214 protein-coding genes, 2 pseudogenes and 3 riboswitches (2 of these 219 cut by a window edge) are annotated in these 224,601 nt (G+C 73.1%); of the genes and pseudogenes, 128 read left to right on the top strand and 88 right to left on the bottom strand.

Annotated elements, in window-relative coordinates; all coding sequences use genetic code 11:
• A protein-coding gene (locus ACQEVZ_RS42145) for a dynamin family protein (protein ID WP_344504852.1) crosses the window boundary here: on the bottom strand, positions 1 to 1,426 show its 5' portion. Its footprint begins 86 nt before the window's first position; 1,426 of the gene's 1,512 nt are visible here — the first part of the coding sequence; its start codon is at positions 1,424 to 1,426; the stop codon falls past the left edge of the window.
• A gap of 304 nt (positions 1,427 to 1,730) precedes the next feature.
• On the opposite strand from ACQEVZ_RS42145, the gene ACQEVZ_RS42140 reads away from it, so the two are divergent.
• Both ACQEVZ_RS42140 and ACQEVZ_RS42135 read left to right on the top strand, forming a co-directional pair.
• Positions 1,731 to 4,235 carry a LuxR C-terminal-related transcriptional regulator gene (locus ACQEVZ_RS42140; RefSeq protein WP_433378219.1) on the top strand — a complete coding sequence of 835 codons (2,505 nt, stop codon included), beginning with the start codon at positions 1,731 to 1,733 and terminating at the stop codon, positions 4,233 to 4,235.
• A 118-nt stretch (positions 4,236 to 4,353) separates the two neighbouring features.
• A complete protein-coding gene (locus ACQEVZ_RS42135) occupies positions 4,354 to 4,905 on the top strand; it encodes a helix-turn-helix transcriptional regulator (RefSeq protein WP_344504850.1) in 552 nt (183 codons plus the stop codon).
• A gap of 64 nt (positions 4,906 to 4,969) precedes the next feature.
• On the opposite strand, the gene ACQEVZ_RS42130 is transcribed toward ACQEVZ_RS42135, so the two are convergent.
• Complete coding sequence (locus tag ACQEVZ_RS42130; RefSeq protein WP_433378215.1) at positions 4,970 to 6,565, bottom strand: Hsp70 family protein; 1,596 nt, start codon at positions 6,563 to 6,565, stop codon at positions 4,970 to 4,972.
• A gap of 137 nt (positions 6,566 to 6,702) precedes the next feature.
• Between ACQEVZ_RS42130 and ACQEVZ_RS42125 the strand changes: the two genes are divergently transcribed.
• From ACQEVZ_RS42125 to ACQEVZ_RS42105, 5 genes and pseudogenes are all read left to right on the top strand, one after another.
• Positions 6,703 to 7,461 carry a glycerophosphodiester phosphodiesterase gene (locus tag ACQEVZ_RS42125; RefSeq protein ID WP_344504848.1) on the top strand — a complete coding sequence of 253 codons (759 nt, stop codon included), beginning with the start codon at positions 6,703 to 6,705 and terminating at the stop codon, positions 7,459 to 7,461.
• A 23-nt stretch (positions 7,462 to 7,484) separates the two neighbouring features.
• The gene (locus tag ACQEVZ_RS42120) at positions 7,485 to 8,855 is read left to right on the top strand and encodes an MFS transporter (RefSeq protein ID WP_344504847.1); all 1,371 of its coding nucleotides are present in this window, start codon (positions 7,485 to 7,487) and stop codon (positions 8,853 to 8,855) included.
• 55 nt (positions 8,856 to 8,910) lie between these two features.
• Positions 8,911 to 9,560: pseudogene (locus ACQEVZ_RS42115) on the top strand (AfsR/SARP family transcriptional regulator); the annotation flags it as partial.
• A gap of 558 nt (positions 9,561 to 10,118) precedes the next feature.
• Positions 10,119 to 10,850 (top strand): thymidine kinase, encoded by a 732-nt coding sequence (locus ACQEVZ_RS42110; protein ID WP_425552288.1) that lies wholly within the window; start codon positions 10,119 to 10,121, stop codon positions 10,848 to 10,850.
• A 43-nt stretch (positions 10,851 to 10,893) separates the two neighbouring features.
• The gene (locus ACQEVZ_RS42105; protein WP_433378212.1) at positions 10,894 to 12,597 is read left to right on the top strand and encodes an acyl-CoA dehydrogenase family protein; all 1,704 of its coding nucleotides are present in this window, start codon (positions 10,894 to 10,896) and stop codon (positions 12,595 to 12,597) included.
• Here the strand turns inward: ACQEVZ_RS42105 and ACQEVZ_RS42100 are convergent.
• From ACQEVZ_RS42100 to ACQEVZ_RS42090, 3 genes are read right to left on the bottom strand one after another with little or no spacing between them, the layout of a single operon-like run.
• Entirely contained in the window at positions 12,594 to 13,121 is a 528-nt protein-coding gene (locus tag ACQEVZ_RS42100; RefSeq protein ID WP_344504844.1) for a GNAT family N-acetyltransferase, read from the bottom strand. The genes ACQEVZ_RS42105 and ACQEVZ_RS42100 overlap by 4 nt on opposite strands.
• The gene (locus tag ACQEVZ_RS42095) at positions 13,118 to 14,065 is read right to left on the bottom strand and encodes a tyrosine-type recombinase/integrase (protein WP_433378209.1); all 948 of its coding nucleotides are present in this window, start codon (positions 14,063 to 14,065) and stop codon (positions 13,118 to 13,120) included. The genes ACQEVZ_RS42100 and ACQEVZ_RS42095 overlap by 4 nt, the downstream gene beginning before the upstream one ends.
• 23 nt (positions 14,066 to 14,088) lie before the next feature.
• The gene (locus tag ACQEVZ_RS42090) at positions 14,089 to 14,730 is read right to left on the bottom strand and encodes a class I SAM-dependent methyltransferase (RefSeq protein ID WP_344504843.1); all 642 of its coding nucleotides are present in this window, start codon (positions 14,728 to 14,730) and stop codon (positions 14,089 to 14,091) included.
• Positions 14,731 to 14,756: 26 nt separating this feature from the next.
• Here ACQEVZ_RS42090 and ACQEVZ_RS42085 point away from each other — a divergent pair, with 26 nt between their 5' ends.
• The 4 genes from ACQEVZ_RS42085 to ACQEVZ_RS42070 all read left to right on the top strand — a co-directional run bounded on the left by ACQEVZ_RS42085 (position 14,757) and on the right by ACQEVZ_RS42070 (position 18,543).
• On the top strand, positions 14,757 to 14,885 hold the full coding sequence (locus ACQEVZ_RS42085; protein ID WP_344504842.1) for a hypothetical protein: 129 nt from the start codon (positions 14,757 to 14,759) through the stop codon (positions 14,883 to 14,885).
• A gap of 14 nt (positions 14,886 to 14,899) precedes the next feature.
• Positions 14,900 to 16,042, top strand: a complete 1,143-nt coding sequence (locus ACQEVZ_RS42080) for a winged helix DNA-binding domain-containing protein (RefSeq protein ID WP_433378206.1) — start codon at positions 14,900 to 14,902, stop codon at positions 16,040 to 16,042.
• Positions 16,043 to 16,052: 10 nt separating this feature from the next.
• Entirely contained in the window at positions 16,053 to 17,963 is a 1,911-nt protein-coding gene (locus ACQEVZ_RS42075) for an ATP-binding cassette domain-containing protein (protein ID WP_433378203.1), read from the top strand.
• A 109-nt stretch (positions 17,964 to 18,072) separates the two neighbouring features.
• Positions 18,073 to 18,543 (top strand): hypothetical protein, encoded by a 471-nt coding sequence (locus tag ACQEVZ_RS42070; protein WP_433378200.1) that lies wholly within the window; start codon positions 18,073 to 18,075, stop codon positions 18,541 to 18,543.
• On the opposite strand, the gene ACQEVZ_RS42065 is transcribed toward ACQEVZ_RS42070, so the two are convergent.
• The 4 genes from ACQEVZ_RS42065 to ACQEVZ_RS42050 form a co-directional block, all read right to left on the bottom strand.
• Positions 18,540 to 19,262, bottom strand: coding sequence for a GNAT family N-acetyltransferase (locus ACQEVZ_RS42065; RefSeq protein WP_433378197.1), 723 nt, complete (start codon positions 19,260 to 19,262; stop codon positions 18,540 to 18,542). The two genes, ACQEVZ_RS42070 and ACQEVZ_RS42065, sit on opposite strands and share 4 nt — an antisense overlap.
• Positions 19,263 to 19,365: 103 nt before the next feature.
• Positions 19,366 to 19,713 (bottom strand): nuclear transport factor 2 family protein, encoded by a 348-nt coding sequence (locus tag ACQEVZ_RS42060; protein ID WP_360560734.1) that lies wholly within the window; start codon positions 19,711 to 19,713, stop codon positions 19,366 to 19,368.
• Between the two features lie 115 nt (positions 19,714 to 19,828).
• On the bottom strand, positions 19,829 to 20,602 hold the full coding sequence (locus ACQEVZ_RS42055) for a dihydrodipicolinate synthase family protein (RefSeq protein ID WP_360560733.1): 774 nt from the start codon (positions 20,600 to 20,602) through the stop codon (positions 19,829 to 19,831).
• A 330-nt stretch (positions 20,603 to 20,932) separates the two neighbouring features.
• Positions 20,933 to 21,268, bottom strand: coding sequence for a hypothetical protein (locus tag ACQEVZ_RS42050; RefSeq protein WP_433378193.1), 336 nt, complete (start codon positions 21,266 to 21,268; stop codon positions 20,933 to 20,935).
• Positions 21,269 to 21,494: 226 nt separating this feature from the next.
• On the opposite strand from ACQEVZ_RS42050, the gene ACQEVZ_RS42045 reads away from it, so the two are divergent.
• Together ACQEVZ_RS42045 and ACQEVZ_RS42040 are read left to right on the top strand one after the other, a co-directional pair.
• Complete coding sequence (locus tag ACQEVZ_RS42045; protein WP_433378190.1) at positions 21,495 to 22,949, top strand: IucA/IucC family protein; 1,455 nt, start codon at positions 21,495 to 21,497, stop codon at positions 22,947 to 22,949.
• 77 nt (positions 22,950 to 23,026) lie between these two features.
• The gene (locus ACQEVZ_RS42040) at positions 23,027 to 23,770 is read left to right on the top strand and encodes a septum formation family protein (protein WP_433378187.1); all 744 of its coding nucleotides are present in this window, start codon (positions 23,027 to 23,029) and stop codon (positions 23,768 to 23,770) included.
• On the opposite strand, the gene ACQEVZ_RS42035 is transcribed toward ACQEVZ_RS42040, so the two are convergent.
• Positions 23,771 to 24,955, bottom strand: coding sequence for an IucA/IucC family C-terminal-domain containing protein (locus ACQEVZ_RS42035; RefSeq protein WP_433378184.1), 1,185 nt, complete (start codon positions 24,953 to 24,955; stop codon positions 23,771 to 23,773).
• Between the two features lie 39 nt (positions 24,956 to 24,994).
• Here ACQEVZ_RS42035 and ACQEVZ_RS42030 point away from each other — a divergent pair, with 39 nt between their 5' ends.
• A complete protein-coding gene (locus ACQEVZ_RS42030) occupies positions 24,995 to 26,128 on the top strand; it encodes a type III PLP-dependent enzyme (protein ID WP_433378181.1) in 1,134 nt (377 codons plus the stop codon).
• Here ACQEVZ_RS42030 and ACQEVZ_RS42025 read toward each other — a convergent pair.
• The gene (locus ACQEVZ_RS42025) at positions 26,118 to 26,621 is read right to left on the bottom strand and encodes a peptide deformylase (protein WP_354890589.1); all 504 of its coding nucleotides are present in this window, start codon (positions 26,619 to 26,621) and stop codon (positions 26,118 to 26,120) included. The two genes, ACQEVZ_RS42030 and ACQEVZ_RS42025, sit on opposite strands and share 11 nt — an antisense overlap.
• Before the next feature lie 163 nt (positions 26,622 to 26,784).
• On the opposite strand from ACQEVZ_RS42025, the gene ACQEVZ_RS42020 reads away from it, so the two are divergent.
• Complete coding sequence (locus ACQEVZ_RS42020; protein ID WP_433378178.1) at positions 26,785 to 28,500, top strand: substrate-binding and VWA domain-containing protein; 1,716 nt, start codon at positions 26,785 to 26,787, stop codon at positions 28,498 to 28,500.
• Between the two features lie 45 nt (positions 28,501 to 28,545).
• On the opposite strand, the gene ACQEVZ_RS42015 is transcribed toward ACQEVZ_RS42020, so the two are convergent.
• A complete protein-coding gene (locus ACQEVZ_RS42015) occupies positions 28,546 to 29,730 on the bottom strand; it encodes a chorismate-binding protein (RefSeq protein ID WP_433378175.1) in 1,185 nt (394 codons plus the stop codon).
• A 132-nt stretch (positions 29,731 to 29,862) separates the two neighbouring features.
• Between ACQEVZ_RS42015 and ACQEVZ_RS42010 the strand changes: the two genes are divergently transcribed.
• The gene (locus ACQEVZ_RS42010) at positions 29,863 to 30,072 is read left to right on the top strand and encodes a DUF5999 family protein (RefSeq protein ID WP_344504824.1); all 210 of its coding nucleotides are present in this window, start codon (positions 29,863 to 29,865) and stop codon (positions 30,070 to 30,072) included.
• A gap of 21 nt (positions 30,073 to 30,093) precedes the next feature.
• On the opposite strand, the gene gcvP is transcribed toward ACQEVZ_RS42010, so the two are convergent.
• The 4 genes from gcvP to ACQEVZ_RS41990 all read right to left on the bottom strand — a co-directional run bounded on the left by gcvP (position 30,094) and on the right by ACQEVZ_RS41990 (position 35,362).
• Positions 30,094 to 32,937, bottom strand: coding sequence for an aminomethyl-transferring glycine dehydrogenase (gene gcvP / locus ACQEVZ_RS42005; protein WP_433378172.1), 2,844 nt, complete (start codon positions 32,935 to 32,937; stop codon positions 30,094 to 30,096).
• 76 nt (positions 32,938 to 33,013) lie between these two features.
• Positions 33,014 to 33,108, bottom strand: a riboswitch (glycine riboswitch).
• A gap of 90 nt (positions 33,109 to 33,198) precedes the next feature.
• Positions 33,199 to 34,242: a hypothetical protein gene (locus ACQEVZ_RS42000; RefSeq protein WP_433378169.1), complete on the bottom strand. Its 1,044-nt coding sequence runs from the start codon at positions 34,240 to 34,242 to the stop codon at positions 33,199 to 33,201.
• A gap of 108 nt (positions 34,243 to 34,350) precedes the next feature.
• Positions 34,351 to 34,689: a YciI family protein gene (locus ACQEVZ_RS41995; RefSeq protein WP_433378166.1), complete on the bottom strand. Its 339-nt coding sequence runs from the start codon at positions 34,687 to 34,689 to the stop codon at positions 34,351 to 34,353.
• A 118-nt stretch (positions 34,690 to 34,807) separates the two neighbouring features.
• A complete protein-coding gene (locus tag ACQEVZ_RS41990; protein WP_433378163.1) occupies positions 34,808 to 35,362 on the bottom strand; it encodes a peroxiredoxin-like family protein in 555 nt (184 codons plus the stop codon).
• 78 nt (positions 35,363 to 35,440) lie between these two features.
• Here ACQEVZ_RS41990 and ACQEVZ_RS41985 point away from each other — a divergent pair, with 78 nt between their 5' ends.
• Positions 35,441 to 36,082 (top strand): TetR/AcrR family transcriptional regulator, encoded by a 642-nt coding sequence (locus ACQEVZ_RS41985; RefSeq protein ID WP_344504819.1) that lies wholly within the window; start codon positions 35,441 to 35,443, stop codon positions 36,080 to 36,082.
• Here the strand turns inward: ACQEVZ_RS41985 and ACQEVZ_RS41980 are convergent.
• The 3 genes from ACQEVZ_RS41980 to ACQEVZ_RS41970 form a co-directional block, all read right to left on the bottom strand.
• Positions 36,042 to 37,229, bottom strand: coding sequence for a DUF1501 domain-containing protein (locus ACQEVZ_RS41980; RefSeq protein WP_433378160.1), 1,188 nt, complete (start codon positions 37,227 to 37,229; stop codon positions 36,042 to 36,044). The genes ACQEVZ_RS41985 and ACQEVZ_RS41980 overlap by 41 nt on opposite strands.
• A gap of 68 nt (positions 37,230 to 37,297) precedes the next feature.
• Positions 37,298 to 38,728 carry a DUF1800 domain-containing protein gene (locus tag ACQEVZ_RS41975; protein WP_433378157.1) on the bottom strand — a complete coding sequence of 477 codons (1,431 nt, stop codon included), beginning with the start codon at positions 38,726 to 38,728 and terminating at the stop codon, positions 37,298 to 37,300.
• 1,036 nt (positions 38,729 to 39,764) lie between these two features.
• Positions 39,765 to 40,661, bottom strand: coding sequence for a LysR family transcriptional regulator (locus ACQEVZ_RS41970; protein ID WP_433378154.1), 897 nt, complete (start codon positions 40,659 to 40,661; stop codon positions 39,765 to 39,767).
• Between the two features lie 71 nt (positions 40,662 to 40,732).
• Between ACQEVZ_RS41970 and ACQEVZ_RS41965 the strand changes: the two genes are divergently transcribed.
• The 3 genes from ACQEVZ_RS41965 to ACQEVZ_RS41955 all read left to right on the top strand — a co-directional run bounded on the left by ACQEVZ_RS41965 (position 40,733) and on the right by ACQEVZ_RS41955 (position 43,161).
• Positions 40,733 to 41,701: a dihydrodipicolinate synthase family protein gene (locus ACQEVZ_RS41965; protein WP_433378151.1), complete on the top strand. Its 969-nt coding sequence runs from the start codon at positions 40,733 to 40,735 to the stop codon at positions 41,699 to 41,701.
• Positions 41,702 to 41,720: 19 nt separating this feature from the next.
• On the top strand, positions 41,721 to 42,128 hold the full coding sequence (locus tag ACQEVZ_RS41960) for a hypothetical protein (protein WP_354890567.1): 408 nt from the start codon (positions 41,721 to 41,723) through the stop codon (positions 42,126 to 42,128).
• 199 nt (positions 42,129 to 42,327) lie between these two features.
• A complete protein-coding gene (locus ACQEVZ_RS41955) occupies positions 42,328 to 43,161 on the top strand; it encodes a PhzF family phenazine biosynthesis protein (RefSeq protein ID WP_433378148.1) in 834 nt (277 codons plus the stop codon).
• Positions 43,162 to 43,257: 96 nt separating this feature from the next.
• Here the strand turns inward: ACQEVZ_RS41955 and ACQEVZ_RS41950 are convergent, their stop codons facing one another.
• On the bottom strand, positions 43,258 to 43,839 hold the full coding sequence (locus ACQEVZ_RS41950; protein WP_354890563.1) for a chaplin family protein: 582 nt from the start codon (positions 43,837 to 43,839) through the stop codon (positions 43,258 to 43,260).
• A gap of 194 nt (positions 43,840 to 44,033) precedes the next feature.
• Between ACQEVZ_RS41950 and ACQEVZ_RS41945 the strand changes: the two genes are divergently transcribed.
• Complete coding sequence (locus tag ACQEVZ_RS41945) at positions 44,034 to 44,666, top strand: hypothetical protein (protein WP_433378145.1); 633 nt, start codon at positions 44,034 to 44,036, stop codon at positions 44,664 to 44,666.
• Positions 44,667 to 44,678: 12 nt separating this feature from the next.
• Here ACQEVZ_RS41945 and ACQEVZ_RS41940 read toward each other — a convergent pair whose 3' ends face one another.
• On the bottom strand, positions 44,679 to 45,617 hold the full coding sequence (locus ACQEVZ_RS41940) for an NADP-dependent oxidoreductase (RefSeq protein ID WP_433378142.1): 939 nt from the start codon (positions 45,615 to 45,617) through the stop codon (positions 44,679 to 44,681).
• 110 nt (positions 45,618 to 45,727) lie between these two features.
• On the opposite strand from ACQEVZ_RS41940, the gene ACQEVZ_RS41935 reads away from it, so the two are divergent.
• A complete protein-coding gene (locus tag ACQEVZ_RS41935; RefSeq protein ID WP_433378139.1) occupies positions 45,728 to 46,126 on the top strand; it encodes a winged helix-turn-helix transcriptional regulator in 399 nt (132 codons plus the stop codon).
• A gap of 19 nt (positions 46,127 to 46,145) precedes the next feature.
• Here the strand turns inward: ACQEVZ_RS41935 and ACQEVZ_RS41930 are convergent, their stop codons facing one another.
• The gene (locus tag ACQEVZ_RS41930) at positions 46,146 to 46,739 is read right to left on the bottom strand and encodes a DedA family protein (RefSeq protein WP_433378136.1); all 594 of its coding nucleotides are present in this window, start codon (positions 46,737 to 46,739) and stop codon (positions 46,146 to 46,148) included.
• Between the two features lie 14 nt (positions 46,740 to 46,753).
• Between ACQEVZ_RS41930 and ACQEVZ_RS41925 the strand changes: the two genes are divergently transcribed.
• The 12 genes from ACQEVZ_RS41925 (at position 46,754) to ACQEVZ_RS41870 (ending at position 58,065) form a co-directional block, all read left to right on the top strand.
• The gene (locus ACQEVZ_RS41925) at positions 46,754 to 47,146 is read left to right on the top strand and encodes a DUF1992 domain-containing protein (protein ID WP_433378133.1); all 393 of its coding nucleotides are present in this window, start codon (positions 46,754 to 46,756) and stop codon (positions 47,144 to 47,146) included.
• 75 nt (positions 47,147 to 47,221) lie between these two features.
• Entirely contained in the window at positions 47,222 to 48,349 is a 1,128-nt protein-coding gene (locus ACQEVZ_RS41920) for an ROK family transcriptional regulator (RefSeq protein ID WP_354890551.1), read from the top strand.
• Between the two features lie 145 nt (positions 48,350 to 48,494).
• Entirely contained in the window at positions 48,495 to 49,799 is a 1,305-nt protein-coding gene (locus ACQEVZ_RS41915) for an ABC transporter substrate-binding protein (protein ID WP_344514805.1), read from the top strand.
• Between the two features lie 2 nt (positions 49,800 to 49,801).
• Positions 49,802 to 50,713, top strand: a complete 912-nt coding sequence (locus ACQEVZ_RS41910) for a carbohydrate ABC transporter permease (protein WP_433378128.1) — start codon at positions 49,802 to 49,804, stop codon at positions 50,711 to 50,713.
• Positions 50,710 to 51,531, top strand: coding sequence for a carbohydrate ABC transporter permease (locus ACQEVZ_RS41905; protein WP_433378125.1), 822 nt, complete (start codon positions 50,710 to 50,712; stop codon positions 51,529 to 51,531). The genes ACQEVZ_RS41910 and ACQEVZ_RS41905 overlap by 4 nt, the downstream gene beginning before the upstream one ends.
• Complete coding sequence (locus ACQEVZ_RS41900) at positions 51,528 to 52,769, top strand: 6-phospho-beta-glucosidase (RefSeq protein WP_433378122.1); 1,242 nt, start codon at positions 51,528 to 51,530, stop codon at positions 52,767 to 52,769. Before ACQEVZ_RS41905 ends, ACQEVZ_RS41900 begins: the two co-directional genes overlap by 4 nt.
• Entirely contained in the window at positions 52,766 to 53,746 is a 981-nt protein-coding gene (locus ACQEVZ_RS41895) for an N-acetylglucosamine kinase (RefSeq protein ID WP_433378119.1), read from the top strand. The genes ACQEVZ_RS41900 and ACQEVZ_RS41895 overlap by 4 nt, the downstream gene beginning before the upstream one ends.
• Before the next feature lie 69 nt (positions 53,747 to 53,815).
• Positions 53,816 to 54,238: a hypothetical protein gene (locus tag ACQEVZ_RS41890; protein WP_433378116.1), complete on the top strand. Its 423-nt coding sequence runs from the start codon at positions 53,816 to 53,818 to the stop codon at positions 54,236 to 54,238.
• Positions 54,239 to 54,243: 5 nt separating this feature from the next.
• Positions 54,244 to 54,786, top strand: a complete 543-nt coding sequence (locus ACQEVZ_RS41885) for a TetR/AcrR family transcriptional regulator (protein WP_344514793.1) — start codon at positions 54,244 to 54,246, stop codon at positions 54,784 to 54,786.
• Between the two features lie 20 nt (positions 54,787 to 54,806).
• Entirely contained in the window at positions 54,807 to 56,975 is a 2,169-nt protein-coding gene (locus ACQEVZ_RS41880; RefSeq protein WP_354890541.1) for an MMPL family transporter, read from the top strand.
• Positions 56,976 to 57,022: 47 nt separating this feature from the next.
• Positions 57,023 to 57,502, top strand: a complete 480-nt coding sequence (locus ACQEVZ_RS41875; RefSeq protein ID WP_433378112.1) for a GNAT family N-acetyltransferase — start codon at positions 57,023 to 57,025, stop codon at positions 57,500 to 57,502.
• Entirely contained in the window at positions 57,499 to 58,065 is a 567-nt protein-coding gene (locus tag ACQEVZ_RS41870) for a hypothetical protein (RefSeq protein WP_433378109.1), read from the top strand. Before ACQEVZ_RS41875 ends, ACQEVZ_RS41870 begins: the two co-directional genes overlap by 4 nt.
• Here the strand turns inward: ACQEVZ_RS41870 and ACQEVZ_RS41865 are convergent.
• Positions 58,034 to 58,885 carry an NAD(P)H-binding protein gene (locus ACQEVZ_RS41865; RefSeq protein ID WP_433378106.1) on the bottom strand — a complete coding sequence of 284 codons (852 nt, stop codon included), beginning with the start codon at positions 58,883 to 58,885 and terminating at the stop codon, positions 58,034 to 58,036. The two genes, ACQEVZ_RS41870 and ACQEVZ_RS41865, sit on opposite strands and share 32 nt — an antisense overlap.
• Positions 58,886 to 59,123: 238 nt before the next feature.
• Here ACQEVZ_RS41865 and ACQEVZ_RS41860 point away from each other — a divergent pair, with 238 nt between their 5' ends.
• A complete protein-coding gene (locus tag ACQEVZ_RS41860) occupies positions 59,124 to 60,095 on the top strand; it encodes a hypothetical protein (RefSeq protein ID WP_433378103.1) in 972 nt (323 codons plus the stop codon).
• Between the two features lie 192 nt (positions 60,096 to 60,287).
• Here ACQEVZ_RS41860 and ACQEVZ_RS41855 read toward each other — a convergent pair whose 3' ends face one another.
• Positions 60,288 to 61,322 (bottom strand): IS630 family transposase, encoded by a 1,035-nt coding sequence (locus tag ACQEVZ_RS41855; protein WP_433362362.1) that lies wholly within the window; start codon positions 61,320 to 61,322, stop codon positions 60,288 to 60,290.
• 268 nt (positions 61,323 to 61,590) lie between these two features.
• On the opposite strand from ACQEVZ_RS41855, the gene ACQEVZ_RS41850 reads away from it, so the two are divergent.
• Positions 61,591 to 62,871 carry an IS110 family transposase gene (locus ACQEVZ_RS41850; protein WP_433370761.1) on the top strand — a complete coding sequence of 427 codons (1,281 nt, stop codon included), beginning with the start codon at positions 61,591 to 61,593 and terminating at the stop codon, positions 62,869 to 62,871.
• Between the two features lie 67 nt (positions 62,872 to 62,938).
• Here the strand turns inward: ACQEVZ_RS41850 and ACQEVZ_RS41845 are convergent, their stop codons facing one another.
• The 3 genes from ACQEVZ_RS41845 to ACQEVZ_RS41835 all read right to left on the bottom strand — a co-directional run bounded on the left by ACQEVZ_RS41845 (position 62,939) and on the right by ACQEVZ_RS41835 (position 68,714).
• A complete protein-coding gene (locus ACQEVZ_RS41845; RefSeq protein ID WP_433378100.1) occupies positions 62,939 to 64,975 on the bottom strand; it encodes a prolyl oligopeptidase family serine peptidase in 2,037 nt (678 codons plus the stop codon).
• A 4-nt stretch (positions 64,976 to 64,979) separates the two neighbouring features.
• The gene (locus ACQEVZ_RS41840) at positions 64,980 to 67,250 is read right to left on the bottom strand and encodes a putative bifunctional diguanylate cyclase/phosphodiesterase (RefSeq protein ID WP_433378097.1); all 2,271 of its coding nucleotides are present in this window, start codon (positions 67,248 to 67,250) and stop codon (positions 64,980 to 64,982) included.
• Positions 67,251 to 67,355: 105 nt separating this feature from the next.
• Positions 67,356 to 68,714: a dihydrolipoyl dehydrogenase family protein gene (locus ACQEVZ_RS41835; protein ID WP_433378094.1), complete on the bottom strand. Its 1,359-nt coding sequence runs from the start codon at positions 68,712 to 68,714 to the stop codon at positions 67,356 to 67,358.
• Between the two features lie 215 nt (positions 68,715 to 68,929).
• Here ACQEVZ_RS41835 and ACQEVZ_RS41830 point away from each other — a divergent pair, with 215 nt between their 5' ends.
• Positions 68,930 to 70,858, top strand: coding sequence for a S8 family serine peptidase (locus tag ACQEVZ_RS41830; RefSeq protein WP_433378091.1), 1,929 nt, complete (start codon positions 68,930 to 68,932; stop codon positions 70,856 to 70,858).
• A 99-nt stretch (positions 70,859 to 70,957) separates the two neighbouring features.
• Here ACQEVZ_RS41830 and ACQEVZ_RS41825 read toward each other — a convergent pair whose 3' ends face one another.
• Both ACQEVZ_RS41825 and ACQEVZ_RS41820 read right to left on the bottom strand, forming a co-directional pair.
• Positions 70,958 to 71,752, bottom strand: coding sequence for a serine hydrolase domain-containing protein (locus ACQEVZ_RS41825; RefSeq protein WP_354890526.1), 795 nt, complete (start codon positions 71,750 to 71,752; stop codon positions 70,958 to 70,960).
• Between the two features lie 32 nt (positions 71,753 to 71,784).
• Positions 71,785 to 73,410 carry a chitinase gene (locus ACQEVZ_RS41820; RefSeq protein WP_433378087.1) on the bottom strand — a complete coding sequence of 542 codons (1,626 nt, stop codon included), beginning with the start codon at positions 73,408 to 73,410 and terminating at the stop codon, positions 71,785 to 71,787.
• Positions 73,411 to 73,486: 76 nt separating this feature from the next.
• On the opposite strand from ACQEVZ_RS41820, the gene ACQEVZ_RS41815 reads away from it, so the two are divergent.
• The 3 genes from ACQEVZ_RS41815 (at position 73,487) to ACQEVZ_RS41805 (ending at position 78,644) form a co-directional block, all read left to right on the top strand.
• Complete coding sequence (locus tag ACQEVZ_RS41815; protein ID WP_433378084.1) at positions 73,487 to 73,657, top strand: hypothetical protein; 171 nt, start codon at positions 73,487 to 73,489, stop codon at positions 73,655 to 73,657.
• Positions 73,658 to 73,753: 96 nt separating this feature from the next.
• Positions 73,754 to 74,188, top strand: a complete 435-nt coding sequence (locus ACQEVZ_RS41810; protein ID WP_433378082.1) for a hypothetical protein — start codon at positions 73,754 to 73,756, stop codon at positions 74,186 to 74,188.
• Positions 74,189 to 74,192: 4 nt separating this feature from the next.
• Complete coding sequence (locus ACQEVZ_RS41805) at positions 74,193 to 78,644, top strand: HAD-IC family P-type ATPase (protein WP_433378080.1); 4,452 nt, start codon at positions 74,193 to 74,195, stop codon at positions 78,642 to 78,644.
• Between the two features lie 47 nt (positions 78,645 to 78,691).
• Here the strand turns inward: ACQEVZ_RS41805 and ACQEVZ_RS41800 are convergent, their stop codons facing one another.
• Positions 78,692 to 79,960 carry an MFS transporter gene (locus ACQEVZ_RS41800; protein WP_433378077.1) on the bottom strand — a complete coding sequence of 423 codons (1,269 nt, stop codon included), beginning with the start codon at positions 79,958 to 79,960 and terminating at the stop codon, positions 78,692 to 78,694.
• 127 nt (positions 79,961 to 80,087) lie between these two features.
• On the opposite strand from ACQEVZ_RS41800, the gene ACQEVZ_RS41795 reads away from it, so the two are divergent.
• On the top strand, positions 80,088 to 80,741 hold the full coding sequence (locus ACQEVZ_RS41795; RefSeq protein ID WP_433378074.1) for a hypothetical protein: 654 nt from the start codon (positions 80,088 to 80,090) through the stop codon (positions 80,739 to 80,741).
• Positions 80,742 to 80,767: 26 nt separating this feature from the next.
• Here the strand turns inward: ACQEVZ_RS41795 and ACQEVZ_RS41790 are convergent, their stop codons facing one another.
• The 3 genes from ACQEVZ_RS41790 to ACQEVZ_RS41780 form a co-directional block, all read right to left on the bottom strand.
• On the bottom strand, positions 80,768 to 81,193 hold the full coding sequence (locus ACQEVZ_RS41790; RefSeq protein WP_433378071.1) for a hypothetical protein: 426 nt from the start codon (positions 81,191 to 81,193) through the stop codon (positions 80,768 to 80,770).
• A 16-nt stretch (positions 81,194 to 81,209) separates the two neighbouring features.
• Positions 81,210 to 82,322, bottom strand: coding sequence for an MFS transporter (locus tag ACQEVZ_RS41785; protein ID WP_433378068.1), 1,113 nt, complete (start codon positions 82,320 to 82,322; stop codon positions 81,210 to 81,212).
• A 323-nt stretch (positions 82,323 to 82,645) separates the two neighbouring features.
• Entirely contained in the window at positions 82,646 to 83,296 is a 651-nt protein-coding gene (locus ACQEVZ_RS41780; RefSeq protein ID WP_433378065.1) for a DUF4097 family beta strand repeat-containing protein, read from the bottom strand.
• Positions 83,297 to 83,516: 220 nt separating this feature from the next.
• On the opposite strand from ACQEVZ_RS41780, the gene ACQEVZ_RS41775 reads away from it, so the two are divergent.
• The 4 genes from ACQEVZ_RS41775 (at position 83,517) to ahcY (ending at position 90,209) form a co-directional block, all read left to right on the top strand.
• Positions 83,517 to 84,242: a helix-turn-helix domain-containing protein gene (locus ACQEVZ_RS41775; RefSeq protein ID WP_433378062.1), complete on the top strand. Its 726-nt coding sequence runs from the start codon at positions 83,517 to 83,519 to the stop codon at positions 84,240 to 84,242.
• A gap of 47 nt (positions 84,243 to 84,289) precedes the next feature.
• Positions 84,290 to 87,859 carry an SNF2-related protein gene (locus ACQEVZ_RS41770; protein ID WP_433378059.1) on the top strand — a complete coding sequence of 1,190 codons (3,570 nt, stop codon included), beginning with the start codon at positions 84,290 to 84,292 and terminating at the stop codon, positions 87,857 to 87,859.
• Positions 87,852 to 88,622 carry a hypothetical protein gene (locus ACQEVZ_RS41765; RefSeq protein ID WP_433378056.1) on the top strand — a complete coding sequence of 257 codons (771 nt, stop codon included), beginning with the start codon at positions 87,852 to 87,854 and terminating at the stop codon, positions 88,620 to 88,622. The genes ACQEVZ_RS41770 and ACQEVZ_RS41765 overlap by 8 nt, the downstream gene beginning before the upstream one ends.
• Positions 88,623 to 88,643: 21 nt before the next feature.
• Positions 88,644 to 88,728, top strand: a riboswitch (S-adenosyl-L-homocysteine riboswitch).
• A 20-nt stretch (positions 88,729 to 88,748) separates the two neighbouring features.
• Entirely contained in the window at positions 88,749 to 90,209 is a 1,461-nt protein-coding gene (gene ahcY, locus ACQEVZ_RS41760) for an adenosylhomocysteinase (RefSeq protein WP_344514741.1), read from the top strand.
• On the opposite strand, the gene ACQEVZ_RS41755 is transcribed toward ahcY, so the two are convergent.
• Entirely contained in the window at positions 90,203 to 90,622 is a 420-nt protein-coding gene (locus ACQEVZ_RS41755; protein WP_433378053.1) for a hypothetical protein, read from the bottom strand. The genes ahcY and ACQEVZ_RS41755 overlap by 7 nt on opposite strands.
• Before the next feature lie 223 nt (positions 90,623 to 90,845).
• Between ACQEVZ_RS41755 and ACQEVZ_RS41750 the strand changes: the two genes are divergently transcribed.
• From ACQEVZ_RS41750 to ACQEVZ_RS41740, 3 genes are read left to right on the top strand one after another with little or no spacing between them, the layout of a single operon-like run.
• Entirely contained in the window at positions 90,846 to 91,280 is a 435-nt protein-coding gene (locus tag ACQEVZ_RS41750; protein WP_344514737.1) for a DUF4231 domain-containing protein, read from the top strand.
• Positions 91,277 to 91,744 (top strand): hypothetical protein, encoded by a 468-nt coding sequence (locus ACQEVZ_RS41745; RefSeq protein WP_433378050.1) that lies wholly within the window; start codon positions 91,277 to 91,279, stop codon positions 91,742 to 91,744. Before ACQEVZ_RS41750 ends, ACQEVZ_RS41745 begins: the two co-directional genes overlap by 4 nt.
• Positions 91,741 to 92,280: a hypothetical protein gene (locus tag ACQEVZ_RS41740; protein WP_354890498.1), complete on the top strand. Its 540-nt coding sequence runs from the start codon at positions 91,741 to 91,743 to the stop codon at positions 92,278 to 92,280. The genes ACQEVZ_RS41745 and ACQEVZ_RS41740 overlap by 4 nt, the downstream gene beginning before the upstream one ends.
• Positions 92,281 to 92,301: 21 nt before the next feature.
• Here ACQEVZ_RS41740 and ACQEVZ_RS41735 read toward each other — a convergent pair whose 3' ends face one another.
• Positions 92,302 to 93,327, bottom strand: a complete 1,026-nt coding sequence (locus ACQEVZ_RS41735) for an NAD-dependent epimerase/dehydratase family protein (RefSeq protein ID WP_433378047.1) — start codon at positions 93,325 to 93,327, stop codon at positions 92,302 to 92,304.
• 113 nt (positions 93,328 to 93,440) lie between these two features.
• Here ACQEVZ_RS41735 and ACQEVZ_RS41730 point away from each other — a divergent pair, with 113 nt between their 5' ends.
• The 7 genes from ACQEVZ_RS41730 to ACQEVZ_RS41700 are packed head-to-tail and all read left to right on the top strand — an operon-like array spanning position 93,441 to position 98,980.
• Positions 93,441 to 94,094, top strand: coding sequence for a glycosyltransferase family 2 protein (locus tag ACQEVZ_RS41730; protein WP_433378044.1), 654 nt, complete (start codon positions 93,441 to 93,443; stop codon positions 94,092 to 94,094).
• Positions 94,091 to 94,729 carry a TIGR04282 family arsenosugar biosynthesis glycosyltransferase gene (locus tag ACQEVZ_RS41725; RefSeq protein ID WP_433378041.1) on the top strand — a complete coding sequence of 213 codons (639 nt, stop codon included), beginning with the start codon at positions 94,091 to 94,093 and terminating at the stop codon, positions 94,727 to 94,729. Before ACQEVZ_RS41730 ends, ACQEVZ_RS41725 begins: the two co-directional genes overlap by 4 nt.
• The gene (locus ACQEVZ_RS41720; protein ID WP_344514725.1) at positions 94,726 to 95,370 is read left to right on the top strand and encodes a methyltransferase domain-containing protein; all 645 of its coding nucleotides are present in this window, start codon (positions 94,726 to 94,728) and stop codon (positions 95,368 to 95,370) included. The genes ACQEVZ_RS41725 and ACQEVZ_RS41720 overlap by 4 nt, the downstream gene beginning before the upstream one ends.
• Complete coding sequence (locus ACQEVZ_RS41715) at positions 95,346 to 96,455, top strand: molybdopterin-dependent oxidoreductase (protein ID WP_433378038.1); 1,110 nt, start codon at positions 95,346 to 95,348, stop codon at positions 96,453 to 96,455. The genes ACQEVZ_RS41720 and ACQEVZ_RS41715 overlap by 25 nt, the downstream gene beginning before the upstream one ends.
• The gene (locus ACQEVZ_RS41710; protein ID WP_433378035.1) at positions 96,452 to 96,847 is read left to right on the top strand and encodes a hypothetical protein; all 396 of its coding nucleotides are present in this window, start codon (positions 96,452 to 96,454) and stop codon (positions 96,845 to 96,847) included. Before ACQEVZ_RS41715 ends, ACQEVZ_RS41710 begins: the two co-directional genes overlap by 4 nt.
• Positions 96,844 to 98,169 (top strand): glycosyltransferase 87 family protein, encoded by a 1,326-nt coding sequence (locus ACQEVZ_RS41705; RefSeq protein ID WP_433378032.1) that lies wholly within the window; start codon positions 96,844 to 96,846, stop codon positions 98,167 to 98,169. The genes ACQEVZ_RS41710 and ACQEVZ_RS41705 overlap by 4 nt, the downstream gene beginning before the upstream one ends.
• Entirely contained in the window at positions 98,099 to 98,980 is an 882-nt protein-coding gene (locus tag ACQEVZ_RS41700; RefSeq protein ID WP_433378029.1) for an LLM class flavin-dependent oxidoreductase, read from the top strand. Before ACQEVZ_RS41705 ends, ACQEVZ_RS41700 begins: the two co-directional genes overlap by 71 nt.
• On the opposite strand, the gene ACQEVZ_RS41695 is transcribed toward ACQEVZ_RS41700, so the two are convergent.
• Complete coding sequence (locus tag ACQEVZ_RS41695) at positions 98,970 to 99,569, bottom strand: class I SAM-dependent methyltransferase (RefSeq protein WP_433378026.1); 600 nt, start codon at positions 99,567 to 99,569, stop codon at positions 98,970 to 98,972. The genes ACQEVZ_RS41700 and ACQEVZ_RS41695 overlap by 11 nt on opposite strands.
• Positions 99,570 to 99,678: 109 nt before the next feature.
• On the opposite strand from ACQEVZ_RS41695, the gene ACQEVZ_RS41690 reads away from it, so the two are divergent.
• Together ACQEVZ_RS41690 and ACQEVZ_RS41685 are read left to right on the top strand one after the other, a co-directional pair.
• Entirely contained in the window at positions 99,679 to 100,173 is a 495-nt protein-coding gene (locus tag ACQEVZ_RS41690) for a SigE family RNA polymerase sigma factor (RefSeq protein WP_433378023.1), read from the top strand.
• Positions 100,170 to 101,201: a hypothetical protein gene (locus ACQEVZ_RS41685; protein ID WP_433378020.1), complete on the top strand. Its 1,032-nt coding sequence runs from the start codon at positions 100,170 to 100,172 to the stop codon at positions 101,199 to 101,201. The genes ACQEVZ_RS41690 and ACQEVZ_RS41685 overlap by 4 nt, the downstream gene beginning before the upstream one ends.
• 5 nt (positions 101,202 to 101,206) lie before the next feature.
• Here ACQEVZ_RS41685 and ACQEVZ_RS41680 read toward each other — a convergent pair whose 3' ends face one another.
• From ACQEVZ_RS41680 to ACQEVZ_RS41670, 3 genes are all read right to left on the bottom strand, one after another.
• Entirely contained in the window at positions 101,207 to 102,151 is a 945-nt protein-coding gene (locus ACQEVZ_RS41680; protein WP_433378017.1) for a hypothetical protein, read from the bottom strand.
• A gap of 40 nt (positions 102,152 to 102,191) precedes the next feature.
• Complete coding sequence (locus ACQEVZ_RS41675) at positions 102,192 to 103,040, bottom strand: phosphotransferase (protein ID WP_433378014.1); 849 nt, start codon at positions 103,038 to 103,040, stop codon at positions 102,192 to 102,194.
• A gap of 86 nt (positions 103,041 to 103,126) precedes the next feature.
• Complete coding sequence (locus ACQEVZ_RS41670; RefSeq protein ID WP_354890479.1) at positions 103,127 to 103,480, bottom strand: hypothetical protein; 354 nt, start codon at positions 103,478 to 103,480, stop codon at positions 103,127 to 103,129.
• 29 nt (positions 103,481 to 103,509) lie between these two features.
• Here ACQEVZ_RS41670 and ACQEVZ_RS41665 point away from each other — a divergent pair, with 29 nt between their 5' ends.
• The 3 genes and pseudogenes from ACQEVZ_RS41665 (at position 103,510) to ACQEVZ_RS41655 (ending at position 105,580) form a co-directional block, all read left to right on the top strand.
• On the top strand, positions 103,510 to 104,037 hold the full coding sequence (locus tag ACQEVZ_RS41665; RefSeq protein WP_433378010.1) for a GrpB family protein: 528 nt from the start codon (positions 103,510 to 103,512) through the stop codon (positions 104,035 to 104,037).
• Positions 104,038 to 104,085: 48 nt separating this feature from the next.
• Positions 104,086 to 104,768: pseudogene (locus ACQEVZ_RS41660) on the top strand (zinc-binding dehydrogenase).
• A gap of 44 nt (positions 104,769 to 104,812) precedes the next feature.
• Positions 104,813 to 105,580: an ATP-grasp domain-containing protein gene (locus ACQEVZ_RS41655; RefSeq protein ID WP_433378007.1), complete on the top strand. Its 768-nt coding sequence runs from the start codon at positions 104,813 to 104,815 to the stop codon at positions 105,578 to 105,580.
• Between the two features lie 33 nt (positions 105,581 to 105,613).
• Here ACQEVZ_RS41655 and ACQEVZ_RS41650 read toward each other — a convergent pair whose 3' ends face one another.
• Positions 105,614 to 106,177 carry a TetR/AcrR family transcriptional regulator gene (locus ACQEVZ_RS41650; RefSeq protein ID WP_433378004.1) on the bottom strand — a complete coding sequence of 188 codons (564 nt, stop codon included), beginning with the start codon at positions 106,175 to 106,177 and terminating at the stop codon, positions 105,614 to 105,616.
• Positions 106,178 to 106,225: 48 nt separating this feature from the next.
• On the opposite strand from ACQEVZ_RS41650, the gene ACQEVZ_RS41645 reads away from it, so the two are divergent.
• Positions 106,226 to 106,663 (top strand): nuclear transport factor 2 family protein, encoded by a 438-nt coding sequence (locus ACQEVZ_RS41645; protein ID WP_433378001.1) that lies wholly within the window; start codon positions 106,226 to 106,228, stop codon positions 106,661 to 106,663.
• 17 nt (positions 106,664 to 106,680) lie between these two features.
• Here ACQEVZ_RS41645 and ACQEVZ_RS41640 read toward each other — a convergent pair whose 3' ends face one another.
• The 6 genes from ACQEVZ_RS41640 to ACQEVZ_RS41615 all read right to left on the bottom strand — a co-directional run bounded on the left by ACQEVZ_RS41640 (position 106,681) and on the right by ACQEVZ_RS41615 (position 113,038).
• Positions 106,681 to 107,583 (bottom strand): serine hydrolase domain-containing protein, encoded by a 903-nt coding sequence (locus ACQEVZ_RS41640; RefSeq protein WP_433377999.1) that lies wholly within the window; start codon positions 107,581 to 107,583, stop codon positions 106,681 to 106,683.
• Between the two features lie 120 nt (positions 107,584 to 107,703).
• On the bottom strand, positions 107,704 to 108,369 hold the full coding sequence (locus ACQEVZ_RS41635; protein WP_433377996.1) for a DUF6193 family natural product biosynthesis protein: 666 nt from the start codon (positions 108,367 to 108,369) through the stop codon (positions 107,704 to 107,706).
• Entirely contained in the window at positions 108,366 to 108,632 is a 267-nt protein-coding gene (locus ACQEVZ_RS41630) for a hypothetical protein (RefSeq protein ID WP_433377993.1), read from the bottom strand. Before ACQEVZ_RS41630 ends, ACQEVZ_RS41635 begins: the two co-directional genes overlap by 4 nt.
• A gap of 19 nt (positions 108,633 to 108,651) precedes the next feature.
• Complete coding sequence (locus ACQEVZ_RS41625; RefSeq protein WP_433377990.1) at positions 108,652 to 109,068, bottom strand: MmcQ/YjbR family DNA-binding protein; 417 nt, start codon at positions 109,066 to 109,068, stop codon at positions 108,652 to 108,654.
• Entirely contained in the window at positions 109,055 to 109,885 is an 831-nt protein-coding gene (locus ACQEVZ_RS41620; protein ID WP_433377988.1) for a hypothetical protein, read from the bottom strand. The genes ACQEVZ_RS41625 and ACQEVZ_RS41620 overlap by 14 nt, the downstream gene beginning before the upstream one ends.
• A gap of 225 nt (positions 109,886 to 110,110) precedes the next feature.
• Positions 110,111 to 113,038 carry a glycoside hydrolase family 48 protein gene (locus ACQEVZ_RS41615; RefSeq protein WP_433377985.1) on the bottom strand — a complete coding sequence of 976 codons (2,928 nt, stop codon included), beginning with the start codon at positions 113,036 to 113,038 and terminating at the stop codon, positions 110,111 to 110,113.
• A gap of 346 nt (positions 113,039 to 113,384) precedes the next feature.
• Here ACQEVZ_RS41615 and ACQEVZ_RS41610 point away from each other — a divergent pair, with 346 nt between their 5' ends.
• From ACQEVZ_RS41610 to cutA, 3 genes are all read left to right on the top strand, one after another.
• Positions 113,385 to 113,855: an SPW repeat protein gene (locus tag ACQEVZ_RS41610; RefSeq protein ID WP_433377982.1), complete on the top strand. Its 471-nt coding sequence runs from the start codon at positions 113,385 to 113,387 to the stop codon at positions 113,853 to 113,855.
• 94 nt (positions 113,856 to 113,949) lie between these two features.
• Complete coding sequence (locus tag ACQEVZ_RS41605) at positions 113,950 to 115,059, top strand: acyltransferase family protein (protein ID WP_433377979.1); 1,110 nt, start codon at positions 113,950 to 113,952, stop codon at positions 115,057 to 115,059.
• A gap of 79 nt (positions 115,060 to 115,138) precedes the next feature.
• Complete coding sequence (gene cutA, locus ACQEVZ_RS41600) at positions 115,139 to 115,462, top strand: divalent cation tolerance protein CutA (protein ID WP_344507723.1); 324 nt, start codon at positions 115,139 to 115,141, stop codon at positions 115,460 to 115,462.
• On the opposite strand, the gene ACQEVZ_RS41595 is transcribed toward cutA, so the two are convergent.
• The 5 genes from ACQEVZ_RS41595 to ACQEVZ_RS41575 all read right to left on the bottom strand — a co-directional run bounded on the left by ACQEVZ_RS41595 (position 115,457) and on the right by ACQEVZ_RS41575 (position 123,428).
• Positions 115,457 to 118,711, bottom strand: a complete 3,255-nt coding sequence (locus ACQEVZ_RS41595; protein WP_433377976.1) for a BTAD domain-containing putative transcriptional regulator — start codon at positions 118,709 to 118,711, stop codon at positions 115,457 to 115,459. The genes cutA and ACQEVZ_RS41595 overlap by 6 nt on opposite strands.
• 33 nt (positions 118,712 to 118,744) lie before the next feature.
• Positions 118,745 to 119,131, bottom strand: a complete 387-nt coding sequence (locus tag ACQEVZ_RS41590) for a hypothetical protein (protein WP_344507711.1) — start codon at positions 119,129 to 119,131, stop codon at positions 118,745 to 118,747.
• A gap of 58 nt (positions 119,132 to 119,189) precedes the next feature.
• A complete protein-coding gene (locus ACQEVZ_RS41585) occupies positions 119,190 to 120,971 on the bottom strand; it encodes a hypothetical protein (RefSeq protein ID WP_433377972.1) in 1,782 nt (593 codons plus the stop codon).
• Positions 120,968 to 121,771 carry a hypothetical protein gene (locus ACQEVZ_RS41580; RefSeq protein WP_433377969.1) on the bottom strand — a complete coding sequence of 268 codons (804 nt, stop codon included), beginning with the start codon at positions 121,769 to 121,771 and terminating at the stop codon, positions 120,968 to 120,970. The genes ACQEVZ_RS41585 and ACQEVZ_RS41580 overlap by 4 nt, the downstream gene beginning before the upstream one ends.
• A gap of 67 nt (positions 121,772 to 121,838) precedes the next feature.
• Entirely contained in the window at positions 121,839 to 123,428 is a 1,590-nt protein-coding gene (locus tag ACQEVZ_RS41575) for a methyl-accepting chemotaxis protein (RefSeq protein WP_433377966.1), read from the bottom strand.
• 158 nt (positions 123,429 to 123,586) lie between these two features.
• Between ACQEVZ_RS41575 and ACQEVZ_RS41570 the strand changes: the two genes are divergently transcribed.
• Positions 123,587 to 124,456, top strand: a complete 870-nt coding sequence (locus ACQEVZ_RS41570; RefSeq protein ID WP_433377963.1) for a TIGR03620 family F420-dependent LLM class oxidoreductase — start codon at positions 123,587 to 123,589, stop codon at positions 124,454 to 124,456.
• 46 nt (positions 124,457 to 124,502) lie between these two features.
• Here the strand turns inward: ACQEVZ_RS41570 and ACQEVZ_RS41565 are convergent, their stop codons facing one another.
• Together ACQEVZ_RS41565 and ACQEVZ_RS41560 are read right to left on the bottom strand one after the other, a co-directional pair.
• Positions 124,503 to 125,114, bottom strand: a complete 612-nt coding sequence (locus ACQEVZ_RS41565; protein ID WP_433377960.1) for a GNAT family N-acetyltransferase — start codon at positions 125,112 to 125,114, stop codon at positions 124,503 to 124,505.
• 397 nt (positions 125,115 to 125,511) lie between these two features.
• On the bottom strand, positions 125,512 to 126,015 hold the full coding sequence (locus ACQEVZ_RS41560; protein ID WP_344507699.1) for a DinB family protein: 504 nt from the start codon (positions 126,013 to 126,015) through the stop codon (positions 125,512 to 125,514).
• A gap of 60 nt (positions 126,016 to 126,075) precedes the next feature.
• Between ACQEVZ_RS41560 and ACQEVZ_RS41555 the strand changes: the two genes are divergently transcribed.
• The 4 genes from ACQEVZ_RS41555 to ACQEVZ_RS41540 all read left to right on the top strand — a co-directional run bounded on the left by ACQEVZ_RS41555 (position 126,076) and on the right by ACQEVZ_RS41540 (position 129,011).
• The gene (locus ACQEVZ_RS41555; RefSeq protein WP_433377957.1) at positions 126,076 to 126,417 is read left to right on the top strand and encodes an MmcQ/YjbR family DNA-binding protein; all 342 of its coding nucleotides are present in this window, start codon (positions 126,076 to 126,078) and stop codon (positions 126,415 to 126,417) included.
• 38 nt (positions 126,418 to 126,455) lie between these two features.
• Positions 126,456 to 127,655, top strand: a complete 1,200-nt coding sequence (locus ACQEVZ_RS41550; protein ID WP_433377954.1) for a serine/threonine-protein kinase — start codon at positions 126,456 to 126,458, stop codon at positions 127,653 to 127,655.
• A 71-nt stretch (positions 127,656 to 127,726) separates the two neighbouring features.
• Positions 127,727 to 128,491 carry a CHASE3 domain-containing protein gene (locus ACQEVZ_RS41545; protein WP_433377951.1) on the top strand — a complete coding sequence of 255 codons (765 nt, stop codon included), beginning with the start codon at positions 127,727 to 127,729 and terminating at the stop codon, positions 128,489 to 128,491.
• 115 nt (positions 128,492 to 128,606) lie between these two features.
• Complete coding sequence (locus ACQEVZ_RS41540) at positions 128,607 to 129,011, top strand: Uma2 family endonuclease (RefSeq protein WP_433377948.1); 405 nt, start codon at positions 128,607 to 128,609, stop codon at positions 129,009 to 129,011.
• 25 nt (positions 129,012 to 129,036) lie between these two features.
• Here ACQEVZ_RS41540 and ACQEVZ_RS41535 read toward each other — a convergent pair whose 3' ends face one another.
• Complete coding sequence (locus ACQEVZ_RS41535) at positions 129,037 to 129,450, bottom strand: VOC family protein (protein WP_433377945.1); 414 nt, start codon at positions 129,448 to 129,450, stop codon at positions 129,037 to 129,039.
• A gap of 93 nt (positions 129,451 to 129,543) precedes the next feature.
• Here ACQEVZ_RS41535 and ACQEVZ_RS41530 point away from each other — a divergent pair, with 93 nt between their 5' ends.
• On the top strand, positions 129,544 to 130,416 hold the full coding sequence (locus ACQEVZ_RS41530; RefSeq protein WP_433377942.1) for a sigma-70 family RNA polymerase sigma factor: 873 nt from the start codon (positions 129,544 to 129,546) through the stop codon (positions 130,414 to 130,416).
• A gap of 30 nt (positions 130,417 to 130,446) precedes the next feature.
• Here the strand turns inward: ACQEVZ_RS41530 and ACQEVZ_RS41525 are convergent, their stop codons facing one another.
• The 10 genes from ACQEVZ_RS41525 to ACQEVZ_RS41480 form a co-directional block, all read right to left on the bottom strand.
• On the bottom strand, positions 130,447 to 130,647 hold the full coding sequence (locus ACQEVZ_RS41525) for a hypothetical protein (protein WP_344507688.1): 201 nt from the start codon (positions 130,645 to 130,647) through the stop codon (positions 130,447 to 130,449).
• Between the two features lie 204 nt (positions 130,648 to 130,851).
• Positions 130,852 to 132,480 carry a phosphoenolpyruvate--protein phosphotransferase gene (gene ptsP / locus ACQEVZ_RS41520; protein WP_433377939.1) on the bottom strand — a complete coding sequence of 543 codons (1,629 nt, stop codon included), beginning with the start codon at positions 132,478 to 132,480 and terminating at the stop codon, positions 130,852 to 130,854.
• Positions 132,473 to 132,748, bottom strand: coding sequence for an HPr family phosphocarrier protein (locus tag ACQEVZ_RS41515; protein ID WP_344507684.1), 276 nt, complete (start codon positions 132,746 to 132,748; stop codon positions 132,473 to 132,475). The genes ptsP and ACQEVZ_RS41515 overlap by 8 nt, the downstream gene beginning before the upstream one ends.
• A 10-nt stretch (positions 132,749 to 132,758) precedes the next feature.
• Positions 132,759 to 133,799 (bottom strand): zinc-dependent dehydrogenase, encoded by a 1,041-nt coding sequence (locus ACQEVZ_RS41510; RefSeq protein ID WP_363395960.1) that lies wholly within the window; start codon positions 133,797 to 133,799, stop codon positions 132,759 to 132,761.
• On the bottom strand, positions 133,796 to 134,221 hold the full coding sequence (locus ACQEVZ_RS41505; protein ID WP_433386029.1) for a PTS sugar transporter subunit IIA: 426 nt from the start codon (positions 134,219 to 134,221) through the stop codon (positions 133,796 to 133,798). Before ACQEVZ_RS41505 ends, ACQEVZ_RS41510 begins: the two co-directional genes overlap by 4 nt.
• A gap of 76 nt (positions 134,222 to 134,297) precedes the next feature.
• Positions 134,298 to 134,606, bottom strand: a complete 309-nt coding sequence (locus ACQEVZ_RS41500) for a PTS lactose transporter subunit IIB (protein ID WP_360560557.1) — start codon at positions 134,604 to 134,606, stop codon at positions 134,298 to 134,300.
• A 3-nt stretch (positions 134,607 to 134,609) separates the two neighbouring features.
• Positions 134,610 to 135,758, bottom strand: a complete 1,149-nt coding sequence (gene mtlA / locus ACQEVZ_RS41495; RefSeq protein ID WP_433377934.1) for a mannitol-specific PTS transporter subunit IIC — start codon at positions 135,756 to 135,758, stop codon at positions 134,610 to 134,612.
• Positions 135,759 to 135,769: 11 nt separating this feature from the next.
• Positions 135,770 to 136,723: a 1-phosphofructokinase gene (gene pfkB / locus ACQEVZ_RS41490; RefSeq protein WP_433377931.1), complete on the bottom strand. Its 954-nt coding sequence runs from the start codon at positions 136,721 to 136,723 to the stop codon at positions 135,770 to 135,772.
• Positions 136,720 to 137,481, bottom strand: a complete 762-nt coding sequence (locus ACQEVZ_RS41485) for a DeoR/GlpR family DNA-binding transcription regulator (protein WP_363395972.1) — start codon at positions 137,479 to 137,481, stop codon at positions 136,720 to 136,722. Before ACQEVZ_RS41485 ends, pfkB begins: the two co-directional genes overlap by 4 nt.
• 9 nt (positions 137,482 to 137,490) lie before the next feature.
• Positions 137,491 to 138,075, bottom strand: coding sequence for a hypothetical protein (locus ACQEVZ_RS41480; RefSeq protein WP_433377928.1), 585 nt, complete (start codon positions 138,073 to 138,075; stop codon positions 137,491 to 137,493).
• Between the two features lie 74 nt (positions 138,076 to 138,149).
• On the opposite strand from ACQEVZ_RS41480, the gene ACQEVZ_RS41475 reads away from it, so the two are divergent.
• Positions 138,150 to 139,304, top strand: coding sequence for a sensor histidine kinase (locus ACQEVZ_RS41475; RefSeq protein WP_433377925.1), 1,155 nt, complete (start codon positions 138,150 to 138,152; stop codon positions 139,302 to 139,304).
• Positions 139,305 to 139,994: 690 nt separating this feature from the next.
• Positions 139,995 to 140,627, top strand: coding sequence for a response regulator transcription factor (locus ACQEVZ_RS41470; RefSeq protein WP_344507669.1), 633 nt, complete (start codon positions 139,995 to 139,997; stop codon positions 140,625 to 140,627).
• 368 nt (positions 140,628 to 140,995) lie between these two features.
• Here ACQEVZ_RS41470 and ACQEVZ_RS41465 read toward each other — a convergent pair whose 3' ends face one another.
• A complete protein-coding gene (locus ACQEVZ_RS41465; RefSeq protein ID WP_354890425.1) occupies positions 140,996 to 141,553 on the bottom strand; it encodes a GNAT family N-acetyltransferase in 558 nt (185 codons plus the stop codon).
• Positions 141,554 to 141,595: 42 nt separating this feature from the next.
• On the bottom strand, positions 141,596 to 143,815 hold the full coding sequence (locus tag ACQEVZ_RS41460; RefSeq protein ID WP_433377921.1) for a bifunctional polysaccharide deacetylase/glycosyltransferase family 2 protein: 2,220 nt from the start codon (positions 143,813 to 143,815) through the stop codon (positions 141,596 to 141,598).
• 27 nt (positions 143,816 to 143,842) lie between these two features.
• Between ACQEVZ_RS41460 and ACQEVZ_RS41455 the strand changes: the two genes are divergently transcribed.
• The 3 genes from ACQEVZ_RS41455 (at position 143,843) to ACQEVZ_RS41445 (ending at position 145,351) form a co-directional block, all read left to right on the top strand.
• Complete coding sequence (locus ACQEVZ_RS41455; RefSeq protein WP_433377918.1) at positions 143,843 to 144,208, top strand: hypothetical protein; 366 nt, start codon at positions 143,843 to 143,845, stop codon at positions 144,206 to 144,208.
• A 337-nt stretch (positions 144,209 to 144,545) separates the two neighbouring features.
• Positions 144,546 to 144,872, top strand: coding sequence for an ArsR/SmtB family transcription factor (locus ACQEVZ_RS41450; RefSeq protein ID WP_344507661.1), 327 nt, complete (start codon positions 144,546 to 144,548; stop codon positions 144,870 to 144,872).
• On the top strand, positions 144,869 to 145,351 hold the full coding sequence (locus ACQEVZ_RS41445) for an SRPBCC domain-containing protein (RefSeq protein ID WP_344507659.1): 483 nt from the start codon (positions 144,869 to 144,871) through the stop codon (positions 145,349 to 145,351). Before ACQEVZ_RS41450 ends, ACQEVZ_RS41445 begins: the two co-directional genes overlap by 4 nt.
• A 61-nt stretch (positions 145,352 to 145,412) precedes the next feature.
• Here ACQEVZ_RS41445 and ACQEVZ_RS41440 read toward each other — a convergent pair whose 3' ends face one another.
• Positions 145,413 to 146,228 (bottom strand): hypothetical protein, encoded by an 816-nt coding sequence (locus ACQEVZ_RS41440; RefSeq protein WP_433377913.1) that lies wholly within the window; start codon positions 146,226 to 146,228, stop codon positions 145,413 to 145,415.
• Positions 146,229 to 146,368: 140 nt separating this feature from the next.
• Here ACQEVZ_RS41440 and ACQEVZ_RS41435 point away from each other — a divergent pair, with 140 nt between their 5' ends.
• The 5 genes from ACQEVZ_RS41435 (at position 146,369) to ACQEVZ_RS41415 (ending at position 153,706) form a co-directional block, all read left to right on the top strand.
• Positions 146,369 to 146,800, top strand: coding sequence for a MarR family winged helix-turn-helix transcriptional regulator (locus ACQEVZ_RS41435; protein ID WP_344507655.1), 432 nt, complete (start codon positions 146,369 to 146,371; stop codon positions 146,798 to 146,800).
• A 169-nt stretch (positions 146,801 to 146,969) separates the two neighbouring features.
• Positions 146,970 to 150,101, top strand: a complete 3,132-nt coding sequence (locus ACQEVZ_RS41430; RefSeq protein ID WP_433377909.1) for a glycosyl hydrolase family 95 catalytic domain-containing protein — start codon at positions 146,970 to 146,972, stop codon at positions 150,099 to 150,101.
• Between the two features lie 58 nt (positions 150,102 to 150,159).
• Entirely contained in the window at positions 150,160 to 151,566 is a 1,407-nt protein-coding gene (locus tag ACQEVZ_RS41425) for a hypothetical protein (protein ID WP_433377906.1), read from the top strand.
• A gap of 95 nt (positions 151,567 to 151,661) precedes the next feature.
• Entirely contained in the window at positions 151,662 to 152,102 is a 441-nt protein-coding gene (locus ACQEVZ_RS41420; protein WP_433377903.1) for a MarR family winged helix-turn-helix transcriptional regulator, read from the top strand.
• A gap of 164 nt (positions 152,103 to 152,266) precedes the next feature.
• On the top strand, positions 152,267 to 153,706 hold the full coding sequence (locus tag ACQEVZ_RS41415) for an MATE family efflux transporter (protein ID WP_433377900.1): 1,440 nt from the start codon (positions 152,267 to 152,269) through the stop codon (positions 153,704 to 153,706).
• A gap of 56 nt (positions 153,707 to 153,762) precedes the next feature.
• Here ACQEVZ_RS41415 and ACQEVZ_RS41410 read toward each other — a convergent pair whose 3' ends face one another.
• Positions 153,763 to 154,005, bottom strand: a complete 243-nt coding sequence (locus ACQEVZ_RS41410; RefSeq protein WP_433386026.1) for a histidine phosphatase family protein — start codon at positions 154,003 to 154,005, stop codon at positions 153,763 to 153,765.
• The gene (locus ACQEVZ_RS41405; RefSeq protein ID WP_433377897.1) at positions 154,005 to 154,382 is read right to left on the bottom strand and encodes a phosphoglycerate mutase family protein; all 378 of its coding nucleotides are present in this window, start codon (positions 154,380 to 154,382) and stop codon (positions 154,005 to 154,007) included. Before ACQEVZ_RS41405 ends, ACQEVZ_RS41410 begins: the two co-directional genes overlap by 1 nt.
• 42 nt (positions 154,383 to 154,424) lie before the next feature.
• Here ACQEVZ_RS41405 and ACQEVZ_RS41400 point away from each other — a divergent pair, with 42 nt between their 5' ends.
• From ACQEVZ_RS41400 to ACQEVZ_RS41385, 4 genes are read left to right on the top strand one after another with little or no spacing between them, the layout of a single operon-like run.
• Positions 154,425 to 155,333 (top strand): sigma-70 family RNA polymerase sigma factor, encoded by a 909-nt coding sequence (locus ACQEVZ_RS41400; RefSeq protein WP_433377894.1) that lies wholly within the window; start codon positions 154,425 to 154,427, stop codon positions 155,331 to 155,333.
• Between the two features lie 53 nt (positions 155,334 to 155,386).
• On the top strand, positions 155,387 to 155,953 hold the full coding sequence (locus ACQEVZ_RS41395; protein ID WP_433377891.1) for a dihydrofolate reductase family protein: 567 nt from the start codon (positions 155,387 to 155,389) through the stop codon (positions 155,951 to 155,953).
• A gap of 7 nt (positions 155,954 to 155,960) precedes the next feature.
• Positions 155,961 to 156,503, top strand: coding sequence for a hypothetical protein (locus ACQEVZ_RS41390; protein ID WP_433377888.1), 543 nt, complete (start codon positions 155,961 to 155,963; stop codon positions 156,501 to 156,503).
• A gap of 10 nt (positions 156,504 to 156,513) precedes the next feature.
• Complete coding sequence (locus ACQEVZ_RS41385; RefSeq protein WP_433377886.1) at positions 156,514 to 157,389, top strand: phosphotransferase family protein; 876 nt, start codon at positions 156,514 to 156,516, stop codon at positions 157,387 to 157,389.
• Positions 157,390 to 157,508: 119 nt separating this feature from the next.
• On the opposite strand, the gene ACQEVZ_RS41380 is transcribed toward ACQEVZ_RS41385, so the two are convergent.
• The 3 genes from ACQEVZ_RS41380 to ACQEVZ_RS41370 form a co-directional block, all read right to left on the bottom strand.
• Positions 157,509 to 159,095, bottom strand: a complete 1,587-nt coding sequence (locus ACQEVZ_RS41380; protein ID WP_433377883.1) for a methyl-accepting chemotaxis protein — start codon at positions 159,093 to 159,095, stop codon at positions 157,509 to 157,511.
• 66 nt (positions 159,096 to 159,161) lie between these two features.
• Positions 159,162 to 159,560: a VOC family protein gene (locus tag ACQEVZ_RS41375; RefSeq protein ID WP_433377880.1), complete on the bottom strand. Its 399-nt coding sequence runs from the start codon at positions 159,558 to 159,560 to the stop codon at positions 159,162 to 159,164.
• A 48-nt stretch (positions 159,561 to 159,608) separates the two neighbouring features.
• The gene (locus ACQEVZ_RS41370; RefSeq protein WP_433377877.1) at positions 159,609 to 160,388 is read right to left on the bottom strand and encodes a hypothetical protein; all 780 of its coding nucleotides are present in this window, start codon (positions 160,386 to 160,388) and stop codon (positions 159,609 to 159,611) included.
• 167 nt (positions 160,389 to 160,555) lie between these two features.
• On the opposite strand from ACQEVZ_RS41370, the gene ACQEVZ_RS41365 reads away from it, so the two are divergent.
• On the top strand, positions 160,556 to 161,449 hold the full coding sequence (locus tag ACQEVZ_RS41365) for a DUF998 domain-containing protein (RefSeq protein WP_433377874.1): 894 nt from the start codon (positions 160,556 to 160,558) through the stop codon (positions 161,447 to 161,449).
• Between the two features lie 420 nt (positions 161,450 to 161,869).
• On the opposite strand, the gene ACQEVZ_RS41360 is transcribed toward ACQEVZ_RS41365, so the two are convergent.
• A complete protein-coding gene (locus ACQEVZ_RS41360; RefSeq protein WP_433377871.1) occupies positions 161,870 to 162,421 on the bottom strand; it encodes a hypothetical protein in 552 nt (183 codons plus the stop codon).
• A 131-nt stretch (positions 162,422 to 162,552) separates the two neighbouring features.
• On the opposite strand from ACQEVZ_RS41360, the gene ACQEVZ_RS41355 reads away from it, so the two are divergent.
• Genes ACQEVZ_RS41355 through ACQEVZ_RS41345 form a run of 3 tightly spaced genes read left to right on the top strand, consistent with a single transcriptional unit; the run spans position 162,553 to position 166,095 of the window.
• Entirely contained in the window at positions 162,553 to 164,487 is a 1,935-nt protein-coding gene (locus ACQEVZ_RS41355) for a sensor histidine kinase (RefSeq protein ID WP_433377868.1), read from the top strand.
• A complete protein-coding gene (locus tag ACQEVZ_RS41350) occupies positions 164,487 to 165,122 on the top strand; it encodes a response regulator transcription factor (protein ID WP_344507721.1) in 636 nt (211 codons plus the stop codon). Before ACQEVZ_RS41355 ends, ACQEVZ_RS41350 begins: the two co-directional genes overlap by 1 nt.
• Before the next feature lie 58 nt (positions 165,123 to 165,180).
• Positions 165,181 to 166,095, top strand: a complete 915-nt coding sequence (locus tag ACQEVZ_RS41345; RefSeq protein ID WP_433377865.1) for a GNAT family N-acetyltransferase — start codon at positions 165,181 to 165,183, stop codon at positions 166,093 to 166,095.
• Between the two features lie 23 nt (positions 166,096 to 166,118).
• On the opposite strand, the gene ACQEVZ_RS41340 is transcribed toward ACQEVZ_RS41345, so the two are convergent.
• Complete coding sequence (locus tag ACQEVZ_RS41340; protein WP_433377862.1) at positions 166,119 to 167,660, bottom strand: penicillin-binding transpeptidase domain-containing protein; 1,542 nt, start codon at positions 167,658 to 167,660, stop codon at positions 166,119 to 166,121.
• Between the two features lie 164 nt (positions 167,661 to 167,824).
• On the opposite strand from ACQEVZ_RS41340, the gene ACQEVZ_RS41335 reads away from it, so the two are divergent.
• The 7 genes from ACQEVZ_RS41335 (at position 167,825) to ACQEVZ_RS41305 (ending at position 175,833) form a co-directional block, all read left to right on the top strand.
• Positions 167,825 to 168,292: a hypothetical protein gene (locus ACQEVZ_RS41335; RefSeq protein WP_433377859.1), complete on the top strand. Its 468-nt coding sequence runs from the start codon at positions 167,825 to 167,827 to the stop codon at positions 168,290 to 168,292.
• A 79-nt stretch (positions 168,293 to 168,371) separates the two neighbouring features.
• Positions 168,372 to 169,154 (top strand): alpha/beta fold hydrolase, encoded by a 783-nt coding sequence (locus ACQEVZ_RS41330; RefSeq protein WP_433377856.1) that lies wholly within the window; start codon positions 168,372 to 168,374, stop codon positions 169,152 to 169,154.
• A gap of 539 nt (positions 169,155 to 169,693) precedes the next feature.
• Positions 169,694 to 171,010, top strand: coding sequence for an enolase C-terminal domain-like protein (locus tag ACQEVZ_RS41325; protein WP_433377853.1), 1,317 nt, complete (start codon positions 169,694 to 169,696; stop codon positions 171,008 to 171,010).
• Between the two features lie 20 nt (positions 171,011 to 171,030).
• Complete coding sequence (locus ACQEVZ_RS41320) at positions 171,031 to 172,071, top strand: sugar ABC transporter substrate-binding protein (RefSeq protein ID WP_344507612.1); 1,041 nt, start codon at positions 171,031 to 171,033, stop codon at positions 172,069 to 172,071.
• Entirely contained in the window at positions 172,071 to 173,588 is a 1,518-nt protein-coding gene (locus ACQEVZ_RS41315; protein ID WP_433377849.1) for a sugar ABC transporter ATP-binding protein, read from the top strand. Before ACQEVZ_RS41320 ends, ACQEVZ_RS41315 begins: the two co-directional genes overlap by 1 nt.
• Positions 173,585 to 174,577: an ABC transporter permease gene (locus ACQEVZ_RS41310; protein WP_433377846.1), complete on the top strand. Its 993-nt coding sequence runs from the start codon at positions 173,585 to 173,587 to the stop codon at positions 174,575 to 174,577. Before ACQEVZ_RS41315 ends, ACQEVZ_RS41310 begins: the two co-directional genes overlap by 4 nt.
• A gap of 191 nt (positions 174,578 to 174,768) precedes the next feature.
• A complete protein-coding gene (locus tag ACQEVZ_RS41305; protein WP_344507606.1) occupies positions 174,769 to 175,833 on the top strand; it encodes a glycoside hydrolase family 11 protein in 1,065 nt (354 codons plus the stop codon).
• Positions 175,834 to 175,891: 58 nt separating this feature from the next.
• Here the strand turns inward: ACQEVZ_RS41305 and ACQEVZ_RS41300 are convergent, their stop codons facing one another.
• Positions 175,892 to 176,542, bottom strand: a complete 651-nt coding sequence (locus tag ACQEVZ_RS41300) for a TetR/AcrR family transcriptional regulator (protein ID WP_433377842.1) — start codon at positions 176,540 to 176,542, stop codon at positions 175,892 to 175,894.
• Between the two features lie 56 nt (positions 176,543 to 176,598).
• Between ACQEVZ_RS41300 and ACQEVZ_RS41295 the strand changes: the two genes are divergently transcribed.
• The gene (locus ACQEVZ_RS41295) at positions 176,599 to 177,063 is read left to right on the top strand and encodes a methyltransferase family protein (protein WP_433377839.1); all 465 of its coding nucleotides are present in this window, start codon (positions 176,599 to 176,601) and stop codon (positions 177,061 to 177,063) included.
• An 18-nt stretch (positions 177,064 to 177,081) separates the two neighbouring features.
• Here the strand turns inward: ACQEVZ_RS41295 and ACQEVZ_RS41290 are convergent, their stop codons facing one another.
• Positions 177,082 to 179,253 carry a DUF4132 domain-containing protein gene (locus ACQEVZ_RS41290; RefSeq protein WP_433377836.1) on the bottom strand — a complete coding sequence of 724 codons (2,172 nt, stop codon included), beginning with the start codon at positions 179,251 to 179,253 and terminating at the stop codon, positions 177,082 to 177,084.
• Positions 179,254 to 179,351: 98 nt separating this feature from the next.
• On the opposite strand from ACQEVZ_RS41290, the gene ACQEVZ_RS41285 reads away from it, so the two are divergent.
• A complete protein-coding gene (locus ACQEVZ_RS41285) occupies positions 179,352 to 180,275 on the top strand; it encodes a class I SAM-dependent methyltransferase (RefSeq protein WP_433377833.1) in 924 nt (307 codons plus the stop codon).
• The gene (locus ACQEVZ_RS41280) at positions 180,269 to 180,778 is read left to right on the top strand and encodes a hypothetical protein (RefSeq protein WP_433377830.1); all 510 of its coding nucleotides are present in this window, start codon (positions 180,269 to 180,271) and stop codon (positions 180,776 to 180,778) included. Before ACQEVZ_RS41285 ends, ACQEVZ_RS41280 begins: the two co-directional genes overlap by 7 nt.
• A gap of 39 nt (positions 180,779 to 180,817) precedes the next feature.
• Here the strand turns inward: ACQEVZ_RS41280 and ACQEVZ_RS41275 are convergent, their stop codons facing one another.
• Positions 180,818 to 181,297, bottom strand: a complete 480-nt coding sequence (locus ACQEVZ_RS41275) for a hypothetical protein (protein ID WP_433377827.1) — start codon at positions 181,295 to 181,297, stop codon at positions 180,818 to 180,820.
• 58 nt (positions 181,298 to 181,355) lie between these two features.
• Between ACQEVZ_RS41275 and ACQEVZ_RS41270 the strand changes: the two genes are divergently transcribed.
• Positions 181,356 to 182,012: a hypothetical protein gene (locus tag ACQEVZ_RS41270; RefSeq protein WP_433377824.1), complete on the top strand. Its 657-nt coding sequence runs from the start codon at positions 181,356 to 181,358 to the stop codon at positions 182,010 to 182,012.
• Positions 182,013 to 182,024: 12 nt separating this feature from the next.
• On the opposite strand, the gene ACQEVZ_RS41265 is transcribed toward ACQEVZ_RS41270, so the two are convergent.
• Together ACQEVZ_RS41265 and ACQEVZ_RS41260 are read right to left on the bottom strand one after the other, a co-directional pair.
• Positions 182,025 to 182,690 carry a DNA alkylation repair protein gene (locus tag ACQEVZ_RS41265; RefSeq protein ID WP_433377821.1) on the bottom strand — a complete coding sequence of 222 codons (666 nt, stop codon included), beginning with the start codon at positions 182,688 to 182,690 and terminating at the stop codon, positions 182,025 to 182,027.
• Positions 182,683 to 183,777 (bottom strand): hypothetical protein, encoded by a 1,095-nt coding sequence (locus ACQEVZ_RS41260; RefSeq protein ID WP_433377818.1) that lies wholly within the window; start codon positions 183,775 to 183,777, stop codon positions 182,683 to 182,685. Before ACQEVZ_RS41260 ends, ACQEVZ_RS41265 begins: the two co-directional genes overlap by 8 nt.
• Positions 183,778 to 183,948: 171 nt before the next feature.
• Between ACQEVZ_RS41260 and ACQEVZ_RS41255 the strand changes: the two genes are divergently transcribed.
• From ACQEVZ_RS41255 to ACQEVZ_RS41225, 7 genes are all read left to right on the top strand, one after another.
• Positions 183,949 to 184,833 (top strand): fructosamine kinase family protein, encoded by an 885-nt coding sequence (locus ACQEVZ_RS41255; protein ID WP_433377815.1) that lies wholly within the window; start codon positions 183,949 to 183,951, stop codon positions 184,831 to 184,833.
• 115 nt (positions 184,834 to 184,948) lie between these two features.
• Positions 184,949 to 185,485: a hypothetical protein gene (locus tag ACQEVZ_RS41250; RefSeq protein WP_344507592.1), complete on the top strand. Its 537-nt coding sequence runs from the start codon at positions 184,949 to 184,951 to the stop codon at positions 185,483 to 185,485.
• Positions 185,486 to 185,590: 105 nt separating this feature from the next.
• Positions 185,591 to 185,938 carry a CU044_2847 family protein gene (locus ACQEVZ_RS41245; RefSeq protein WP_433377811.1) on the top strand — a complete coding sequence of 116 codons (348 nt, stop codon included), beginning with the start codon at positions 185,591 to 185,593 and terminating at the stop codon, positions 185,936 to 185,938.
• Positions 185,935 to 187,176, top strand: a complete 1,242-nt coding sequence (locus ACQEVZ_RS41240) for a S1 family peptidase (protein WP_433377808.1) — start codon at positions 185,935 to 185,937, stop codon at positions 187,174 to 187,176. The genes ACQEVZ_RS41245 and ACQEVZ_RS41240 overlap by 4 nt, the downstream gene beginning before the upstream one ends.
• Positions 187,176 to 188,120, top strand: a complete 945-nt coding sequence (locus tag ACQEVZ_RS41235) for an AAA family ATPase (RefSeq protein WP_344507589.1) — start codon at positions 187,176 to 187,178, stop codon at positions 188,118 to 188,120. The genes ACQEVZ_RS41240 and ACQEVZ_RS41235 overlap by 1 nt, the downstream gene beginning before the upstream one ends.
• A gap of 3 nt (positions 188,121 to 188,123) precedes the next feature.
• Positions 188,124 to 189,272 (top strand): VWA domain-containing protein, encoded by a 1,149-nt coding sequence (locus ACQEVZ_RS41230; protein WP_433377804.1) that lies wholly within the window; start codon positions 188,124 to 188,126, stop codon positions 189,270 to 189,272.
• Complete coding sequence (locus ACQEVZ_RS41225; RefSeq protein ID WP_433377801.1) at positions 189,269 to 194,155, top strand: FtsK/SpoIIIE domain-containing protein; 4,887 nt, start codon at positions 189,269 to 189,271, stop codon at positions 194,153 to 194,155. Before ACQEVZ_RS41230 ends, ACQEVZ_RS41225 begins: the two co-directional genes overlap by 4 nt.
• Here the strand turns inward: ACQEVZ_RS41225 and ACQEVZ_RS41220 are convergent.
• The gene (locus ACQEVZ_RS41220) at positions 194,143 to 195,750 is read right to left on the bottom strand and encodes an amidohydrolase (RefSeq protein WP_433377798.1); all 1,608 of its coding nucleotides are present in this window, start codon (positions 195,748 to 195,750) and stop codon (positions 194,143 to 194,145) included. The two genes, ACQEVZ_RS41225 and ACQEVZ_RS41220, sit on opposite strands and share 13 nt — an antisense overlap.
• A 169-nt stretch (positions 195,751 to 195,919) precedes the next feature.
• Between ACQEVZ_RS41220 and ACQEVZ_RS41215 the strand changes: the two genes are divergently transcribed.
• The 5 genes from ACQEVZ_RS41215 to ACQEVZ_RS41195 all read left to right on the top strand — a co-directional run bounded on the left by ACQEVZ_RS41215 (position 195,920) and on the right by ACQEVZ_RS41195 (position 201,915).
• Positions 195,920 to 197,488 (top strand): putative Ig domain-containing protein, encoded by a 1,569-nt coding sequence (locus tag ACQEVZ_RS41215; protein WP_433377795.1) that lies wholly within the window; start codon positions 195,920 to 195,922, stop codon positions 197,486 to 197,488.
• A gap of 74 nt (positions 197,489 to 197,562) precedes the next feature.
• Positions 197,563 to 199,926 carry a putative bifunctional diguanylate cyclase/phosphodiesterase gene (locus ACQEVZ_RS41210; RefSeq protein WP_433377792.1) on the top strand — a complete coding sequence of 788 codons (2,364 nt, stop codon included), beginning with the start codon at positions 197,563 to 197,565 and terminating at the stop codon, positions 199,924 to 199,926.
• Positions 199,927 to 199,942: 16 nt separating this feature from the next.
• Positions 199,943 to 200,311, top strand: coding sequence for an HNH endonuclease (locus tag ACQEVZ_RS41205; protein ID WP_354890342.1), 369 nt, complete (start codon positions 199,943 to 199,945; stop codon positions 200,309 to 200,311).
• Between the two features lie 17 nt (positions 200,312 to 200,328).
• On the top strand, positions 200,329 to 200,463 hold the full coding sequence (locus ACQEVZ_RS41200; protein WP_433377788.1) for a hypothetical protein: 135 nt from the start codon (positions 200,329 to 200,331) through the stop codon (positions 200,461 to 200,463).
• A 42-nt stretch (positions 200,464 to 200,505) separates the two neighbouring features.
• Positions 200,506 to 201,915, top strand: coding sequence for a TerD family protein (locus ACQEVZ_RS41195; RefSeq protein WP_433377785.1), 1,410 nt, complete (start codon positions 200,506 to 200,508; stop codon positions 201,913 to 201,915).
• Here ACQEVZ_RS41195 and ACQEVZ_RS41190 read toward each other — a convergent pair whose 3' ends face one another.
• Entirely contained in the window at positions 201,916 to 202,845 is a 930-nt protein-coding gene (locus ACQEVZ_RS41190; protein WP_433377782.1) for a response regulator, read from the bottom strand. It lies immediately after the preceding gene.
• 97 nt (positions 202,846 to 202,942) lie between these two features.
• Between ACQEVZ_RS41190 and ACQEVZ_RS41185 the strand changes: the two genes are divergently transcribed.
• The 3 genes from ACQEVZ_RS41185 to ACQEVZ_RS41175 are packed head-to-tail and all read left to right on the top strand — an operon-like array spanning position 202,943 to position 205,239.
• The gene (locus tag ACQEVZ_RS41185; RefSeq protein WP_344507571.1) at positions 202,943 to 203,242 is read left to right on the top strand and encodes a YciI family protein; all 300 of its coding nucleotides are present in this window, start codon (positions 202,943 to 202,945) and stop codon (positions 203,240 to 203,242) included.
• A complete protein-coding gene (gene lepB / locus ACQEVZ_RS41180; RefSeq protein ID WP_433377777.1) occupies positions 203,239 to 203,736 on the top strand; it encodes a signal peptidase I in 498 nt (165 codons plus the stop codon). Before ACQEVZ_RS41185 ends, lepB begins: the two co-directional genes overlap by 4 nt.
• Before the next feature lie 33 nt (positions 203,737 to 203,769).
• Positions 203,770 to 205,239, top strand: coding sequence for a hypothetical protein (locus tag ACQEVZ_RS41175; RefSeq protein WP_433377774.1), 1,470 nt, complete (start codon positions 203,770 to 203,772; stop codon positions 205,237 to 205,239).
• A 12-nt stretch (positions 205,240 to 205,251) separates the two neighbouring features.
• Here ACQEVZ_RS41175 and ACQEVZ_RS41170 read toward each other — a convergent pair whose 3' ends face one another.
• A complete protein-coding gene (locus ACQEVZ_RS41170; protein WP_433377771.1) occupies positions 205,252 to 206,490 on the bottom strand; it encodes a hypothetical protein in 1,239 nt (412 codons plus the stop codon).
• A gap of 29 nt (positions 206,491 to 206,519) precedes the next feature.
• Here ACQEVZ_RS41170 and ACQEVZ_RS41165 point away from each other — a divergent pair, with 29 nt between their 5' ends.
• Complete coding sequence (locus tag ACQEVZ_RS41165) at positions 206,520 to 207,740, top strand: Hsp70 family protein (RefSeq protein WP_433377768.1); 1,221 nt, start codon at positions 206,520 to 206,522, stop codon at positions 207,738 to 207,740.
• On the opposite strand, the gene ACQEVZ_RS41160 is transcribed toward ACQEVZ_RS41165, so the two are convergent.
• On the bottom strand, positions 207,730 to 209,886 hold the full coding sequence (locus tag ACQEVZ_RS41160; RefSeq protein ID WP_433377765.1) for an SNF2-related protein: 2,157 nt from the start codon (positions 209,884 to 209,886) through the stop codon (positions 207,730 to 207,732). The genes ACQEVZ_RS41165 and ACQEVZ_RS41160 overlap by 11 nt on opposite strands.
• Before the next feature lie 63 nt (positions 209,887 to 209,949).
• Entirely contained in the window at positions 209,950 to 210,942 is a 993-nt protein-coding gene (locus ACQEVZ_RS41155) for a serine/threonine protein phosphatase (protein ID WP_433377762.1), read from the bottom strand.
• 62 nt (positions 210,943 to 211,004) lie between these two features.
• Here ACQEVZ_RS41155 and ACQEVZ_RS41150 point away from each other — a divergent pair, with 62 nt between their 5' ends.
• The 6 genes from ACQEVZ_RS41150 (at position 211,005) to ACQEVZ_RS41125 (ending at position 215,821) form a co-directional block, all read left to right on the top strand.
• Positions 211,005 to 211,622: a TetR/AcrR family transcriptional regulator gene (locus ACQEVZ_RS41150; RefSeq protein ID WP_433377759.1), complete on the top strand. Its 618-nt coding sequence runs from the start codon at positions 211,005 to 211,007 to the stop codon at positions 211,620 to 211,622.
• A gap of 70 nt (positions 211,623 to 211,692) precedes the next feature.
• Positions 211,693 to 212,949 carry an MFS transporter gene (locus ACQEVZ_RS41145; protein WP_433377756.1) on the top strand — a complete coding sequence of 419 codons (1,257 nt, stop codon included), beginning with the start codon at positions 211,693 to 211,695 and terminating at the stop codon, positions 212,947 to 212,949.
• Positions 212,950 to 213,070: 121 nt separating this feature from the next.
• A riboswitch (cyclic di-AMP (ydaO/yuaA leader) is annotated at positions 213,071 to 213,250 on the top strand.
• A 7-nt stretch (positions 213,251 to 213,257) separates the two neighbouring features.
• The gene (locus ACQEVZ_RS41140) at positions 213,258 to 214,247 is read left to right on the top strand and encodes an NlpC/P60 family protein (RefSeq protein ID WP_433377753.1); all 990 of its coding nucleotides are present in this window, start codon (positions 213,258 to 213,260) and stop codon (positions 214,245 to 214,247) included.
• Between the two features lie 23 nt (positions 214,248 to 214,270).
• Complete coding sequence (locus tag ACQEVZ_RS41135; RefSeq protein ID WP_433377750.1) at positions 214,271 to 214,675, top strand: VOC family protein; 405 nt, start codon at positions 214,271 to 214,273, stop codon at positions 214,673 to 214,675.
• Between the two features lie 110 nt (positions 214,676 to 214,785).
• Positions 214,786 to 215,667, top strand: a complete 882-nt coding sequence (locus tag ACQEVZ_RS41130; protein ID WP_433377747.1) for an ADP-ribosylglycohydrolase family protein — start codon at positions 214,786 to 214,788, stop codon at positions 215,665 to 215,667.
• A gap of 10 nt (positions 215,668 to 215,677) precedes the next feature.
• Positions 215,678 to 215,821 carry a hypothetical protein gene (locus tag ACQEVZ_RS41125; protein ID WP_433377744.1) on the top strand — a complete coding sequence of 48 codons (144 nt, stop codon included), beginning with the start codon at positions 215,678 to 215,680 and terminating at the stop codon, positions 215,819 to 215,821.
• Here ACQEVZ_RS41125 and ACQEVZ_RS41120 read toward each other — a convergent pair.
• Positions 215,790 to 216,362 carry a dienelactone hydrolase family protein gene (locus ACQEVZ_RS41120; protein WP_433377741.1) on the bottom strand — a complete coding sequence of 191 codons (573 nt, stop codon included), beginning with the start codon at positions 216,360 to 216,362 and terminating at the stop codon, positions 215,790 to 215,792. The genes ACQEVZ_RS41125 and ACQEVZ_RS41120 overlap by 32 nt on opposite strands.
• A 123-nt stretch (positions 216,363 to 216,485) precedes the next feature.
• On the opposite strand from ACQEVZ_RS41120, the gene ACQEVZ_RS41115 reads away from it, so the two are divergent.
• A complete protein-coding gene (locus ACQEVZ_RS41115) occupies positions 216,486 to 217,172 on the top strand; it encodes a hypothetical protein (RefSeq protein WP_354890313.1) in 687 nt (228 codons plus the stop codon).
• Positions 217,173 to 217,185: 13 nt separating this feature from the next.
• A complete protein-coding gene (locus ACQEVZ_RS41110; protein ID WP_433377738.1) occupies positions 217,186 to 217,461 on the top strand; it encodes a hypothetical protein in 276 nt (91 codons plus the stop codon).
• A 6-nt stretch (positions 217,462 to 217,467) separates the two neighbouring features.
• Here the strand turns inward: ACQEVZ_RS41110 and ACQEVZ_RS41105 are convergent, their stop codons facing one another.
• On the bottom strand, positions 217,468 to 217,902 hold the full coding sequence (locus tag ACQEVZ_RS41105) for a (R)-mandelonitrile lyase (protein ID WP_433377735.1): 435 nt from the start codon (positions 217,900 to 217,902) through the stop codon (positions 217,468 to 217,470).
• Between the two features lie 204 nt (positions 217,903 to 218,106).
• Between ACQEVZ_RS41105 and ACQEVZ_RS41100 the strand changes: the two genes are divergently transcribed.
• The 4 genes from ACQEVZ_RS41100 to ACQEVZ_RS41085 all read left to right on the top strand — a co-directional run bounded on the left by ACQEVZ_RS41100 (position 218,107) and on the right by ACQEVZ_RS41085 (position 222,231).
• Positions 218,107 to 219,855 carry a hypothetical protein gene (locus tag ACQEVZ_RS41100; protein ID WP_433377732.1) on the top strand — a complete coding sequence of 583 codons (1,749 nt, stop codon included), beginning with the start codon at positions 218,107 to 218,109 and terminating at the stop codon, positions 219,853 to 219,855.
• Positions 219,848 to 220,831 carry a DUF1152 domain-containing protein gene (locus ACQEVZ_RS41095; protein WP_433377729.1) on the top strand — a complete coding sequence of 328 codons (984 nt, stop codon included), beginning with the start codon at positions 219,848 to 219,850 and terminating at the stop codon, positions 220,829 to 220,831. The genes ACQEVZ_RS41100 and ACQEVZ_RS41095 overlap by 8 nt, the downstream gene beginning before the upstream one ends.
• Before the next feature lie 44 nt (positions 220,832 to 220,875).
• On the top strand, positions 220,876 to 221,535 hold the full coding sequence (locus ACQEVZ_RS41090) for a hypothetical protein (RefSeq protein WP_433377726.1): 660 nt from the start codon (positions 220,876 to 220,878) through the stop codon (positions 221,533 to 221,535).
• Positions 221,536 to 221,622: 87 nt separating this feature from the next.
• Positions 221,623 to 222,231, top strand: a complete 609-nt coding sequence (locus ACQEVZ_RS41085) for a hypothetical protein (protein WP_433377723.1) — start codon at positions 221,623 to 221,625, stop codon at positions 222,229 to 222,231.
• A gap of 59 nt (positions 222,232 to 222,290) precedes the next feature.
• Here ACQEVZ_RS41085 and ACQEVZ_RS41080 read toward each other — a convergent pair whose 3' ends face one another.
• Together ACQEVZ_RS41080 and ACQEVZ_RS41075 are read right to left on the bottom strand one after the other, a co-directional pair.
• Entirely contained in the window at positions 222,291 to 222,965 is a 675-nt protein-coding gene (locus tag ACQEVZ_RS41080) for a hypothetical protein (RefSeq protein ID WP_433377720.1), read from the bottom strand.
• Between the two features lie 49 nt (positions 222,966 to 223,014).
• Positions 223,015 to 223,986 carry a LysR family transcriptional regulator gene (locus ACQEVZ_RS41075; RefSeq protein ID WP_433377717.1) on the bottom strand — a complete coding sequence of 324 codons (972 nt, stop codon included), beginning with the start codon at positions 223,984 to 223,986 and terminating at the stop codon, positions 223,015 to 223,017.
• Between the two features lie 11 nt (positions 223,987 to 223,997).
• Between ACQEVZ_RS41075 and ACQEVZ_RS41070 the strand changes: the two genes are divergently transcribed.
• Positions 223,998 to 224,601, top strand: the 5' portion of a protein-coding gene (locus ACQEVZ_RS41070) for a serine hydrolase (RefSeq protein ID WP_433377714.1). Its footprint extends 269 nt past the window's final position; the window shows 604 of its 873 coding nt (coding positions 1-604); its start codon is at positions 223,998 to 224,000; its stop codon lies beyond the right edge, outside the window.

Genomic DNA, 224,601 nt, shown 5'->3' with positions numbered 1-224,601 from the left:
GGCTGGCACCGGCGACGGCGTAGGCGCGCCAGCGGGTCGCGGCGTCCAACGCGGCCCGGACCATCTGGTCACGGTCGGATCCCTGCAGGTTCAGGATCCAGGCGGGGTCGTTGGACAGGGCGAGGCGGGTCAGTTCGCCTTCCATCTGGTCGGGCAGGTCCACGGCGCCGGTCGTGACGAGCTGCGCGACCTCCAGCAGCCGCAGCCGGTGCGACTCCGGCTGCTGCAGGACCCGTTCGATCGCGTCGCGGAGCAGCTCCCGGTCGTGGGGCCGTTCGGCGTGGCTGGCGATCTTCTCCAGGCTCGACAGCGCCCACCCGGCCTTGATCGCGTCGGTGCGCCACCGGAACGCGTGGTCGAGGGTCTGCCGCAGCCGCGGGAACCCGGACGCCTGGAACAGCATCCGGACGAGCTCACCGGTGGCGAGGGTCGGCTTGTTCACCAGCTGCGCGATCGCGAACGAGATCCCGTACAGGTCCAGCAGCCGCAGCAGCCGCTCCCGTGACTCGCGGGTGATCCCGCATTCACGGGTCGTGAACAGGTCGACGGAGGCGAGCAGCACGGTCCGCTCGCCCTGCGGGAGCGCGGCGAGCTGCCGCAGCGCCTCGCAGTCCGCCGCGGTCAGCCGGCCGGCTTCGGTCGTCTCGGCGAGCAGCCCGACGACCGGGACCACGTCGGACACGACCCGGCGCAGCACCTTCGACTGGTCGGAGGCGAGCGGCGCCACGATCGGCCACGGGTCCTGCCCGCCGCCGGCGAGCTTGTCGACCTTGTTGAACAGGCCGAGGGAGTTGATCGGGTTGCTGGACAGCCGGGCGGAGATCGACCGGAACGCCTCCAGCGCCTGCACATCGTCCTCACGCACCGACTGCGTGAACACGTAGATGATCGCCTCCGCGCCGGACAGCGCGCCGGCGGAGTCGGAGTCGAGGTCGTCGTCGATCGGCGCCTCGGAGAACAGGAACCGGCGGGCCTGGTCCGACACGGACGTGTTCGCGCTGGACAGGCCGGGCGTGTCGACGACGGTGAGGTCCCGCAGGTGGTCGCTGGTGAGGGTCACGTCGACGTACGCGACGTCGTGGCGGGCGACGCCGAGCCGCTGCGGGATCATGCCGGCCTCGTCCAGCGGCAGGCTGACCCGGGCGCCGTTGCGTTTCACGACGTCGACCCGGTCGGAGGTGCCGTACCGGAACTGGGTCACGATGCGGGTGCACTCACCGACCTCGGTCGGGGCGACCCGCCGGCCGATGAGCGCGTTGACGAGCGTCGACTTGCCCGACTTGAGCCGGCCGGCGATCGCGACCCGCAGCGGCTCGCCGAGCCGCCGCCGCACGTCGACGACCTGCGCCTGGGCGCCGCCGCCGAGCCGGTTGCCGACCTCGGCGCACAGGTCCGCGACCCGGGAGCTGAGTGGTCCTGGAGCCACGGCCCGTCAGTCCTGAACCGCGGTGTGGCCGGACACAAGCCCTGAACCGGGCGCGGATACGTCGCCGTGGAGACTGATCACCGACTGCGCGAGGCCGGTGTGTTCAGCCAGAATGCCGACGTACCCTCGGGGTTCCAAGGGGTGGTCCTCGCTCATTACTCGCTCCCGGGTGGAATCAGAACCGTCATGTCACGCACGTACGGCACACACATTACGAATATCCTGCGCGCGCAGGATCCCATGTTCGTGCCACGAATGGAGGCGAGAAGTGCCTGAGGCACCGACTGACGAGCCAGTCGCCGGTGTGCCCGCCGCTGTCCCGGTGGGGGTGCCGGCCGGGCGGGCGACGGTGGGTGCCGCCGTGTGGCCGCCCGCCGACCTGGTCGCGGCGGCGGTCGACGCCCTGCGTAACCCCGGTCTGGTGGTCATCGCGGGCGCGCCCGGCACGGGCCGCTCCACGGTGCTGAAACGGCTCGGTGAGACGTTCCGCGGCACCGTGTTCGCCGGTGGTGCCCTCGCGATGCTGCGTGGCGTGCCCGCGTTGCCGCTGTCCCGGGCGGTGCGGGTGCGACTGCCGTCACATGAGGCGCCGCTGCTCGCCGAGGCCGTCCGGTCCCGGGTCCGTCACGGTCTGCTGCTGCTCGACGACCTGCAGTGGGCGGATCCGTTGACGGTCGCCGCACTTCCCGCGATCGCCGAACACTGTCGGATAGCCGTCACGTTGCGTACGCCGCACCGGCTGCCCGGCGACGCCGAACAGGTCCTGCGCGCCGCCGCCACGGCGTGGCTGAACGTGCCGGCGATGCCCGCCGACGCCGCCGCCGCGCTCGTCCGGCAGATCGCGCCCGGCGCGACCACCGCCGTCGTCGCCGACGTCGTGCGCCGCGCCGGCGGGGTCCCCCTCGCCGTGACCGCGATCGCGAAGCACGTCGCGCAGGGCGGCACCCCCCTCGACTCCGACAAGGGTCTCGCGTACACGGTCGCCGGTGCGCTCGCCGACCTGAACCGTCCCGCCCGCACCGCGATGGCGGCGCTCGGCCTGCTCGGCCGGCCGGTCACCGCGACCGTCCTCGGTGAGGGCATCACGGAGCTGACCGGAACCGGTCTCGTCGAGGTCGACGCCGCCGGGATCGCCGCGCCCGTGTCGCCGTACACGGCGGAGGTCGCCGCCGGTCTCCTCGAGCCTGCGGAGCGGGTCGCGTTACACCGGCGGCTCGCCGGTCTGGTCCCGCCGCGGGAGGCGGCCCGGCACCTCGCCGCCGCCGGCGCCCACACCGACGCGTACCAGGTCGCGGTCCGCGCCGCCCGGTCCGCCGCGTCGACCGGGGAACGCGCCGAGCTGCTGCTGCTCGCCTGTGACCTGCCGGGTGTGTCGCCGGCCGCGGACGTGCGGCTGGACGCGGCCCGCGCCGCCCTCGCCGCCGGCCGGCCCGGTTCGTGCCTGCGCGTCCTGCCCGCCGACGCGGTCACCGACCCGGCGGTCGGCGCCGTCGGTGCCGTCCTGCGTGGTGAGGCGCTGCTGCAGCAGGGCAACGCGACGGCCGCCGCCGACGCCGTCACCACCGTCGGTGACGGCGAGCCCGGTGAGGTCGTCGGCGCCCGCGACCGGGTGCGGCTGCTCGCGACCCTGTCCCGGGACCCGGACACGGCGCTGGCCCGCGCCGAGGAGCTGCTGCGGGTCCACGGTGACGCGCCCGCCCATCCGGGGCTGCGGGCGGCGATCGCCGCCGTCCGTGCCGGCACCCGCCGCCCCGGCTGGGAGTACGGTCTGGCGTCCGCCGCGTCGGCGGCCGGGCAGGCCGGTGACGTCCTCGCCGCCCGCTGGTCGGCGTGGCTGCTGGTGGAGACCCTCACCGCCGACGCGCGGCTCACCGAGGCGTCGAACGCGGCCGCGGCGGCCGCGGCGGCCTGCGCCGGTGACCTCGCCTACTCGTGGCAGACCCGGTTCATCGCCGCGCAGCTGTGGTGCGACGCGCTGCGCGGCGACGAGATCGACGAGGTCGTCCGCCGCGCCGGTGACCTCACCGACCGGACCCTCCCGGCGGTCGCCCGCGGCTACGCGGTCGCCGCCGCCAGCCTCGCCGAGGCCGACGGTGGGCTGCTCGCCCCCGCCCGGGCGCGGCTGGACGCGCTCACCGGCCGGCCGTCGTCGACCGGCCCGGTCCTGGACTGGGTGACGCGGGAGGCGGCGTGGCTGGACGGGCAGCCGGACCACGCGGTCGGCCGCGCCGGTGACCTGCCCGCCCCGCCGCTCGTCGACGGGCTGCGCCGCATCACCGCCCGGTGGGCCGCGTACGACGCCGGCGACTCCGGCGACGGCGGCGCGTTCGCCGAGAGTGACCGGCCCCTCGCAGCGGTCGCCCAGACCCTGGACGCGTGGAAGGCCCCGGACCTGTTCGCCGCGGCGGCCGCCGCCTGGCGCGACCTCGCCCGCCGGGAGGAGGTCCGGTGCCTGCTCGCCCAGGGCACCCTCGAGGAGGACGCGGAACGGGCCGTGCCGCCGCTGCTGGAGGCCGAACGGCTCGCCGAGGAGGCCGGGCTCGTCGTCCTGCTCGGCCGGACCCGCCGGGCGTTGCGCCGCCACGCGATCCGCCGGGACACCCGCGGCCGGCGCGCCGGCGACGACCTCACCGACCGGGAACGTGACGTGCTGCGGCTCGTCGCGAACGGCGAACCGACCCGCCGGATCGCCGGGCAGCTCGGCATCTCCCGGGAGACCGTCGAAACCCACATCCGCTCCGGCATGCGGAAACTCGGCGCCCGCACCCGCACCGAAGCCGCCGCACTCGCGATCGAGGACCTTGGATGAGTAACGGTGTGCTCTTGTGCGGTGGTGCCTGTGCACCGCATCGTTGGCGGATGACACCCGCTGCACCGCCCCGACCAACCGGCCACCTGACCGGTCACGTGAACGGTCAGGGCCGCTGATGGCGGGCGACCCCGCTCACGCACCCCGCTACGTCGTCGCGTCCGGCGGCGACGCCACCAGCGTGCTGCGCCGGCTCGCCCGCGCCGGTTGGAGCACCCGGGAAGGGTTCGCGCTCACCGACCAGGCGTGGGACGTGTCCGACGCGCGGCTCGCCCTCTACGGGCGGGTCGCGGAGGCCGACACCGCCGAACTGGCGCTGCTCGCCGCGGCCCGCGGCGCCGGTATCGTCGCGATCTGCGACACCGGCGGCGACATCGGCCGGGCGTTGCTCGCCGACCTCGCCCGGATCGGCCCGGTCAGCACCGACCCGGACGCTGACCTCGGCACCGGCCCGGAACCGGACGCCGGCGGCCCGCAGCTGGCCCCGGAGCAGCGGGCGCTGCTGGAGCGGCTCGCCGGCGGTGAGACGATCGCCGCGGCCGCCGCCGCGGAGTTCCTGTCGCTGCGGACCGCGAACCGGCGGATCGCGGAGGCCCGGGAGGCGCTCGGCGTCCGCACGACCCGCGAGGCGGTCCTCGCGTACCTGCGGATCAAACGCGAAGGCGGCTGACCCCAGACAGCGTCAGGGCCCGTCACGGATGTCCGTGACGGGCCCTTCTGCGCTGCGGCAGTGGTTAGTTGAACGCGGTCATCAGCAGGATCACGAACAGCACCGCCACGATCACGAGCACGACGACGATGACCGCGACCCAGTTCCGCTCGCCCTCGTCCTGCTGCGGGGCGGGCGCCGGCGCCGGCCGGGTCACCTGCGGCGGGAACGGCCCCGGCCGCGCCGGCTGCTGCTGCACCGGCGCCGGCGACACCGGCGGACGGTACGGCTGCTGCACCGGCTGCTGCTGGACGGGCGGCGGCTGCCGCACCAACTGCACGGGCGGCTGCTGCACCGGCGGCGGCTGCTGCACCGGCGGCGGCTGCTGCCGGACGAGCTGCACCGGCGGCTGCTGCTGGACGGGCGGCGGGGCCTGCCGCGTCAGCTGGACCGGCGGCTGCTGCCGCACGAGCTGCACCGGCGGCTGCTGCTGGATCGGCGGCCGGTTCATCCCCGGCGACACCGGCACCGCCGACACCGGCCGCTGCTGCTGTTGCGGCTGCTGCGGCGGCGGTGGGGTCGTGGTGCGCGGCATCCCGGACGCGCGGGCCGGCGCCGACGGCGCCCCGATGCACAACGCGCCCTCGACGACGACGGTCTCCGGCTGCTCCAGGGTCGTCGGCGCCACCCCGAGCTCCGTGTGGATCAGGTGCGCCGCGAGCGGGATCCGTGACGACCCGCCGACGAGGAAGATCCCGACGAGGTCCTTCGGCTGCAGCCGCGCGGACTCGATCGCCCGGCGCAGGCACGACACGGTCCGCTCCAGGTACGGCTTGACGAGCCCTTCCAGCTCCTCCCGCGTCAGGTGCGCATCCACCTCCAGGGACGGCAGGTGGATGTCCGTCGACGCGGTCCGCGACAGCATCTCCTTCGCGCCGCGGACGTCCTCGTACAGCAGCCGCCGCTGCCGGCGCGCGTTCGCGTCCGACGGGGTCGCGATCGACGCCCACTTCTCCGCGTGGCTTTCGGAGTACACCTTGCCGAGATGCTCGACGATCGCGTGGTCGAAGTCCAGACCACCGACGTCGGGCAGGCCGTCCTCGGCGAGGACCTCGAACCCGGACTGGGTGCGCCGCACCACGGTCGCGTCGAACGTGCCGCCGCCGAGGTCGTAGATCGCCAGGGACCGGCCGACGGGCACCGCGGAGCCGAGGACCGCGGTGAAGTACGACGCGGCACCGACCGGCTCCGCGATCAGCCGCGGGTTCCCGAGCCCGGAGATGCGGGCCGCCTCGATCAGCGCCGACCGGCGCCGCTCACCCCACCGCGCCGGGTGCGTCATCCGCACCTCGTCGGGGGCGGCGCCGAGCTGCCGGCGGGCCTCGGTGTTGACCAGCGACAGCACGTGCGCGAACAGCCGCGGCACCGGCATCGGATGGTCACCGATGAACACCTCACCGTCGTCGATGCGACGTTTCGGGTTCGGTTCGAACCGGGCCGGGTCGAGCCGCGCGTTACGCTCGGCGTCCCGGCCGACCAGCACTTTCCCGTCGGTGTTGAAGTACAGAGAAGAGGGCAGCAAGGGGGAACCGTCGAACAGCAGCGGCCGCATCCGTGAGTCCGGGGTCCGGACCATCGCGACCGTGTTCGACGTGCCGAAGTCAATGCCGAGCACGCGCATGTGCGTCACCCTACCTGTACAGATCCACACTCCGCGTCGCCCGGCAAGCCTGCCGACAGTCGTGTGTCAGCACGAGGACAGCAACAGGTAACCCGCCGTTACGCAACCACACCGGAAGATCACCGCATACTGTCGGCGTGCCCTATCTTGACCTGCCCGGACCGTTGGGTTTCGCGCACCGCGGCGGCGCCGCGGCCGGTGACGAGAACACGACAGCTGCGTTCGCCCGCGCCGTCGACCTCGGCTACCGGTACATCGAGACCGACACCCACGCGACCGCCGACGGTGTCCCCGTCGTCTTCCACGACGACACCCTGCAGCGGATGCTGGGCCGGCCGGGCCGCATGGTCGACGTGACATGGGCGGACCTCGCGTCCGTCCGGGTCGGTGGCGCCGCCGCCGTCCCCCGCCTCGACGAGGTCCTCGACGCATGGCCGGACGTCCGGTTCAACATCGACTGCAAGACCGACGCGGCGGTCACCCCGACGGTCGACGCGGTCCGCCGCGCCGGCGCCGAGGACCGGGTGCTGCTGGCGTCGTTCTCCTCCGCCCGGCTCACCCGCATCCGCCGCGAAGCCGGGCCTCGGGTGGCGACGTCGGTCGGGATGCGGGAGGTCACCGCCCTGTGGGCCGGGTCCATGACCGGCCGGCCCGTCCGGGTCGCCGACAGTGTCGTCGCCGTGCAGATCCCGCCCCGGTACGGACGCCTCACCCTCGCCCGTCCCCGCTTCATCGACTACCTGCACCGCCTCGGCCTGCACGTGCACCTGTGGACGATCGACGACCCGGTACAGATCGGGCACTTCCTGGACCTCGGCGTTGATGGCATCATGACCGATCACATCGAGGTGCTCCGCGACGTCTACCACGCCCGCGGCATCTGGAACCCCGCGTAGATCCCGGCGTAGGAGAGGCCCCCGTGTCAGCTGTCGACACACCCGAGGCACCGCAGCTCAGCACGAAACGTGAACGGGTCGGCTGGTACTTCTACGACTGGGCGAACTCCGCGTTCTCCACCACCGTCGTCACCGTCTTCCTCGGCCCGTACCTGACGTCGATCGCGGAGAAGGCCGCCGGCTGCGACGGCGACGCCTGCGACACCGCCGTCATCCACCCGCTCGGCATCGCGATCGCGCCCGGCGCCCTGTTCCCGTACACGGTGAGCCTGTCGGTGTTCCTGACCGTGTTCGTCCTGCCGGTCGTCGGCGCGATCGCCGACCGGTCCCCGCGCAAGAAGCAGCTCCTGGCCCTGTTCGCCTACATCGGCGCGGCCGCGACCGCCGGGATGCTGTTCCTCACCGGCGACCGGTACCTGCTCGGCGCCGCCCTGTTCCTCGTCGCGAACATCGCGTTCGGCGCGTCCGTCGTCGTCTACAACTCGTTCCTGCCGCAGATCTCCTCCGAGGAGGACCGCGACCGGGTGTCCAGCTTCGGCTGGGCGTTCGGCTACCTCGGCGGTGGCCTGCTGCTGCTGCTCAACGTCGTCGCCGTCCTCATGCAGGACACCCTCGGCATGACCACCGGCGAGATCGCCCGGTACAGCATCGTGTCCGCCGGCCTGTGGTGGGCCGGGTTCACCACGATCCCGCTGCTCAGCCTCCGCAACCGGCCGCCGCAGGAGGCACCGGCGAAGGGCGTGAACGTCCTCACCGACGGGTTCCGGCAGCTGTGGCACACCCTGAAGTCGTTGAAGGCGTACCCGCTCACCCTGTTCTTCCTCGTCGCGTACCTCATCTACAACGACGGCATCCAGACCGTGATCGCGCTCGCGTCCCAGTACGGGACGAAGGAGCTGCAGCTGTCCGACGACGTCCTCGTCCCGACGATCCTCATGGTGCAGTTCCTCGCGTTCGCCGGGGCGCTGCTGCTCGGCTGGCTCGCGAAACGGTACGGGGCGTGGAAGACCCTCCTCGGCAGTCTCGTGCTCTGGACGGTGATCATCGTCATCGCGTACTTCCTGCCGGCGAAGGAGCCGCTGCTGTTCGTCGCGCTCGGCGGCGGCATCGGCCTCGTCCTCGGCGGCAGCCAGGCGCTGTCCAGGTCGTTGTTCTCGCAGCTGATCCCGAAGGGCCGCGAAGGCGAGTACTTCGGCATCTACGAGATCTCCGACAAGGGCACCAGCTGGCTCGGGCCGCTGCTGTTCGGCCTCGCCTACGACACGACCCGCTCCTACCGGGTCGCGATCATCTCGCTGCTGGTGTTCTTCGTCGCCGGGTTCCTCGCGCTGCTCGCCGTCCCGATCCGCAAGGCGATCGAACAGGCCGGGAACACCCCACCGGCCCGCCTGTAACCCTCCTGGAACCCTCCTGGAAACCTTCCGGCCGCAGGTCATTACATTCACCTTCGTGCGATTCCGGCTCCTCGGTCCCCTCGCCGTCCACGTCGACGGCCGGCCGGTCGAGGTGCCCGCCGCACGGGACCGGGTGCTGCTGGCGATGCTGCTGCTGCACCCGGGCCGGGTCGTCACCGTCGACCAGCTCGTCGACGCCGTCTGGGGCGACCACGCGCCCGTGACGGCGCGGGCGCAGCTGCACACGTGCGTGTCCCGGCTGCGCCGGCTCCTGCCGGACCTGATCAGCACCGACACCGCCGGCTACCGGGCCACGGTCGCCGGCGACGACCTCGACACCGTCACGTTCACCGCGCTCGCCGCCGCCGGCCGGGCCGCCGCCACGGCCGGTGACCTGCCGCAGGCGCGGACCCGGCTGCGGGCCGCCGTGGACCTGTGGCGCGGCCCGGCGCTCACCGGCGTCGACAGCGCCGCGGTCCGCGCGCACGCGGTCGCGTTCGAGGAACGCCGCGACGCCGCCCTGGAGGACTGCGTCGACGTGGAGCTGCGCCTCGGCCTGCACGCGTCGCTGATCGGGCAGCTGACGGCGCTGGTGGAGCAGTATCCGCTGCGGAACGGGTGACGGGGCAGCTGATGACGGCCCTCGCCCGGGCCGGGCGGACCGCGGACGCGTTCGCCGTGTACCGGCGGCTGCAACGGACCCTCGACGACGAGCTGGGCCTGCCGCCGAGCGACGCGCTGCAACGGCTCCACGAGGACCTGCTGCACCCCGCCCCGGACCCCGCCGCCGCACCACCACCGGCCGCTGTCCCGGCGGCGCCGCAGCGGCCGTGGACGCTGCCCCGGCTCGGAGATCGAGGCCCGCACCGTCATCGGCGCCGGCCTCGTCGCCCTCGGCGACCACGACCGCGGCCTGCGGCTGCTGCACGGCGCGTACGACGACGGCCGGCACCTCGACCCGACCGCCGCCTGCCACGCCGGGAACACGTACGGCGAGGCCCTGCACACCGCCGGCCGCCCCGCCGACGCCGAAACCGTCCACCGGTGGGTCCTGGACCGGGCGACCCGCGCCCAGCACCGCTACGAACAGGCCCGCGCCCACCGCGGCGTCGGCACCGCCACCGGCGACCCCGACGCCGCCCGGGAACACCTCACCGCGGCGCTGCGCCTGTTCGACGAGATGGGCACCCCGGAACGGCACGAGGTCCGCGCCACCCTCCAACGGCTGGGTGGCCCGCCACCGGCCCAGTAGGCTGCACCGTCGTGACGTCCTCCACCCAGACCCTCGACGAAGACCCGGCCGCGTGCGTCGCCGCCGGTGACAGCCGGCTACGCCGCGGTGGCTCCCTGAAGTTCTTCTACGGACCGATGGACTGCGGCAAGTCGACCCTCGCCCTGCAGATGGACTACAACCACGCCCGGCAGGGCCGCCGCGGCCTGGTCCTCACCACCATCGACCGCGCCGGCCCGGGCCGCCTGTCCACCCGCATCGGCCTCGGCAAGGAAGCCGTCGACGTCGGCGCCGACCTCGACATCCGCGGCCTCGTCCGGCAACGGTGGGCCCAGGGCATCCGCGTGGACTACCTCATCTGCGACGAGGCGAGCTTCTACACCGTCGCGCAGATCGAACAGCTCGCCGACCTCGTCGACACCTCCGACGTCGACGTGTACGCGTTCGGGCTCGCCACCGACTTCCGCACCAGCCTGTTCCCGGCGGCGCAGCGGCTGTTCGAGCTCGCCGACGAGGTGACCCGCGTCCAGGTGGAGGTGCTGTGCTGGTGCGGCCGGCCGGGGCTGCTCAACGCCCGGGTCGTCAACGGCGGCATCGCCCGCGAAGGCGACCAGGTCGTCATCGGCGACACCGGCACCGACGGGGGTTCCCCGGAAGGCGCCCCGGAGGTCGACGTCCGCTACCAGGTGCTGTGCCGCCGCCACCACCGCGTCGGTGACCTCGGCCCCGCCGCCCGCGCCGAAGGGCAGCTCCGGCTCGTGTGAGCAGCCTCGACCCCGACGATTACCGGACGGTAACCTTCGGGGTATGACGCGTTTCGTGCAGACCCGGCCGGCGTTGCGGGACCCGTACACCAGCGACTGGCAGCTGCAAGGCTGGCTGGACCGGCTCCTCGGCCCGGACGGGCACGCCGCCGCCAAGGCCCGCCTCGCCGCCGTGTCCGCCGACGTCCTCGGCCCGCTCCGCGCCGCCCACCACGACGCCGAAACCCACCCGCCGACCCTGACCCGGTTCGACGCGTGGGGCGCCCGCATCGACCGCGTCGACACCGCCACCGGCTGGCAGACGCTCCGCGCGTCCGCCGCCCGGCACGCGGTCGTCGCCCTGCCCTACACCAGCGACGCCCGCACCACGTGGGGCGCCGGCACCCGCGTCGTGCAGCACGCGCTGCTGCACCTGTGGGGGCCGGAGTCCGCGACATTCTCCTGCCCGGTCGCGATGGCCGACGGCGCCGCCGCCCTCCTCACCGCGACCGACCCCACCTCACCGTGGCTGGCCCGCCTCACCAGCACCGACCCCGACCACGCCGTCACCAGCGGCCAGTGGATGACCGAGTCACAGGGCGGCTCCGACATCGCCCGGTCCACCACCACCGCCCGCCGGCTCCCCGACGGCCGGTGGGTCCTCACCGGCGACAAATGGTTCTGCTCCGCGATCGACGCCGACATGGCGATCGCCCTCGCCCGCCCCGAAGGCGCCGGACCCGGCAGCCGGAACCTCGCACCGTTCCTCGTCCCCCGCTACACCCCCGGCACCGCCCTGCCCGCCGACGGGCTGCAGGTCCTGCGGCTCAAGGACAAGCTCGGCACCCGCGCCGTCCCCACCGGCGAGGTCCGCCTCGACGACGTCCCCGCGACCCCCGTCGGCGACCCCACCGTCCCCGGCCTGGCCCGCATGATGACCCTCGTCGTCGTCACCCGCCTCCACAACGCCGCGGCCGCCGCCGGCGGGATGCGCCGCGGCCTCGAATACGCCCTCAGCCACGCCGCGAACCGGCAGGTCGCCGGCGGGACCCTCGCCGGGAACCCGCTGCACCGCGCCACCCTCGGCGGGCTCGCCGTCGACGCCGCCGGCGCCTACGCCCTCGCCGCCCACGCGTTCGCCCTCCTCGGCACCGCCACCACCGGCAGCCCGGACGGCCCTGCGAGCGCCGCAGCGGACGAGCTGCGGCTCGTCGCGCCCCTCGCGAAACTGCTCACCGGCCGGCTCGCCGTCGCCTCCGCCAGCGAATACCTCGAAGCGTTCGGCGGCGCCGGCTACGTCGAGGACACCGGCATCCCCAGACTGCTCCGCGACGCGCAGGTCCTGCCGATCTGGGAAGGCACCACCAACGTCCTGTCCGTCGACGTCCTCCGCGCCCTCACCACCGGCGACGGCGCCCGGCCACTGCTGCACCGCGCCGAGACCGCCGCCGACGCCGCCGTGCACCGGCTCCCCGGCATCCTCCCCGGCACCGCCGACGCCGTCATCGCCGCCACCCGCCGCCTCGCCGCCGACGTCGGAACCGCCGCCGCCGACCCCCGCAGCGACCGGGTCGTCGCCGGAGCGCGGGAACTGGCGCTGCGGCTCGGCACCACCCTCACCGCCGCGCTGCTGCTCGAACACGCCGCCTGGGCCGCCGACCGCGGCGACGACCGGCCTGCACTGCTCGCGTCGCTGTGGACGCTGCGCCGCCTCGGCGACGCCGACGTGTCAGCCGACCTCCACACCCACTTCGACCAGCTCATCTAGCTGATCTGGGCGTCCGCCCAGACGATCCGGTGCTTGCGTGGCGTGCCCTGCAACCGGCCCGGCACCCCACCCGCCGCCGTCACGTCCACCGTCCCCGCGTGGACCCCGCCACGCGCCGCGTAGAACCGCTGCGCCGCCGTGTTCTGCGCCAGGACCCACAGGTACAGCCGCGACGACACCGCCCGGTCGACGACGGCACCGGCCGCGGCCCGCAGCAGCCGCGTGCCGACACCACCGTGCCGGCGGCCGTCCACGACGTGCAGGTTATCGACGAGACTGCCCCACTCCACGTCGTCGTCCAGCTTCACGTGCGCGAACCCGACCAGCCCACCGTCTTCAGCTACGAACGTGACCGTTCCCGCCCGCTCCTCGAACCGGTCCCGCCACACCACCAACCGGTCCGCGACCACGTCACCGTCCAGGAACGCGTCACTGTACGCACCCCGGTAATGCCGCCGCCAACTGTCCGCGTGCAACCGCGCGATCCCGTCCACGTCGCCGTCCGTCGCCGCCCTGATCCTCACGAACCGCCCCCGTCCCCGCGACGGGCCCGCGCCGCCGCGATCGTGTACGCCGGATCCCGGTCCAGGTTGTGCCGGTCCCGGTCATACCGGCGCGTCGTCCGCGGATCCGCGTGCCCCATCGCGTCCTGCACATCCTCCAAGGGGACACCCTCGTCCCGGGCCGCGGTCGCGAACGCGTGCCGCAGCGAATGCGGCGACAACCGCTCCCACGCCGGCACCCCAGCCTCCCGCGCCAACCGCCGCACCAGCCGGAACACCGCGTGCCGATCCACCCGCGCCCCCGTCGCCGTCGTGAACAGCGGCCCGTCACCGCCGGTACCGACGCCGACATAACCATCAAGAGCAGCCGTCACCGCCGCCGTCAGCGCCCGCCGCCGCGGCTTACCACCCTTCCCGACGAACCGGACCGTCCGGTGACCACGCTCCACCCCGAGATCCGCATGATCCAGGGCGACGACCTCACCGACCCGCAACCCCAGATCCGCCAGCAACGCCAAGATCGCCAGATCCCGCGCCGCCGTCACCCCCGTCTGCCGCGCCGCCGCGGCCAAAATCGCGTCGACCTCACCAGCCGTCAACCCCACCGTCGAAGACGTGTCCCGATCGATCCGCGGCCGGTCCGCACCCCCGACCGGGTTCACCGCCACCGCCTGCAACCGCAGCAGAAACCCGTACCAGCTCGACAACGCCGACAGCTTCCGCGCCACACTCGCCGGCGCCAGCACCTTCCCCGACCTGACGTCCACCGTCGACTCCAGATCCCGCGCATACGCGTTCACCTGCAGAAACGACACCCGCAACGGATCCAGGTCACGGCCCGCGCACCAACCGAGGAACTGGTGCACATCCCGCCGGTACGCCGCCCGCGTGTGCGCCGACAACCGCCGGTTCGCCAGCCACGCCTCGGTGAAATCCCCCGACGCCCGCTCCAGCTCCCCCTGCACGGGCCGTACAGGCTGGACGGGCTTTACAGGGTCGGCCGCCACACCGTCGTCCGTTTCACCGGCGTGTCCTCCAACGTCTGCGGCACCGGCACGTCATACACCGCGACCAGCTCCAGATGCTCCTTCGGCAGATACGCCCGCCCCGGATCCCCGACCAGACACCCCGCGCCCCGCTTCGTCACCCGCCGCAGGAAGTCGAGGACCTGACCGGTCATCTCCCGGCTGTAGAACACGTCCCCGGCGAGGACCACGTCGGCGTCGCCGCCGTCACCCGGCAACACGTCCTCCAGCCGCGCGTCGACCGTCACGTCGTTCGCGGCCGCGTTCACCGCCATCGCCGTCACCGCCAGAGGATCGATCTCCACCGCCGTCACGTGCGCCGCGCCGGCCTTCACCGCAGCGATCGCCACCAGCCCCGACCCCGCCGCCACATCCAGCACCCGCTTCCCAGCAACCAGGCCCGGGTTGTCCAGAATGTACCGGGCGAGCGCCTGACCACCCGCCCACGCGAACGCCCAGAACGGCGGCGGCAGCTGCACCCCACCCGCGAACTTCTCCGTGTACTGCCACAGCTCGATCGCCTCATCCGCCAACCGCAACCGGACCTCCGGCACGAGCGGAACCGGGGCCAGGCTGGTATGCGCGAGAACGAATGCGGTGGACATCGGCTCGGACCCTATGTCACTCGTGCGTGCGACGCCCCGCCGGGGCCGACCTCGGTACCGTCACATCCATGGGGGTCGGACTCTGGGTCATCCTCGGCACGGCCGTCGTCGTGCTCGTCCTCATCACGCTCTACGTCGACTCGATGCGCCGCTGACTATCGTCGACCCGGTGACCGTCCCGCACATCCCAGACGCCCAACGCCGCGCCCGCCTCTACTGGCGGCACGGGTTCACCGCCACCGACCCCGTCGCCGCCGCCACCGACCTCGTCACGCTCCACGCCACCGACGCCGCGACCGTCCACCTCTCCGTCGCCGCCCGCATCCCCGACGCACCGCTGCTCGACAACGCCCTCTACGAGCAGCGGACCCTCCTACGGATGCTCGGCATGCGCCGCACCATGTACGTCGTCCCCACCACCACCGCACCCGTCGTCCACGCCGCCGCGTCCCTCACCATCGCCGCCGAACAACGCCGGCTCCTCATCAAACACCTCGGCGGCGACGCCACCTTCCTCACCGAGGTCGAGACCGCCACCTACGACGCGCTCGTCGCCCGCGGCGGCACCGCCACCGCCGCACAACTCGCCGCCGACGAACCCCGCCTCCGCACCGTCCTGCACTTCCCGCAAGGCAACCAGTACATCACCAGCCGCGTCCTGCTCCTCCTCGCCGCACAGGGCCGCATCATCCGCGGCCGCCCCAGCGGCACCTGGACCAGCACCCAGTACACCTGGCACACCCACACCAACTGGACCCCGACCTACGACACCCTCGACCCCGCCACCGCCCGCACCGAACTCGCCCGGCAGTGGCTCGCCCGCTACGGCCCAGGCACCATCAACGACCTCAAATGGTGGACCGGCTGGACCATGACCCACACCCGCGCCGCCGTCGCCGCCCTCGACACCACCACCGTCACCCTCGACAACGGCGACACCGGCATCGTCCTCGCCGACGACACCGACCCCGTCCCCGAACCCGACCGGTGGATCGCGCTCCTACCCGCCCTCGACCCCACCATGATGGGCTGGACCAGCCGCGACTTCTACCTCGGCCCCCACGCACCCGCCCTCTTCGACCGCACCGGCAACCCCGGCCCCACCATCTGGATCAACGGCCGCGTCGTCGGCGGCTGGGCCCAAACCCCCACCGGCCACATCGCCACCGAACTCCTCGAGTCAGTCGACGCCACCGGTGTACGCGAAACCGCCGACCGGCTCACCGACTGGATCGGCGACATCCGCGTCACACCCAAATTCCGCACACCACTCGAACGGCGCCTCACCGAAACTGTCGCACCCCGCGGATAACCTGACCCTCGTGTCCCGCATCACCATCGTCGGCGCCAGACAGAACAACCTCCGCGACATCACCGTCGACATCCCCAAACACGCCATCACCGTCTTCACCGGCGTCTCCGGCTCCGGCAAAACCTCCCTCGTCTTCGACACCATCGCCGCCGAAGCCCAACGCCAGCTCAACGAAACCTTCACCGCCTTCGCCCGCACCCGCACCCCCCGATACGACCGACCCGACGTCGACGCCATCCACAACCTGTCACCCGCCGTCATCGTCGACCAGAAACGCCTCGGCGGCACCGCCCGCTCCACCGTCGGCACCGCCACCGACATCAACCCCACCCTCCGCCACCTCTACGCCACCCACGCCCACCCCCGACCCGCCAACGCCCGCAGCCTCTCCTTCAACGACCCCCAAGGCATGTGCCCCACCTGCCACGGCCTCGGCTGCCCCACCTGCCACCACACCCGCCTCAACGACACCGCCCGCGCCAGCCGCATCAACGGCTACACCATCGCCGACCTCACCGCCATGGAAACCACCGAACTCGACGCCGTCCTCCGCCTCCTCACCGACGACACCAACACCCACCACATCACCGCCGTCCGCGACCGCCTCGACCACCTCATCGACATCGGCCTCGGCCACCTCACCCTCGACCGCCAGACCAGCACCCTCTCCGGCGGCGAGTCCCAACGCGTCAAACTCGTCCGCCACCTCGGCAGCAGCCTCGTCGACATGCTCTACATCCTCGACGAACCCAGCATCGGCCTCCACGCCCACGACATCACCCGCCTCCTCGAACTGCTCCGCAGACTCCGCGACAAAGGCAACACCGTCCTCGTCGTCGAACACGACCGCGACGTCATCGAAACCGCCGACCACATCATCGACCTCGGCCCCGAAGCCGGCACCCACGGCGGCCGCATCGTCTACCAGGGCACCCTCGAAGCCCTCCCATACGCCCGCACCCTCACCGGCCGGCACCTCCGCCACCGGCTCGCCCTCAACACCAACCCCCGCACCCCCACCGGCACCCTCACCATCACCGACGCCCACACCAACAACCTCAAACACGTCACCGTCGACATCCCCACCGGCGTCCTCACCGCCATCACCGGCATCGCCGGCTCCGGCAAAACCACCCTCATCACCAGCGACCTCCTCGCCCAACACCCAGCGGCCACCGTCATCGACCAGACCGCACCCGCCACGTCAACCCGGTCCACCCCCGCCACCTACACCCGCATCATGGACCCCCTCCGGACCCTGTTCGCCCACGCCACCGGCGCACCCGCCGCCCTCTTCAGCCCCAACTCCAAAGGCGCCTGCCCCACCTGCCACGGCACCGGCACCACCCACACCACCCTCGCCTTCCTCGAAACCCTCAAAACCACCTGCACCGACTGCCACGGACACCGGTTCCGCCCCGAAACCCTCCACCACCGGCTCCGCGGCAAAACCATCGCCGACGTCCTCGCCATGACCGTCGAACAAGCCACCGACTTCCTCACCGAACACACCATCCAACCCACCCTGCACGCACTCACCGACGTCGGCCTCGACTACCTCACCCTCGGCCAACCCCTCAACACCCTCTCCGGCGGCGAATGCCAACGCCTCAAACTCGCCACCCACCTCAACACCGCCAACACCACCTACGTCATGGACGAACCAACCACCGGCCTGCACATGTCCGACATCACCCACCTGCTCAACCTCATGGACCACCTCGTCGACCACGGCAACACCGTCATCGTCATCGAACACCACCTCGACGTCATCAAAAGCGCCGACTGGGTCATCGACCTCGGCCCCGACGCCGGCCACCGCGGCGGCATGGTCATCTTCGAAGGCACCCCCGAACAACTCACCCACGCCACCGGCTCCCACACCGCCGACGCCCTCCGCCGCGACCTCGCCGCCTCCTGACGCCACTGGGCGGTGCGGTGCGGCGCGGCGCTCCAGCTGCTTCCGGCCGAGGCGGGGCGGTCGAGCGTCGGCCCGGCATGGATGTCGGGCTGCCGACGTACGACCGGGCATGCGCACTCATCACCGGTTCGCCCTCGCACCGGGGCCCGGCCAGCTCCCGGCGTTCCCGCGGTGGATGGCCGGACGCCACGACCGCCGGCCCGCTGACCTTTCGGCACTGATCCTGAGGAAACCATCGGCGGCCACCCGACCACCGACGAACAGCGCCGTCCGCCACCTCTGCCTGCGCCTGCGCGAGTTCCTCGACCTCGACCCGGCGCCGCCCGGCGTCACCGGCCCAGCAGGAACACCACACCCGACGACCCGCTCCCCACCCACGCAGCACTGTGCCCGCCAGCAGATCCCCAGGAACCGCCGCACCACCACGCCCGGGCAGGACCCAGCCGCCAGGTTCCGTCGCAGCACCCGGACGCCGGTGGTCGACAGCTGCGTCACCAGCACCGGTGCCCGACGCCTGAACAGTGCCCGTGAACACCGCCGACGCCACGCCGGCGTGCAGCCGAACCCGCCACCCCGCTAGCGTGCGAGGCGGATGCTCAGCTGGGAACCCAGCTCCACGAAGCCGAGCGCTCGTGCCACCCGGCGGGACGGCACCGGACGGGCCCGCCACTGCGGCAGCAGACCCGCATCCAGCGCCCCGGCGACCGCCGCGCCAGCCACCAGACGCGCCAGGCCCCGGCCGCGCTCAGCTGGGGCCGTCAGCACACTCACGTGCGCGACAGCGCCCTCCCACACCCGGTAACCGGCGGCCGCGACGACGTCGTCGCCGGCGCGGACCACGTACGCCGGTGACGTGATCTCGTCCAGGCCCGCCTCGCCGGCGTCCGCGGCCGGCACCCGGCCCAGCAACCCGCACACGCCCGCGTCACCCGCACCGACCGCCACCACCGCGCCGGACCCGGCGCCAGCGGGGCGGAACCGGGCCGCGTCGCAGAACGCCAACGTCGCCGGGCCCAGCACCGCACCGACCGGCAGCCTGCCCGACACTGCCACCGGGTCGGTCATCGCCGGCACCGGCAGGCCATCCAACGCACGCCGCACCAGATCCGCCGCGCCCTCATCAGGAGCGGTCGCGACCGCCGCACCGCCCAGCGCGACGACACCCACCCAGCCCGGCGGGCACAGCGACGACGCCGCGGACACCGCCACATCCAGCCCCGACGACGTGAACGTCACCGGCGCACCGGCCAAGGCGGCCCACACCCACCGGGCCCGACCCAGCACCGCGTCATCAGTCACGCACGCAGGATCGCAACCCAGCGGACCGGACCGCCACCCGAATCACACCGAACCGGTCCACGACCGACGTTGCCGGGGCCGGCCGGCCCCGGCAACCAGCAGCTCAGATCGCCGGACGGTAGAAGAACGTGCGACGGCCGCTGATCCGGCCGTCACGCAGCTCGAACCAGTCCGCGAACGTCTCCACCAACGGCACACCAGCGTGCGACATACCCTCGAAACGGCCCCAGCAGAACGCCTGGTCCGGCAGCTCCACACACCGCTGCACCGCATGCCGGCCCGACATCACGATGCACCGCCGCTCATAGAACTCCACGAACGCCGACACACCCTCGATCGGAGGACACCCCGGCCGGTGGTACACCACATCATCCGTCACCAGATCCACCAGACCGGCCCAGTCCCGCCGGTCGATCACCGCCAGCAGCGACGGGACCAACCCAGACCGCACCGACGACGCTGTCAGCACTGCATCAATAGCCATACACCCATGGAAAAACGCCGGCCACCCACCGTCAACACGCCGCGACGCCTTCTTACAGCCGGAAACCCGACCGTAACCCGCATCAACCCATCCGCGCCGCCACCGACGTCCCGAAGCGATCCGCCACCAAACGCTTCAAACCATGCGGAAACTCCGACTTCGCCGCCACATGCGCCGCCGTCAACCGCAACTGCGCCGCGGCGTCACCCTCCCACGCCGCCACACAATCCTCCGGCGCCACATTCGCCACCGCCAGAATCGCACCCGCCGCACCCAACATCCCCGCCGTCGACACCAACGCCGACGAACCCACATACACCGCCCCGTCCCACTCCGACAACAACCGCAGCAACCGCTCCGGATCCCCCGTCGAATCCTTCAACCCCGCCACCGGCAACGACGGCAACACCTCCAACGGCACCGCACCACCCGCCACCCCCGGGAAGTGATACGCCAGCACCGGCCGACGGTCCGCCGCCGCGACCACCCGCTCGAAGAACGCCCGCAGATCCCCAGCCCGCCGCGGCGGCGCCACCAGCACCGCATCCGCACCCACCGCCACCGACGCCGCCGTCAACTCCGCCGCCGGACCCGCCCACGCACCACTCGCACCCGCCACCACCGGCACCCCCGGACACGCCCGACGCACCGCCGACACCAACGCCACCCGCTCACCATCACTGAGCGCGTCCGCCTCACCCGTCGAACCAGCGACCAGCACAGCTCGTACACCCGCAGCCACCAACCGCTCCGCATGCGCCGCGGTGCCGGCGACATCCACCGAACCGTCCTCCGCGAACAGCGTCACCAACGCGACCGCGACACCCCGCCACAACACAACCGGCTCCTGAGTCATACCCAGAACCCTAAGCTGGATCCGGGTGCGCGGGCCGTCGGCGTGCCAGCGCACCCACCCGGACACGAAGAAGCGCCGCCGGTCAACACTGGCCGGCGGCGCACGTCTCAAGCGGGGCGGACACCCCGGCGACGGACGCGCTGCGCAGCCCACCGCATCGTGACCCGCTCGCGACCGCCGACCGCCTGCGCCACCCACTGCGCCTGCAACCGCACCGTCGTCGCGACCACGCCACCACGAACACCCGACATCGCCAGCTCCTACCGTCGCACCAGGTCACCTACACCCGGCACCACGGCGCTCCCGACGCCGGCGTTCACGCCAAATTTCTTACACCGTCACGTCGACGTGCTCGACGCGGTTCACGTCCTTCGCCGGCTCCGCGTCCTCCACCGGCTGCACCGCCGTCCGCGACGCCGCGAACGCCATGATGAACGACCACGGCGGCATCCCACCGACGTTCGTCACCGCACCCGTCGGCGACAGGTGATACCCCGTCAACCCCGAGATCGCCGCACGATCACCCGGCGTCAGCTGACTCAACACCTGTTGCGACGCCGGCAACCCACCTTTAGGGGGCGGCGCGACCGGCTCGACCGCGGGTGTGTTCGTCGCCTTGACCGGCACAGCGGCGTGCGTGGCCGACGACAACTGTCGAATCTCCATGTGGTGCCTCCCGAAGCGTCCGTGCTCCACGCTTGATCCTCCTGTACATGACAGCATCACCGCAGGTGAACGGGCAGCCCGATGACCGCCGCGACAAGTCCGACCGATCGGACGACGCGACTCCCAACCGCCACTTCCGCCCCGCTCCCCCTGTCGGAGACAGGGGTTTGAAAGGCGTGCCGTCAGGCACGTCGCCTAAGGCGTCCTAGGATGCTAGGATTTGAGGGTGGAAGCGCTGGTGGCACCCGACGAGACGACGACGCTGCGCGTACTGCGCGAAATCCGGCCGGACCTGGTCGAGCCCTACCTGCGGATGCTGCCGGCGGCACGGGCCGGTGTGCTGCGACGGCTGTGGGGCGCCCTGTGGCGGGAAGGCATCGTCGACCCGCGGCAGCTGGGCTCGTCGCCGCCGCGGCACCTGTACGACGCCGCGCCCGCCGAAGTGATCGCCGGCGGCGTCGCGTACACCCACCCCGCACGCCTCCTCGAGGCGCTGCGCCCGGCAGGCCACGCCGACCGGCTCGCCCGCGAGCTCGACAACAGCGTCGCCAACCTCGCCCTGGCCCTGGTCACCGCCCCGGCGCAGGGCGCGGCACGCGACCTCGTCTCGCTGGAGCAGTCCGTCGTCGACGGGCACCCGCTGCACCCGTGCTGCCGCACCAGGATCGGTATGAGCACCGCCGACGTGCTCGCGTACGCGCCCGAGCACCACCCGACCGTCCGGCTCCGCATCGTCGAGGTCGACCCCGCCAGGTGGCACACCAACGGCGTTCCCCGCCCGCCGCTGCTGCCCGTGCACCCATGGCAGCTCGACCGGGCGCTCGCCACCGGCCTCGTCCGCGACACCGGCCGCGACCTGCCCGCCGCACCCCTCATGTCGCTGCGGACCCTCGCCCCGCACGACACCCCCGGCGAGCACCTCAAGACCGCGGTCGAGGTCCAGATGACCAGCGCCGTGCGGACCCTGTCCGCGGCCGCCGTCCACAACGGGCCCCTGGCATCCGACCTCGTCGCCACCCTCGCCGCCCGCACCACCGGCCTGCGGGTGCTGCGCGAGACCGCCACCGCGACCGTCCTCGACGACCACGGCGACCCCCAGCGCGCGCTCGGCGCCGTCTGGCGTCAGGCCCCACCACCCGACGCGTTCGTCGTGCCCCTCGCCGTCCTGCCGCACCGCCCCGACCTGCTCACCCCCACCTTCTTCGGCCACCTGGTCCGGCTGATGCTGCCACCGCTCTTCGCCCTGCTCCGCGACGGCGTCGCCCTCGAGGCCCACGGCCAGAACACCCTCGTCGAGCTCCGCGACGGCCGCCCCACCACCATCTGGTATCGCGACCTCGGCGGCCTCCACGTCCACCAGCCCCGCCTCAACCGCGCCGCCCTCCCCATGCCCCCACTCATCGGCGCCCTGCCCACCGGCGACGAGGACGAGCTGCGCACCAAGCTCTTCGCCGCCGCCCTGTCCACCGTCCTCACCGAGCTCGTCCACGCCCTCGGCGCCGAACACGCCACCGCCGCCTGGGACACCGTCGCCGCGACCCTCCACGCCACCGTCACCGACCCCGACGACCGCAAGGCGTGCTTCGCCGACACCTGGCCCCTGAAAGCCACCACCGCGATGCGCCTCGCCGACGACCCCCTCCACGACCTGTGGTGCCACATCCCCAACCCACTGCGCTGACCCCGGCCCGCCGCATCCGACGACCGGGGTCGAAATGCGCTTGGTCGTGGGAGGGTGGGGCGCTACCGTCCCGCTGCGTGCGGACGAAGACTCTGGTGGTGGTACTGGTGCTGGCCGTTGCCGGCGCGGTGTTCCTGTGGTGGCGGGAGACGGGTGGTGAGGGCGGGCTCGGGTGCTACACCGCGCCTGTCACCGCGGGGATCCTGCCTGACACGGGAGCGGTGCAGGCGGTCGGTTGTGACGAGCCGCACGACTACGAGGCGATCGCGATCCTGACCGAGGCCGGCGCCGAGGAGCGCTGCCGGGAGGAGGCTGAGTCCTTCCTCGGTGGGCCGTGGGAGCAGTCGCGCACCATCTACGGGCTCCTGCGCGACAAAGACCCTGTGCGCGGGCGGCTGCTGTGCGCGGTCGCGGAGACCGCCGGCACCGGCGGGCGTCCCGTCGGCAGCACCCGCAGCATGAAGGACGGCATGCGGGGCGACCGGCGGCTGGCCATCACCTGCCTCGTCACCGACACAGGCACAGGCACAGACGGGGACGAGGAGGAGCAGGAGTACCTGTTCGGCGAGTGCACGCAGAGCCACGCCGCGGAGTTCGTCGGCACCGTCGCCCCCGGTGACGACACCGACGCGGACTGCCGGGAGGTCGCCGCCGCGTACCTCGGTCTGCCCGACCTCCGGCAGCGCGCCGACCTGCGGGTCGCCTGGCTCTCCCGGGAGAACGAGCTGTGCCTGGTCACCGAGGTGCCCGATCCGGCCGGGCGGCACGACACGCTCCGCGGCAGCGTGCAAGGGCTCGGCGGCGGGCCGTTGCCGCGGTGATCAGCGCCAGTCGGGGTGCTGGCCGGTGTCGACGAGTTTCCAGTCGCCGTTGTCGTACAGGACGTTGTCGTAGTAGAAGACCGTCGGGGGGAGCAGGTCCTGCGCGGTGAAGGCCTCGCGGGCCGCGGCGTGCAGGGCGGCCGGCGGGACCTGCCACAGCGACGACGCGAGGGCGGCGACGTAGGACAGGGCGTGGTGGCCCATGAAGCTGTCGTACGTCAGGCTGAACACCTCGTCCGCGGCCATCGGCACGTCGCGGGGGATGACGTTCGTCGGCGGCAGCGGGTCGGTCAGGCCGAGGCGGGCGCGGTGGGCGGCGTCGACGTAGATGGCGCAGTCGCGGTACAGGATGCGGGTCTCGCCGCCGGCGGCGTCGAACGCGAACAGCGTGTTCTGGCCGTGGGTCTCCAGGGGGCAGCCGGTCGTGCGGGCCACCTCCGACCACAGCCGGACCATCGGCGCCACGATCCGGGACGCGACGTAGGTCAGCGGGTCCTCGCCGGAGCGGACGACGAGCTGCTCCAGCAGGGTCGGGTCCGACGGGTGGTGCAGGTCTCGGCCGTACAGCGCGAACAGCGGCACCGTCCACGCCGGGGCGGGCGCGAGCGGGCGGGCCGCCCGAAGCAGATAGCCCCAGGCGTCGTCGCCGGTGCCGAACCAGCCGCCGGCGACCTCCGGCAGGACCGGGGTGCCGGCGGCGACGAGGTGGTCGGACACCCACAGCTGCAGCTCGATGATCGGGCGGCGCAGCCGGCGGGTGAAGCGGGACAGGCGCCGCGGGTAGTGCAGCTTCACGAAGTGCGGCTCGACCGGGCGGCCGTCGACGGCGGTGACGAAGACGGTGCGGGCGTTCGCGGACGGGACCGCGGTCAGCGACGGGCCGCGCGGCGACGCGAGCAGCTCGGCGCGGCCCACCAGGTCGGGGGCGTCCAGGGCGTCCGGATGGACCGGCAGCAGACCCTCGTACAGACGCGGCAACGACGACTCGACCAGCCCGGACGCCGCGGTCCGCAGCGACGGGACCTGGAACGTCGGGAGCTGGAAGGACTCCGCGCCGAGCTGGGGGTGGTGGACGTCGGAGATGTCGAGGTCGCCGGCGTAGGGGCTGTAGGTCCGGGTCCCGACGCCGAGATACCGTTCCGCGTACTGCCACAGGGCGATCGGGTCGCGGGAGTCGAGCTGCATCGCCGGCCAGCCTACCGGTGCGTGAACTGGAGTCGAAGCGTGGTTCCCCCCAACGTGGCCGCCGCCATACGCGGCGCCGGGCGTCCCGTCTGCGTCTACGTCTACGACCGGGAGCAGCTGCGGGCCAACGTGGCCGCGCTCCGCGACGCGCTGCCCGCGGGGACCCGGATCGCGTACGCGATGAAGGCCAACGGCAACGAGGACGTCGTCGCGGCGTTGCGCGGGCACGTCGACGCGTTCGAGGTCGCCTCCGGCGGTGAGCTGCGCGCGGCGGCCGGGCTGCCGGCGATCTTCAGCGGACCCGCGAAGACCGACGCCGACCTGCGCGCCGCGGTGGAGGCGGGCGCGACCGTGAACGTCGAGAGCCTCCACGAGTTGCGGCGGCTGCAGGTGTACGGCGGTGCGAAGGTGTGCCTGCGGGTCAACCGGACGCACCCGGCGTTGCCGGGCACCCACGCGATGGCGGGCGTCCCGACGGCGTTCGGCATCGACGAGGCGCTCCTGCCGGAAGCGTTCGCGATCGCCCGGAATGTCCAGGGCTTCCATCTGCACGCGGTGTCCAACAACCTGGACGCCGCCGCGCACGCCGCGTTCATCCGGGAAGCGGTCGCCTGGGCCGGTGACGCGGCCCGCAGGTGGGGCGTGCCGGCGCCGGTCATCAACGTCGGTGGCGGGTTCGGCGTCGACATCGCCGCCCCGACCGGCACTGGCGGCCGCTTCGACCTGGACGTCTTCAAGGCAGGGCTCGCCGGGCTGGAGCTACCGGACGGGGCGACCCTCGTCGTGGAGCCCGGCAGGTTCGTCGCGGCGACCGCCGGCTGGTACGCCACCGAGGTCGTCGACGTGAAACGCACCCACGGCCAGTGGTTCGTCGTCGTCCGCGGCGGCACCCACCACTTCCGGCTGCCGGCGTCGTGGGGGTACAGCCACCCGTTCACGGTGCTGCCCGTCGACGCGTGGCCCTACCCGTTCGAACGGCCCGGCGTGCGGGACGCCACGGTCACGGTCGCCGGGGAGCAGTGCAACCCGCGCGACGTCCTCGCCCGGGACGCGGCGGTCGCGTCGGTGCGGGCCGGCGACGTCCTCGTCTTCGCCGGCACCGGCGCCTACGGGTGGGAGGTGGCGCACCACGACTTCCTGCGCCACGCCCACCCGCAGTTCATCACCGTGTGACACGCGGCGCGAACTGTGACCGGACCGCGCGGAGCGCCTGCCGGCGGGCGTCGCCCTTGAGCGTGTCGACGTACAGGACGCCGTCGAGGTGGCCGGTCTCGTGCTGCAGCGCCCGGGCGAGCAGGCCGCTGCCGGACACGGTGACCGGCTCGCCGTGCTCGTCGAACCCTTCGACGGTGGCGTGCATCGCCCGTGGGGTCGGGAACCACAGCCCCGGGATCGACAGGCAGCCCTCCTCGCCGTCCTGGGCCCCGTCCAGCGCCGTGATCGTCGGGTTGACGAGGTAGCCGACCTGCTTGTTCGCCGCGTACGAGAACACCCGCAGCCCCACCCCGATCTGCGGCGCGGCGACCCCGGCACGGCCCGGTTCACCGGTCACCGTGTCGAGCAGGTCACGCACGAGCGCACGCAGCTCGGCATCGAACGAGGTCACGGTCTCGCAGGGGGTGCGGAGCACGGGATCGCCCAGCACGCGGATCGGTCGGATCGTCACGCGTCACAGGCTACTTCGGGGCGGCGTGAACGATCGTTGACGAGGGCCTAAACTGTGCCGACTTCCCACCCCCGGAGGCACACCCATGGCCTACCAGGCCGACAGGGCGGACGTGCGGTCACACCGCAAGAGCCCAGCTCAGCGCCGATCACGACGCCGGTTAGTGATCATCGGCGCGGTCGTTGCCGCGCTCGTCGCCGGCGGCGCCGCTTACGGCGGCGTCCGGCTGCTGCAACCGTCCTGTAACGGGACGGTCACCGCGAAGATCGTCGCGTCGCCGAGCACCGCGCCGCTGCTGCAGTCCCTCGCCAAGTCGTGGACGGACAGCAACCCGGCGGTCGCGGGGCGTTGCGGCCGCGTCGAGGTCACCGCCCGGGAGACCGCGTCGATGGCGCAGGCGCTCGGCACCGACTGGGACACCAAGGCCGGCTCCCCGCCGGACGTGTGGGTGCCGGACTCGACCGCGTGGGTGCGGCGGGCGTCGACGGCGGCGATCGCCGAGCGGATGATGCCGGACCTGCAGCCGATGCTGGCCCGCACCCCGTCGGTCCTGGCCATGCCGAAGCCGATGGCGGAGGCGCTCGGCTGGCCCGGCGGCGAGCTGTCGTGGCAGGACGTCATCAACAAGGTCGCCGCCGACCCGCAGGGCTGGGCGAAGTACGGCAAGGGCGACTGGGGCAAGTTCAAGTTCGGGATGAGCGACCCGCTGCAGTCGACCGCGGGCCTGCTCGCCCTGATGGCGATCCTCGACGGCAACGACGACGGTGAGGTCACCGCCGACGAGCAGGCGACCCTCGCCAAGCTCAAGCAGGAACGCGCCGTCTACACCCCGACCACCGCCGCGCTGCTCGCCGACCTGGCCAAGGCCGACGGTCAGGGCGACACCGCCGCGCTGCAGTACGTGTCGGCGTTCCCCGCCCTCGAGCAGGACGTCCTCGCCTACAACAAGACCAACCCGAAGGTGCCGCTGGTCGCGGTGTACCCGTCCAACGGCAGCGCCGACGCCGACAACCCGTACCTGATCCTCGACGCGCCCTGGGCGGAGAAGGACAAACAGGACACGGCGCGGCAGTTCCTCGCGTACCTGCGCGGGCCGCAGGGGCGCAAGGCGTTCCTCGACGCCGGGTTCCGCGACCCGAACCGCGACGCCGGCACCGCGCTGAGCGCCGACAACGCGTTCAGCGCGAAGATCAAGACGGTGCCGCGGGCGGTGCTGCTGCCGGAGTCGGTCAAGCAGTCGATGGACTCGTGGACGGCGCTGACCCGCCCCACCAACGTCCTCATCGTCCTGGACATCTCCGGCTCGATGGCCGAGCAGGTCCCCGGCACCGGCCGCAACCGCATGCAGCTGGCGAAGGACGCCGCCCGGGAGGCCGTGCAGCTGTTCGACGGCGACGTCGACGCCGGCCTGTGGGTGTTCTCCACCCGGCAGAACGGCCAGCAGGACTACAGGTCCCTGATCCCGATCGGCCGGGTCGGCGACCAGCTCAGCGGCAAGTCCCGCCGGGAGCAGATGGTCGCCGCGATCGACAAGCTGACCCCGGTCGGCGACACCGGCCTGTACGACACGGCCGCCGCCGCCCAGCAGGCCGTGGTCGACGCGTACCAGCCCGGCGCCACGAACCTGGTGGTGCTGATGACCGACGGGAAGAACGACGACCCGACCGGCGGCCTCAGCCTCGACCAGCTGCGCCCGAAGCTCGAGGCGAACGCGGCGTCGGACAAGAAGGTGCCGATCGTGACCATCGGGTACGGCAACGACGCGGACTTCGCGGCGCTGCAGGAGATCTCCCGGGTCAGCGGCGGCGCCCTCTACACGTCGAAGACCGCGTTCGACATCAACGAGGTCCTCCTCACCGCCATCTTCGGCAAGGTCTGACGCTTGGGGCCGGTCCGCTCCCCATGAGAGCGGACCGGCCCGCCGTCAGGCGCTCAGGGCCGCCTTGATCGGGGCGGTCTTCGCGGCGGCCTCCGCGACCTCGGCGACCGGGTCGCTGTCCCAGACGATGCCGCCGCCCGCCCACACGTGCGCGAGACCGTCGGCGACGGCGACGGTGCGGATCGTCAGCCCCAGGTCGACGCGGAGCCTGCCGTCGGCGCCGTGACCGATCCAGCCGGCGGCGCCCATGCTCGGGCCGCGCCCGACCGGCTCCAGCGCGCTGACGACGTCGATCGCGGCGAGCTTCGGCGCGCCGGTCACCGAGCCACCCGGCCACACGGCACCCAGCAGCCCGGCGAGGCCGACGCCGGGCGCCAGGTCGGCGCTGACCGTCGACTCCGCCTGCCACAGCCGCGACCAGCGGCGGATCGCGAACAGCTCGTCGACGCGGACGCTGCCGGTCCGGGCGACCCGGCCCAGGTCGTTGCGCTCCAGGTCGACGATCATGACGTGCTCGGCGCGTTCCTTCGCCGACGCGAGCAGCTCCGCGCGGCCCTGCGCGGTCGCCGGGCGGGTGCCCTTGATCGGGCGGGTCACCGCCCGGCCGCCGGCGACCTCGACGAGCGTCTCCGGCGACGCGCACGCCACCCACCAGCCGCCGTCCGCGCCGGACAGCACCCCGCCGTAGCGGGCGCCCGGCAGCGCCGCGACCCTGGCGAGGGCGGCGCACGGGTCGCCGGCGAACGGGGCGCTCGCGTGGCCGACGACGTTGGCCTGGTAGACGTCGCCGCGGGCGATCGCCGCCCGGACCGCCTCGACCGCGGCGGCGTGCTCCCCCGGGGTCCAGCTCGGCGTCCACGGGCCCACCCGGCCGTCGCCGGGCACGGCCGGCCCCGCGAACGCGTACGGCGGCGGGGTGTGGGCGTAGACGACCGCGACGAGGTCCGGCACGCCCGGCGCCGGCGACGCCACGGCCGACGGCGGCGCCAGGAGCACCGCCGCGCCACACACCCCGTCCGTCACCGTCCGTGACCGTGACACGTCGGAGACGGGCAATCCGGCGTCGACGAGGAACGCCTCCAGCAGTTGCAGAGGGTCACCGCCGTCGCGGGAACGCCACTCCAGCCGGGAACGCTCCCAAACGTGTGGCCGGCACGCCGGTTCCGACCCGGGAGGGTGCAGATCCACCGTCCCGGGCCAATACCCGACGACCGGTCCTAATGGGCTCATACGAATGGCGGATTATCCCCAAGTTGTGCCGTCACATGTGCGGATTCGTGTCGTTGGCCGTAGTAGCGTGCATCACTGGTCATGTGAACAACCCCACAGGCCCCACCTGAACCTCTCAAACGGAGACCCCGGATGCTCTGCCAGCACCAACCAGCGTGCCCCTCGGCCCACGACTCCGACCACGAAGCAGCCAGGATCCTGGCCTCGCACCCCGAGCAGGGGTGGAGCCTCCTGTGCAACGGAGTGATCGTCTTCGAGGACACCGGAGAGCTACTTCCTGACTGCAGCGTGATCGAACCGCACCGCGGCCCGGCCATGCACGTCCTCGTCGAAGCCGCCTGAGCGATCACGCTCCGTAGCCGCTCACTCCTCGAAGGCTGATGCCGGCGGGCACGAGCAGACCAGGTTCCGGTCGCCGTAGCTGTCGTCGATCCGCCGCACCGGCGGCCAGTACTTCGCCACCGTCACGCCGGCCGGGTAGGCGGCGAGCGACCTCGGGTAGGCGTGCGCCCACTCGTCCGCGGTGACGACCGCCGCCGTGTGCGGCGCGCCCGCCAGGGGGTTGTCCCCCGCCGGCCACTCCCCGGACGCCACCCGGTCGATCTCCTCACGGATCGCGATCATCGCGTCACAGAACCGGTCGAGCTCCACCAGGTCCTCGCTCTCGGTCGGCTCCACCATCAGCGTGCCCGACACCGGGAACGACATCGTCGGCGCGTGGAACCCGTAGTCGATGAGCCGCTTCGCGACGTCCGCCACGCTCACACCGGTCGCCTTCGTGATCGTGCGCAGGTCCAGGATGCACTCGTGCGCGACGAGGCCCTCGCTGCCGCTGTACAGCACCGGGTAGTGCTCCCGCAGCCGCGCCGCCACGTAGTTCGCCGCGAGGACCGCCGTCGCCGTCGCCTTCGTCAACCCGTCCGGGCCCATCAGCCGCAGGTACGCCCACGGGATCGGCAGGATCCCCGCGGACCCCCACGGCGCCGCCGACACCGGCCCGACCGGCGCCGCCACGCCGTCCTGCGCGCCGTCCAGCTCGAAGACCGGGTGCGACGGCAGGAACTGCGCCAGGTGGGCACGGACCGCGACCGGACCGACACCCGGGCCGCCGCCGCCGTGCGGGATGCAGAACGTCTTGTGCAGGTTCAGGTGCGACACGTCCGCCCCGAACTGCCCCGGCTTCGCGTAGCCGAGCAGCGCGTTGAGGTTCGCCCCGTCGACGTACACCTGGCCGCCCGCCTCGTGCACCTTCGCGCACAGGTCGGAGATGCCCGTCTCGTACACCCCGTGCGTCGACGGATACGTCACCATGATCGCGGCAAGCCGGTCCCGGTGCAGCTCGATCTTCGCCTCGAGGTCACCGAGGTCGACGTTGCCCAGCTCGTCACACGCCACCACCGCGACCCGCATGCCCGCCATGACGGCGCTGGCCGCGTTCGTGCCATGGGCGCTCGACGGGATCAGGCACATGTCCCGCCCGGTGTCGCCCCGCGAGTGGTGGTAGGCGCGGATCGCGAGCAGGCCCGCCAGCTCGCCCTGCGACCCCGCGTTCGGCTGCAGCGACACCGCGTCGTAGCCGGTGACCTCCGCCAGCCACCGCTCCAGGTCACCGATCAGCTTCCGGTAGCCCTGCGTCTGCGCCGCCGGCGCGAACGGGTGCACGTTGGCGAACTCCGGCCAGGTGATCGGCTCCATCTCCACGGTCGCGTTGAGCTTCATCGTGCACGACCCGAGCGGGATCATCCCCCGGTCGAGCGCGTAGTCCATGTCGGAGAGGCGCTTCAGGTACCGCAGCATCGCCGTCTCCGACCGGTGCGTGGAGAACACCGGGTGGCTCAGGTAGTCGCTGGTGCGGCGCAGCTCGGCCGGCACCACGTCCGCCGTGTCCAGCGCGGTCACGTCGACGTGCGCGAGACCGAACGCGGCCAGCACGTCACGCAGGTGCCCGAACGTCGTCGTCTCGTCGCACGCGATGCCGACCCGGTCGGCGTCGACCTGCCGCAGGTTGATCCCCCGGTCCGCGGCGGCGCCGACGACGTCCTTCGCCTTCCCCGGTACGACGGCCGTCACCGTGTCGAAGAACGCCTCGTGCTCGGTGGTGACACCGCCGGCCCGCAGCCCCGCCGCCAGCCGCACCGCCATGTCGTGCGTGCGGGACGCGATCTCCCGCAGCCCGTCGGGGCCGTGGTAGACGGCGTACATGCTGGCCGTGACCGCGAGGAGCACCTGCGCGGTGCAGATGTTGCTGGTCGCCTTCTCCCGCCGGATGTGCTGCTCACGGGTCTGCAGGGCGAGCCGGTAGGCGGGGGCGCCGTCCGCGTCCTTGGACACGCCGACGAGCCGCCCCGGCAGGGTCCGCTCCAGGCCCTTACGGACCGACATGTAGCCGGCGTGCGGGCCGCCGAAGCCCATCGGCACGCCGAACCGCTGCGCGCTGCCGACCGCGACGTCCGCGCCGAACGCCGCCGGCTCCTGCAGCAGGCACAGCGCGAGCAGGTCGGCGGCGAACGTGACGATCGCGCCCTTGTCGTGCGCCTGCCTGGTGATGTCCGCCAGGTCACGGACCGCGCCGGACGCGCCGGGGTACTGCAGGTGCAGGCCGAAGAACTCCGCCGGCAGCTCCTCGGTCCGCAGGTCCACCGTCTGTACGTCGATGCCGAGCGGCTCCGCCCTGGTCCGGATGACGGCGAGGGTCTGCGGCAGGACGTCGCTGTCGACGACGTACACGTCGGCCTTGACCTTCGACGAGCGCCGCGCCAGGGTCATCGCCTCAGCGGCGGCGGTCGCCTCGTCCAGCAGCGACGCGCCCGCGACCGGCAGCCCCGTCAGGTCCGTGATCACCGTCTGGAAGTTGAGCAGCGCCTCGAGGCGGCCCTGGCTGATCTCCGGCTGGTACGGCGTGTACGCCGTGTACCACGACGGGTCCTCCAGGACGTTGCGCAGGATGACCGGCGGCGTGTGCGTGCCGTAGTAGCCGAGGCCGATCATGCTGACGAGCGTCCGGTTCGCCGACGCGAGGGCGCGCAGCTCCCCCAGCACCTCGGCCTCGGACGCGGCAAGGGGCAGCTGGAGCGGCTGGTGCCAGCGGATCGAGCCGGGGATGGCCGCCGTCATCAACGCCTCGACGGAGTCGTACCCGACGGTCTTCAGCATCGTCGTCTGCTCGTCCGGCGACGGTCCGATGTGCCTGCTGGCGAAACTGGTCATTGGCCACACTCTTTCGGATCCGGGGGTCGGGGCTGCGCACGTCCCTCCCCCTCTGTCGTGTGGCCTCCAGAGGTGCCAACCCGTCGCGGTCCTTCTGCCTGAGAGGTTCCGGGGAGGATTTGCCCCTTCGGCGTCGCCCTGAACTCAGACGATCTCTCCCGCGCGGGTATTGCCGGCGATGCCTAATCTACCGGTTCTTCGACCATGGTCACGCGCCCGTGGTCCACACCACAGCGCGTAGCGCATCCTAGGACGCTAGGTTCATGGCTTACAGCGGGCTGAATTCGCGTCGACCATCAGGAGGCCGGCGTCCACCGCCTCGAAGTCGCTGCCCTTCAGCCCCTTGAGCGCGTTGAGCTGATCGTTGCTCCACCGGTCGTCCTGCGTGCCGGAGAAGAACCACGGCGAGCCGTTGTCGGCGAGGACGGCGCCGTACTGCTTGAGCGCCTGCGCCACCACCCTCGCCTGCGCCGGGAACTCCGCGATGTCGACGGACGCCTTCAGCCGGAACCGGGCACCCATCGGCGGCAGGTTCGCGTCGGCGCTGCTGGACGCCGCGTGCCGGGCGGGCCACACGTACGCGTTCCTCGTGCGCGGCGCGGTGAACCGGATCGCGTGGTCGATCCTGCCCTTGGCGACCTCGTCGGCGCGCGGCAGCCCGGCCAGGATCGACAGGCCCGCGGCGTCCGCCGACGTCCAGCCGGCCTTGCGCAGGTCGTTGCGGCGCAGGTCGAACACCGCCCCGGAGCCGGCCTTCCACGACCCGTCCGCGTTCGGGCGCGCGGCGTACAGCTCGTACACCTTGCAGGCCGCCGTGTCGTGCACGATGACGTGCCGGTCCCCGTCGGCGTTCGGCCCGCCCTCAACCTTGGCGTTGCGCGGGATCGGGTACGGGCCCTTGTCGCTCTCGTCCGCGTACTCGAAGCTGACCTTCACGCCGGCCTGCCCCTGCCCGACCGTCGTGACCGGGATGCCGAACGGCGCGCCGTCGATGAGCCCCGAGCCGAAGTCCGGGTGCGCGTGCGCCTGCGCCCCGATGCTGCCGACCCACGCCGCCGAGTCCCGGTGCACCGGCAGCCTCGACACGTCGGCGTGCCACACGCTGTCCGCGGGGAAGATCGTGCACGCCCCGCTCGGCGCGGACGCGGACCGGCTCGCGGCGCCCAGGCCGCCGGCGCCGGACCCGCCCGTCGCGCCCGTCGCGCCCGTCGTCCCCGAGGCGGGTGCGGCGCTGCCCTTGCCCGGCGAGCTGCATCCGCTGACCGCCAAGACGGCGACGACGGCCAGCGCGGCGCTGCGCTTCAATGATCCTCCTCGGGTCGGCCCCCGATCCTCACGGACCTGCGCGCACAGTACGCGCACCCTGTGTCCGACCCGCAGCGCACCATCGCCGCGCAGCGCCGCCGTGCCGGGTCAGTCCGCCGCGTCGACGGCCAGCTCCCGCACCTCCTGCGGGCAACGGCACGCCGCGGCGAACCTGGCGGCCCACCGGACCGCCTCGGCCCGGTCCGGCACGTCGAGGAGCGCGAACCCGCCGATGTGCTCCTTGGTCTCCGGGAACGGGCCGTCGGTGACCGAACCGTCCGCGGCCACGACCGTCGCGGGCTGCGCCGTCACGCCACCGCCGAACACCCACACCCCGGCGTCGCGGGCGTCCTGCGCCACCTCCTGCGCGGCCTTCGTCACGTCGGGCACGTCCTCCTCGGCGACGTTCATCCACCCCTCGTCGAACGAGACCAGGTAGTGCGGCATCCTGTTCCTCCTCGCCTCCGACGGCCCGTCCGGCCGCCGCTCACCCGTCCTACGAACGACCCGCCCCGGATCCGACAGCCCGCCGCGGCAGATTTCCGTCGGTGCCAGTCCTACACGGTCAGGGCGTGCCGGATCCGTGCCGCTCGACGAGGGACAGCAGTTCGTCGACGGACCACTGGTCGTAGGCGTGCTCGCCGTACTTCGCGGCGAGGACGGTGCCGTCGGGGGCGATGAGGAAGTCGGCCGGGAGGCCGAAACGGCCGCCGGCCGGGGTGAGCGACGGCGGGCGTTCGCGGCCGCGGAGCAGGGCCCAAGTGCTGCGGGCCACGGCGCGCACGATCGTGGGCCAGACGCGGGGGTCGAGCAGGGCGCGGCGGGAGGACTCGACGCCGAACTCGCGGTACAGGCGCTTCTGCGGGTCGGGCACGACCGGGAACGGCAGGTCCGTCACGTGCTCGCGCAGCGCCGCCGCGGTGGAGTGGAACACGACGACCTCGCGGACGCCGGCCGCGGTGATCTCGTCGTGGCGGCGGACGATCGAGCGCAGGTGCAGGTTGCAGACCGGGCAGCCGGCGAAGCGGCGGAACTGCAGGTGCACCAGCAGCGACGGGTCCGGCACAGCGACCGGCTCCCCCACGACGACCTGCAGGCGCCGGGAATCGACGACGAGCATGACACCTCCGCGCGACCGTAAGCGTACAACGTACTCTTACGGGCTAGCGTAGGCGTATGACGTACGCTGTCAAGTGCCATGCCTCGACCGCGATCACTCACATCCGCGCAGATCGCCGCGGCGGCGCTCGCGGTGCTCGACCGTGACGGGCCGGCCGGGCTGACCATGCGCGCCGTCGCCCAGCAGCTCGGCATGGGCACGATGAGCCTGTACCGGTACGTCGCCGACCGCGAGGAGCTCGAAGGCCTCGTCGTCGAGCTGGTGCTCGGCGCCGTGGACCCCGCACCGCCGGAGGGCGGCGGCTGGCAGGAGCGGGTCACCGTCATGGTGGAGCGGGTCCGCGTCGCGGTCGGCGCCCACCCGGCCGTCGTCCCGCTGACCATGACGCACCGGCACCGGTCGCCCGCCATCCTGCGCTGGTCGGAGACGGTGGCCGGCATCCTGGCCGAGACCGTCACCGACCCGGAGCGCAGGGTCGTCGCGCTGCGGGGGCTGCTGTCGTACCTCGTCGGCGCGATCCAGCTCGAGCACCTCGGCCCGCTGTCCGGCCCCGGCACGGCGGCCATCGCCGGGCTCGACCCCGCCGCGTTCCCTCACATGCGGCAGCTCGGCGGGGCGGCCCGTCAGGTCGGCGCCGACGAGGAGTTCCGCGGCGGTCTCGCCCTCCTGCTCGCCGGCATCAGCGGCGGGCCAGGGCCAGCTCGTACGAGGAAGGCGTGACGTTCGGGAAGATGCCCGTCAGCGACCCGACGCCGCAGCGGCGCTGGAGCAGCTCGCCGATCACCGACCGGTAGTCGGTGGTGGCCGTCAGGTCGCCGGCGGTGAGCTTGGCCGGGGCGAGACCGGGCCAGATGCCGTGCACGCGGCCACCGCGGACGTTGCCGCCGAGCAGGAGCATGGCGTTGCCGTTGCCGTGGTCGACGCCGCGGGAGCCGTTCTCCGCGACGCGCCGGCCGAACTCGCTGAGCGTGACCAGGGTGACGCGGTTGAACGCGTCGCCGAGGTCGGTAGCGAACGCCGCCAGGGCCAGGGCGAGCTCCGTCAGGTGGTCGTGCATCCGCTGGCCCTTCACAGGGCCGCCGAGACCCTCGTGCATGTCCCAGTCACCGAAGTCGACGGTGGCCGCCATCAGGCCGACGTTCGACTTCACCAGGCGCGCGACGTCGCACAGCGCCTTGCCGAGGGCGGTCGACGGGTAGGTCGCCGCCGGGGTGTACGCGCCGATCGCGGCGACGGTGCCCAACGTGGCGTTGACGGCGCGGGCCGGGTCGGCCATGACCGCCGGGGCGCCGTCGAACAGCTTGGCGATGGTCGCGGCCATCGGCGTCTTGGCGTCGTTGCCGGAGAGCTTGAAGCCGTCGACGGACGACATCGACACGTCCGGGGACGGGCCGGCGAACGCGCGGGCCGGGGACGTCGCGCCCATCGCGACGCCCGCGGTCGGGGCGGAGGCGCCGGTGACGCCGAGCATCCGGTCGAGCCAGCCCGTACGGACGGACGTGCCGGCGGCGGCGCGCTCCATCTCCTCCATCGCCTGGAAGTGCGACCGGGACGGGTTGGGCTGGCCGACGGCGTGGACCGCGCCGAACGTGCCGGCGGTCCAGCGAGGCAGCAGCGGCGCGAACGCCGGGTGCAGGCCGAACGTCCCGTCCCCGGCGATCACCGACGCCTTCGGCACGGCGATGGTGGGGCGGGCGGTGTAGTAGTCGGGGTCGCCGATCGGGACGACGGCGGACAGCCCGTCGAACCCGCCGCGCAACGACAACACGACGATGGTGTCGCCGGTGTACGGTGTGCCGGCGAACGCCAGCCGGGTCGCGAGGCCTTCCCCGACGAGCCCGGTGAGCGCGGCGCCCGCCCCGATCACGGCGGCCCTGCCCAGCAGCCCGCGCCGCGAAATACCGTTATCGGTAATACAGCAATCCATCATGACGGTCACCTGGCCAGGTAGTAGGGCGAGTCGAGGATCAGGGCGATGAGGTGCGGCAGCCGGCCGGCGACGGCGGGGTCGGTCGCCTTCAGCGGGCTCGACGCCGACTTGTGCAGGAAGCCGAGCAGCGCCGCGCTGTGCGCCGCCTGCAAGGGCTGCCCGACGAGGCGGGTGGCCAGGGCGTCGAGGAACGCGCCGTGCGTGGCCGGCAGCGTCGGCACCAGCGTCGCGAGCATCGACGCCGGGCGCACGAGCTGCTTGGGGTACCAGCCGGCGGCGAGGTTCAGGTGCGCGTTCCAGCGGATCAGCAGGCCCGACGGGGCGGTCCAGGCGGCGGCGACGTCCGGGTAGCCGTTCGGCGGTGCCCAGCGCATCGGGGCGTGGCCGGCGGCGACGAGGTAGTTGTACAGGGCGCGGACCCCTTCGGTGCCGGACGCCTCGGGCTGCAGGCCCAGTCGCCGGACCGTGCCGATGAGGTCCTCGAAGGGCGTGCGGACCTTGGCACCGACGGACGCGGCGAACTCCGGCGACGTGAACAGCGCCCGCAGGACCGGCGCGATTGCCGATTTCTGTCGCAGGTACACCTCCCGCAGCTGCTGCACGAGGGCCGCCGGCGGGTCGTCGGAGACGAAGCGGACGCAGAGCTTGCGGGCCACGCGCTCGGCGGTGGCCGGGTGCTGGGCGAGCATGTCCACGAACGCGAGGGCGGCCGCTTCCCCGCCGCCGGCGGTCGCGTTGTCGTGCCGCCAGCCGAGGATGGTGACGGCGCCGGTCGCGTGCTGGGTCGCGTCGAACTTGTACAGGCCGGTGGTCTTGTCGACGGTGAGCCCGGTGAGCAGCCGCGCGGCGTCCTTCACGTCGGCCTCGGTGTAGATCAGCCCGACGGTGTGCAGCTCCATGAGCTCGCGGGCGTAGTTCTCGTTGGGTTTCGCCTTCGTGGAGCTGCGGTTGTCGAGGTACGACAGCATCGCCGGTGACGTCGCGGACGCCTTCAGCAGGTCGGCGAACGTCCCCAGGGCGTGCCTGCGGATCAGGGAGTCGTAGGCGCCGCGGCTGTCCCAGACGTCGCTGGACGGGCAGGTGACGTTGAGGTGGTTGGACCACATGTCGACCATGACCTCGAGCAGCTGTCGGTTGCTCCATGCGGCGCGCGCGACGGCGGCGGAGCCGAGCTGCTGCATGGCGTCCCAGCCCCCGGACTTCATGGCGCCGGCCTTCACCTTGGCCCGCACCCCGGCGATGTCGAGGTTGGCCATCGGGTACCGCGTGAGCAGCTTCGCGCACACGGCGTCGTCGATGGTCGCCGGGGCGAGCTGCCGGTCCAGCCACGCGACGGCACCGAGCTTGCGCAGCTCGGCCTCGCTCGCGGGAGTCGGCCCGAACGTGGCGCGGCGCAACAGATGCAGAACCGGGTCCTGAGGGGTGAAGGCGGTCACGCAGTCCAACGTCGACACCGACACGGCCGGCCTGACCGACGCCCCCACCACGCTCCCACCCGGCAACCGCTCCGCACCACCGCACCACCGCATTACCGGATTACCCAACCCAACAATCCAGTGGGCGGACGGGTGTGTGCGTGGTTTGCGTCGAGTGCCGTGTTGGTCTCGGTGTGGGGCCGGTCGAGTGACACGCCGGCTGCGGTTCTCTTGGCCAGCGGAATACCGGATTACCGCACCCAACAATCCCGCCACATCGACCATCGGAACGGTGCGACCAAGAAGACCGCAGCGACCGAGACGGCGACCGAGAGGCCGCACCGACACCAAGCCAGCAATGACGGGACCGCGAAGACGCCCACCCAATTACCGAATTGCCGCACCCAACAATCCGGTCGCCGCGACCAGCAGGACGGCGCGACCAGCAGGACGGCGCGACCAGCAGGACGGCGCGACCAGCAGGACGGCGCGACCAGCAGGACGGCGCGACCAGCAGGACGGCGCGACCAGCAGGACGGCGCGACCAGCAGGACGGCGCGACCAGCAGGACGGCGCGACCAAGCGAGCCACAGTGGAGGCGGCAGTCGACCGAGCCCGCGCCGGGAACAACACGGCAATCAACGGGTCCGCGTAGATGCCCGGACGCCCGCCCAACGGATGCCCGATGCCCGCCCAACGGATGGCCGGAATACCGGATTTCCGCAACTGGCAATCCGGTTGCAGCGACCGGCACGACGGGGTGAGAAGACCGCAGCGGCCCAAAGAGTCACAGTGGGCGCAGTGCTCGGCCCGGGGGCCGCGCCGGAACTGGCATGGTGGTCGACGGGGGCGCGGAGATGGCCGAACGCCCGTCCGGCGGATTATCGAATTGCCGCACCCGACAATCCGGTTCCAGGGACCGACAGGTCGGTGCCAGCGAGAAGACCACAGCGGCCGGAGAACCGCAGTGGGCGCGGTGCTCGGCCCGGGGGCCACGCCGGAACTGGCGCGGCGATCGGCGCGGGACGCAACGATGGTCGCGCGCATGCCTGGCGGACTATCGGATTGTTGGGGCTGGCAATCCGGTGGCGGCGACCGAGCGGACGGTGGCGATGAACTCGGCGATCGACGGGTGTGAGCCGGCGCCCGAGCGGTAGGCGAATCTCGTCCGGCGTCTCGTTGCGAGCGGGGTCAGCACGACGCCGGGTGGGGGTGCTGGGGGGCGCAGGGCCAGCTCGGGGACGACGGCGACGCCCTGGCCGGCGGCGACGAGGGTCAGGACGGTCACGAAGTCGTCGGCGTGGTGGCGGGCGCGGGGCAGGAAGCCGGCGGCCTCGCACGCCCGGAGTGTCATCGTGTGGCACAGCGTGCCCGGCCCGGCGAGAATCCACGGCTCGGCGCGGCACTGCGCGAGATCTAGGGGGCGGGTCGCCGCGAGGTACATCGTCTCGTCCAGCAGCGGGGCCGTGTCCAGCGCCGGGTCGGGGGCGATCGGCACGAGGTCGTAGTCGTGCACCAGCGCGACGTCCAGGGTGCCGTCGCGCAGCCGGGGCGGGACGAGCGCCGGGTCCAGCTCGTCGACGGTGAGGTCGAGCGCCGGGTGCTCCCCCGTCAGGGCGACCAGCGCCGCCGGCAGCAACGTCCGCATCGCGGTCGGGAACGCCCCGATCCGCAGCGGGCCCGACAGGCCGGTGCGGGTCGCGGCGAGTGCGGCGGTGGCGCGCTCGAGGGCGGCGAGAACCTCCTCGGCGTGGGCCGCGAGGACCGTGCCGGCGGCGGTGAGCGTGACGCCGCGGCCGGTGCGGGCCAGCAGCGCCGTGCCGGCCTCCCGCTCCAGCGCGGCGAGCTGCTGCGACACCGCGGACGGCGTGTAGTTGTGGGCGGCGGCGACGGCGGCGATGGTGCCGCGGTCGGCGAGGTCGCGCAGGAGGCGCAGCTTGCGCACGTCGAGCATCAGTTCAGCTTATGCTCGGCGCCACGAATGTGAACTGGACCTTCCGCTCGGGTGGCGGCGACCCTGAGTACATGGAGCTTGAAGGGATCTTCGTGCCGCTCGTGACGCCGTTCGCCGCTGACGGGTCGGTGGACCTCGCCGCGCTCGACGGGCTGGCCCGGCGGGTGCTCGACGAGGGGGCCGCGGGGCTGGTCGCGCTGGGCACCACCGGGGAGCCGGCGACGCTGACCGGGGCCGAGCGGGCCGCGGTCGTGGCCACCTGCCGGGAGGTTTCCGCGGTGTACGGCACGCCGCTGCTCGTCGGGGTCGGTGACAGCTCGACGGCGGCGACCGTGGAGGCGGTCCGGCACGTGCGCGGGGACGCCGCGATGGTGGTCGTGCCGCCGTACACCCGTCCGGGCGCGGCCGGTGTGCTCGCCCATCTGCGGGCCGTCGCCGCCGCGTCGCCGCTGCCGGTCGTGGTGTACCACGTGCCGTACAGGACGGGACAGCCCCTGGACGTCGACACTCTGCTCGCGATCGCGGCGATCCCGGGAGTGGCCGGCATGAAGCTGTCCGACGGCCCGGTCAGCGGCGACACGGTGACGCTGCTCGGCGCGCTGCCGGCCGGGTTCGCGGTGCTCGGCGGCGACGACACGGTCATCGGCCCACTGCTCGCCATCGGCGCCGCCGGCGGGATCCTCGCGTCCGCGCACGTGGCGACGGACCGGTTCGTGGCCCTCGCGCGAGCCTGGCGGGAGGGGGACGTCGCCACCGCCAGGCGGCTCGGGTCCGCCCTCGCCGCGCTGTCGGCGGCGCTGTTCGCGGAGCCGAACCCGGCCGTGATCAAGGCGGTGCTGCACGCCGCCGGCCGGATCCCCACCCCGGACGTCCGGTTGCCGCTGCTGCCCGCGTCCCGGGCCGCCCTGACGAACGCCGAGGCCGCTTTCGCGGCGCTCCAGCACATACCGGACGGTTCGACCAGCTTGCCACGGTGGCACGTTCGGGGGATTCCAGGCGGCGGGACAGGCCGTACCGTCGATGTCGTCACCAAGCGTTAGTAATTGAGGGGGATCTCCCATGAGCGACTTCGACACCGGCGCCGACTACGGCCACGTCGAGGCTGGTCAGGACCACGAGTCGCTGAACCAGCTGCACCAGGTCGACGCGAACGAGAGCAACTACGACTCGCAGTTCGGCGTCTTCGAGCAGGACCACGCGTCCGCCGAGTCCACCAGCTTCGACCAGGGCCACCACGTGTCCATCACGGACGCGAGCGGCGCGCAGTACGAGGAGTCGGACTTCACGTCCTACGACCACTCCGCCGCCGAGACGGACCACGTGTTCGCCGCCGAGGGCTCCGAGTCGGCCTCCTCGAGCGAGTTCCACGAGCTCGAGGCCCTGCAGGCCCGCCTGGACTCGTCGTTCGCCTCCGCCACGGAGCTGCACACCGACGGTGGCGGCCAGCTGGGCGTCGCCTCCAACTAAGCACCGACTGAGCACCACCCAGGCGCCGGTCAGACACCAACCAAGCGCCTGCTGAGCACCACCCGGCGCCGGTCAGCCCCGCAGCTGACCGGCGCCGGTGTCTGTCCAAGACACGACGGCGGCACAGTGGCGGTGCTTACAACCACCCGGCGCCGATTGGACCGCGCCGCCGCTCTTGTACCGGCCTAGCGTCGGGTGCATGGAAATCCTTCGGTACAGCGCGTTCACCACGGACCCCAAGGGCGGCAACCCGGCCGGGGTGGTGCTCGACGCCGCCGGACTCGACGACGCCGCGATGCAGGCCATCGCCGCCGACGTCGGATACTCCGAGACCGCGTTCCTGTTCCACGAGGACGGGCGCGTCCGGGTGCGTTACTTCAGCCCGCTGGCGGAGGTGCCGTTCTGCGGGCACGCGACGATCGCGACCGCCGCGGCGTACGCGGAACGCTTCGGGCTCGGGCCGCTGCGCTTCGAGTCCCGGGTCGGCGCGATCGAGGTGGAGACGCGGGTCGGCGTGGACGGGCTGACCGCGACGCTGCGCAGCGTGCCGCCGCACACCACACCGATGGCCGACGCGACGGTGCGGGAGCTGCTGGCCGCGCTGCGCTGGGACGCCGCCGACCTCGACCCGGCGCTGCCGGTGCGGGTGGCGTACGCGGGAGCCAGCCACCCGGTCGTCGCGGCCGGCACCCGGCAGCGGCTCGCCGACCTCGACTACGACGTGCCCGCGCTCACCGCGCTGATGGCGCGGCACGACTGGACCACGGTCGCCCTGGTGTGGCGGGAGTCGGCGACGGTGTTCCACGCCCGCAACCCGTTCCCGCCCGGCGGCGTGTACGAGGACCCGGCGACCGGCGCCGCGGCGGCCGCGCTCGGTGGTTACCTGCGCGAGCTGGGCCTGGTCGAGGTGCCGGCGACGCTGCGGGTGCACCAGGGCGACGACATGGGCCGGCCGAGCCTGGTCACCGTCGAGGTGGCCGCCGACCCCGGCAGTGGCGTCGCGGTCACCGGCACCGCGGTGCCGATCGACTGACGAAAGCAGCGTTGGCCGGTGTACCGCGGGGAGGGCTGATCCACCGCGGCCATCGGCCAACGCTCTACGATCCGAGGCAGGCGGCGCCTCTGCGGCTCAGCAGCTGGAAGCGAACCCGATCACGGCGACCGAGTTGCACGACACGTTGATCGGCATCTGGACGGTGGTCGAGGACTGGTTGCCGTTGAAGAACCCGGCGTTGTAGCCCGTGGTCCAGTCGCCGTTGCTGTTGTAGGCGTACGCCCCGCCGCCACCACCGTTACCACCGTTGGAGTTGCCGTACGAGTTGCCGTTGCCGTACGAGCTGTTGTGGTACGAGTTGCTGTTCGCGGAGTGCCGCTTGTGCTTCTTCTTGTGGCTGTTGGCGTTCGCGTTGGCATTGCCGTTGCCGTTGTGGCTGTGGTAGCCGTTCGAGCTGCCGGCGCCGCTGTAGCTGCCGCCGCTGCCGTTGACGGCGTAGGCGCCGCCGTCGCAGTTGGCGTTCGCGAAGCCGACGATCGCCACTGCGTTGCCGCAGATGTTCACCGGAACCTGGACCGTGGTCGAGGACTGGTTGCCGTTGAAGATACCGACGTTGGGGCCGCTGTCCCAGTCGGCGTGTGCGGCGGTGCCGGTGAGCGCGAGGCCACCCAAGGACAGCGCGGCGATCTGCACCGACCGGATGAGCCAGCGATTCATGATGACGACCTTTCGACGAGTGATCGACGGTGAACGTCCGTCGCGACCCCCACTTAACCGGAAATGCGAGTCCTGGACGGATATTTCGCGAAAAACAGTCACGCAATGCACCCGCAAGGTTACGTAATGTAGTCGCTCCCGGCGTGGCGCCTTGGCGTCAGCGACACTTGCCGATCTCCGCCACACTGGGCACCATGCCCGCCGCCCGCACGGCAGCACGTATGGTCGCCCGTACCGCCGCCGCCACGATCACCGCCGCGCTCGTCGCCGGCTCGCTCGCCGCGTGCAGCCCCGCGGATGAGCCGCTCCTCGCCGTCGGCCGCGCCGCCGACGGCCGCCCGGTCGCCCACCTGTACCTGTGCGGCGACAGGCACACGGCCCACAGCGCCACCCTCCACCTGAACCCCTGGCCGCCACCGACGCCGGACACCACCGCCACACCGAGCGCCACCGTCACGCCGAGCGGCACCGCCGCACCGCGCGCCGCCGCGCCGGCATCCAGTGGTTCCGACAGGGTCTCGATGGGCGACCTCTGGTCGATCCAGAACAGCACCGGCATCGGCAACCTGTGGGCCATCCCCATGGGCACCACCCCGGACGGCTGGCGCGACGAGCTCGACCCGCCCCGCCCGCTCGCGCTCACCGCCACGGGCCGCTACGTCCTCGGGACGTGGACCGGAGCGCCGCAGCCCAGGCCGGTCTTCTTCACCCTCGCGGACCTGGACAAGCTCAAGGACGGCGAGGTCTGGGGCTATCCCGGCCGCCGGGGCGACGCGCAGGTCATCACCCTGAAAGCGTTCCGCGACAAGGCCGCCGACTCCTGCTGAACGCGGCCCGGGTCAGGGGACGATCACGACACCGCCACGGACGCCGCCCCGGGCCATCCGGTCGTGGGCGGCCGCCGCGTCGGCGAAGCGGTACACGCCGGCGACCCGCAGCGGGATGTCGCCGGCGGCGACGAACGCCGCCAGCTCGCCGAGCCGGGTGCCGTCCGGCTGGACCTCCAGCGCGAAGGTCCGGATGCCCCGCACCGGCTCCGGGCGCAGCGGGGGCGACGCGGCCACGTAGCCGCCGCCGTCGCGGACGAGGTCCAGCAGCGAGGAGCCGACCACCGCGAGATCGACGACCGCGTCGAACGGGCCCGCCGGGTCCTCCGAGCGCGGCACGAACGTCGCGCCGAGGGACTCGACGAACTCGCGGTCGCCGGCGCCGGCGAGTCCGGTGGCGTGCAGGCCGGTCGCCCGGGCCAGCGCCAGGACGAACCCGCCGACCTGCCCGGCGGCGCCGGTGACGAGCACGGTCGAGCCCGCCGGGAGCGCGAGCAGGTCGAGGGCCTGGGCCGCGGCGAGGCCGTTGGTCGGCAGGGTCGCCGCCTCGGTGGCGGGGACGCCGGCAGGCGCCGGAGCCAACCAGGCGGCGTCGAGCACGACGTACTCCGCGTGGGCACCGGCCGTCGTCCGCAGCCACGGCGAGAAGCCGATGACCTCGGCACCGACGGCGAGCCGCGAAACGGACGGGCCGAGCGCGTCGACGGCGAGCCGCGAGACAGACGGGCCGAGCGCGTCGACGGTGCCGGCCACGTCCCAGCCGGGCGTGTACGGCAGTCCGGTCGGCAGCGGGGCCGGGAACCGGCCGGAGCGGATCATCAGGTCGACCGGGTGCAGCACCGACGCGGCGACCCGCACCCGGACCTGTCCCGGCCCGGGCTCGGGCACCGGCACCTCGGCGACGTGCAGGACCTCCGGTCCGCCGAACTCTGCATAGCTGACAGCGCGCATCGCCGTCTCCTCCAAGAAGTGCGTGAACTGATCACCACGACCGTATGGACCGGCAGGCACCATCGGTAAGTAGGTACCGTGAAGTGCCTGAGGCACCGGAGGTGAACACCATGGCGACGACGAGCGCGGCCCAACGCCGCGAACAGGCCAGACGTGACTACGACGCGTTCCTGGCGGGCTGCCCGACCCGGGAGCTGCTGAACAGGCTCACCGACAAGTGGGTCGCGCTGGTGATCCCGGCGCTCGCCGGCGGCCCGCAGCGGCACGGCGAGCTCGCCCACCGCATCGCCGGCGTCAGCCAGAAGATGCTCACCCAGACCCTGCGGACCCTGGAGCGCGACGGGCTGGTCACCCGCACGGTCACCCCCTCGATCCCGCCCCGCGTCGACTACGAGCTCACGCCGCTCGGCCACGAGCTGTTCCCGGTCATGGTCTCGATCAAGGACTGGGCGGAGACGCACATGGACCGCGTCTTCGAGGCCCGCGCCCAGTTCGACGCGCGTCCCTGAGCAGGGGCAGACCCGGGACTCAGTCGTGGGTGGCGCGGTGTCGGCGGCGCCACAGGTACAGCAGCGGCAACGACACCAGGAGCACCGCGCCGACGATGAGGGCGGTGGTCTCGTAGCGGTGCAGGAAGGCGCGGACGCGGTCGAGGTTGCCGCCGGCGAAGGCACCGACCGAGACCCACAGCGCGGTCCACAGCGCGCCGCCGATCGCGTCGCGGATGGTGTACTGGCGCCAGGGCAGCGCGATCGCGCCGGCGATGAGGCCGTTGGTCTGACGCAGGCCGTCGATGAACCGGGCGACGACCACGATGTTGCGGCCGCGGCGGGCGAAGAAGTCCTCGGCACGGGTCAGCCGCCGCTCGGTCAGCCCGACCCGCCGGCCCCACCGCAGGATCACCGGGCGGCCGGCCCGACGGCCGAGCCAGAAGCCGAGGTTGTCGCCGGCGACCGCGGCGGTGAAGGTGATCACGACGACCAGCGGCAGGCTCATCGAGCCGTGCCCGGCGAGCACCGCGGCCGCCACGACCACGCTCACCGCCGGCGTGGGGATGCCGATCCCCTCCAGCAGCACGAGCAGGGCGAGGGCGGGATAGCCGTAGCGCTGCAGTACCTCCACGGGACAATGAGATCATGTCGAGTTGGTACGAGTCACACATCGACCGGCAGATCCGCGAGGCACAGGAGCAGGGGCAGTTCGACAACCTGCCGGGTGCCGGGAAGCCGCTGCCGGACCACGGCGAGCTCTACGACGAGGACTGGTGGATCAAGGATCTCGCCAGACGCGAAGGGCTGCCCGGCGGGGTACCGCCGACGCTGCGACTGCGGCGCGAGGTCGAGGACCTGCCGGAGCGGCTGCCGACCCTGCGCACCGAGGAGCGGGTCCGCGCGGTCGTCGAGGACCTCAACACGCGCATCGAGCAGGCCCGACGCGGGCTGATGGACGGTCCGGCGACGATCCTGCCGCCGCTGGACGTGGAGGCGGTGCTCGCCGACTGGCGAGCCGGTCAGGGAAGCGCCCGTTGACAGGGTGGCGTGGCGGCGCTTACGTTTTCCCCGCGACTGTTAGTCAATCTGCCTATTAGTTGGAGGAGGCAGCAAATGCCGCTCGGGGGCTCCTCCAAGCTGCTCAAGGCGCTCAACGAGGCGGCCGCGCTCGGCCACCTCCTCGACCACGGGCAGCTCACCCGGGCCGAGCTGCGCGCCCTGACCGGCCTGTCCAAGCCGACGATCTCCGAGGCGATCCGCCGCCTCGCCGACGCCGACCTGGTCGTCGGCGCCGGGCACGAGACCGGCCGCCCCGGCCCCAACGCGGAGGTGTACGCGGTCAACCCCGACGCCGCCTACGCCGTCGCCATGTCGGTGCGCGACGACGCACCGTCGCTGACCGCGTCGCTGCACGACCTGCGCGGCGCCCAGCGGGCCAGGCTGGCCGTCCCGGTCGACTTCGCCCGCACCGACCCGGCCACCGCGGTCACCGACACCGTCGACGCGCTGTGCGCGGCGGCCGGCGTCGCCCGCGGCCCGGTGGCGCACGTGCAGCTGGCCGTCGCCGGCGCGTTCGACCCGCGGGACCGGGTCATCCACCACGTGGACGTCCCGGGCTGGAGCCGGCGCGGGCTCGTCGACGACCTGGCCGCGGCGGCCGGCGTACCGGTGGAGGTCGACAACGACGTCAACCTCGCCGCGCTCGCCGAACGCGCCCACGGCGCCGCGCGGGGCCTGCCGGACGCCGACGGGTTCGTGCTGCTGTGGCTCGGCCAGACCGGTCTCGGTCTCGCGATCGACCTCGGCGGCGGCACGCTGCTGCGCGGCGCCCGCGGCGGCGCCGGCGAGATCGGTTACATGCCGGTCGCCGCCGACGGCGCCCGGGACTTCCACGACCTGGTCAGCGGCGACGCCGTCCGGGAGCTGGCCGCCGGGCGCGGGCTGCGGATCACCGACACGGCGCTGCTGCGGGAACTCGCCGGGCGGATCGTGATCGGACTCGCCGCCGTCGTCGCGGTGCTCGACCCGCAGCTCGTGGTGCTCGGCGGCGAGATCGGCCGGGCCGGCGGGCCAGCGCTCGGCGAGGCGGTCGCGAAGGCGATGTCGCGGGCGGCGCCGCTGTCGACCGACATCGCCGTGAGCACCGTCGAGGACGACGCTCCCCTGCTCGGCGCCGCGGACGCCGCCCTGTCCGCGGTGCGCCGCAGGCTGATCGAGAGCCTGCGTACGCCCGGAACCTAACGGGCCCACGAACCGCGGACGCCGGCCGATCTGGCGGCATCGACCGGCGTCCGCGCGCTTCACACACCATCCCCCATGCAAGTGACGTTGGTCAATGCCCTTGTTGACCGGCTGCTTCCGCACGCCCACCCTCAGGAGGAATCCCGTGCGTCGCATCGTCTCTCTGCTCGCTGCCGTGGCGCTGCTCGCCACCGCCTGCACCCCAGGCCCGAAGGACAAACCGATCGCCGACCCCGGCGCCGACGTCTCCGGCACCGTGGAGTTCTGGCACTTCTTCACCGACCGCGAGGCCGCCGCCATCGACGGCGTCGTCGCCGACTTCCAGGCGTCCCACCCGAAGATCAAGGTCGTGGTCAAGTCCGGGCAGGACGACTCGAAGATGACCCAGGCCATCGGCGGCGGGCAGGGCCCCGACGTCGGCCTGTCCTACTCCACCGACATCGTCGGGCAGTTCTGCTCCAGCGGCGCCTGGCTCGACCTCGGCCAGTACATCGCCCGCGACAAGGTGTCCCTCGACGGCTTCCCGCAGACCGTCAAGGAGTACACGCAGTACAAGGGCAAACGCTGCGCCATGCCGGTCCTCGCCGACGCGTACGGCCTGTACTACAACAAGAAGCTCTTCACCGAGGCCGGGATCGCCGGCCCGCCGAAGACCCTCGAGGAGTTCGCCGACGCGGCGAAGAAGCTCACCAAGCGCTCCGCCGACGGCACCATCCAGGTCGCCGGGTTCCTGCCGCTGTGGGGCTTCTACGAGAACGCCCCGTCGCACCTCGGGCCGATGGTCGGCGGGCAGTGGCTCAAGGGCGACGGCAGCTCCGCGATCGGCGGCGACCCCGCCTGGCAGACGCTGCTGAAGTGGCAGAAGGAGCTCGTCGACTGGTTCGGCTACGACAAGCTCGAGGCCTTCCGCGCCTCCCTCGGCGACGAGTACTCCGACGCGAACGCCTTCCAGAAGGGCCAGGTCGCGATGAACTTCGACGGCGAGTACCGCATCGCGTTCGCCAAGGACCAGGCGCCCGACCTGCAGTTCGGGGTCGCGCCGATGCCGACGTCCAGCCCCGACCGCTACGGCGCCGGCTACGTCACCGGCAACGTCATCGGCATCTCCCGCACCGCGAAGAACCCCGAGGCGGCGTGGGAGTTCATCAAGTACCTGACCACCGACACCAAGACGATCGTCAAGCTCGCCAACAGCCTCAAGAACATCCCGTCCACGAAGGAGGCGCTCGCCTCGCCGGACCTGCACCTGGACGCGGAGTTCAAGACGTTCGTCGACATCTTCAACCACCCGAAGACCAGCACCACCCCGCCGTCGTCGGCCGGCCCCGCCTACCAGGAGACGTTCCAGACCTTCTGCGACACCTGGCAGAGCGGCGGCGCCGCCGACCTCGGCAAGGGGCTGTCCGACGTGGACAAGCAGGTCGACTCGCTGCTGAAGCTCGGCGGCTGACCGTGCACTACAAGCTCCGCCACGCGCTGACCGTCGCCTCGTTCATGGCGCCGGCGACGGTCGGCATCGTGGTCTTCTTCCTCTACCCGCTGCTGAGCGCCGTCTACTTCTCGTTCACGAAGTTCGACCTGCTCAGCACGCCGGAATGGGTCGGGCTGCGCAACTACCGGCACCTGTTCGACGACCCGTTCCTGACCCGCGCCGCGCAGAACACGCTGTGGCTGTGCGCGATCCTGGTGCCCGCCCGGATGCTCGGCGGCCTCGCCACCGCGATGCTGCTCACCACCGTCAGGCGCGGCGCCGGGATCGTGCGCACCATCTTCTACCTGCCGGCGCTCGCCCCGCCGGTCGCGGCCACCCTCGCGTTCGTCTACCTGCTCAAACCCGGCGTCGGCCCGGCCAACACCGCCCTGGCGCACGTCGGGATCGACGGACCGCTGTGGTTCAACTCCCCCGAGTGGTCCAAGCCGTCGCTGGTGCTGCTCGGCCTGTGGGGCGTCGGCGACGTCATGGTCCTGTACCTGGCGGCGCTGCTGGACGTGCCGCAGGCGCAGCTGGAGGCGGCGCAGATCGACGGCGCGAACGCGTGGCAGCGCTTCCGGCACGTGACGCTGCCCAACATCTCCCCCGTCGTCGTGTTCACCGCCGTCATCGGTGTCATCACCACCCTGCAGTACTTCGCGCAGGCCGCCGTCGCCGCGTCCGCCGCCAGCGGGCAGGCCACCACCGGCGCCGGGATCTCCTCCACGTTCGGCTACCCGGAGGGGTCCACGTTCACGTACCCGCTGTGGCTGTACGTCGTCGGGTTCCGCTACGGCGCCCTCGGCTACGCCAACGCGATGGCCGTCGTGCTGTTCCTCGTCGCGTTCGCCGTCTCGCTGCTGATCCTGCGCCGATCCCTGAAGGTGACATGAACCGCTGGTTGTTATGGACGGCCAGGCACAGCATCACGATCGCGCTGTGCATCATGTTCGTCGCGCCCGTGCTCTTCCTGCTGCTGACCTCGCTGATGACCGACTCGCAGGCGCTGACCTCGTCGTACTGGCCGCGCGAATGGCGCTTCGCGAACTACGCCGACGTCTTCAGCAGCACGCCGATGCCGCGGTACCTGCTGAACACGGTCATCTACTCGGTGGCCGCGACCACGTTCATGCTGCTGGCCAGCGTCCCGGCCGCGTACGCGCTGGCGAAGCTGCGCTGGCGGGGGCAGGGCGCGTTCCTCGTCGTCATCGTGTGCATGATGATGATCCCGCCGCAGGTGACGACCGTGCCGCTGTACCTCATGTGGGCCAACTGGAACCTGACGGGCACGCTGTGGCCGCTGGTGCTGCCGATGCTGCTCGGCGACGCGTTCTCCATCTTCCTGCTACGGCAGTTCCTGCTCACCATCCCCGGCGACTACCTGGACGCCGCCCGGGTCGACGGGTGCGGCGAGTGGCGGACCCTGCTGCGGATCGTGCTGCCGATGGCCCGGCCCGGGATCGCCGCCGCCGCGCTCTTCCAGTTCTTCTACGCCTGGAACGACTACTACGGCCCGCTGCTCTACACGAGCGAGAACGAACACAACTGGACGCTGTCACTGGGCCTGGCGTCCTTCAAGACCCTGCATCATGTGCAGTGGAACCTCGTCAGCGCCGCGACCATCCTCACGATGGTGCCGGTCGTGGTGCTGTTCTTCTTCGCCCAGCGCGCGTTCGTGCAGGGTGTCACGCTGACAGGAGTCAAAGGTTGAAAATCGCCGTCGTCGGGGGTGGCTCCACGTACACCCCGGAGCTCATCGACGGGTTCGCGCGGCTGGCGCCGTTCGCCTCGGAGATCGTCCTGCTGGACCCGCACGCGGAGCGCCTCGAGGTCGTGGGCGCGTTCGCCCGGCGGCTGATGGCCGCCCACGGGCACCCCGGGACGCTGCGGTGGACGTCCGACGTCGACGACGCCCTCGCCGGCGCGGCGACCGTGGTCATCCAGCTGCGGGTCGGCGGGCAGGCGGCCCGGATCAGCGACGAGACGTTCCCGCTCGCCTGCGACTGCGTCGGGCAGGAGACGACCGGCGCCGGCGGCCTCGCGAAGGCGCTGCGCACCGTGCCGGTCGTCCTGGACATCGCCCGGCGGGCCGACCCGGGCGCGTGGATCGTCAACTTCACCAACCCGGTCGGGATCGTGACGCGGGCACTGCTCGACCACGGGTTCAAGGCCGCCGGGCTGTGCAACGTGGCGATCGGCTTCCAGCGCCGCTTCGCCGCGCAGCTCGGCGTCGACCCCTCCGCGGTCGTCCTGGACCACGTCGGGCTCAACCACCTCACGTGGGAGCGGGCGGCCTTCGTGGACGGCGTCGACCGGCTGCCGTCACTGTTGGCGACCCATCTGCAGGACATCTCGCGGGAGGTGCAGATCCCCGAGGCCGTCCTGGAGAACCTGGGCAACGTGCCGTCGTACTACCTGCGGTACTTCTACTGTCACGACGAGGTCGTCGCCGAGGATCGCGGCAAGCCGACCCGCGGCGCGAAGGTCGCCGAGATCGAGTCGGAGCTGTTGCGCATGTACGCCGACCCGGCGCTGACGCAGAAGCCGGAGCTGCTCGGGCAGCGCGGCGGCGCGTTCTACTCCGAGGCGGCCGTCGGGCTCATCGCCTCCCTGCAGCACGACGACGGTGGCATCCACGCCGTCAACGTCCGCAACGGCGGCACCATGCCGTTCCTGCCCGACGACGCCGTCATCGAGGTCACCTGCCGGGTCGGCGCCGCCGGAGCCACCCCGCTGCCGGCCCCGCCGCTCGCCCCGCACCTGCGCGGCCTGGTCTCGGCGGTCAGCGCCTACGAGGAGCTCGCCGTCGACGCCGCGGTGCACGGCGGGCGGGACCGCGTCTACCAGGCGCTGCTCGCCCACCCCCTGGTCGGTCAGCACCAGCAGGCCACCAGGCTCACCGAAGACCTGCTCGCCGCGAACCGCGAGCACCTCGCGTGGCTGTCGTGACCGCACAACTCTTCGCCGCGGCCGACGGCGGCAACTCCAAGACCGACGTCGTCCTCGGCGACTCCGACGGCCGGATCCTCGCCCGCGTCTCCGGCCCGACCACGTCGCCGCACAACATCGGGCTGCCCGCCTGCCTGAAGCTGCTCGGCGACCTGGTCGGCCAGGCGCGGGCCGCCGCGGCCGTGCCCCCGGACCTGCGGCTCAGCCGGCTGCAGGTGTACCTCGCCGGCGCCGACCTGCCCATCGAGGTCGAGCGGCTCAACGAGGGCGTCGCCGCCCTGGGGCTCGCCGACGCGGTCACCGTCGACAACGACCTGTTCGCCCTGCTGCGCGCCGGCACCGCGGCCGCCGACGCGGTCGGTGTCGTCTGCGGTGCCGGGATCAACGCCGTGGGCCGCGCCCGCGACGGGCGGACGTCGCGCTTCCCGGCGCTCGGGCAGCTGTCCGGCGACTGGGGCGGCGGGCAGCACCTCGCCGCGCTGGCGCTCTACCACGCGGTGCGCGGCGAGGACGGCCGCGGACCCGCCACCGCGCTCACCGGCGCGGTCACCGCCGCGTACGGGCTGCCGACCGCGGAGGACGTCAGCGTCGCCCTGCACCTGGGCGACCTGCCGGCGGCGCGGCTGGACGAGCTGAGCGAGGTGCTCTTCACCGTGGCCGCCGACGGCGACGCGGTCGCCGGCCGGGTCGTGACGCGGCTCGCCGCGGAGATCGAGGCCCTGGTGAAGGTCGCCGCCGGCCGGCTGTCGCTGCTGGACACCGCGTACACCGTCGTGCTCGGCGGCGGCGTGCTGACCGCCCGCCACCCGCAGCTGCACGGCGACATCCTGGCGCGGCTCGCCGCGCTGTCGCCGCACGCGACGGTGACGGTGCTGTCCTCCCTGCCGGTCGCGGGCGCGGCGCTGCTCGCCCTGGACGACCTGCACGGCGGCCACGTCCCCGCAACCGTGGAGGCCGCCGTCCGGCAGGGCCTCTGACCGTTCAGGGTCTGCCACTATCGTGTCCCGCGAAACGGGGGAACGAGCATGCGGGCCTGGACAAGGATCGTGACACTGGTACTCGTCGCGGGCGCGGTCGTGGCGGTGGCATGGGTGCTGAGCGCCCCGTCCACGACCCGGACCCCGATCGGTGGTGCCGTGCCCGACGAGCACGGCCTGCGGGTGAGCCTGACGTTCTCCAGCTGCGAGGCACTGGACCGCATCGACGTCGCCGAGGACTCCCGGCAGGTCCGGCTGACCGCGTACCTGCGCGGCCGAGGCAGCTGCGGCCAGGACCCGATGACCACGCAGACGGTGCCGGTGCCGCTGAAGACGCCGCTGCGGGACCGCGAGGTCGTGGACGGCGCGACCGGCAGGCCTAACCCTGTAGCCCGGGATCGCCCCGCCGATGGGGATGTGAGGTCAGGCACAAAACTGGCCGATCGGTCAGGTTCTGACCGATCGGTCAGGCATGCTGACCGACGGAGGTGACCCCCATGGCCCGCAGCAAGACCCGCGACGAGATCCTGGCCGCCGCCACGCGCCAGTTCGCCGAGTCCGGCTACAAGGGCACGTCACTGCAGGACATCGCGGCCGAGGTCGGCTGCTCCAAGGCAACCCTGCTGTACCACTTCGACGGCAAGGACGCGATCCTCACCGAGCTGTGCGCGCCCGCCATCGCCGAGCTCGCCGACCTGGACGCCCGGGTCGCCGCCACGACCGCGCCCGCCCTGGCCCGCGAGATCGCGATCGAGGGCTTCGTCGACCTCGCGATGCGATACCGCAAAGAGATCCAGGTCATCTACGGCGACCTGCCGGCCCTGCTGCAACAGCCCGCGCTGCGACCCGTACACGAGCTGACGGAACAGCTCGTCGTCACCCTCGCCGGCGGGTCCGCCGCGCCCACCGCGCTGCTCGCCGCGAAGTTCGTGCTCGCCGGGCTGCCGGCGGTGGTCTTCGCGTGCACCGAGTACGACGACGCGACCCTGCGGGCGGCGCTCATCGCCACCGCCGCGCGGGTGCTGGAACCCCTCACCTAACCGACAGGAAGACGACCGACATGGCAACCGTGCTCTACCGGCTGGGGCGGGCATCGTTCCGGCACCGCTGGCTCGTCCTGATCATCTGGGTGGTCATCCTCGGCGGGCTCGGTGGCGCGGCGGCCGCGTTCCGCGGCGCCACCTCGAGCGACTTCACCATGCCGGGCACCGAGTCGCAGCGGGCGATCGACGCGCTGAAGTCGCAGTTCCCGGAGGCCAGCGGCGCGACCGGCACCATCGTGATCGCCGCGCCCAAGGGGCAGAACCTGCAGGCGTCCAAGGACGCGGTGCAGGGGCTCGTCGCCGAGGCGTCGAAGCTGCCCGGCGTCATCGGCGCACTCGACCCGTTCCAGACCGGCGCCGTGTCGCCGCAGGGCGACTACGCGCTGGTCACCGTCCAGTTCGCCGAGCGGGCCGACAAGGTCACCGACGAGCAGCGCACCGCCTATGAGGCGAGCGGCGCCGCGGCGGAGCAGGCCGGGCTGCGGGTCGAGCACGGCGGCGAGGTCATGAACAGCGAGCCGGAGGTCGGCGGCACCGAGGGCATCGGCGTCGTCATCGCCCTCGTCGTGCTCGTCGTGACGTTCGGCGCGCTGGTCGCGGCCGGCATGACGATGCTCAACGCGCTCATCGGCGTCGGCGCCGGCATGGCCGGGCTGTACGCGCTCAGCGGCGCCATCCAGCTCACCAGCACCGCGCCGGTCCTCGCCCTGATGCTGGGCCTGGCGGTCGGCATCGACTACTCGCTGTTCATCACGTCCCGGCACCGGCAGCACCTCGTCGAGGGCATCGCGCCCGAGGAGGCCGCCGGGCGCGCGGTCGGCACCGCCGGCTCCGCGGTCGTGTTCGCCGGCGCCACCGTCGTCATCGCCCTCGCGGGCCTCGCCGTGGTCAACATCCCGTTCCTGACCGTCATGGGCCTGGCCGCGGCCGGTACCGTCGCCGTCGCGGTGCTCGTCGCCATCACCCTGCAGCCGGCGCTGCTCGGCTTCGCCGGCACCCGCATCCTGCCGCGGCGGCTGCGCAAGGCCGGGCCGGACCTCGCCGACCACACCGACGCCCTCGGGTTCCGGTGGGCGCGGGCGATCACCCGCTTCCGCATCCCCGTGCTCATCATCGGCGTCCTCGGCCTCGGCGCCCTGGCGATCCCGTCGGCGGACATGCGCATCGCGCTGCCCGGCGCCAGCGCCGGCCCCACCGACTCCCCCGCCCGCAAGGCCGCCGACCTCATCGAGGAGGGCTTCGGCCCCGGGTTCAACGGCCGCCTCGCACTGGTCGTGTCGACCGGCTCCGCCGACACCACGAAGGCGAAGGCGCAGGAGGCGCTCGGCGTCCTGCAGGGCACCCCGAACCTCCTCGCCGCGACCCCGCCCAACTTCAGCCGCGACGGCAAGACCGCGCTCCTCGCCGTCATCCCGAAGACCGGCCCCACCGACGAGGCGACCGAGACCCTCGTCCACGACGTCCGGGCCCGCGTCAAGCAGGTCCAGGGCGCCGACATCGCCCTGACCGGCCAGACCGCCGTCGGCATCGACGTGTCGGAGAAGCTGTCCGACGCGATGCCGCGCTACCTGTCGCTGGTCGTCGGGCTGTCCGTGCTGCTGCTGATGCTCGTGTTCCGGTCGATCCTCGTGCCGCTGAAGGCGGCCGCCGGGTTCCTGCTCACCGTCGGCGCCACGTTCGGCGTCACCGTCCTGGTCTTCCAGAAGGGGCACCTGGCCTCGCTCGTCGGCCTCGACACGCCCGGCCCGCTGGTCAGCTTCCTGCCGATCCTGCTGATCGGCATCCTGTTCGGCCTCGCCATGGACTACGAGGTGTTCCTCGTGTCCCGGATGCGGGAGGACTACGTGCACGGCGCCGGCCCGCAGGAGGCGACGATCAGCGGCATGGGCCACGGCGCCCGGGTCGTCACCGCGGCGGCGCTCATCATGACGTCGGTCTTCGCCGGCTTCATCCTGCTCGACGACCCCGTCATCAAGTCGATGGGCTTCGCCCTCGCGATCGGCGTCGCCATCGACGCGTTCGTGGTGCGCATGACCATCGTCCCGGCGGTCGTGTCGCTGCTCGGCCGGTCCGCGTGGTGGCTGCCGGGCTGGCTGTCGAAGATCCTGCCGAACGTCGACATCGAGGGCGAGAAGCTCCGCGAGCACCTCGCCGCCACCCCGGACCCGGAGCCCGTCCGCGTCTGAACCCTTAACCGGTCGCGGTGGCACGGCGGCCTCGGCAGACTGGCCCGATGACTCAGGTGAGCATCGAGCTCGACGGCCGGGGCCGCTACCTCGACGACGCGGCGCAGGTGTGGGCGGAAGGCACCGCCGCCCGCGACGGCACCGAGGTCGCGCCGCTGGAGCTGGCCAGGGTGCCGTTGCGGACGGTGCTGTCGAGCTCGCCCAGGACGATGCTGGTCGTCGCCCTGGGCGAGCGCGTCGTCGGCTTCTCCCTCATCGCACCCCACACCGAGCGGACCGCCGCCGTCCGCTACCTCGGGGTGCGCCCCGACGGCTGGGGCGCGGGCGTCGGCCGGCAGCTCATGACGGCGCTGCCACCCCTGCTCGCCGCAGCCGGGTTCGCCGACGCCGAGCTGGACGTCTACGTCGACAACCCGCGGGCGGTCCGGCTGTACGAGAGCCTCGGCTGGCAGCCCCTCGGCGACCCCGTCCCGCACCCGCGCAACGGGCGCGTCGAGCAGCGGTACCGCCTCGACCTGCCCTCGTGACCCACGGCCCCGCACGGCTGCGCGCCGTCGTCCACCACGCCCCTTCCTGCCGGGTGCTGCGGCCCCGCTCGCCCGTGGCGCTCACGGTCCGCTCCCCGCTCGCCCGGCACGGCGAAGGGCGGCTCACCGGGTCCCGGGCCGCGCTCGTCCTGTTCGGCGCGTGGTGCCGGGTCGCCGCGGTCAGCCCGCACAGCGTCGTGCACCTGCCGCTCGAAGGGCCCGACCTGGTCCTCGCCCGCTCGGACACGGGCCTGCGCCCGTCAGCGTGGAAGGGGATGCGGGCGGCGCTCTCCCCCGGCCGGCCCGCAACCCTCCGCTCCCCGGCGCCGCGCCCCTCGCCCGGCGACGACGGCGCCCTCTCGGTGACCGAGCACGCGGCGACGCTGTTCCTGCTCGGCCCGCCGCGCGCCCTGTTCCAGCTCGGCGACGCCGTCACCGACGCCACCGCCGACGTGCCCCACCTCCGCGACGTCCGCCGTTACGGCGAGGCTTTCCTGCTCGGCCTCACCGACCTCGACATGGACGTGCTGGTCAGGGACGAGCGGTACCGCCGCCGCCACTGAACAGCTCCGCGTGCTCCTCCAGCCAGTCCCGCAGGGTCAACGCCGGCCGCCCGACCACCCGCGGCACCGTGTCGGCCACCGTGTCGTCCCACGCCCCCGACTGCCGTTTGAGCTCCAGCAGCGCCTCCAGCCGGGGCCCACCCCAGCCACGGCGCTCGAACACGTTCCGGGTCTCCGCGACGGTACGCACGGCCAGCCGCACCGGTTCGCCGATCACCTCGCCGACGATCTCCGCCTGCCGCCGGGGCGACAGCGCCTCGGGCCCGGTGATCGTGTACTCCCGCCCGAGGTGCCCCGGCCGGGTGAGGACGGTCGCGGCGACGGCGGCCACGTCGAGCGGGTGCACCATCGCCGACACCGGGTCGGTCTCGGTGACCGTCATGGTGCGCTCACGGGCGATCCCGTGCGCGTACTGCTCCAGGTACGTCATGAACGTCCCCGGCCGCAGCACCGTCCACGGGATGCCCGACCCGCGGATGACGTCCTCCCCGGCGCGGTGCCCCGCTGAGATCGCGTCGGTGGCCCCGAACGCGACGCCGCTGGTGGACAGCTTGACGAGGTGCCGCACCCCGGCGTCCCGCGCGGCCGCCACGAGCGCCAGCTCCTGCGCCGGCCCTCGATCGTCGTAGCCGGGGACGAGCACGAACACCGCGCCCACCCCGTCGAGCACCGCGGGCAGCGTCTCAGGCCGGTCGAGGTCGCCGTAGACCTCCCCGGCCCGCGCCGGCCTCCGGGTCATGGCCCGCACGGCATGCCGCCGCGCGAGCAGTGGAACAAGCTCAGAACCGATGGTGCCCGTGGCACCGGTGACGAGAATCATGATTGTTTCCAAGGGTGATCGCGGCGCACTCCGGCGCCGGGCACGAACGAACAAGGGAGCGGCCGCCGCCACCCGCGCAGGGTGCGGCGAGGTTCAGACCCCGACCCTCGGTCAGCTCCCCGACCAGGGCCCCGTCTCCGTCGTGTCGTGCTCCCGCGACCACGTCCTCTCCGATCAGCGCCCCCACCCTACCGGCGCCCCACCCGCCACCCGAACCGAATTCCGCTACGGTGCGGCGGTGGGAAGTTGCGTCAACTACGTCCTGGTCCGCGATGGTGCGTACACCGTGTATTCGCAGGGCGGCGGTGCGGGCCATGGGATCGACTACATCTTCGCGGCAGGCCCGGAGGTGATCCTGCGCTTCCTGGACAACCTGGGTGACTCCGCGGGCCGGGAATGGTTCGACGACATCCGTTGCGAGGGCGGTGTCCTGGTCGATGTCGACCGCCGGGTCCTGCTGCTGTTCAACACCGTGTACAACCAGGTGGTGTATCGGGCGGCGATGCTGGAGGCGTACGCGGCGACGTGGCCTGGCTGGGAGATCCGGTGGGCCTACGACGGCATCGCGGACCTGATGGTGTACGTCGGGGTCGACCCGGCGGGTGCGCGCCGCGACCGCGAGCCGAAGCGGACCGAGCGCAACGAGTTCGGGCCGGACGACCGGGTGGCGGCCGTCGTCACCGTCCGGGGCGCCGACGGCCGGGTGCGCCTGTACGGACTGAACCCCGACATGGCGTGGCGGCGTTGGTTCATGGGGCCTGATCTGGTCGAGTGGGTCTGCGCCGGGCCTGAGCTTCCCGAGTCCGCCGAGGACATGCCGACCGCCGGCCTCGATCTCGATCCGGCCGCGCGGCGGGCCGGGCTGTGGACCGTGCAGCCGTTGCGTGGGCTACGCCAGCGGTGGGCGGAGCTGTGGCCGGGGTGGACGCTCGAGTTCTGGGGCGATGACATGGCCCGTCAGGCGGTCCATGACCCGGACCGGCTCTACGACTCGATCAGGCCGAGCTCCATCGCCCGGCACCGCGGCGAGCTCGCCAAGCGCCTGCGTACCTGCTGGTCTGTCCGCTCGACGATCCTGGCGAGGGGGACGAGCGAGGAGGAGCTGCAGAGCTGGTACGACATGAACTTCGGACTGATCCGCAACTACCTGGACGCCGACGTCAGCGCGCAGGAGCTCGAGAGGCTCGCGGCGCTGCTGCGGGGCACGTGAAACTGAGCCGCGCGGACGGGGTCGCCTCCGTGAGGCGGCCCCGTCCGGTGCGGGGCTAGTCCCGTTCGCCGGTTGGCGGCCCGTTCCGGGCTGAAAACTGCATTCGTCTCTTGCGGTGTGTGGGTGGTTGGTGGTGCCGTGGTGGGGTCGCCCGCTGACGTCGTGTCTTCTTGGTTCGTTCCAGGCCGTGGGCTAAGCGGATTCCCTGAAGTTCTGCGCGTAACTGCGGGGCAGCCACGGTGAGGTCCATGCGGCGGCGGTGGTCAGCATCTGCTGTGGTGTTCGTCGCCGGAAGAACACGCGGGCTTGGTGGATGCGTTCGGTCCAGGTGACCGCGGTGTTGGCCAACTGCGCTTTGAGCGCAGCCCAGACGCGTTCCACCGGATTGTCATGCGGACTGTACGTAGCCCCGTACAACAACCGCAGCCGCGGGTGGTCGCTGACCCACTGCTGCACCCTCGCGGCGTGGTGGATGTTGTCGTTGTCGCAGATGACCGCCACTGCTGGGGCGGTGGGGTAGGCGGTCAGCAGCAGTTGCAGCATGGTGGTGAAACCGGCGGCGCTGCGGCGGGCCCAGAGCGACCACCAGGCGCCGGTGGCCAGATCGAGGGCGCCGAAGATGGTGGCGCGCCGGTTCTTGCCCGGTGTCATGACCCGGTGGCGGCGTCTGTGCAGGGTCCAGGTGGCCCGCACTGTGGGGAGCAGGTCGAGGTGGGCCTCGTCCGCGGCGAGGACGACCGATCCGGCCGGGAGCCGGGCGATGCGGCGGCGGATGCCCGCCACAACACGGTCGTGGTCGGGGTCGCCTTTGGGGACGAGGCGGGGTCGTCGCCACTGGGCCACCGTGCGGGTGCGTCGCCACAGGGTGTGCAGGCTGACCTGGGGTCTGCCCAGCTGCTGCCGGATTCGCTGGATGGTCCACGGCCCGGGCTTGGCGAGCAGTGTGGTGATGCGTGCGGTGAGGGCTGGGCCGCCGAGGCGGGGCCGTCCGGGTCGGGGCCGGTCGGGTAGGCCGGGGATGCCGTCGATGGTGTAGCGGTGCAGCCAGCGGCGCACGGTGGCGGGGTGGTAGTCCAGCAGGTCGGCGATTTGGGCCGGGGACATGCCGGCGGTGGACAGCACGACCATGATCAGGCGGGTGGCGGTACGCCACCGGCCGTGCAGCAGGTGCATGATCTGGGCCCGGGCGCTGCTGGAGACCTCGGCGGATACACAGACAGGGCGCATAATGGACACGACCTTGCCGGTTCGTTGTGGTGGTGTCTGGTTCTTCACCAATCATCAACAACCGGCAAGGCCGTGTCGTCTTCGCCCCTGGCGACCCACCCACGCCTGGTTACGCGCAGAACCTCTGTCAACCCGCTTAGTCGGATGCTGGTGGTCACGCTGATGGGCCCTTCACTGTTGCTTCGAGCACGAGGACTAGATTCGCTGTCCCTCAGTGGCCGCCGCGGGCGACGCCTTGGCACGGTTCGGCGTGGGCAGGGAGGGCCACGTGTTGGAGGAGACGCAGGAGCGCGAGGAGATCATCGAGCGGATCGCCGCGCTGGACATTGGTAAGGCCACGCTCGTGTGCTGCGCCCGGCTGCCCGACCCGGCCAGGCCGGGTCGGCGGCTGCAGGAGGTCGACACCTACTCGACCATGACGAGGTCGTTGCTGCGGATGGCCGACCGGCTGCGGCAGCTCGGTGTGACGCGGGTGGTGATGGAGGCGACCAGCGACTACTGGAAGCCGGTGTTCTACCTCCTCGAGGCGGCCGGGTTCCAGACGTGGCTGGTCAACGCCCGTGACGTCAAGCATCTGCCGGGACGGCCCAAGACCGACCGGTTGGATGCGGTGTGGTTGTGCAAGGTCGCCGAACGGCAGATGCTGCGGCCCAGTTTCGTGCCACCGCCGGAAATTCGGATGCTGCGGGACCTGACCCGGTACCGGGTCGATCTCGTCGCTGCGCAGACAGCGGAGAAGAACCGGGCCGAGAAGCTGCTGGAGGACGCGCAGATCAAGCTGTCGGTGGTCGCCTCGGACATCTTCGGTGTCTCGGGCCGGGCCATGATGGCTGCACTGATCGCCGGTGAACGCGATCCGGGCCGGCTGGCGCAGCTGGCCCGCTCGACCCTCCGCCGCAAGATCGGCACGCTGGAGGAAGCGTTCGTCGGCCGGTTCAGCGAACATCACGCGTTCCTGCTGGCCAAGATGCTCACCCGGATCGACGCGATCGAGGCCGACATCGCCGACGTCGACGCCCAGATCGAGGTCCGCATCGCCCCTTTCGCGCAAGCGGCGACCCGGCTTGAGCAGATCCCCGGTGTCGGCGCGATCGCCGCCCGGGCGATCATCGCGGAGATCGGGACCGACATGAGCCGCTTCCCGACCCCGGCCCACCTGGCCTCCTGGGCCAGGTTTTCACCCAAGGTCAACGAATCCGCCGGCCGCAAGAAAGGCAGCAGCGCCACCGGACACGGCAACCCCTACCTGGCCCGCACCCTCGGCCAGGCCGCGGTCAGCGCCGCCCGGACCCCGACCTTCCTCGGTGAACGCTACCGTCGCATCGCCCGAAGACGCGGCGCGAAACGGGCCATCGTCGCTATCGGCCGGTCGACCCTCATCGTCATCTGGCACATCCTCGGCGACGCCCAGGCCACCTTCCATGACCTCGGCGCCGACTTCTACGACAGCCGGATCAACCCCGAGCGACGAGCCCGCAACCACATCCGCCAACTCGAAGCCCTCGGCTACACCGTCACCGCCGAACGACCCCAACCACAAGCAGCGTGAAGCAACATACGGCAGGTCCCGGCATCGCCGGGAGCTGCCGCACGCCCACTCACCCTCAGTTTTCGGACTAGGGGGCGAGGGTGCGCCAGAGGAACTCGAAGGCGAGGGCCCACTTGAAGGCCATCTGCGCGTTGTCGGCGGCGCCGCCGTGGCCGCCCTCGATGTTCTCGTAGTAGTGGACGTCGTGGGCGTGGTCGGTGAGGCGGGCGACCATCTTCCGGGCGTGGCCGGGGTGGACGCGGTCGTCGCGGGTGGAGGTGGTGATCAGCGTCGGCGGGTAGGGGACGCCCTGGCGGACGTTCTGGTAGGGCGAGAACAGGCGCAGGTAGTCCCAGTCCGAGGCGTCGTCGGGGTCGCCGTACTCGGCCATCCATGAGGCGCCCGCCAGCAGCAGGTGGTAGCGGCGCATGTCCAGCAGCGGGACCGCGCACACGATCGCGCCGAAGAGGTCGGGGTAGCGGGTCAGCATGACGCCCATGAGGAGGCCGCCGTTGGAGCCGCCCTCGATGCCGAGCTGGGCGCGGGTGGTGATGCCGCGCTCGACGAGGTCGGCGGCGACGGCGGAGAAGTCCTCGTAGGCGCGCGGGCGCTTCTCCCGCAGGGCGGAGCGGTGCCACTGCGGGCCGTACTCGCCGCCGCCGCGGATGTTGGCCACCACGTAGGTGCCGCCGCGGGCGAGCCAGCCGCGGCCGATGATCGCGCTGTACGAGGGGACCCGCGACACCTCGAAGCCGCCGTAGCCGCTCATGAGGGTCGGGCCGGGGCCGGCAGACGGGTCGCCGACGACGAAGTACGGGATCTGGGTGCCGTCGGCGGACGTGGCGAAGAACTGCCGGGTGGTGATCCGGTCGGCGGGGAAGTAGGACGGGCCCTGCTTGAGGACGGTCGGCGGGTCGCCGCCGAGGACGCCGTGGCGCAGGGTCGGCGGCAGCGCGAAGCCGCTGGACAGCAGCAGGTACTGCTCGTCGGCGTCGGCGTTGGTGTCCCATACGTCGGTCTGGCCGAGCTCGGCGCCGCCGAGGACGGTGCGCTGCCATGCGCCGTCGACATACCGGACGACCTCGAGGCGGCTCTGCACGTCGGAGAGCAGCACCAGGATGAGCCCGTCGCGGGTCCAGTCGCTGTACGACAGCGAGGTGTGCGGGTCGGGCGTGAACAGGGTCGTGAGGTCCCGGTCTCCGGCGAGGAACGCGGCGAGGTCGGCGATGAGCAGCGACCCGGCCGGGTGGGTGACGTCGCCGACCTCCCAGTCGGTGCGGACCCGGATGAGCAGCCAGTCGCGGTGGAGGTCGACGCCCGCGTCGTCGGGCACGTCGAGCTTGGTGAGGGTGCCGTCGACGAGCAGGTGCCGCTCGGCGTGGAAGAAGTCCAGGGAACGGCGGACCACGGCGCGTTCGGTGGCGGCGGTCGGGTCGCTGGACGCGCGGACCGACACGTCCTCGGCGGCACCCTCGAACACGACGGGCGCCTCCGCGACGGGCGTGCCGCGGCGCCACCGCCGCACCTGCCGCGGGTAGCCGGAGGCCGTCATCGAGTCCGGGCCGGTGTCGGTGCCGACGAAGATCTCGTCGATCGTGATCCAGCTGACGTCGCTCTTCGCCTCCGGCAGGGTGAACCCGTCGGGCACGAACCGCAGCTGGTCCAGGTCGAACTCGCGCACGACCGCCGCGTCGGCGCCGCCGCGGGACAGGGACACCAGCGCGCGGTGGTCACCGGCGAGGGGGCCGCGGCGCAGGTACGTGACGCCCTGCCACACCCAGTTCTCGTCCTCGGCGGTGGCGAGGGCGTCGAGGTCCAGGACGGTCTCCCAGTCGGGTTCGCCGGCCCGGTAGTCCTCGAGGGTGGTGCGCCGCCACAGGCCGCGCGGGTGGTCGGCGTCCTTCCACAGGTTGTAGACCCGTTCGCCGTGCCAGGCGATCATCGGGATCCGGTCGTCGGCGTCCAGGACGGTGCGGATCTCGTCGCGCAGCTCCGCGAAGCGCGCCCCGCCGGTCAGGGCGGCGACGGTCTCGGCGTTGCGGTCCCGGACCCAGGCCATCGCCTCGGCCCCGTCGACCTCCTCCAGCCAGAGGTGGGCGTCCTCAGCGGTGATCGTCTCGGTCATCGGTTCAGTTTGACCGAACGGCACCGGTCGTCGCCACGCGGACCGCCCACGTGGCGGCGAACGTGGCGGGGTCGACCGCCTTGCCCCACAGCCAGCCCTGTGCCAGCGGCACCCCCAGCGCGACGAGGACCTCACGCTGGGCCCGGGTCTCGACGCCCTCGGCGACGACGGCCAGGTGCAGGGCGCTGCTCATCGCCACGACCGCCCGGACGATCTCCTCGTCCTCGACGCTGGTGCCGAGCCCGTTGACGAACGACCGGTCGATCTTCACCCCGGTGACGGGGTGGCGGCGCAGGTAGCCGAGCGCGGAGAACCCGGTGCCGAAGTCGTCGACGGAGATCCGTACACCCAGCGCCCGCAGCTCGACGAGGACCCGTTCGGTGAGGTCGCTGCCCTCGACCATCACCGACTCGGTGATCTCCAGGACCAGGTTGGCGGCGGGCACTCTCGCCTGGCGCAGGGTGGCGCCGAGGCGCTCCGCGAACGCCGGGTCGCCGAGCTGCCGGGGCGACACGTTCACCGACATCCAGAAGTCGTCGTCGACGACGCCGTCGGCGCGCCAGGCGGCGAGCTGCCGCACGGACTCGCGCAGCACCCACGCGCCGAGCGCTGAGATCAGGTTGGAGTCCTCGGCGACGGCGATGAACATGTTGGGCCCGATCCAGCCGCGGACGGGGTGCTGCCAGCGGCACAGTGCCTCGGCGCCGGCGGGGCGGTCGGTGTCCATCGCGATGATCGGCTGGTAGGCGATGCTGAGCTGCTCCTGGGCGACGGCGGCGCGCAGCGCGACCTCGATCTCGACCCGCTCGCGGACCGCGTCGCGCATCGAGGCGTCGAACACGGTCCACCGGTTGCGGCCGGCCGCCTTCGCCCGGTACATGGCGGTGTCGGCGTCCCGCATGAGCGTGTCGGCCTGGTCCGAGCCCCTGGTGGACTGCACGATCCCCATCGACGCGCCGATGACGACGTCCGCGGTGCCGCCGTCGGCGGTCACCACGACGAGCGGGTGCTCCACGCACTCCATGATCCGCCGGGCGTTGGCCATCGCCTCCGGCTCGGTGCAGCGCTGCACGACGACGAACTCGTCGCCGCCGACCCGCGCGATCGTCGCCGCCGGCGGCAGCGCCAGCCGCAGCCGGGTGCCGACGTCGACGATGAGCTGGTCCCCGGCCGGGTGCCCCCACGAGTCGTTGACCAGCTTGAACCCGTCGAGGTCGAGGTAGAACATCCACACGCCGGCGCCGCGCTCCGGCCGCTCCTCGCTCAGCAGCCGCTCGACCATGAGGGTGAGCATCCGCCGGTTGGGCAGGCCGGTGAGCGGGTCGTGGGTCGCCTGGTGCTCGAAGCTGCGCTGCGCGGCGGCGTGGCTGTGCACCGCGTCGGCCGCCCGCACCAGCAGCAGCGCGACGATCGCGGCGCCGCCGAGGCCGAGCGTCCAGCGCAGCGCCGTGGTGTCGGCGCCGAGGGTGACGGTGAGGATGAACGGCGCCGCCACTGCCGGCCCGATGACCAGCATCCTCGGCAGCGACCACGCCTGGATCGGCAGCGGCGTCGCCCGGGCGAGGGCCCGCGCGGTCGGGTGCAGCGCGGCGGCGCCGCCGAGCGTGAACGCGAGCAGGAACGGCAGGTCCATCAGCGGCGGCCCGGTGACCTCGCCGTGCCGGCCGATGATCGCGAAGCCGAGGTCGCCGCAGAACATCAGCACCATCATGCCGCCGAGCAGGACGAACGCCGGCTGGCGCACGGCCGTGGTGAACGCCAGGTTGGTGACGAGCAGCACCGTGACGGTGTCCAGCAGCGGGTACAGCCCGGCGATCAGAGTCACGACGAGCGGCCGGCCCGGGACCGTCGCGGCCGGCACGACGAACAGCAGCGTCGAGGTGAGCGCCGCGCCGATGCACACGATGAGCCCGTCGAGCAGCGCCCGCCGGTCCATGCCCCACCGGTTGAGGAACGTGACGAGGGCCGCGATGAAGAACCCGAACCCGCAGACGGTGAACGCGTCGCCGATCTGCGCGACCGGCGCCGGCTGCTCGACCAGCATCGACCGCAGGAGGATCCCGCTGATGAAGAACACCGCGGCGGCCGTCATCATCCGCCACGGCCGCCGGGGGCGCACGTCGTGCAGCCGGGGGCCGAGCCCCCACGCCAGGACGCACGCCACGCCGATGACCGCGGAGGCGAGGTCGGGTGCGACCCCGGCGGCGAACAGGGTGGTGCACAGCAGGCCGAGACCGAGGAACACCAGCCAGAGCCGGTCGCGGCGAAGGCTCACCCTGCCCCCTCCAGCCAAGTCGTGGTGCGCGTCCTATCGGCCGCCGCGACTGCCGGTTGAGGAGATCCGCGCAGGCCGCGCGGGCAGGACCGCCGGTTGGGAAGGTCAGCGCAGGTCGCGCAGGGCGTCCTCGATGCCGCGGTGGAAGGTCGGGTAGGCGTAGATCATGTGGCGGAGGGTGTCGACCGGGACCTGGGCGTGGACGGCGACCGCGAGGGCGGACAGGACCTCGCCGCCGACCGGGCCGGCGGAGGTGGCGCCGACGAGGACCCCGCGGTCGGCGTCCTCGACGAGCTTGATGAAGCCCTCGTTGCCGAGCTTGTGGATCCAGCCGCGGGACGACGACGGGACCTGGCCGGTGCCGACCCTGACCCGCAGTCCGGACTCGCGGGCCTGGGCGGCGGTGAGGCCGACGGCGCCGATCTCCGGGTCGGTGAACGTGACCCGCGGCGTCGCGCGGTAGTCGGCGGGCGGGCCGTCCTGGCCGAGGATGTCGCGGACGGCGATGCCCGCCTGGTACATCGCCATGTGGGTGAACGCGCCGTGGCCGGTCACGTCGCCGACGGCCCAGACCCGGCCGGCGGCGCGCATCCGGTCGTCGACGGTGACGGCGCGGGCGGTGGGGTCGAGGCCGAGCCTGTCGACGCCGAGCCTGGACAGGTCGACCTTCCGGCCGGTCGCGACGAGGAGCTTCGCCGCGGTGACCGTGGAGCCGTCGCCGAGGGTCACCGTGAATCCGGTGTCGTCATGGCGTACCGACGACGCCTTCGCGCTGACGTGGACGGTGACGCCGTCGCGGGTGAGCGCGTCGCGGGCGAGGTCGGAGGACTCCGGCTCCTCGAGGGCGAGGAGGCGGTCGGCGGCCTCGACGACGGTGACCGTCACGCCGAAGCGGGCGAAGACCTGGGCGAGCTCGACGCCGATCGCGCCGCCGCCCAGCACGATCAGCGACTCGGGCAGGGTGGCGGCCTCGATCGCCTCGCGGTTGGTCCACAGCGGGGTGCCGGCGAGGCCGTCGATCGGCGGGATCGCCGGCTCGGTCCCGGTGCCGATCACGATGCCGCGGGTCGCGTGGAACACCCGGTCGCCGACCGTGACCTCGTCCGGACCCGTCACGGACGCCCAGCCGCGGACGAAGGTGACGCCCTTGCCGACCAGGCGGTCGACGGCGACCTTGTCGTCCCACGAGTCGGTGGCCTCCTCGCGGATCCGGCGGGCGACCGGCGCCCAGTCGGCGCGCACCTCGGCGGTGCCGGCGAGGCCGGGCACGCGGCGGGCCTCGGCGAGCGCGTTGCCGGCCCGGATCATCATCTTGCTCGGCACGCAGCCCCAGTACGGGCACTCGCCGCCGACGAGCCGCCCCTCGATCCCCACCACGGTCAGTCCCGCCTCGGCGAGCCGGCCGGCGACCTCCTCGCCGCCGACTCCGAGCCCGACCACGATCACGTCCACGGTTTCCGCCATGGTCCTCACCCTAGGGCGCATCGCCCGCCGGAACCCTTACAAAGCCGTGTCGGGTGACCGGGGCGTGCCGTGCCGAGAGGTATGACAGCAGGTCAGAAACCCTGTCGGGCGATCGGGGCATTCTGGTGATGGGCCAGTGACTTTCGGTGTATGGCACCTCATCGTGGTGACTCGAACGCATGGAGTGAGTGCGTTCGTGCTCCATGGATGGGGAGATGCGGATGATGAAGCCGATGACGGGCCGCCGTCGACTGCGCGCTGGCGCGTCGGGGCTGGTGGCCGTCGCGACGTCGTTGGGGCTGCTCGGGGTCGGCGGTCCCGCCGCCGCCGTGACCAGCCCGGAGCCGGCCGGCGGGAGCCGGTTGGGCGGTGGCTGGTCGGCCGACGAGTGGCCGGCCGGCGCAGGCACCACGGTCAAGAGCGTGCGGTCGATCATCAAGGCCGACAGCGGCGCGGCGGCGTCGCTGACCGGTCAGGGGGTCGGCATCGCGCTGATCGACACGGGGGTCGCCCCGGTCGCCGGGCTGCCGGCGGCGCAGGTCGTCAACGGCCCGGACCTGTCGTTCGAGTCGCAGTCGGGCCAGCTGCGCTACCTGGACACGTTCGGCCACGGCACGCACATGGCCGGCATCATGGTCGGCAACGACGCGGCGTCCGGCACGATCGGCCTGGCCCCGAAGGCGAAGGTGACCTCCGTCAAGGTCGGCACCGCGACCGGCGCCAACGACGTGTCGCAGATGATCGCCGCGATCGACTGGGTCGTGCAGAACCGCAACCACGACCCGGCGAGCCCGATCCGGGTGCTCAACCTCAGCTACGGCACCAGCGGGATGTCGGCCTCGACCGTGGACCCGCTGATGTACGCCGTCGAGCAGGCCTGGCAGGCCGGCATCGTGGTCGTCGTCGCCGCCGGCAACGACGGCAACACCACCACCGCGCTCACGAACCCGGCGATGGACCCGTTCGTGCTCGCCGTCGGCGCGTCGACCACGAACAACACCATCGCCACGACCGACGACGACCTCGCCTCGTACACCAACAACTCCAACGCGGCCCGCAAGCTCGACATCCTGGCGCCGGGCACGTCGATCGTCTCCCTGCGCGACCCGGGCTCCAACATCGACCAGCAGTACACGTCGGCGCGGGTCGGCGACACGGGCTTCAAGGGCAGCGGCACGTCGCAGGCCGCGGCCGTCACCGCCTCCGCCGTGGCGCTGCTGCTGCAGCAGCGGCCGTCGCTGACCCCCGACCAGGTGAAGAAGCTGCTGACGTCCACCGCGACGACGCTGACGACCGGCACCGCCGCGGCCAAGGGCCTGAAGGAGCTCAACGTCTCCGCCGCCGTCGCCGCGGCCACCCCGTCGGCCACGCAGAGCCTCACCAAGGGCACCGGCACCGGCTCGCTGGAGACCACCCGGGGCGGCAACCACCTGTCGTTCAACAACATCGAGCTCAAGGGCGAGCAGTCGATCTTCGGCCCGTTCAACGGCACCGCGTGGGCCAGCCTCGCCGCGCAGAAGACGTCCTGGAACGGCGGCATGTGGATGGGGTACCGCCTGGCCGGCGACACCTGGACGGGTGCGGGCGGCACGGGCGGCACCGGCCAGGTCACCGGCTACGCGGGCAAGTGCATCGACGTGCAGAACCGGCAGAGCATCAACGGCACGCCGGTCCAGCTGTACGACTGCAACAACACGCCGGCGCAGTACTGGGTCCTGGCCGCTGACGGCAGCGCGCAGGCGCTCGGCAAGTGCCTGGACGTCACGGGCGCCGGCACCGCCAACGGCACGAAGGTCCAGCTCTACGACTGCAACGGCACGCCGGCCCAGCAGTGGCGGGTCAACACCGCCCGCCAGCTGGTCAACGTCAACGCGAGCAAGTGCCTCGACGTGACCGAATGGAACTCCGCCAACGGCACCCAACTGCAGATCTGGGACTGCGGTGACCAGGACAACCAGCGCTGGGTCCCGCCGTCGACGTCGCGCACCTGGGCCGCGGCCTCGTGGCAGGGCTCGCCGTGGACCGGCACCGGCTCCTGGAGCGACCCGGAGTGGTCCGAGCAGTACTGGACCGGCCACTACTGGTCCGGGCACTACTGGAGCGGCCACTACTGGTCCGCCGACGACTGGGCGACGTCCAGCTAGTCGTAGCCTCCCGAAAAACGAAGGGCGCCCTCACCCACGGGGGCGCCCTTCGTGCCGTTACCCAAGTGCTGCTACCCGAGTGCCGTTACCCGAGTGCCGCTACCCGAGGACGGCGTCCGACAGCACGGGCCACACCTCGGCGGACCACTCGCCGAAGTCGCGGTCGGTCAGGCAGGCGCAGGCGAGGCCGGCGACCGGGTCGACCCACAGGAACGTGCCGGAGCGGCCGAAGTGACCGTATGTGGCGGGCGAGTTGCGCGACCCCGTCCAGTGCGGCGACTTGCCGTCGCGGATCTCGAAGCCCAGCCCCCAGTCGTTCGGGTCCTGACGGCCGAAGCCCGGCAGTACACCGGAGACCCCCGGGAACTGGACGGTGACGGCCTCCGGCATCAGGTCCGGGACCAGCGCCGGGTCCAGGAGCTCCTGGCCGAGCAGGGCCAGGTCCGACAGCGGCCCCCGCGCCCCGGCGGCGGGCGAGCCTTCCAGGGTGGTGCCGCCCATGCCGAGCGGTCGCAGCACCGACTCGGTGAGCAGCTCCGCGAACGTGCCGCCGGTGCGGGTCAGCACGAAGTCGGCGAGCAGCTCGAACCCGCGGTTGGAGTAGATCCGTTTCCGGCCGGGCGCGGCGACCTGCGTGTCGTCGTCGAACGCGACCCCGGAGGTGTGGGCCAGCAGGTGCCGGACCGTGGCGCCCTCCGGGCCGGCGGGCTCGTCGAGCAGGACGTCGCCCTTGTCGACCGCGACGAGCACCGTGAGCGCCGTCAGCAGTTTCGTGACGGACGCCCACGGCAGGGGGTCGTCCGGACCGGTGCGGTCGCGGATCCCTTCGGGACCCACGACCGCGACCGATGCGGTGGTGACTGGCCAGGTGCTGACGAGATCAAGTGCGCTCACGCTCTCGAACCTACGGCAGCGCGGCCGGGTCGTTACGGCAGGGCGTTCAGGAACGGCTCCTGGGTGTTCATGAACTCCCAGGAGTAGTACCGGTCCCAGTTGATGGACCAGGTCATCAGGCCGCGGAAGTTGGGCGAGGTGCCGCCGCGCAGGGTGTACCCGCCGCAGCCGGTGCCCTTGACGAGGCAGTTCACGGCGGCCTGGACGACCGCGGGGGCGACGTAGCCGTTGCCCGCGCTGACCGCCGCCGGCACGCCGAAGGCGATCTGGTCCTCGCGCAGCCCCGGGAACGTCTGGCCGGTGTTCGCGACCGGGAAGCCGGCCTTCATCATGTCGGTCATCGCGATGTGGAAGTCGGCGCCGCCCATCTGGTGGTACTGGTTGTCCAGGCCGGTGATCGGGCCGGAGTTGTAGTCCTGGACGTGCAGCACGGTGAGGAAGTCCCGCACCGCGTGGATGACCGGCAGGTAGGACCCGGCCCGGTTGTCGCCCTGGGTCGTGCCGCCGTAGAACTGGTAGCCGAGCTGCACGAAGAACGTCTCCGGCGCCATCGTCAGCACGAACTTCGTGCCGTACTTCGCCTTCAGCGACTTGAGCGCGGAGATCAGGTTCACCACGACCGGGGTCGTCGGGTTGCGGAAGTCGGCGTCACCGGCGTTCAGGTAGAGCGAGTGGCCCTCGAAGTCGATGTCGAGGCCGTCCAGGCCCCACCGGTCGATGATCGCGCTGACCGAGTTGACGAACGCGTCGCGGGCGCCTGCGGTGGTGAGCTGCACCTGGCCGTTCTGGCCACCGATGGAGATCAGGACCTTCTTGCCCTGGGCCTGCTTCGCCTTGATCGCGGCGAGGAACTCGGCGTCGGACTCGACGTTCGGGCACTCGGCGACCGGGCAGCGGTTGAACCGGATGTCGCCGGACGTCACCGAGGTCGGCTCGCCGAACGACAGGTTGATGATGTCCCAGGCGGCCGGGATGTCGGCCATCCGCACGTAACCGGAGCCGTTGGCGAAGCTGGCGTGCAGGTAGCCGATGAGCGCGTGCTTCGGCAGCCCGGTGACCGGCGGCTGGGACGTGGACGGCGACGGCGACGTGGACGGCGACTTCGAGGGCGACTTCGACGGCGACGGGCTGGCGCTCGGGCTCTTGCTCGTCGTGGGCGACGCGGTCGTCGGGCTCGGCTGACCGCCGGGGCCGTCGAGGGAGATGTCGTCGGCCTGGTACGCGCCGGTGCCGTACCAGCCGTGGATGAACACCTGCACCGACGTCTGGCCGGCGGCGGTGGTGAACGGCACGGTGAGCTTGCTGTAGGCGGTCCCGCTGGTCCAGGTGGACGCGCCGCCGGTGATGCCGAGGTACACGTAGGAGCCGCGGACCCAGCCGGTGAGCGTGTAGGCGGTGCTCGGCTGGACGGCGACGGTCTGCGTGCACTGGGCGGTGTCGGACGCGGTGGCGTTGCCGTTGAGCGCGTAGGACCCGGAGTGGACCGGGCTGGTCACGGCCCCGGACCCGGTGCCGGTACAGGACCACCCGGACAGGTTTCCGCTCTCGAACCCGGGGTTGGTCAGCAGGTTGGCGGCGTAGGCGTTGGTCGTGACGAGCAAACCGGTCACCAGCAGGGTCGCGGCGCCGAGGATGAGCGCTATGCGCTTGCGCTTCATGGGGGTGTCCTCCATCGACGGTGCTCGCCATTATTAGGTTTCTTTACTGTTCCTGTCCAGTGGTGAAATGATCGGCATGGACAACCTGTTCCACGACAACATGCTCTGGCCGACGGTCGTGGTGCTGCCGAAACGCACCGGATGGTCGCTGTGGGGCGGGTTGTGGGGCGACGCACCGAAGCCGCACCCCGAGCGGGCCGCGAAGCAGGCGGTCGCCCGGGTCGCCACCTGGAACCCGGCCGCCTGACCCGGCGCTCGATCGGCCTTGCGCTGTTCATCTGCCGTTTACCTCCAACCCGCGCGGGTAGCTGCCTGCTCAGAACCTGGGCCTAAGGAGGTCGCCATGACCACGCAGACCAAGGCCGCTCCCCGCACCCGGCGGACCCGCAAGGACGATGCGACGGCCCAGCCGAAGGGCGCTGAAGCCGCCACGGCGGAGCCAACGCAGACCAAGGCCGCACCCCGCGCCCGGCGCACCCGTCGCGCCGAAGCGACGGCACGGCCGCACGGCACCGACGGCGCGGCCGCCCACCCCATGCGGACGGCCGCCCATCAGGTCACCGACCACAACAGCACCCACCTGAGCGTGCCGAAGCTGGGCACCGTCCAGCTGCCCCCGGCCGACGAGCTCGCCTTCCTGGGCGGCATCGGCGTCCTGGCCGTGCTGGGCGCCATCGAATGGCCGGTGGCCGTCGTCGTAGCGGCCGGCCACACGCTGGCGACGAACCGGCGCAACAAGGTCGTGCACGAATTCGGCGAGGCGCTGGAAAAGGTCTAGCCAGGTGGCGCTGCTCGACCTGGTGCGGACCCCGTCCCGGCTGGTGGCCGGGGCGGCCCGCGCCGCCACCGGCCGGTCCCCGGGCGGGCCGGTGACCACCGACCGCGTCGCCGTCGACGCCCCGGGCGTCGGCCGCCCGGACACGGCCGAATACCGGACGGCGCTGAGCACCGCGCTGCGGCAGGTGCCTGGCGTCTCGTGGGCGGTGGTCAACGCCCCGTTGCAGCGGGTCGTGCTGGGCGTCACCCGGCCCGCGCCCACCCGCGCGCAGCTCACCGCGGCGGTGCGGGCGGTGCGGGAGCGGTACCCCGGCATCCACGACGGGCCGGCCGACCGTGCGCCGGCACCGGATCACCCCGCGCCCCTGGAGCGGGCCGCCACGGCCCTGGTCGCCGACGCCGCCGGCCTCGTGGTCGCCACCTTCGGCCGCATCGCCCGGCACGTGCCCGGCGCCGTCGAGGCCGCCTCCCTCGTCCCCTTCGTCGACACCCAGCCGAAGCTGCGGGCAGTCCTCGAACGGGCGCTCGGCCGCGACCGGACCGACTCCGTGCTCGCGCTCAGCAACGCCGCGGCGCAGGGCCTGGTCGGGGGCGTCTCCGGGCTGGGCGTGGACGCGGCCGTGCGCGTCGGCCAGTTGGCCGAGGCCCGGGCCAGGCGCGACGCCTGGCGCGCCGAGCCGGCGCTGCTGCGCACGCCCCAGCGGGCCGCCGCCGACCCGGTCGTCACCGAACGGCCCAGCCCCCTGCCCGACGGGATCGTCGAGCACTACGCGCCGCGCAGCGTCGCCGTCGGCGCCGGGGCGGCCGGCGTCGCGCTGGCCGCCGGTGGCGCCGGGCGGGCCGCCGCGATCGCGGTGGCCGGCCTGCCCAAGGCCCCCGGGGCCGGGCGGGAGTCCTTCGCCGCGCAGCTGGGCCGCACGCTCGCCGGCCGCCGCGCGCACGTGATGGACCCGCGCGTCCTGCGCCTGCTCGACCGCGTCGACACGGTGATCCTCGACCCGGCCGTCCTGACCACGGGCCGGCTCATGGTCCAGGAGGTGCATCCCCTGCCCGGCGCCGACCCGGAGGGGGTCCGCCTCCAGGCCCAACGGCTGTTCAGCGCCGAGGCGACCGACCAGCCGGTGGAGCAGGACGGCTGGCTGCTCGGACCGGTCGACCAGTTGCGGCTGCGCGGCCGGACCGGCGTCCGGACGCGGCAGCGCCTGCACCGTGACGGCGCCGCGCACGTGCTCGGGCTCGCACACGGCACCCGGCTCGAGGCGCTGGTGAGCCTCGTGCCCCAACCGGCAGCCAGCGCCGACGCGCTCATCGCGGCGGCGCGGCGCAGCGGCACCAGGCTGATCTTCGCCGGCGGCCGCCCCAGCGGGGCCGAGCGGATCGACGCCGGCGACATTCCCGGCCGTGGGCACCTGCTCGGCAACGTCCGCGAGCTGCAGGCCGACGGTCACGTGGTGCTGCTGGTCTCCGATCAGGCCGCCGCGCTGGCCGGCGCCGACGTCGGCATCGGCGTGCACGGGCCGGACGCCCGGCCGCCCTGGGGCGCGCACGTGCTGGCCGGCGACGTCCTGGAGACCGCCGCCCTGCTCATCGACGCGATCGACGTCGCCCGGCGGGTCGGCCGGCACGGCGTCCGCCTGGCCGAGTCCGGCTCCGCGATCGGCGCGATCACCACGATCACCGGCGCGCCCCGGGGCGCGGCCCGCCGGGCCCTGCTCGCCGTCAACGGCGCCGCCGCCCTGTCCGTGGTGCAGGGCGTGTGGGCGGCCGCCGAGCTCGCCCGCCGGCCCATCTCGCCGCCCGTGTCCAGCACCGCGTGGCATGCGCTGCCCGCCGGCAAGGTCCTGAAGCTGCTCGAATCCACCGGCGGCGGGCTGCCCACCCGGGCGGCGCTGCGCCGGCACCGTCCCGACGCGCAGATCAGCCAGCCCAGGCCCAGCCTCATGCGCTCCTTCGCCGAGGAGCTGGCCAACCCGCTGACCCCGATCCTCGCCGGCGGCGCGGCCCTGTCCGCGGCGATCGGTTCCCTGGTCGACGCCGGCATCGTGCTGGGCGCCAGCGGCATCGGCGCGGTGGTCGGCGCGGTCCAGAAGACGGTGACCGACCGTGCCGTCGCGGAGCTGCTGGCCCGCTCGGCGGTGATGGCCACGGTCCGCCGCGACGACCGGCCGGTGCGCCTGCCCGCCGACCAGCTGGTGCCCGGCGACGTCGTCCAGCTGGCGCCCGGCGACGTCATGCCCGCCGACTGCCGGCTCATCGAGGCGCAGGCCCTGGAGATGGACGAGTCCTCACTGACGGGCGAGTCGATGCCGGTGGCCAAGCGCACCGAACCGGTCCTCGCCGCCGATGTCGCCGACCGCACCTGCATGGTGTACGAGGGCTCGACGGTGACGGCCGGCCGGGCCGTCGGCGTCGTGGTCGCCACCGGGGCGGCGACCGAGGCCGGTCGCAGCATGGCCACCGCCGCCCAGGCGGCACCGGCCACCGGCGTGGAGGCGCGGCTCGGGCAGATCACCCACACCACGCTGCCGATCGCGCTGGGCTCGGGCGCCGCCGTCATGGCCGCCGGGCTGCTGCGCGGCCGTCCGGTGCGCGACACCATCGGCGCCGGCGTGGGACTGGCCGTCGCCAGCGTCCCGGAAGGGCTGCCGTTCCTGGTCAGCGCCGCACAGCTGGCCGCGGCCCGCCGGCTGTCCCGGCAGGGCGCGCTGGTCCGCAACGCCCGGACGATCGAGGCGCTGGGCCGGGTGGACGTGCTGTGCTTCGACAAGACCGGCACTCTGACCCAGGGCCACATCCGGCTGGCGGCCGTCGCCGACGCCGCCACGATCCGGCCGGTGGACGGCCTGGACCCGGCGCACCGGGCGGTGCTCGCCGCCGGCCTGCGCGCCACCCCCGCCCCCGCCGGCGGCCAGCCGCTGCCCCACATCACCGACCGCGCCGTGCGCGGCGGCGCGGAGGACGCGGCCGTCGACGAGTCCGCCGGCGCGCCGGGCTGGCAGGCGCACACGACGCTGCCGTTCGAGCCCAGCCGCGCGTACCACGCCACGGCCGCGACGACGACCGCCGGCCGCCTGCTGTCCGTCAAGGGCGCGCCCGAGCTCGTGCTGGCCCGCTGCACCACCTGGCGCACCGCCCCCCGCGAGGAGCGGCCGCTCACCGGCGCCGGCCGCCGCCGCGTCCGCCAGCAGCTGGAGCGGCTCACCCGGCAGGGTTTCCGCGTCCTCGCCGTGGCCGAGACCCACAGCCCCGCGGAGGGTGACCTGACCGACGACGCCGTGGCCCGGCTGTGCTTCCTCGGCTTCCTCGCCCTCGCCGACCCGGTGCGCTCGACCGCCGGCGCCTCGCTGGACGAGCTGCGCACGGCCGGCGCGCAGATCGTCATGATCACCGGGGACCACCCCGCCACCGCTGAGACCATCGCCGGCGAGCTCGGCCTGCTCAACGGGCACCGGGTCGTCACCGGCGCCGACATCGACGCCCTGGACGACCGGGCGCTGCGCGACCTCGTGCCCAACATCGCGGTGGTCGCCCGCGGCACGCCGGCGCACAAGGTCCGGGTGGTGCAGGCCTTCCAGGCCAACCAGCGGGTCGTGGCGATGACGGGTGACGGCGCCAACGACGCCCCAGCCATCCGCCTCGCCGACGTCGGCATCGCGCTCGGCCAGCGCGGCACCCCCGCCGCCCGGGCCGCCGCCGACCTCGTCGTCACCGACGACCGCCTGGAGACCATCATCGCCGCGCTGGTCGAGGGCCGCGCCATGTGGCGGGCCGTGCGGGAGGCGCTCGGCATCCTCGTCGGCGGCAACCTCGGGGAGATCGGCTTCACCGTCCTCGGCGCCTCCCTCACCGGCGCCTCACCGCTCAACGCCCGGCAGCTGCTGCTGGTCAACCTCCTCACCGACCTCGCGCCGGCCCTGGCGGTCGCGCTGCGCCGGCCGGACTCCGGCGCCAACGGCGTGCTGCTGCGCGAGGGCCCGGAGGCCTCGCTCGGCGCCGCGCTGACCCACGACATCGCGCTGCGCGCGGCGGCCACCGTCACCGGCGCGACCGGCGCGTGGGTCGCCGCCGCCACCCTCAGCGGCCGCGGTGTGCGGGCCCGCACCGTCGCGCTGGCCGCGCTGGTCGGCACGCAGCTCGGCCAGACCCTGCTCGTCGGGTGGACCAGCCCCGGCGTCCTCGTCGCGAGCCTCGGCTCCGCCGCCGTGCTGGCCGGCGTCGTCCAGACCCCCGGCCTGAGCCAGTTCTTCGGCTGCACCCCGCTGGGCCCGGTCGGCTGGGGCATCGCCACCACCGCCGCGACCACCACGATGCTCGCCTCCGCGGCGGCCCCCGTACTGGCGCGCCGGCTGCCGCCGGAGCTGACGGCGCGGCTCACGGAGGCGCTGCACCCGGAGCGCCTGGCCGAACTCGCCGGGCGCGTGCTGCCCGCCCACGTGCTGGCCCCGCACCCCCACTGACGCCGGCCCCACTGAAGCCGGCCCGGTGCGCCCGGACCGGGCGGACGTCAGCCGACGGCGGGGAGGGGGTCGCCGCGGCGCATGGCGGCGAGATGCTCCGGCGGGATGGCGCGGCGGGTCGTGCGCCGGTAGCGCCAGACCTGGGCGGCGCCGAGGGCCCACAACACGTACTGGACGGCGAAGGCCCACTTGAACGCCGGCAGCGACGGGTGGGCGGCGCCGGCCGGGGTCTGTGCGTCCAGCAGCACGCCGATGGCGATGATGACCAGGATCGAGGCGACGAACCCGCCCACGTTGACGATGCCGGTCGCGCCGCCGATGCGGGCCGCCGGGTTGAACGAGCGGGCGTAGTCGAAGCCGATCATGGAGCCGGGACCGTTCACCGCGAGCACCAGGACCAGGACGGTGAGCACCGCGACGGGGGCACGGCCCGGCCACAGCAGCACGACCGCCCAGGCGAGCGCCGAGCTCCCGACGATCGCCAGGACCAGGGTCGAGCGGTGGTAGGGCAACCGGCCGCAGAAGTGCCCGACGACGGGGCCGAGCACGATGCCGCCGACGGTCAGCAGCGACAGCAACAGCGCGGCGGTCGCCGGGGCGAGGCCCTCCCCCTGCGTCAGGAACGGATAGCCCCACAGCAGCGCGAACACGCTGCCGGAGAACGACGACACGAAGTGCGTCCACAGCCCGAGCCGCGTGCCCGGATGCTCCCACGACGCCTTCAGGGCCCGGTCCGACACCGCTGGCTTTTGCGGCTCCTGTACCGGTGAGTCCCGCAGACTCACTGCCACGAGCGCGATCGCGGCGGCGCCGAGCGCGGCCGCGCCGAGGAACGTGGCGGTCCAGCCCGCGTCGCGCAGCAGCACGACCAGCGGCACCGCCGACGACAGCGCACCGAGCTGCCCGACCATGCCGGTGAGCTGCACCATCAGCGGGTTGCGGCGCGGCGGATACCACAGCGCGACGACCCGCAGGACGCTGATGAACGTCATCGCATCGCCGACGCCGATCAGCACGCGGGCCGCGACCGCCGGCCCGATGTCGTGCGCGTAGGCGAACAGCAGCTGCCCGGCGACCATGAGCAGCCCGCCGCCGACGAGCATGCGCCGCGACCCGAACCGGTCCAGCAGGACCCCGACCGGGATCTGCATGCCCGCGTACACGGCCAGCTGCGCCACGGACAGCAGCGCCAGCAGCGACGTGCCGACCCCGAACCGGTCCGCTGCGGCGACCCCGGCGACCCCGAGCGACGAGCGGTGGAAGACCGCGATGATGTACGCGGTGAGCCCGATGACCCACATCAGATGACGACGCATAGCGGGACTGACGTTAGCCCTGTCGCCGCCTGAACAGGGGCAGGTGTGACGCCCCTCAAGTGTGGGCTTGCGGACACCCCATACGCTGTTCAGGTCCGCTTTGCCCAGCTGCTTGAGGACCCGTGCGATGAGCGACCTGATCGCCACACCCATCCGGTGGGAGCACTCGGGTGACGGCGAGTTCCCCTACCACGCCGAGATCGACGGGCGCAGCCTCACCGTGCGGGTCAACGACTTCCCGGCGGAGCCGCTGTACACCCTCATCGTCGACGGATCCGAGATGGTCGACCTCGACGACTGGCCCACCGTGTGGCGCCGCCCGCCGGCGCCGGCGCACCTGCTGGACCTGATCGCCCGGCCGATCACCACCGACCTGTTGTGGACCTGGGCGCGGCGGATCTGCGGCGTCACCACCGAGCACCCCGCCGAGGTCGCCGCGCTGCTGGGGCTGCCCGCACCGACGCAGGACGACTTCGGCCGGCTGTTCGTGCAGCCGAGCCCGCCCGGCACCGCGCGCCTCGAGCTGTCCTTCGACCGGGCGGGGCTGTCCGCGGTCGTCATCCACTTCGTCGAGCCGACCCTGACCCGGGCGGAGCTCGACGCCTGCTTCGGCCCCAGCGGCGACGTGCCCCGCGTCCACTGGGACTCCGCGCACGTGACCGCCCACCGGATCACCGCGCCGGACGCGCCGCTGTCGTGCACCCTGCTGGCGTCCTACGGCTCCGAGCCGGCGCCGCCGACCGGGGCGCTCCAGCTCACGCTGCGCCGCGACCACGGCTGAGCGTCAGGTTTCGCGCCGGGGCCACGTCAGGTTTCGCGCCACGGGTACACGGGCTCGCCGAACGGCTCCAGGGAGCAGTCCCAGGCGTTCCAGCCCTGCTGCGTGATCTTGCCGTCGGCGTACGCATAGGCCCAGGTGGAGCCGTCCTCGCCGGTGCAGCTGACCGTGCCGGCGCGGACGAACGGCGCCAGCTCCACGTAGAACGCGGTCGCCTGCTCCGACCACTTCGCGTCGCCCTGCTCGTCCCGCGCGAACTCGATCCAATCACCGTCCCGCACGACCTGCGCCGCACCCACCCAGGCGAGGTCGGCGACCGTGCCCGCGTCCGGACAGATCTCCTCGCTGAACCAGCCGTCCCGCACGGCCAGCGCGGCCCTGATCGCGGTGGCGGCGGCGACGTCGTCCGCGGCCGGCAGGTGCAGCCTGCCCGTGGGCCGCACGGAGTACCCCATCCGCAGGTTCTACCACTCACGGCCGGGCGCTCGCGACATCGGCCTCGGCGACCGCCGCATCGATGCGGGCGTTGGTGAGGGCCGACGCGGCGTACCCGCCGGCGGCGAGGGTCAACAGGGCCGCGACGAGGATCGGGGTCCGCAGGTCGCCGGCGTCCGCGAGCAGGCCACCGGCGAGCGCGCCCAGCGGCATGACGCCCCAGGCTACGACCCGGTAGACGCCGATCGTGCGGCCGAGCAGCGCGTCCGGGGTCAGGCGCTGCCGCAGCGACCCGTAGACGACGTTCCACACCAGGATCGCCCACCCGGTCAGCGCCCACGCGAACGCCGCCACGTACATGTTCCGGGTCGCGGCCGCGAGGAGCATCCCGAGGCCGGTGACGGTCGCCGCGAGGACCATCGCCCGCCCGCGGCCGGTGCGTCCCGCGACCCGGGCGGCGGTCTGGCTGCCGACGAGCCCGCCGACGGAGGCGGTCAGCAGGAACGCGCCGAACGCGGCCTCGGGCACGTCGAGGGTCTCCCGGGTCCACAGCGCGACGAGGGCGGTGGCCATCGCGTTGGCGAACCCGAGCCCGATCACCACGGAGAGCATCGCGCGGTGGACGGGGTGGCCGCGCACGAACCGCAGCGCCTCGCCGATCGCCCGCCCCATCGGCGCGGTCCCGTCGCCCTGGGCGGCGCGGTACGTGCCGGGCAGCGCGAGCATGAGCGCCGCGGCGATCGCGTAGCAGGCGACGTTGACGCCGAACGCTCCGCTCGCGGTGACCGCGAACACTGCGCTCGCGATGGGCGGGGCGACGAAGCTCTGGACGAGCATGTCCGCGCCCTGCAGCCGGCCGTTGGCGGCCTCGAGGCGGTCCCGCTCGACGACGGCCGGCACCATCGACAGGACCGACGTGTCGTACACCGTCTCGCCCGCGCCGAGGACGACGACCACGCCGTACAGCAGCCACAACGACATCGTGTCGGTGGCGACGGCCGCGAGCAGTGCCGCCAGGACCGCGGTGCGCACGATCCCGACGAGCAGCGCCAGCCGCCGCCGGTCATACCGGTCGACGAGGACGCCCGCGGGCAGCCCGAGCAGCAGCCACGGCACGAACCCGAGGGCCGTCAGCGCGGAGAACGCCACCGGGTCGCTGGTCAGCCGCGGCGAGCAGCAGGATCGCGACCCGGTACACGCCGTCGCCGAGGTTGCCCGCGGCGGCGGCCGCCCACAGCCGGTTGAACCGACTCAGCTCGATGCGTCCTGCCACGCCGCCACCCTAGAGCCCCGCGACGTCCCGCGCCGCGTCGGCGACGGCCCGGAAGTCCTTCTTCGGTGGCGGCGAGGGCGGTGTCGTCGACCGGGATCATGCCGGTCCAGGTCGCGCTGTTCATCGTGCCGTTCATGGCGTCTCCCTCGGGTGTGTGCGGGGTTCAGGGGCTGCGGGCGTCTTTCGTCGTTTTCGTCGTTCAGAGGCTGCGGGCGTCGATGTCGCCGTGGGCGGTGGTGGCGTGGATGGTCAGCTCGGGGGTGCCGGCGTTCTTGAGCGCGTTGTGCACCCGGCCGTGGCCCGTGCCGGCGTCCAGGGAGGCGTCGACGCCGGCGGCGGCGCGGACGGTCACGTCGCCCATCTGGGTGCGCAGGACGACCGCGCCGCGCACGGCCTCGGCGACGTTGATGTCGCCCCGCATGGTGCTGATCTCGGCCGGCCCGGTGAGCCGCCCGACCGTGACGTCGCCGTCGTGGGCGGACAGGCGCGCGCTCGCCGCCTCGTCGAGCTTCACCGCGCGGTACAGGCCTTCGGCGGCGACGTCGCCGAGCCGGCCGACACCCCGGAACTCGGTGGCGGCGGCCTTCACCTCGACCCGCGAGCCGGCGGGGACCCGCACCGTCACCTCGACCGACCCGGCCGAGCTGCCGGCGGGGGCCTTGACCCGCAGGACACCGTCGCCGAACTCCACCTGGGTCTGCTCGGCCGACTGCACGTCGCGCCGCTTGCCCGCGTCGGCGGGAAGCACCTCGACGGTGGTGTCGGCCCGGTCGGCCGCGATGACCTGGATCCGGCCGGCGGGGACCTCCAGGACGGCGGTGACGGCGGCGGGGCTGTCGAACTGCTGCATGGCGTTCTCCTCGTGTCGTTGTTCTTTCCAACACCAGAAACGCTACTTTGCGTTCGCACTTCGAGCAACGTCTTCGTTGCGTCCGTCCCACATTTTCGCAGTTCAACGCACTGAATTCGTTGCATTGGGTGTACGGCTAACGCAATGCGTTGCACTCGTTGCGTTGCATTGGACTGTCGGCGAACGCTACGCTGGACGTATCGCACGAAGGGAGACGGCGGTGCCGGGAGGCAGGCTCACACAGCAGGAGCGGCAGCAGATCGCCGGCGGGCTCGCCGACAGCCTCGCCTACGCGGAGATCGCCCGGCGCCTCGACCGCCCCACGTCGACCATCACGCGTGAGGTGATGCGCAACGGCGGCCCCACCGCGTACCGCGCCGACCTCGCCCACCGCGCCACCGAACGCCGCGCCCACCGCCGCCGCCGCCGGCAGGCACCATCCGCCGGACCGCGGGCCCTCGCCCAGGGCAACGGACGCGACGACGGCGCGGTCCGCGAATACGAGGAGACCTTCACCACCCTGCTGATGCAGCAGGGCCTGCCGAAGATGGTGGCCCGGGTGCTGACCTGCCTCTTCATCGCCGACGCCGGCAGCCTCACCGCCGCGCAGCTCGTCCAGCACCTGCAGATCAGCCCGGCGTCGGTGTCCAAGGCCATCGCGTTCCTCGAGCAGCAGGGCCTCATCCGCCGCGAACGCGACGACCGCCGCCGCGAGCGCTACTTCGTCGACGACGACGTCTGGTACCAGTCGACGATCGCCAGCGCCCACGGCATCGGCCAGGTGGCCGCCACCGCCCGCCAGGGCGTCGCCGTCCTCGGCCAGGGCAGCCCCGCCGCCGTCCGCCTCGAGAACATCGCCCGCTTCAGCGACTTCATCAGCGAGAGCATCCTCCGCGCCGCCGAACAGGTCCGCGAGATCCTCCACACGAAGCCGGACACGCACTGACGCCGCGCCGGTCGAGCCGCGGCGGGCGTCCGGAGTAGGGTCTCGGAGTGAACGTCGTGCACGGGGTCATCACGGCCGGCGGCCGGCTCGCCTACTGGGCCGAGACCACCCCAGGCCCGGCCTCAGGCCTGCGCCGCCGCCCCAGGCGGGCGGTCCCCCACCCGTTCGCGGTCCTGCCCCCGCTCCCCGGCGACGTCGCCACCGCCGACCTGGTCCTGCCGACCACCGGCGCCCGCCCGCTGCCCTCCCCCACCCTCACCCCACCGGCCGCCACCGACCGCGACCCGGACACCACCGGCACGATGCTGTGGACCGTCCCGATCGTGTACGCCCCACCCGGCACCGACCTCGAAGCCGCCCTCACCGCCGACGACGCCCCCGACTCCGCCATCGTGGCGGCCCCGTCGATCGGCGCGCTGACGGACCTCGTCACGTTCGCCGCCGACCTGGTGCACCGGGGCCGCGTCCTCCCCGACCTCCTCGACCACCCGATCGAGGCCCGCTGGCGCCCCGTCCTGTGGGCCGACGACGCCATCACGTTCGAGTCCCTGTGCCGCTCCCTGCCGGGCGCCGCCTTCGCCGCCGCCGACTGGACCCCCGACGAGGCCGCCCGCGCCGCGCTCGACCACCAGGTCGACGCCCTCGTCCGCGCCGCCCTCACCAACCGCCCCATCGTCACCGACGCCGCGGTCCGCCAGGACAGCACCGTCCGCGCCTGGCTAGCCGCCCTCACCTCCCCCGACCCCACCCTCCGCGAACGCCCAACCCCGCACAGCAGCCCCGCACCGACCGGCGGCACGCTGAGCAACCGCACACCGAACGCCGACCCCACCCTCCACGAACACCTGCCCCCGAACGGCAGTCGCCCGCCGAACAACAACGGCACACCAAGTGGCGGCACCACGCCAAGCACCAGCAGCGAACCGAACAGCGGCGACGCACCGAGCAACAGCCACCCGCCAACCACCATCGGCGCACTGAACGCCTCCAGCCCGCCGAGCACCGAGAGCGGCAACACGTCAAGCCACAGCCGCCCGCCGAGCAACGACAGCGCACCGAACAGCGGCAGCGCACCGGGCTACAGCGACACGGTGAGCGACAGCGACGCACTGAACGTCGACAGCACACCGAACGGCAGCGGCGACGACGAGCCGAGCAACGGCGGTGGGCTGAGCAACGGCAGCACCGCAAACAGGGGCGTGCCGAGCAGCAGCGAGCCGAGCAGCAGCGGCGGGCTGAGCGGCGACGGTGTGGGTGGCGTGGGTGGTTTGGTGGGGCGGGCCGTGCGGGAGAGCACGGACGTGCGGCGGGTGCGGGACGAGATCCGGCGGTGGGCGGAGAGTGGGCGGCCGGCGGCGGTGCGGTTGTGCTTCCGGTTGACGTTTGTCGAGGAGTTCGACGAGGACGAGGAGGACGACGCCGTCGGGGCGGCGGCCGGTGAGGCGGGGGTGCGGGTCGACGACGGGCGGGACGTGTCGGGGTGGCTGGTGGAGTTCATGTTGCAGCCGGTCGCGGAGCCCGGGCTGCTCGTGCCGGCCAAGGACGTCTGGCGCAGCGGGGCGTCGCCGCTCTTCCGGTGGGTCGACTATCCGCAGGACGTGCTGCTGGCGGACCTCGGCAGGGCGAGCCGGCTCTGGCCCGAGCTCGACGAGGCGCTGCACCAGGCGCGCCCCGAGCAGCTGCGGCTGGACACGATCGGCGCCTACGGCTTCCTGCGGCACGCGGGGATCCTGCACGACGCGGGCTTCGGGGTGCTGCTGCCCGCGCAGTGGCAGCGGCGGCAGGATCTGGGGCTGACACTGACGACGCACTCGGCGCAGCCCGCGGCCCCGGTGCTGCGGGACACGACGGCGAACCGGGCCGCGATCGTGCGCTACCGGTGGGGGCTCGCGATCGGTGACGAGTTCCTCAGCGAGGCGGACCTGCGGGCGCTCGCGCGGGCGAAGGTGCCGCTGGTGCGGCTGCGCGGCCGCTGGGTGCACCTCGACCGGGAGAAGCTCCGCGCCGGCCTCGCCTTCCTCGCCCGGGGCGGGCAGGGGCACATGTCGGCCGGTGAGGCGATGCGGCTCGTCAGGCTCATCCCCGAGGGCGACCTGCCCCTGCCGGTCACGGGCGTCGACGGCACGGGATGGCTCGCGGACCTGCTGACGGGCCGGGCCGTGGAGCGCCTGGAGCTGCTGGAGCCGCCCGCGTCCCTCGCCACGACGCTGCGGCCCTACCAGCGCAAGGGCCTGTCGTGGCTGGCCTTCCTCGACGGGCTCGGCGTCGGGGCGCTGCTCGCCGACGACATGGGCCTCGGCAAGACCGTGCAGGTCCTGGCGCTGGAGGCGCTGCTGCGCGAGCGCGGCGCCCGGCCGCCGACGCTGATCGTGTGCCCGCTGTCGGTGCTCGGCAACTGGCGGCGCGAGATCGGGCGTTTCACGCCGGGCCTGCGGGTCGCCGTCCACCACGGCACGGAACGGGCGGCGGACGAGCTCGACGCCGACCTGGTCCTCACCACCTACCAGGTCGCGACCCGGGACGTGGACCGGCTGGCGGCGCGGGACTGGGACCGGATCGTGCTCGACGAGGCGCAGCACGTGAAGAACAGCACCAGCGCCGCGGCGCGGGCGGTGCGGCGGATCCCGGCGCGGCACCGGGTCGCGCTGACCGGCACCCCGGTGGAGAACCGGCTGACGGAGCTGTGGTCGATCGCGGACTTCCTGAACCCGGGCATCCTCGGGCCGGCGGCCATCTTCCGGGCCCGCTACTCGGTGCCGGTCGAGCGCTACGCCGACGCCGACGCGGCCGCCCGCCTGCGCCGGGTCACGCGCCCCTTCCTGCTGCGCCGGGTGAAGACCGACCGGGCGGTCATCGCGGACCTGCCGGACAAGCTCGAACGCCGCCAGTGGTGCAACCTGACCCTCGAACAGGCGACGCTCTACAAGGCGGTCGTCAACGAGCTCTTCGTGAAGCTGCGCGAGGGGCGGTCCGGTGAGCGGCGCAAGGGCCTGGTGCTGTCGGCGATGACGAAGCTCAAGCAGGTGTGCAACCACCCGGCGCACCTGATGGGCGACGGCACGCCGCTGGCGGGACGGTCGGGGAAGCTGGCGCGCCTCGAGGAGATCCTCGCCACGGCCCTCGACGCCGGGGACCGGGCGCTGGTCTTCACACAGTTCGCCAAGTTCGGCCACCTGCTGGCGCCCTACCTGGCGGGGCGGCTCGGGACCGGTGTCGAGTTCCTGCACGGGGGCACCGCGAAGGGCGCCCGGGACGCGATGGTCGAGCGGTTCCAGACCGGGACGGGGCCGGGGGTGCTGCTGCTGTCGCTGAAGGCGGGCGGGACCGGGCTCAACCTGACCGCCGCCAACCACGTCGTGCACGTCGACAGGTGGTGGAACCCGGCGACCGAGCAGCAGGCCACGGACCGCGCCTTCCGCATCGGGCAGCGCCGCGACGTGCAGGTGCACACCTTCGTCTGCGTCGGCACCGTCGAGGAGCGGGTCGACACCATCATGGCGGAGAAGCGGACCCTCGCCGGGGTCGCCGTCGGCAGCGGCGAGGGCTGGCTCACGGGCCTGTCCACCGACGACCTCCTGGACCTGATGACCCTGCGCCCGGAGGCGACGGATGAGTGAGACGAGGTGGTCCCACCAGTTCATCGCCATGCTCGAATCCTTGCGCATGGGCACGACATTTTCCGTCGGCCGCCGCTACGCCCGCGCCGGCAACGTCCGGTCGCTCACCATCTCCAGCAGCATCGTGACGGCGCTGATCCTCGACGAGGACGGTGAGACGTACCGGTCGCGCATCGCCGCGAAGGCGTTCTCCGCCGCCGACTGGGCCCGCATCGAGCGGGCACTGTCCAAGGAGGCGCGGTACGCGGCGAAGCTGCTCGCCGGGCACCTGCCGGAGGACCTGGACCAGCTGCTGCAGAGCTATGGGCTGTCCCTGTTCCCGCAGAGCCTCGCCGAGCTGGTCATGGACTGCGACTGCCCCGGCTGGCAGAAGCCGTGCCGGCACCTGACCGCCGCCTGCTACGTGCTGGCGGAGGAGTTCGACAACGACCCGTTCACCATCCTGGCCTGGCGCGGCAAGGGTCGCGACGAGCTGCTCGAGGAGCTGCGCAGCCACCGCGTGTCCGAGACCAGGCACGTGGCGCCCACAGACCCGGAGCCCCAGGCGGCCAGGAGCTTCTGGACCGCCGGCCCCAGGGTCACCACAAGAAACGAACCCCTGCCCGGCGCGATAGCGAGACCCGACGCCATCCTCGACCAGCTCGACCAGCTGAGACTCACCGTCGGCCGGTTCGAGGTGACCGACCTGCTCCGTGACGTCTACCGCACACTCGGTTGCGGGGAAAACGACGGAGGCGGTACCGTCGAACCCAATCGCGGCTGAGCACAAGGCGACGCCGCGGTCACGGCCGAGAGGCGCTGCGACGGACCCGCACGGGTTCGCCACGCTCGGCCGTTGACTACCCTTGACCCAAGGGCGCCTCCTGTCACCGGGAGGTGACCTTAGGCTATGCACAAGTATCTGCAGACGCGCAACGGGATCGAGTTCGCCGTTGCCGATCTCTCCCTCGCGGCCGCCGGCCGGACCCAGATCCGCCTCGCCGAGCACGAGATGCCGGGCCTGATGGCGACGCGCCGCGAGTTCGCCGACGCGCAGCCGTTGCGCGGCGCGCGGATCGCCGGCTCGTTGCACATGACCGTGCAGACGGCGGTGCTGATCGAGACCCTCGTCGCGCTCGGCGCCGAGGTCCGCTGGGTGTCCTGCAACATCTTCTCCACCCAGGACGAGGCGGCGGCCGCGGTCGTCGTCGGCCCGCACGGGACGGTCGACGCACCGACCGGCACGCCGGTGTTCGCGTGGAAGGGCGAGACGCTCGCCGAGTACTGGTGGTGCACCGACCAGCTGTTCGACTTCGGCGACGGCCTCGGCCCGAACATGATCGTCGACGACGGCGGCGACGCCACGCTGCTGGTGCACAAGGGCGTCGAGTTCGAGGCCGCGGGCCGGGTGCCGCAGCCGACGTCCGCCGATTCGGAGGAGTTCGCGCTCGTACTCGGTACCCTCGCCGACAGCCTCGCGAAGGACAACCGGCGCTTCACGAAGCTGGCCGCCGGCATCCGCGGCGTCACCGAGGAGACCACCAACGGCGTCAAGCGGCTCTACAAGCTCGCCGAGAGCGGTGAGCTGCTGTTCCCCGCGATCAACGTCAACGACTCGGTCACCAAGTCGAAGTTCGACAACACGTACGGCATCCGCCACTCGCTGCTGGACGGCATCAACCGCGCCACGGACGTGATGCTGGCCGGGAAGCTCGCCGTCGTCTGCGGCTACGGCGACGTCGGCAAGGGCGCCGCCGAGGCGCTGCGCGGCATGGGCGCCCGGGTCGTCGTCACCGAGATCGACCCGATCTGCGCGCTGCAGGCCGCCATGCACGGGCTGCCCGTGGTCCGCCTCGAGGACGTCGTCGCGACCGCGGACCTGTTCATCACCACCACCGGCAACAAGGACATCATCATGGCCGCCGACCTGGCCGCCATGAAGCACAACGCGATCGTCGGCAACGTCGGGCACTTCGACAACGAGATCGACATGGCCGGGCTGGCGAAGGTCCCGGGCATCGTGAAGAACGAGATCAAGCCGCAGGTGCACGAGTGGACGTTCCCCGATGGGCACGCGATCATCGTGCTGTCCGAGGGCCGGCTGCTCAACCTGGGCAACGCCACCGGTCACCCGAGCTTCGTCATGTCCAACAGCTTCACCAACCAGACGATCGCGCAGATCGAGCTGTTCACGAAGCCGGACGCGTACGAGCGCCAGGTGTACCGCCTGCCGAAGCACCTCGACGAGAAGGTCGCCGCGCTGCACCTCGAGGCGCTCGGCGTCCGGCTGACCGAGCTGACCAAGGAGCAGGCCGAGTACATCGGCGTCGACGTGGCCGGCCCGTACAAGCCGGAGCACTACCGCTACTGAGGGGTCAGCTCGGCCTCCTCGCAGTACCGCTTGAAGCCCTTCAGATCCATGCGCAGCCGGGCGTGCAGTTCCGCGTCCGGCTGCGCGCCGTGCGGGTGCACCAGTCGCTCGTCCAGCTGCGCGACCGCCACCACGTTGGTGGCGTCGTCGCCGAGCGGCTCCAGCCAGTACGCCTCGACGAGCTGAGCGCTGTCCCACCGCACGTACCGCCCCGGCTCGATGTCGCCGAGGACCGCGTCGATCTCGACCCGCCGCCCGCCGATGTCGAGCGCCAGGTGCGCGGCGTCGTCGCCGGCCTGGCTCACGGCGAGGACCCCGGACATGAACCGCGGATGTTCGCTGAGGTGCACCAGGTGCTCATAGGCACGCATCGCCGGCACGCCGACCCGCATCTCTTCCTGGGTGACGATCATCTGTCTCACCCCCTCGAGTCCACGGTACGCCGGAACCCCGAAAACCCCGCGCGCGGCACGGGTCGCCGGTTCGGGTCGGGCATGTGGACGATGTGACCGTTGTCAACGGTTGCGGCGCTTTCGTAGATTCAATGCCGACGATGTCGATGGTGACGGAGGCGGCGTGCGCGACCTTTTCCGGCGGTTCCCGCGACGCGGATCGCGGCTCGTTTCCGATCCGATCATGCCACCGGCGGCGAAGGCCGGTTACCCGGCGCTCGCCGAGGACTTCGAGGCGCTGCGCCCGGTCGAGGAGCGGTTCGAGCGCTACGACCTCGAGGCGCTGCGCGGCCAGCGCAGCTACCGGCTGCAGGGCATCGTCGTGCTGCTCGGCTCCGCGCTGCTGACCGGGCTCGGCGGGCTGCAGGCGGTCCTGTCGGACCAGCGCTGGCCGTCGGCGGTCCTGGCGGTGCTGGCGGTCGCGCTGGCGGGGGTGTCGCAGTTCGTCGTGGACGACCACGCGCTCGCCGACTACCGGCTCGCGCGGGTCAAGGCGGAGCGCCTGCGGGCGCTGTACTTCATCTATCTCGCCCGCGTCGAGCCATACACGGGCGACAATCGGGCGCGCCTGCTGGTCCGCGCGGTCGACGCGATCGACGAGGGTGAGGAGCTGACGTGACCGACCGCGAGTCGCAGTTCCGCGACCTGTACGAGCAGCACCGCGTACAGCAGCAGCAACGGTTTCTGGAGGGGCGTCGCGACGAGTTCCGCAACGCCTACAAGCAGGGCGTCCGGCTCCGCAACGGTCTGCTGGTGCTGTCGGGTGTGGTCGGCGCGACCGCGCAGGTGTTCAGCGGGCCGGGGTCGGCGACGGCCCGCGGCGTGTGCGGCCTGGTCGCGGCGCTGATCGCGGCGCTCGCCGGTGCGGTCGCCGGGTACAGCTCGCTGATGGGGTTCTCCAGCCTGCGGCGGTCCTATGAGGACGCGTTGAAGGGGGTACGCTCGGCCGGTCATTCCTGGCGGGACGCGCCGGACGACCGCGCCGCGCTGCTGCGGGTCGAGGAGGTCCTGCGGACCGAGAACGGACACTGGGGGCAGCTGGTGGTCAGGCAGGCCGACGGCACGCCCAGCGTCGAGCGGTGATGCCCGTCGTGCTGGCCAGCGGCCATCTCGTCGACGCGCCCGGCCGGCCGGCACCACGGTTTCCGCAGCGGGTCGCCGGCGAGGTCGCGAGGCTGGTGGCGGAGACGTTCGACGAATGGCGGGTCGGGCCCGGGTCGGTGCTCGTGTGCGGCGGTGCCCGCGGCGCCGACCTGATCGCCGCGGAGGCCGCGCTCTCCCGGGGCGCGGCCGTGACGCTCTGCCTGGCGATGCCGGTCGCGGAGTTCGAGCCGTCGTCGGTGGCGCTGCCCGGCACCGACTGGAGCGCCCGCTTCGAGCGCGTGCTGCGCGGCAGCGAGGTCCGGGTGCTGCACAGTACCGGCGACGCCGACGTCTTCAGTCAGACGAACCAGTGGATGGTCGACCTCGTAAAGGGCCTCGACGACCGCCCGCGGGCGCTGCTGGTCTGGGACGGCCGCAACGGCGACGGACCCGGCGGCACCGCCGACATGGTGGCCCGCCTCGGTTACGACGTGACCGACCCGCACGTCCGGGTCATCGACCCGACCGCCCTCTGAGGGACCCCGCTGAAGGATCCCTCAGAGGGCGCGCAGCGGCGCGGTGGCGAAGTCGCGCAGGCCTTCGGTGAGGTCGACGGCGGCGGTGAAGCCGAGCTCGGCGCGGGCGCGGCCAGGGGCGGCGACCACGTGCCGGACGTCGCCGGCGCGGTGGTCGCCCGTGATCACCGGTGCCGGGCCGTCCATCGCGGCGGCGAGGGTCGCGGCCATGGCACCGACGGTGGTCGGCCGGCCCGAGGCGATGTTGTACGCCCGGAACCCGTCGACCGCCGCGTCGAGCGCCAGCACGTTCGCGGCGGCGACGTCGGTGACGTGGACGAAGTCGCGGCGCTGCGCGCCGTCCTCGAAGACGCGCGGCGCCCGGCCGGCGGCGAGCGCGGAGCGGAAGATGGCGGCGACGCCGCTGTAGGGCGTGTCGCGGGGCATGCCGGGCCCGTACACGTTGTGGTACCGCAACGCCACCACCGTCCCCGCGCCGGCGAGCGCCCACGCCTGCGCGAGGTGCTCCTGGGCGACCTTCGTCGCGGCGTACACGCTGCGTGGGCGCGGCGGCGCGTCCTCGTCGACGTCGCGGGGCTCCAGCGGCGTGCCGCAGGACGGGCAGCCCGGCTCGAACCGTCCGGCGTCGAGATCCGCGGCGGCGCGCGGCGCCGGCGACGTCGCACCGTGGGACGGGCACGCGTAGCCGCCCTCGCCGTAGACGACCATCGAGCTGGCCAGGACGAGCCGCCGCACGCCGGCGCGGGCCATCTCCGCGAGCAGCACGGCGGTGCCGAGGTCGTTGCAGCCCACGTACTCCGGCAGGTCGGCCAGGTCGACACCCATGCCGACCATCGCCGCCTGGTGCACCACGGCGTCGACCCCGTCCAGCAGCGCCGCGACCGCGGCCCGGTCACGCACGTCGACGCGGTCGGCGTCCGGCGGGGGCGAGCGGTGCGCGGCCGGGTGCAGCAGGTCGAGCACGCCGACGTCGTGGCCCGCGGCGCGCAGCGCGGTGACGACGTGACCGCCGATGAACCCGGCTCCGCCGGTGACGAGGATCCGCATGCCGTCGACCGTAGGCGGCGGCGACGGCGGTCGACGGCCGCGTTCGCGGTTCGTAATGGTTGGTTCGTTCCTCGTAAGATCTTCGCCCCGGGATCCTCGGTAGCGTCCGATCCGTGCCAGATGTCGTATTGCCTTGTCTGAATGAGGCCGCCGCGTTGCCGTGGGTGCTGTCCCGGCTGCCGGACGGCTACCGGGCGGTCGTCGCCGACAACGGGTCCACCGACGGGTCGCCGGCGATCGCCGAGGCGCACGGCGCGGTCGTCGTCCACGCCGCGCCGCGCGGGTTCGGCGCCGCCGCCCACGCGGGCCTCGAGGCGGCGACCGCCGACGTCGTGTGCTTCATGGACGCCGACGGCTCGTTCGACCCACGGCAGCTGCCCCGCGTCACCGAACCGGTCCTGCGGGGGCGCCTCGACCTGTCGCTCGGCCGCCGCCGCCCGACCGCCCGCGGTGCCTGGCCGCTGCACGGCAGGGCCGGCAACGCCGTCGTGGCGTGGCGCCTGCGCCGCACCACCGGGATCCCCGTGCACGACCTCGGCCCCATGCGCGCCGCCCGCCGCGAGGCGCTGCTCGGGCTGGGACTGCGCGACCGCAGGTTCGGCTACCCCCTGGAGATGATGGTCCGCGCCGCGGCGGCCGGGTGGCGCATCGCCGAGGTCGACGTCGACTACGCGCCCCGCATCGCCGGCGGCCGGTCGAAGGTCACCGGGTCGGTCCGCGGCACCGCCCGCGCCGTGCGCGACATGTCGAAGGTGCTGGCACGATGAGGGTCCAGCTGCTGCTGCTGGCGAAGACGCCGGTGCCGGGACGGGTGAAGACCCGCCTCTGTCCCCCGTGCACACCGGCGGAGGCCGCCGGGATCGCCGCGGCCATGCTCGCCGACACCGTCGACGTCCTCACCGCCGCGCCCGCCGCCCGCCGGACCCTGGTCGTCGACGGCGACCTGCCCGCCCCGCCCGGCTGGCACCGCCACCCGCAGCGCGGCGACGGTCTCGGCGAGCGGCTCGCCGCCGCGTACGCCGACACCGCGCTCCCCGGCGTCGCCACCCTCCTCGTCGGCATGGACACCCCGCAGGTGCGCGTCGGCCACATCGTCGCGGCCTGCGCGGCGCTCGCCACCACCGGGGCGGTCCTCGGGCCGGCGGAGGACGGCGGCTGGTGGGCGCTCGGCCTGCGGGACCCGTCCACCGCCAGGGTGCTCACGGGCGTCCCCATGTCCACCTCGGACACCGGTGCCGCCACCCACGCGGCGCTGCGCGGGCTGGGCCTCGGCGTGGCGACCCTGCCGACCCTGCGTGACGTCGACACCGCCGAGGACGCCCGGGCCGTCGCCGCCGGCTGCGAACCGGGCCGGTTCACGACGGCGGTTGCGGCGTCGGTACCGGCCGGGGCCGCGACATGAGCGCGCCGGTCGCCCTCTACGGTGCCGCGCTGCGCCGCGCCGCCCGCGGAGAGCCCGCCGCGATGGACCTGGTCGACGCGGACGGTGCCGTGGTCCGCCCGCTCGACGCCGGATCGTGGTCCGGCGCGCCGCGGGCCGGCGACGCGCAGCTCGTCCAGCGGTGCACGGACGGCACCCTCGACCTCGGCTGCGGCGCGGGCCGGCTCACGGAGGCCGTCGCCGCGACCGGCCGCCGCGTCCTCGGCGTCGACGTCAGCCCGCAGGCCGTCCGGTACGCGCGCCGCCGCGGCGCATCCGTCATCCGCGGCGACCTCTTCGCCCCGCTGCCCCGTGAGGGCGACTGGACCTGTGCGCTGCTCGCCGACGGCAACATCGGCATCGGCGGTGACCCGGCCCGGCTGCTGCGCCGCTGCCGGAGCCTCATCGGCGGTGACGGCAGTGTCCTCGTCGAGGTCGACCCGCCGGGCGGGCGGACCTGGAGCGGCCGGGTCGCGCTCACCGACGCGGACCGGACCAGCACCGCGTTCGCGTGGGCGTTCGTCAGCGTCGACGACATCGCCGCCGTCGCACGCGACGCCGCCCTGCGGCTCGCCGGGACCTGGACGGAGGCCGGCCGATGGTTCGCCCACCTGACGCCCTGACGCGCCTGTCGCGGCGGCCCACGGATCCGCGCCTGACCGCGCACCTGGGCCTGTGGCTCGCCGGGGCGTTCACCGTGTGCCTCGTGACCGGGCTGATCAGCCACGCGATCCAGCACCCGCCCGGGTGGTGGCGCTGGCCGTCACGCCCGGTCAACCTGTACCGGCTGACCCAGGGCCTGCACGTCGCCACCGGCCTCGCGTGCTTCCCGCTGCTCACCGCGAAGGTCTGGTCGGTCCACCCGAAGCTGTTCGCGTGGCCGCCGGTGCGCGGTGTGGCGCACGCCCTGGAACGCGGCACCGTCGCGCTGCTGTCCGCCGCCGCCCTGTTCGAGCTCGTCACCGGCCTGCTCAACATCGCCTACTGGTACTCGCTGATGCCGTTCGGGTTCGTCGGCGCGCACTACTGGACGGCGTGGCTGCTGGCCGGCGCGGTGCTGTTGCACGTCGCGGCGAAACTGCCGGTCCTCCGCACGCCGGCCCCGTCGCCGTCCGCCCGGCGGTCCCGCCGGGCGGTCCTCGGGCTCGTCGGGGCGGCGGCGGGGGTCATCACCGTCGCCACCGCCGGGCAGACGGTCCGCCCGCTGCGGCGGCTGTCGCTGCTGGCGCCGCGGCTGCCCGATGTCGGCCCGCAGGGTGTACCGGTGAACAAGACCGCGGCCGCCGCCGGCGTGACCACGGTCGACGGCGGCTACCGGCTCGTGTTGACCGGCCCCGGCGGCCGGCACGCGCTGAGCCTCGCCGACCTGCGGGCGATGCCGCAGCACACGGTGTCGCTGCCGATCGCCTGTGTCGAGGGCTGGAGCGCCGACGCCGAATGGACCGGCGTCCGGGTCGCCGACCTGCTCCGCCTCGTCGGCGCCGCGGGCCTCGCGGTGACCGTCGAGTCGCTGCAGCGCGACGGCGGCTACCGCACGTCCACAGTGGACGCCCGGTTGGCGCAGGACCCGTTGACGCTGCTGGCGTTGCGGCTGCACGGCGAGCCGCTGCACCCCGACCACGGCTACCCGTGCCGGCTCATCGCACCGGACCGGCCGGGCGTGCTGCAGACGAAGTGGGTCGGCGCGCTCACCGTGGTGTCGCCGTGAGGGCACTGCTGGTGGTCCTCGGGCTCGCCGCCGCCGGCTACGGCGCCTACGGCCTGCTCACCGACGGCGGCGCGAACCCGCTCGGGCAGCTGGTGTTCGCCGCGGTGCTGCTCGCCGGCCACGACTTCCTCGTCGTCCCCGCCGTCGTCCTCGCCGGCGTCGCGCTCACCCGGTGGGTGCCGCGACCGGCCCGCGGCCCGGTGCGGGCGGCGCTCGTCGTCAGCGCCGCGGTGACCGTCGTCGCGCTGCCGTTCGTCATCGGCGCGGGCCGCGTCCCCGACAACCCGTCCGCGTTCCCGCAGTCCTACGGCCGGGGTCTCGCGCTGGTCCTCGCCGTCGTGTGGGCGGTCGCGGGCGCGTGGACCGTCGCGAACCTGCGGAGGCGGCGATGACCGCGCGGCGGGTCGCGGCGGCCGCGTGCCTGGCCGCGATGCTGGCGGCGCTGCTGGTGCTGCCGGGGCGCTGGTACCTGCTGATGTGGCTGCCGTTCGCGGCCGGCGCGTGGCTGGTCTGCCGCCTCGACCGCCGAACCGCCCTGGTCCTCGTGCTCGCCGGCGGCGCCGCGCTGCCGCTCGCCGCCGGGCTGGAGCCGCCGAACAGCAGCGACGACATGTACCGCTACGTGTGGGACGGCCGGGTCCAGCGCGCGGGGATCGACCCCTACCGGTTCCCGCCGTCCGCGCCGGAACTCGCCGGCCTGCGCGACGGTTTCCTGTGGCCGGAGCACTCGAACTGGTGCGTGCCGAGCGGGTGCACGCTCATCAACCGGCCGGACGTGCCGACGATCTATCCGCCGGTCGCGGAGGCCTTGTTCGCGGTGGTGCCCGACGGCGCGCGGACCCGCCCGATGCAGCTGACCATGTCGGCGTTCGCGCTCGGCACGGCGATGCTGCTCTGGTACGCCCTGCGCCGCCTCGGCCGCGACCCCCGGCGGGCGGTGCTGTGGGCGTGGTGCCCGCTCGTCGCGCTGGAGGCGGGCAACAACGCGCACGTCGACGTCGCCGCGGTCGCGCTCGCCGCCGCCGCCCTGTACGTGCTGGCCCGGGCCGGCACCCGGCAGGCGGCGGCCCTCGGTGGGCTGCTGCTCGGGCTGGCGGTGGCCACGAAGCTCACCCCGGCGCTGCTCGGCCCCGCGGTCCTGCGGCGGCGGCCGGTCACCGTCGTGCTCGCCGCGGCCGGCGCGGTCGCCGCCGTGTACCTGCCGCACGTCGTCGCGGCCGGGCCCGCGGTCCTCGGCTACCTGCCCGGCTACCTGCACGAGGAGGGCTACGCGAGCGGCACCCGCTTCGCGCTGCTGGCCCTGCTGCTGCCCGGCCCCGCCGTCGCGCCCGCGGCCGTGCTGCTGCTCGCCGCGGCCGCCGTGCACGTGGCGCGGACCGCCGACCCGGACCGGCCGTGGCGGGGCGCCGCCGTCATGGTCGCGGCGGCGCTGCTCGTGACCGCGCCGACCTACCCGTGGTACGCGATGCTGCTGGTCATGCTCGTCGCCTACGGCGCGCCCGCCGAATGGCTCACCCTCGCCGTCGCGGGCACCTTCGCGCAGCTCGCCACGGACCTGGGCCTGGTGCAGACGACGGTGCAGCGGGTCGCGTACGGCGCCGCGCTGGTCGTGGTCGTCGCCGGCGCCCGCATAAGATCGCGGCATGCGACTCGGCGTGCTGCTGCTCCCGACCGACCCGTGGCCGCGCTCGGTCGCCCGGGCCCGCCACCTTGAGGCGCTCGGCTACGCGCACCTGTGGACCTACGACCACCTGTCGTGGCGCCGGTACCGCGACGAGCCGTGGCACGCGGCGATCCCCTGGCTGACCGGGCTCGCCGGGGTGACGAGCCGGGTGCGGCTCGGGACGATGGTCACGTCGCCGACGTTCCGGCACCCGGCGCTGCTGGCGAAGGAGGCGCTGACGCTCGACCACGTCAGCGACGGCCGGCTCACCCTCGGCGTCGGCGCGGGCGGCACCGGCTTCGACGCCACCGTCCTCGGCGACCCGGTGCTCAGCCCCCGGCAGCGGGCGGACCGGCTCACCGAGTTCGTCGACGTGCTCGACGGGCTGTTGCGCTCGCAGGGGTACTCGCACCGGGGCGAGCACTACACCGTCGACGACGCCCGGATGGTCCCCGGCTGTGTCCAGCGGCCCCGGCTGCCCATCGCCCTCGCGGCCGCGGGCCCTCGCACGCTCGCGCTCACCGCCCGGCACGCCGACGCGTGGATCACCTTCGGCGAGCCCGACGCCGCGGACCAGTCCCCTGCCGCGATCGAGGCCGCGGTCCGCCGTCAGGCCGCGATCCTCGACGACCGCTGCGCCGCCCTCGGCCGCGACCCGGCGGCGCTGGACCGCATCTACCTCGTCGGCAACACCGCGGAGCGGCCCCTGGCGAGCGTCGCCGCGTTCGAGGACTTCGTCGGCCGGTACGAGGCGCTCGGCTTCACCGACGTCGTCTTCCACGACCCGCGCCCCGGCGACCCGGTGTGGACGGAGGACCCGGAGATCGCCGACGCGATCGCCGAGCGGCTCATCAAGCGGTGACGGCCGCGATGGCGGCGTGCGCGCGGTGGGTGCCGTCGGCGGGCCGCCGCCACCGTTCGACCTCGGCGAAGCCGGCCTGCGCCAGGAGGCCGGAGAACTCGTCGACGGGCCACCGGTAGGCCGTCACGACCTTGTGGTCGAACGCCTCGACCGCGTCGCCGTCGAAGAACCCGACGACCAGCGCCCCGCCCGGGGCCATGGCCCGCCGCAGCTCGGCGAGGACACCGCCGACCTCGTGCGGTGTCCGGTGGATCAGCGAGTACCAGGACAGGATCCCCGCCACGGACCCGTCGGCGACGGGCAGGTGGTCCATCGACCCCAGCAGGTACCTGCCGCCCGGGAACGCCGCCCCGGCGTGGGCGATGAACTCGGGCACCAGGTCGATCCCGGTCGCGTCGACGCCGAGCGAGCGCAGGTGGTCGGTCATGTGCCCCGGCCCGCAGCCCACGTCGAGCACCGTGCCGGCCCTCGTCAGGTGCCGCTCGATGAACGCGAGGTCGTCGGCGTGCGACTGCTCCCGCGTCCCGAACAACTCGATGTAGAGGTCCGACACCGCCCCGTACGCCACCCGCACCCGTCCCAGATCCACCGCGTCACCCTAACGTCGAAATTTGCCCGGGGCGGCGGTGGCCATATCGGTGCGCCGGGTGCGTTCTCCTACCGTCCGGAACGAATCGGCGCGAGGAGAGGCGCTTCTGGTGACGTTTGAGGAGTTCGTCGCGTCGCGGCTGGCGGCGTTGCTGCGGTACGCGACGGTGGTGACCTGGAACCCGCACCTCGCCGAGGACGTGGTGCAGGAGGTCCTCGTCCGTGCGCAGGCGCGGTGGGGGCAGATCAGCCGGGTCGAGGCGCCCGAGCGGTACGTGCAGCGCATGGTCGTCAACGAGTTCCTGTCGTGGCGGCGCCGGGCGGCGGCCAGGCTGCTGCACCTCGGCGAGGGGTTCGACCAGCCGGAGCCGGACCACGCGGAGGCGCACGCGGACCGCGACGCCATGATGCGGCTCATCGGCGGCCTGCCGCCGCGGCAGCGGGCCGTGATCGCGCTGCGGTTCTACGAGGACATGTCCGTCGAGGAGATCGCCGAGGTCCTGAGCTGCCGGACGTCGACGGTCCGCACCCACCTGAGCCGGGCCATGGACACGCTGCGCGCGGCCCTGCCCAGCTCGCTCATCACCACGAAGGAGGCACCGTGACCACGGAGCTCGAGACGCTCGTCCGCCGGCTGCAGGAGCAGCGGGCCGACGCCGCACCGGACCCCGACCGGCTCCGCGGCGCGCTGCCTGCGCTGATCGCCCGGCGGCGGACCACCCGGACGGTCGTCGCCGCCGTCGCCGCCGTCATCGTGCTCGCCCTCGCCGTGCCCGTCACGTTGGCCGCCACCGGCCGGCGCCAGGCCGGCCCGCCGGCAGCGAGCCCCGGCCCGGCCGCGACCCCGGGCATCGCGCTGCGGTACGGCCCGACCTGGGTCCCCGACGGCTACCGGGAACGGCGCCGGGGGGGCGTCGTCGTCGACCAGGAGACGGGGGGTGCCGTCTTCCGCAGGTGGACCGACGGCCCGATGGTCGGCCAGTTCCAGCCGTCGGTGCGGTACCTGGAACTCGAGATCGTCGAGATGCCCGCGCGGCCCGGGCCGACCCCGGACGGCGCGGTGGACATCAACGGTGTCCCCGGCACCGTGTTCGTCGGCGAGGCGCCGGACAGCAGAGCGGTGGTCACCTGGCAGATCGACGCCACACACTTCGCCCGCGTGCAGTCTTCCCCGGCGATCTCACAGGACGACATCCTCCGCGTCGCGCGTTCCGTGCGCCCGGACCCGGCCGTGTTCAGCCCGCCGGTGCGGCAGGGACGGCCGGGGCCATTGCCCAGCGGCAAGTACGACATGATCGCCGACAACACCCGGCACTGGGACGCCACCTCGATCATGCTCGATGTTGTTGCGCCGCTGTTGTCGCTCAAGGCGACGGTCGGCCCGGCCTTCGACGTCCCGGAGGGTGGTGACCCGGTGCACGTCCGTGGCGCGACCGGCCGGATCGCCGCCATCGCCCCACCGGCGAGCAACCTCTCGTGGACGCTGACCCTCGTGGTGACGCTGCCGGACGGCCGGCTGCTGACCGTGGAGAGCAACGTCGACGGTGACTCGCCCGCGACCCGCGAGGCTCTCGTCCGGGCCGCCGACGGCCTCGTCATCGACCTCGCACCGGACGTGTCGTGGGCGCAGTGACCGCGTCAGCCTCTGTGCTCGTAGGAGGCGGTCACACCGAGAGCGAGCAGGAGCCGGCAGAGCACCGAGTAGCCGGAGCCGTCGCGGTGGTCGGTGTAGGTGCGGGCCTTGCCGGCGACCGGGCGCACCTTCACGCGGCCGGGCCGTAGCTCGATCCGGTCGATCGCCGCCCAGGGCGTGACCGTGGTGTCCTTCGGGCCGGCGATGCCGTCGCGGGTCACCCGGACGCCGCCGCGGGTGAGGACGGCGCCGCCACGCACGGCGCCGGCCTGGCGGGTCACGACCGGGGTCACAGCCCGGTCGACGATCAGGGCGGCGATCGTGGGGAACCTGGGGATCGCGGCGCCGACCTCGGCCGGCACCAGCGCGGCGATCATGCCGCCGATCGGGGCGTACGGGTCGAGCGCGTTCTCGTACTTCGCGGTGACGGGCACGGTCCGGCCGCCGGCGGTGGTCAGCACGAACCCGTCGTAGGCCCAGCTGCTGTTCGACTCCCCGCCGTCGTGGCGCCACGCGTCGACCGCGTCGGTGATCTCGTCCCACCGGACCGGCCGCGGCGGCCCGTCGGGGTCGACCTCGGCGAAGCCGCCGCCGTAGGCGTACAGCCACCGGGTGAACCGGCGGCGCCGCGTGATCAGGACGCACACCACGACGTACGGGCCCACGAGGAACGGCAAGACGCCGATGAACGGCAGCGCCCGGTCCGGGTTCCACAGCACGAGCAGGACGACGCCGGCCACGTACGCGACGGCCGGCGCCACCAGCCACAGCACCCGCCGCGCGCCGAGCGGCGGGGTGACCTCGGTGTGGTAGAGGCCCAGCGGGTCGCCGAGGCCGAGCCCCTGGCCGACCCGCACCGCGTGCTCCCAGTTGGCGGCGTGGTCCTGCCGCCGGCGCTCGACCCGCTGGCCGAACCGCTCGTCCAGCCGCCGCCGCGCCTCAGGGCTCATCCCCATGCACACCTGGATAGCACCGCCGGGCAATCCCGCCTCAGCGGCCGGCGAGCCAGCTCACCCACTCCGGGATGCGGCGGAGGCTCTTCGCGGTGCCGCGGAGCCGGGCGAGGCACTCGGACGCGGACCGGGCCCGGTCGGCAGGGCCGTCGCCGCGGTGGCCGAGGGCCCGCCACAGCAGCCACTCGGCGGTGCGCAGCTGAGCCTCCACGATGCCGTGGAAGAGTGCGGGGTCCGGCGGGATCGGGCGGCCGCCCGCGCGGTGGTAGGCGGCGACGGTACGGCTGAAGGGCCGCCGCTCCTCGAAGCCCATCGCGAGGGCCGAGCGCAGCAGCTCGTGCTCGGCGAGGTCGGGGCCGGCGCCGTCCCAGTCGAGCAGCACCGGCCCGGCCGCGGTGAGCAGGACGTTGTCGGGTTTGATGTCGCGGTGCGAGGCGACCGGTGTCAGCGCCGGGCCGGGCCGGGCGAGGTGCGCCAGGGCCGCCGCGACGGTCGGCAGGTGCTCGCGGACCTGCCGGGTGAAGTCTGCATCGTGCCCGGCGAGCCACTCGTGCCAGGCCTCCAGGGGGTACAGCGCCGGTTGCGGCGGCCCGTCGGTGGCGGGTTCACGGTGCAGGACGGCGAGGGTCGCGCCGGTCCAGTCGGCGAGGTCGTCGCCGGGGTCCGCCGGGTTGTGCCCGTCGCACCAGCGGTGCAGCTGCCAGTGCTCTGTGGTGCCCTCGGCCTCGATCGCCGCGACCAGGGGTGGCAGCCGCTCGGGCCGGCTCACGCGAGCCGCCCGCTCGATCCGGGCGGCGGCGTGGTACTCGTCCCACCACCACGGCTCGTCGACGACGTTGAGGCGTTTCGCGGCGTAGCTGCCGGTCGCCGTCCGCAGCCGGTACACCGTGTGGGAGACGCCCCCGTCGACGCGGACGAGCGGTGCGGCCGGGCGGCCGGCGCCGAACGCGGCGGCGACCAGCGCGGCGGTGTCTACGACGACCGCAGCCGTTCGGCGTGGGCGGCGTCGGCGGCGGCGATCCCGGCCGGGCCGCTGCGCAGCAGCCGCCAGTGGGTGACGACGCCGTCGGGTCCGGTCAGCTCGCCGGCGGCCAGCGCCCCGTCGATGCCGGCGCGGACGCGGGCCTCGTCGGCGGGCTCGGCGGCGAACAGCACCCGCAGCCGCAGCTCGTCGCCGTCGCGGACCGCCGCGGTCTGGTGCGCGGCGAGCGGGCACGGCGGCTCGTGGTCGTAGGCGCCGCACAGCGCGACGGTGATCGCGCCGCCGGGGGCGCGCTCGTCGCCGGTCAGGTCGAGCACCGCGGTGTGGGCGTAGGTCTCACGCATCCCAGCAGTATGCCCGGTAGGGTCCCGGTGTGCTGATCGAGATCCATGACCATGACCCGGCGTGGGCCGACGCGGCCCGGCGGGCGGTCGAGGAGCTGACCGCGGCGCTGCCCGGGCTGTTCGGCGCCGTCGAGCACGTGGGCAGCACCGCCGTGCCGGGGCTGGCGGCGAAGCCGGTCATCGACCTGATGGCGGCCACCGTCACGCTCGACGCCGTGGTCGAGGCCGACGAGGTGCTCGGGTCGCTGGGGTACCGCCGGCTGGAGACCGGCATGCGGGGCCGGCTGTTCTACCGGCGGGACGGTTCGCCGGTCGCCTACCACCTGCACGTCGTGACCGCGGACACGTGGGACACGCGCAACGAGCGGCTCCTGCGCGACCACCTGCTGCGCGATGCGGCGGGCCGCGACGAGTACGGCGCGCTGAAGCGGCGGCTGGCCGGGGCCGGGCCCGACGGCGACGCGTACACGCGGGCCAAGACCGCGCTCATCCAGCGGATGGTCGACGCGGCCCGCGACGCCCGGGGGCTGCCGCGCGTCGACGTCTGGGAGGACTGACCTCGGCACTCAGCGTGCTGACAGGTTCCTCTCCGCGTGATGTCGCGCATGCGAGCGGTCATGTTCAACGCGTACGGTCCACCCGAGGTCCTCACCCAGGTGTCGCTGCCGGCGCCGGAGCCGAAGCGCGACCAGGTGCTGGTCCGCGTGCACGCCACGACGGTCACCACCGCCGAGTTCGGAATGCGCCGCGGCGAGCCCCGCTGGGGGCGGGTCATCCTCGGGCTCCGGCGCCCCCGCAAGGGAATCCGCGTGCTCGGCCTGGAGTTCGCCGGCGAGGTCGCCGCCGTCGGGCCGGCGGTCAGCCGCACCAGGGTCGGGGCCCGGGTCTTCGGGTTCACGGGCTTCTCCGTCGGCGCGAACGCCGAGTACGAGTGCCTGCCGGAGAAGGCGTCGTTCACCACGATCCCCGACGGGGTCGGCTACACCGAGGCCGCCGCAGCTCGTTCGCCGCCTGCCGCCCGGTCCTCGCCCCGCGCGGCTGCTACCTGCCCACCACCGGCATGGTGAACAACGTCCACGCCCTGCGCACCGCGGTCACCGGCGGTCCCCGCGTCCGCACCGGCATGTCGGTCCGCGAGCACGCCGCGCTCGCCGAGCTCCGCGACCTCCTTGCCCAGCAACGCCTCCGCGTCGTCATCGACCGCACGTACCCGATGACCGAGATCGTCGAGGCGCACCGGTACGTCGACAGCGGCCACAAGGTCGGCGACGTCGTCGTGACCGTCTGAAATCCACTGTGGCCGGTGCGGGTGCTGCGGCAGAATCCCCGGACGTGACCGACTTCCTCGTGCTGCCGTCCAGCCTCGACGCGACCGCCCGGCTGCTGGCCGCCGCGGCCCGGCGGCGGGGGCTGCCGGTGGCGCAGGGGCGGCACGAGCTGCACGGAGCCGGGCACGTGTACGGCGGGCCGGTGTTCGCCGGTGAGGTGGCGGCGGCGCTGGACCTGGCGCTGCTGGAGCCGGCCGACGACTGGCTGGTGACCTTGCCCTACCGGTACACCTGCCGCGACATCGTCATGAGCACCGTCGGGGACGCGCGGTGGACGCGGACGCCGGTGTTCGTGAAGCAGCCCCGGGACAAGGACCTGCCGGCGACGGTCTACGCCGACGGATCGCGGCTGCCGGCGCTGGCGGCGGACACGCCGGTGCTGGTGAGCGGGATCGTGTCGTTCCTGGTGGAGTACCGGCTGTTCGTGCTCGACGGGGTCGTGCACGCGGGCAGCCGGTACGCCACACACGGGCGCCTCGACCCGGCGCCGCTGGACGGGTGCCGGGACCGGGACGCGGTGCTCGAGTTCGCGGGCGGGCTGCTCGGCGCGTGCGCGGGCGGGCTGCCGAGCGCGGTGGTGGTGGACGTCGGGCTGGCGAGCGACGCCGACCGGGGCGAGGAGCGGTGGGCGGTGGTGGAGGCGAACATGGGCTGGTTCAGCGCGTGCTACGCCGCCGATCCGGACCGGGTGCTCGACGTGGTGCTGCGCGCGGCCGGCCCGCGCGACCGTCTCCTCCCCCGCGACGCGCCCTTCGACCGGGCGGTCTCCTGACAGCCGCTCATCGCTGGGCGGCGTCAGCTCTGCTCATCGGCGGGTGAGGCCGTCGAAGACGATGGCGAGCATGCGGGCGCGGACGTCGTCGTCGAGGCCGGCCTGGGAGGCGGCGCGGGAGGTGGCGACCAGCAACGCGTACACCTCGGGCAGCTCGGCGTCGTCGCGGACGGCGCCGGCCCGCTGGGCGCGCTCCAGCAGGGCGCCGAACGACCTGCGCAGGCCGAGGGAGGCCTGAACCGCCTCGGTGTCCCCGCCGCCGGTCAGGTCGTGCAGCGCCTCGCCGATGGCGATCTTCGTGGCGGCGTCGGCGACGAGGTGGCCGAAGAAGCCGAAGAACGCCGCGCCGGGGTCGTCGGCGTCCAGCAGCGCGTCGGCGTGCGCGCGGAGCCGGTCGAAGCGGCGTACCAGGACCGACTCCACCAGCGCCGTCTTGGTCGGGAAGTGCCGGAAGACGGTGGCGATGCCGACGCCCGCGAGCCGCGCCACCTCCTCGGTCGAGGCCGCCTTGCCGCCGGTACCGAAGACGTGCTCGGCGGCGTCGAGGATGCGCTGCCGGTTGGCCTGCGCGTCGGCGCGTGGTGGACGGCCGGGCATTCGCATCGCTCCCTTGTTCCGGAGTCGCGACTCCGTATAATCGGAGTCATGACTCCACATCGTAGTCCCCGCGAGGTGTTCCTGGCGCTCGTCACCGGCGTGGCCGAGGGGCGGTGGGAGGAGCTGCCGGACCTGTACGCCGAGCAGACGCACGTCGTGCACCCGTTCGACCCGCTGCGCGGTCCGGCGCTGCGCTCCCGGGACGAGCTGCGCGCGCACTTCACGCCGACCGGCACCGGACCGGCGCTCGACCGCCGCGCCACCAACATCACCATCCACGAGACCACCGACCCCGAGGTGGTGATCGCCGAGTTCGAGTACCAGGGCACCGCCGACGGCAAACCGTTCTCGCAGCCTGGCATCTTCGTGCTCAGGGTCCGCGACGGCGAGATCGTCAGCTCCCGCGACTACTTCGACCACGTCACCGGCGCCGCCATCCGCGGCCGCCTCGACAACCTGGTCGCGGCCGTGAAGGCCCGCGGTTAGCGCCGCGGCCGTGCCGCTCAGCCCAGGCGGTCGAGGATGAGCTCGTGGATGGCCTCGAGCAGGTCGACCTCGCGCTCGGAGTGGGCGGTGACGGTGACGGCGGCGCGGCGGGCCGGGCAGATGACGGCGTACTGGCCGTAGCGGCCGTCCATCCGGTACATGCCGTCCCGGTCGATCCAGACGCCGAGCCCGTAGCCGTGGTTGAACCGCTCGCTCTCGATGATGCTGCTCGTGTCCGCGAACTCCTGCGTCATCCGCCGCACGTAGTCCGCCGGGACGAGCTGCCGGCCGTTCCACTTGCCTTCCCGCAGCAGCAGCCGCGCGAAACGGGCGAGCTCGCCGGTGCGCAGGAACAGGTCGCTCGCCGCGAACGGGAACCCCTGCGGGCACGTGTGCCAGGCCGGGTTGTGCAGGTCCAGCGGCACGAACAGCCGCGGCATCAGGAAGTCCCGCACGTCGGCGCCGGTGGCCCGCGCGATGACCCGCCCGATCGCGTACGGCCCGGAGTCGGTGTACGCGAACCGGGTCCCCGGCACGGCGTCCAGCGGCGCGGCCACGATCTCGTGCAGCAGGTCGAGCGCGTCGACCCGCATGTCGGCGAACCATTCGTGGCTCGTGCCGCTCGCCATCGTGGCGAGGTGCCGCAGCGTGACGTCCTCGACCCCGTCGGCCGCGATGGGCCGCAGCTCCGGGAAGTGGTCGAGAAGCCGGTCGTCGAGGCTGAGCCGCCCCTCGGCCTCCGCGATGCCGAGCGCGACGGACGTGAACGTCTTCGACACCGAATACAGGTTGACCCGGTCGTCGGACCGCACCCGCCGCTCGACGTCCTCGTCGCCCTCCCGGTGCACGTGCACCCCGTACACGCCGAGGTCCCGCTCTCGGTTGGCTCTGATGAAGTCGTCCAGGAGCTCCTCACCCACAGCCGGATCGTACCGGCCCGACCGTTTCGGCACCGCCGCCTCGCCGATCATGACCGACGCCGACCCCACACCGCCGGCACCACCTGAGGCCGATGCCGTCGCCGAGACAGCACCGGCGGGTCAGGGGGTGGCGAGGAGCAGGGCGATGCTGCCGGCGGTGTCGGTCTCACCGAGGTCGGGGCCGACGCGCAGCCACACCCGGAACACGTCGTCGGCGAGGGCGGTGACGCACGGGTAGGCCCTTGCCGGCGAGGACGGGTCGCAGACGCTGAACACCCGCATGTGGCTGACGAGGACGGGGGTCAGGGCGCGGAGGCGGGGCTCGTGGAAGGCGGCGACGATGAACGGGACGAGCGGCGCGTGGACCCAGCCTCGGTGGTTCGAGGCGTACCGGTGCCACATGTATTCGCGCTGGTCGCCGCGTTCGCGGGCGGCCAGCATCTCGACGGGGCCGAGCAGCGGGAACGCCGCGGCGAGGGCCGGGGCGGTGTCGCCGGACTGCCACCGGGCCGCGAGGGCGGCGGCCGTGGGCAGGTCGGGCACCCAGCCGTCGGCGATGCCGAGCGTGCCGTCGTAGCACCGGATGCTGTACGACCTGCCGACCGGCGGGGTGGTCCGGTGCTCCCAGTCGTAGATCGACACGCGCGTGGTGCGCTGGCCGGCGCCGACCACCGCATGCTCTGGCGGGCAGGCGACGTCGGGCCGCGGGAAGACCGGCAGGACCACGCCGGTCCGGTCGAACTCCGCCTGGATGGCCTGGGCGAGGTCACCCGCGGCGGGGTTCATGCCGCGCCGCCGAGCAGCCGCAGGCCGGTGAGGGTCAGGCCGGGCGGGACTCCGGTCAGCTCGATCGCGGTGTTGAGGCCGGCGGGGGCGACGTCTCGCGGGCGGCGGCCGCACATGTGCAGGACGCGGGCGATCGTGACCGGGTGCTGGGTGGTGCCGTCGGTCAGCCAGAGCCGGTCGCCACGGGAGAGGTCGCCTTCGTGAGGTCGGCCGGTGACGGCGACACCGCCATACGGAGACGGGAAGCTGTCCTCGATCAGCATCCAGGCCACGGTGCCAAGGTTAGCGAGCGGCGAGCCAGGCGGCCGCCCGGCGGGCCGAGGCGCGGGACAGCCACGCGTCCTGGACGACCTCGGCGAGCTCGGCGTAGGTCAATTCGCCGATCCGGCAGGCCCGCAGCAGCACCGACGGGTGGCCGTTGAAGTGGGCGGTGGTGAAGAACGGCGTCGACGCGTCCTGGATCAGGGCCTGCTTGTCCGCGTCGGACTCGACCCAGAAGACGATCACGTCGGGGAACCGCTCGCCGGTGACGGGGTCGACCGCGTCGGGGCGCGGGTTGCGGAAGAAGACGAAGGACTTGCCGCCGACCTGGTAGACGGGGTTGTCGCCGGAGCCGTGGACGACCGTGACGTGCGGCATCCCGGCCGCCAGCGCGTGCACGTCCTCGACCGTCGCGGGCCGTCCGTCAATCTGGGACACGCCCCAACGTACCAGCGGATCCGGGCCGTCCCGCGCCGAAGTCCCAGCCTGGGATGTCCCAGGCGGACACCCAGCGCCCGGCGTCGTCGACCTGGCCGAGCGCGTAGCCGTTGGCGGCCTCGACCTCCTCGGCGGCCCACTGCGGGACCGGCGCCGGCCAGCCGTTGAACCAGGCGTGGGTGAGCAGGGTGGCGAAGGCGGTGCCGGTCATGGTGCTCAGGGCGTGCAGGCAGCGACGGGCGGCGGTGAGGTCGGGTTCGACGTACACGAAGCGGCCCAGCTGGCGCCGGATCACGCCGGCGGCGGGGGCGAAGTCGAGGCGGGCGAGGCGGTCGACCAGTGCGCCGCGGACGGGCACGTCGAGGTCCGAGTCGAGGACGTCGCACAGCGACGGGGCGGCCTCGACCGGCCAGGCGGTCGACGCGAGCTCGGGCCAGCGGCCCGCGAGCGCGAGCCGGCGGACGGTGCCATGCGGCCGCAGCGGCCGGGGGCCGGCCAGCTCGCACGGCGGCTCGCCCCAGTCCTCGGTGCGCCACGCGTGCGGCCACGGCGGCGGCATCCGGCCGGCGGCGATCAGGGACCGTGACTCGAGGTCGTTGCGGTACCGCAGCGGCACCACGGTCAGCGGCAGCTCGTCGCCGGTGCGCCGGTCGTACGCGACACGGGGACGGGTGCCGTGCCGGGGTCCGGGCCCGTGGGTCGCCCACTCCTCCAGGGGCATCCGGTGCCGTTCGCCGGTGGTGGCGTAGGCGATCAGGACGTTCGCCGGCACGTCCCACGCGGGGCCCAACCAGTGCGACGCAGGATCCACGGTCACCGGAGCAGCCTGGCACGCGCACCTGGCCACCACCTGGCCACGAGCTGGCCACGAGCTGGGACCTGGCCGTGAGAACAAGCAGCGCCCACCGCGCGAACAGACGCACGGTGGCCGCCGGTGCACTGCGGTGAGGCCCCACCGCGCGGACAGACGCACGGTGGCCGCCGGTACACCAGCGACCACCGCCTCAAGAGAGACGGTGGTCGCCGGTGCGAGGGTGGTGCGTCAGCCGCCGATCAGCAGACCGTAGTCGGCCATCGCCATCGCGATGTCGGACTGGGCCCAGAACCGGTGGAAGGTGAACGTCGGCGCGGGGCCGGTCCCGTTCAGGTAGGCCTGCACGGCCGGCCAGTTCGGGTCGTTCTTGTAGAAGGAGCGGGTGTCCAGGAAGGACTTCCCGGGGGCGATGACGTCACCGTTGGGCATGACGCCGCTGTACCCGGACGGGATGTACAGGCCCTGCTGGTTGGACGAGGACCAGATGTCGTCGAAGCGGTTGTAGTCGGTGCGGGTCTCCGGGATGCCGACGCCCTTGCTGTCGGTGTGCAGCCAGATGCCGTCCAGGAGCTTCTTCGCCGTGGTCTTCGCCGCGGTGTTGTTGGCCTTCGCGCCGTAGTAGGTCAGCAGGCGGGCGTACGCTGCCGCGATGCCCACGTCGGTGCCGGTGCTGACCACGCTGACGTGCAGGTTGGTGTTCGCGGCCGGGCTGGCCGGGTTCCAGGTCGCCGGCGCGCCGGTCCACTGGAGCGTGTCGGGGATCTTGAAGTCGCCGTTCGCGGTGAACGTCGTGTTCGCGATCGCCCAGGCCACCCACTTGTCGAGCATCGTCTTGGCCTTGGCGTCACCGGTCGCGTAGTAGTACTCCGCGACCCGCTCCACCGACCACGCCTGGAAGCCGAACCACTGGTTGGACGGCGGGTCGTGGTAGACGGGCTTCTCGTCGTAGAACATGCCGTAGAAGGTCGGCGTGCCGGCCGGCGGCACCGAGTAGTTGCCGCCCCAGCTGTTGGTGGCACCACCGGCGAACGCACCCTCGGAGGACTGCAGCCACTGGTAGAACTCCAGCTGCCGGCCGAGGCTGGTCTGCCAGTCGCCCTTCGCCGAAGGCGAGCGCGGCGCGAACCCGGTGACGTTGGACAGCACGTACGCCGCCAGGGGGTTCTGGTAGCCCTGGTGGTTGTGGCTGGAGCCGATGCGCCACGACCACTGGCCGCCCGCGTCGCCGCCCCACGCGTAGTACCAGTTCAGCAGGTACGCGGCGGAGTCCTTGCCGGTGCCGGCGGCGCAGCCCGTCGACGTGCAGCCGGGCTTCTTGAAGTACTTGTCGTACATCGCGTACCGCAGGTAGTCGCCCATCTTGGCGGCCTTGCCCACGACGGTGGCGACGTCCGCGGCCTTGCCCTGGGCCGAGGCCCACTGCTGCGCCCAGTACGCGGCCTGGATGGCGCGCGCGTCGGCGTCGGGGGCGTTGGTGTAGCGCCACTGCTTGGCCGGCGAGCCGTCGATGAACAGCGGCAGGAAGCCGCCGTTGGCCTTCGCGCCGAAGCGGAAGTCCTCACAGGACGGGTGGGCGACGGTCTCCCACACCGACTCCTGCGGGCCGCGCTGGTAGGTGTTGATGTACGACACCGTGGAGCCCGGCTGCGGGGTGCACGAGCTGAAGCCGTAGACGTTGTCGACGTCCTCGAGCCAGTGCATGCCGTACACGTCGGTGTTGCCGTAGGTCGAGGTCAGCTCCGTGTACAGCGGGTCGACACCGACCTTCACCGACGAGTCGAGGTGGCCGCCCTGCTGCGGGTACAGGCTGGGCTGCCCGGCCTCGGGCGCGTAGTCGGCGGGGTCGTTCGGGTTGTAGCCGCCGGTCGGCTGGTTGGCGTGGGTGGGGATGATGTACTTCTCCATCGTGTCCCAGGCCTTGTTGAACGGGGCCCAGTCCTGCTTCACCCGGCCGTACTGCGCCTCCAGCCACAGCCAGAAGCTGAACGCCTCGGACGTGGTCTCGTGGCCCCAGTCCGGCGCCTCGACGACGAGCGTCTCGATCGAGTGGTAGGGCACGCCCTCCGGCGAGAAGTACCCGGAGCTGTGCAGCTTCTGGTACTGCTCGAGGAACCGCTGGACGTACACGCCACCGGCGACGTCGTCATCGCTCTCGTTCGCCGGTACCGACGCCGACGCCCAACCCGTAGCGGTCAGGTTGATCGTCGCGGCACCGTTGGTGGTGTCCGCGTCCTGGGCGCCGGAGACGGTGACGACCTGCGCGACGTTCCAGTTCGCGGCCGTGAACGTCAGCGAGGTCGGTGACACGGTGATGTCGGTGTCGCCGGTACGGGCGACCGCCACCGTCACGTTCGAGGTGGGTGCCTGGTTCAGCTTGACCGACAGCGGCGTCGAGCCGCCCTCGGGCACGGTCAGCGGCGACGGCGTGGCCACGATCGACGGCCCGACGAACGGGTCGACGAACACCGGCACCGCCGCGGACGTGGTCACCGCGCCCTTGCTGTCGTAGGCCTTCGCCTGCAGGCTGTACGCCCCGGTCTGGCTCGGCACGTTGGCCCAGCTGTACGTGTACGGGGCGGTCGTGTCCTGCCCGAGCAGCAGGCCGTCGTGGTAGAACTCGACCTTCGCGATCGAGTCACCGGCGTCCGGGTCGCTGGCGGTGACGGCGATCGGGATCGTCGCCGGCGCCGTGTACCGGGTGTTGGCGGCCGGCGAGGTGATGGCGGCCGTCGGCGCCTGGTTCGGCCCGGTGCAGGTCACGCCGTTGAGCGAGAAGCTCGTCGGGTTGACGTTGGTGCCGCTGTACCCGGCGTTGAAGCCCGGGTTGACGGTGCCGTTGCTGGGCAGGCTGCCGTTCCAGGGGGCGTTGCGGATCGTCACCTGGCTGCCGGTCTGGGTGTAGTCGCCGTTCCAGCTCTGCTGCACCTGCTGGTTGCCGGCGAACGTCCAGGACACGTTCCAGCTCGTCAGGGGGTCGCCGAGGTTCGTCACCAGCAGATCGCCGGTGAAGCCCGTCGGCCATTGGCTGCGTACCGAGTAGACGACCGTACAGCCGGCGGCGGCGTGTGCGGGTCCTGCCGGCATGACGAACAGCGTGCCGGCGGCCAGGAGGCCGACGGACGCCACACGCATCCAGCGTTGGGTCCGGGTGGTCATGTGTGGGGTGCTCCTCGTGAAAGTTTCTGGGCGGAATACGGGCACGCGACAGTGCGGCGGCGTTGGTACATAAGCCAGTCGCTGCGTGTGCCCCGTCGGCTCCCAGACGCGAGGTGGCGCTGATTCTGGCATGGGAGCGCTCCCGGGACAAGCGTCCTGATTTCACCTATGGTCGCGACGGCTATCGATCCACCGGAGGTGATGCCAACCCTTTTCGCGGCTCCCATCGCGAACCGGGGTGCGGCGGCCGGCGTCTGCAGCGCCGCCGCCGTACCCACCCAATTCGTGTTAGTTCTCAGCGGTACGGGTTAGACAACCCCGAGGTCGACAACGAAAGGGGACCGTCATGACCCGTCCGATCGCGGACCTCGAACAGCACCCGGACATCCTCGAGCTGCGGGCCCACTACGACCGCGCGGCGGAGACGCCGACCGCGCACATCACCGACGGTGGGCTGCTGCTCGCCGGGATCTACCTCACCCTGTCGCCCTGGATCGTCGGCTTCGCGCCGTTCGAGGGTGACCTCGCGGTCAACAACTTCATCTGTGGTGTGGCCGTCAGCTTCCTCGCCGTCGGCTTCGCCGCGGCGTACGGGCGCACCCACGGCCTCACCTGGGTGCCGGTGGTGCTCGGCGTGTGGACGTTCGTCGCCCCGTGGGTCATCCAGGGCGCCCACCCGTCCGGCGGCTCCATCGCCAACAACATCGTCATCGGCCTCGTCATCATCGCGCTCAGCCTGATGACGATGATGACGACGCGCCTGCCTTCCGGCCGTGGCCGTGACCGTGACCGTGACCGCGAGCGGGACCGGCGGTGACATGGCGGTCAGGTGAGGTGACCACTGGTCACATCGGGGTGAATTCTTCCCGGCTCGGCGTGCGCCGGCCGGGAAGAGTGGCTAGACATTCACCGTGAACCGCGACAGCCGCCTGCCGGCCCTCACCGGTCTGCGCTGGGCGGCGGCGCTCGTCGTGTTCGGCCAGCACACCCTGGAGCTCTTCTACGACTCGGACCTGGTCGCCCCGCGACCGGTCCGGGCCGTGCTGTGGGCGCTGCTGGTCAACGGCGGCGCGATGGGCGTCTCGTTCTTCTTCGTGCTGTCCGGCTTCGTCCTGACCTGGTCCGCCAGGCCCGGCCCGTTCTACTGGCGGCGGTTCACCAAGATCTACCCGGCGACGCTGGTGACCACCCTCCTCGCCCTGGTCGTCGTCGGCGGCGCCTCACCGCTGCAGCTGGCCACCCACCTGACGCTCACCCAGACCTGGTTGCCGCACACGTCGGTCTTCCGCGCGCTCAACCCGGTGAGCTGGTCGCTGTCGTGCGAGGCGTTCTTCTACCTGTGTTTTCCGCTCCTGTACCGGCTGCTGCGCCGGCTCGGACCCAGAGGTCTGTGGACGGTCGCCGCCCTCCAGGTCGCCGCGGTCCTCGGGATCGGCGCCGCCCTCACGTCCGCCGACCGCCCGTTCGCGCTCTGGCTCGGCTACGTGTTCCCGCCGGTCCGGATGGCCGAGTTCACCCTCGGGATCGCCGTGGCGCTGCTCGTGCGGTCCGGCGCCTGGCGCGGCCCGGGCCTGCGCTGGTCGTTCGTGCTGGTCGGGGCCGGCGCCGTCCTCGCGCTGAAGGCCCCGTACCCGCTCAACCAGCACGCCCTGACGCTCGTGCCCGTGACCCTCGTCGTCGCCGCGGCCGCCCGCGCCGACCTCGCCGGCGTCCGCACCGTCTGGACCCGCCCGTCGCTGCGGTACCTCGGCGAGGTGTCGTTCGCGTTCTACCTGGTGCACTACCTGACGTACCTCACCTACGACCGCCTCGGCCTGCTGCCGCACCGCGCCGGCCCGCTCGTCGCCGCCCTGATCACCGTGTCGGTGTTCGCCAGCAGCCTTCTCGGCGCCATGGCCGTCCACCACGGCGTCGAGCTGCCCGCCCTGCGTCTCCTGCGCCGCCGGCCCTCCACCGCGGCCGTCGCCGGGACCGACGCGGCCACTGTCGAGGCCCCGCTCCCGGCCGCCGCCCGTCCCTGACACCGTCCATCGCGCTTTCGCACACCGTCCGGATCGCCGTCGTGCGGCGCGCCCGGACCCGTTACGCTGCCTCCCCGTGATGGACTTTCTCGAGGTGTCGACGGGGTTCCCGAGCCAGCAGGACGCGGCGTACGTGGCCCGCTCGGTCATCCACACGCGGCTCGCCGTCGCGGCGCGGGTCGAGGGCCCCGTGCTGTCCATGGGCTGGCGCGACGGCACGCTCGTGGAGGCCGAGGAGTGGCGGCTGCTGCTCACCGTCCAGGCGGAGCGGTTCGACCAGCTGGCCGCGTACATCATCAGGCGCCACCCGCGGCCCGACCCGCAGGTCGTCGCCGTCCCGCTGCGCCGGCACGTCGGCGTCGAGGCCGCCGAGCCCGCGCCGTCGGGCGGCGTCCCCCTATGACGGCAGGCGTTCGAGGGCGGCCTCGACGCGGGTGGCGGCGCCCGCGTAGTGCAGCTTGCGGGCCAGCCGCAGCGCCTCCTCGGCCTCGGCCGCGTCGCCCTTCGCCAGGGCGTGGATGCGGCGCAGGTCAGGCTCCGCGAGGCCGCCCTGGCCCGGCAGGCCCCGCTCCAGCGCGGCGCCGGCGACCTCGGCGGCCTCGGTGTCCCGGCCGAGGGTGAGCAGCGCGTCGGCGTAGAGCGCCTCCAGCCGGCCGAAGCGGCGGATCCCCTCGCCGAGGGCGGCGCGCGCCTTCGCCATCCGGTCCACCCCGGTCAGGTCGCCGGTGCGGACCTCGGCCCAGCCGAGCACCATCGCCGCGAGCGCCTGGTACTCCAGGTGGCCGCCGCGCTCCGCGAGGCGCAGCGTGGCGCGGGCCGCCGTGATCGTCGCCGGCCCGTCGAACCGGTCGGCGGCGACGGCCGCGGCGTAGTGGCTGATGTACATGTCGAGGAACGGCTCGCCGACCCGGGCGGCACGTTCCCGGGCGGACCGCAGGTGCCGCTCCGCGGCCTCGTGGTCGCCGAGCATCCCGCACACGATCGCCGCGGGTGCCTGCGCGCCGACGACCGGGTCCCAGTTGACGATCGGGAACACCGGCAGGTCGCCGCCGGGCAGCGCCTCCAGCGCCGTCTCGAAGCACCCGCGGGCGCGCGGCAGGTCCAGCACCGACAGCGCCGCCGCGCCCTCGTGGACCTCCGCGACGATCGTCGCCCACGGGTCGGTGCTGCCCTGCTCGCTCGCCGAGCGGGCCATCGCGACGCCCCGCGCGACGTCGCCGGCTGCGGTGTGGAACGACGCGTACCCCCACAGCGCCGGCAGGATGTCCAGCACCGGCCGGCCGCGCAGCCGCACCAGCAGCGGCTCCATCGCCGCGTACTGTGCCGCCACGAACGGCGCCAGGTAGCCGTCGGTCGCCTGGTGCATGTACGCGAGCCGGATCCGCAGGTCGAGCTCCGCGACGTCGCGCCGCTCGCCGGCCGGGGCGCGGTGCAGCACCCCGATCGCCTCCACCAGCAGCGCCGACGCCTGCTCGTGGGCGGTCAGGTCGTACGCCTCGCCGGCCGCCTCGACCAGCGCGGGCACCACGTCGAACGGTGACAGCACCGGCAGCGCGGCCCGCAGGTGCGCGGCCAGCTCCGCGACGGTGGCGAGGCCCGTGTCGCGCAGCGCCTGGGCGGCCCGGGCGTGGAGCCTGGCCCGGCGCAGCGGCCCCTGGTCGAGGTACGCGGTCTGGCGGACCAGGTCGTGGGAGAAGCGCAGCAGCCCCGGGTCGTCGGTCGCGGTCAGGACCCCGCTGACGACCGCGGTGTCGAGCGTGTCGAACAGCGCCAGCTCGTCGATCTGCACGACCTCGCGCAGCACCGGCACCGACACGTCCCGGCCGAGCACCGACGCGACGGCGATGACCGCGTTCACCTGCACAGGCAGCTTGGCGAGGCGGCGGCGGACCACCTCCTGCACCCGCACCGGGACGTGCTCCGGCGCGAGGGTGTGCTCGGCGACGAGGACCCGCAGCAGCTCCACCACGAAGAACGGGTTGCCGCCGGTGCGGTCCAGCAGCATCTCGACGGTCTCGGCGGGCACGTCGGCGCCGGTCACGTCCCGGGCGAGCGCGGACACCCCGTCGGCGCCGAGCCCCTGCAGCGGCAGCCGCACCGCGGACGGGTCGGCGAGCAGCTCCCCCAGCGCGCCCGCGAGCGGTGCCTCCGGGGCGAGCTCGGCCTCCCGGTAGCCGACGGCGAGCAGCACCGCGCTGCGCCGGACGGCCTTGGCGAACATGGTCAGCAGCACCGTCGACGGCGCGTCCAGCCAGTGCGCGTCGTCGACGACGAGGACCAGCGGCCGGTGCGTGGCGAGCCGGCACAGGCCGTCGACGATCCCCTGGTACAGCCGGGACCTGGCCAGCTCCGGGTCGGCGATCCGCTCGGCGGCGGGCAGCGGCAGCGCCTCGCTCAGCGTCGGGTCCAGGACGGCGGGCAGGTTCCCGTACGGCGCGAACGCGGTGGCGAGGGCGTCGGCGGCGCCGGGTGCGGCGGAGACGGCCCGCAGGATCTGCGCCCACGGCAGGAACACCGGCGGCGCCTCCCCGTCGACGCCGGTCCCGGTGCCGACGAGCCCGGTGGCGCGGGCGGCGAGCTCCCGCAGCAGCGCGGACTTGCCGATGCCCGGGCTGCCGGAGACGAGCAGCAACCGCCCCCTGCCGGCGGCCGTGCTGGCGAGAAGCTCCTGCACGGTCCGCAGCTCGGCGTCCCGCCCGACCAGCCCGCCGTCGTCGGCGTCGCGCCCCTCGCCGGCGGGCCCTGCCACATCGCTGTCGCTCTGCTCGGCCGCGCCGCTTTCCGACGGTGTGTCGGACATGTCGCCCACGGGCGGGGCGCTGACCGGCCCCGCCGGACCTGGCCGGGTGGCCGCCGGGGTGCCGGACGTCGGGGCGGCCGGCGCCGGCTCGGCAAGGTGTGGGGCCTGCCGGAGGATGTCCTGCTCGAGCTGCTGCAGGGCCGGACCCGGTTCGATGCCGAGCTCGTCCACCAGGCCGGCCCGGGCCCGGCCGTAGGCGGCGAGCGCCTCGGCCTGCCGCCCCGACCGGTACAGCGCGAGCATCAGCTGACCCCACAGCCGCTCCCGATACGGGGCCTCGGCCAGGGCGCTCTCGCTCAGGTAGGCGACCTCAGCGGCACGTCCGAGCCGCAGCAGCGCCTCCGACCGCTCCTCGACGGCGATCAGACGCAGCTCCTGCAGGCGGCCCCGCTCGGCGCGGGCCAGCGGGGAGTCGCCGAGCTCGGGCAGCGGATCCGCGCGCCACAGGTGCAGCGCGTCGGTGAGCACCTGCAGCGCCACGGCCGGGTCGGAGCCGGTGCGGGCCTGCTCGACCGCGGCGGCGAACCGGGCGGCATCCACCGCGTCCGCCGGCACCATCAGCTGGTACCCGGGCGCGCGGCTGACCAGCACCGTCGAGCGGTCCCGGGCGGTACGCCCCGGTTCGAGGGCGCGGCGGAGGCGGGACACGTACGCCTGTAGGGAGGCGATCGCCCGCTCCGGCGGCTCGTCGGACCACAGCTCGTCGATGAGCCGCTGCACGGACACGGTCCGGCCGGGCTGCATCGTCAGCATCGCCAGCACGGCGCGCTGCTTCGGGGTGCCGGTGTCGACCGGGCCGCTCTCCCCGACGACCTCGAGCGGGCCCAGGATCCTAATCTGCAGGATAGGCAACTCCCGGAGCTCCACCTCGGCCGCGGACGCTGGCTACAGCTCCACGGCGAACGATCCGTCGTCGTACGGTCCGAAGCCTGCGGCCTCCAGGAGCTCCTCGCCGTGCGCCAGAGGCGCCGCGACGAGCCTACGGGCTGGACCGGCCCGCAGGGCGTCCACCAACGAGATCAGCACCTGAACGGCGAGGTCGGAGCGTCCGCCCGGCGCGACGAGACCGACCAGTCGGACGATGGACTCACCCGGCCGGACGGCAGCCAGGGCCGCGGCGGGCTGCTCGTCCCCGTCGGCCGGGTCGATCAGCTCCCACCACTCCAGACCGTCGAACAGGAACTCGTCGACGACGGACACGCCGAGCGCGAGCCGGGTCACGGCGCGCCGCCCGGCCGGCACCCGCCGCACCAGCCGTAGTGTTTCTTTCACGTGCCCCAGCTAACCCCGCCGTTCTTGCAAACGGCTTGCTGGCCTCGCATCCGGGCGCCTATCCGCCCGAATAGCCGACACTGAGCCGGGTGCCGTCGCCCGTCCGCCACTCGATCGGCCGCCCGGCCCGCAGGTGGGTGCCCATCGCATACCAGTCGTCCACCGGCAGGCCGACGACGAACCCGTCCTCCATCGGGTCGACCGTCACCGCCGAGCCGCCCTGGATGAACAGCAGGAAGTGCACCCCGGCCTGGTTCTGCGACCGCGGCAGCGCGGCGACCACCTCGCTCGGCGCCGACTGGTCCGGCCACCACACCCGCGCCCGGCCCGTCATCGTCGTGTACCGCGGGATGAGCGCGAACCGCGGCGGCATCTGGGTCCAGGCCCCGCCGAGGACCGCGTGCCGTTCCCGGTCCACGATGATCATCAGCTCGCCCGGGCCCTCCACCACCATCACGTTCTCGTCGCGGAGGTTGCTGACGTCATCGAGGACGGTGGACCCGTCGTACGTGTCCGGGTCGACGACCGGCGGCCGGGACGGGTCGAACCACCACGGGTAGGGGAAGCACGACTCGGTGGCGGCCAGGTTCGCCAGCACCCTCCCCCGGCCGTGCCGCCCGACCGCCTCCATCTCGCCGTCGAACAGCGGGACCAGCAGCAGCGGCGGCCAGTCCGCCGGGAACCACGCGCCGTCGCCGGCGGCGTGCGTGATCAGCGCCCCGCCGATCTCCCTGCCGCCGACGTCGATCGGCCGGCCGAACCCGATGACGTCGTTGACCCGCATCCGCCAGCCCTGGTGCACCGCGGCGGAGTACATGCCGATGATCAGTTCGATCAGCCCGCTGTCCAGCGGCTCCCGCCCGCCGCCGGGTGGCAGCACGGCCGCCGTCACCTCCGTCAGGCCCGCCGCGGCCAGCCCCACCGTGCCGTACACCCACAACCTCGTGCCGGCGGGCAGCCCCGGAAACCCGACCGGGTCGTCGGGGACCTCGCACTCGTCGACGGTGATGACGAGCGCCCCGTCCGCGGCGACCACGCGCCCCGCCTGCGCGATCGCGGGCAGCCGCACCGCCTCGTCCGCGCCGCGCGGCAACGGCGCCGGTCCGACCGGCCACCGCGGCTGCCAGTGCTGCGGGAACCGCTCGTGGACGGGCACCGGGATCGGCCCGCTCCCGCCGGGCACGAACTTCCGCATCACCGGACGGGCGGAGATCCGCAGGTCCCACTCCAGCTGCCAGGTCCGGCCGCCCTGCGTCGCGACGGCGTGCAGCCGCCACCGCAGCAGGTCCGGCTCGTCGGTGACGACCGCGAGCACGATCCGGCAGGCCGCGCCCGCCGGCACCTCCAGCGGCCACACCGGGCCCGGCCGCAGCCGCCGCCCGTACGCGTCCCGGGCCGGCCGCACCTGCGCGGCGGCACCGCCCAGCAGCAGCACCTCGTGCTGCGGGATCTCCAGCTCCTCGTACGCCTGCACCGAGCGCCCCGCGACCGGCGCCAGCCGCGGATCGAGGACCAGGTCCGGCGTCCGCGGCGTCGCGAAACTGGTGCCCTCGGCCACCAGCGGCCCACGGCCGACCACCTCGGCCGTCAACGACCGCAGCACCACGGGGCCACCCTCGGCGGTCACGTCCAGGAACAGGTTGTGTCCCGTGACCGGGACGTGCACCGCCACCGGTCCGACGTCCGAACCCGGGCTCTGCACGAACGTCACGTGCGAGCGCGACACCACCTCCGCCAGGAACGGCGGCTGCTCCGCGCCCGCGGCCGGCGACGTCCGGCGGACCGGCCGGTCGAGGATCTGCGCGGCCCATGCCCGCCCGCCGCCGCTGATGCCTGTCATACTGCTCCGCTCGCTGTCGATGTGTCGGCGATGGTGCGGAACGGGTGGCCCGCCAGGTCGACCCGGCGCACGCCGCTGCGGCCGGCGCACGTCCACTCCAGGTCGAGCGCCCACTCCACGTCGCCGCTGTCCAGGTGTACGACCAGGTCGAACACCTCCGGATCGGCCGGGGCGACCTTGAACGGGAAGTCCGCGCCGCCGCCGATCGGCAGGAGCCGCGGCGCTGGCTCGTCCAGGAACACGTCGAACTGCCGGACGTCCACCGACCCGAGGTGCGGGTTGAAGTCCCCGGCCGGCGTCTCCCGCCGCGACAGCACGACCGGCCGCAGCGCGTGCAGGACGACGGCGGGCATGCTGGGCGCCTCGACGACGAGCCGCACCCGGTGCCCGCTGCCGGGCACCTCCTCGAGGCCGTTCGGCCCGCGGGTGACGACGAACCCGACGTCGTGCAGCTTGACCGTCACCTCGAGCGGGGCCTCCGGCTCGACCGGGGCGTTGCGCCGCTCGGCCCGCTGCGCGGCGAGGTCGGCGAGCATCCGCAGGTGCTCGCGGCGCCAGTACGTGAGATCCACGTCCCCGGTCCCGCCGGCGTTGCGGTCGCAGGCGGCGACGAACGCCTCCACGAAGCCCCAGTCGGGCACCGTGCGGCCCTGCAGCTTGTCGTCGATCGTCGCCCGCGGGTACGGGCGGCCGGCCTGCCGGGTCAGCCGCTCGATCTCGCGCAGCGACGGCTCCCCCGCCAGGCGTCTGCAGCCCCGGAGGTGTTCAGCGAAGGCCGCCAACGCGGTCGGTGTGGACACCTGAAAATCGTAAGTGGCCGATGCCCGTCCGGATGTCCGGCAACTGTCCGGAGATCCGGACGCGCTGTCACACGTGTTTGAAGCGGGACACCAGCCGCTGCAGCTCGCCGGACAGGCCCGCGAGCTCGCCGCTGGCCTCGCGGCCGGCCGCCACGCTGCGGTTCGTCTCCTCCGCGGCCGCGGCCACCTCCGCGATCGTGGCGGCGATCGTCTGCGCGCCACCGGCGGCCTCGCCGACGTTGCGGGTCATCTCGCTCGTGGTCGCGGTCTGTTCGTCGACGGCCGAGGCGATCGTCGTCTGGTACTGCGAGATCTGCCCGATGATCATGCTGATCTGCTCGATCGCGGCGACCGCGCTGTCGGTGTCGGCCTGGATCGCGCGGACCCGGGTGGCGATGTCCTCGGTGGCGCGGGCGGTCTCCTGCGCCAGCTCCTTGACCTCGCCCGCCACGACGGCGAAGCCCTTGCCGGCCTCCCCCGCCCGGGCCGCCTCGATGGTCGCGTTGAGCGCGAGCAGGTTCGTCTGCTCCGCGATCGACGTGATCACCTTGACCACGTCGCCGATCTCGGCCGAGGACTGGCCGAGCTTGGACACGGTGTCGTTGGTGGTGGTGACGACGGTGACGGCCTGCCCGGCGACCCGGGCCCCCTCGCTGGCGTTGCGGGCGATCTCCCGGATCGACGCCGACATCTCGTCGGACGCGGCGGCGACCGTCTGCACGTTGCCGGAGACCTGGGCGGCGGTCTGGTCGGCCTCCCGGGCCCGCGCGGACACCGCCTGCGCGCTGCCGGCGACCCCGGCGGTGACCGCGTCGAGCTGGCTGGAGCTGCGGGCCACCAGCTCGGCGCTGCGCGCGAGGGCCGCGACGGTCTCCCGGACGCTGGCGGTGGCCCGGTTGACGGCGCCCGCCATGCTGCCGATCTCGTCCCGGCCGCCGACCGGCGCGGTCGTTGACAGGTCCCCGGCCGCCATCGCGTCCATGGCCCCCACCACGGGGGCGAGCCGGCGGGTGATCGACGCGGCGACGTACAGGGCCAGCGCGGTCGCCACGACCAGCCCGACGATCAGGGTGAACAGGACCTGCAGCCGGGCGGTGGAGTACTGCGAGTGGGCGTCCTGCACCGCGGCGTCGGCGTCGGCGGCCTGGTGGTCGGCCAGCTCGGCGACCGCCGCCTCCATGCCAGGCACGACCTTGTTGAAGTCGATCGTCGCCGGCTTGCCCTGGGCGAGGTCGGCCATCGCCCCGGTGAACTGCTGCCACAGCGACGTGAACTCGTCGACGGTCCGCTGCGCGGCGGCGCTCCTGGGCAGCTTCAGGTACTCCTCGAGCGCCGCGTTGAGCTGCTTGATCGCGTCGCCGGTGCCCTTCTGCGCCAACGCGATGACCTGCGGGTCACCGCCCGACCCGAGCTGCATCGCCGCGTTGTGGTTGATCAGCGACTGGGCGCCGCGGATCTTGCTGAGCAGCACCAGCTCCTGGACGTTCTCGGCGCGCATCTTGCTGACCTTGCCGTCCATCGCCGACATCCGCGACAGCGCGAACGCCCCCGTGACGACCGCGGTCAGCGCCATCGCTGTCAGCGCGAACAGGATCTTGGTCCGGATTCTGCGGTCGGCCAGCCAGCCGCCGCCCTTGACCGTTCCCGTGTCCGCCACTGTGCACCATCCCGGAATCCGGCGAATCTCGCACTTCTCGACATCGGCGCCACATCAGGAAACTTGAGCCCCCTCGAATGCCGCCGCACACACCCCCTACGCCGTCCTAGGACGCTAGGATCTAGGTGGTTGTGTCCGGGTGTCGCGTCGTACGGGGGATGAACATGAACTGGAGCCAGCGACTCGGCACCGTCGGTGTGTGGCGTGGCGTCACGCTGCTCGATCCGCCGATGGCCAGGTCCATCGAGGAGCTCGGGTACGGCACCGTCTGGCTCGGCGGCTCCCCCGGCTCCGACCTGCGCCCCGCCGAGGCCCTGCTCGACGGCACCGACTCGGTCGTCATCGCCACCGGCATCGTCAACATCTGGTCGTCCGACGCGGCCGAGCTCGCCGACTCGTTCCACCGCATCCACGCCAGACACCCCGGTCGGCTGCTGCTCGGCATCGGGTCCGGGCACCGCGAGGCCAACCCGGACCGCACCCGCCCGGTCGAGTCGATGGCCCGCTACCTCGACGTCCTCGACGCGCGCGGCGTGCCCGCCGAGCACCGGGTGCTGTCCGCGCTCGGCCCCCGCATGCTCGCCCTGGCCGCCGAGCGCAGCGCCGGCACCCACCCGTACCTCACCGTGCCCACGCAGACCCGGGAGGCCAGGACCGCCCTCGGCCCGGCCGCGCTGGTCGCCCCCGAACAGACCGCCGTGCTGGACCCCGACCCGGCCACCGCCCGCCGCGGCGCCCGCGCCTTCCTCGCCATGTACCTGCAGCGGGTCAACTACACCACCAACATGCTGCGCGCCGGCTTCACCCCCGAGGACCTCGCCGACGGCGGCAGCGACCACCTGATCGACAGCATCGTCGCCCACGGCGACGCCCCCGCCCTGGCCGCCGCCCTACGCGCCCACCTCGACGCCGGCGCCGACCACGTCTGCGTCCAGCTCCAACCCGCCGACACCGACGTCGTCCCCGCCCTCCGCGCCATCGCCCACGCCCTCAACCTCCACCCACCCGGCTCCCCCACCGCCCGTTGATCAAATAGCGGATCCGGTCACCATGACAGCCACATCCGCTACTCGATCAACTCGCCAGGCGTTCGGACAGACGCGCCTTCGCCGCGGGCCAGTCGGTTCGGGGCATCGTGTAGACCAGCAGGCTCGGCTCGCCGCCGACCTGCGGTTCGCGGCCGTTCAGGGTGGCACCGATACGGGTGATCGCCGCTTGGGAGCGGACGTTCTCCGGCCTGATGCGCCAGACGACGGCCGCGTAGCCGAGCGTGTCGAAGGCACAGGTCATCGTCAGGAGCTTCGTCTCGGTGTTCGCCGCGGTACGCCACCACTTCCTGCCGAACCACGTGCCACCGATCTCGATCCGCCCGTCGCCGCGATGCCAGCTGTGCAGGTTCGTGGTGCCGATCGCTGTCCCCTCGTCCCGAGCCACCACGGCGAACGCGACCCGCTTCCCGTCCTCGACGTCCTTGATGCGCCCGCACACGATCTCCCGCAGTTCCGCCTCGGTACGCGGAGTGGGCGCGCTCAGCCACCGCCACACCTCGTCGTCCCGCCCGCCGGCGCCGAACAGCGCGGGCACATGCGACTCGGCAAGCGGCTCAAGACGTACATGGCGGCCTTCAAGAACCATCGAACTGGGAGCCAACGGCATGGCGGCGACGCTACCCAGCACCCGCGCCACGCCGCAGCCCACACCCGCCTTGATCCAGCACTTGCGCCGATGCGTGAGCGGCGACTGTCAGCTCAGCGTTGACGGCACGCACTGAGGGCACCCGCCGAGTCCGGCGTGAGTCGCTCCCGAGGTCGCGCACGGAATCAACCACCACAACATTCACCGCCACCAACCACCAGCGCCGGCCACCCCAGCCGCCGCTACAGCGCAACGGCCGGACACGAGCAGCATCGCCATCAGTTCGGCCGCCGACCGCCAGCTCCACCGACCGCGGGCCGCCGGCCCCGCATACCGCGGGCCACCGGCGCCGGGACGCCAGCGCGCCGCTCCCCGACCGGCACCCGCCGGCCCTTCTGCCGCCGTGCCCGGCCGCCAACCGTCCACCGCCGCGCCGCCGGCGTCCCTGCTACTCGTCCGGGCGGTGGTCGCCGGTGGCGCCGTCGAGGAGCTCGCGCATGACGTCCAGGTGCCCGGTGTGGCGGGCCACCTCCTCGACCATGTGGATGAGGACCCAGCGGAGGGAGACCTTCTCGCCATACCAGGCGGTGCCGGTCGCCTCCACGTCTAAGGAGTCGATGACGGCGTCGCAGGTGGCGCGGGCGCGGGCATAGAAGGCGAGCACGTCGGCGGTGGACTCGCCCGGCTCGACGCGCAGGTCGGCCTCGGGGTCGTCGTCGCGGAAGGGCAGCGGCTCGTGCTCACGGCCGAACGTGTCGCAGAACCAGCCATACTCGACCGCGGCGAGGTGCTTGACCAGGCCGAGCATCGTGCTGCCCGACGGGGTCATCGGGCGGCGCAGCTGCTCGTCGTCGAGGCCGTCGAGCTTCCAGAGCACCACGTCGCGGTGCCGGTTGAGACTGGCATGCAGACTCTGCTTCTCATCGCCGAGATATGGCACTCGAATCGTCACGCCCGCACCGTAACAGCGAGGTACGACACTTCCGACCGAGTTAACCGGTACGGTCGCTGCGTGACGCGGGACGAGCTGATCGCACACTGCATGGCCAAGCCCGGGGCGTGGCAGGACACCCCGTGGGAGGACGACCTCGTCGTCAAGGTCGGGCCGAAGATCTTCGCCTTCCTCGGCAACGGGACGGCCGTGGGCGTGAAGTGCGCGCCGACGCGGGAGGCCGCCGACGAGTGGCTGCGGCGGTTCCCGCAGGACGCGGCCGCTTCGCCGTACATCGGCAAGTCCGGCTGGAACACGCTGACCGTCGGCGGAAACATCCCCGACGAGGAGATCCTCGAGGCGGTCGACGAGTCGTACCGCTGGGTGGTGTCCAAGCTGCCGAAGAAGGACCGGCCGGCGTAGCGACCCGTCCGGGCGGGCGCCGGCTCCGAACCACGTTCATGGATTCGGGGACGGTCGCCGGCCGGTACCGGCTGATCAAGGTCATCGGCACGGGTGGGATGAGCCGCGTGTGGCTCGCCCGCGACGAGCTCCTCGCACGGGACGTCGCGGTCAAGGAGGTCCTGGCGTTGCCGGGGCTGGCGGACCTGTGGGGGCGCACGATCGCGGAGGGCCGGGCCGCGGCGCGGCTGGCGCACCCCAACGTGGTGCGGGTCTACGACGTGCTGTTCACCGGCGGCCGGCCGTGGATCGTCATGGAGTACGTGCCGTCCCGCTCCCTCGAGGAGGTCGTGCGCGCCGGCGGACCCCTCGCACCGGACGTCGCCGCGGGCGTCGGGCTCGCCGTGCTGGACGGGCTCGCCGCGGCGCACCGGGCGGGCGTCCTGCACCGCGACGTGAAACCGCCGAACGTGCTGGTCACCGGCGACGGGCGGGTCCTGCTCGGCGACTTCGGCATCGCGGTGCCGCACGACGAGGTCGACGGGCCGGAGGTGCCGCTGGTCGCGTCGCCCGCCTACGTCGCGCCGGAGCGGGTGCGGGACCGCGTCTCCAGCGTCGAGACGGATCTCTGGTCGCTCGGCGCCACGGTGTACTGGTGTGTCGAGGGCCGGACACCGTACGCGCGCGGGACGACGGCCGAGGTCCTCGACGCCCTGGCCACCGCGCCGCCGGACCCGGTCGAGCGGGCCGGTCCGCTGCGGGAGGTGCTCGAAGGGCTGCTGCGCCGCGACCCGGCCGAGCGGCTCACGGCCGATCAGGCGCGGGCGATGCTGTCGGAGGTCGCCTCGGCACCGGCCCCGGCAGCCCCGTCGACGGCGACGTTGCGGCTGCCCGGTCCGGCGTCGGCGGCGTCGGTACCGGCAGCGCCCGCCGATCCCGAGGCAGGTCCGACGCCGGTACGAGCCGGAACCGCGCACGGGGTGAACGGCAGGGACGCCGACCGGCGGCGGACGGTCGCCCGGATCCTGGTGGCGGCGCTCGGGCTGCTGCTGGTCGGCGGTGGCGTCGCCGGTCTGGTCGCGGCGACCGGCGACGACGGGACTGCCCAGTTCGTGGACCGCGCGCAGGTTGACGCGACGGCCACCGCCGCCACATGCGCGGACGGCGCCACGCCAACTGGCACCGTGCCACCGGACTACCGCTCGAGCTGTTCCGTCCGCTCGCCGGATCCTTCGCGGCCTGACCCGGAGCGCCCCTGAATCGGCCGCGCCGCCGCCCCGGGCACGTTAGCGTTGGAGGGGCTTGGGGGCGAGGCTGCGGGGGTTCACAGGTGCGGAAACCGATCGCGGCCACGTTGCGCCCGCAGTTCACCTGGCTCATCCTCCTGCTGCTGTCCATCGGCGCCGCCCGGCTGCTCGCCGGCCACTACCTCACCGGCGTCCACGACGAGCGGCTGCGGGGCCTCGACGACGCGCGGCAGGCCAACCAGCGGATGCTGCGGGACCTCACCGACATCGACACCGCCGCGCTCAGGTACCAGCTGACCGGCGACCCGGCCTACCTGGAGGCGTTCCGCGCCGGCTCGGCGGACTACCCGGTCGCCCGGTCGGCGGCGCTGCGGGCCGCACCCGACGACCGGACCCGGGTCCTCGTCCGCGACCAGGACCAGGCCGCACAGCGGTGGCTGGCGCAGGTGGCCCTGCCGATCAGCGCCCTGCCCGCCGGCCGCCCCGGCGTCGACGCGGACCGCAGCGCCCGGGGCAAGGACCTGTTCGACGCGATCCTCACGGCGAACACGGCCGTGACCGCCGCGGTCGAGGACACCCAGAAGACCACGACGGCGGCGTACCGCCGAACCGGCCGCGTCCTCGAGGCGGCGCTCGCCCTGCTGTCGCTGGTGCCCGCGCTGATCGCGGTGCGCGTCTACCGCTCCGTCCGCCGGCTGCTCACCCCGCCGCCGAGAACGCCTCGCGACCCCCTCGACGAACCACCCACCATCGCCCCGTTCGGCGAGCCCGCCGTGCATGACCTTGACATGCCGACCGGTGGAGGTCGGATCGCCGGCGCCCTGCCGGACCACGTTCACCGCCTGTGACCCGCCGCGCCGCCACGGACCCGACAGGCACCGCGGCGACCAGGACGAGGACCCGAGCAGCGCTGGACTTGCTACGCATATGCGCATAAGCATATAGTCGCAACAGGAGCGCGTCATGGTCGTGCTCGGAATGACGCTGTATCCGGCGGCGGTCAAGGCAGGTCTGCTGTTCCTCGAGGCGATCAACGTCAGGCTCGCGACAGGCCGAATTGTGATCGCTGACTTCGTGGTTGCCGACACCGACGGCAAGGGCTCGGTGCTCGACGCCGCCCAGGTGGCGCTCATCGCGGAGATCGTCTCGCCGAGCAACGCCAGCAACGACCGGCTGCTGAAGTTGCACTTCTACGCCGCCGCCGGCATCCAGTGGTATCTGCTGGTGGAGCAGGAGCCGCTGCGGCTTCGGCTCCTCCGGCTCGCCGGCGAGCACCACGTGGAACACGTCGCCGTCGGCGGCGACGAGGTGCTTGATGTGCGGGAGCCGTTTCCGTTCAGGATCGACAGCGCGTCACTGCCGCGCTGAAAGCACCTCGCCGCCGTCGGGGTTGCTACTCCGCGTAGGGCTGGTCCTTGCCCTGGGCGCTGTAGGCGAGGCTCCACACGTAGCCGTCCAGGTCGGCGAAGGTGGCGCCGTAGCCGCCCCACTGCAGGGCGGCGGGTGGCTTGAGGATCGTGGCGCCGGCCTTCTCGGCCTCGGCGATGATCTCATCGACCCGGTCCTCGCTGCGGACGATGTACTGGAGGACCATGCCGCTGAAGCCGCTGCCGCCGGCGCTCGTGCCGACCTGGTCGGCGAGGCCCTCGCGGCCGTAGAAGCCGATCAGCGAGCCGCCGTCCTGCTCGAAGAACACGGACACGCCGTAGTTGTGCTTGACGGTCCAGCCGAGGCCCTCGGTGTAGAACCGGGTGGCGCGGTCGAGGTCGCGGACTCCGAGCAGAATGGAGCTGACGTGCGCTTTCATGGGTTGTCTCCCGATCGTCGACGGTGTGCTGTCACAACCGGCCTGGTTCGCCGGTCATCTCCTATGACAGGCCGCGACGGAGGAATGTGACGGATGATCGGGAAAGATTGGGTGAGCGAGCGGTTCGCCGAGCACCAGAGCCGCCTGCACTCGGTGGCGTTCAGGATGCTCGGCTCGTCGGCCGAGGCCGAGGACGCGGTGCAGGAGGCCTGGCTGCGGGTCAGCCGGGCGGACACCGGCCAGGTGGAGAACCCGGCCGGGTGGCTGACGACGGTCGTCGCCAGGGTGTGCCTCAACATGCTGGAGGCCCGCAAGGCCCGGCGCGAGGATCCGGTCGGCGCGCTGCCGCCCGAGCCGGCGACCGCCACGGTGCGACCCGCGGACCCCGAGGGTGAGGCGCTGCTGGCCGACTCGGTCGGGGTGGCGCTCATGGTCGTGCTGGACACGCTGACGCCCGCGGAGCGGCTCGCGTTCGTGCTGCATGACGTGTTCGCCGTGTCGTTCGACGAGATCGGTCCCGTCATCGACCGGTCGCCGGCGGCCTCGCGGCAGCTCGCCAGCCGGGCTCGGCGGCGGGTGCAGGGCGCCGCGGCCGCGTCGGACGCCGCGCAGTCCCGGCGGCGGGAGATCGTCGACGCGTTCCTCGCCGCCTCCCGCAACGGCGACTTCGCCGCGCTGCTCGAGCTGCTGCACCCGGACGCCGTCTCCGGCGACGCCACCGGCGCCCACGCGGTGGCCGCGATCTTCTCCGGACGGGCGCAGGCGGCCCGGCTCGCGCTCGTCGACGGCGTGCCGGCGGCCGTCTGGTCCCACCGCGGCCTGCCGAAGGCCGTCTTCGACTTCACCATCACCGACGGCCGGATCTCCGGCATCGCCATCGTCACCGACCCCGACCGGATCAGCGACCTGGACATCGTCTTTCTGAGCAGGTCCTCCGACGGCGACGCCGGCCAGGAACGGACCTGAGGCGCCACCCGGCAGCACCAGCGGTCACGGTCAGGGGCAGGCCGACTTCGTCGGCTGGGACGTGACCCTGGTGCACGGCGGCGGGGCGGCCGACAGGCGGTTGCCGGCGGCGACGGTGATCCCGGCGAGGGTCAGGACCGAGGCCGCGACGAGCAGGCACGGCGCCAGGAACGTCCGGAGGACGCCTCGGTCGGTCAGCTCTTCGACTTCTGCAAGCGGTTCGAGTAACACGTTGGCAACGATCTCATGCCTGTCAACCGTCCGTGTCGGCCGGGCGTGTGGATCTTCCATAAGGCCGCTGACCGGAGCGAGGCCGGCGACCGCAGCGGGCCCCCGACGGCAGCGAGGCCCCCGACCGCAGCCAGGCCGCCGACCACAGCGAGGCCCCCGACCGCAGCCAGGCCGCCGACCGCAGCAAGGTCGGCGGCCCGGAGGTCAGGGGCGGACGGCGGCCCGCGCGGCGGTCGGGGTGTCGGCGGCGAGGGCGGCCTTGGCGAACTGGACGCACTCGTCGTACGTGTGGGCGGCCAGGGCCTCCCGCACGGCCGGGATGCTGCGCGCCGCCATCGACAGGCTCGTGATGCCGAGACCGACGAGCACCAGGGCGAAGTCGGGGTCGGCGGCCGACTCGCCGCAGACGCCGACGGGTTTGCCGGCTTCACGGCCGGCGGCGGCGCAGGCGGCGATGAGCGAGATGAGCGCCGGCTGCCACGGGTCGAGCAGTTCGGCGAGGTCGCCGCACATGCGGTCGGCGGCGAAGGTGTACTGGCTGAGGTCGTTGGTCCCGATGCTGAGGAAGTCGACGTCGCGCAGGACGGCGCCCGCACGCAGCGCCGCGGCGGGCACCTCGATCATGACGCCGGCGGTGCGCAGCCCGTGCTCGCGGCACGAGACCGCGAACGCGGCGGCCTCCCCCGCCGTGGCGACCATCGGCGCCATGACCCAGACGTCGGCGGACGTGGCCGCGGCGGCCGCGGCGATCGCGGACAGCTGAGTGTCGAGGACGGACGGCATCGTGCGGGCGACCCGCAAGCCGCGGATGCCCAGCGCAGGGTTGGGTTCGTCGGCAAGGCGCAGGAACGGCAGCGGCTTGTCGGCGCCGGCGTCGAGGGTCCGCACGACGACCTTGCGGCCGGGCAGCGCGGCGAACACCTCCTGGTAGGCGGCGACCTGCTCGGCGAACGCGGGCGGCTCGGTGCGGTCGAGGTACAGCAGCTCGGTGCGGAAGAGCCCGACGCCTTCCACGGAGGGGGCAAGGTCGCGAGCCGAGCCGATGTTGGCCAGCAGCGCCACTGGGTGGCCGTCGGACGTCGCGCCCGGGCCGGTGGACGCGGAGCGCCGCGCCAGCAGCTCCCGCTGCGCGTCGTTGACCGCCTGCGCGGACAGTTCCGAGATGCCGGGCGCGACGGCGCCACTGGAGCCGTCGAGGCTCACCAGTACACCATCCGAAATCTCCAGAATGGAACCGCAGCGCACCACGGCGGGGATGCCCAGGGTCCGGGCCAGGATCGCGGTGTGGCTGGTCGGCCCGCCCTCCTCGGTGATCAGACCCAGCACGACGGCCGGGTCGAGGCCGGCGGTGTCCGCGGGCGCCAGGTCGCGGGCGACCAGGATGAACGGGTGGCCGGGCGACGGCACCCCGGGCATCGGCAGCCCCAGGGACGCGGCGACCAGCCGGTCGCGGATGTCGTCGAGGTCGCTGACGCGTTCGGCGAGGTAGCCCCCGGCCGCCTCGAACGCCGCCCGGTGCTCGGCGAGCGCGGCGTCGAACGCGTGCGGTGCGTCCGCGCCGCCGCCGACCGCGGCGTCCACCGCCTCGAGGAGCATCTCGTCGCCGGCCATGAGCACCTGCGCGCGCAGCACCTCGGCGGCGGTGGCGTCGCTCGCCAGGTCGGCGCGGCGGGTCAGGTCCGCGCACACGGCGGCGACGGCGTCGCGGGCCCGCGCGCGTTCCGCGTCGGCGTCGATCACGGCCGGCGCGGGCGGCGGCGGCGGCGGGGCCAGCCGGTGGACCGGCCCCGCGGCGCGTCCGGGGCTGACGCCGATGCCCTGCAGCTCACCCATCTTCGGCGTCCAGGTCGCGCTCCAGGAGGTCCGCCAGGGCGTCGACGGCGGCCTGCGCACCGTCGCCGTCGGCCTCCAGGGTCACCTCGGTGCCCTTCTTCGCCCCGAGCGACAGCACGGAGAGCATGCTGCGCGCCGGGACGGCCTTCTTCTCGCCGGTACGGATGGTGACCGGCACGGGCTGTTTGGCGGCCGCGGCGACGAACAGCGCGGCGGGGCGCGCGTGCAGGCCGCTGGCGGAGCCGACGAGGACGGTCCGGGTGGGCATCAAGCACCTCCTACGGTTCGATGGTGACCTTGATCGCCTCGCCGCGGGCCACGATGCCGAAGGCGTCGAGTGCGTCGGCGAGGGGCAGGCGGTGGGTGATGAGGTCGGCGACGGGCACGGCACCGGAGGCGATGAGCCGCAGCGCCTCCTTGTTGTGCTCTGGGCTGGAGCCGTTGGCGCCGACGATCGTGAGCTCCCGGTAGTGCACGACGTTGGAATCGACGGAGACGACCGGCTTGTCCTTCGGCAGGCCGCCGAAGAAGCTGATCCTGCCCTGCCGGGCGGTCATCTGCAGCGCCTGCTCCTGGGCGGCACCGGACGCGGCGGCGGTGATGACGACGTCGGCGCCGCGGCCCTCGGTGAGCTTCATGACGGCGTCGACCACGTCGGTCTCGGCGCCGCAGATCGCCGCGTCGGGGCGGACGAGGTCGGCGGCGAGGTCGAGGCGCTCCCGGTTGAGGTCGACCAGGAAGACCCGCTTGGCGCCGCGCGCCCGGGCGAGCCGGACGTGCAGGCAGCCGATCGGGCCGGAGCCGACGACGACCACGTCGTCGCCGTCGCCGACGCGGGCGAGGTTCTGGCCGTTGAGGACGCAGGCGAGCGGTTCGGCGACGGAGGCCTCGGCGTAGCTGACGCCGTCGGGGATGCGGTTGAGGCCGTCGACGTCGAGCACGTTGCGCGGCACCACCATGTACTCGGCGAAGCCGCCGTCGAAGTGGTACCCCATCGACACCTGGTTGGAGCAGACGGTCATGTGGCCGCGCGTGCACTCGCCGCAGCGACCGCACGGGATCGCCGCGATGACCTGGACGCGGTCGCCGGCCTGCCACCCGGTGACGTCGGCGCCGACCTCGACGACCTCGCCGGCGATCTCGTGGCCCATGACCCGCGGCGGCACGATGTGGTGGTGTCCATGGTTGTAGATCTTCACATCGGTGCCGCATGTTGAGCAGGCCCGGACGCGGATCTTCACGTCGGCGGGGCCCGGGGTGGGCTCCGGCGCGTCCTCGATGCGGACGTCGCCAGGGGCATGGAATGTCAGGACTTTCACTGGTTTTCCTTTGTAAGAAGGCGTTGTACGAAGCCGGCATCCGTCGCGTCCCGCAGCGCTTCGGCTTGATCGGGGTCCATGAGCACCTCGGCCAGGGACGCCAGGATGTCGACGTGGCCGTCCCCGGCGGCGGCGATGGCGACGCAGACGCGCACGTCGTTGCCGTCCCAGTCGACGCCGTCGGGGAAGCGCAGCACCGCCAGGGCGTCGCGGCGCACGTTCTCCTTGCTGTTCAGCGTGCCGTGCGGGATGGCGACGCCCTCGCCGATGTACGTGGAGACGCTCCGCTCACGGGCGAGCATGGCGTCGACGTACTGCTCGCCGACGGCGCCGACCTCGACGAGCACCGCGCCGCAGCGACGGATCGCCTCGTCCCGCGATCCGGCCCGCTCGTGGAGCCGGATCGCGTCGCTGGTCAGCAGGCCGGCCGGCTGGTCGGCATGGTCGGCCAGCCGGCTAGCGTGTCGGGTCGACTGGTCAGCGTGTTGGGTCGGCTGGTCAGCCACTGAGCTCACCGCCGCGCTGGACGGCATTGACCACCTTCGTCACCGCCGGGTCGCCGATGAACACCTGGATGGGCACGATCACCTTGTCGGGGGCGCTGACCCGGGCCCGGGCGGCGAGGCCCGCGTGGCAGATGACCACGTCGGCGTCGGCCGGGATCTGGTTCACCGGGGTGTGCTCGACGGTGACGGCGCTCTTCGACAGCTGCCGGCGCAGGGTGCTGGCGAGCATGACGCTGCTGCCCATGCCGGCGTCGCACGCGACGACGACCTTCTTGATCGCGGTGCCGTTGATGGTGGGCATGCGCTAAACCTCCTGGCGGGCCGTGGTCGTGGTGCGTGCGGGTCCTTCTTCGACGACCGCGGCGTCCGCGGCGGCGGCCGTGTCGTCGTCGACCCCGTCGGCGGGCGGTTCGCCCCGGCCGAAGCCCATCAGGACGGAGGCCACGGCGAAGGTGACGGCGGCGGAGATGACGATGCCGAGCAGGACCGCGACGTAGCCGCCCTTCGGCGTGACCGCCATGTAGGCGAAGATGCTGCCGGGTGCGGGGGTGGCGACGAGCCCGGCACCGGTGACCATGAAGGTGCCGACGCCCGCGGCGCCACCGGCGATCATGGCGAGGATCAGCTTCGGCTTCATCAGCACGTACGGGAAGTAGATCTCGTGGATGCCGCCGAGGAACTGCACGATGATCGCGGCCGGGACGCTGGGCCGCAGGGCGCGGGGGCCGAAGAGCATGAACGCGAGCAGCAGGCCGAGGCCCGGGCCGGGGTTCGACTCGATCATGAACAGGATCGACTTGCCCTTGTCGGCGGCCTCGGCGACGCCGAGCGGGCCGAGCACGCCGTGGTTGATGGCGTTGTTGAGGAACAGCACCTTCGCCGGCTCGACCAGCACCGACGTAAGCGGCAGCAGGTCCTTGTCGACGAGCCAGTCCACGCCGGAGCCGGCACGCTTGGTGAGCCACTCGACGACCGGGCCGATGCCGTACACGCCGCCGATGGCCATCGCGCCGCCGATGATGCCGGCGCTGAAGTTGTCGACCAGCATCTCGAAGCCGGGCCGGATCCGGTTCTCCACCAGGCCGTCGAAGAGCTTCAGCAGGTACGCCGTCAGCGGGCCGATGAGCATCGCGCCGAGGAACATCGGGACGTCGGCGCCGATGACGAGGCCCATGGTGGCGACCGCGCCGACGACCGCGCCGCGCTGCCCGTGGACGAGCCGGCCGCCGGTGTAGCCGATGAGCACGGGCAGCAGCACGCTGATCATCGGGCCGACGAGCCCGGCGAGCTTCTCGTTGGGCAGCCAGCCGGTCGGGATGAACAGTGCCGTGATCAGCCCCCAGGCGATGAACGCGCCGATGTTGGGCATGACCATGGCGGCCAGGTAGCCGCCCACGCGTTGCACGGAGGCCTTGAAGCCACCGCCTTGGACCTGCGGGGTGTAGGTCGACACGGGGTTCTCCTTCAGGAGGGCGGGCCGGAGCGCAGCAGGGGGCGGAGCTGGTCCGGTTGGGGGTGGATGGTGACGTTGTGGCGGATCAGGTCGGCGGGGCCGGGCATCCGGCTGCCGGGGAGGCTGACCGCGGCGGCGCCCCAGGCGAGGCCTTCGGCGAGCGCGGCGGCGCCGCGGGCACCGGCGGCGAGGAACCCGGCGAGCAGGGCGTCGCCGGCGCCGACGGTGCTGCGCGGGCGTGTGACGGGGCAGGTGCCGGTGACGACCCCGTCGGCGTCGACGAGGACGGCACCGTCGGCGCCGAGGCTGGCGACGACAGCGTCCGCGCCCCACGCGCGCAGCTGCTGGCAGGCCTCGACCACGTCGCCGAGGGCGGCGAGGGGCGCGCCGACGACCTCGGCGAGCTCGTCGCGGTTGGGTTTGAGCAGGGTCGCCCCGGCCGAGGCGGCCTCGCGCAGGGCGGGACCGCTGGTGTCGACGGCGACGCGGATGCCGGCGGACCGCAGCCGGCGGCACAGCTGGGCGTACGCGTCGGCCGGCAGGCCCGGGGGGACGCTGCCGCACAGCACGACCCAGTCGGCGCTGCCGGCACGGGTCAGGACGCGGTCGGTGATCTCGTCGAACTCGGCGCGGAACATCGCCGGGCCGGGCTCGTTGACCTTGGTGACGGTGCCGTCGGGCTCGGCGAGGGTGATGTTGGACCTGGTCCTGCCGGTGATCGGGACGGCGAGGACCTCGACGCCTTCCGCCTTCAGCAGTCGCACGAGCTGCCCGCCCTCGTCGCCGCCGCACGGCAGCACCGCGACGGACGGCACGCCGTTGGCGAGCAGCGCCCGGGAGACGTTGACGCCCTTGCCGCCGGGGTCGAGGTGGGCGGCGGTGGCACGGATGACCTCGCCGCGGGTGAGCGCGTCGACCTCGACGGCCCGGTCGAGGCTCGGGTTGAGCGTGACGGTGACGATCATGCCCGGGTCACCCTCACGCCGGCGGCCTCCAGGTCGCCGACGAGGTCGTTGTCGGCGACGGTGTCGGTGATGAGCAGGTCCAGGTCGGCGAGCTCGCCGAACCGGGCCAGGTAGTCGTTGCCGAGCTTGGTGTGGTCGGCGAGCAGGACGGTGCGCCGGGCGGCCCGGATCATCGCCCGCTTGACGGCCGCCTCGGCCGGGTCGGGCGTGGTGAGGCCGCGCTCGACGGAGATGCCGTTCGTGCCGAGGAACGCCACGTCCACGTAGAGGTCCGCGAGGGGCCGCAGCGACCAGTCGTCGACGGTGGCGAGGGTCTTGCCGCGGACCCGGCCGCCGAGCAGCAGCACGTTGAGGTTGGCGCGGACCCCGAGGGTGGTGGCGATGACCGGCGAGTTGACCACGACGGTCAGCTCCCGGTCGGCGGGCAGCAGCCGCGCCAGGCGGGCGGTGGTGGTGCCGGCGTCGAGGATGATGGCGCCCTCGTCGGGCACCTCGGCGAGCGCGACCTTGGCGATGCGCTCCTTCTCCTCGATGAGGACCGCGTCGCGCGTCGCCAGGGCGGGCTCGAACCCGATCCGCTCGACCGGGATCGCCCCGCCGTGCACCCGGCGCAGGACGCCGGCCCGCTCCAGCATGGTGAGGTCGCGGCGGATCGTCTCGGTCGTGACGTTGAGCTCGTCGGCCAGGCCGGCGACCTCGACCCGGCCCTGCGCGCGGGCGATCCGGAGGATCTCCTGCTGCCGTTCTTCGGCGTACATCGTGTTGTTTCACCGCCGTTTCGTTTTGCTTGTGCTTTGTTTACGCCCGCTTGTGTTGGAAGTCAAGAGTGGGCCCACAACGAACCAGATGACGAGCACCATCGACACCTGACCCATGCCGTTCTTCAGCGCGGCGGTGCGCGCCGGGTCGCCGATCCACCAGATCCCAACCGCGAGTAATGCGCAGGTCACGGCCCATGCGATGGCCGCGAGGCCGAACAAACGCCACTCGTGCGCCCGCCGGTTGGCCGGCTTCTCGGGCTCGGGTCCACCGGCGAACCGGTGCGCGAACCGCACGTCCGCCCAGCGCACCACGGTGTGCGCGAACGCGAGGGAGAACCCGAGGTACAGCGCGGCGAGCGCGTGCGTCGAGCCGGCGGTCGCGCCGTTGTGCAGGTCGACCGCGCAGGCGACCAGCAGCGCGAGATCCACCAGCGGCACGCCCGCCAGCACGACGGCGCCGGCGGTGGGGCGGCGCAACGGGTACCGCAGCAGCAGCCCCAGACCGAGCACGATCCAGAACGCGATCTCACAACCGATGATGAATCCGATGACCATGCTCCTGAGCGTTCCGCTAGTCAGCCGCGATGGCATCGGTCTTGAGACGGCCCAGGGCCTACATCCTTCGTCGCATACCGCCGGCGCCGCTTGTTTGATGGAATCGAGGCATGCGGGGACGGATGGTGGACGTGGTGCTGGCCTTGGTCGGGCTGGCCGTCGGCGTCCTCATGTTCGCCACCGGGCAGTATCAGGCGCGGTTCGGCGTCTGGTGGCTCGTGCCGCCCCTCGTCGTGTGCTGCGGGGCCGTCCTGCTGCGCCGCACCGCTCCGGTCGCGTCGGTCCTCGTCGGCACCGCCGCGGTCACCGCCGACGTGATCGTCGGGCCGTCCCTGGCGACCCCGCTGGTCTACACGCAGGTCCTCTACGACGCCTGCGTGCACGGCCGGCAGTCCCTCGCCCGCGCGCTGCTCGCCTGCTCCGTCGCCGGCTCCGTGATCACCGCCGTCGTCGCCCTGGTCGTGTTCCGCGACGTGCGGGCGCTCGGCCTCGCCGTGCTCCTCGCCCTGGTCACCGTCGTGCCCGTGCTCACCGGCACGCACGTGCGCCACCACCGGGAGCAGGCGTTCGTCGCGCGGCAGCTGGTGCGCCTCACCGAGCTCGACCGGACCAACGCCGTCGCCGCCGAGCGCGCCCGCATGGCCCGCGAGCTGCACGACGTCATCGCCAACCACCTCAGCGCCGTCGCCATCCACGCCACGGCGGCGCTCAGCACCGACCTCGGCCCCGACCGCACCCGCGAGGCGCTGCGCGTCATCCGGGAGAACAGCGTCAGCGGCCTGGCCGAGATGCGCCAGCTGGTCGGGTTCCTCCGCGACCCCGCGGGCGGGTCGGCGGCCGAGGACGTCACGGCAGGCCTGGCCGACCTGGAGGACCTCGCCGGGAGGGCACGGCGTTCCGGATTGGCCGTTGCGGTGTCTGTACGTGGCGAGCCGGCTGCCCTGCCGACCTCGGTGGACCTGGCCGCCTACCGCATCGTGCAGGAGTCCCTGACCAACGCCCTCAAGCACGGCTCCGGCGGCCCGGTGTCCGTGTCGGTCGCCTACCTGCCGTCCACGGTCGACATCACGGTGGCCTCCCCTTCGGCCGCTCCGGCCGGCAAGCCCGACGGCCGCCCCGCCGCGGACGCCGACGCGGCCGGCGCCGGGGCGGGCGTCATCGGCATGCGCGAGCGCGCCGAGCTGCTCGGCGGCTCCCTGTCCGCAGGCCCGCACGCCGGCGGCTGGCTCGTCTCCGCCCGCCTCCCCCGCACGGTGAACGCATGACCCGCCCAGTGCACCGCCCTGAGTCGTCCCGGCAGCGGACGCACGGCGCAGGTGACGCCACGAGCAGTCCGGAGCACCGCCCTGGATCGGCCCGGCAGCAAACGCACGGCACAGGTTTCGCCATGAGCAGTTCGGAGCGCCGTCCTGGATCGGCTCGGCAGTGGGCGCACGACGCGGGTCTCGCCGCGAGCTGCTCGGAGCACTTCCTGGATCGGTTCGGCAACGGACACATGGGCGCCGGTGACGCCGTGAGCCGCCCAGCACCGGACGGGACCGGCGCCCATCGAGAGCACCGCGCCGAGCCGGTCCGGGCCCGAACCTCGGCCGAGGTGATGCCATGACCAGGCACGGCCGCTCACCGGCAGCGCGGCGACGACAGGGCTCTGCGGTCATTCGGTCGTGGGTTCTCTCAGGCAGCCCGGAATCGCCGCACGTCCGGCTCGGATCACCGCGGCCGAGCGGTCACGTGGCGTCGACAGCGCGTCAGGCCGGCCCGGCACCGGAACCCCGCAGAGACGCCGCAACGACCGATCCGGAGCGCACCGGGCGCTCGTGTGGGATCGGCAGCGCTTCGGACCATCACAACACCGAAACGCAACCAAACCAACGACAGCACAACGTTGGGGCAGGCATGCGGCGTCGACAGTGCGTCGGGGCTGCCCGGTGTCGGAGCGTGGCCGAGGTGGTGGCGTGACCACGCGGGTGCTCGTGGCCGATGATCAGGGTGCGGTCCGGGCCGGGCTTGTGCTCATCCTCGGGTCCGCTCCTGATCTCGACGTCGTCGGGGAGGCGGTCGACGGGCGGCAGGCGGTGGAGATGGCCGCGGCGCTGCGGCCCGATGTCGTGGTCCTCGACGTGCGCATGCCGCGGCTCGACGGCATCGCCGCGACGCGTGAGATCGTTGCGCTCGGGGTTTCTGGCGTGCTGATTCTGACCACGTTCGACCTTGACGAGTACGTCTTCGGCGCGCTGCGGGCCGGGGCCGCCGGGTTCCTGCTCAAGGATGCCGAGGCCGCCGACCTGCTTGCCGCGGTCCGGGCCGTGGCGCGGGGTGACGGCGTCATGGCGCCGGCCGTCACGCGCCGCGTCATCGCCACGTTCGCCGGGCCGCCCGCGCCGCCGGTCGACCCATCGGGGCTCACCGACCGGGAGCGTGATGTGCTGCGCTGCCTCGGCGACGGGCTGTCCAACGCCGAGATCGGCAGCCGCCTCGGGATCGCCGAAGCCACCGCGAAGACCCACGTCAGTCGGGTCCTGGCCAAGCTCGGCCTGCGCAGCCGCGTCCAGGCCGCCATCGCCGCCCAGGGCCTCCCCATGACCTGAACCACGTCCGACCGACGATCCCACCACCGCGGCCGGCCGTCCGGTCGCGGTGGACAGGCGGCCCCGCGCCCCGCAACAGCCGGCGCCGGGCCGTTCGGATCGGGCTGGTTCGGCCGACGTCCCGCCGACCAGCGACGGCAACTCCACCGAGCTGCCGAGTCCGGCCACCGCGGCGCCGCATGTGCTGCCCGCCCGGCAACAAGCGGACGTGGGGTGCATGCGCTGCCCGCCCAGCGACAGCGGACGTGGGGTGGAAGACGACCGCCTCCACGACGCCGCTCGGCGGCGACCGCGACCGCTCGCCTTCGGCGTCCTCGTCCAGGAGCCGGTCGTCCTCAGACCACGACCTCCGTCGCGCGCGAGCTGGGTCAGGTCAGCTCGCCGGGCAGCAGGCTGTAGATGAGGCTGTCCCGGCGGCCGCCGCGGAAGGGCATGTGGGAGCGCAGCAGACCCTCGAGGGAGAACCCGCACCGGGTCGCGACCCGCTGCGACGCCGTGTTGTCGGGCCCGCACGTCAGCTCCAGCCGGGCGATCCTCAGCTCCGCGAACGCCCACCCGGCCAGCAGCCGGACCGCCTGCGTCGCGGCGCCACGGCCGCGGCCGGCGGGCGCGAGCCAGTAGCCGATCGCCGCGCTCCCCCGCGTCGGCCGCACCTCGTGCAGCGAAACCTCGCCGAGCAGCACGCGTTCGTCGCCCGGCTCGACCACCGCCAGGCTGAGCGCGTCACCGTTCGATCGCGCCCATTCCTGCCCGGCCAGGTGCTCCCGCGCCTCGGGCTCCGTGAACGGCTCGTCCCGCCAGGAGAACCGCCGCATCACCGGATCCTCGAACGCCCGCACCACCCCAGGCACGTCCTCGGCACGCCAGGCCCGCAGCCGCACGACATCCCCGGCGAGCGCGGGCGCGGGGAGCTGGAGTTCTGCCATGACGGGATCCTCCCCGAACCGACGCGGCGGCGCCGTGCGGGATCAGTCGCGAGGCTTCGCGTGGCGGGCGAGCTGCGCGGTGGCCCGTTCCTGGCCCTGTGCCTGCGGCGGCACCGCCACGAACGGTGGCACCGACGGTGCCGGGGCGGACGCGCCGGCGGAGCCTGCCCGGTGCAGCTTGTGCCAGCGGAGCCGGGCGCCGGTGAGGGCCGTGCCGAGAGACTGCAGCAGCACGAGGTACATGAGCTGGCGGTACACGATCTGCTGCAGCGGCAGGACCCACAGGACGCGGAGCTTCTCCTTGTCGAGGCGGAAGGCGACGACTGCGGTGAGGACCTGCAGGGCGAACATGACGAGCCAGGCGCCGGTGGTGGCCTTCCAGCCGGAGAAGCACAGGCCGTACACGAGCAGGATGTCGATGAGCGGGGCCAGCAGCGGGAGCGCGATGCCGAAGAACGCGATGAAGGGCAGGCCGATCCGGCCGAACCGGCCCGAGGGTCCGCGGTCCACCAGCGAGCGGCGGTGCTTCCACATCGCCTGCATGGTGCCGTAGCTCCAACGGTAGCGTTGCAGCCACAGCTGACGGAGGGTGGCGGGGGCCTCGGTCCAGGCGCGGGCGCGCTCCTCGTAGACGACGCGCCAGCCGGTGCGGCACAACGCCATGGTGGCGTCGGTGTCCTCGGCCAGGGTGTCGTGGCTGATCCCGCCGATGTCCTGCAGCGCCTCGCGGCGGAACGCGCCGATCGCGCCCGGGATGGTGGGCATGCAGCGCAGGATGTCGTACAGGCGGCGGTCCAGGTTGAACCCGATGACGTACTCGATGTGCTGCCACCGGGCCACGATCGAACGGCGGTTGCCGACCTTGACGTTGCCGGCGACCGCGCCGACCGAAGGGTCGGCGAACGGCTGCACCAGGTGCCGGATCGCGTCCGGTTCGAAGACGGTGTCGCCGTCGACCATGACGATCAGGTCGTGCTGCGCCATGGCCACGCCGACGTTGAGGGCGTTGGGCTTGCCACCGTTGGGGATCCGGACCACCCTGACGTTGGGGATCCGCAGCGCCTCCACCAGCGATGCCGTGTCGTCGGTCGAGCCGTCGTCGACGACGACCACCTCGATCCCGCCGGGATGGTCGCCGCCCGCCAGGGACCGCACCGCCGCCTCGATCCCCTCCTTCTCGTTGTAGGCCGGCACGATCACCGAGACCGGCAGCTGCACCGGTGGGCCCCACCGCCACGACGCGGCCCGCCGCCGCCGCGCGTGCCGGCCCGCGAGCAGGAACAGCGCCACGGTGCGGGCGATCGTCAGCAGCCCGGCGGCAAGGAACAGCACGCGGAGGGTGGCCGTCACCCAGTCCGCCAGCACGACGGCCGTGGCCAGGGCGAAGGCGCGCCGCTGGTCGACCGCGCCCGCCGGCGCCTCGACGACCGCCTGCCCGGCGAGCGTGCGGGCCAGACCCTGCGAGACGGTGGTGAAGGTGTAGCCGCGCCGCTGCATCAGGGGGATGAACTTGTCCAGCGCCGCGACGGTCTGCGCGCGGTCGCCGCCACCGTCGTGCATGGGCACGATCGCGCCCGAGTCGCCGGGTGGGATCGCGCCGGCGACGATCGCGTCGACGCCGGGCGTGCTCCAGTCGCGGCTGTCCACGTCGGCCATGATCGTCAGGTAGCCGAGCCCGCCGGCCTCCCGGATCAGCGGCCACTCGGTGTTGTCGATGGCGCTGGGGCTGGAGGAGTACGGCAGCCGCAGCAGCGCCGACTTGATGCCGGTGGCGTGGACGACGGCGAGCTGGGTCTGCGAGTACTCCAGCTCCCGCTGCCACCGTGGCAGGCGTTCGAGCTGCGGGTGCGTGAAGGTGTGGATGCCGATCTCGTCGCCGTCCCGGGCCAGCTCGCTGACGATGTCCGAGTGCCGGAGCACCTGGGAGCCGACGACGAAGAACGTGGCGTTGACGTGGTGCCGGCGCAGCACCTCCACGATCCGCGGCGTCCACTCCGGGTCCGGGCCGTCGTCGAAGATGAGGGCGATGGTGCGGTCCGGCAGCCGGTAGGAGCGCACCGTGCCGTTGCGGGTGTCGATGATCGGGCCGCCATGGATGACCTCGGCCGGGACCTTGGTGTGCTGCCCAGGTCTCGCGGTGTGGTCGGGGTGGAACTCGGCGTTGGCGTAGGCCTCGGCCAGCAGCGCGCCGACCAGCACGATGAACGCGACCAGACCGAAGATCAGGCGACTGAACGACACCCGCTTCCGCACACGGGTCACGCCGGGCCCACACCGATGACCACGGCGATGCCAAGGGTGGAGGTCGGTGAGGCGCTCGGCCGCGGCGTGGTCGACGTGGTCGGCGCCGTCGATGCGGTCGGCGTGCCCGACGCGGTCGGCGGTGAGGCGGAGGGTGCCCCGCTCGTCGTCGCCCCGGACGGTGGGGCGCTGGACACGGAGCCGCTCGGCCGGACGGACGCGCTCGCCGAGGCGGGCGCGGAGCTGCTGCGGGCGGTCCCGGCGCCGGTGGGCCGCTTGACGGGCTGGCCGGGCGCGGGCGTGCTCTTCCTGACCGGCGGCGTCGCGGACGCGGATGGTCCCGGCGCCGGGAACGACAGCAGGTCCAGCGGGCCGGTGAGCAGGAACGCGGCGACCAGTACCAGGGCCGCGTAGACCAGTGCCGCCACGCCGCCCAGGTGGAAGAAGAGTCGGATCCGCCGTCCACGTCGGCCCGTGGAATCTACGAAGACAGGTGCTGAAACGTCAGCGGTGGTGGTGACGTCGGCCGGGGCATTCGCGGACACCGCGCCAGCATAGGAGCGGCCGGCCGTCGAAATCGCAGGAAGAACGGCCCCGGCGAACGGCATCGCCGAATCTCCCATCCCGCTCACCCGGCGATTCCCGCGGTCTCACCCGGGCGGTACCACGGCGCCGGCGCCGGACTCACCCAGCGACGGGAGTCTGCCCGCCGAGCTTGACATGTGACCTCTGGGTCACATAACTTCGAGTAGTGGATGACGACGACCGCGTCTTCAAGGCCCTCGCGGACCCGAGTCGACGGTTCCTGCTTGACCTGCTCTTTGAGCGTGACGGCCGCACGCTGACGGAGCTGGAGTCGGAGCTGGAGATGTCACGCTTCGGGGTCATGAAGCACTTGAAGGTGCTCGAAGAGGCGGACCTGGTCGTGACCCGCCGGATGGGGAGGGAGAAGTTGCACTTCCTCAACCCGATCCCGATCCGCCAGGTGCACGACCGGTGGATCGACAAGTACACCGAGCACCACGTGACTGCACTGCTGGAGCTGAAGACCGACCTCGAAGGGGACGACGAACCATGAGCAGCACGCAGGTATACAAGGTCTACATCAAGGCGAGCCCGCAGAAGATCTGGGACGCGATCACCACGCCGGAGTGGACGTCGCGGTACGGGTACCGCGGCGCCAACCACATGGAGCTGCGCCCGGGCGGTGCGTTCCGGGGGATGTCGAACGAGGGCATGATCGCCGCGGGTGCGCCGGAGCTCGGCGTCGACGGCGAGATCGTCGAGGTGGAAGCGCCGTTCCGGCTCGTGCAGACGTGGAGGATGCTGATGGACCCGAACCACGTGCCGGAGGGCTTCACCCGCCTCACGTACGAGCTGAAGGAAGGCAAGGACGGCGTCACCTCGCTGACCGTCACGCACGAGATCGGCGACGAGGCGGGTCTGGCGGAGATGCTCGCCGGCGAGCTGGAGGACGTGGGCGCGGGCGGCGGCTGGCCGTGGATCCTCAGCGACCTGAAGTCGCTGCTGGAGACCGGCGTCGCCATGACGGACTGACACCGCGACGGCCGGTGCCACGGGGGCGCCGGCCGTCACCACAGGCCCATGCCAGCCAGGCTCAGCGCCACTCCTCCAGGTGCGCGGCGATGAACTCGCCCATCGAGGTCGGGCGTCGTCCGGTGATGCGTTCGACGTCGGGCGACAGCGGGGCGAAGCCGCCCGCCCGGACGCGGTCGTAGAGGTCGGCGAGGATGTCCCGCAGCCACGGGTCCAGGCCCTCGAGGCCCTGCTCGGCCGGCGGGTCGTCGGCGCGGACGGCCACGCCGAGGTGTGCGGACAGTTCGGCCGCGACCGCCCGTACCGGCAACGCGGCGGGACCGGTGATCGTGTACTCCCGCCCGTGATGGTCGAGCGGCGACAGCAGGACGGCGACGGCGACCGCCGCGATGTCCCGCGCGTCGACCCAGGCGATCGGCGCGCCGCCGGACGGCAGCCGGAACACCCGGCCGGCGCGGATGTCGTCGCGGTAGAAGCGCGGGTCGGTCAGGACCTGGTGGAACCAGGACGGCCGCAGCACGGTCCAGCCGGCGGCGCGGCCGGTGACGGCGTCCTCGACCCGCCGGGCCCAGTGTCCGGCGGCCAGCGAGCCGGCGCCCTGCTCCGACAGCAGCACGACATGGGCGGCCGGGTTGAGGTCGATGAGCCCGGCCACGTGCTCGGGCGCCTCCGGCACGTCCGGCCGCATCAGGTACACCGCGTCCACGTCCTTCACGGCGTCCGGCCAGGTGCCCGGATCGCCCCAGGAGAACGGGACCGCCGCGCCCGGCTGCGACGACCCTTCCCGGACGACCAGCCCGGGCCGCCGCCGCAGCCGGGCGACCACCTCCCGCCCGGTCTTGCCCCTGGCGCCGGTCACCAGCACCGTGCGGCTCATCGCGCCCCCTCCAGCCGTGCCAGGTGCCACTCCCGTGCTGCCACGCCCATGCCTGCCTCCGACGTAGATACTTGATGCAATCAAGCATCATCGTAAGCACGAGAACTTGAGGCAATCAAGCTTTTTGGTAGACTGATCCCGTGGCCGTTCCGTCGGGCCCGGTGACCGCGTCGACCGACGCCGAGCGGGCGATGTTCCAGTTCGTCGACGCGTATGACCGCGCCTACGAGACCGCCGCGACGAAGCACGGCCTGAGCGTGGCGCAGGCCTGCGTCCTCGGCCGGCTCGCCGACCCCCGCGGCATGCGTGAGCTGGCCGACGAGCTCGGCTGCGACGCGTCGAACGTCACCCAGATCATCGCCCGCCTCGAGGGCCGCGCGCTCGTCCAGCGCCGGACCCACCCGAGCGACCGCCGCTCCCGGCAGATCGTCCGGACCCCTGACGGCGACGCGCTCTACGCCGGCTTCGAGGAGTCGTTCGCCTTCGCCCGCGCGGCGATCGCCAACCTGAGCCCCGAGGAGCAGGACCGCCTCACCGCCCTGCTCCGCAAGGCCCTCGGCACCACGGACTGAAGGAGTCATCCTACGTATCTGGCAGCGGGAAGCCGTAGATCACGGATAGTCTCGGACGAAGTAGAGACCAGGCGGGCATTGACGAAGACAGACGTCCAATGTTAACTGCTTGTCACACGAGACTCGACGGCGCGAGGCTCCCGCTCCACGTATGCGAAGGAGAGTTCCTGTGGGCAAGCCCCGCCGACTCGCCCTGCTGGCGGCCGCCACCGCCTTGATGGGCACGTTCATCACCATGATCCATGGACAGAGCGCGACGGCGTCGACCACCGACGAGGTGTTCAACCCCGGCACCGGCGCGCTCGACGTGAACTACGGCTCGTACCTGAGCAAGCACGACATCGTCTACAACAGCCCCCAGACCAACCCGCTGTACGGGCTCACCGTCGGCAACGGCAAGACCGGCGCGATGGTCTGGAACGCCAACGGGCTCACGATGCAGGTCTCCGGCGTGGACCTGTCGCCGCAGTCGGCGTTCGCGGCGGGCCTGGTGAACCTCAACACCAGCCCGGCCCTCGACGCCGGTTCGAGCTCGTATCAGCAGCGGCTGTCGCTGTACGACGGCACGCTGACCACGAAGTACGACAACAACCGCACCGTCACGATCATCGGCGTGCCCGGGTCCGAGGTGATGGGCGTGCACGTCGAGGACGGCCGCACCGGGCTCGGCACGACCACCCTCGACCTGAGCATGTGGGACCCGGCGAGCGTCACCAACAGCGCCGACGTGCCGAACCTGGACACGTGGAAGCAGGTGAGCACGTTCGCCGACGCGACGGCCGCCGGGTTCAGCCGCGGCCAGAACGACCCGAACAACTTCGGCTACACCCTCGCGGCGACGGTCGAGGGCGCCGCGTACACGACGCAGGTCGTCAACGGCACGCGGGTACGGCTGAACATCACGCCGACGGCGAACTACACGATCTGGTTCACCGCGGCGAGCCGGGTCAACTCCCCCGGCGCCAACTCCGTCACGCAGGCGCGCAACCAGCTCGCCGCGGCCAAGAGCACGGGGTACCTGACCAACCTGAACAACTACCGCGACTGGTGGCACGCGTTCTGGGCGAAGTCGTTCGTCCAGTACTCCGGCGCGGCCGGTACGGGCGACTACCTGGAGAACGTCTACTACCTGTCGACGTACATGATCGCCGCCGGTGGGTACGGCAACTACCCGATGCACTTCATCAACGGCGTGTTCCGGGCGACCGAGGACCGCACCAAGTGGAGCAACGGGTACTGGTTCTGGAACCAGCGGGACGTCTACAACTCGTTCCTCGCCTCGAACCACGCCGATCTGTTCGCCACCGAGAACCGCCTGTACAGCCGCAACCTCGCCGCGTTGAAGGCCTACACGCAGACCAGGTACGCGATCGACGGGCTGTGGGTGCCGGAGACGATGGGCTGGGACGGCAACGCGCGCGGCACGATCAACAGCGACTACGTCAACGACATCTACTCCACCGGCACCGAGGCCGCCTACAACATGTACCTGCAGTACCGGTACACCAACGACACCGGCTACCTGCAGAACACCGCCTACCCGTACATGCGGGAGGTGGTGAAGTTCTACCAGTCCAAGCTGAGCTACGACTCCGGCACCGGCCGCTACTACATGGCGACGTCCAACGCGCACGAGACGTACTGGGACGTGAAGAACGCGATCACGGACCTGGCCGCGGTACGGCTGATCTTCCCGCTCACGATCCAGGTCAGCAACCAGCTCGGCCTCGACGCGGGGCTGCGGGCGGGCTGGCAGAACGTGCTGGACCGCATCGAGCCGTACAAGACCAGCAACGGCGCGTGGCTGCCGCACGACCCGCCGGCACCCGCGCAGCAGCGCAACGGTGAGAACGTCACGTCGGAGCTGATCTGGCCTTACGACCTGACCGGCATCGGCGCGCCCGACTTCCAGACCGCGCTCAACAGCTGGAACACGCGGCCGAACCCGTACAGCAACGTGTGGGCCAACGACGCGGTGCAGGCCGCCCGGCTCGGCCTCGGCGACCAGGCGCTGCAGGGCATGAAGCTGATGCTGCAGCGCTACCAGAACTACCCCAACGGCATGACCAACAACACCAACGGCGTGTTCGAGTACCTCGGCGTGCACCTCGCGGCGATGAACGAGACGCTGCTGCAGTCGTACAACGACAAGATCCGGGTGTTTCCCGCGGCGCCGAACGACACGAACTTCGTCGGCAGGTTCACGCTGCTGGCGAAGGACGGGTTCCTGGTCAGCTCGGAGCGGGAGGGCAACGAGACGAAGTACGTCGGCCTGAAGAGCCTCTACGGCAAGCAGGCCCGGGTGGTGAACCCGTGGGGCACCGCCGAGATCCGGGTGCGGCGCGCCTCCGACAACGCGGTCCTCGCGACCACGACGTCCGGCGAGGTCACCTTCGGTACGGCCGCCAACACCGTGTACATCGTCGAGCGGACCGCGAAGCCGCTGACCTCCTACAGCTCGACGTCGCTGTCGGGCACCGCCAACAACGGGGTCAAGGCGCTGTCGGGCACCGCGTCCACGCTCGGCACGGGCGGCGCCGGCACCCCCGGCCTCGTCAACAACACGGCGCTGACGTACGACGCGAACTGGCACCTCACGACCGGCCGCGGGTACGGCGACTACAACGACGACACGCACCACTCGACGACCGTCGGCGCCGCCGCCAGCTACACGTTCACGGGCACGGGCGTCGAGCTGCTGTCGGAGCGGTTCAGCGACATGGGCAACATGGACGTCTACATCGACGGCACGCTCCAGACGAACGTCAACCTGTACGTCGCGGGCGCCCGCCAGGCGCAGCAGGTGGTGTACAGCAAGACGGGCCTGACGAACGGCACCCACACCATCCGCGTCGTGAACAAGACGACCTCGGTCGGCATGATCGACGCGCTGCGGATCATCACCGGCGGTACGCCGCCGGCCGGTGGGCAGTCGCTGATGGCGCAGGTCAACAGCCGCTACGTGACCGCCGGCTCCAGCCCGTTGATCGCGAACTCGACGACGGTCGGGACGGCGCAGCAGTTCGAGGTCGTCGACCTCGGCGGCGGCAACGTCGCGCTGAAGGCGAAGGTCAACGGCCAGTTCGTGTGCGCGGAGAACGCGGGCGCCAACCCGCTCGTCGCCAACCGCGCGTCGGCCGGCTCGTGGGAGACGTTCCGCCTGATCCGCAACGCCGACGGCACCGTCAGCCTGCAGGCGACCGTCAACAACAAGTACGTCGTCGCGGAGAGCGCCGGTGCCGCCGCCCTCATCGCCAACCGTGACGCGATCGGTCCGTGGGAGAAGTTCCTGCTCTCCTGACCCCGCAGCGGGGCGGGCCCGCCAGCCCGCCCCGCTTCCCCGGAAGGGACACAACTGCATGCATCTGACCCGACGCGGGTTGCTCGGCGCCTCCGCCACGGCGCTGGGCCTCTCCGTGCTTCCGCTCGCCCCGCGCGGCGCCTCGGCCGCCGCCGGGCCCGCGCCCAACGTGCACGTCTTCTACTACCCGTGGTACGGGACCTACCGGCACTGGGACCAGGGCGGGCACACGCCGCCGCAGGATCTCGGCGCGAACTACTACCCGGTGCGCGGCGCGTACAACTCCGGGGACGCCGCCGTCGTCGAGCAGCACATGGCGTGGATCGCGGCCGCCGGCATCGGCGTCGTCGTGACCAGCTGGTGGGGGCAGGGCTCCTACGAGGACAACCTGGTGCCGCTCATCCTCGACGCCGCGGCCAGGAACGGGCTGAAGGTCGCCTGGCACCTGGAGCCGTACTCCGGCCGGACCGCCGCCTCGACCGTCGCCGACATCAACTTCATCATCGCCCGGTACGGGTCGCACGCCGCGTTCTACCGCGACACGGCACACGGCAACCGCGGCGCTTACTACGTGTTCGAGAGCCTGCGCATCGCCGACTGGACCGCGCTGGACCAGGTGCGGGGCTCGTCGATCGTCCTCGCGCAGACGACCGACACGAGCAAGGTCGCGCACTTCGGCGGGATGTACACCTACGACGGGATCGCCGCGGCGACCGCGCCGGGGTGGGCGAACGCGAACGCGTACTGCCGCGCGAACGGCCTGGTGTGGGCGCCGTCGGTCGCGCCCGGCTACATCGACGACCGGGCCGTGCCGGGCAACACGACGCCGACGCTGGGCCGCGACAACGGCGCCGCCTACGACCGGGCCTGGAACAACGCCCTCACCCAGGGCGGCGCGCCGTCGTGGGTGTCGATCACGTCGTTCAACGAGTGGCACGAGGGGTCGTCGATCGAGCCCGCGTCGTCGAACCCGCCGTCGGGGTACGGGTACCTCACCTACTCGGGTGCGTACGGTCTCACCGGCACCGCGGCGGAGACGGCGTACCTGACCCGTACCAAGTACTGGGTCGATCGTTTCGTCCCCGGTACGGGTGGCGGCATCGGCCTGCGCGCCCGGGCGAACGGCCGGTTCGTCACCGCGGCCACCGGGACGCTGATCGCGAGCGCGACGGCGTGGGAGCCGTTCGAGCAGGTCCCGCTCGGCGGTGGCAACGTCGCGCTGCGGGCCGGGAACGGCCTGTTCGTCTGCGCCGAGAACGCGGGCGCCGCGCCGCTGGTCGCGAACCGGGCGACAGCGGGCGCATGGGAGTCGTTCCAGCTGCTCAACAACGGCGACGGCTCGTTCAGCCTGCGGGCGAACGTCAACGGCCGCTACGTGTGCGCGGAGAACGCGGGGGCGGCCGCGCTGATCGCCAACCGCACCGCGATCGGGCAGTGGGAGAGGTTCGACCTCGTCACGCCCTGACCGGCACCGGCAGGGGCCCGCGCCCGGCGCGAGCCCCTGCCGCCCGCTTAGTTCGAGCCTTGACTGTTAGACCTCTAACCTTTAGAGTTCTCATCATGGACGCGCCGAAGCTCACCACGACCCTCGACCTGCTCCGCTGGATCGGTTGGGCGCAGCGGAAGGCCGGCGAGGACTGGATCCGGGCCCGCGAGCTCAGCCACGAGCAGAGCTTCGTGCTCGGCTACCTGGTCCAGCACCCCGGCGCGATCCAGCGTGACATCGCCGAGATCACCCGTACCAGTGCCGCGAGCGTCACGAGTCTCCTCCAGGGGCTCGAGCGCCGGGAGCTGGTCGAGCGCCGGACGGAGCCCGGCAACGAGCGCAGCAAGCGCGTCTACGCCACCGCGGCGGGCACCGAGCTGATCTCCGGGTTCGACACCGCGATGGCCGCGGCCGAGGCGACGATCCTCGCGCCGCTGGACCAGGCGGAGCGGGCCACCCTGCACGCCCTGCTCACGAAGATCACCTCGGAGCTGCCGCAACCCACGCGGTCGTGACCAGGCCGTAGGCCACCCAGCAACCCCTCACCCGCGTCGACGGCTCCGTCGGCGCGCGGATCAACCCGCACCGCGCCGGCGGTTCCGTCGGCGTGCCCACAAACCTGTCACCGTGCCGGCGGACGCCGGCGCGTGCTCAAGCCTGCCCGGAAAGGAGCGGTCCCATGAGCAGCGCGACCCTCGAATCCCCGGTGGCCACCGACGCCGCCGGCACCAACCGCTGGTACCTGTCGACCGCGCCGATCGTCCGCGCCCTCGTGCACCTGTGCGTGCCGATGGCCGCCGCGATGATCGTCACCGCCGTCTACAACCTCGTCAACGCCGGCTTCATCGGCATGCTCCACGACACCGCGCTGCTGGCCGCGCTCACGTACGGCGCACCGATCCTCGGCCTGGTCATGGCGGTCGGCAACGTGTTCGGCGTCGGCGGCGGCGCCCTCGTCTCCCGGCTGCTCGGCGCCGCCGAGCACGACCCCGCGAAGGCCGGCGGGATCCGGCACGTCGCGTCGTTCTCGGTCTGGGGCTCCGTCATCGTCGGCGCCGTGTCCGGCGGGCTCGGCCTGGCCCTGCTGGACCCGCTCGTGTCGCTGCTCGGCGCGGACGCCGCGGCCGTCCCGGCGACGAAGGCCTACGTCGGGGTGATGCTCGCGTTCGTCCCCGTCCTCGCCGCCGCCGTGTGCCTCGAGCAGCTCGTGCGGGCGGAAGGCGCCGCCCGGCAGGTGATGACCGGCCTGATCGCGTCCACGGTCGCGAACCTCGCCTTCGACGTGCTGTTCATCCTCGTCCTGCACTGGGGCGTCGCCGGGGCGGCCCTGGCGATGGGCCTGGCCAACGTCGGCGTCATCGCGTACTTCGCGACCTGGCTGCACCGCAACAGCGAGCACCTGCGCATCGCACCGCGCTGGTTCACGCTCGCCCGCACCGTCGTGGCGCCGGTCCTCGGGGTGGGCGTCGGCACCCTGCTGCAGTCCGCGTTCCTGATCGTCACGTCGCTGGTGCTCAACAACCTCGCGGCCGCCTACGGCGACGGTCCCCTCGCCGCGATGGGCGTCGCGGTCCGCATCGCGCAGGTCCCGGAGTTCCTCGTCATGGGTGTGACGCTCGGGGTGCTGCCGCTGCTCGCGTACGCCTACGGCAAGGGCGACCGGCAGCATCTCACCGCCGCGCTGCGCGGCTCCGCGATCACCGTCGGCGGCATCGCGGTGACCTTCTCGGCGATCGTGTTCCTGCTCCGCGAGCAGGTGTTCACCGCGTTCGTGGCCGACCGCTCGGTCCTCACCACCGGCCTCACGATCCTCACCGCGCAGCTCGTCGCCATGGTCGCCAACGGCTTCACCGGCCTCCTCACGTCGCTGTTCCAGGCGACCGGCCGGGCCGTCGCGGCGACGGTGATGTCGATGACGCAGGGCATCCTCTTCGTGCCGGTCGTGCTGCTCGGCAACCTCTGGTTCGGCCTGCCCGGCATCATCTGGGCCCTCACCGTCACCGAGGTCACCGTCCTGCTCGCCGGTGTCGTGCTGTGGCTCGCCTCCCGCCGCGCCATCGACCGCGGCCTCGCCGAGGGCAGCCCGGAGCGCGCCGAGCAGGCCCTCGAAGCGGCATGAGCATCGTCAGGCGGCCCCGGGCTCCCGGCTCGGGGCCCCTCGGCGCCCACGTGAGGTCAGCGGACGTCGTTGCAGCGGTGCAGCGTCCAGCGGGGCGCGGGCCAGGCCGTCGGGTCGCCGCCGGTCGTCCACTCGGTGACCGACGCCGGCGCCACCGCCAGGTCGAACGCCCGGTCGAGCGGCTGGGCGGCGAGGGCGTGGAAGGAGCTCTCCACCGTCTCGGCGTGGCCGACCAGGATCGCGGTGCCGCCGCGGTGCAGGTGCGCGATGTCCAGGATCGCGCGGCCGGTGCGGGCGATCAGCTCGGCCCACGTCTCGTTGCCCTCCTGGGACGGCGGAACACGCCACCGCCGGGCACCCCGTGCACAGCGTGGAACTCGCGCATCGGCATGCCGTCGGCGTAGGACGGCGTATGCCAGGTGCACAGCCCGCAGTGCTGCTCCGGGACGGCGGCGAACGCCGCGGCGATCGGCTCCGCCGTCTCCACGGCCCGGCGCAGCACCGACGAGTACACGGCGACCGGACCGGCGACCTCCTCGCGGAGGCGCTCCGCGAGGCGGCGGGCCTGCCCGTGGCCGGCCTCCGTCAGGCCCTGGCAGCCGGTCGGCCCGCCGACGACCCCGGCCGTCTTGTGCACCGACTCGCCGTGTCGCACGAGGAGCAGCCGCGTTTCCATCCGGTCATGATGGCAGCGGGCGCGTGCGGCAGGATGGGCGGCGTGGAACTGGACCTGCACCGGGGTGAGCTGACCGCGTACTGCTACCGGATGCTGGGGTCGTTCCACGACGCCGAGGACCTGGTGCAGGAGACGTTGCTGCGGGCCTGGAACGCGCGCGACCGGTACGACAGCGACCGCGCGTCGGTGCGGACGTGGCTGTTCCGCATCGCCACGAACGTGTGCCTGACCGCCCTCGAAGGGCGGGCGCGGCGGCCGCTGCCGTCGGGGCTGGGCACGCCGAGCGACGACCCCGGCGCGCCGCTCACGCCCGCGACCGACATCCCGTGGCTCCAGCCGTTTCCCGACGCGCGGTTCGACGCCGACGCCCGCACCGACCTGCGGCTGGCGCTGATCGCGGCGATGCAGACCCTGTCGGCGCGCCAGCGGGCCGCGCTCGTGCTCCGCGAAGTCCTGCAGTTCAGCGCCGCGGAGGTCGCCGAGCAGCTGGACACCACGGTGCCGGCGGTCAACAGCGCCCTGCAGCGCGCCCGGGCGGCGGTCGCCGCGTGCGACCCCGGCGTGGTCGCCGAACCGGACGACGCCAAGGTCCGCGGGGCCGTCGACCAGTACGTCCGGGCGTTCGAGGCCGCCGACGTGTCCGCGCTGGTGCGGCTGCTGACCGACGACGCCGTGCTGGAGATGCCGCCGGTGCCGCTGTGGTACCGCGGGCGCCGGGACTACGGGCGGTTCATCGAGCGGGTCTTCCAGATGCGCGGCACCGGCTGGGTCATGACGCCGCTGACCGCCAACGGCCAGCCGGCGGTCGCCGCGTACGCACCGCAGGCCGACGGCGTACACCACCTGCACACGCTGCAGGTCCTCACCGTCGTCGACGGTCGGGTCGCCCACAACGTCACGTTCGCCGACCCGACCGTGCTCGAATTGTTTGATCTGCCGAAGGTGCGATGAGTTCCGCCGGTGCCGCCGGTATGTACGGGTGAGCACCGACAGAAGGGACCATCATGAGCGTCATCGTCATCGAGTTCATCACCCTCGACGGGATCGTGTCCGACCCGGACGGGTCCGGCGGCACCCCGACGGGCGGCTGGGCGTTCCGGCACGGCCCCGCGTCCGTCGCCGGCGACAAGTTCCGCCTCGGGCCGCTGCTGGACGACGGGGTCATGCTGCTCGGCCGCACCACGTGGCAGCTGTTCTCCACGCTCTGGCCCAAGCGCGACGACCCGTTCTCCCAGCGGATGAACGCCGTGCCGAAGCTGGTCGCCACCAGTACCCTCGAAGACACCACCGCCTGGCCCAACTCGCGGGTCCTGGAAGGCGACCTCGTCGCCGCCGTCAAGCAGGAGCAGCGGGACATCGTCGTCACCGGGAGCCTGAGCGTCGTGCACACGCTGATGGCGGCGGACCTGGTCGACGAGTACCGGCTGCTGACCTTCCCGACCGTGCTCGGCACCGGCCGGCGGCTCTTCCCCTCCGACGGCCCGCCCACCTACCTGGAGACCGTGTCGGTCGAGCAGGTCGGCGCCGCGGTCCTCACCCGGTATGCCCGGCCGGGGACCGCCTTGGCATGATCGCCCGATGGGCGTCATGTACGACTACTTCGCCGCCGGGTCGGACGAGCGGGCGGCCACGGTCCTCGACCTGCCCGCCGGCCCGGGCGGTCCGCTGCCCGCCGTGCCGGGGCTGATGGACCGGGTCCGCGCCGGGGACATGGCCGCCCTCCAGGAGCTGCGGACCCCGCGGGTCCGCTGGGGCGAGCACGGGTTCCAGGTCCTGGAGGTGAAGGGCCTCGACCCGATCGTCACCCTGGCGACCCTGGAGGAGCTGATCACCGGGATCGCCTACGACGACATCGTCGAAGGCCCGCGCGCCGGCGCCGACATCGCGTCGGCCGACGACGGCGAGCGGATGGTGGTGACCGTGACCGACGAGCTGCAGCAGGCCCTGGCCCGGTGCTCCCCCGACGACCTGGCGCGGGCCGCCGCGGCCTGGGCGCGGACGGAGGAGCTCGGCGGCGACGGCGACGTGGAGCCGCTGACGGTCTTCCTGGGCGAGCTGGCGATCCTCGCGCGCGAGGCACTCGGCCGCGGCGAGCGCCTGTACTGCTGGGTCTGCGTCTGACCGGCCGAGGTTGACAGCTCCCCGCTGCCGGATCAGAGTTGTCCGGTGCGGGTATGAACTCCTCGCCTGGGTCGAGGCGCAGCTGGACGGTCGTCAGGCGATCCGGGCCGTGCGGTCGCTGCACGGTGGCGAGAGCCCCTGGTGGATCGATGTGGCACCGGCGTCCGCGCTGGTGCTGCGGTGCCCGAGCAGCCGGATCACCGCCGAGCAGATCGCGACGAACGCGGCGGCGCTGACCGTCGCGGAGCGGCACGGCCTGCCGGCGCCCCGGCTGCTCGCGGCGTCACTGGACGGTCCCGCGCCGCGGACCTTGGAGACCGTCGTGGCCGGGACGAGCACCTGGCCCGCCGCGTGCTCCGCCGAGCTGCTCCGGGCGGCGGGCGCCGCGCTCGCCCGGGTGCACGCCGTCGCCCTGGACCCGCTGCCGCGGCTGCCGTCGCGGCCGCGGCCGATCGCGGTCGACGACTTCGCGGCCGACCGCCGGGCGGGCCGGATGCCGGCGACGCCGCTGCTGCTGCGGGCCGATGCCGTGGTGCGGGCGCTCCCGGCACCCGGTGGGCCGGCGGTCTTCGTCCACGGCGACGTCTGGCCCGGCAACACGATCGTCGTGGGTTCCGCGGTGCGGGCGCTGATCGACTGGAAGACCGCCGGCGCCGGCTCTCCTGGCGTCGACCTCGGCGAGCTGCGCAAACAGGTCGCCATCCTGTACGACGACGACGCGCCCCGGCTTGTCCTGGAGGGCTGGGAACGCGCCGCCGGGACGCGCACCGCCGACGTCCCGTACTGGGACGCCGTGGCCGCCCTCAACACGCCGACGGCGCTCTACAGCCCGCATGCGACGTCGCGACGCGACGCGTTCCTCCGGGCCGCGATCGCCCAGCTGTGACGCCGGTCGGCGGATGTGGCTTGCTGTGACGCCGGTCGGCGGATCGGCTTGCTGTGCCGCTGGTCGGCGGATCGGCTTGCTGTGACGTTGGTCGGCGGATCGGCTTGCCGTGACGTTGGTCAATACCTGAAGACGGACACCGTGCGGCGCAGGTCGCCGGCGATGCCGTTGAGCTCCGCGGCCGTGTCCGCCGTGCCCTGGGCGACGCCGGTGGTCTCGTCGGCGACGGTGGCCACGCTGGTGACGTTGGCGTTGATCTGGTGGGCGCGGCCGGCGACCTGGCTCACCGTGCGGTTCATCTCGTTCGTCGTCGCAGACTGCTCCTCGACCGCCGCCGCGATGCTCGTCTGGGCATCGCGGATGGTGGTGATGACGCCACTGATCTGCTCGATGGCGGTGACCGCGGCGGTCGAGTCGCGCTGGATCGCCGCCACCCGCTGGGCGATGTCCTCGGTGGCCCGGGCCGTCTCCTGGGCCAGGTCCTTCACCTCGGTGGCGACGACGGCGAAGCCCTTGCCCGCGTCGCCGGCCCGCGCCGCCTCGATGGTCGCGTTCAGGGCGAGCAGGTTGGTCTGCTCCGCGATCGACGTGATGAGCTTGACCACGGTCTCGATCTCCCCGGACGACTGGCCCAGGCGGTGCAGCACGCCCGCGGCCTCGGCGGCGTCCCGGACGGCCCGGTCGGCGGTCCCGGCCGCGTCGGAGGTGCTACGGGCGATCTCCCGGATCGAGGCGCCGATCTCCTCGGAGCCCGTGGCGACCGAACCGATGTCCTGGCTGATCTGGTCCGTCTCGCGGGACGCGGCCCGGGCCTCGACCGCCGACCGCTCGGCGCTGCCGCTCATGCCGCCGGCGGCCTGGCTGAGCCGCTCCGACGCGGAGGAGACCCGCCCGACGAGCTCGTCCACCCCGCGCAGCGACTCGCCGAGGCGCTCGAGGCCACGGTTGAGCGCGGCGCCCATCCGGCCGACTTCGTCCCGGCCGGCCACGTCGAGCCGGCCGCCGAGGTCGCCCTCGGCCATCGACTCCAGGACGCCGACCGTGGCGCGCAACGGCCTGGCGATCATCCGGCTGATCGCCCACACGAGGGCCGCGGCCAGCAGCACCGCCGCCACGATCATCCCGGCGATGAGTGCCCGCGACCGGTCGTACGCGCGCTGCGACGTCGCGAGGGTGTCCCGGGCCTTGGCGTCGACGGCCGCGTCGAGCCGGTCCAGCGCCTGCTGGCCGGCCGCGAGGAGCGGGTCGGCCTTCGTCTTGCGCAGCGCGGTGATCTGCTCCAGGTCCGCGTCGGCCACCTTCGCCAGCGGCAGCACCTCCTGCTCGAGCACCGCGCGGTAGCCGGAGAGGGCCTCCTCGAACCGGGTGTGGTCGGCCGGGTCACCCGCCGCCGGCAGCACCTTGAACTCGTCCCACGCCTTGTCCAGCGAGGCGTTGGCCTCGTCGATCGAGGCGAGCGCGGCCTGCCGGTCGGCGTCGGAGGTGACCATCGCCAGGTTCGCGACGTGGTTCTGCACCATCAGGAAGTGCAGCGCGACGGCGTCGAGGTCGGCGATGTCCTGCAGATTGTCGCTGTACATGCCGCGCAGCCGGTCCTGGGCGGCGCCGAGCTGGCTGACCCCGAGCATCCCCACCGCGACGAGCAGCACGCACACCACGGCCACCGTCGACGCCAGCTTCCCGGCGATCGGAAGGTTCCGAACCATCCCAAACACCCCCTGCATCGCCCATCGGCCGCGCGGCGCCCGGCTTGAGCGTTGCCGCGCGAAGGGTCAGGCGTCCGCCTCGACGGCGAAGGTGTTGCCGTCCGGGTCCCGGAACCAGGCGATCCTCCCGCCGCCGGCCCGCGCGGTGATCCCCTTGGCGTCCTGCTCGTACTGCTCGTAGCGGCTGAGCTCGACACCGGCCGCGACGAGCTCGTCGACGACCTGGTCGATGTCGTCGACGTACCAGGTGGCGAGGGTCGCCGACGTCTGCCCGGCGGTGACCGACTGGTACACGTTCAACGCCGGCCCGCCCCCGGACTCGTAGACCCGGCTGCCGCCTGCGATGTGCGCACTGGGCCCGGACCACACCGCCCGCAGCCCCAGCCTGCCCTCGTAGAACGCCACCGCCCGCTCGATGTCCGACACGGCGACCGACGTCCTGACAGGGTACGCACCCAACGGCATACCCCACCTTCTCACGCCCACGGCGCCGGCGTCGGGGAGTGCGGCGGCTCAGTAGCCGAGCGCGGTGGCGGCGACGGAGCGGAGTTCGGCGGCGACCGGGGCGGGCAGGTACAGGTCGGCGAGGTCGCGGGGTGAGTCGCGGAAGACGATGCCGTAGAGGGTGACGGCGTCCAGGTAGCGGGCGGTGTCGTTGGGGTGCTTGCCGTCGGGGTCGATGAGGAACGGGGCGCCGTGGGTGGCGATCAGTGTCTCGAACGCGTCGGCGATCGGGGCAACGACGTTCGGGGTGGGCAGGGCGGCTGACAGGGCCGCGTAGTTGGTGTCGATCGCCGTCTTGGCCGCGGCGCGGGACGGGAACGGGGCGGGGTCGACCAGGGCCCAGTTCTTGAACAGCACGACCCGGCCGCCGGGCTTCAGGGTGCGGCGGAAGGTCGGTGCGTACAGGCTGAGCAGGGTGCCTTTCGCCGCGGGCAGGTTCGTGGCGACGAGCGTGCTGTACTCCTGCAGGACGATGACGTCGTAGCGCCTGCCGCCGCCGAGCGCCCGCGCGACGAGGCCGCCGTCCCAGGTCTGCCGCAGCGTGTAGCCGGAGTGGATCACTTCGGTGACGGCGGCGGTACGGCCGGCGGACGAGGCGAGCCGCCGGACCAGCGCGGGCGTGTCCTCGCCGGTGGCGGCGGTGAACGAGCCGAGCAGGCTGTTGCCGACGAACAGCACGTCCAGCACGTCGGCGCGGGCGCTTCCCTGCGACGTCCGCGGCGCCACCCACACCAGGACGGCGGCAAGCAGCACGACGACGGCGATGTACGCCCGGTGACGGTACGGCATCAGGCGCGACCCCCGAACGCGACTACAGACTGTGCTCGATCAGCGTGGGGACCGTCGCGCCGGCTGTCAATCCACCGAAGGGTGCCGCGAGGTAGGGCAAACCCCCGACGGAACCGGCCTGCTGCCTGGACTGCGCCGGCCGGGTGGGGCCGGGTTTGCTGGTACCCGTGCAGCGGGGATCACGAAGCGGACGGCGGCAGCTCGTCCTGGGCGCGACGGCCGTCGGCGTGCTGGTCGTCCTGCACTGCCTGCCGGGCTCCGGCGGTGTCGACCCGGTCCACGAGACCCTGTCGGAGTATCCGCTGCGTTCCGTGGACGTCGGGCTGCCGTATGCGATCGCGCTGCTGAGCGCGAACGCCGCCACCGCCCTGCTCGGCGCCGCGATGGTCCGGCAGGGCGTGCTCCGCGGCCGGCTCGTGACGGCGCTGCTGGTCATCTGGTGCGCGAGCCTGCTGGGCCTGACCGTGTTCCTCAAGGACCCGCTCGGCTCCGACGGCACCTGGTACGGCACGGTCCACAAGCTCTGCGCCGCCGTCAACTTCGCCAGCCTGCCGGCCCTGTGCGGACTGCTCTGGTGGCGCTTCCGGAGGTCCCGGCGATGGCGCGCCTACGCCCGGACGGTCGGTGTCCTCGCCGCCGCCACCGCCCTGTGCACGGCCCCGTTCGCCGCCGCGTTCCTGCTCCACGGCGGCCACGTCGCCGCGACCGGCACCGCGCTCGGCCTGGTCGAACGCGCCGTGGTGGCCCTCGACGCCGCGATGATCGCCACCCTGGCAGTCTGGTCCCGCGCCATGCCCGCACCGCCCGGCACCCGGGCACCGGCCCGCCCGGCCCGCGGGGCGAAGCGCCGCCGCACCACCTGGCTGCGGGGTGCGGACATGCGCGCCGCTCAGGCGGCGGCCGGCGATCTCCTCTGGGCGAGCGCGCCGAGGGCGGTCCCGGTGCTGCCGACCACCGTGAGCGCGGCGAGAAGCAGGCAGATCCAGCGGTCGTCCGCCGGACGCTCGTTCGTCTCGATCCGCACGTGGTCCGCCTCGATGCGGATGGGCTCGCCCCGGTAGAACGTCACCCGGACGGGACGGTCGCCCGCGTTCGGCGGGTACTTGACGTTGGTGGTCATCGTCAGATGGCGCCCGGCGACATCCACCTCCGCGAGGCTCGTCGTGACCGAGGCCAGCGTCCCGTCGAGCTCGGCCAGGCATCTCGCCGGCGTGAACTCCTGCTCCCGCGTGCACTGCGGCGCCGTGCGCAGCCGCTCGTCCTCCACGTCGCTGCGCCAGGCGAGCAGCAGCAGACCCGCCCCGACGACCCACCCGACGGCCACCATGACCAGTAGCTCTCCGTTGGTCCAAGGTCGCTGCATCGCCCGCATGGATCAATGCTCGGGCACCAAGCGAGCCGCCGCAAACGCCTTTGCCGCCGCGGTACACCGGACGGCACCCATGAAGCAGTGGCTGAGTCGCGACCGCGTCGGCGGTGCTTCAGGCCTCACCGTGCTCGGCGGGGGTGTGGAGCGCGACGGCGGCGAAGGTGGCGACGAGGGCGGCGTTGACGGCGACGGCGAGCCAGCCGATGTTGGCGATGTGCGCGACGGGCCAGGCGAGGGACGCGACGGCGAGCAGGACGACCGTCCACAGTGGCTGGGTGCGGCGCAGGACGGCGGCGCCGAGCAGGAGGGTGAGGGGGAAGAACAGGCCGAGCGGCTTGATCAGGGTGGCGGCGCCGGACGCGTCGACGAGATCGGTGTCGCCGAGGGAGACGTGGATGGTGTTGAACCCGTAGGCGACGTTGCCGGCGGCGCCGAGCGCGCCGACGACGAGCAGGACGGCCGCAAGGGCGCCGCGCCCGAGGGCGACGAGCCGCAGCATGAGCAGGATGTACGCCGTTGCGCCGAGCACGTGGAAGACGGCGGCGAGGGAGTCGTCCCAGCCGCGGACGGCGTACAGGACGTCGGCGATCAGGTAGATCACCGGGGCGACGAACAGTGCCGCGATCAGCACGCGGTCGACGGGCGTGGCGGGGCGTACGGTCATGTCGGACTCCTGAGAGAAGCGGGTACCCGTACCGTGGCCGCCACCACCATCGGGAGGCATCGGGGCCGGCCCTGGAACATTGCCGGGTTAACCCTGCATCCGTCGGGCGCCGGCGCTGGCACGATGTGGACGTGGCGCGCGACGGGACGCTGGGCAGAGCGGCGGTGGGTGCCGCGACGGCCGTGCTGGTCGCCGGCGGCGCCGCGCTCGGCTGGCACGTCGGTAACCTGCACAACGGGCTGATCGCGGCGGCGTTCACGGCGGTCGGGCTGTTCGTGCTGCGGCGCAGCCCGCGCAACCCGGAGGGGCGGCTGTTCGTCGCCACCGGCGTCGCGCACGCGGTGATGTATGCCGGCCGCCAGTACGGGCTGCATCCGGGGCCGCTGCCCGGCGCGTCCTGGGTCGGCTGGTGCGGCGTGTGGCCGCTGCCGCTGGTCCTGGTGCTGATCGGCGTGACGGTGATGGGCTTCCCGACCGGGCGGCTGCCGTCGCGGGCCTGGCGGCCGGTCGTCGGCGTGCTCGGCGCCGTCGGGCTGGTCCTGTCGGCGGTGTCGGCGCTGTGGCCGGTCGAGTACGGGCGGACCGGGCTCGTCGCCGCGCACCCGCTGCACCTGCCGGGCGCCGCGGCGGCGGAGGCATTCTACGGGGTGGCGCGGCCGGTCGGGTACCTGCTGCTGCAGCTGACGTGGGTGGCCTGCGTCGTCGTCCGGATGCGGCAGGCGCGCGGCGACGAGGCGCGGCAGTTGCGCTGGTTCGTGTACGCGGTGACGGTGTCGGCGGCGGTGATGCTCGTCGGGCTCGCGGTGTGGCGCTCACCCGTGCCCGGTGCGCTGACCGCGCCGCTGATCGGGGCGGCGGCCGGTGCGGCGATCCTCAAGTACCGCCTGTACGACATCGACCCCGTCATCAACCGGTCGCTGGTGTTCGGCGCGATGGCCGTGGCGGTGACCGCCGGCTACGCCGTCGTCGTGACCGGCGTGGGGCGGCTCGTCGACGGGCACGGCACGCTGCTGTCGCTGGCCGCCACAGGGGTGGTCGCGGTCGCGTTCGAGCCGTTGCGGCGCAGGGTGCAGCGGATCGCGGACCGGCTCGTGTACGGGCGGCGCGCCACCCCCTACGAGGCCCTCGCCCGGCTGTCGGCGCACCTGACGGCGCCCGCCGGCGGGCTGCTGGACGGGATCTGCACCACCGTTGCCGACGCGGTGGGCGCCCGGGAGGTCGTCCTGTGGACGGGACCGCCGGACGCGCTGCGGGCGGTGTCGGTCTGGCCCGCGGCATCGCCCGTACCGGACGGGGCGCGGCGGCTGGAGGACCTGGTGGCGGTGCCCGTGCGGCATGACGGCGGGTTCCGCGGCGCGCTCACCGTGACGAAGGCGCCCGGCGAGCCGCTGTCGGCCGCCGAACAGCGCCTCGTCGGCGACCTGGCCGCGCAGGCGGGGCTGGTGCTGGAGCTGCGGGCGACCGCGCAGCGCCTGGTCGCGGCCGGTGACGCCGCCCGGCGGCGGCTCGAACGCGACCTGCACGACGGCGCGCAGCAGCGCCTGGTGACGGTCGCGATGGAGCTCGGCGGGGTGGTCCGCTCGGCGACCGCCGCCGGCGCCGACGACGTCGCCGCCCAGGCATCCGCCGTACGCGAGCAACTGCTGGAGGCGACGGCCGAGCTGCGGGAGATGGCGCGCGGGCTGCACCCGGCGGTCCTCACGCAGGACGGCCTCGAGGCCGCAGCCGGCTTCCTCGCCGACCGCTCGCCGCTGCCGGTGCGGCTCACCGTGTCGGTGGGGCGGCGGCTGCCGGCCGAGGCGGAGGCGACCGCGTACTTCGTGGTGAGCGAGGGCCTGACGAACGCCGCCAAGCACTCCGGCGCCACCGTCGTCTCGGTGACGGTCTCGCTGACCGCCGCGGGTCTCGTCGTGGAGGTGGCGGACGACGGCACGGGCGGCGCGGCGGTGCGGCCCGGCAGCGGCCTGGAGGGGCTCATGGACCGGCTCGCGATCCTCGACGCGCGGCTGACCGTCGACAGTGGACCGGCCGGCACCCGGCTGCGGACGGTGATCCCGTGCACGTGATGCTCGCCGACGACGGCGTCCTGTTCCGCGAGGGCATGGCCCGCATCCTGACCGAGGCCGGCTGCACCGTCACCGGTCAGGCGGGTGACGTCGCCTCGCTGCTGGCGCAGGTGCGCGCCGCTCCCCCGGACGTGGCGGTGATCGACCTGCGGATGCCGCCGGGATTCGCCGCCGAGGGCATCGAGGCGGCGGCCGCGATCCGCGCGTCGGCGCCCGGGGTCGGGCTGATGCTGCTGTCGCAGTACCTGGAGGTGCACCACGCGCTGCGGCTCATCACCGAGTTCGACGGCGGGGTCGGGTACCTGCTGAAGGACCGGGTGTCGGACCTGACCGCGTTCGCCGTGGACCTGCGCCGCGTCGCGCACGGCGACACCGTCATCGACCCGGAGCTCGTCTCCAGGCTGGTCGCCCGCCGCCGCGAACGGGACCCGCTCGACGACCTCACCGATCGCGAGCGCGCGGTGCTCGCCCTGATGGCGCAGGGCCTGTCGAACGCGGCGGTCGCCGCCGACCTGCACCTCGCGATCAAGACCGTCGAGGCGCACGTGACGTCCATCTTCACCAAGCTCGGCCTGGTCCAGCACGAGCGCGAGCACCGCCGCGTCCTCGCCGTCCTCACGTTCCTGCGCGCCTGAGGCTACTTCCTGCGCGCCCGAGGCTGCTTCCTGCGCGCCCGAGGCTACGATGCGCACCGTGAGCTCCCCGCTGACGGTGCGCCCGGCCAGGGTCGAGGACGTCGCGCAGATGGCGCGGGTGATCGTCCGGTGCTGGCGGGAGACGTACCGCGGGCTGATGCCGGACGCGGTCCTCGACGACCCCGGTCTCGTGCCCCGCCGGGAGCGGTTCTGGACCGCGGCGCTGACCGACGAGCGCTACCGCGGCAACCGGGTGGCCGTCGCCGAGCGGGACGGCTCGCTGATCGGCGTCGCCATGTCCGGGCCACCGACGGACCCCGCGGCGGCGTGGGCGCGGCAGCTGTACGTGCTCTACGTGCACGCGGAGGACCACGGCACGGGCGCCGGGCCTGCCCTGCTGGAGGCGGTACTCGACCCCGGCGAGTCCGCGGCGCTGTGGGTGGCCGACCCGAACCCCCGCGCGCAGGCGTTCTACCGCCGGCACGGCTTCGCCGCCGACGGGACCGCCCAGGACGACGACGGCGTCCGGGAGATCCGGATGGTACGCCGCCGGCACCGCCACCCCGAGCTCGGCGCGTTCGAGGCGTCGCCGTTCGAGTGGCGCGCGTTGTCCCCGGTGCGGCTGGCCGGCACGGACGAGGTGACGCTCGTCCTGACGCCGATCGCCGGCGTCGACGACGGTCAGGGCCCGCTCTTCGACACGGCGGCCGGCGTCGTGCGCCGCCTCGACCCGCACGCGCTGCGGCGCACCGTCGCCGAGGCCTGCCTGGAGCTGTACAACGACACCTGGCGGCAGGACGACGTCGAGCTGGACGAGCCGGCGTTCACCGCCCGCATCACCCCGGCCGCCGTCGACGTCACCGAGGAGGACGTCACGGTGTACCTCGACGACGGCTGCCTCTTCGGGCGGCACTCCATCGTCGTCCACCTCGACCTGGACCTGACGGTCATCGACGTGAAGCTCGCCGGCTGACCTGGACGCCCTCACGAAGCGCGCTAGGCGAGCGCGACCTCGCGCGGCGGGGCGGTGAAGTCGCGGACCGGCAGCGGGGCGAGGCCGTCGTGCTGGACCCCGGCGACCGCGCCGATCGCTGCCTCGGGCACGCCGGCGGGGATCCCGGCCTGGCCGGTGCGGGCCCACGGCGCGGTCGCGATCATGCCGGCGGTGGCCAGCTGGGGTCCGGTGATCACGACGGAGCAGGCGCGGCGGCTGTCCATCACGCCCGACTGGCCGGCCACCGGGCGGCCGACGGTGGCCCGGACGGTGGTGGCCGGCACGGCACCGGCGCCGCAGCGGTCGCCGAACGCGGACGTGTCGCCGACCGGGCAGCGGGCGGCGTCGATCGCGGCGCGGGCCACCTCGGGGCGCAGCACGGACTCGCAGTTCGGGCCGACGCCGGGCACCTGCGCGCCGGTGGCGTCGGTGACCTTGGCGGCGGGCAGCGGGTCGCAGTGGGTGCCGTCGGCGGCGAGGGTGGCGTACGCGTTGGCCAGGTCCAGCGTGCTGGTCGCCGAGACGCCGAGGGTGAACGCGCCCCACGTCGCGCTGTTCCTGCCCAGCATCTGGTCCTCCTTGGCGCGGAAGGTGATGCCGAGGCGCTGCGCGACGGCGACCGCCTTCTCCACGCCGATCCGCTCCTCCAGCTCCACGAAGTAGGTCACCACCGTGTGGCCGAACGCGTCCCACATGGTCCGCCGCCCCGACTGGTACGCCTTGTCGCCGGTGTTCGTGGGGCAGTAGTACCCGCCGTTGCAGGCGGCCGGGCTCTGCGGGTCGATGCGGAACTTCGACTGGTGCACCTTCTTCGTGTCGATCGCGTGATCCAGTGTCAGCCCGCCCTCCAGCGCCGCGGCGAGGGTGAACATCATGAACGGCGCGCCGGCCTGCGTGCCGGGCATGTTCTCGTCGCCGGCGACGAGCGAGTCCGTGGCGTCCGGCCCCGTGTACGGCCACGCCGGCGGACCGTCGCCCGATGGCACGCCGGTGCTCGCGGCGGCGGCCGCGCGGCGGAAGTTCCGGTTCACGGCCATCGCCCGGATCAGCCCGGTGCCGGGCTCGATCGACGCGACGGAGAACACGTTCGGGTCGGCGACCGGCACGACCGTGTCGACCCGCTGCTTGGCGGCGGCCTGCAGCTTCGGATCGAGCGAGCCGACGATGCGGTACCCACCCTGCCGCAGCCGGCCGGTGCGCTCCGCCTTGTCGGTCCCGAACGCCTCCTGCCCCTGCCACCAGGTGACGACGGAGTCGCAGAAGAAGCCCCAGTCGTTCACCGGCACCCGCAGGCAGCTCTCCCGCGGGTTCTCCGTGTCGAACCGCGCGATCAGCGTCGTGCCGTCCGCCGCGAACAGCTCCGAGGCCCGCGCCGCGGGCGCGGCGGTCCCCTTCGGCGGGTCGGTGTCCCCCGACCGCCAGACGACGACGCCAACCACCGCGGCGATGACCAGGACCGCCACCAGCAGCACTGTCCGCCGCCAGCCCGGCCGGTCCTGGTGCGCCGACTCGATGATCGACACGTTCGGCCCGTCCCCCGCCACCACAGCCCCCGTCGTTCGTCGTTCGTCGTTCGTCGTGAAGGTCGGATGTTATCGACTCACGCCGCTGCCCGCTGTCCGCCGAAGGTTCGTGCAAGGAACACCGAAGGTCGGCGGTCCACGGTGTACGGGCGCCATCACCGGCGCCTGTCCACGAAGGACCCGTCATGTTGAAGAAGCTGCTCGTCGTCCTCACCACCGCCGCCCTGATGGTCGGTCTGTCCGGCGTCCCGGCCCACGCCGTCCTTGTCAGCACCGATCCGATCAAGATCACCGAGCAGGAGCTCGACTTCGGCGCCGACCCGTGGATGATCGGCGCCCCGCTCAACAGGGCCGTCCTCGGCTGGGACAACACCAACGGCCTGCGCAGCGCGATCCTGTCCGGCACGCTGTACATCAACAACGCCTCCGGCACCTGCGCCCGGATGCGGCTGGAGTCCTACGACGCCAACCACAACCTCGTCAACAGCCGCAACGACGGCACCTTCTGCGCACCCAACGGCGCGCTGCACTCCCGGATCGTCTACTTCGCCGCCCCGGCCAGCGCCAGCATCACCCACGCCCACGCCGTCCTGCAGGTGCAGAACTCGAACGGCACCTACTCCGACGCCGGCACCGACTACGCCGACTACTGACCGTCGCGCGACCGCCGGACCGCCGCCGCACCGAGCGGGCCGGCCGTTCTCCTCGTAGGGTCGGAAAGGACGAGGAGGGATGACGATGGAACAGATCACCTCGAAGGACGGCACGACGATCGCGTTCGACCGGATCGGGCACGGGCCGGCTGTGGTGCTGGTCGCCGGGTCGGCCTCCGACCGGTCGGACAAGTCTCCCCTGGCGGAGCACCTCGCCCCCGACTTCACCGTCCTGAACTACGACCGCCGCGGCCGTGGCCCCAGCGGCGACGCGCAGCCCTACGCGGTCGAGCGGGAGGTCGAGGACATCGCGGCGGTGATCGACGCGGCCGGCGGCGAGGCCGGGCTGTTCGGAGGGTCCTCGGGCGCGGCCCTGGCGTTGCTCGCGGCGAGCGCCGGCCTCCCGGTCACGAAGCTCGCGATGTGGGAGCCGCCGTACCTGCCGGAAGGCATGCCGACGCCACCGCCGGACCACGTCCAGCAGCTTGAGACGATGGTCGCCGACGACCGGCGCGACGCCGCGGTCGAGTACTTCATGTCGACGGTCGTCGGCCTGCCGCCGGAGGCCGTCGCCGACATGCGCCGAAAGCCCTTCTGGGCCGAGACCGTCGCGCTCGCGCACACGCTCGCCTACGACGCCCGCATCCTCGGTGACTACCGCCTCCCGGTCGACCTCGCGAAGCACCTGACGCTGCCGACCCTCGTGCTGGCCGGCGGCAGGGACATGCCGTTCATGCGCGACACCGCGACGGCCCTCGCCGCGCTCCTCCCGGCGGGCGAGGCACAGTTCCTCGACGGCCAGCCCCACAACGTCGACACCGCCGCCCTCGCCCCCGTCCTGAAGGCCTTCTTCACCGCCTGAACCGACGCAACCAACCGACTGGGCGGCGTCCAGTTGATCGAATAGCGGATCCGGTCGCCATGGCAGCCGGATCCGCGATTTGATCATGCGCAAGCGACGGGATGCTGCGCGCAGGCGCGATGGCCGCCGCGGCGCGCCGGAGGCGCGCGGGAGCGCAGCGCGCCGGCGGTGCGAGCGCAGCGAGCATGGGAACCACCGCCCCGCGCCGGCAGGCGCGGAGCTGGCACAGCATGACAGCGCACGCCGGCCGCGAAAGGCGCCTTCCGCGACCGGGGTGCCTACCCTGCTCAGCGTCGGCGTCGCCTTGCAGGGTGTCGTCCGCAGGTCTGCGAGCGGTGGGTCCGCTCATCGAACCATGGACAACCCTCGACACTGAGTGAACATCGGAGGTATCGGTTCGTCAAGAAGGGTGCCGAACTTCTGTCCGCACGAACAAAAGCGACAGGCTCCAAGATTTTGGCCCTTGCAGAGCGGCGGCGAAGCCTGCTAGACATCGGATGTCTTCGCACGGCTTGCGGTACCGGAGAGAGGGAGGGGCCATGACCAACCGATTCGTGTCGCTGGACACCTACGACGTACGGTTCCCGACCTCCAGAGCGCTCGACGGCTCCGACGCGATGAACCCCGACCCGGACTATTCGGCCGCCTACGTGGTCATTCGTACCGACGACGGGGCCGGCAAGGCGGAGCAGGGCGAGGGGCACGGGTTCGCGTTCACCATCGGGCGCGGCAACGAGGTCCAGACCCGCGCGATCGAGGCGCTCGCCCCCTATCTCGTCGGACGTCTGGTGAAGGAGGTGCTCGACGATCTCGGCGGTCTGTACCGCGAGCTCGTCTACGACTCGCAGCTGCGCTGGCTCGGCCCGGAGAAGGGCGTCATGCACATGGCGATCTCCGCGGTCGTCAACGCGCTGTGGGACCTGAAGGCGAAGCGGGCCGGGCTGCCGCTGTGGCGGCTGCTGTCGTCGATGCCGGCCGAGGAGCTGGTCGACCTCGTCGACTTCCGGTACCTGTCCGACGCGCTCACCCCCCAGGACGCGCTGAAGCTGCTCCGCCGCGGCGAGGACGGCCGGGAGGAGCGGATCCAGACCCTGCTCCAGCGCGGCTACCCCGCGTATGCCACGTCACCCGGCTGGCTCGGCTACGACGACGCCAAGCTCGCCACCCGCTGCCGCGAGGCGCTCGACGCGGGCTTCACGCAGATCAAGCTCAAGGTCGGCGCCGACCTCGAGGACGACCTGCGCAGGATGAGGATCGCCCGGGAGGTCTGCGGTCCCGACGTGCGGATCGCGGTCGACGCCAACCAGCGGTGGGACGTCGGGACCGCGGTCGACTGGGTCCGGGCGCTCGCGCCGTTCGACCCGTGGTGGGTCGAGGAGCCCACCTCCCCCGACGACGTCGTCGGGCACGCCGAGATCGCGCGCAGGATCGCCCCGATCCCCGTCGCGACCGGGGAGCACGTCCAGAACAGGGTCGTGTTCAAGCAGCTGCTGCAGCTCAACGCGGTCTCGTTCGTCCAGCTCGACGCCGCCCGCGTCGCCGGGGTCAACGAGAACGTCGCGATCCTGCTCCTCGCGGCGAAGTTCGGCGTGCCGGTCTGCCCGCACGCCGGTGGGGTCGGGCTCTGCGAGCTCGTCCAGCACCTGTCGATGTTCGACTACGTCGCCGTGTCACGTTCCATGCACGACCGGGTCATCGAGTACGTCGACCACCTGCACGAACACTTCACCGACCCGGTGCGCATGGACCGGGGGCACTACCTGGCACCCCTCCAGCCAGGGTTCAGCTCCACCATGCGGGCCGAGAGCCGGGCCCGCTACGCCTTCCCGGACGGCCCCGTCTGGAACACCCCCTGAAGGAACCTGAGGAATCCGCCATGAAGCTGTTACGACCGGCCCTGCTGGCCACCGCCCTGGTCGTCTCGCTCACCGCCTGCGATTCGTCCACGACGCCCAGCGCCGACAAGACCGACGCCAAGGGCGGGCAGATCGCCGTCGACCTGCCCCGCGCCGACTCCGACTTCTGGAACTCCTACGCCAAGTACATCCCGCAGTACGCGAAGGACTCCGGCATCAACCTGATGACGCCGACGAACTCGCAGAACGACATCGCCAAGCTCGTCGCGAACACGCAGGCGCTCACCAGCCAGGGCGCGAAGGCGATCGTGATGGCGCCGCAGGACACCGGCGCGATCGCGACCACCCTCACCCAGCTGGAGCAGAAGAAGATCCCGGTCGTCACCGTCGACACCCGCCCCGACAAGGGCAACGTCTTCATGGTGGTCCGCGCCGACAACCGCGCCTACGGGCAGAAGGCCTGCGAGTTCCTCGGCACCAAGCTCGGCGGCAAGGGCAAGGTGATCGAGTTCCAGGGCTCGCTGTCCAGCGTCAACGGCCGGGACCGGTCCGAGGCGTTCGCGGAGTGCATGTCCAGCAAGTTCCCGGGCATCACCGTCTTCGCCGAGCCGACCGACTGGGAGGGCGCGAAGGCGTCCGCGGCGCTGCAGACTCGCCTCGCCCAGCACCCCGACATCAACGGCATCTACATGCAGGCCGGCGGCGTGTTCCTCGCCCCGACGCTGCAGCTGCTGCGCACCAAGAACCTGCTCGTGCCGCCGAGCGACCCGAAGCACATCTTCATCGTGTCCAACGACGGCATCCCGCAGGAGTTCGACGCGATCCGCAAGGGCGAGATCGACGCGACCGTGTCGCAGCCCGCCGACCTGTACGCGAAGTACGCCCTCTTCTACGCCAAGGCCGCGGTGGACGGCAAGACGTTCCAGCCCGGCAAGACCGACCACGACAGCACCATCGTCAAGGTCCGTGAGGGTCTGCTGGAGGACCAGCTGCCCGCCCCGCTCGTCACCAAGGACAACGTCGACGACTCGGCGTTGTGGGGCAACCAGATCGGCAAGTGATGACCGACGCGACCGGCGCCTCCACCGTCCCGGCGGTGGAGGCCGTCCACACGAGCAAGCGCTTCGGCGCCACCATCGCGCTGCACGACGTCTCGATGTCGATCGCGCCCGGCAGCACCCACGCGCTCGTGGGCCGCAACGGGGCCGGCAAGTCGACGCTCGTGTCGCTGCTCACCGGCCTGCAGAGCCCCGACGCGGGCGCGATCGCCTTCGACGGCAAGCCGGCCCCGCCGGTCGCGGACCGGTCCGCGTGGCGGCGCCGCGTCGCGTGCGTCTTCCAGCGCTCCACCATCATCCCCGACCTGTCGGTGGCCGAGAACCTGTTCCTCAACCGCCAGGGCGGCGACAACGGCGGCCTGGTCCGCTGGGGCGCGCTGCGGCGGAAGGCGGCGGAGCTGCTGCAGGAATACGCCGTCGACGTCGACCCGGCCGCCCGCGCCGGCGACCTCGGCGTCGAGCAGCGGCAGCTCGTCGAGATCGCCCGCGCGCTGTCGCAGGGCGCCCGCTTCATCATCCTCGACGAGCCGACCGCCCGGCTCGACGCGACGGCGATCGACCGGCTCTTCGGCCGGCTCCGGGCACTGTCCGCGACCGGGGTGACCATGCTGTTCATCTCGCACCACCTGCAGGAGATCTACTCGGTCTGCGACACCGTGACCGTGCTGCGGGACGCGCGGCACGTCCTGACGGCGCCGGTGGCCGACGTGGACCACGACGCACTGGTGGCCGCGATGACCGGCGAGGCGGTCGGTCTGACCGAGGTCGAGGCCCGCCCACCCGTCGGCGACGACACCCGTGTCGCGTTGGGCCTGAAGGACCTGACGCTGCACGGCTCGTACAGTGGCATCGACGTCGACGTGCGCGCCGGGGAGATCGTCGGCGTCACCGGCTCCGGCAGCAGCGGCAAGGTCGCGCTCGCCGAAACGGTCGGCGGGCTGCGGCGCCCCACCTCGGGGACCGTCAGCATCGGCGACGCGCCGGTGCCGCCGGGGAGCGTTCCGGCCGCGCTCGCCGCCGGGATCGGGCTCGTGCCCCAGGACCGGCACCGCGAGGGGCTCATCCCGCTGCTGTCGATCGCGGAGAACGCGACACTGCCGATCGCCGGGTCGTTCGGCCGGTTCGGCTACGTCGCACCCGGCCGGCTGCGGGACACCGCGCGGTCGTTCATCGACCGCTACGACATCCACGCGGAAGGCCCGTCGGCGCCGGTGAGCAGCCTGTCGGGCGGCAACGCCCAGAAGGTCGTGCTGGCCCGCGCCCTGAGCACCGCACCGTCGGTGCTCGTCCTCATCAACCCGACCGCGGGCGTCGACGTGCGCTCCAAGGAGTCCCTGCTCGGCGCCGTCCGGGCCGCCGCCGACACCGGCACGGCGGTGCTCATGGTCTCCGACGAGCTCGACGACCTGCGCCACTGCGACCGGGTGCTCGTCATGTTCCACGGCCGCGTCGTCGCGGCCCTGCCCGCCGGGTGGAGCGACACCGATGTGGTCGCCGCCGTCGAAGGAGTCAACCGATGACCACAGTCCCGGCCCGGCTGTCCGGGATCCGCCTGGCCAGGATGCGGGACCTCACCCTCGTCCCGGCCATCCTGCTCCTGCTCGTCGTCGGCGCGATCGTCGACCCCGTCTTCCTGTCCAGCGCCAACATCACCAACGTCCTGCAGCAGCAGACCGAACTGTCGCTGCTGGTCCTCGCCGAGACGGTCATCCTGATCGGCGGCCGCTTCGACCTGTCCCTGGAGTCGACCGTCGGTCTCGCGCCGGCGCTGGGCGTCGCGCTGGTCGTCCCCGTCGCCAGCAACGGCCTCGGCACCGGGTGGCCGTCCGCCCTGGCGGTGCCGTTGATCCTGCTCATCGGGCTGCTCGTCGGCGCGCTCAACGCGCTGCTGATCCTGCGCTTCGGGCTGTCCGCGTTCATCGTCACGCTGGGCATGCTCATCACGCTGCGCGGGCTGCAGATCGGCATCACCGGTGGCCAGAGCATGTTCGAGCTCCCGCCGTCGGTGCTGTATCTCGGCAACGCCACGTGGCTCGGCCTGCCCCTGTCGATCTGGCTCTGCGGCACGCTCTTCGCCGTGGGGATCGCGCTGCTCGGCTGGTTCCGCCACGGGCGGGCCGTCTACGCGATCGGCGGCAACGTCGACGCGGCCCGCGCCGCCGGCATCCGCAGCGGCCGCGTCATGTGGATCGTCTTCATCGTCGCGGGCGGCCTCGCCGCGCTCGCCGGGTTGCTGATGACCGGCCGGCTCGGGTCCATCGCCGCAGCTCAGGGCGACGGCTTGATCTTCCAGGTCTTCGCCGCGGCGGTCATCGGCGGCGTCAGCATGGACGGCGGCAAGGGCACCCTGTTCGGTGCGCTGTGCGGCGTGCTCGTCCTCGGCCTCATCAACAACATCCTGACCCTCGCGGGCGTCTCCGCGCAGTGGATCCAGGCGGTGTACGGCCTGATCATCCTCGTCGCCCTGATCCTGGCCCGCGTGACGACGGGCAAGGCGCAGGACTCGTAGCGACACCTCTGGACCGGCGTGGTGGGCGGTGTCTTGGCGGTCACCGCCCACCACGCCTTTGCGGAAACTTTCACGGTACTGCGGCCGTTTTCGCTGCTCAGGACCGCCGCGCACTTTCGAAATACCCGATCCCACAGCCCGCTCCCGCATTCGGCGACAGTTTGCGCTGACTGCATCGAAGGGAGCAGGTCATGAACCATTCCAGACGCCTCCTGCTGGTCGGCGGGGCGTGCGTCGCGCTCGTCGCCGCGGGCGTGGTCGCGCTGACCACCGGCACCGCCAGCGCCGAGGCCGACCGGACCGTCACCGCCAACACCACCGGCACGCACAACGGCTACTTCTTCTCCTACTGGAAGGACACCGGCAACGTCACCATGCAGCTGGGCGCCGGCGGCTCGTACAGCGTCCAATGGAGCAACATGAACAACACCGTCGTCGGCAAGGGCTGGAAACCCGGCTCCAGCCACACCGTCAACTACTCCGGCACGTTCAACGTGAACGGCAACGGCTACCTGGCGCTGTACGGGTGGACGCTCAACCCGCTCATCGAGTACTACGTGGTGGAGAACTTCGGCAGCTACAACCCGAGCACCGGCGCGCAGCGGCTCGGCTCGGTGACGACCGACGGCAGCACGTACGACATCTACCGCACGCAGCGCGTGAACCAGCCGTCCATCATCGGCACCGCGACGTTCTACCAGTACTGGAGCGTCCGGCAGCAGAAGCGGACCGGCGGCACGATCACCACGGCCAACCACTTCAACGCCTGGGCGGGTCTCGGGCTGAACCTCGGCACGCACGACTACCAGATCCTCGCCACTGAGGGCTACCAGAGCAGCGGCAGCTCCAGCATCACGGTCAGCGAGGGCCCCGGCCCCGGCCCGACCACCACGTCGCCGCGGCCCTCGCAGGGCACGTCGAGCCCGCCGCCGGGCGGCGGCACCGCCTCGTGCCAGGTGACGAACGCCGTCAACGCCTGGAACACCGGCCTGACGGACAACATCACCATCACCAACACCGGCACGGCACCGATCAACGGCTGGTCGCTGCGGTTCAACCTCGCCTCCGGCCAGACGATCACGTCGGGCTGGAGCGCGACGTACTCGCCGAGCACCGGCCAGGTCACCGCGACCAACGTCAGCTACAACGGCTCCCTCGCCCCGGGCGCCTCGACGACGATCGGCTTCCAGGCCAACCACACCGGCAACGCCGGCGCGCCGAGCGGGTTCACCCTCAACGGCGCCGCCTGCCGCTGAGGTTCCCCGGGCCGCGCCGGTTCCCGTTCCGGCGCGGCCCGCTGCATGCCTCGCGCCTTCAGCGGGTTGCCGGCGGGTCGAGCAGGGCCGCGACGACGGTGTCGACGTACCAGCGTTGGAACCGCTCCGGTGGCCAGCCGCGCTGGCGGACGAGCCAGTCGTAGTTGCGCACGTCCATGGCGAGCCACAGCACGTCGGCCGCCGTGCCGGCGGTGTGCTCCGGCCGCAGCTGCCCGGTCGAGGCCAGCTCGGCGGCGAACATGCCCATGCCGGCGCGGCGGTCGTCGACGTTCTTGCGCCAGATCGCGGCCGCCTCCGCGTCGGCCGTCGCCGCGGCGACGAGGGCGAGCATCACCTGCGCCGTCCGGGCGTGCGTCTCGGCGAGGTGCCGGGAGTAGCGCTCCAGCTTGGCCCGGGCGTCGCTCAGCGCCTGGATGTCGGCGACGAACTGCCGGTCGGGCAGCGCCACGGGTTCGTCGTCGCCCGCCACCGTCACGTCGACCAGCGCGGACAGCAGCGCCTGCTTGCTGCCGAACACCTTGTAGACCGTCTGGATCGCGACCCCCGCCTCGGCCGCGACGGCGGTCAGCGGCGTGGCCGCGTAACCCGGCTCGACGAACAGGACCGCGGCCGCCCGCAGGATCGCCCCGCGGGTCTGCTTCGCCTGCTCCTGTCGGTGAGCCGACTCGTAACGCCGCTTGACGGCCATCGGGCGAGTGTAGTCCTCTATTCGTTAGAGTTTCACTCTACCGAAGGAGTCGTCCGATGTCCGCATCCCCCGCGCAGGGCGCGCGGGTCATCTTCATCCCGCCGCCGGCGTACTACGCCGTAGGGCTGGCGGGCGGCATGGCGATCGACAGCGCCGTCGCGGCGCCGCTCGGCGCGCACCCCGCCGTCGGGATTGCCGTCGCCGTCCCCGGGCTGGCGCTGGCCGCGGCCGGCGTGGCCGCGGTCGTCCGCCACCGCACCACGATCGTGCCGCACCACCCGGTGTCCACGCTGGTCACCGGTGGCGCCTACCGGCTGTCCCGCAACCCGATGTACACCGGCCTGGCCGTCGTCTACCTGGGCCTGGCGCTGCTGTTCGACTCCTGGTGGCCCCTCGCCCTGCTACCGCTCGTGCTGCTCGCCGTGCGCCTGCTGGTCATCCGGCCCGAGGAGCGGTATCTCACCGGACGCTTCGGCCAGACCTACACCGACTACCAGTCCCGCGTGCGGCGCTGGCTCTGACCGCCGCCGGAGCCGCGTTCAGGGTGCCTGGTGCAGCGCCACGAGCAGCTCCGACAGCGCGGCGGGGTCGCAGGCGCCCAGCGGGATGCGGCGGGCCAGCCGCAGGTGGTTCGACCAGGCGTCGTCGGCCCAGATCTCGGCGATCTGCTGCTGGTCCGGGTTGTTCATGCTGTACGTGGGGACGCCCGGCGCTATCTCGATCACCAGGGCGAGGCCGCCGGGCAGGGCGTGGGCCAGCTGGGTGTGCAGCCGCTGCGACAGCCCGTTGCCCTGCCAGCCGGCGCGGTCCAGCAGCGCCACGACCCGGTCGGTCGGCACCGGGCGGAGGCCCGGCAGGCTCGTGGCGGCGCGCTGCGCCCCGCTCAGCACCACCACGGGCCGGCCCAGCTGCGGAAACGGCGGCAGCAGCTCGTAGTCCGCGACGATCCGCGCCCAGCGTTTCAGGTCGCCGCCCAGGTCCGCGGGGTGCACGATGCCGAGCATGCCGTCGGTCGTCGCGCTCGCGTCGTCGATGTCGGCGAAGCTGCCGTCCTCCGCAACGCGCAGCGCCCGCACCAGCCGACCGGCGGTGTCGTGCTCGCCCCACAGCAGCCGGCGGGCGAGCGGCCCGAGGATCGGGTGCGGCAGCAGCACCTCCCGCACGTCCCGGGCCGGGCGGAGGCGGCGGGCGAGCATGTCGCGCTGCAGGCGCGCGGTGTGCGCCGCCGCAGTGGCCCGCAGGTCCTTCTTGTACTGCAGGACCTGCTGGTACGCCTCCAGGTTGGTGTCCTTGGGGCCCGGCTTGGGCGGCCGCGGCAGCCGCTTGCCGCTCTCGTCGACCGCGAACGCCGTCAGGTGCTCGTCGGCGACCACGGTGAACGCGCGCGGCCCGTAGTCGAACGTGACGCCGCTGTCGAGGCCGTGGGTGACGGCGAGGCGGTCGGCCAACTGCGTCACGGACAGCCCGCGCCGTGCCGCCGCCTGCGTGAGGTACGCGGTGGCGCGGTCGTTCGTCGGCCCGCCCGACATGTTCTCCTCGATCGCGAGCAGGTGCCGCAGCGCCACGTCGGTGCCGACGGTCGCCAGCACCGCCAGCCCGTCGATGGCGCGCGCGTAGCGGCTGTTCGGTGGCCACGACCGCACCAGCGGCGCGAGCACGTCCATCGTGGTGTCGTCGCCGACGTGGGCCTGCGCCAGTAACACCCACGCGTCCGCCGCCTGCATGCCGTCGGCCAGCCAGGCGTCCAGCAGCGCCCGCCCGAAGGCGGCGAGGCTGCCACGGTCACAGTCGGCGATGAGCTTCTCCGCTTCCGGTTCCGCGTGGTGTACGAACGGCTGCGGCGCCTCCGCCGACTCCACGCCCACCGGCACGTCCCCGGTGTCCGGCGCCGGATCGCCCGGCGCTGGCTCGGGTGCCGCCTCGAGCCGCGACCAGGTCAGCGCCTCGACGAGACGCCCGGTGTCCTCCTGCGGCATGCCTTCGCCGGTGACCAGCCGGATCTCCGGCAGCGTCCACGCCTTCGCCTTCGCCTTCCGGGCCGGCCGCGCCACGCCTTCCTCGCGCAGCGCCGTGAGCGCCGCGAGCACGCCCGTACCGTAGCCCTCGGCGGCCTCGACGACGGTCGCTTCGTGGCCGGTTGCGACCAGGTGGCGCAGCGCGTCCTCCGCCTGCTGCCGGGCCCGGCCCGGGCGGCCGACCGCCGCCGGCACCAGCGCCGACGCCGCCGACCGGGCGTGCCGCTCCAGCCACAGCCGCGCCCACAGCCGCGCCGAGCCGAGGTGCCGCAACCACCCGGCGACCAGCGCGGCGATCTCGGGCCCCCGGAACGGCAGCACCAGGAAGCCGAGCCGGTCCGCGTTCGAACCCGCGTCGCGCAGCACCAGCGGCCACGCGTCCAGCTCGAACCGTGCGGCCGCGACCCGGTCCACGTCGGCCTGCTGCCGGTGCCGCAGCAGCACCAGCGACTTACCCAGCAGCGCCCGCGCGGACGACTCGGGCCCGCGCACCAGCAGCCACGACTGCTGCTCCGGGGTCAGGTCCGACAGGTGGTCGGCACCCGCCACCGCCGCCGCCCAGTCGTCCTGCTCCCGCCCGTGCTCCAGCGCCGCCGCCCGCGCCCACCAGCGCTCCCGCTCCCCGTCCTCCCACGCCATGACGGTCGGCTCCGCACAGACCAGCCCCTCGACCACCACCGGCTTGCCCGCCGCCATCACGCCTCCCCAGGGTCCGCACCGGTGCACGACCGTACCTCCCGGCCGCCGCGGACGGCTTACGACCCCTGACCTCGACCAGCCGCTACAGTGCGCTGGTGCCGATCTTGGAAATCTCCGACCTGATCGTCCGGCACGACCCGGCGACCGGCGCGCGGCTGCCGGTGCGGCGTGACGACGTGCTCGCGGCGCTGCGCGCGGCTGGCGACCGGCGCGGGGCCCGGATCGCGGAGGCGCTGCCGCACCGCGACGGCGTGCTCGACGCCGAGGCCGCGGCGCGGCTGCTGGTGCGCACGCACACCGAGCTGCAGCGGCTCAACGAGGAGCTGCGGATCGCCGAGCAGTTGGCGGAACTGCTCGGCCCGCTGCTGGCCGCGGTCGCCCGCGACGGCGAGCGGCCACGGATCGTCGACGTCGGCTGCGGCATCGGGTACGCCATCCGGTGGCTCGCGGCCACCGGTGTGCTCGGCGACGTGGAGCTGTGCGGCGTCGACCTCAACGCCGCGCTCGTCGCCGAGGCGAGCAGGCTGGCCGAGGCCGAGGGGCTGCCCTGCCGGTTCACGCACGGCGACGCGTTCGCCCTGCCCGGCGGGGCCACCGTGTACATCTCCTCCGGGCTGCTGCACCACCTGCGCGGCGACGAGCTCGGCGCGTTCTTCCGCGCGCAGGCCGCCGCCGGGGCCCGGGCGTACTGCCACTTCGACATCGCCGCGACCCGCCTGGCGCCGCTGGGTGCGTGGATGTTCCACCGGGCGCGGATGCGCGAGCGGCTGGGCCGGCACGACGGCGTCGCGTCGGCCCGCCGAGCCCATGAGGATCACGCGCTGCTCGAAGCGGCCCGGTCGGCGCCCGGCCTGGAGCCGTTGCTGCACCGGCCGATGCGCCACAGCAACCCGTTCTGCGCGTCGGTGCGCCCCCTGCTCGGCGTGCGGCCGGAGTACGGGCCGGCGCTGCGCACCGCGCTCGGCCCGGCCGCGCGCCACCTGGTCGCCGTGAGCGGATCGGAGCGCCGAGCGTGGTAGCCGCGGTGCTCGTCGCGATCGCGCTGGTGGACGCCGCGCTCGCCGGGTTTCGCGCCGCGACCGGGCGCAACGGCCGCATCCGCAAGCGCGCCTTCTACCGCACGGCGATGCGGCGCGGACTGGTCATCGGCGCCGCCGTCCTCGCCGGGCTGACTGTCGTGCTCGGGGCCGTGCTGGTCACCGCGCCGGATCCGGGCACCCGGTACGCCGAGCTTGCCCGGACCGGATCCACCATGCTGTGGATCATCGGCCCGTTCGCCGCCGTCGTCCTGGTCACGCTCGCCGGCTACGCGGTCCTGCCCCGGCGACCGGCGACGTTCCTCATCCTGCTCGGCCTCGGCCCGCTGACCCTGCTACGCCCGTGGGTGACCGGCGCCGCGGGCGCCACGGCCGCCTGGACGGCGCCGAACGCACCTGCGGCCGCCTGCGCCATCCTCGCCGTGGCCGGCGTGCTCACGGTCGAACTGCTGGTCCACCGCCGCTGGTACCGGGAGCCCGCCTGAACCTCTCCGGCGGGCCTGGCGATCGCCCGCCGGCTGAGGTCACGGCTGTCGCGCGGGTAGTGTGCCGACCCGGATCTGGACCAGCGCGTCGCCCTCCCACTCCTGCCGGGAGTGCGCCGGTGCCAGCTCCACTCCGGCGCACCCCGCCGGCGCGCGGAACTCCTCGCGCAGCGTCGTGAGGACCTCGCCGGCCTGCGCCAGCACCTCGGCGGAGCCGTCCGGGTCGTCGAGGCTCACCCCGAGCACCAGCACCCGCTCCCGGGTCACCGTGATGATGGCGCCGTAGTACGCGGGCGACCTGACGTACAGCGAAACACCTTCGTCGGACGGGTCGCGGCGCAGGTCGGCCAGCGCGGCACGATCGGCGTCGCCGGGCACGCCGCCGGCGTACACCCGGGTGAAGGCGGACAGCCGATCGTCGCACGGATCGGCCACGTCGACGTACCGGTCGATGAACGCCGTCAGCGTCGCCAGCTCCCAGTCCGGCACCCAGACGTACACGTCGATGCAGGGCGGCATGCGATCACCTCCAGCTCAGTCCGGGCGGACCGCAATGGTAGGCAAATATCCTCGAAGCGTGGTGGAGATTTCGCTGGGGATGGACGCCGATCACCGGGACGTGGAGCGGGCGCTGCTCGCGGACGGGTGGGCCTGGTGCGGCACGGGTGACTGGGCGGTCGCGCTCCGCTCACCGGACGGCGCGACGGTCGCGCGGATCAGCCCGTTCGACCCGACGGGACCGTACGCCGCGGCGCTGTACCGGGAGGCGGCCCACACCCGGCAGGTCCCGGCGCTGTTCGCGCATCGTCGCCTCGCCGGCGGCGGCGACCTGCAGGTGCTCGAATGGCTGCGGCCCGTCGGCGGGGACGAGGCCGCCGCCTTCCATCGCGCCGTCGCCGCCCGTACACCTGACGTCGCCGCGCTCGTCGACGTCGTGCGCCGGGTCCACGACCGGGCGTGCGCGGCCCTGCCGTGGTGCGGGCCGCTGGACACCAACCCGGCCAACGTCATGCGCGCCGCCGACGGGCGGCTCGTCCTGGTCGACCCGTACTACGCCGACGGCCCGAACCTGTACGCGACCGCGGCCAACGACCCGGACCGGGTCGCCGCCCTCATCCCGGAGTCCGAGCGGCGCTTCATGACCGAGATCCCCCTGGCGGGCTCCGGCCCCTGGCTCCCTGAGGACCGGGAGGCGATGCGTGCCGCCCTCGCCGCCGCCGACGCCCGCACCTGACCGACCGCGGATCTACCCTTGCCGGCGGACCATCTCGGCGATCCACACCGGCGCGTACGGGGACGTGCAGTTGGGTGGGGTCGGGTAGTCCTTGAGGACCTGCAGCCGCTCGCCGATCGCGACGGCGCGGGCGCGGTGGTCGGGGTGCTCGATGCCGATCTGGGCCAGGCAGTGGTTCATCGCCCACTGCAGCCGGTCCGGGGCGTCCTTCATGTGCGCCTCGATCGTGTCGAGCAGCGCGGCGAGGTCGAGGCCGGCGGGCCGCTTCGCGACCCGGTCGGTGGTCAGCGCCCAGCCGCCGCTCGCGACGACCGGGTCCCCGTCCGCCAGCCAGGCCACCCGCAGCGTCTCGACGGCCGGGTGCTTCTTCACCACGTAACCGACGAGCCAGTCGTGCACCTTGGGTCCCCGGGCGTCGCGCAGCATCGCGTCGAGCTCGTCGCCGGTGAACGCCTTCGGCCGGCAGATCAGCAGCGCCAGCAGGCGGGCCGCCGTGTCGCCGGTGCCCCAGAGCCCGACGGCGAGGTCCTGCTGCGTCTTGAGCCGCTTGGCGATCGCCCGCAGCTTGCCGAGGTTCACGCCGTGGTCGTCGCCGTGCTTCTCGTTCACGGCGCGCGCCTTCGGGTCCTCGAGCGCCGCCAGCTCGGCCAGCACCTCGGCGACCGTCGTGTCAGCCATCGCGGCGACCTCCCAATCCGGGTGCCGGCTTCACGCGGCTCAGCCACGCCGCGGCCTCTTCGGGCGGGACCGCGCCGTCCACCCGCAGCAGCGGCGTCATCAGCGGGTAGGCGCGGCCGGTGTCCCAGCTGCGCGAGTACGGCTCGGCGTCGAGCACGACCACCCGGACCCCGTCGAGGTGCGGGATGTCGGCGGGCGTGCCCTCGTTCCAGATCCACCCGCCGTGGGCGTCGGCGAGGTTCCAGTTGCCGCGCAGGCCGCCGGCGGGCTGCAGGTCCTCGCCGGTGCCGGCGGCGGCCGCCTCCACCGCCGTCGGCGGGCGGCCTGGGAGCAGACCCTCGGCGGGGTCGCCGATCAGGGCCGCAGCGAGCAGGGTGTGCAGCTGGAAGTTGTCGCCGATCCCGCCGATGGTCACGCGGAACCCACGGCCCGTGCCGGCGAATCCCCGGTCGAGGACCAGCAGCTGCTCGCCGTCGAGCACCCGCAGGAGGCCGCCCAGCCAGGACGGTGCGCCGTGCGTCTCGGCGACGCCCTCGACCGCCGCCGTGAGCCGGTCCCGCTGCGGGAGCGCCGCCCGTATGTCGGCGCGCTGACACAGGTACAACACGGGCTGCACCAGATCGTCGGCGCAGAACCACGCCTGGACCAGCGCCGCGGCCTCGTCCTCGGCGAGGCCGTGCCCGGCGCCCGGACCGGTGAACCGCTCCAGCGTCGCGTCGATCTCGTCGTGCGCGCCGGGCGACGGCGGCTCCCCGAACGCGGCCCGGTGCAGCTCGGCGAAGCGCGCGGCCGCCTCCATCGCCGCCGCGGCCCGGTCGACGAGCGCCGGCACGACCACGCCGGGGTCGGTGCCGAGGCCCGCCATGGCGCCGACCAGCGGCGCCAGGTCGCCGCCGATGAAGAACGGCAGGCGGCCGAGGTACGGCGCGATGCGCGCCAGCGCGGCCTGCACCTCGTCGGGGGTGGCGCCGGGCACGGCACCCGCGATGCCCGGCATCGCGGCGTTGAAGCCGTCGAGGTCCTGCCCGTCCAGGGCCGCGAGCAGCGCGTCGACCTGACCGGCGAGCGGCGCCTTCGGTGCGTCCATGCCAGCGATCGTAGCGACCGCCGCCGTGGCCTGGGCGTTCTACGCTGCCGCAATGAGCAGCCGGCTCGCGCAGTCCCTGACCTTCGGCCGGCGACCCTGCCTTCTCCGGCGAGCCACGACCGATCATGATGATCACATGCGGACCAACCAGCGGGCACAGGAGGCACGTGCATGACCGCGCCGACGACGTTGCTGCTGGAGGGGCTGCGCCGGGCCGGGCTGCGGGACGTCGACGCCGTGGAGCCGGCCGGCGGCGGGCTCGCGGCACTCGCGGGCATCGCGAGCCGCCGGGAAGGGCCGCCGCTGTTCGTGAAGGCCTTCGCCGACGCGCCGGGCGACGACGTGTTCGAGACCGAGGCCGAGGGGCTGGCCGCGCTGCGGGAGCTCGGCGGCCTGGCGACGCCCGACGTGGTCCTGGCGGGCCGGGAGCTGCTCGTGCTGTCGGTGCTGGCACCGCGGCCGGGCGGCGAGGCGTTCTGGGAGCAGTTCGCGCACGCGCTCGCCGGGCTGCACACGGGCACGACCCAGGCCCGCTTCGGCTGGCACCGCGACAACTGGCTGGGCCGCCGGCGGCAGCGCAACGCCTGGGACGACGACGGTTTCGCGTTCTTCGCGCAGCACCGGCTGCTGCGGTGGCTCGGGGAGCCGCGGGTCGACGCGGCGCTCGGACCCGCGGACCGGGTGGCGCTGGAGCGGCTCTGCGACCGGCTGCCGGAGCTGCTGCCGGACCGGCCCGCCTGCCTGACGCACGGCGACATGTGGGCGCAGAACGTCATGGCCACCGCCGACGGGCGGCCCGCCGTGATCGACCCGGCCGTCTCGTACACGTGGGCCGAGGTCGACCTCGCCCACGTCTGGTCCACCGCTCCCCCGCCGGAGGCGCGCCGGTTCTTCGAGGTGTATGCGGAGCTGACCGCGCTCGACGCCGGCTGGCCGGACCGGATGCCGATCATCCAGCTGCGGCAGCACCTCGCCGTGCTGGCCCAGTTCGACGACGACTGGGGCGCGGCCGACCACATCCGTGCCACCCTGGCCCCGTTCCGGACACGCACCTGACGACGGGCGCCGATTTGCGCATTGGTTGATCATCGGAGCAACCTTTGGGCGGCCGCGGTCGTCATGTTCGCCGCGTCGCTGTCGTCCGGAAGGGGTGTTTGTTGTGGTGTCGTCGGTGGTGGAGGGGCGTTCGCTGAAGCAGGCGGGGCTCACCGGGCTGTACCTCGGCGTGTTCGCGACGGTCTGGTTCAGCGTGCCGAAGTCCGACGGGTTGCTCCGGACGCTGCTGGTGATCGGGAGTGTGGCGGGTCTGGCCACGGCGGTCTGCGGCATGGCTTTGCTCGGCCGGGCCAGGCGGGAGCCGGCGGTGGAGCGGGACCGGGCCGCGGACCGGCGGTATCTGCTGATCGTGGTCGCCGAGTTCGCCGCGGCCGGGCTCGGGGCGTGGCTGCTGGCCGTCGCCGGGCAGCGGGAGTACATCCCGGTGCTGGTGTCGGCGGTGGTCGGGGCGCACTTCTTCCCGCTGGTGCCGGTGCTTCGCGACCCGCGCCTGCGGGTGCTCGGCGCGGCCGTCTGCGCCGTCGCGGCCGCCGCGCTGGTCACCGGGTTCGCCACCGCGGTCGAGGCCGGGCTGGTCGCGGGCGCCGGGACCGGGCTGGCGCTGCTCGGCTACGCGGTGTCGACCCTCGCCGGCGCGCTCCGTCGCGGCTGAGAGCACGACTGCACACCGAACCGCCCAGCCGGGCGCTGAACGGTGTGATCCGGGCGGCCGGAGCGCCGATAGTGAGCGTCATGCATGCCCGGGTACGGTGTGGCCATGAGCGACGCGGTGGTGGCTGACGGTGTTGTGGTGCAGGTGGTCGAGGTCGGCGGCGGGCGGGAGATCTCGTGGGGCGACAACGCCGTCGAGCGGCTGCGGGACCGGCTCGGCGACGTGCAGTCGGCGGTCGTCGCCGGGGTGCGGGCGGTCGCCGCGAACGTCACGCCTGACCTGTCCGGCTGGGAGGTCGCGGAGCTGCAGGCGAAGTTCGGCGTGACGCTCACCGCGGAGGCCGGTGTCGTCGTGTCGCGGGCCACGACCGGTGCGACGTTCGAGGTGACCGTCACGCTGCGGCGCAAGCCCCCGGCGGAGCAGGCGGACGCGGCCGGCGGCCGGACCGGATGATCGACGGGCGCATCGTCGCCGGTGGCAGGGATCTGGGCAGCGGGTTCGTCTTGACGGACCGGATCGTCGCCACGGCGGCGCACGTGGTGCGGGACCGGCCCGCCGGGGACCTCGAGTTCGTCACGGCGGCAGGTGTACGGCTCCCGGTCGAGGCGGTCCAGGCGGAGCCGACGCTCGACGTCGCGACGCTGCGGGTCGCGGAGTCGCTGGCGATCGTGCCCGCGCTGACGCACGCCGTGCTGCGCGCCGACTGGCGGGTGACGGCCCGGCCGAGGGGCCACGACGCGCAGCTCACGGGCACCGTGACCGCCACCGACCATCTCATCGTCAACCAGGGCGGCGACGAGATGACCGTGCTGCAGCTGCACGTGGCGGAGGCGCTGCACGACTACCGCGGGTACTCCGGCAGCGCGGTGACCGTCGACGGGGCGGTCGTCGGCGTGCTGGTCGAGCAGGTGCGGGAGCGGGTCGAGGGCGGGCGGGCCGCGAACGTGCTGTACGCGGTGCCCGTCGCGCACATCGTGCGCCGGTTCCGGCTCGGCGTGGCGGTCGGCCGGTCGGACCGGGCGCTGCCCGTACACCAGCTGCTGGACACGGCGTACTTCGACCTCGACCTGCTCAAGACCGAGATCCTCGAGGCGATGGCCGCGGCCGGCGGGCGGTTCCTCGCGTTCGGCGTCGACGCCGGCGAGCAGGCCGTGGTGGAGAACCTGTGCGCGTGGCTGCGGCAGTACGTCGGCGAGATCGCCCGGCAGCACTGGCTGGACCTGAGCGCCGAGCTGCACTCCGTCGACACCGCGGTGCGGGCGGTCACGCGGTACACGGGCGTGCTCCGGGCGCGCAACGTGATCTGTCCGGTGTCGGTGCGGGGCACACCGGCCGCCGACGTCGCCGAGCTCACCCGGCGGGTGCGGGAGGCGTACGGGCAGCCGAAACGCTGGTGCATGCTGTTCCTGCTCGGCGTGCCCGACGGCGGGTTCCCGGACGGGGTGACCGCGCTGCCCCGGCCGCGGTTCGCGCACCGCGACGTCGAGCGGTGGGCGGCCCACGTGACCGTGTACAAACGCTGGCCGCGGCCCCTGGCGGCAGCGTGGACGAGCGACATCGTCGCCCGGATCGGCGAGGACCTCGACGTGCGGTACACGTACGAGGAGCTCGCCGAGTGCATCGACCGCGTCCGGTTCCAGCCGGACGAGCTGCGCGGCTACCTCGAAGACCTCGAAGACCAGGAGGCCTGATGCTCACCCGCCACAGCGTCGACACGTCGCTGCGCTTCGACCGGCTCGCGGAGCTGCCGGACCGGCGTGACATCGAGGCCGCCGGCTCGTCCGGTCCCCAGCCGCGGTTCGAGTCACGGCAGCGGGAGCCGTACCGCGCCTCCGCCGAGCTGGAAGAGGCGGTGAACGTCGCGATCGCGCTCGGCCGGCCGCTGCTGCTGCAGGGCGACCCGGGTGCGGGCAAGACCCGTCTCGCGCACGCCGTCTCGTTTGCCCTGTCGCTGCCGCTGGAAGAGGCGTACATCAAGTCGACCAGCCGCGGGCAGGACCTGCTGTACGTGTACGACGCGGTGCGCCGCCTGTACGACACCCAACTCGGCCGCGGCGTAGGCCGCCGCCTCGGTCGTTCGGCTCCGGACGAGCGTGACTACGTGCGGCTCGGGCCGCTCGGCCGGGCGATCGTGCGCGCCGGGCACGGCCGCCGGTCGATGGTGCTCATCGACGAGATCGACAAGGCCGACATCGACTTCCCCAACGACCTGCTGCGCGAGCTGGACCAGCTGGCGTTCGACGTGCCCGAGGCGCACGGCGAGCGGCACGCGGTGCCAGCCGACCGGCCCGACCTGCGGCCCGTCATCGTCGTCACCAACAACGAGGAGAAGGCGCTGCCGGCCGCGTTCCTGCGCCGGTGCGTGTTCCACCACGTGCGGTTCCCCGACGCCGCCGCCGAGCTCGACGCGATCCTGACCCTGCACGGCATCGGCGACGTCCAGCTGCGCGCGGAGGCGATCGACACGCTGCTGCGGCTGCGGGCCCTGGACCTGGCCAAGAAGCCCGGCCTCAGCGAGCTGCTCGACTGGGTCAGCTACCTGCAGGCCGTCGGCGAGCGCCCCGGTCACGGCCGGCTGCCCTTCGCCGGCGCCCTCGTCAAGCAGCAGTCGGATGCGCTGCGGCTGGAGCGCTGAGCCGTGCCGCCGTTCGTCCACGCGCTCATCGACCAGCTGCGCCGGCGGGGCCTGCCGCTCGGCGTCGACGACTGCGACGCGCTGCGCCGCGCCCTCGCCGCCGGGTTCGGCTGGACGTCCGGCGCCGCGCTGACGGAGCTGTGCGTGACGCTGTGGGCGAAGACCGCGGCGGAGGCGGACATGGTGCGGGCGGCGTTCGCCCGGATCGACGCTCCACAGTGGATCCTCATGGCTCCCGCACCGGTTGCCACTGCGGATCCCGCACCTTTGCCACCGCCGTCCATTGTGGATGCGCCGACGGCGCAGCCGGCCTCCCCGGAGCCCGCGCCGCCGCCTGTCGCCGCGCCGAACCGGGACCTTCCCGCGGCTCCTCCCGGCACCGGGCGGATCGACACGACGCTGGTGCTGACCCCGCAGTACCCGCTGACCGAACGCGAGATCGTCCAGGTGTGGCGCGGGCTGCGCCGCCCGACCCGGCACGGCCCACCCGTCGAGCTCGACGTCGACGAGACCCTGCGCCGCTCGGCGCGCCTCGGCGTGCCCGTGCCCCCGGTCCTGGTGCCGGCCCGCCGCAACACGACCCGGCTGCTGCTGCTCGTGGACCGGCAGGGCTCGATGGCCCCGTTCCACCGGTACGTCGAGCACGTCGAGCAGGCGGTCCGGCGCGCCGGCCGGCTCAGCGCGCTCACCGTCGTCTACTTCCACAACACGGCCGGCGCGGCGGATCCCGCACTGCTGTCCGCCGTGCCGGATCCGTTCGACCCGGCGCTCGACGCGGTCCTGCCGTCCGTCGAGCCGCTGCTGGACGGCACCGTGTACGGCGATCCCGCGCTGACCTCGCCGCTCCCCCTGCGCGAGGTGCTCGACACGGTCGCCGCGACCACCGGCGCCGCCGTCATCAGCGACGCCGGCGCGGCCCGCGGCACGCTCAGCCCCGCCCGGCTGCTCGACACGGTCGCGCTCGGCAAGGCGCTGCGGTCCGCCGCGGGCGCCCTCACCTGGCTGAACCCGGTCCCGGCGGCCCGCTGGCGGCGCAGCACCGCCGAGCAGGTCGCCCGGCACGTGCCGATGTTCCCGCTGACCCGCGCCGGCATGTACCAGGCGGTCGACGTGCTGCGCGGCCGCCCGTTCCCCGTGCCGAGGCCGCTGTGACCGCCGGCTCGTGGGTGCGCTCCTCCCCCGTCGCGGCCGGCCTCGCCGCGGCCCGGTCCCGCCTGCCCGCGGGCGCGCTGGAGCTGGCCTGCCACGCGGCGGTCCCGGTCGCCGTCGACGCGGGCCTGCTGCACCTGCTGCGCATCAACTTCTTCCTCGACCCGCCGGCCGTCCTGCCGTTCGAGGCCGAGGCCGCCCTGCTGCTGTCGCCCGTGTTCCGCGAGGTCGGCGAGGACCTGTACGAGATCGACCCCACCCTGCGCGACGCGCTGCTCGCCTCCCTCGTGGCCCGCTTCGGCCCCGAACGACCGGCGCGCGTCGCGGTGCTGCTGGAGCAGTACACCGACCAGCACCCGACCTGGCACACCCAGCCCGAACTCGAACACGCCCAGCGCCTCACCGCCCTGAACCTGGTCGACCCCGCCCGCGCCGCCGACTGGCTCGCCGCGAACCGCACCTCCGCCGGCGGCCCCGCCCTGACCCGCGAGTGGTTCGTCGCCATGACCGGCCGCCTCCGCCCGCGGACGTCGCTGGACGACCGGCTCGCCAAGGCCCTCACCGCCGCGGACGCACCGTCGCTCGAGCTGCGACTGTCGGCCGTCGCCGAACTTGGCGAGCTGGCGCTCCTGCCCGGCACCGACGTGCGGGCCATCGCCCTGCAGCTGGAGCGGACCACCCGCACCGACCCGGACCTACGCCCGCTCGCCGGCGACGTCCTCGAGACGTTGAAGCGGCTCGTCCCGCCCCCGCCCCGCCGCCCGGTCGTCGAGGAGCCCGCCGACGGCTTCCAGGCCGTGCCGTTCTCCACCCTGTACGGCATCGACCCGTTGACCTTCGACCCCGCCGCGGCATGGGCCACGCCCGGCGACCTGACCGTCCCGATCGGCACCGACCCGGACGGCCGCCCGGTGCTGCTCGACCTACGCGAACCTGGCCACGGCGGCACGGGCCCGCACGGCCTCGTCGTCGGCGCGGTCGGCTCCGGCAAGTCCGAGCTGCTGCGGACCCTCATCCTCGGCCTCGCCGCCACCAACAGCCCGGCCGAGCTCAACATCCTCCCCGTCGACTTCCGCGGCGGCGCCACCTTCGCCGGCTTCGAGACGCTCCCCCACCTCGCCGGCCTGGCCCTCAACCTGGGCGACGACCTGTCCCTCGTCGACCGGTTCAAGGACGTCGTGCAAGGCGAGGTGGTGCGCCGTCAGGAGCCGTTCACTGAACGCCGCCCGCACCTGCTCGTCGTCGTCGACGAGTTCGACGCCATGCTCACCACGGACCCGTCGCTCATCGAGACGTTCGTGACGATCGGCCGGCACGGCCGCGCTCTCGGCATCCACCTCCTGCTGGCCGGCCAGCGCGTCCAGCGGGGCTGGCTGCGCGGTCTCGAGGCCGACCTGTCCCTCCGGATCGCCCTGCGCACCGGCTCCGCGTCCGAGTCCCAGGACGCCATCGGCGCCCCTGACGCGTCCGCCCTCCCGTACGGTCCGGGCCACGGCTACCTACGCACGCGCGACGACGCCCCGCACCGCTTCCGCGCCGCGTACGTCTCCGGCCCGTACCCGCCGCCGCCCCCGACCTGGGACGACGTCTTCGACCCGTACCGGCGCCCACGCGCGGACACGCTGCTCGACCTCCTCGTGCGCGCCATGGCCGGCCAGGGCGGCCCGGTGCACCAGGTGTGGCTCCCGCCGCTGCCGAAGGAGCTGGCCCTCGGCGCACTACCGGCCGACGGTGTCGTCATCGGCGAGGTCGACATCCCCCGCGAACACCGCCGCCGACCGTTCACGATCGACCTGTCGGGCGCCTCCGGCCACCTCGCCGTCATCGGCGGGCGCCGTTCGGGAAAGACGACGACCCTGCTGACGGTGGTCACCGCCCTGAGCCGGACGATGCGCCCGTACAGCGTCTACTGCATCGGCGGGGGGCTCGGATCGCTGATCGACCTGCCCGTCGTCATCGACGTCTTCGAACCGTGGGACGACCTGGTGGCCACGACGATCGCGTCGCTGCGGCGCCACCCGTCGCCCTACACAGTGCTGGTCGTCGACGGCTGGAACAGCATCCGTGACCGGTATCCGGACCTCGGGGAGCTGCTGCGTGGTCGCCAGACGGTGATCGTGGCCGCCGACGAGCGCTGGAACCGGTTCGACGAGGCCGACCTCGCAGAGTTCGGCACGATGATCGAACTCCGCCTCGACGAACCGGAGACCTCCGAGATCTCCGCCCACGACGCCCGGCAACTCTGGCGCGACGAACCCGGCCGCGCCCTGACCGGCGACGGGCGGCGACGCCTGCAGATCGCCCTGCCCATCAGCGAGCTCGGCGGCTCACACGAGGCCTTCGTCCGCGAACTCGCCGCCGACCGCCGCGCGGAGCCGCTCCGACGGGTCCGGCTCGGCACCTTCGAGTCGGACGGTGCCGAGTTCGCCGTCGACTTCGCCGCCGACCCGCACCTCCTCGTCTTCGGTGGCCTCCCCGAGGACCGGCTGAGGGTGCGTCAGGCGATCGAGCGATCCGTCTCCGGCGAGATCGTCAGCCCCGATCAAGCGGAACGCCTCGCCGAAGAGCTGCGGCAATCGACCGGCACCAGGAGAGCCGGCCCCGACCTGTGGATGCTCGCCGACCTGTGGGTGCTCGCCGACGGCGATCGGGCGAGGCTGAGCGCACTGAGCAGCTGGCTCGTGCACGGCCGTGACCTGCGGCTGCACCTGATCGTGTTCGCCCGGTCATCCGCCGACAACCCCGTGGTATCGGAGCTGAGCTCCCTCGCGGTTCCGGTGGTCGTCCTGCCCGCCGACCCCACCCGACGCGCCACCGGCGAGCTGCTGGCCGCAGGTCACCGTCACCCGGCGCGGAAGTTCGCCCTCGATCCGCCCATCCCCACCGCAGACGAACCGGCCGCCCTGTTCGGCTTCGACCCGCTGACGTTCGACCCCGAACAAGCCTGGTCCGTGCCCGGCAACCTGACCGTCCCGGTCGGCACCGATCCGGACGGCAACCCTGTTCTGCTCGACCTGCGCGACCCGAGCGAAGGCGGCACCGGCCCCCATGGCGTCCTCCTGGACGCGACGGGCTCCGATCGGACCGAGCTTCTGCGAACCATCGTCCTCGGCCTCGCACTCACCAACAGTCCGGCGGACCTGAACATCCTCGTGGTCGACCTCGACGAGGGCAGCGGGTTCGCCGGGCTCGAGTCGCTTCCGCACCTCGCCGGGCTCGTCCTCGGCACGGGCAGTGCGCCGTCGCTCATCGAACGGTTCGAGGAGGTCGTCGCCGGCGAGATCGACCGCCGGCGACAACCGTCCGCCGGGCGCCTCCCGCGCCTCCTCATCGTCGTCGACAAACCCAGCAGGTTGGACGCCGCGCGGCCCTCGATCCTGGACACGCTCATCGACGTCTGCCGCATCGGGCCGTCGGTAGGCATCCACCTCCTCGTGAACATGCCGACCGTGCGCGCACGTCTGCTTGGAGGGCTGAGCGACTACCTGACGTTCCGACTGATGGCCGGGGACCTCGAAGCATCCGATCCGTCCGCGGCGCTCGAGGAGGGCTACCTGTGGAGCGCGACGGATGACAGTCGCCGCACGTTCCAGGTCAGGCTGCTGCCCGATCTCCTCGCCGCTCGGCTCGCCGGGCTCGGGGGGCCCGTGCACCAGATCTGGCTGCCCCCGCTGCCCGAGGTCGTCGCGCTCGGTGACCTGCCGGCCGACGGCGTCACGATCGGCCTGGTCGACCTGCCGCGGGAGCACCGCCAGGCACCGCTGACACTCGACCTGTCCGGACACGTCGCGATCGTCGGCGAACGTGGCAGCGGCACCACGACCGCCTTGCAGACCGTGGTGCTCGCCCTGGCCCGCCGGGGCGAGCCCTGTCACGTGTACTGCCTCGGTGGCGGCCTCAACACCATTGCCGGCCTGCCGTTCGTCGGCGGCGTCTTCCACCGCGACGACGACCAGGGACTGCGCCGGCTGGTGGCCTTCCTCAAGCGCCGCCCGGCCGGCGAAGGCCCGCCGGTCGTGGTGGTCGTCGACAACTGGCGCAGGGTCATGCGCCACTGTCCGGAGATCCGCGACCTGCTCTTCCTCGGCGATCACGTCCGCCTCGTGACGACCTGCCCGGAGTGGGTCGGATACCGATCGGACCTCGCCAGCATGGACACGCTGGTCGAGCTGTCATTGGAGGACCCCACGACGTCACGGTTCTCCGTGGACGACGCCCGCCGGATCCAGCTGAGCCGCCCGGGCCACGGCCAGACCGACGGTCGTAGGCGGGTCCAGCTGGCGGCACCGACTCGAGAGGTCGGCGGCAACCATCATGCCTATGTCGGCGAGCTGGCAGACGCCTGGTCCGGCGAGTGGGCGCCGCGTGTCGAGCCGGATCTGCGGTTGCGCATCGGCGTGTATGAGGACGACGGCAGTGAAGCAGTGCTCGATTTCGCCCAGGATCCCCATCTGATCATCGAAGGAACCGGCGCCGTCGCCGAGCAGTTTCTGGCCGTGATCGCCGACTGGGCCGACGGCTACATGTTCCGCGGAGGCGCTGCCGACGTGCTGGACCTTCGCGACATACTCCGCAGCCGCCAACCGAGTCGGACCGTTTCGGCTCAGGACCTGCTGATGCGGACCTGGTGGACCGGAGCGGAGATGTGGGTCGTCACCAGCGAGGTCGGTCCCGATGCCGTCGGGCCGATGGAACCGGTGTTGCCGTTCCTGCCTCAAGCCCATGATCTCGGCTTCCACCTCGTGCTGGCCAGGGATTCGACGCAGGAGGAGCCGTCCCTTGCCGCTCGGGAGCTGTCAGACCTCAACACGCCTGCCGTCGTCTTCACCGACGCCGCGATGACGCTCGACGGGCGGCCGGTCAGGCTCGACGTTCAGCGTTCGTGAACGACCTGGCCGTCGATGAAGACGAGGTCGGCGGCGGTGTCGTAGAGCTTGGCGTCGGGTTCGAAGGGGTCGCGGTCCAGGACGACCAGGTCGGCGGCCTTGCCGGGCTCGATGGAGCCCGTCAGGTCGTCGGTGCCGTTCACGTAGGCGGAGCCGAGGGTGTACGCGGTCAGGGCCTGCTCCACGGTCAGGGCCTCGCGAGGGAGCATCGGGACCTGGGAGGTCGGCCAGTCGGCCTCGGCGGAGACCGGGGGTTCGGTGCGGTGGACGGCGACGTGGATGGCCCACCACGGGTTCGGGGTCGTCACCGGCCAGTCGCTGCCGGCGGCGAGGCGGCCGCCGGCGCGGGCGATCGAGCCGAACGGGTACTGCCAGCCGGAGCGTTCGGGGCCGAAGAACGGGACGCAGAGGGTGTCGTTCTGCTCGTGGTGGGTGGCCCAGAGGGCCTGGATGTTGGCGGTGACGTCCAGGGCGGCGAACCGCGGCACGTCGGCGGGGTGGACGACCTGCAGGTGGGCGAGGTGATGACGGGCCGTCGACGGGCCTGCGGCGGCGACGGCGTCCAGGCACTCGCGGACGGCGCGGTCGCCGATGGCGTGGAAGTGGACGCCGAAGCCGGCGGCGGACAGCAGGGAGACGTACCGGGCGAGGTGGGCGGGGTCGACGTTGGAGTGGCCGCAGTGGGCGCCCTGACCGACGTACGGGTCGATCATCGCGGCGGTGAAGTTCTCCGCGACACCGTCCTGCATGATCTTCACCGCGGTGGCGCGGAAGCGGCCGTGGGAGGCGGCGGCGCGGCGGGACTCGAAGAAGGCGATCTGCGATTCGTCGCCCGCGCGGTCCCACCACAGCGCACCGGTGACGCGGGCGCGCAGTGCACCGGCGGCGTCCGCGGACAGGTAGGTGTCGAACTGGTCGCGAGCACCGGCATACGCACCGACGATCGCATCCTGCCAGCCGGTGACGCCGAGACTGAACAGGTGCCGCTGAGCCTCGGCGAGCGCGCGGTCGTAGTCCTCGGCGGTGTCGGCCGGCAGCAGGCCGGTGACCAGGTCCATGGCGCCCTCGTGCAGCACCCCGGTCGGCTCGCCTGCGGCGTCCCGCTCGATCCGGCCGTCCGGAGGGTCCGCCGTGACGCGGGAGATGCCCGCCAGGGACAGCGCGCGGCTGTTCACCCACGCCGAGTGGTGGTCGCGGTTGGGCAGGAAGACGGGCCGGTCGGGGGCGACGGCGTCCAGGTCGTCGCGGTGCGGCAGGCCGCCGGGGAACGCGGCCATCGACCAGCCGCCGCCGGTGATCCAGCCGGAACCGGGGTACGCGGCGACGGCGGCCAGGTACTCGGCCTTCGTGTGCCACGGCGTGAGGTCGCAGCGCAGCCGCTCCAGGGCCCCGGAGACGGGGTGGATGTGGGCGTCCTGCAGGCCGGGCACGAGCGCGCGTCCGTCCAGGTCGACGACGTCGAAGGCACCGCCGGCCAGTTCGGGCAGCACCGTGGCGCGGGGACCGACGGCGACGATCCGGCCGTCCCGGACGGCGACCGCGTCCGCGGCGGGCGAGCCGAAGATCCGGCCGCCGATGAACAACAGCGCACTCATGCAGGGCAGCATGACGGCAACGGTGGGGGTACGCAAAGGGTCCGCCCCGTTGACCTGCATGCCCGTCGATGTGATGGTGCCATCACCACATCGACGGTCGGCGAAGTGTTCGCGGTATCCCCGCGGGCGCCCGCTGCGTTTCCCCCCAACCCGAAGGGACCACCCACCCATGCGCACAAGACGGGTCATCGCGATCGGCGCGGCAATGCTCGCCGTCGCCGCGAGCGTCGTCGCCGGGCCGGCACCCGCCCAGGCGGTCCAGGTCACCGGCCTGACGGCGACGATCGCCCTGAACAACTGCTCCGGTGCTCTGGTCCGGTACCCCACGTCGGTCGACAGCGACCGGGCGATGCTGCTCACCAACGGGCACTGCTACGAGGGCGGCTTCATCAACGCCGGCGTCGTGCTGCAGAACCGCACCAGCTCGCGCACCGGCACGCTGCTGGGCAACACCGGCAACTCGCTGGGCACCGTGCGCGCCGACAAGCTGATCTACGCGACGATGACGAACACGGACGTCGCGCTGTACCAGCTGACCCAGACGTTCGCGCAGATCAAGACCAGCTTCAACACCACCGCCCTGACGATCGCCGGCACCCACCCGGCCGACGGCGCGGCGATGACGATCCCGTCCAGCTACTGGAAGCAGGTCTGGACCTGCACCATCAACGGCTTCGTGCCGACGCTGCGCGAGGACCAGTGGACCTGGCACGACTCGATCCGCTACAACACGGGCTGCCAGACCACGCACGGCACGTCCGGCTCGCCGATCGTGTCGTCCGCGAACAACACCGTCATCGGCATCAACAACACCGGTAACGACGACGGCGCCCGCTGCACGCTGAACAACCCGTGCGAGGTCGACGCGAACGGCAACGTCACGGTCGTGCAGGGCCAGAGCTACGGTGAGCAGACCTACTGGTTCACCACCTGCCTCAACTCGTCGCGGGCCATCGACCTGACGATCGCCGGCTGCCTGCTCACCAAGCCCGCCGGCACCGGCAACACGGTCACCGTCACCAACCCGGGCGCGCAGACCGCGACGGTCGGCACGGCGAAGTCGCTGCAGATCTCGGCCTCGTCGTCCGGTTCGGGCCAGACGCTGACCTACTCGGCGACCGGCCTGCCCGCGGGTCTCACCATCAACTCCAGCACCGGCCTCATCTCCGGCACCCCGACGACCGCCCAGACCACCACGTCGACGGTCACGGCGACGGACACCACGGGCGCGAGCGGCACGGCGTCGTTCGGCTGGACGGTCACCGGTGGCGGCGGCGGCACGTGCAGCGGCCAGAAGCTGCTCAACCCCGGCTTCGAGTCCGGTGCCACCTCGTGGACCGGCACGACCGGCGCCATCGGCCAGTGGGCGTCGCAGGGCCAGCCCGCCCGCACCGGCACGTTCTCGGCGTGGCTGCTCGGCTACGGCTCCACCCACACCGAGTCCATCTCCCAGGCGGTCACCATCCCCGCCGGCTGCTCCGCGACCCTGACCTTCTACGTCCACATCGACACCGCCGAGACCACCACCACGACGGCGTACGACAAGCTCACCGTCACCGCGGGCTCCACCACGCTCGGCACGCTCTCCAACCTGAACAAGGCCACCGGGTACCAGGCCAAGACCTACAGCCTGAACGCGTTCGCCGGCCAGACCGTCACCCTGAAGTTCAACGGCACCGAGGACTCGTCGCTGCAGACGTCCTTCGTCCTGGACGACCTGGCCGTCACGGTCAGCTGACCCGCGGGGGCCCGCACCCGGAGTAAACCGGGTGCGGGCCTCATGCCGGGCGGTCACGGACCGATGGTGCGGCCATGAACGTGACGTCCCCGCCCTCTGACGGTTCGGTGACGCCGCTGCGACTGACCGCACCCCTGGCGATCACCGCCGGTCTCGTGGTGGTGGCCGCCCTCTGGTTCGCGGTCGGTCTGGTGTACCGGACGCCGGCGCTGCTCGGATGGTCGACGCTGCTGGTCAGCGTCCCGGTCGCCGCCACCAGCTCGTGGCGGGCCGGCGGTCCGCAGCGGACCTTCTGGCGGTACGTGAGCGTCGGCCTCGTGCTGGTCGGCTGCGGCGCGATGAGCAACGCCCGCGACAACCTGGTCGGCGTGGACCGCAACCAGCACGTCAGCGGCGTCACGTCGGCGATCTACCTGAGCGGCCTGCTGGTCATGATGATCGGCCTGCTGCGCATCCCGGGCATCCGGCGGACCGGCGGGGCCTGGACCCGCTTCGGCCTGGACATCGCCACGGTGATCGTCACCACCATCACGTTCGCCTGGCATCTGGTGTACCCGCGGTGGGAGTCGTGGTTCGCGGGCAGCGCCGGCGACACCTGGTCGGCGCTCACCGTGGTCGGCGGCGGCTTCATCTGCGTCTTCGCGTTCATCAAGGTCGCGTTCACCGGCACCGGGCCGATCGACCGGCGGGCGCTGCACCTGCTCGCGCTCACCGGCGCGGTCGGTGCGGGCGGCGGGGCCCTCGCGCCGCTGCTGGCGTCCCGGCCGCACCTCAACACCTCCCACCTGATCCTGCCGGCGACCTGCCTGGTGCTGTGCCTGGCCGCCGACCGGCAGGTGCGGGCGCTGGGTGTCCCGCCGCCCCCGGACCGCCTGCCCGGCCGGCGGCTGAGCGTCATGCCGTACGCGGCGGTCGTCGCCACCGGTGCGCTGCTGCTGGTGTCGACGATCCAGGATTCCGCGGACGTCGTCGTCGTGGCCGTCGGCGCGATCACCGTCACCGTCCTCGTCGCCGCCCGGCAGATCATCGCGCTGCGCGACAACGCCGCCCTGCTGCAGGAGCTCGACGCCCGGCTGCACGACAACGCCCGGCTCGTGAAACAGCTCGACTCCCGGTTGCGCGATCTCCACTCGTACCAGCGCAAGCTCGCCCACCAGGCCGGCCATGACGCGCTGACCGGCCTCGCCAACCGCACGGTCTTCGCCGAGGCGACCACGACGGCGCTCGGCGGCGGGTCGGTGGCGCTCAGCGTCGCCGTGATCGACCTGGACAACTTCAAGGGCATCAACGACCAGCTCGGACACGCGGTCGGCGACGCGCTGCTGCAGGCGGTCGCCGCCGTGCTGACCGCGCACGTGCCCGCCGGCAGCACCGTCGCCCGGCTCGGCGGTGACGAGTACGCGCTGCTGCTGCACGGCACCGACCAGGCCGCGCACGAGTCGGCGCTGAACACGCTCACCGCGGAGCTGCGCCGCCCACTGCAGGCGGCCGGGCACGACCTCGTCGTCGAGGCCAGCATCGGCCTCGCCGGCGCCCGGCCCGGCGACACCGCCGCGGAGCTGCTGCGCCGCGCCGACGTGTCGATGTACGAGGCGAAGAACCAGGGCAAGGGCCGCTTCAGCGTCTACACGTCCGCGATGGACCAGCGCGGCGCCGAGCAGGCCCGCGTCGCCGCCGACCTGCGGACCGCGCTGGACACCGGGCAGCTGCACCTGGTGTACCAGCCGATCGTCGACATCACCGACGGGTCCCTGTACGGCGTGGAGGCCCTCGTCCGCTGGAACCACCCCGAGCGCGGCCCGATCTCGCCGGCCGAGTTCATCCCGGCGGCGGAGCGCACCGGCCTGATCGTGCCCCTCGGCGCGTGGATCCTCGCCGAGGCGTGCACGCAGGCGGCCCGCTGGCAGTTCGAGCTCGGCCCGGACGCCCCGGCCATCGTCAGCGTCAACGTCTCCGCCCGCCAGCTGCGCGAGGCCGGTTTCGCCGCCGACGTCGCCGCCGTCCTGCGCCGCACCGGCCTGCCGGCCCACCGCCTCACCATCGAGGTCACCGAGACGGCCGTCTTCGACGGTGGCACCGCCGTGGAGACCCTGCACGCGCTCAAGGCGCTCGGCGTCGCGGTCGCCCTCGACGACTTCGGCACCGGCCACTCCTCGCTCGGCCTGCTGCGCACCTGCCCCGTCGACCTGCTGAAGGTCGACAAGTCGTTCGTCGACACCGTCACCCACGGCGGCGAGCACGCGGTCATCGCCGCCGCGCTCATCGACATCAGCAACGGCCTGCACCTGCGCGCCGTCGCCGAGGGCGTGGAGACCGCCGAACAGGCCGCCGAGCTGCGCCGCCTCGGCTACCGCTACGCCCAGGGCTACCACTACGCCCGCCCGCTGCTCCCCGCCGACCTCGAACGCCACGCCCTGCGGCGCCCCGCCCACGCCTGACCACCAGGGAGGTCCGATGTCGCTGACCGTCCGCCCGCGGCGGCTGAAGCTGCGTGACCAGCTGCTCGCCGCGTACGAGGGACGCTGCGCCATCAGTAGCGTGGCCACCCGGGACGTGCTGGAGGCCGCCCACATCGGACCCGCCACAGGCCCCGCGGCCGACGCCGTGACCAACTGCCTGCTCCTGCGGGCCGACCTGCACAACCTCTTCGACGCCCACCTGCTGTGGCTCGACGACGACTACACCGTCCACGTCGCCGAGTCGATCACCGACGCCACCTACCGCCACTGGCACGGCCAGTCTCTTCACCTGCCGATCAACCCCCGCGTCTGGCCGGATCTGGACGCCCTGCGCCGCCACCGCGACGCCCGCCCCGCGCTCTAAGCTGCCCGCATGACCGAGTGGCCGCGCAACAGGCCGCCGCCAGGTGGCGGGATCACTCGCTGTCCGGCGCCGCACCGCCGCAGGCGCGGGCCGCGCTCGTCGCCCACCGTGGCCTGTACGTGCCGCTGCAGCGCCTCCGTGGGGCGCGGTAGGTTCTTCAGGGACGCGATGATGTTGAGGCCGAGGAGGGGCACGTGGCTCAGGTGTTCACCCGGGGACAGAAGAGCCCGCTGTCGGCGCTGACCAGCGCGGACGAGCTGTACGTCGGGGTGTTCCTGGACGGGCCCGGGCTGACGTGGGACATCTCGTGCTTCGGGCTCGACGCGGCCAACAGGATGGCCGACGACGCGTACTTCATCTTCTTCAACCAGCCGAGCTCGCCGGAGGGATCGATCCAGAAGGTCGGCCCGCAGGGCGGGGACACCGAGGGGTTCCGGGCCGTGCTGAGCAGGGTGCCGGAGAAGATCGCGAAGCTGTCGTTCTGCGCGTCGATCGACGGGGCCGGCACCGCCCGGCAGCTGCGGTCGGGGCACATCCGGATCGTGGCCGGTGGGCAGGAGGTCGTGCGGTACGGCTTCACCGGCGCGGACTTCGGCGCCGAGCGGGCGATCATCATCGGCGACGTGTACCGCAAGGGGGTCTGGCGGGTCGGCGCCGTCGGGCAGGGTTTCGCCGGCGGGCTGGCGGACCTGATCCGCTCCTACGGCGGGACCGTGGACGAAGAGCCGGAGCCAGCACCGCCGCCTGTGCAGGCGCCACCGGCATTCGCGCCACCGCCCGTGCAAGCAACGCCGCCAGTCCAAGCGCCGCGGCCCGTACAAGCGCCGCCGCCCGTCCAGGCGCCGCAGTCCTTCGCGCCGCCGCCACCACCCGTACAACACCGGCCGCCGCAACACGGTGGACCGGTGCCACACGGTGCACCGGTGCCGCCGCAGCCCGAGCGGGTCCGGCCCGGGGTCATGACGAGCCTGGACAAGTACCGGGAGGCGCCGACCACCGGCCGGTGGACGAAGCAGAGCAGCAAGATGGTGAAGGTGACGCTCGGGCCGGAGGTGCACGCGCGGCGCGGGTCGATGGTCGCCTACCAGGGCGACGTCGAGTTCATCTACAAGGGCTCCGGCGGCCTGCGGGCGATGTTCGAGGGCGCCGTCACCGGCCAGGGCCTGAAGCTGATGACGTGCAAGGGCCAGGGCGAGGTGTTCCTCGCCGAGAACGCCACCGACCTGCACATCGTCGAGCTCAACGGCCAGTCGCTGTGCGTCAACGCCGACAACGTGCTCGCGTTCGACGCCACCCTGCAGACGGAGATCGCGCGGATCGAGAGCCCCGGCATCCCGGGCGGCGGCATGTTCCACCTGGTGGTGTCCGGGCAGGGCGCGATCGTGGTCATGACCCGGGGCACGCCGGTGACGCTGCTGTGCCAGGGGCCGACGTTCGCCGACATGAAGGCCGTCGTCGCCTGGACCTCCGGCATGCGGGTGTCGGTGACGACGCAGGTCAGGGTGTCGCGGCAGCTCTACGCCGGCGACAGCGGTGAGGGCCTCGCGCTGCAGTTCATGGGGTTGCAGGGCCACTTCGTGGTGGTCCAGCCGTACGAGGTCTGATCACTTGATCAGCGCGGTGCAGCGGGCGATCAGCTCGTCGCTCTGGAACGGTTTCATCATGTAGTCGTCGGCGCCGGCGTCGAGGCCGGCCTGCAGGTCGGCGGGCATGGCGTAGGCCGACAGCATGAGGATCGGCACGCCGGCGGTGGCCGGGTCGGCGCGCAGCGCGCGGCAGACGTCCAGCCCGTTCAGCCGCGGCATCACGAGGTCCAGCAGCAGCAGGTCCGGGAGCTCGGCCCGCACCTCGGCGAGCGTCCGCGCGCCGTCCGGTGCGGTGCGGACCGTGAAGCCGGCCCGGGTGAGCAGCCGGGTCAGCGCATACGTCAGGTCCTCGACGTCCTCCGCGATCAGTACCGTCGCCATCGCCGCCCTCAGCTCCCTGAGGTCGCCGACGGCAGCGGCTGACGGGTCGGCAGGCGGACGGTGAAGATGGTGGCCGGCTCGTCGGGCTCGCTGACGGCGATCGCTGCTGCGCAGCTGCTCGGCCAGCTGCGCGAACCGCAGCCCGTCCGGCTGGGACTCCACGTAGGCGGTGACGTCGTCCACGCGGTGCACGATCCAGCGCAGCCGGCCGTCCTCGTCGCACACGGGCACGCTGACCGGCGCCCAGAACCGCTTCTCGAAGCCGCCGCCGACGCGCGGGATGTCGTACTGGTGGATCGCCATCACGTCGGTCGTCTGCTCCCGCAGCACGCGCCGCAGCGAGGCCTCGAGCGACGCGACCCCCGGCGCGTCCGGGTCGTCGGGGTTGACGGGGAACGCTTCGAACACGTGCCGCCCGATCAGGCCGTGGCGGGTGCGCATCGTGGCGGCCAGGTACGCGTCGCTGGCGTCGACGATCGTCAGCTGCGGATCCAGCACCAGCAGCGCCGCGGGAGCGTGCTGGAACAGCAATCGGTAGCCGACCGTCGTAGTCGTCTCCACCGGCATCGCCCCCGTCGTGCCTCGTATCCGGACATTTTACGCTTATCAACCAAGCAGGGTGCAGAGATCCCGGCGCCGCGCGGCCCGTGGGACGATCGGTGCCATGGCCGAATGGATCTACTTCATTCACCCGCCGCGGGCCGACTTCGCGGCGACCATGACCGACGAGGAGCGGGCCGCCTGGGGCCTGCACTTCGAGCGGTTGCAGCGGCTCCTGGCCGACGGGGTGCTGATCCTGGCGGGTCCGACGCTCGGCGAGACCAACACCGGCGTGGCGGTCTTCGAGGCGCCCGACGAGGCGGCGGCACGGCGGATCATGGAAGAGGATCCCGCGATCGCCGGCGGGTTCGCGACCGGCGAGCTGCGGGAGTTCCGCGTCTCGCTGCTGCGGGGGCGCCCGTGACCCCGCGGATCCTGCTCTGCGCGGCGCTGCTGCTGGCCGGCTGCACCGCCGCGGACGACCGCGTCGAGTACACGATGGCCACCGACGCCATGAAGCCGAAGTTCAGCGCGGATCAGCGGTTCACGGCCAAGCGCGTGCCACCGGGCTCGTACCAGCCGCACGCCGGCGACGTCGTCGTCTTCACCGCACCCTCGTCGTGGGACCGGCGCGGCGCGTCCGTGGCGCGGGTCGTGGCGGTCGGCGGGTCGGAGATCGCCTGCTGCGACGTCCGGGGGTGGGTGACGGTCGACGGGATCGCCCTCGACGAGCCATACCTCGGCGAGAACTCCGACCTCGACGTCCTCCCGGACGACCGGTGCGCGTCGCGGCGGTTCGGGCCCGTGCACGTCGCGACCGGCCACGTGTTCCTGATGGGCGACAGCCGCGGCATGTCGATGGACTCGCGTTGTCTCGGCACGGTCCCCAGCGACCGGATCGTCGCCGTGGCCGGGTGAGCGCCGACCGGCGGCATCTGCGATCATCGCTGGATGCGCCGGCCCCCGCACTCGCTGACGTCATCCGAGCGGCAGGTCCGGGCGGGGTTCCTCGCCGGCGATCTGGTCGACCTTTCGGCGGCGGCGGCGTCGGTACGAGCGGCTGCGCTCGCCGACCTGTTGAGCCGGCCGGTGGACCGCGCGGCACACCCACGGGCGGCGCTCCGGCTGCGCGGCGCCACGGTCACGGGGCCGCTCGACGTCGCGCACGCCGTAGTGGCGGTGCCGGTGGAGTTCCAGGACTGCACGTTCGACGCGCCGGTCGACGTCTCCGGCGCTGACCTCGTCGACCTGCACCTGGTGCGCTGCCGGCTGCCCGCCCTGCAGGCCCGGCTCGCGACCGTGCGCGGCGACGTCAGCTGCGCCGCCTCGGAGGTCGGCGGCGCGCTCGACCTCCGCGACGCCCGGGTCGGCGGCGACCTGGACCTGTCGGAGGCGCGGCTGCACAACCCGGGCGGCAACGCGCTCGCCGCCGCCCGCCTCACCGTCGGCGGCAGCCTCCGCGGCTACGGCCTGCACGCCGCCGGCGAGCTGTGGCTGGGCGGCGCCCAGATCGGCGGGAACCTCCTGCTCGACGGCGCCACGCTGACCAACCCCGACGGCCGGGCGATCGGCGCCGACCGGCTGTGCGTGGGCGGCAACCTGCGCGCGGGCGGCGGCTTCACCGCCGACGGCGACCTGCTGCTCATTCACGCCGAGGTCGGCGGGCAGGTCTGGTTCGTCGGCGCGACCGTCCGCAGCCCGGACCGGTGGGCGCTGCACCTCGGCGGCACCACCGCCGGCAGCCTGTGGATGTGCTTCCGCTCTCCGCCCGACGGGCGGGTCCGGCTGTCCGGGCTCAAGGTGGACACGCTGTTCGACGACCCGCGGGTGTGGCCGGAGCGGCTGGATCTCGTCGGCTGCACGTACCGGCTGCTGATCCCGCGCACCTTCGGCGACGGCGCCGACGAGCCCGGCCGCCTGGCCACGGTCGACGTCCGGCAGCGGCTCGACTGGCTGCGCCGCAGCCCCGACGGTTACGCGCCGCAGCCCTACGAGCAGCTCGCCTCGGCGTACCGCGCCGCCGGCCAGGACACCGAGGCCCGCCGCGTCCTGCTGGAGCAGCACCGCCGCCGCCGCGCGACGCAGCACTGGCCCGGCCGGCTCGCCGGCTACCTGCTCGACGCCCTCGTCGGCTACGGCTACCGCACCTGGCTCGCCGCCCTGTGGCTGCTGGCCTGCTGGGTGCTCGGTACGCTCGCCTTCACCGTGTGGCCGCCGGACGCCCGTACCCCGGCGGACTCCCCGGACTGGAACCCCGCGCTCTACGCGCTGGACCTCCTGCTCCCCATCATCGACCTCGGCCACGACTCGGCCTGGCACGCCACCGGCTCCACCCAGTACGTCGCGGCCACCCTCATCATCATGGGCTGGGTCCTCACCACCGCCGTCGTCGCCAGCCTGTCCCGCCTCCTCAACCGCTGACACCACCCCGGATCAGAACGGCAGGTCGTCCGCGCCGGTGAATGCCGGATCGCCCGACAGGTCGCTGTACGGTCCGTTGAGAACCCAGGCGAGGTAGTGCTGCGTCCAGGGGTCGGCCTCGGTTCGCCGGCGGTCGCGGAGCAGGGAGTTCAGGCTGCCGAGCGCGTGCTGGCGCACCGCGGTGGCCGCGTGGGAGCGGACGAGCGGGTCGGGGTCGTCGAGCAGGTCGCGGACCGCCCTTTCGACGGCGTCCCGCTCGCGGTCGTTCCTTGGAAGTTCCCGGGCCAGGATGTACGCGGCGCGGCGGCGGCGTTCGAGGTCCTCGCCGGCCAGGGCCGGCAGGACGTCATCGAGGGTGAGCATCCCGAGCGCCGTGAGTGCCTCGATGTCGGGTGGGGTCTGCGACCTCGCGTGCCTGGCGATGGCGTCAGCGACGGCCTTCGCGGGGGTGCGGCGAGGGTCGCGGTGTTGCCATCGCAGCAGCTGATACAGGTGCGCCCGGACGGTGGGGTCGCCGTCGGTGGACATCGCGTCGGCGACGGCCGTCCGGGTCTGTTCGCTGATCACCGGCGACAGCAGCAGCGACTCGCCGGCGCGGGTGCGGCGCTGCGGTGACGGATCTCCGGCAAGGGCCGCGATCAATGCGGGCTCGTCCAGCGGGAGCCGTTCGCCGAACCAGCCGACGTCGTAGCCGGCCATGACCTCGTCCAGCCACCGTTCGTACCAGGCCAGGAAGTCGGCGTCCTCGACCACGTACGGGCCGAGTCCATCGACGTCGAGGTTGAACAGCCGCCCCCGCGCCGGCCCGGTCACGACCAGGCGCGTGTACAGGGTGCATCCGTGGTAGGCGATCGGCAGCGTGCCGCGCAGGAAGATCCGGTCCATCGCCGGCGGGTCCTCGTGGCGTTGCTCCCAGTCGTCAGGGTACCGCGGTCCCGGCAGGTACGGGCTGGGTTGTGCGAGGTGCCCCGGCCGGCACCGCGCATCACTGCACGCGCCCGCAAAGCTCAGCAATTCGCAGCCGGGGCCGGCCCCACCGCCGCCGAGCTCGGTGATGAACAGCCGGTACGCCGGGGGAAGCGTGACCTCGTGCCGCTCCTCGAACGCGGTCACCGCCGACTCGGGCACGGGCGGTTCGAGCACGAACTTGTGCGACTCCACGCCGAACGCGGCTGGGAGTGACGGCAGGGCGCGGGCCGCGATCAGCTTGGCGGAGATGCGGGCCAGGCGGGCGCGGTCGGTGTCGGGCACCCGGTGAGCGTAGGGCCTAGGCTGCAGGCGTGGTCGATGGATACCGGCTGGGTGTGGACTTCGGGACGTCGAACACCGCAGCGGTGCTGGCCGGGCCGGACGGGCGGCGGAGCAGGCTGGTGTTCGGGCGGGACAACCTGTTGCCGTCGGCGGTGTGCGCGCAGGAGGACGGGAGCCTGCTGGTCGGGCGGAATGCGTTGCGGGCCGCCAGGATCCGGCCGGAGTGCTTCGAGCCGCACCCGAAGAAGCGGGTCGACGACGGCAGGGTGCTGCTCGGGGCGCACGAGGTGCGGGTGGAGGACCTGGTCGGGGCGGTGCTGGGGCGGGTGTTCCGGGCGGCGGCCGAGCTGACCGGGGGCGAGCGCCTGCGGCGGGTGACGCTGACGCACCCGGCCGGCTGGGGGCGGCTCCGGCAGGACGTGCTGCGGGCGGCGGCGGGACGCGCCGGCGCGGCGGAGGTCGACCTCGTGGCGGAGCCGGTCGCGGCCGGGACGCACCTGGTGCGGCACGACGTGGGCGTCCGGCCCGGGGCCCGGGTGCTCGTCTACGACCTCGGCGGCGGCACGTTCGACGCGTCCGTCATCCGCTGCGACGAGCACCTGACGGTGCTGGCCTCGGCGGGGCTGCCGGACGCCGGCGGGCTCGACATCGATCAGGCGGAGGCGGCCGCGCTCAACCAGCAGCTCCGCGAGCACGGCGACGGCCACCCGCTGCGGCTGACGGCCGCCGACGCGTACTGCCACCTGCGCACCCGGCAGGCGCGGGCCGTGCCCACCGGCCCGGCCCGCGCCGACGAGGTCAAGGCAATCCACGCCGACGCGGTCCGCGTCGCCCGGGCCGCGCTGGGCAAGCACCGCGACCTCAACGGCGACGCCCATCCCCGGACGGTCCTCGCCCGGTTCCGGTTCGGGGACTGCCTGATCGAGGCGGGCGACCGCGCCACCGGGATCGCCGAGCTCCGCGCCGCCCTGCGCACCGCCGACGAGGTCATGGGCCGCGACCGGCCCCGCACGTGGCAGCTGCGGCTGGAGCTGGCAGCCCGGCTCACCGACGGCGGCGACACCGACGAGGCCGAGCAGATCTACCGGGACGCCGCGGCGGCGCTCCCCCGGCTGCTCGGCGACGACAGCCCGCTGGCGGCGAAGGCCCGCGACCGCCTCGCGCACGTCGCCGAGCGCAACGCCACCCTGTCGCACCGCATCAAGCGCCGGCTCCGCGGCCTGGCCGAACAGCCGGACGTCATTGGTTGACCAGGGCGCCGGCGAGGCGTTGCTGCTCCTCGGCGACGATCATCCGGGCCAGCTGGACCTCGGAGATGTCCACGGCGCCGGGCGAGGCCTGCGCGATGGTGCTGTGCCGCACGTACGCGTCGAAGAGCTGGGCCTTCGAGCCGAGGATCTCGATCATGCGCTCGTCGACGGAGTCCGCGATGAGCAGGCGATGGACCTGGACGGTGCGGACCTGGCCCATGCGGTGGGCGCGGGCGATCGCCTGGGCCTCGATCGAGGGCTTCACCTGCGGCTCGCACAGGATCACGACGGAGGCGGCCTGGATGTTCACGCCGACGCCGGCCGCCTCGATCTGGCAGACCAGCACGGCGGGCTTCCGGGAGGCGGTGAACTCGTCCACGATGCGCTGCCGGTCGGCCACCGGCGTCGACCCCGTGATCGGCCCGCGGGCGTCGGCGCCGAGCGCCGCGTGCACCACGGCGAGGACGTCACGGAAGTACGAGAAGACCACCACGTGCCGCTTGGCCGCCAGCGCCTCCTGGGTGAGCTCCAGCAGCCGGGTCAGCTTCGCCGAGTCACGCGGGCGGCGGGTCACGAACGCGGCCCGCCGCATCGCCATGAAGTTGCCCTCCTGGACCGCGGCGCGGTAGGCGGCGGCGTCCTCGGCGCCGAACTCCTCCCACTCGTCGACCTGCACGAGCTCCGGCAGCTCGGTGAGCACGTCGGGCTGGTTACGCCGCAGGTACACCGGGGCCGCCGCCCGGCGGAACGCCTCGACGCTGATCGCCGCGTGCTCCGGCCCCATGTCCGCGGCGATCTCCGGCCGCAGGTGCTCGATCAGCGCCCGGAACTCGTCGATGCGGTTCTCCATCGGGGTACCGGTGAGGAACAGCACCCGGTCGGACTCCGCCGCGACCCGGTTCACCGCCTGCGAACGCTTCGCGTCGGGGTTCTTCACGTAGTGCGCCTCGTCGACGACCAGCAGCGCCGGCCGGGGCGGCGGCAGCGGGACCGCGCCCAGCGACCCGAACGTGACGACCCCGACGCCGCCCTGCGCCCGCCACCGGGCCGCCGCCCGCGCCCGCCCGTTGCCGTGCAGCGTGACGACGGGAATCGTCGAGTGGCGGGCGATCTCGCGGGACCAGTTGATCAGTACACTCGCCGGGCAGACGACCAGGAAGTGGGTCGCTCCCCGGGCGGCCAGGTGCGCCATCGCGGCGATCGCCTGCACCGTCTTGCCCAGCCCCATCTCGTCGCCGAGCACGACCCGCCGCTGCACCAGCGCGAACCGCGCACCGAACGACTGGTAGCCGCGCAGCCGCAGGCTGTCGCTGAGCCGGGACGTGTCCAGCTGCTGCGCGCCGACGCGTTCGACGATGTCGGCGGGCAGGAACCCTTCGCTGGCCGCGACGTCGCCGCCGAGCCCGACGACCTGGCTGAGCAGGCCGTAGTAGTCCGCCGAGTGCCGCTCGAAGTCCCGCCACACCCACCGGTCACCGGGCGTGCGGACCTTGCGCACCTGCCGCGCCGCCTCCGGCAGGCCGGCCTGCTCCGCTTCCTGCAGCGTCGCCTGTACGGCGTGCGCCGCCTCGACCGCGGCGGCCCTGTGCGCGGCCCGCATGAACATCCGGCGCCACGGGCCCGCCGCGGCCGGCCCGGCCATCGGCCGCTGCGCCTCCAGCCGCTCCTGGCACCGTTGCGCGTCGGTCTCCTGCGCCCCGGCCGCCTGCCACACCCCGCGCCACACCGCGAGGGCCCGCACCAGGCGCGTCATGTCCGCGTTCTTCGGGTCGAACTCGATCCTGAACTGCAGCGAGTCCGTCGCCGCCCGCTTGAGCTGCTCCGCGGCGGTCATGGTCTTGCGGGCCGTCTCCGCCCCGATCCCCGGCACCTTCGTGAGCCGCTCGGGCCCGGACCGCAGCACGTCCGCCACCGAACAGATCCCGTGCGCCGGTAGCTCGTCGAGCCGTGCCCGGCCGTCCACGGTGTCCTTGACCGTCTCGATCGACATCTTGCCGATCGCGTCCCACACCTGTGGCTCGCGCGCCACCTCGTACGCCGCGACGACCTCCTGCCGCGCCGCCGCCACGGTCCCGGTGACCGTCTCGGCGTCGCCCTGCATCTCGCCGGCCCGCGCCAGCAGGGCACGCGCCTCCCGCGGCCTCATGCTCGCTGCGCCGGCATACATGTTCTTGAAGGTACCGATACAGCGCCGGTGCCGCTCGGCGGGTCACTCCGGGAACGGTGGGGTGCGGGTCACGCCGTACACCTGCCAGAAGAAGTCGTTCATGGCCGCCGCGACCGGAGCGTGCCGCGCGACGATCTCCGCGTGCGGTGCGGGGAGCCCGTCGGGTGCCGCTCCCGCCGCGCACCGGCGCAGGTAGGCGTGGCGCTCGCCGGGCCCGGTGATCCCGGCGACGTTGGCGACGATCCAGTTGAGCAGCTCCCGCACGGCGTATTTCGCGTCGTGTTCCCGGTGGTGTACGACGAACGCCCGCTCCTGCGCGGTCAGCTCGAACCGGGGCGACGTGGCCAGCCCGAGATCCGTCAGGTAGAGCCGGTCGCCGTCGGTGAGGATGTTGCCGAAGTGCGCGTCGAAGTGCAGCAGCCCGTTGGCGTTCATGAAGGCGACGTCGGTCTTCAGGCGGCGCTCCACCGTGCCGACGGCGTCCGGATGCTCGTGCAGCCACGCGTCCAGGCGCTGCGGGACGTACTCGAGGAACAGCACCACGCTCGCCGACGCCGCCGCGAGCGCCTCCAGGCGCCGCCGCACCGCCGTCGAACCGTCCCAGTACGCGACGGCCCGGCCGATGTCCTGGTGCTCCTCGGCGGGCGGCGGCGCGCCCGGCAGCACGCGCCAGTGGTAGAGCAGCGGGAACGCCTCGGTCCTGCCGTCCAGCACCCAGCTCGTCGTCATGGTGTTCGCCGCGAGCTCCCGCCATGCGCCGAAGCCGCCGCCGCCGTGCGCGACGACGCTGTAGTGGCAGGACGTCGGCAGCCCGAACAGGTTCGCCGTCGACCGCACGTGCCGCGGGAGCCGCTCCAGGTCGGTCAGCGCGAGCCGCTTCGCGAAGACCGGCGTGCCGGCGACGTCCACCAGGGCCGAGGCGCCGCCGACGCCGACGCCGAGCGCCTGGGCGTTGTCGACGAGCTTGGCGAGCCTGGCGTCGCTGAGCAGGGCCAGCTCCGTGGAGACCGCGCAGAACCTGCTCAGCCGGGACATGGCGGCAGCCTAGCCCGTGCGCGGCGCCGCCGGGGGCGGGTGGCGCTCCGTACGATGCGCGCATGGGCAACGACGGCACAGAGGGACGCTCCTACCGCAAGGCCGCGGTGCGGCGGGCGGAGATCCTGTCCCAGGCCATCGCGCTGTTCGCGGAGCGGGGCGTGGACGCGTCGTTGCGCGCGATCGGTGCGGCGATCGGGGTCTCGCACGCGGCGCTGCGGTACTACTTCTCGTCGCGCGACGAGCTGCTGGTCGAGGTGTACCGGGCGCACGAGCAGGTCGAGCACGGCGCCGCGCCACAGGACGGGGTGTCGGCGGTCCGGTTGATGGAGCGCAGCGCGGAGCGCAACCGCACGATCCCTGGCCTGGTCGAGCTCTACGCCACGCTGACCACGGACGCCCTGCAGGCGGGGCAGCACCCGCTCACCCACGAGTTCGTGCGGGACCGTTTCCGGCTGCTGCGCTCGCACCTCGCCGAGCGGGTCCGCGCCGGCCAGCGCGCCGGTGCGGTCGCCGCGGACATCGATCCCGACGACGCGGCGTCGCTGGTCATCGCGGCGTCCGACGGGCTGCAGCTGCAGTGGCTCCTCGATCCCGAGGCGGTGGACGTACGGCGCGCGCTGGCCCTGCTCGAGCGGCTGCTCCCCTCGTCGCCGGCGGACGGGCCCGGAGCCGCTTGACCCCAGATTCTTCCATTGGAAGAATCACGCCGGGCCGCTGCCCCGCAGCGCGGAGCGGAGGCACGGCGACATGGTCCTTCCCGAGCAGGTCGAGCCGGCGGATCCGGCGCTCGACAAGCCCACGGCGCACGCGTCGGCGCTGCGGCTGACCCTCGCGTCACCGCTCTACCGGGGCGCCACGCTCGCGGTGTTCCTGTCCGCGCTCGGCTTCTCCGCCGCCGCCCCGCAGATCGCGACGTTCCTGGTCAACGACCTGCACGCCTCCCTGACCGCGGCGGGGCTGTTCTACCTGACGAACCTGGCCGCGCCCGTTGCCGGATTCCTGGTCGGCCGGCGGTCCGACCGCACCGGGCGCCGTCTCGGGCTGTTCCGCGTCTGCGCCGCCGCCGGGTTCGTGGGCTGGATCGGCATCGCGTACTCGACCGAGCTGTGGATGCCCTACGTCATCAGCGCCGTCGTCGGCGGGTTCGGCGGCGCCGCGACGTCGCAGCTCTTCGCCGCCGTCCACGACGAGCTCAAGGCGCACCCCGGCCCGAACAACGACGGGGTGGTCGCCGTCGTGCGGATGGCCCTGACCGGCGGCTGGGTCGTCGGCCCGGTGGCCGGGTCGTTCCTGGCGGCGCAGACGTCGCTGCGCACCATGCTGGTCGCCACGGCGGTCTGCACGCTCGCCCAGATCGTGCCGCTCGGCGCGCTCCGGACAGCACCGGCGGCACCGGCCGGACCCGGCGACGCGCCGGGGGCCGGCCACCGGGGCCCCGGCCTGCGGGCGATGCTGCCGCTGCTGGCGTTCACCGGCCTCTACGTCCTCGTGTACGCCGGCGAGCCCGTCAAGTACGCGTACCTCCCGCTGTACATGAACGACCAGCTGCACTTCCCGGCCGGCCTCAGCGGCGCGGTCATCGGCATCCAGCCGCTGGTCGAGATCGTGCTGATGCCCGTCGCCGTGGTCGTGGCCCGCCGGACCGGCATGATGGAGCTGATGGTCCTCGGCGCCGGGTTCGGCGTGGCCGCCAACGTCTGCTTCGCCGTCACCGGCAACGCCGCCGGGCTGTTCGCCGGGCAGATCCTCATGGGCTGCGTGTGGGGCGTCTTCGCCACGCTCGGCATCATCGTCGCCCAGCGGCTCCTGCCGACCGCCGTCGCCACCGCGTCCGCGATCTTCATGAGCTCAACCGCGCTCGCCTCCGCCCTCGGCGGTGCGGCCGGCGGCACCGGCGCCGCCGCCATCGGGCTCCCGCGGGTGTTCCTCATCCCGGCCGCCCTCGCCCTGCTGGCCGTCGCCGGCCTGGCCGTCATGGCCCGCTCCACCGACCGCCACCGGTGACGATCCGGGCAGGTCAGTCTTGTGTCTACGTTAAGTGTGGCTTAGATCGAGCGCCGGCAGTGTGGTCCGGCGTTACGTTTGGGCCGGCCTGCCGGACATCGCCCGCCCCGCCGGGGTGGCCGGGCAGCCACCGCCGAGTTGTCGGTCGCGCGGGCTCGATGCGTGCGGCCGGTGAGCCGGGGAACCAATCGGGGCTTCCCCCTGGGGTGAATCCGCTCCCGCCACACCGGGGCGCGGTAGGGCGCGCCTTCTTCTCGCCCGAATCCGTCAGCTAACCCGGTAGGCGGTCAGCGAAGAAGGACTGTGCCGTGTTCAACGGACGTACGACGCTCCGCGCCTCGGTCGTCGCGCTGGCGGTGGCGGCCATGATCGCCCCGGCCTGCGCCGCGCAGGCGGACCCGACGCCGCAGGAGCTCCAGGCCCAGATCGACAAGGGCAACCAAGAGGTCGAGCACGTCGTCGAGCTGTACAACAAGGTCAACGGCGACCTGGACACCACCCAGGCGGCGATCACGAAGCTCCGGGCCGACATGGCGCCGCTGCAGGCGACCATGGCGACGGCGCAGGACAACGCCTCGGCGCTCGCGGTCAACGCGTACAAGACCGGGGGCAACCTCGGCACCCTGTCACTGATGCTGGGGGCGACGTCGACCGACACGCTCACCGCCCGCGTCGGCACCCTCCAGCAGATCTCGCACAGCCAGCAGCGGGACCTGGCCGCGTACACGGCGGCGAAGGGCGCGCTCGACACCGAGCAGCGGCGCCTGGACGAGACCCTCGCCGCGCAGAGCCAGCAGAAGACGGAGCTGGAGACCCGCCGCAAGAAGATCGAGGGTGACATCGCCCGCCTCGACGCGCTGCAGGCCAAGGCCGAGGCGGCCGCCGCCGCGGCGAAGGTCAAGACCACCACCCCTCCCCCGGCGACGACCCCGGCCAAGCCACCGGCCGTGTCCGGCAACGCGGGCAAGGCCGTCAACTACGCCTGGGCGCAGCTCGGCAAGAAGTACGTGTGGGGCGCGGCCGGACCGAACACGTTCGACTGCTCGGGCCTGACCATGATGGCGTGGAAGGCGGCCGGCGTGACGCTGCCGCACAACGCCGCGCAGCAGTGGTCGAAGGTCCGCCACATCTCCCGCAGCCAGCTCGCCCCCGGCGACCTGGTGTTCTACAACGGCCTCGGGCACGTGGGCATCTACATCGGCAACAACCAGATCATCCACGCCCCGAACAGCCGCACGGTCGTCAAGGTCGCTCCCGTCGACATCGACACGCTGTACGGCTACGGCAGGGTCGCGTAGTCACGGACGGTAGCCTGCCGGGCATGCGCATGTTGCACCTCGGGCTGCGGGTCACGGATCTGGAGCGCTCGCTCGCGTTCTACACCGCGGTCGGCTACGCGAAGGTCGGCCACGTCCCGGAGACCGGGTTCGGCAGCCTGACGCTGCTGCAGCTGCCCGGCGACCCGTTCGTCAGCCTCGAGCTGGTGCACGACCCCGCCCGGCCGGTCGCCGACACCGGCGCCGTCAACCATCTCGTCGTCCAGGTCGGCGACCTCGGCACCACGGTCGCCGACCTGGCCGGCAGGGGCATCGCGGCCGAGCCGCCGACCGACCACGGCGAGGGCATGGCCACGTCCTGGCTCACCGATCCCGACGGGTACCGCATCGAGCTCGTACAGTGGCCTCCCGGCCATCCGGAGGGCATGACCGCGGCCGACTTCGCCTGACCGCCGGCCTGTCCGTGCACCCAACCGCCCGGCCGCCCGGCTGCACGGCGCGGCGGGTGGTGCGCGGAAACGGTTCGACAGGCGCGGTGACCGGCTGCCACGATCGGACGGTGATCACCGACGTCGACGCCGCGACCCGCTCGTTGCACGGGACGGCGCTGGGCGACGCGTTCGGCGAGACCTGGTTCTTCCGGCCCGCCGACCAGATGCGATGGCAGATCGAGGAGCGGCTGGTGCCGCAGGGCCCGTGGCCGTGGACCGACGACACCGCGATGGCCGTCTCGCTGTACCAGACGCTGCGCGAGCACGGCCGGGTCGAGCAGGACGACCTGGCCCGCCGGTTCGCCGATGCGTACGCCGCCGACCCGTACCGCAACTACGGCCCGTCCATGCACGGCGTGCTCAAGGCCATCGGGGACGGTGAGGCCTGGCAGACGGTCACGGCCGCCCAGTTCGACGGCCAGGGCTCGTGGGGCAACGGCGCCGCGATGCGCGTCGCCCCGCTGGGCGCCTGGTTCGCCGACGACCTCGACCTGGTCGTGGAGCAGGCGGCCCTGTCCGCGGCGGTCACCCACGCGCACCCCGAGGCGACCGCCGGCGCGATCGCCGTGGCCGTCGCGGCCGCGCTGGCGGCTCGGCGGGTGGCGGCCGGGGAGCTGCTGCCGCGGGTCGCCGACCGCACACCCGACAGCGAGGTCGCCGCGCGGCTCCGCCGGCTCTGCCGGCGACCGTTCGACCGGGAGCCGGAGTGGATCGCCGGCGAGGTCGGCTGCGGCATGCTGATCTCCGCCCCCGACACCGTGCCCTACGCGATCTGGTGCGCGGCCCGGCACCTGGACGACCTCGCCGAGGCGTTGTGGGCGACCGTCAGCGCCGGCGGCGACATGGACACGACCTGCGCCATCGTCGGCGGCATCGTCGCCGCCCGCACCGGCCTCGACGGCGTGCCCGCCGAGTGGGTCGACGCCCGCGAACCGCTCCCACCCATGTAGGGAGTCGACCGTGACCAGCAGGCCCGACCCGCTGTCGGTACAGCTCGCCGTCCTGCACGGCACCGACCCGGGACCGGCGGCCGTGCCGGCCTACGCCTGGCTGCTCGACGCGCTGCGGGCCGTCAGCCCAGCAGGTCGAGGGTCCGCCGGATGAGCAGCGCGGTCGCCTCCGGGTCGTAGGTCGGCAGGGAGCTGTCGGCGAAGTAGTGCTGGTCGCCCGGGTACAGGAACAGCTCGCCGTCCTTCGCCTCGGCGACCAGGTCGCGGGCGGCGTCGATGTCACCCTCGCCGACGAAGATCGGGTCGGCGTCCATCCCGTGCACCTGGACCGGCACGCCGGCGGGCCAGGCGGGGCCGAACTCGGTGACCGGCACGCACGAGTAGCACAGCAGCGCGCCGCGGGCGCCGGGGCGGGTCTGCGCCAGCATCTGCGCGGGCAGCACGCCGAGGGAGAAGCCGGCGTAGACGATCTCGGCCGGCAGGTCCGCGACCGCCCGCGCGCCGCGGTCCAGGATCTCGCCGGGGAAGCCGAGCTCGGTGGCGTATGCCATGCCCGCCTCGATGCTGTCGAAGGTGCGCCCGTCGAACAGGTCGGGGGTGTGCACCGTGTGCCCGGCCCGGCGCAGCTCGTCGGCGAACGCGACGACGCCCGCCGTCAGCCCCTGCGCGTGGTGGAACAGGACAACCTCAGCCATACCCCCACCATATATGCGTTGCCAACCGGCCCCCGAGTGGACGGGCAACGAATGCGTCGACGTCGAATGGTGTACTGGTCGTACCGACATCATGATCGATCGGCGTGAGGTGAGGAGCGGGGCATGCGGTGGTTCCGGCGCAAGGCGGCCGGCAGGGCTGTCCTGGTCGACCCGGCACGGCAGGAGGCGCTGCTGGCCGACGTCCGGCAGCGGTACGGGCCGCACGTGGCCGGCGGGTGGCAGCAGCAGGCGGCCTCGCTGGCGCAGGTGTTCGCCGGCGACGACGGGCTGTCCGCGGCGACCCGGATCGTGCACGACACGGCCGAGCACGCCCACGCCGACGTGCAGGCGCAGGTGCGCGGGCACCGCGTGGACCGGCGCGACTACCGGGCGTTGTACCGGCAGATGGGGCCGCACCTGCGGTACCGCCTGACGGAGCTGCCGACGGGGCTGTTCCCGTACGTGCACCTGGCGGCGGCGCTGACGGCCGTCGAGGCCGACGCCAAGCGGGCCATGGTGCTGACCGACCCCAACCTGCTGCTGGTGCACACGCTGGAGCTGCTCGACCTCACCGTGTCCGGCTGGGAGTACGGCCGGGTCCCGGTCAACGCCGACGCCGCCCGGCTCGTGTCGCTGCTCATCGCCGCCGCGACCCGGATGCGCCTGACCGAGGATGACCCGCCGGCCCTGCCACCGGGCATCCGCGAGGTGATGCGCAGCAACCGGAGCACGGACGTGTACGACCACGCCGGCACGCTGGTCGGCACCATCAACGTGGGCGCGGAGACCCGCCGGTCGTTCCTGATCTGACGGCGGTTCGACCTTGTCCCAGGGGCAGGGCACATCCAACCCAGACGACGCGCCGACCCCGGTCGAGGTCTGCGCGACCGTCGCGTCCGGCGGCGACCGCACGCTCGCCGCGCACCGGGAGGAGTACGCCCGGGTCACCAAGTCCGACCTGACCAGCGGTGCCCTCGGCGGGGTGTGCGACGCCGTCGAGCGGTGGATCGCCGGCGCGCCCCGCGAGACGTACTGGACCGGCTTCCCCTCCGCCGCGCCCGGCGACGAGGTCTTCGACGTCGCGTTCCCGGTGGCCTGATCCCCGTCACGCGTCTGCGGTGCCGCCCGGGCCCGGTGGGCCCGTCGGCCGCGGGTCGTACTCCTCATCGGTGACCTTCTCCAGCCACTCGACGGCCCGGCCGTCCCGGACGCCGGTGAGGGCGAGGTGGGTCATCGGCGACGCCGGGCCGGCACCGTGCCAGTGCCTGACGCCGGGCGGGCACCAGACGACATCGCCGGGGCGCAGCTCCTCGACGGGCCCGCCCTCCTGCTGCGTGCGGCCGGCCCCTTCCGTGACGATCAGCCGCTGGCCGGCCGGGTGGGTGTGCCAGGCCGAGCGGGCACCGGGCTGGAACGTGACGTACGCGCCGCTGTACGGCGCCGTCTCCTCGGGCGCGAACAGCGGCTGGACGCGGACCTCGCCGGTGAAGTTCTCCGCCGGGCCGGGCGTGGACGGCTGCGAGCCGTAGCGGGTGATCATCGGCGGCGGGCCTCCGGCCGCAGGAACGGGCTGACCCAGCCGTTGCCGGCGGGGTCGCCGCATGAGACGCCCGTCCGGCCGAGCGGTCGATGCTGCACGGTGGACTCCTTCCCGCGATGCCGGCAGACCGTTCACCGGCTACCCCGGCGCGTCCGATCCAATCGTGTGCGGTGCGGACGTCCGCGGCTCGGTATCGTGGGCGCCTTGAGCCTTCTCGACGCCATTCCGGACGGACTCGACGCGCCGGCGCGGAGGCGGGCGATCGCCCGGTTCGCGCTCGGGATGAGCCAGCAGGAGTACCAGGAGCTGCACGCGCGCCTCGACGGCGGGGACATCGACGAGCGGCACGACGGGCTGTTCGTCGCGGTCGTGCGGCGGGACGTCGCCGCGGTGGAGCGGGCGCTCGGGGACGGTGAGCTGCGGGGGCGGGCCCTGTCCGCGGCGATCCGCCTGCCGGTGTCCGACGCGGCGCTGCGACGGCTGGCGTTGAACACGCCGTTTGCGACCAGGCGGCAGGTGTACGCGGTGCTGCGCCGCTCGGCACGGCACCGGCTCGCCGGGTCGCTGCTGCCGGAGGTGCCCGAACGCGACCGGCCGCTGCTGCTGGCGGCCTGCGCCGCCGGGGTCGTCGAGCGGTGGCTGCCGGCGCTGCCGGTGACGATCGACGACCTGCGCCGGCTCGCCAGGACGGCGCCGGTCCCGGTCGCGCGGCGGCTCGCCGAGGACGGCGGCACGGACGGCCGGCGGCGCTGGTCGCCGGGGCGCGCCGGCCTCGAGGCAGCGGTGCGGCGGGATCCGGCGGCGGCCGCGATCGTCGCGGAGGGGCAGCGCTGGCAGGATCGCGGCACCCCGGTCGGCTACCGGGCCCGCGCCGCCGCCCGGGCGCTGCGCGCCGCCCTCGACACGGGCACCGAGACGGCCGCCGTGGAGCTGCTCGCCGGCACGCTGCGCAGCGCGAAGGTGGCCTCGGCGAAGGAGTCCGCGCGGGCGCTCGGCGCGCTGCGCACCCCGGCCGCCGCCGGCGCGCTCCTCGACGCCTGGCACCGCCCGGACCTGCACCGCGACGTCCGCGCCACCATCGCCACGGCCCTGGTCACGTCCGCCGCCGATGCGGGGCGCGCGGTCGCGGACGTCCTCACCGCCGCGGTGCGGCCGGGTGCGGAGCCCGACGCCGTCCGTGAGGCGATCCTCGCGACGCCGGTCAAACGGATCCCGGTCGACCGCCGCCCGGCCGTCGCCCGCCTGCTGGCCGCCGCCCTCGACACACCCGACCCGGCGATCCTTGCCGCGTACGGGCGCTGGTCCCGGTACGCGCCCGAAGGCCTCGACGCGGTGGCCCGGCTCGTCGGCGTCGACCAGCCCGACGAGGTGTTCGAGGCCGCCCGCGCGACCCTGGGCGCCGCGCTCGGCACCCCCGCCGGCGACCTCGCCTGGTCCGCGGCCGTGGACCTGCTCGCCGCCCAGGCGGCCCGGGAGCGGCTGCGCGTCATGACCGCCGCCGTCCAGCGCGACGCCTGGTCCGTCCTCCCTGCCGCCTTCCGCGCCGCCGCCCACACCCTCGAACGCGCCCTCGCGCCGCTGGACCTGCCGGGCGTACGAGCGACGCTGCTGGCCCGGCTGGCCTTCGCCGACCTCCTCGACCCGCCCGCCGGCGACCCGGACCTCGCGCTGTGGGACCGCCTGCTGGCCGCCACCGCCGACCGTCCACATCGGATCGACCCCGGCACCTGGCGGGCCCTGCACGACCACGCGGACCCGGCCCGCTTCCCCGCCGTGCTCACCCACCTGGAGCGGCACACCGGCCTCACCGCGACCCTGCTGTGGCTGCGCCTCGCCACCATCCAGGGCACGTGGACCGAGCCCCAGCTGCACCGCCTCGACACGCTGCGCCACCACCCCGACCCCGACATCCGCGAGGCCGCCCACGACGTCCGCCCGGCGCGCAGTGACTGACCACCCAGGCGCGGGGCCGTTCTCGCTGGCCGTGCCGCCGCTGTTCGCCGCGCTCGCGCCGGCGCGCAGCGTGCTCATCGCCGGGGCGGGTGGTGGGTTCGACGTGTACGCCGGGCTGCCGCTCGCCCTCGCGCTCTGGAAGGGTGGGACGCGGGTGCACCTGGCCAGCCTGTCGTTCTCGCAGCTGGAGCTCGTCGACCGGGCCGCGTGGGTGACGGAGCACGTCGTGGCGGTGCGGCCGGACACGGAGAGCCCCGACTGGTACTTCCCCGAACGCGCCCTCGCCCGCTGGCTGGCGGCGCACGACCTGCCGCCGACCGTGTACGCGTTCCCGCCGCTCGGCGTGCAGACCCTGCGGGACGGCTACCGGCACCTCGTCGAGCACCTCGACATCGACGCGGTGGTGCTGGTGGACGGCGGCACCGACATCCTGCTGCGCGGCGACGAGAGCGACCTCGGCACCCCGGTCGAGGACATCACCAGCGTCGCGGCGGTCGCCGGCCTCGACGTGCCGGTCAAGCTGGTGACCAGCCTCGGCTTCGGCATCGACGCGCACGACGGCGTCAACCACGTGCAGGTGCTGGAGAACCTCGCCGCGCTCGACCGCGACGGCGGCTACCTCGGCGCGCTGTCCATCCCGGGCGCCGGCCGGGAGGCGGTCCTGTACCGCGACGCCGTCGCCGCCGCCCAGGCCGCCACACCCGACCGGCCCAGCATCGTGCAGGGCCAGATCGCCGCCGCCACCGCCGGCGAGTTCGGCGACGTCCGCTTCACCCACCGCACCTCCGGCGGCGCCCTGTTCGTCAACCCGCTGATGGCCGTCTACTTCACCGTCGACCTCGACAAGCTCGCCGCGCGCTGCCTGTACCTCGACCGAATCGAGCACACGATCGGCCGCCGCCAGGTGATCACCCGCATCCAGGCCTTCCGCGACGAGCTCGCCACCGCCCGCGTCCCCCGCGCCTTCCCCCACTGACCTGCAGGGTTGAGCGGGGAACGCGCATGGGGAAGCATGTGCGGATGCATGCAGTTCGGCGGTGGCGGTCGTCGCCCGCGTACCTGCTCGTCGCGATCGCCGTGCTGGCGACGGGATTCGTCGTGTACGCACACTGGAATCCGCGCAACTACCTCTCGCTGCGGCCGGTCGCGGAGGCTGGGCCCACGACCACGGTGGCGCTCGCCGTGCCGGTGATGCTGGCCCTCGCCGCCCTGATGGCGATGGCCCCGGCGCGGCCCAGGACGGTGACGGCGGCAGCCCTGCTCGCGCTGCTCGTGCCGATCGCGTGCGCCGGGTTCGCCGAGGCCAAGGTGCTCGTCGACGATTGCGTGCCGGAGCCGGCCGTCGGGGTTGCCCGCTCGCCCGACGGCCGCTGGGACGTCGTCCGGGTCCGGTACCACTGCTCGAGCGACTCCGACGGCTACCTCGACAAGTTTCTGCTCCGGTCCCGCGCCGGATGGCTCAGCCGCGAGTCCGCGCTCCCCGTCGCGGTCGTCCAGCACAGCTTCGTCAACAGCATGCTGGCCGAGGTCGTGCGGGTCGAGTTCGCCGCCGGCAACGCCGTCGTCCTGCACACCTGGGACGGCGCCGTCCAGTCCACGACGTTCGACCCGGGCAGCCTCGCGTTCCGCGACCGGTTCGGGCACTGCGAGCACGACCCCGCGCTGCTCTGCCCGGAGTAGAAGGCCCGGCCCGCACGGGGCATCGCGGTGGGGCGGTTTGTGCGAGACTGGCGCGGCTTTCGAGGATCTCGCTCGCACGGAGACATGATGACGCTGCAATACCGCCGCCCCAAGTTCTGGCTGCTCGCGATCTACTTCCTCGCCGGGTGCGCGGTCATCTGGCTGTCGCAGACCGGCGTCGAGCTGACCGTGCTCGTGTTCGTCAACCTCGGCTCGACCGCGCTGCTCATCGTGGGTGGGATCGTGATCCTGTTCACGCTGTGGCAGCTGCGGGAGGCGTTCCGGCCGGACCCGGTGGTCATCGGCGAGGCGGGGCTGCAGCTGAAGGTGGCCGGCATCAACCGGCTCGTGCCGTGGGGTGCGATCGACGCCGTGTTCCTCGAGCCGTACGTCAACCCCGGCAGCGACACGCGCACGCACCGCCTCGTGCTGACCCCGGCGCCCGGCGTCGACCTGGGCGCGAAGACGGACTACGGCAACCAGGCCGACGGTCGCCCGTCGATCGTCCTGCTGGCGGTCGACGAGACCCTGCAACACCGCCGCCGAGGTGGCCCAGGCGCTCACGGCGTACGCGGGCCCGCGGTTCCTGCCGTCGCCGCTCAGCATGGAGAAGTGACGCCGGACCGCTGCTGTTCAAGGCCAAGGAGCCGCGCCCGAAGGACCAAGCCGACTTCGACGCGGTGCTGCCCCTGCTGAGCGCGGCGCGGCGGCGAAGACTGGCCGGCCTGCTCGCGGCGCACCCGTGGCGTGCGGCGTTACCGTAGCCGGCAGTACTCGACGTGCAGCTCCGCGGGCGGGTTCCGGCGGTCGTGGTAACGTCCGATCCGGCCCAGGTTGATCTCGGCGCAGCAGTGCGTGCCCGGAGCCACCGCGAGGTGCGCCGGGCAGTCCTCGGCGAGCTGCCGCAGCTGCTCGGTCTGCAGGTCGAACGCCTCCCGGCTGCCGGTGAGCACGAGGGTGTCGGCGGCGATCTGCCAGCGGAGGTGGTCGCGGTAGCCGTCGTTCCACACCCGGAGGTGGTCGGCGACCGGCCGGTCCGGCCACGCCCCCGCCGGCAGCGTGACGGTGTGCGGCGCGCCGGCGCCCAACCGGCCGCGGATCTGCTTCCACCGTGACGCCGGCACGGCCAGCCGGTGGTGCAGCAGCACCAGGTCGAGCGGGCGGCCCCACCAGGAGCAACGGTCCGGCCTGCGGGCCGCGCGGACCGGCAGGAACACGATGCTGTGCGGGGACCGGGCCGCCAGCCCCCACGCCGTCGCGAGCGTGGCGGCGGTGTGCTTGTCCAGGCAGAACTGCGCGCCGAGACGGCCTTCGTAGAGCCCGCCGAAGCCGACCGCCCGGGCCGGACGGATCACCCGGTACTGGCGGTCGCCGAGCCGGACGGTGCTGATGCGCACCGCCCACGAGCGCTCCGCCAACGGGACGACCATCGCACGAGCATCGCCGCACGGCCCGGCCCGCGGCAACCGACTTCCGCGGCTACGGGTCGAGGGCCGGCGTGTTCGCCTTGTCGAACACCACGGACCACGGGCCGGGCGAGCCGAGGATGCGGCCGGGGCCGTCGGCGCGGGGCCGCAGCACGGCGCCGGCCAGCTCGCCGAACCGGGCGGCGGCCGGGTGCGGGGCGCGGCGCGGCCACACCGCCGACGTCTCCTGCCACAGCGGGTCACCGGCGAGCGGGCGCCACGCGACGCGGGGTTCGCGCACGGCGTCCTCGCGCTCCAGGCCCACCCCGAGGCCGGCGAGGACGAGCCCGCACAGGAACTCGGGGTTGCGGGCGTGCCGCACCCGCGCCGGCACGAAGCCGAGGTCACGGCATTGGCCGAGGAGGGTGTCGTACCAGGTGGGCGCCGTCACCCGGGGAAACACGACGAGACCCTGCCCGGCGAGCTGCCCGGCGGTGACCTCGGTGAGCCGGGCCAGCGGCGAGACCCGCGGCAGCACCACGCCGAGACGGACCCGGGTGACCGGGCCGCGGCGCAGGTCGGCGGCGTCGACCGGATGGTGGACGAGGCCGACGTCGAGCCGGGCGGCGGCGAGCAGGTCGAGCTGCTCGGCGGTGGTGAGCTCCTGCAGGTCGACGTCGACGCCGGGCGCCTGCTCGCCGAGGCGGCGCAGCAGCTCGCCGAGCGCTGCGGCCGGCGTCTCCGGGGGCACGCCGGCGCGCAGCGTGCCGAGGTCACCGTCGCGGATGCTGTGCATGAGCGCCCGCAGCCGCCGTTCGGCCGCCAGGAACTGGACCGCCTCGTCGCGCAGGGCGCGGCCGGCGTCGGTGAGCTCGGTGCCGCGCGGCAGCCGGTCGAAGAGCGTGACGCCCAGCTCGCGCTCCAGCCGGCGCATCGCCTGGCTGAGCGGCGGCTGGGCGATGCCGAGCACCTCGGCGGCCCGGCTGAAGTGCAGCTCCTCGGCGACGACGAGGAAGTACCGCAGATGCCTGGACAGGTCGGCCATAGGCTGACCCTATGTTGATCGAGGAGACCTTCGCCGCCGCCGGGGTGCGGGGCCGGCTGCACGCGCGGGACATCGACTCGGGCCGCACGGTCGGGGTCGGCGCCGGCGAGCAGGTCGTGCTGTCGTCGATCGTCAAGGTGCTGCTGGTCCTCGAGTTCGCCCGGCAGGTCGCGTCGGGCGCGCTCGACCCGGCCGAGCGCGTCGTCGTCGGTGCCGGCGACCGCTTCGGCGGCTGGGGTACCGCCGGGTGCGCCGACGACGTCGAGCTGTCGCTGCGGGACCTCGCGTACTTCGCCATCTCCATCAGCGACAACGCCGCCGCCGACGTGCTGCTGCACCGGCTCGGCGGCCCGGACCTGCTGGCGCTGCTCGCCGCGGAGCTGGGCCTGGACCGCACGCGGGTCGTCGGCGGCCCGCGGCAGATGCTGGAGTCGATGTTCGCCGACATCGGGGCCCGCGACGACGCGGAGTTCGCGCGGCTGTTCCCGACGCTGCCGCCGGAGCGGGTGGCGGCGCTGCGCGTGTTCGACCCGCGGCGCACGACGTCGAGCACGCCGGAGGAGTTGACCCGGCTGCTCGGCATGCTCTGGCGGGACGAGGCGGGACCGCCGGCGG

The organism is Dactylosporangium sp. CA-152071, from assembly GCF_050936335.1.
Classification (GTDB): domain Bacteria; phylum Actinomycetota; class Actinomycetes; order Mycobacteriales; family Micromonosporaceae; genus Dactylosporangium; species Dactylosporangium maewongense.
The sequence above is the reverse complement of the archived record's forward strand: the minus strand, read 5'-3'. Positions and strand labels throughout refer to the sequence as shown.

Bases quoted from the DNA above. Each gene is read 5' to 3' on its own strand.
- ACQEVZ_RS42135 (WP_344504850.1), top strand. From the start codon at position 4,354: ATGGCGGGCGACCCCGCTCACGCACCCCGCTACGTCGTCGCGTCCGGC.
- ACQEVZ_RS42130 (WP_433378215.1), bottom strand. From the start codon at position 6,565: ATGCGCGTGCTCGGCATTGACTTCGGCACGTCGAACACGGTCGCGATG.
- ACQEVZ_RS42105 (WP_433378212.1), top strand. From the start codon at position 10,894: ATGACGCGTTTCGTGCAGACCCGGCCGGCGTTGCGGGACCCGTACACC.
- ACQEVZ_RS42090 (WP_344504843.1), bottom strand. From the start codon at position 14,730: ATGTCCACCGCATTCGTTCTCGCGCATACCAGCCTGGCCCCGGTTCCG.
- ACQEVZ_RS42070 (WP_433378200.1), top strand. From the start codon at position 18,073: ATGCGCACTCATCACCGGTTCGCCCTCGCACCGGGGCCCGGCCAGCTC.
- ACQEVZ_RS42055 (WP_360560733.1), bottom strand. From the start codon at position 20,602: ATGACTCAGGAGCCGGTTGTGTTGTGGCGGGGTGTCGCGGTCGCGTTG.
- ACQEVZ_RS42050 (WP_433378193.1), bottom strand. From the start codon at position 21,268: ATGGAGATTCGACAGTTGTCGTCGGCCACGCACGCCGCTGTGCCGGTC.
- ACQEVZ_RS42035 (WP_433378184.1), bottom strand. From the start codon at position 24,955: ATGCAGCTCGACTCCCGCGACCCGATCGCCCTGTGGCAGTACGCGGAA.
- ACQEVZ_RS42015 (WP_433378175.1), bottom strand. From the start codon at position 29,730: ATGAGCCCATTAGGACCGGTCGTCGGGTATTGGCCCGGGACGGTGGAT.
- ACQEVZ_RS42010 (WP_344504824.1), top strand. From the start codon at position 29,863: ATGCTCTGCCAGCACCAACCAGCGTGCCCCTCGGCCCACGACTCCGAC.
- gcvP (WP_433378172.1), bottom strand. From the start codon at position 32,937: ATGACCAGTTTCGCCAGCAGGCACATCGGACCGTCGCCGGACGAGCAG.
- ACQEVZ_RS41995 (WP_433378166.1), bottom strand. From the start codon at position 34,689: ATGCCGCACTACCTGGTCTCGTTCGACGAGGGGTGGATGAACGTCGCC.
- ACQEVZ_RS41990 (WP_433378163.1), bottom strand. From the start codon at position 35,362: ATGCTCGTCGTCGATTCCCGGCGCCTGCAGGTCGTCGTGGGGGAGCCG.
- ACQEVZ_RS41985 (WP_344504819.1), top strand. From the start codon at position 35,441: ATGCCTCGACCGCGATCACTCACATCCGCGCAGATCGCCGCGGCGGCG.
- ACQEVZ_RS41970 (WP_433378154.1), bottom strand. From the start codon at position 40,661: ATGCTCGACGTGCGCAAGCTGCGCCTCCTGCGCGACCTCGCCGACCGC.
- ACQEVZ_RS41965 (WP_433378151.1), top strand. From the start codon at position 40,733: ATGGAGCTTGAAGGGATCTTCGTGCCGCTCGTGACGCCGTTCGCCGCT.
- ACQEVZ_RS41960 (WP_354890567.1), top strand. From the start codon at position 41,721: ATGAGCGACTTCGACACCGGCGCCGACTACGGCCACGTCGAGGCTGGT.
- ACQEVZ_RS41955 (WP_433378148.1), top strand. From the start codon at position 42,328: ATGGAAATCCTTCGGTACAGCGCGTTCACCACGGACCCCAAGGGCGGC.
- ACQEVZ_RS41950 (WP_354890563.1), bottom strand. From the start codon at position 43,839: ATGAATCGCTGGCTCATCCGGTCGGTGCAGATCGCCGCGCTGTCCTTG.
- ACQEVZ_RS41945 (WP_433378145.1), top strand. From the start codon at position 44,034: ATGCCCGCCGCCCGCACGGCAGCACGTATGGTCGCCCGTACCGCCGCC.
- ACQEVZ_RS41940 (WP_433378142.1), bottom strand. From the start codon at position 45,617: ATGCGCGCTGTCAGCTATGCAGAGTTCGGCGGACCGGAGGTCCTGCAC.
- ACQEVZ_RS41935 (WP_433378139.1), top strand. From the start codon at position 45,728: ATGGCGACGACGAGCGCGGCCCAACGCCGCGAACAGGCCAGACGTGAC.
- ACQEVZ_RS41925 (WP_433378133.1), top strand. From the start codon at position 46,754: ATGTCGAGTTGGTACGAGTCACACATCGACCGGCAGATCCGCGAGGCA.
- ACQEVZ_RS41920 (WP_354890551.1), top strand. From the start codon at position 47,222: ATGCCGCTCGGGGGCTCCTCCAAGCTGCTCAAGGCGCTCAACGAGGCG.
- ACQEVZ_RS41905 (WP_433378125.1), top strand. From the start codon at position 50,710: ATGAACCGCTGGTTGTTATGGACGGCCAGGCACAGCATCACGATCGCG.
- ACQEVZ_RS41885 (WP_344514793.1), top strand. From the start codon at position 54,244: ATGGCCCGCAGCAAGACCCGCGACGAGATCCTGGCCGCCGCCACGCGC.
- ACQEVZ_RS41880 (WP_354890541.1), top strand. From the start codon at position 54,807: ATGGCAACCGTGCTCTACCGGCTGGGGCGGGCATCGTTCCGGCACCGC.
- ACQEVZ_RS41875 (WP_433378112.1), top strand. From the start codon at position 57,023: ATGACTCAGGTGAGCATCGAGCTCGACGGCCGGGGCCGCTACCTCGAC.
- ACQEVZ_RS41865 (WP_433378106.1), bottom strand. From the start codon at position 58,885: ATGATTCTCGTCACCGGTGCCACGGGCACCATCGGTTCTGAGCTTGTT.
- ACQEVZ_RS41855 (WP_433362362.1), bottom strand. From the start codon at position 61,322: ATGCGCCCTGTCTGTGTATCCGCCGAGGTCTCCAGCAGCGCCCGGGCC.
- ACQEVZ_RS41845 (WP_433378100.1), bottom strand. From the start codon at position 64,975: ATGACCGAGACGATCACCGCTGAGGACGCCCACCTCTGGCTGGAGGAG.
- ACQEVZ_RS41835 (WP_433378094.1), bottom strand. From the start codon at position 68,714: ATGGCGGAAACCGTGGACGTGATCGTGGTCGGGCTCGGAGTCGGCGGC.
- ACQEVZ_RS41830 (WP_433378091.1), top strand. From the start codon at position 68,930: ATGCGGATGATGAAGCCGATGACGGGCCGCCGTCGACTGCGCGCTGGC.
- ACQEVZ_RS41820 (WP_433378087.1), bottom strand. From the start codon at position 73,410: ATGAAGCGCAAGCGCATAGCGCTCATCCTCGGCGCCGCGACCCTGCTG.
- ACQEVZ_RS41815 (WP_433378084.1), top strand. From the start codon at position 73,487: ATGGACAACCTGTTCCACGACAACATGCTCTGGCCGACGGTCGTGGTG.
- ACQEVZ_RS41810 (WP_433378082.1), top strand. From the start codon at position 73,754: ATGACCACGCAGACCAAGGCCGCTCCCCGCACCCGGCGGACCCGCAAG.
- ACQEVZ_RS41800 (WP_433378077.1), bottom strand. From the start codon at position 79,960: ATGCGTCGTCATCTGATGTGGGTCATCGGGCTCACCGCGTACATCATC.
- ACQEVZ_RS41795 (WP_433378074.1), top strand. From the start codon at position 80,088: ATGAGCGACCTGATCGCCACACCCATCCGGTGGGAGCACTCGGGTGAC.
- ACQEVZ_RS41790 (WP_433378071.1), bottom strand. From the start codon at position 81,193: ATGGGGTACTCCGTGCGGCCCACGGGCAGGCTGCACCTGCCGGCCGCG.
- ACQEVZ_RS41780 (WP_433378065.1), bottom strand. From the start codon at position 83,296: ATGCAGCAGTTCGACAGCCCCGCCGCCGTCACCGCCGTCCTGGAGGTC.
- ACQEVZ_RS41765 (WP_433378056.1), top strand. From the start codon at position 87,852: ATGAGTGAGACGAGGTGGTCCCACCAGTTCATCGCCATGCTCGAATCC.
- ahcY (WP_344514741.1), top strand. From the start codon at position 88,749: ATGCACAAGTATCTGCAGACGCGCAACGGGATCGAGTTCGCCGTTGCC.
- ACQEVZ_RS41755 (WP_433378053.1), bottom strand. From the start codon at position 90,622: ATGATCGTCACCCAGGAAGAGATGCGGGTCGGCGTGCCGGCGATGCGT.
- ACQEVZ_RS41750 (WP_344514737.1), top strand. From the start codon at position 90,846: ATGCCACCGGCGGCGAAGGCCGGTTACCCGGCGCTCGCCGAGGACTTC.
- ACQEVZ_RS41735 (WP_433378047.1), bottom strand. From the start codon at position 93,327: ATGCGGATCCTCGTCACCGGCGGAGCCGGGTTCATCGGCGGTCACGTC.
- ACQEVZ_RS41725 (WP_433378041.1), top strand. From the start codon at position 94,091: ATGAGGGTCCAGCTGCTGCTGCTGGCGAAGACGCCGGTGCCGGGACGG.
- ACQEVZ_RS41720 (WP_344514725.1), top strand. From the start codon at position 94,726: ATGAGCGCGCCGGTCGCCCTCTACGGTGCCGCGCTGCGCCGCGCCGCC.
- ACQEVZ_RS41715 (WP_433378038.1), top strand. From the start codon at position 95,346: ATGGTTCGCCCACCTGACGCCCTGACGCGCCTGTCGCGGCGGCCCACG.
- ACQEVZ_RS41705 (WP_433378032.1), top strand. From the start codon at position 96,844: ATGACCGCGCGGCGGGTCGCGGCGGCCGCGTGCCTGGCCGCGATGCTG.
- ACQEVZ_RS41700 (WP_433378029.1), top strand. From the start codon at position 98,099: ATGCGACTCGGCGTGCTGCTGCTCCCGACCGACCCGTGGCCGCGCTCG.
- ACQEVZ_RS41680 (WP_433378017.1), bottom strand. From the start codon at position 102,151: ATGAGCCCTGAGGCGCGGCGGCGGCTGGACGAGCGGTTCGGCCAGCGG.
- ACQEVZ_RS41670 (WP_354890479.1), bottom strand. From the start codon at position 103,480: ATGCGTGAGACCTACGCCCACACCGCGGTGCTCGACCTGACCGGCGAC.
- ACQEVZ_RS41650 (WP_433378004.1), bottom strand. From the start codon at position 106,177: ATGCCCGGCCGTCCACCACGCGCCGACGCGCAGGCCAACCGGCAGCGC.
- ACQEVZ_RS41645 (WP_433378001.1), top strand. From the start codon at position 106,226: ATGACTCCACATCGTAGTCCCCGCGAGGTGTTCCTGGCGCTCGTCACC.
- ACQEVZ_RS41635 (WP_433377996.1), bottom strand. From the start codon at position 108,369: ATGAACCCCGCCGCGGGTGACCTCGCCCAGGCCATCCAGGCGGAGTTC.
- ACQEVZ_RS41630 (WP_433377993.1), bottom strand. From the start codon at position 108,632: ATGCTGATCGAGGACAGCTTCCCGTCTCCGTATGGCGGTGTCGCCGTC.
- ACQEVZ_RS41615 (WP_433377985.1), bottom strand. From the start codon at position 113,038: ATGACCACCCGGACCCAACGCTGGATGCGTGTGGCGTCCGTCGGCCTC.
- ACQEVZ_RS41610 (WP_433377982.1), top strand. From the start codon at position 113,385: ATGACCCGTCCGATCGCGGACCTCGAACAGCACCCGGACATCCTCGAG.
- cutA (WP_344507723.1), top strand. From the start codon at position 115,139: ATGGACTTTCTCGAGGTGTCGACGGGGTTCCCGAGCCAGCAGGACGCG.
- ACQEVZ_RS41585 (WP_433377972.1), bottom strand. From the start codon at position 120,971: ATGACAGGCATCAGCGGCGGCGGGCGGGCATGGGCCGCGCAGATCCTC.
- ACQEVZ_RS41570 (WP_433377963.1), top strand. From the start codon at position 123,587: ATGAACATGAACTGGAGCCAGCGACTCGGCACCGTCGGTGTGTGGCGT.
- ACQEVZ_RS41550 (WP_433377954.1), top strand. From the start codon at position 126,456: ATGGATTCGGGGACGGTCGCCGGCCGGTACCGGCTGATCAAGGTCATC.
- ACQEVZ_RS41540 (WP_433377948.1), top strand. From the start codon at position 128,607: ATGGTCGTGCTCGGAATGACGCTGTATCCGGCGGCGGTCAAGGCAGGT.
- ACQEVZ_RS41535 (WP_433377945.1), bottom strand. From the start codon at position 129,450: ATGAAAGCGCACGTCAGCTCCATTCTGCTCGGAGTCCGCGACCTCGAC.
- ACQEVZ_RS41530 (WP_433377942.1), top strand. From the start codon at position 129,544: ATGATCGGGAAAGATTGGGTGAGCGAGCGGTTCGCCGAGCACCAGAGC.
- ptsP (WP_433377939.1), bottom strand. From the start codon at position 132,480: ATGGGTGAGCTGCAGGGCATCGGCGTCAGCCCCGGACGCGCCGCGGGG.
- ACQEVZ_RS41515 (WP_344507684.1), bottom strand. From the start codon at position 132,748: ATGCCCACCCGGACCGTCCTCGTCGGCTCCGCCAGCGGCCTGCACGCG.
- ACQEVZ_RS41500 (WP_360560557.1), bottom strand. From the start codon at position 134,606: ATGCCCACCATCAACGGCACCGCGATCAAGAAGGTCGTCGTCGCGTGC.
- pfkB (WP_433377931.1), bottom strand. From the start codon at position 136,723: ATGATCGTCACCGTCACGCTCAACCCGAGCCTCGACCGGGCCGTCGAG.
- ACQEVZ_RS41485 (WP_363395972.1), bottom strand. From the start codon at position 137,481: ATGTACGCCGAAGAACGGCAGCAGGAGATCCTCCGGATCGCCCGCGCG.
- ACQEVZ_RS41480 (WP_433377928.1), bottom strand. From the start codon at position 138,075: ATGCCATCGCGGCTGACTAGCGGAACGCTCAGGAGCATGGTCATCGGA.
- ACQEVZ_RS41475 (WP_433377925.1), top strand. From the start codon at position 138,150: ATGCGGGGACGGATGGTGGACGTGGTGCTGGCCTTGGTCGGGCTGGCC.
- ACQEVZ_RS41465 (WP_354890425.1), bottom strand. From the start codon at position 141,553: ATGGCAGAACTCCAGCTCCCCGCGCCCGCGCTCGCCGGGGATGTCGTG.
- ACQEVZ_RS41455 (WP_433377918.1), top strand. From the start codon at position 143,843: ATGCCAAGGGTGGAGGTCGGTGAGGCGCTCGGCCGCGGCGTGGTCGAC.
- ACQEVZ_RS41445 (WP_344507659.1), top strand. From the start codon at position 144,869: ATGAGCAGCACGCAGGTATACAAGGTCTACATCAAGGCGAGCCCGCAG.
- ACQEVZ_RS41440 (WP_433377913.1), bottom strand. From the start codon at position 146,228: ATGAGCCGCACGGTGCTGGTGACCGGCGCCAGGGGCAAGACCGGGCGG.
- ACQEVZ_RS41425 (WP_433377906.1), top strand. From the start codon at position 150,160: ATGCATCTGACCCGACGCGGGTTGCTCGGCGCCTCCGCCACGGCGCTG.
- ACQEVZ_RS41420 (WP_433377903.1), top strand. From the start codon at position 151,662: ATGGACGCGCCGAAGCTCACCACGACCCTCGACCTGCTCCGCTGGATC.
- ACQEVZ_RS41415 (WP_433377900.1), top strand. From the start codon at position 152,267: ATGAGCAGCGCGACCCTCGAATCCCCGGTGGCCACCGACGCCGCCGGC.
- ACQEVZ_RS41405 (WP_433377897.1), bottom strand. From the start codon at position 154,382: ATGGAAACGCGGCTGCTCCTCGTGCGACACGGCGAGTCGGTGCACAAG.
- ACQEVZ_RS41395 (WP_433377891.1), top strand. From the start codon at position 155,387: ATGAGCGTCATCGTCATCGAGTTCATCACCCTCGACGGGATCGTGTCC.
- ACQEVZ_RS41390 (WP_433377888.1), top strand. From the start codon at position 155,961: ATGGGCGTCATGTACGACTACTTCGCCGCCGGGTCGGACGAGCGGGCG.
- ACQEVZ_RS41380 (WP_433377883.1), bottom strand. From the start codon at position 159,095: ATGGTTCGGAACCTTCCGATCGCCGGGAAGCTGGCGTCGACGGTGGCC.
- ACQEVZ_RS41375 (WP_433377880.1), bottom strand. From the start codon at position 159,560: ATGCCGTTGGGTGCGTACCCTGTCAGGACGTCGGTCGCCGTGTCGGAC.
- ACQEVZ_RS41370 (WP_433377877.1), bottom strand. From the start codon at position 160,388: ATGCCGTACCGTCACCGGGCGTACATCGCCGTCGTCGTGCTGCTTGCC.
- ACQEVZ_RS41360 (WP_433377871.1), bottom strand. From the start codon at position 162,421: ATGACCGTACGCCCCGCCACGCCCGTCGACCGCGTGCTGATCGCGGCA.
- ACQEVZ_RS41350 (WP_344507721.1), top strand. From the start codon at position 164,487: ATGCTCGCCGACGACGGCGTCCTGTTCCGCGAGGGCATGGCCCGCATC.
- ACQEVZ_RS41335 (WP_433377859.1), top strand. From the start codon at position 167,825: ATGTTGAAGAAGCTGCTCGTCGTCCTCACCACCGCCGCCCTGATGGTC.
- ACQEVZ_RS41330 (WP_433377856.1), top strand. From the start codon at position 168,372: ATGACGATGGAACAGATCACCTCGAAGGACGGCACGACGATCGCGTTC.
- ACQEVZ_RS41325 (WP_433377853.1), top strand. From the start codon at position 169,694: ATGACCAACCGATTCGTGTCGCTGGACACCTACGACGTACGGTTCCCG.
- ACQEVZ_RS41320 (WP_344507612.1), top strand. From the start codon at position 171,031: ATGAAGCTGTTACGACCGGCCCTGCTGGCCACCGCCCTGGTCGTCTCG.
- ACQEVZ_RS41315 (WP_433377849.1), top strand. From the start codon at position 172,071: ATGACCGACGCGACCGGCGCCTCCACCGTCCCGGCGGTGGAGGCCGTC.
- ACQEVZ_RS41310 (WP_433377846.1), top strand. From the start codon at position 173,585: ATGACCACAGTCCCGGCCCGGCTGTCCGGGATCCGCCTGGCCAGGATG.
- ACQEVZ_RS41305 (WP_344507606.1), top strand. From the start codon at position 174,769: ATGAACCATTCCAGACGCCTCCTGCTGGTCGGCGGGGCGTGCGTCGCG.
- ACQEVZ_RS41300 (WP_433377842.1), bottom strand. From the start codon at position 176,542: ATGGCCGTCAAGCGGCGTTACGAGTCGGCTCACCGACAGGAGCAGGCG.
- ACQEVZ_RS41295 (WP_433377839.1), top strand. From the start codon at position 176,599: ATGTCCGCATCCCCCGCGCAGGGCGCGCGGGTCATCTTCATCCCGCCG.
- ACQEVZ_RS41290 (WP_433377836.1), bottom strand. From the start codon at position 179,253: ATGGCGGCGGGCAAGCCGGTGGTGGTCGAGGGGCTGGTCTGTGCGGAG.
- ACQEVZ_RS41275 (WP_433377827.1), bottom strand. From the start codon at position 181,297: ATGCCGCCCTGCATCGACGTGTACGTCTGGGTGCCGGACTGGGAGCTG.
- ACQEVZ_RS41265 (WP_433377821.1), bottom strand. From the start codon at position 182,690: ATGGCTGACACGACGGTCGCCGAGGTGCTGGCCGAGCTGGCGGCGCTC.
- ACQEVZ_RS41260 (WP_433377818.1), bottom strand. From the start codon at position 183,777: ATGGACGCACCGAAGGCGCCGCTCGCCGGTCAGGTCGACGCGCTGCTC.
- ACQEVZ_RS41255 (WP_433377815.1), top strand. From the start codon at position 183,949: ATGACCGCGCCGACGACGTTGCTGCTGGAGGGGCTGCGCCGGGCCGGG.
- ACQEVZ_RS41245 (WP_433377811.1), top strand. From the start codon at position 185,591: ATGAGCGACGCGGTGGTGGCTGACGGTGTTGTGGTGCAGGTGGTCGAG.
- ACQEVZ_RS41240 (WP_433377808.1), top strand. From the start codon at position 185,935: ATGATCGACGGGCGCATCGTCGCCGGTGGCAGGGATCTGGGCAGCGGG.
- ACQEVZ_RS41235 (WP_344507589.1), top strand. From the start codon at position 187,176: ATGCTCACCCGCCACAGCGTCGACACGTCGCTGCGCTTCGACCGGCTC.
- ACQEVZ_RS41220 (WP_433377798.1), bottom strand. From the start codon at position 195,750: ATGAGTGCGCTGTTGTTCATCGGCGGCCGGATCTTCGGCTCGCCCGCC.
- ACQEVZ_RS41215 (WP_433377795.1), top strand. From the start codon at position 195,920: ATGCGCACAAGACGGGTCATCGCGATCGGCGCGGCAATGCTCGCCGTC.
- ACQEVZ_RS41210 (WP_433377792.1), top strand. From the start codon at position 197,563: ATGAACGTGACGTCCCCGCCCTCTGACGGTTCGGTGACGCCGCTGCGA.
- ACQEVZ_RS41205 (WP_354890342.1), top strand. From the start codon at position 199,943: ATGTCGCTGACCGTCCGCCCGCGGCGGCTGAAGCTGCGTGACCAGCTG.
- ACQEVZ_RS41190 (WP_433377782.1), bottom strand. From the start codon at position 202,845: ATGCCGGTGGAGACGACTACGACGGTCGGCTACCGATTGCTGTTCCAG.
- ACQEVZ_RS41185 (WP_344507571.1), top strand. From the start codon at position 202,943: ATGGCCGAATGGATCTACTTCATTCACCCGCCGCGGGCCGACTTCGCG.
- ACQEVZ_RS41175 (WP_433377774.1), top strand. From the start codon at position 203,770: ATGCGCCGGCCCCCGCACTCGCTGACGTCATCCGAGCGGCAGGTCCGG.
- ACQEVZ_RS41160 (WP_433377765.1), bottom strand. From the start codon at position 209,886: ATGAGGCCGCGGGAGGCGCGTGCCCTGCTGGCGCGGGCCGGCGAGATG.
- ACQEVZ_RS41155 (WP_433377762.1), bottom strand. From the start codon at position 210,942: ATGTCCCGGCTGAGCAGGTTCTGCGCGGTCTCCACGGAGCTGGCCCTG.
- ACQEVZ_RS41150 (WP_433377759.1), top strand. From the start codon at position 211,005: ATGGGCAACGACGGCACAGAGGGACGCTCCTACCGCAAGGCCGCGGTG.
- ACQEVZ_RS41145 (WP_433377756.1), top strand. From the start codon at position 211,693: ATGGTCCTTCCCGAGCAGGTCGAGCCGGCGGATCCGGCGCTCGACAAG.
- ACQEVZ_RS41135 (WP_433377750.1), top strand. From the start codon at position 214,271: ATGCGCATGTTGCACCTCGGGCTGCGGGTCACGGATCTGGAGCGCTCG.
- ACQEVZ_RS41120 (WP_433377741.1), bottom strand. From the start codon at position 216,362: ATGGCTGAGGTTGTCCTGTTCCACCACGCGCAGGGGCTGACGGCGGGC.
- ACQEVZ_RS41115 (WP_354890313.1), top strand. From the start codon at position 216,486: ATGCGGTGGTTCCGGCGCAAGGCGGCCGGCAGGGCTGTCCTGGTCGAC.
- ACQEVZ_RS41105 (WP_433377735.1), bottom strand. From the start codon at position 217,902: ATGATCACCCGCTACGGCTCGCAGCCGTCCACGCCCGGCCCGGCGGAG.
- ACQEVZ_RS41090 (WP_433377726.1), top strand. From the start codon at position 220,876: ATGCATGCAGTTCGGCGGTGGCGGTCGTCGCCCGCGTACCTGCTCGTC.
- ACQEVZ_RS41085 (WP_433377723.1), top strand. From the start codon at position 221,623: ATGACGCTGCAATACCGCCGCCCCAAGTTCTGGCTGCTCGCGATCTAC.
- ACQEVZ_RS41080 (WP_433377720.1), bottom strand. From the start codon at position 222,965: ATGGTCGTCCCGTTGGCGGAGCGCTCGTGGGCGGTGCGCATCAGCACC.
- ACQEVZ_RS41075 (WP_433377717.1), bottom strand. From the start codon at position 223,986: ATGGCCGACCTGTCCAGGCATCTGCGGTACTTCCTCGTCGTCGCCGAG.